214 protein-coding genes, 2 tRNA genes, 3 rRNA genes, 1 other RNA gene and 1 pseudogene (2 of these 221 running past the window's edge) are annotated in these 227,508 nt (G+C 67.2%); 93 read left to right on the top strand and 128 right to left on the bottom strand.

The genetic code is table 11. From position 1 onward, the window contains the following. Positions 1-285, top strand: the 3' portion of a protein-coding gene (locus ACSUZC_RS16140; RefSeq protein WP_439029516.1) for a transglycosylase family protein. Its footprint begins 51 nt before the window's first position; only the last 285 of its 336 coding nucleotides appear in the window; its start codon lies off the left edge, out of view; it ends in the stop codon at positions 283-285. Positions 286-381: 96 nt separating this feature from the next. On the opposite strand, the gene ACSUZC_RS16145 is transcribed toward ACSUZC_RS16140, so the two are convergent. Further along, complete coding sequence (locus tag ACSUZC_RS16145; protein WP_439029517.1) at positions 382-801, bottom strand: hypothetical protein; 420 nt, start codon at positions 799-801, stop codon at positions 382-384. Positions 802-852: 51 nt separating this feature from the next. Next, a complete protein-coding gene (locus tag ACSUZC_RS16150; protein ID WP_439029518.1) occupies positions 853-1,032 on the bottom strand; it encodes a hypothetical protein in 180 nt (59 codons plus the stop codon). 41 nt (positions 1,033-1,073) lie between these two features. Between ACSUZC_RS16150 and ACSUZC_RS16155 the strand changes: the two genes are divergently transcribed. Continuing rightward, positions 1,074-1,814: a guanylate cyclase gene (locus ACSUZC_RS16155; protein WP_439029519.1), complete on the top strand. Its 741-nt coding sequence runs from the start codon at positions 1,074-1,076 to the stop codon at positions 1,812-1,814. Between the two features lie 11 nt (positions 1,815-1,825). Here ACSUZC_RS16155 and ACSUZC_RS16160 read toward each other — a convergent pair whose 3' ends face one another. Continuing rightward, positions 1,826-2,440 (bottom strand): TetR/AcrR family transcriptional regulator, encoded by a 615-nt coding sequence (locus tag ACSUZC_RS16160; RefSeq protein WP_439029520.1) that lies wholly within the window; start codon positions 2,438-2,440, stop codon positions 1,826-1,828. Between the two features lie 107 nt (positions 2,441-2,547). Between ACSUZC_RS16160 and ACSUZC_RS16165 the strand changes: the two genes are divergently transcribed. Continuing rightward, complete coding sequence (locus ACSUZC_RS16165) at positions 2,548-3,369, top strand: SDR family NAD(P)-dependent oxidoreductase (RefSeq protein ID WP_439029521.1); 822 nt, start codon at positions 2,548-2,550, stop codon at positions 3,367-3,369. 13 nt (positions 3,370-3,382) lie between these two features. On the opposite strand, the gene urtE is transcribed toward ACSUZC_RS16165, so the two are convergent. The 6 genes from urtE to ACSUZC_RS16195 all read right to left on the bottom strand — a co-directional run bounded on the left by urtE (position 3,383) and on the right by ACSUZC_RS16195 (position 9,694). Further along, positions 3,383-4,075, bottom strand: coding sequence for an urea ABC transporter ATP-binding subunit UrtE (gene urtE / locus ACSUZC_RS16170; protein ID WP_439029522.1), 693 nt, complete (start codon positions 4,073-4,075; stop codon positions 3,383-3,385). Positions 4,076-4,077: 2 nt separating this feature from the next. After that, positions 4,078-4,962: an urea ABC transporter ATP-binding protein UrtD gene (gene urtD, locus ACSUZC_RS16175; protein ID WP_439029523.1), complete on the bottom strand. Its 885-nt coding sequence runs from the start codon at positions 4,960-4,962 to the stop codon at positions 4,078-4,080. After that, on the bottom strand, positions 4,959-6,071 hold the full coding sequence (gene urtC / locus ACSUZC_RS16180; protein ID WP_439029524.1) for an urea ABC transporter permease subunit UrtC: 1,113 nt from the start codon (positions 6,069-6,071) through the stop codon (positions 4,959-4,961). The genes urtD and urtC overlap by 4 nt, the downstream gene beginning before the upstream one ends. Further along, the gene (gene urtB / locus ACSUZC_RS16185; RefSeq protein ID WP_439029525.1) at positions 6,068-6,955 is read right to left on the bottom strand and encodes an urea ABC transporter permease subunit UrtB; all 888 of its coding nucleotides are present in this window, start codon (positions 6,953-6,955) and stop codon (positions 6,068-6,070) included. Before urtB ends, urtC begins: the two co-directional genes overlap by 4 nt. A 100-nt stretch (positions 6,956-7,055) precedes the next feature. Further along, a complete protein-coding gene (gene urtA, locus ACSUZC_RS16190; protein ID WP_439029526.1) occupies positions 7,056-8,369 on the bottom strand; it encodes an urea ABC transporter substrate-binding protein in 1,314 nt (437 codons plus the stop codon). A 278-nt stretch (positions 8,370-8,647) separates the two neighbouring features. Then, entirely contained in the window at positions 8,648-9,694 is a 1,047-nt protein-coding gene (locus ACSUZC_RS16195) for an oxygenase MpaB family protein (protein ID WP_439029527.1), read from the bottom strand. Positions 9,695-9,808: 114 nt separating this feature from the next. On the opposite strand from ACSUZC_RS16195, the gene ACSUZC_RS16200 reads away from it, so the two are divergent. Continuing rightward, positions 9,809-10,402 carry a TetR/AcrR family transcriptional regulator gene (locus tag ACSUZC_RS16200; RefSeq protein ID WP_439029528.1) on the top strand — a complete coding sequence of 198 codons (594 nt, stop codon included), beginning with the start codon at positions 9,809-9,811 and terminating at the stop codon, positions 10,400-10,402. Positions 10,403-10,444: 42 nt separating this feature from the next. Here the strand turns inward: ACSUZC_RS16200 and ACSUZC_RS16205 are convergent, their stop codons facing one another. Continuing rightward, positions 10,445-11,686, bottom strand: coding sequence for an MFS transporter (locus tag ACSUZC_RS16205; protein ID WP_439033153.1), 1,242 nt, complete (start codon positions 11,684-11,686; stop codon positions 10,445-10,447). An 88-nt stretch (positions 11,687-11,774) separates the two neighbouring features. Further along, positions 11,775-12,521, bottom strand: a complete 747-nt coding sequence (locus ACSUZC_RS16210) for a TetR/AcrR family transcriptional regulator (RefSeq protein ID WP_439029529.1) — start codon at positions 12,519-12,521, stop codon at positions 11,775-11,777. Between the two features lie 106 nt (positions 12,522-12,627). On the opposite strand from ACSUZC_RS16210, the gene ACSUZC_RS16215 reads away from it, so the two are divergent. Together ACSUZC_RS16215 and ACSUZC_RS16220 are read left to right on the top strand one after the other, a co-directional pair. Continuing rightward, positions 12,628-13,614: an ATP-binding cassette domain-containing protein gene (locus ACSUZC_RS16215; protein WP_439029530.1), complete on the top strand. Its 987-nt coding sequence runs from the start codon at positions 12,628-12,630 to the stop codon at positions 13,612-13,614. Beyond that, the gene (locus tag ACSUZC_RS16220; protein WP_439029531.1) at positions 13,611-14,435 is read left to right on the top strand and encodes an ABC transporter permease; all 825 of its coding nucleotides are present in this window, start codon (positions 13,611-13,613) and stop codon (positions 14,433-14,435) included. The genes ACSUZC_RS16215 and ACSUZC_RS16220 overlap by 4 nt, the downstream gene beginning before the upstream one ends. Before the next feature lie 18 nt (positions 14,436-14,453). On the opposite strand, the gene ACSUZC_RS16225 is transcribed toward ACSUZC_RS16220, so the two are convergent. Next, the gene (locus ACSUZC_RS16225) at positions 14,454-14,963 is read right to left on the bottom strand and encodes a carboxymuconolactone decarboxylase family protein (protein WP_439029532.1); all 510 of its coding nucleotides are present in this window, start codon (positions 14,961-14,963) and stop codon (positions 14,454-14,456) included. Positions 14,964-15,087: 124 nt separating this feature from the next. Between ACSUZC_RS16225 and ACSUZC_RS16230 the strand changes: the two genes are divergently transcribed. Beyond that, positions 15,088-17,187, top strand: coding sequence for a DUF2339 domain-containing protein (locus tag ACSUZC_RS16230; RefSeq protein ID WP_439029533.1), 2,100 nt, complete (start codon positions 15,088-15,090; stop codon positions 17,185-17,187). Between the two features lie 61 nt (positions 17,188-17,248). On the opposite strand, the gene ACSUZC_RS16235 is transcribed toward ACSUZC_RS16230, so the two are convergent. Continuing rightward, positions 17,249-18,115 (bottom strand): formate/nitrite transporter family protein, encoded by an 867-nt coding sequence (locus ACSUZC_RS16235; protein ID WP_439029534.1) that lies wholly within the window; start codon positions 18,113-18,115, stop codon positions 17,249-17,251. Positions 18,116-18,380: 265 nt separating this feature from the next. On the opposite strand from ACSUZC_RS16235, the gene cynS reads away from it, so the two are divergent. After that, the gene (gene cynS, locus ACSUZC_RS16240; protein WP_439029535.1) at positions 18,381-18,833 is read left to right on the top strand and encodes a cyanase; all 453 of its coding nucleotides are present in this window, start codon (positions 18,381-18,383) and stop codon (positions 18,831-18,833) included. Positions 18,834-18,844: 11 nt separating this feature from the next. Here cynS and ACSUZC_RS16245 read toward each other — a convergent pair whose 3' ends face one another. Then, positions 18,845-20,413: a PucR family transcriptional regulator ligand-binding domain-containing protein gene (locus ACSUZC_RS16245; RefSeq protein WP_439029536.1), complete on the bottom strand. Its 1,569-nt coding sequence runs from the start codon at positions 20,411-20,413 to the stop codon at positions 18,845-18,847. Positions 20,414-20,500: 87 nt separating this feature from the next. On the opposite strand from ACSUZC_RS16245, the gene ACSUZC_RS16250 reads away from it, so the two are divergent. Together ACSUZC_RS16250 and ACSUZC_RS16255 are read left to right on the top strand one after the other, a co-directional pair. Further along, on the top strand, positions 20,501-21,004 hold the full coding sequence (locus ACSUZC_RS16250) for a nucleoside deaminase (protein WP_439029537.1): 504 nt from the start codon (positions 20,501-20,503) through the stop codon (positions 21,002-21,004). After that, on the top strand, positions 21,001-21,984 hold the full coding sequence (locus tag ACSUZC_RS16255) for an isopenicillin N synthase family dioxygenase (protein WP_439029538.1): 984 nt from the start codon (positions 21,001-21,003) through the stop codon (positions 21,982-21,984). Before ACSUZC_RS16250 ends, ACSUZC_RS16255 begins: the two co-directional genes overlap by 4 nt. A 15-nt stretch (positions 21,985-21,999) precedes the next feature. On the opposite strand, the gene ACSUZC_RS16260 is transcribed toward ACSUZC_RS16255, so the two are convergent. The 3 genes from ACSUZC_RS16260 to ACSUZC_RS16270 form a co-directional block, all read right to left on the bottom strand. After that, positions 22,000-22,977, bottom strand: a complete 978-nt coding sequence (locus ACSUZC_RS16260; protein ID WP_439029539.1) for an arabinofuranosidase — start codon at positions 22,975-22,977, stop codon at positions 22,000-22,002. 393 nt (positions 22,978-23,370) lie between these two features. Further along, positions 23,371-23,919 (bottom strand): putative immunity protein, encoded by a 549-nt coding sequence (locus tag ACSUZC_RS16265; RefSeq protein ID WP_439029540.1) that lies wholly within the window; start codon positions 23,917-23,919, stop codon positions 23,371-23,373. A gap of 22 nt (positions 23,920-23,941) precedes the next feature. Further along, on the bottom strand, positions 23,942-24,580 hold the full coding sequence (locus ACSUZC_RS16270) for a GNAT family N-acetyltransferase (protein WP_439029541.1): 639 nt from the start codon (positions 24,578-24,580) through the stop codon (positions 23,942-23,944). A 190-nt stretch (positions 24,581-24,770) separates the two neighbouring features. Between ACSUZC_RS16270 and ACSUZC_RS16275 the strand changes: the two genes are divergently transcribed. After that, the gene (locus tag ACSUZC_RS16275; RefSeq protein ID WP_439033154.1) at positions 24,771-26,159 is read left to right on the top strand and encodes a S1C family serine protease; all 1,389 of its coding nucleotides are present in this window, start codon (positions 24,771-24,773) and stop codon (positions 26,157-26,159) included. A gap of 7 nt (positions 26,160-26,166) precedes the next feature. Here ACSUZC_RS16275 and ACSUZC_RS16280 read toward each other — a convergent pair whose 3' ends face one another. The 5 genes from ACSUZC_RS16280 to ACSUZC_RS16300 all read right to left on the bottom strand — a co-directional run bounded on the left by ACSUZC_RS16280 (position 26,167) and on the right by ACSUZC_RS16300 (position 30,011). Then, positions 26,167-26,622, bottom strand: a complete 456-nt coding sequence (locus ACSUZC_RS16280) for a VOC family protein (protein WP_439029542.1) — start codon at positions 26,620-26,622, stop codon at positions 26,167-26,169. Positions 26,623-26,707: 85 nt separating this feature from the next. Further along, positions 26,708-27,202, bottom strand: coding sequence for a peptide-methionine (S)-S-oxide reductase (locus tag ACSUZC_RS16285; protein ID WP_439029543.1), 495 nt, complete (start codon positions 27,200-27,202; stop codon positions 26,708-26,710). A 7-nt stretch (positions 27,203-27,209) separates the two neighbouring features. Further along, positions 27,210-28,289, bottom strand: coding sequence for a redox-regulated ATPase YchF (gene ychF, locus ACSUZC_RS16290; RefSeq protein WP_439029544.1), 1,080 nt, complete (start codon positions 28,287-28,289; stop codon positions 27,210-27,212). 57 nt (positions 28,290-28,346) lie between these two features. Beyond that, entirely contained in the window at positions 28,347-29,645 is a 1,299-nt protein-coding gene (locus tag ACSUZC_RS16295) for an AI-2E family transporter (RefSeq protein WP_439029545.1), read from the bottom strand. Positions 29,646-29,729: 84 nt separating this feature from the next. After that, positions 29,730-30,011, bottom strand: a complete 282-nt coding sequence (locus ACSUZC_RS16300) for a hypothetical protein (RefSeq protein ID WP_439029546.1) — start codon at positions 30,009-30,011, stop codon at positions 29,730-29,732. A gap of 136 nt (positions 30,012-30,147) precedes the next feature. On the opposite strand from ACSUZC_RS16300, the gene ACSUZC_RS16305 reads away from it, so the two are divergent. From ACSUZC_RS16305 to ACSUZC_RS16320, 4 genes are all read left to right on the top strand, one after another. After that, entirely contained in the window at positions 30,148-31,656 is a 1,509-nt protein-coding gene (locus ACSUZC_RS16305) for a DNA-3-methyladenine glycosylase 2 family protein (RefSeq protein WP_439029547.1), read from the top strand. Positions 31,657-31,711: 55 nt separating this feature from the next. Further along, positions 31,712-32,326, top strand: a complete 615-nt coding sequence (locus ACSUZC_RS16310) for a methylated-DNA--[protein]-cysteine S-methyltransferase (RefSeq protein WP_439029548.1) — start codon at positions 31,712-31,714, stop codon at positions 32,324-32,326. Between the two features lie 84 nt (positions 32,327-32,410). After that, positions 32,411-33,649 (top strand): DNA recombination protein RmuC, encoded by a 1,239-nt coding sequence (locus ACSUZC_RS16315; RefSeq protein WP_439029549.1) that lies wholly within the window; start codon positions 32,411-32,413, stop codon positions 33,647-33,649. A gap of 4 nt (positions 33,650-33,653) precedes the next feature. After that, positions 33,654-34,610 (top strand): DUF6542 domain-containing protein, encoded by a 957-nt coding sequence (locus ACSUZC_RS16320; protein ID WP_439029550.1) that lies wholly within the window; start codon positions 33,654-33,656, stop codon positions 34,608-34,610. A 15-nt stretch (positions 34,611-34,625) separates the two neighbouring features. Here ACSUZC_RS16320 and ACSUZC_RS16325 read toward each other — a convergent pair whose 3' ends face one another. From ACSUZC_RS16325 to trhO, 6 genes are all read right to left on the bottom strand, one after another. Further along, complete coding sequence (locus tag ACSUZC_RS16325) at positions 34,626-35,171, bottom strand: nucleosidase (protein WP_439029551.1); 546 nt, start codon at positions 35,169-35,171, stop codon at positions 34,626-34,628. 58 nt (positions 35,172-35,229) lie between these two features. Next, a complete protein-coding gene (locus tag ACSUZC_RS16330) occupies positions 35,230-36,027 on the bottom strand; it encodes a fructosamine kinase family protein (RefSeq protein ID WP_439029552.1) in 798 nt (265 codons plus the stop codon). Further along, positions 36,024-36,947, bottom strand: a complete 924-nt coding sequence (locus ACSUZC_RS16335) for an SDR family oxidoreductase (RefSeq protein WP_439029553.1) — start codon at positions 36,945-36,947, stop codon at positions 36,024-36,026. Before ACSUZC_RS16335 ends, ACSUZC_RS16330 begins: the two co-directional genes overlap by 4 nt. Before the next feature lie 105 nt (positions 36,948-37,052). Next, positions 37,053-38,048, bottom strand: coding sequence for an N-acetylmuramoyl-L-alanine amidase (locus tag ACSUZC_RS16340; RefSeq protein ID WP_439029554.1), 996 nt, complete (start codon positions 38,046-38,048; stop codon positions 37,053-37,055). Between the two features lie 225 nt (positions 38,049-38,273). After that, positions 38,274-39,344, bottom strand: coding sequence for a CobW family GTP-binding protein (locus ACSUZC_RS16345; RefSeq protein ID WP_439029555.1), 1,071 nt, complete (start codon positions 39,342-39,344; stop codon positions 38,274-38,276). Continuing rightward, positions 39,332-40,177 (bottom strand): oxygen-dependent tRNA uridine(34) hydroxylase TrhO, encoded by an 846-nt coding sequence (gene trhO, locus ACSUZC_RS16350; protein ID WP_439029556.1) that lies wholly within the window; start codon positions 40,175-40,177, stop codon positions 39,332-39,334. The genes ACSUZC_RS16345 and trhO overlap by 13 nt, the downstream gene beginning before the upstream one ends. Positions 40,178-41,268: 1,091 nt before the next feature. Here trhO and ACSUZC_RS16355 point away from each other — a divergent pair. Together ACSUZC_RS16355 and ACSUZC_RS16360 are read left to right on the top strand one after the other, a co-directional pair. Continuing rightward, complete coding sequence (locus ACSUZC_RS16355; protein WP_439029557.1) at positions 41,269-41,613, top strand: histone-like nucleoid-structuring protein Lsr2; 345 nt, start codon at positions 41,269-41,271, stop codon at positions 41,611-41,613. A gap of 105 nt (positions 41,614-41,718) precedes the next feature. Then, entirely contained in the window at positions 41,719-42,765 is a 1,047-nt protein-coding gene (locus ACSUZC_RS16360; RefSeq protein WP_439029558.1) for a PHP domain-containing protein, read from the top strand. A gap of 28 nt (positions 42,766-42,793) precedes the next feature. On the opposite strand, the gene ACSUZC_RS16365 is transcribed toward ACSUZC_RS16360, so the two are convergent. The 6 genes from ACSUZC_RS16365 to ACSUZC_RS16390 all read right to left on the bottom strand — a co-directional run bounded on the left by ACSUZC_RS16365 (position 42,794) and on the right by ACSUZC_RS16390 (position 48,832). Then, the gene (locus tag ACSUZC_RS16365) at positions 42,794-43,882 is read right to left on the bottom strand and encodes an LLM class flavin-dependent oxidoreductase (RefSeq protein WP_439029559.1); all 1,089 of its coding nucleotides are present in this window, start codon (positions 43,880-43,882) and stop codon (positions 42,794-42,796) included. Positions 43,883-44,017: 135 nt separating this feature from the next. Continuing rightward, positions 44,018-45,091: an ABC transporter substrate-binding protein gene (locus tag ACSUZC_RS16370; RefSeq protein ID WP_439029560.1), complete on the bottom strand. Its 1,074-nt coding sequence runs from the start codon at positions 45,089-45,091 to the stop codon at positions 44,018-44,020. Between the two features lie 58 nt (positions 45,092-45,149). Next, complete coding sequence (locus ACSUZC_RS16375; RefSeq protein ID WP_439029561.1) at positions 45,150-45,938, bottom strand: ABC transporter ATP-binding protein; 789 nt, start codon at positions 45,936-45,938, stop codon at positions 45,150-45,152. A 40-nt stretch (positions 45,939-45,978) separates the two neighbouring features. Then, positions 45,979-46,830, bottom strand: coding sequence for an ABC transporter permease (locus tag ACSUZC_RS16380; protein ID WP_439029562.1), 852 nt, complete (start codon positions 46,828-46,830; stop codon positions 45,979-45,981). A gap of 99 nt (positions 46,831-46,929) precedes the next feature. Then, positions 46,930-47,529: a DUF1707 SHOCT-like domain-containing protein gene (locus ACSUZC_RS16385; RefSeq protein WP_439029563.1), complete on the bottom strand. Its 600-nt coding sequence runs from the start codon at positions 47,527-47,529 to the stop codon at positions 46,930-46,932. Positions 47,530-47,596: 67 nt separating this feature from the next. Continuing rightward, the gene (locus tag ACSUZC_RS16390; protein WP_439029564.1) at positions 47,597-48,832 is read right to left on the bottom strand and encodes a serine hydrolase domain-containing protein; all 1,236 of its coding nucleotides are present in this window, start codon (positions 48,830-48,832) and stop codon (positions 47,597-47,599) included. Between the two features lie 98 nt (positions 48,833-48,930). Here ACSUZC_RS16390 and ygiD point away from each other — a divergent pair. After that, positions 48,931-49,827: pseudogene (ygiD, locus tag ACSUZC_RS16395) on the top strand (4,5-DOPA dioxygenase extradiol). Here ygiD and ACSUZC_RS16400 read toward each other — a convergent pair. Next, on the bottom strand, positions 49,828-50,313 hold the full coding sequence (locus ACSUZC_RS16400) for an SRPBCC family protein (protein WP_439029565.1): 486 nt from the start codon (positions 50,311-50,313) through the stop codon (positions 49,828-49,830). It abuts the pseudogene before it with no gap. Positions 50,314-50,316: 3 nt separating this feature from the next. Beyond that, entirely contained in the window at positions 50,317-50,688 is a 372-nt protein-coding gene (locus tag ACSUZC_RS16405) for an ArsR/SmtB family transcription factor (RefSeq protein ID WP_439029566.1), read from the bottom strand. A 177-nt stretch (positions 50,689-50,865) separates the two neighbouring features. Between ACSUZC_RS16405 and ACSUZC_RS16410 the strand changes: the two genes are divergently transcribed. Continuing rightward, positions 50,866-52,236, top strand: coding sequence for an LLM class flavin-dependent oxidoreductase (locus tag ACSUZC_RS16410; protein ID WP_439029567.1), 1,371 nt, complete (start codon positions 50,866-50,868; stop codon positions 52,234-52,236). A gap of 2 nt (positions 52,237-52,238) precedes the next feature. On the opposite strand, the gene ACSUZC_RS16415 is transcribed toward ACSUZC_RS16410, so the two are convergent. Further along, the gene (locus ACSUZC_RS16415) at positions 52,239-53,903 is read right to left on the bottom strand and encodes an ABC-F family ATP-binding cassette domain-containing protein (protein WP_439029568.1); all 1,665 of its coding nucleotides are present in this window, start codon (positions 53,901-53,903) and stop codon (positions 52,239-52,241) included. Positions 53,904-53,991: 88 nt separating this feature from the next. On the opposite strand from ACSUZC_RS16415, the gene ACSUZC_RS16420 reads away from it, so the two are divergent. The 12 genes from ACSUZC_RS16420 to ACSUZC_RS16475 all read left to right on the top strand — a co-directional run bounded on the left by ACSUZC_RS16420 (position 53,992) and on the right by ACSUZC_RS16475 (position 64,675). After that, complete coding sequence (locus ACSUZC_RS16420) at positions 53,992-55,191, top strand: NAD(P)/FAD-dependent oxidoreductase (protein WP_439029569.1); 1,200 nt, start codon at positions 53,992-53,994, stop codon at positions 55,189-55,191. A 384-nt stretch (positions 55,192-55,575) separates the two neighbouring features. Beyond that, the gene (locus ACSUZC_RS16425) at positions 55,576-56,874 is read left to right on the top strand and encodes a hypothetical protein (protein WP_439029570.1); all 1,299 of its coding nucleotides are present in this window, start codon (positions 55,576-55,578) and stop codon (positions 56,872-56,874) included. Between the two features lie 52 nt (positions 56,875-56,926). Further along, a complete protein-coding gene (locus ACSUZC_RS16430; protein WP_439029571.1) occupies positions 56,927-58,156 on the top strand; it encodes an AAA family ATPase in 1,230 nt (409 codons plus the stop codon). Then, complete coding sequence (locus ACSUZC_RS16435; protein ID WP_439029572.1) at positions 58,153-59,469, top strand: vWA domain-containing protein; 1,317 nt, start codon at positions 58,153-58,155, stop codon at positions 59,467-59,469. Before ACSUZC_RS16430 ends, ACSUZC_RS16435 begins: the two co-directional genes overlap by 4 nt. Before the next feature lie 69 nt (positions 59,470-59,538). Continuing rightward, positions 59,539-59,757 carry a hypothetical protein gene (locus ACSUZC_RS16440; protein ID WP_439029573.1) on the top strand — a complete coding sequence of 73 codons (219 nt, stop codon included), beginning with the start codon at positions 59,539-59,541 and terminating at the stop codon, positions 59,755-59,757. A gap of 18 nt (positions 59,758-59,775) precedes the next feature. After that, entirely contained in the window at positions 59,776-60,633 is an 858-nt protein-coding gene (locus tag ACSUZC_RS16445) for an SCO6745 family protein (protein ID WP_439029574.1), read from the top strand. 239 nt (positions 60,634-60,872) lie between these two features. After that, positions 60,873-61,832 (top strand): hypothetical protein, encoded by a 960-nt coding sequence (locus ACSUZC_RS16450; RefSeq protein WP_439029575.1) that lies wholly within the window; start codon positions 60,873-60,875, stop codon positions 61,830-61,832. Positions 61,833-62,026: 194 nt separating this feature from the next. Beyond that, positions 62,027-62,383 carry a VOC family protein gene (locus ACSUZC_RS16455; RefSeq protein ID WP_439029576.1) on the top strand — a complete coding sequence of 119 codons (357 nt, stop codon included), beginning with the start codon at positions 62,027-62,029 and terminating at the stop codon, positions 62,381-62,383. After that, on the top strand, positions 62,380-62,730 hold the full coding sequence (locus tag ACSUZC_RS16460; RefSeq protein WP_439029577.1) for an ArsR/SmtB family transcription factor: 351 nt from the start codon (positions 62,380-62,382) through the stop codon (positions 62,728-62,730). Before ACSUZC_RS16455 ends, ACSUZC_RS16460 begins: the two co-directional genes overlap by 4 nt. After that, positions 62,720-63,274, top strand: coding sequence for an SRPBCC domain-containing protein (locus tag ACSUZC_RS16465; protein ID WP_439029578.1), 555 nt, complete (start codon positions 62,720-62,722; stop codon positions 63,272-63,274). Before ACSUZC_RS16460 ends, ACSUZC_RS16465 begins: the two co-directional genes overlap by 11 nt. Next, positions 63,271-63,570 carry a YciI family protein gene (locus ACSUZC_RS16470; protein ID WP_439029579.1) on the top strand — a complete coding sequence of 100 codons (300 nt, stop codon included), beginning with the start codon at positions 63,271-63,273 and terminating at the stop codon, positions 63,568-63,570. Before ACSUZC_RS16465 ends, ACSUZC_RS16470 begins: the two co-directional genes overlap by 4 nt. A gap of 61 nt (positions 63,571-63,631) precedes the next feature. Next, a complete protein-coding gene (locus tag ACSUZC_RS16475) occupies positions 63,632-64,675 on the top strand; it encodes a helix-turn-helix transcriptional regulator (RefSeq protein ID WP_439029580.1) in 1,044 nt (347 codons plus the stop codon). Here the strand turns inward: ACSUZC_RS16475 and ACSUZC_RS16480 are convergent. The 4 genes from ACSUZC_RS16480 to pgm all read right to left on the bottom strand — a co-directional run bounded on the left by ACSUZC_RS16480 (position 64,668) and on the right by pgm (position 68,643). Next, positions 64,668-65,786 carry a class II histone deacetylase gene (locus tag ACSUZC_RS16480; protein ID WP_439029581.1) on the bottom strand — a complete coding sequence of 373 codons (1,119 nt, stop codon included), beginning with the start codon at positions 65,784-65,786 and terminating at the stop codon, positions 64,668-64,670. The two genes, ACSUZC_RS16475 and ACSUZC_RS16480, sit on opposite strands and share 8 nt — an antisense overlap. A 193-nt stretch (positions 65,787-65,979) precedes the next feature. Beyond that, positions 65,980-66,052: transfer RNA gene (locus ACSUZC_RS16485), tRNA-Ala, on the bottom strand. Positions 66,053-66,166: 114 nt separating this feature from the next. After that, positions 66,167-66,919, bottom strand: a complete 753-nt coding sequence (locus ACSUZC_RS16490; RefSeq protein WP_439029582.1) for a DsbA family protein — start codon at positions 66,917-66,919, stop codon at positions 66,167-66,169. An 80-nt stretch (positions 66,920-66,999) separates the two neighbouring features. Then, positions 67,000-68,643: a phosphoglucomutase (alpha-D-glucose-1,6-bisphosphate-dependent) gene (gene pgm, locus ACSUZC_RS16495; protein ID WP_439029583.1), complete on the bottom strand. Its 1,644-nt coding sequence runs from the start codon at positions 68,641-68,643 to the stop codon at positions 67,000-67,002. Between the two features lie 120 nt (positions 68,644-68,763). Here pgm and ACSUZC_RS16500 point away from each other — a divergent pair, with 120 nt between their 5' ends. After that, complete coding sequence (locus tag ACSUZC_RS16500; RefSeq protein WP_439029584.1) at positions 68,764-69,399, top strand: alpha/beta hydrolase; 636 nt, start codon at positions 68,764-68,766, stop codon at positions 69,397-69,399. Positions 69,400-69,403: 4 nt separating this feature from the next. Here ACSUZC_RS16500 and ACSUZC_RS16505 read toward each other — a convergent pair whose 3' ends face one another. Then, positions 69,404-71,188, bottom strand: coding sequence for a long-chain-acyl-CoA synthetase (locus ACSUZC_RS16505; protein ID WP_439029585.1), 1,785 nt, complete (start codon positions 71,186-71,188; stop codon positions 69,404-69,406). Positions 71,189-71,370: 182 nt separating this feature from the next. Between ACSUZC_RS16505 and ACSUZC_RS16510 the strand changes: the two genes are divergently transcribed. The 7 genes from ACSUZC_RS16510 (at position 71,371) to ACSUZC_RS16540 (ending at position 78,038) form a co-directional block, all read left to right on the top strand. Beyond that, positions 71,371-72,600, top strand: a complete 1,230-nt coding sequence (locus tag ACSUZC_RS16510; protein ID WP_439029586.1) for a CaiB/BaiF CoA transferase family protein — start codon at positions 71,371-71,373, stop codon at positions 72,598-72,600. A gap of 20 nt (positions 72,601-72,620) precedes the next feature. Continuing rightward, positions 72,621-73,460 (top strand): ABC transporter ATP-binding protein, encoded by an 840-nt coding sequence (locus tag ACSUZC_RS16515; protein ID WP_439029587.1) that lies wholly within the window; start codon positions 72,621-72,623, stop codon positions 73,458-73,460. Beyond that, the gene (locus tag ACSUZC_RS16520) at positions 73,457-74,602 is read left to right on the top strand and encodes an ABC transporter permease (protein WP_439029588.1); all 1,146 of its coding nucleotides are present in this window, start codon (positions 73,457-73,459) and stop codon (positions 74,600-74,602) included. The genes ACSUZC_RS16515 and ACSUZC_RS16520 overlap by 4 nt, the downstream gene beginning before the upstream one ends. Continuing rightward, entirely contained in the window at positions 74,599-75,240 is a 642-nt protein-coding gene (locus tag ACSUZC_RS16525; protein WP_439029589.1) for a class I SAM-dependent methyltransferase, read from the top strand. Before ACSUZC_RS16520 ends, ACSUZC_RS16525 begins: the two co-directional genes overlap by 4 nt. A gap of 91 nt (positions 75,241-75,331) precedes the next feature. Further along, on the top strand, positions 75,332-76,255 hold the full coding sequence (locus ACSUZC_RS16530) for a metal ABC transporter substrate-binding protein (protein ID WP_439029590.1): 924 nt from the start codon (positions 75,332-75,334) through the stop codon (positions 76,253-76,255). Beyond that, positions 76,252-77,049: a metal ABC transporter ATP-binding protein gene (locus ACSUZC_RS16535; protein WP_439029591.1), complete on the top strand. Its 798-nt coding sequence runs from the start codon at positions 76,252-76,254 to the stop codon at positions 77,047-77,049. Before ACSUZC_RS16530 ends, ACSUZC_RS16535 begins: the two co-directional genes overlap by 4 nt. Further along, positions 77,046-78,038, top strand: coding sequence for a metal ABC transporter permease (locus tag ACSUZC_RS16540; protein WP_439029592.1), 993 nt, complete (start codon positions 77,046-77,048; stop codon positions 78,036-78,038). The genes ACSUZC_RS16535 and ACSUZC_RS16540 overlap by 4 nt, the downstream gene beginning before the upstream one ends. 37 nt (positions 78,039-78,075) lie before the next feature. On the opposite strand, the gene ACSUZC_RS16545 is transcribed toward ACSUZC_RS16540, so the two are convergent. The 4 genes from ACSUZC_RS16545 to ACSUZC_RS16560 all read right to left on the bottom strand — a co-directional run bounded on the left by ACSUZC_RS16545 (position 78,076) and on the right by ACSUZC_RS16560 (position 82,672). Beyond that, positions 78,076-79,872, bottom strand: a complete 1,797-nt coding sequence (locus ACSUZC_RS16545) for a DUF262 domain-containing protein (RefSeq protein WP_439029593.1) — start codon at positions 79,870-79,872, stop codon at positions 78,076-78,078. Positions 79,873-80,125: 253 nt separating this feature from the next. Continuing rightward, the gene (locus tag ACSUZC_RS16550; protein WP_439029594.1) at positions 80,126-80,827 is read right to left on the bottom strand and encodes a TIR domain-containing protein; all 702 of its coding nucleotides are present in this window, start codon (positions 80,825-80,827) and stop codon (positions 80,126-80,128) included. Positions 80,828-81,655: 828 nt separating this feature from the next. Further along, positions 81,656-82,029, bottom strand: a transfer-messenger RNA (tmRNA) gene (gene ssrA / locus ACSUZC_RS16555). Positions 82,030-82,090: 61 nt separating this feature from the next. Beyond that, positions 82,091-82,672, bottom strand: a complete 582-nt coding sequence (locus ACSUZC_RS16560; protein WP_439029595.1) for a TetR/AcrR family transcriptional regulator — start codon at positions 82,670-82,672, stop codon at positions 82,091-82,093. Between the two features lie 142 nt (positions 82,673-82,814). Here ACSUZC_RS16560 and ACSUZC_RS16565 point away from each other — a divergent pair, with 142 nt between their 5' ends. Next, a complete protein-coding gene (locus tag ACSUZC_RS16565; RefSeq protein WP_439029596.1) occupies positions 82,815-83,171 on the top strand; it encodes a hypothetical protein in 357 nt (118 codons plus the stop codon). A 147-nt stretch (positions 83,172-83,318) separates the two neighbouring features. Then, the gene (locus ACSUZC_RS16570) at positions 83,319-83,846 is read left to right on the top strand and encodes a hypothetical protein (protein WP_439029597.1); all 528 of its coding nucleotides are present in this window, start codon (positions 83,319-83,321) and stop codon (positions 83,844-83,846) included. Position 83,847: 1 nt separating this feature from the next. On the opposite strand, the gene smpB is transcribed toward ACSUZC_RS16570, so the two are convergent. The 7 genes from smpB to ACSUZC_RS16605 all read right to left on the bottom strand — a co-directional run bounded on the left by smpB (position 83,848) and on the right by ACSUZC_RS16605 (position 89,178). Further along, positions 83,848-84,324: an SsrA-binding protein SmpB gene (gene smpB / locus ACSUZC_RS16575; protein ID WP_010844498.1), complete on the bottom strand. Its 477-nt coding sequence runs from the start codon at positions 84,322-84,324 to the stop codon at positions 83,848-83,850. Between the two features lie 72 nt (positions 84,325-84,396). After that, positions 84,397-85,305: a permease-like cell division protein FtsX gene (gene ftsX, locus ACSUZC_RS16580; RefSeq protein WP_439029598.1), complete on the bottom strand. Its 909-nt coding sequence runs from the start codon at positions 85,303-85,305 to the stop codon at positions 84,397-84,399. A gap of 73 nt (positions 85,306-85,378) precedes the next feature. Continuing rightward, the gene (gene ftsE / locus ACSUZC_RS16585; RefSeq protein WP_439029599.1) at positions 85,379-86,065 is read right to left on the bottom strand and encodes a cell division ATP-binding protein FtsE; all 687 of its coding nucleotides are present in this window, start codon (positions 86,063-86,065) and stop codon (positions 85,379-85,381) included. 90 nt (positions 86,066-86,155) lie between these two features. Continuing rightward, positions 86,156-86,671: a hypothetical protein gene (locus tag ACSUZC_RS16590; RefSeq protein WP_439029600.1), complete on the bottom strand. Its 516-nt coding sequence runs from the start codon at positions 86,669-86,671 to the stop codon at positions 86,156-86,158. After that, a complete protein-coding gene (locus tag ACSUZC_RS16595) occupies positions 86,671-87,624 on the bottom strand; it encodes a mechanosensitive ion channel family protein (protein WP_439029601.1) in 954 nt (317 codons plus the stop codon). The genes ACSUZC_RS16590 and ACSUZC_RS16595 overlap by 1 nt, the downstream gene beginning before the upstream one ends. After that, on the bottom strand, positions 87,624-88,739 hold the full coding sequence (prfB, locus tag ACSUZC_RS16600; RefSeq protein WP_439029602.1) for a peptide chain release factor 2: 1,116 nt from the start codon (positions 88,737-88,739) through the stop codon (positions 87,624-87,626). The genes ACSUZC_RS16595 and prfB overlap by 1 nt, the downstream gene beginning before the upstream one ends. Before the next feature lie 46 nt (positions 88,740-88,785). After that, positions 88,786-89,178 (bottom strand): hypothetical protein, encoded by a 393-nt coding sequence (locus tag ACSUZC_RS16605; protein WP_439033155.1) that lies wholly within the window; start codon positions 89,176-89,178, stop codon positions 88,786-88,788. Between the two features lie 19 nt (positions 89,179-89,197). On the opposite strand from ACSUZC_RS16605, the gene hisN reads away from it, so the two are divergent. After that, on the top strand, positions 89,198-90,052 hold the full coding sequence (gene hisN, locus ACSUZC_RS16610; protein ID WP_439029603.1) for a histidinol-phosphatase: 855 nt from the start codon (positions 89,198-89,200) through the stop codon (positions 90,050-90,052). Between the two features lie 46 nt (positions 90,053-90,098). On the opposite strand, the gene ACSUZC_RS16615 is transcribed toward hisN, so the two are convergent. Next, a complete protein-coding gene (locus ACSUZC_RS16615) occupies positions 90,099-90,758 on the bottom strand; it encodes an MBL fold metallo-hydrolase (protein WP_439029604.1) in 660 nt (219 codons plus the stop codon). Between the two features lie 17 nt (positions 90,759-90,775). Then, positions 90,776-91,234 (bottom strand): DUF2752 domain-containing protein, encoded by a 459-nt coding sequence (locus ACSUZC_RS16620; protein ID WP_439029605.1) that lies wholly within the window; start codon positions 91,232-91,234, stop codon positions 90,776-90,778. A gap of 176 nt (positions 91,235-91,410) precedes the next feature. Between ACSUZC_RS16620 and ACSUZC_RS16625 the strand changes: the two genes are divergently transcribed. Next, the gene (locus ACSUZC_RS16625; RefSeq protein ID WP_439029606.1) at positions 91,411-92,781 is read left to right on the top strand and encodes an acyl-CoA dehydrogenase family protein; all 1,371 of its coding nucleotides are present in this window, start codon (positions 91,411-91,413) and stop codon (positions 92,779-92,781) included. A 30-nt stretch (positions 92,782-92,811) separates the two neighbouring features. Next, positions 92,812-94,035, top strand: a complete 1,224-nt coding sequence (locus ACSUZC_RS16630) for an acyl-CoA dehydrogenase family protein (RefSeq protein WP_439029607.1) — start codon at positions 92,812-92,814, stop codon at positions 94,033-94,035. A gap of 48 nt (positions 94,036-94,083) precedes the next feature. On the opposite strand, the gene crcB is transcribed toward ACSUZC_RS16630, so the two are convergent. From crcB to ACSUZC_RS16655, 5 genes are all read right to left on the bottom strand, one after another. Beyond that, positions 94,084-94,452 (bottom strand): fluoride efflux transporter CrcB, encoded by a 369-nt coding sequence (crcB, locus tag ACSUZC_RS16635; RefSeq protein WP_439029608.1) that lies wholly within the window; start codon positions 94,450-94,452, stop codon positions 94,084-94,086. Continuing rightward, entirely contained in the window at positions 94,449-94,913 is a 465-nt protein-coding gene (locus ACSUZC_RS16640) for a fluoride efflux transporter FluC (RefSeq protein WP_439029609.1), read from the bottom strand. Before ACSUZC_RS16640 ends, crcB begins: the two co-directional genes overlap by 4 nt. Positions 94,914-94,927: 14 nt before the next feature. After that, positions 94,928-95,410: a DUF6790 family protein gene (locus ACSUZC_RS16645; protein WP_439029610.1), complete on the bottom strand. Its 483-nt coding sequence runs from the start codon at positions 95,408-95,410 to the stop codon at positions 94,928-94,930. A gap of 5 nt (positions 95,411-95,415) precedes the next feature. After that, positions 95,416-97,296, bottom strand: a complete 1,881-nt coding sequence (locus tag ACSUZC_RS16650) for a propionyl-CoA synthetase (RefSeq protein WP_439029611.1) — start codon at positions 97,294-97,296, stop codon at positions 95,416-95,418. A 156-nt stretch (positions 97,297-97,452) separates the two neighbouring features. Next, positions 97,453-97,905, bottom strand: coding sequence for a MarR family winged helix-turn-helix transcriptional regulator (locus ACSUZC_RS16655; RefSeq protein WP_439029612.1), 453 nt, complete (start codon positions 97,903-97,905; stop codon positions 97,453-97,455). On the opposite strand from ACSUZC_RS16655, the gene ACSUZC_RS16660 reads away from it, so the two are divergent. Further along, a complete protein-coding gene (locus ACSUZC_RS16660; protein WP_439029613.1) occupies positions 97,810-98,406 on the top strand; it encodes an alpha/beta fold hydrolase in 597 nt (198 codons plus the stop codon). The genes ACSUZC_RS16655 and ACSUZC_RS16660 overlap by 96 nt on opposite strands. Positions 98,407-98,416: 10 nt before the next feature. Here ACSUZC_RS16660 and ACSUZC_RS16665 read toward each other — a convergent pair whose 3' ends face one another. Together ACSUZC_RS16665 and ACSUZC_RS16670 are read right to left on the bottom strand one after the other, a co-directional pair. Then, positions 98,417-99,016, bottom strand: a complete 600-nt coding sequence (locus tag ACSUZC_RS16665; RefSeq protein ID WP_439029614.1) for an MSMEG_1061 family FMN-dependent PPOX-type flavoprotein — start codon at positions 99,014-99,016, stop codon at positions 98,417-98,419. Positions 99,017-99,040: 24 nt separating this feature from the next. After that, positions 99,041-99,646: a universal stress protein gene (locus ACSUZC_RS16670; RefSeq protein WP_439029615.1), complete on the bottom strand. Its 606-nt coding sequence runs from the start codon at positions 99,644-99,646 to the stop codon at positions 99,041-99,043. A gap of 138 nt (positions 99,647-99,784) precedes the next feature. Here ACSUZC_RS16670 and ACSUZC_RS16675 point away from each other — a divergent pair, with 138 nt between their 5' ends. Together ACSUZC_RS16675 and ACSUZC_RS16680 are read left to right on the top strand one after the other, a co-directional pair. Then, the gene (locus ACSUZC_RS16675) at positions 99,785-100,978 is read left to right on the top strand and encodes a sensor histidine kinase (protein ID WP_439029616.1); all 1,194 of its coding nucleotides are present in this window, start codon (positions 99,785-99,787) and stop codon (positions 100,976-100,978) included. Then, on the top strand, positions 100,975-101,661 hold the full coding sequence (locus ACSUZC_RS16680; RefSeq protein WP_439029617.1) for a response regulator: 687 nt from the start codon (positions 100,975-100,977) through the stop codon (positions 101,659-101,661). The genes ACSUZC_RS16675 and ACSUZC_RS16680 overlap by 4 nt, the downstream gene beginning before the upstream one ends. 16 nt (positions 101,662-101,677) lie before the next feature. On the opposite strand, the gene ACSUZC_RS16685 is transcribed toward ACSUZC_RS16680, so the two are convergent. Further along, positions 101,678-102,937, bottom strand: coding sequence for a GAF domain-containing protein (locus tag ACSUZC_RS16685; RefSeq protein ID WP_439029618.1), 1,260 nt, complete (start codon positions 102,935-102,937; stop codon positions 101,678-101,680). 160 nt (positions 102,938-103,097) lie between these two features. Between ACSUZC_RS16685 and ACSUZC_RS16690 the strand changes: the two genes are divergently transcribed. Next, complete coding sequence (locus tag ACSUZC_RS16690; RefSeq protein WP_439029619.1) at positions 103,098-104,942, top strand: flavin-containing monooxygenase; 1,845 nt, start codon at positions 103,098-103,100, stop codon at positions 104,940-104,942. Between the two features lie 54 nt (positions 104,943-104,996). On the opposite strand, the gene rrf is transcribed toward ACSUZC_RS16690, so the two are convergent. The 4 genes from rrf to ACSUZC_RS16710 all read right to left on the bottom strand — a co-directional run bounded on the left by rrf (position 104,997) and on the right by ACSUZC_RS16710 (position 111,245). Continuing rightward, a 5S ribosomal RNA gene (gene rrf, locus ACSUZC_RS16695) occupies positions 104,997-105,113 on the bottom strand. 106 nt (positions 105,114-105,219) lie between these two features. Beyond that, positions 105,220-108,353: ribosomal RNA gene (locus ACSUZC_RS16700) — 23S ribosomal RNA — on the bottom strand. A gap of 458 nt (positions 108,354-108,811) precedes the next feature. Further along, a 16S ribosomal RNA gene (locus ACSUZC_RS16705) occupies positions 108,812-110,334 on the bottom strand. Together the 16S, 23S and 5S rRNA genes form the textbook arrangement of a ribosomal RNA operon. 834 nt (positions 110,335-111,168) lie before the next feature. After that, positions 111,169-111,245: transfer RNA gene (locus ACSUZC_RS16710), tRNA-Met, on the bottom strand. A gap of 221 nt (positions 111,246-111,466) precedes the next feature. Here ACSUZC_RS16710 and ACSUZC_RS16715 point away from each other — a divergent pair. Further along, positions 111,467-111,751: a hypothetical protein gene (locus ACSUZC_RS16715; RefSeq protein ID WP_439029620.1), complete on the top strand. Its 285-nt coding sequence runs from the start codon at positions 111,467-111,469 to the stop codon at positions 111,749-111,751. Positions 111,752-111,790: 39 nt separating this feature from the next. Here ACSUZC_RS16715 and ACSUZC_RS16720 read toward each other — a convergent pair whose 3' ends face one another. Next, a complete protein-coding gene (locus ACSUZC_RS16720; RefSeq protein WP_439029621.1) occupies positions 111,791-114,742 on the bottom strand; it encodes a UPF0182 family protein in 2,952 nt (983 codons plus the stop codon). 219 nt (positions 114,743-114,961) lie between these two features. Between ACSUZC_RS16720 and ACSUZC_RS16725 the strand changes: the two genes are divergently transcribed. Beyond that, entirely contained in the window at positions 114,962-115,486 is a 525-nt protein-coding gene (locus ACSUZC_RS16725; protein ID WP_439029622.1) for a PPA1309 family protein, read from the top strand. A 17-nt stretch (positions 115,487-115,503) separates the two neighbouring features. On the opposite strand, the gene ACSUZC_RS16730 is transcribed toward ACSUZC_RS16725, so the two are convergent. Beyond that, on the bottom strand, positions 115,504-116,568 hold the full coding sequence (locus tag ACSUZC_RS16730; RefSeq protein WP_439029623.1) for a YlbL family protein: 1,065 nt from the start codon (positions 116,566-116,568) through the stop codon (positions 115,504-115,506). Between the two features lie 122 nt (positions 116,569-116,690). On the opposite strand from ACSUZC_RS16730, the gene ACSUZC_RS16735 reads away from it, so the two are divergent. The 3 genes from ACSUZC_RS16735 to ACSUZC_RS16745 all read left to right on the top strand — a co-directional run bounded on the left by ACSUZC_RS16735 (position 116,691) and on the right by ACSUZC_RS16745 (position 120,562). Further along, positions 116,691-118,172, top strand: coding sequence for a zinc-dependent metalloprotease (locus ACSUZC_RS16735; protein ID WP_439029624.1), 1,482 nt, complete (start codon positions 116,691-116,693; stop codon positions 118,170-118,172). A 107-nt stretch (positions 118,173-118,279) separates the two neighbouring features. Next, positions 118,280-119,230, top strand: a complete 951-nt coding sequence (locus ACSUZC_RS16740; protein WP_439029625.1) for a hypothetical protein — start codon at positions 118,280-118,282, stop codon at positions 119,228-119,230. A 15-nt stretch (positions 119,231-119,245) separates the two neighbouring features. Continuing rightward, positions 119,246-120,562 carry an ABC1 kinase family protein gene (locus tag ACSUZC_RS16745; RefSeq protein WP_439029626.1) on the top strand — a complete coding sequence of 439 codons (1,317 nt, stop codon included), beginning with the start codon at positions 119,246-119,248 and terminating at the stop codon, positions 120,560-120,562. A gap of 63 nt (positions 120,563-120,625) precedes the next feature. Here ACSUZC_RS16745 and ACSUZC_RS16750 read toward each other — a convergent pair whose 3' ends face one another. Both ACSUZC_RS16750 and ACSUZC_RS16755 read right to left on the bottom strand, forming a co-directional pair. Next, positions 120,626-120,916, bottom strand: a complete 291-nt coding sequence (locus tag ACSUZC_RS16750; RefSeq protein ID WP_439029627.1) for a WhiB family transcriptional regulator — start codon at positions 120,914-120,916, stop codon at positions 120,626-120,628. Between the two features lie 547 nt (positions 120,917-121,463). Continuing rightward, positions 121,464-123,599, bottom strand: coding sequence for an ATP-dependent DNA helicase UvrD2 (locus ACSUZC_RS16755; RefSeq protein ID WP_439029628.1), 2,136 nt, complete (start codon positions 123,597-123,599; stop codon positions 121,464-121,466). Positions 123,600-123,718: 119 nt separating this feature from the next. Here ACSUZC_RS16755 and ACSUZC_RS16760 point away from each other — a divergent pair, with 119 nt between their 5' ends. Beyond that, positions 123,719-124,003, top strand: a complete 285-nt coding sequence (locus tag ACSUZC_RS16760) for a mycoredoxin (protein ID WP_439029629.1) — start codon at positions 123,719-123,721, stop codon at positions 124,001-124,003. 141 nt (positions 124,004-124,144) lie between these two features. On the opposite strand, the gene nudC is transcribed toward ACSUZC_RS16760, so the two are convergent. From nudC to ACSUZC_RS16780, 4 genes are all read right to left on the bottom strand, one after another. Then, positions 124,145-125,083, bottom strand: coding sequence for an NAD(+) diphosphatase (gene nudC, locus ACSUZC_RS16765; RefSeq protein WP_439029630.1), 939 nt, complete (start codon positions 125,081-125,083; stop codon positions 124,145-124,147). A gap of 37 nt (positions 125,084-125,120) precedes the next feature. Then, positions 125,121-126,191 (bottom strand): potassium channel family protein, encoded by a 1,071-nt coding sequence (locus ACSUZC_RS16770; RefSeq protein ID WP_439029631.1) that lies wholly within the window; start codon positions 126,189-126,191, stop codon positions 125,121-125,123. A 66-nt stretch (positions 126,192-126,257) separates the two neighbouring features. Further along, a complete protein-coding gene (locus ACSUZC_RS16775; RefSeq protein ID WP_439029632.1) occupies positions 126,258-129,671 on the bottom strand; it encodes an ATP-dependent helicase in 3,414 nt (1,137 codons plus the stop codon). Beyond that, complete coding sequence (locus ACSUZC_RS16780; protein WP_439029633.1) at positions 129,664-133,065, bottom strand: ATP-dependent helicase; 3,402 nt, start codon at positions 133,063-133,065, stop codon at positions 129,664-129,666. The genes ACSUZC_RS16775 and ACSUZC_RS16780 overlap by 8 nt, the downstream gene beginning before the upstream one ends. 169 nt (positions 133,066-133,234) lie before the next feature. On the opposite strand from ACSUZC_RS16780, the gene ACSUZC_RS16785 reads away from it, so the two are divergent. Together ACSUZC_RS16785 and ACSUZC_RS16790 are read left to right on the top strand one after the other, a co-directional pair. Further along, entirely contained in the window at positions 133,235-134,011 is a 777-nt protein-coding gene (locus ACSUZC_RS16785) for an alpha/beta fold hydrolase (protein WP_439029634.1), read from the top strand. Between the two features lie 80 nt (positions 134,012-134,091). Next, positions 134,092-134,397, top strand: a complete 306-nt coding sequence (locus tag ACSUZC_RS16790) for an MGMT family protein (protein ID WP_439029635.1) — start codon at positions 134,092-134,094, stop codon at positions 134,395-134,397. A 6-nt stretch (positions 134,398-134,403) separates the two neighbouring features. On the opposite strand, the gene ACSUZC_RS16795 is transcribed toward ACSUZC_RS16790, so the two are convergent. From ACSUZC_RS16795 to ACSUZC_RS16830, 8 genes are all read right to left on the bottom strand, one after another. Continuing rightward, positions 134,404-135,147: a sirohydrochlorin chelatase gene (locus ACSUZC_RS16795; protein ID WP_439029636.1), complete on the bottom strand. Its 744-nt coding sequence runs from the start codon at positions 135,145-135,147 to the stop codon at positions 134,404-134,406. 15 nt (positions 135,148-135,162) lie between these two features. After that, entirely contained in the window at positions 135,163-136,356 is a 1,194-nt protein-coding gene (locus ACSUZC_RS16800; protein ID WP_439029637.1) for a uroporphyrinogen-III synthase, read from the bottom strand. Then, on the bottom strand, positions 136,353-136,763 hold the full coding sequence (locus ACSUZC_RS16805) for a nitrite reductase (NAD(P)H) small subunit family protein (protein WP_439029638.1): 411 nt from the start codon (positions 136,761-136,763) through the stop codon (positions 136,353-136,355). The genes ACSUZC_RS16800 and ACSUZC_RS16805 overlap by 4 nt, the downstream gene beginning before the upstream one ends. Next, complete coding sequence (nirB, locus tag ACSUZC_RS16810) at positions 136,760-139,330, bottom strand: nitrite reductase large subunit NirB (protein ID WP_439029639.1); 2,571 nt, start codon at positions 139,328-139,330, stop codon at positions 136,760-136,762. The genes ACSUZC_RS16805 and nirB overlap by 4 nt, the downstream gene beginning before the upstream one ends. Positions 139,331-139,369: 39 nt before the next feature. Further along, positions 139,370-140,878, bottom strand: coding sequence for an MFS transporter (locus ACSUZC_RS16815; protein WP_439029640.1), 1,509 nt, complete (start codon positions 140,876-140,878; stop codon positions 139,370-139,372). A gap of 224 nt (positions 140,879-141,102) precedes the next feature. Continuing rightward, entirely contained in the window at positions 141,103-141,957 is an 855-nt protein-coding gene (locus ACSUZC_RS16820; RefSeq protein WP_439029641.1) for a TIGR02569 family protein, read from the bottom strand. Between the two features lie 63 nt (positions 141,958-142,020). Next, a complete protein-coding gene (moeZ, locus tag ACSUZC_RS16825; protein ID WP_439029642.1) occupies positions 142,021-143,229 on the bottom strand; it encodes an adenylyltransferase/sulfurtransferase MoeZ in 1,209 nt (402 codons plus the stop codon). Between the two features lie 57 nt (positions 143,230-143,286). Further along, positions 143,287-144,330: a DUF3152 domain-containing protein gene (locus ACSUZC_RS16830; RefSeq protein WP_439029643.1), complete on the bottom strand. Its 1,044-nt coding sequence runs from the start codon at positions 144,328-144,330 to the stop codon at positions 143,287-143,289. Positions 144,331-144,396: 66 nt separating this feature from the next. On the opposite strand from ACSUZC_RS16830, the gene ACSUZC_RS16835 reads away from it, so the two are divergent. After that, entirely contained in the window at positions 144,397-145,080 is a 684-nt protein-coding gene (locus ACSUZC_RS16835) for a TetR/AcrR family transcriptional regulator (protein ID WP_439029644.1), read from the top strand. A gap of 84 nt (positions 145,081-145,164) precedes the next feature. On the opposite strand, the gene ACSUZC_RS16840 is transcribed toward ACSUZC_RS16835, so the two are convergent. Beyond that, on the bottom strand, positions 145,165-145,395 hold the full coding sequence (locus tag ACSUZC_RS16840) for a DUF3107 domain-containing protein (protein WP_004023442.1): 231 nt from the start codon (positions 145,393-145,395) through the stop codon (positions 145,165-145,167). Between the two features lie 156 nt (positions 145,396-145,551). Then, positions 145,552-146,265 (bottom strand): ferritin-like fold-containing protein, encoded by a 714-nt coding sequence (locus tag ACSUZC_RS16845; RefSeq protein ID WP_439029645.1) that lies wholly within the window; start codon positions 146,263-146,265, stop codon positions 145,552-145,554. A 299-nt stretch (positions 146,266-146,564) separates the two neighbouring features. Here ACSUZC_RS16845 and ACSUZC_RS16850 point away from each other — a divergent pair, with 299 nt between their 5' ends. Then, the gene (locus tag ACSUZC_RS16850) at positions 146,565-148,211 is read left to right on the top strand and encodes a DEAD/DEAH box helicase (RefSeq protein ID WP_439029646.1); all 1,647 of its coding nucleotides are present in this window, start codon (positions 146,565-146,567) and stop codon (positions 148,209-148,211) included. Positions 148,212-148,229: 18 nt separating this feature from the next. After that, positions 148,230-149,522 carry an Rv3212 family protein gene (locus ACSUZC_RS16855; RefSeq protein WP_439029647.1) on the top strand — a complete coding sequence of 431 codons (1,293 nt, stop codon included), beginning with the start codon at positions 148,230-148,232 and terminating at the stop codon, positions 149,520-149,522. Positions 149,523-149,531: 9 nt separating this feature from the next. Here ACSUZC_RS16855 and ACSUZC_RS16860 read toward each other — a convergent pair whose 3' ends face one another. Together ACSUZC_RS16860 and ACSUZC_RS16865 are read right to left on the bottom strand one after the other, a co-directional pair. After that, complete coding sequence (locus tag ACSUZC_RS16860) at positions 149,532-150,320, bottom strand: ParA family protein (protein WP_439029648.1); 789 nt, start codon at positions 150,318-150,320, stop codon at positions 149,532-149,534. 116 nt (positions 150,321-150,436) lie between these two features. After that, the gene (locus ACSUZC_RS16865) at positions 150,437-150,868 is read right to left on the bottom strand and encodes a hypothetical protein (RefSeq protein ID WP_439029649.1); all 432 of its coding nucleotides are present in this window, start codon (positions 150,866-150,868) and stop codon (positions 150,437-150,439) included. A gap of 105 nt (positions 150,869-150,973) precedes the next feature. Here ACSUZC_RS16865 and ACSUZC_RS16870 point away from each other — a divergent pair, with 105 nt between their 5' ends. Further along, positions 150,974-151,924 carry a diacylglycerol/lipid kinase family protein gene (locus ACSUZC_RS16870; protein ID WP_439033156.1) on the top strand — a complete coding sequence of 317 codons (951 nt, stop codon included), beginning with the start codon at positions 150,974-150,976 and terminating at the stop codon, positions 151,922-151,924. On the opposite strand, the gene ACSUZC_RS16875 is transcribed toward ACSUZC_RS16870, so the two are convergent. Continuing rightward, positions 151,861-153,096, bottom strand: coding sequence for an MFS transporter (locus ACSUZC_RS16875; protein WP_439029650.1), 1,236 nt, complete (start codon positions 153,094-153,096; stop codon positions 151,861-151,863). The two genes, ACSUZC_RS16870 and ACSUZC_RS16875, sit on opposite strands and share 64 nt — an antisense overlap. Before the next feature lie 420 nt (positions 153,097-153,516). On the opposite strand from ACSUZC_RS16875, the gene ACSUZC_RS16880 reads away from it, so the two are divergent. Beyond that, positions 153,517-153,771, top strand: a complete 255-nt coding sequence (locus tag ACSUZC_RS16880; RefSeq protein WP_004023450.1) for a WhiB family transcriptional regulator — start codon at positions 153,517-153,519, stop codon at positions 153,769-153,771. A gap of 107 nt (positions 153,772-153,878) precedes the next feature. Here ACSUZC_RS16880 and ACSUZC_RS16885 read toward each other — a convergent pair whose 3' ends face one another. Next, positions 153,879-155,384, bottom strand: a complete 1,506-nt coding sequence (locus ACSUZC_RS16885; protein ID WP_439029651.1) for a sensor histidine kinase — start codon at positions 155,382-155,384, stop codon at positions 153,879-153,881. A 34-nt stretch (positions 155,385-155,418) separates the two neighbouring features. Next, positions 155,419-155,634 (bottom strand): biotin/lipoyl-binding carrier protein, encoded by a 216-nt coding sequence (locus ACSUZC_RS16890; protein ID WP_439029652.1) that lies wholly within the window; start codon positions 155,632-155,634, stop codon positions 155,419-155,421. A gap of 181 nt (positions 155,635-155,815) precedes the next feature. On the opposite strand from ACSUZC_RS16890, the gene ACSUZC_RS16895 reads away from it, so the two are divergent. After that, on the top strand, positions 155,816-155,890 hold the full coding sequence (locus tag ACSUZC_RS16895; RefSeq protein WP_369758845.1) for a 50S ribosomal protein bL37: 75 nt from the start codon (positions 155,816-155,818) through the stop codon (positions 155,888-155,890). Between the two features lie 106 nt (positions 155,891-155,996). Here the strand turns inward: ACSUZC_RS16895 and rsrA are convergent, their stop codons facing one another. Both rsrA and ACSUZC_RS16905 read right to left on the bottom strand, forming a co-directional pair. Beyond that, the gene (gene rsrA / locus ACSUZC_RS16900) at positions 155,997-156,284 is read right to left on the bottom strand and encodes a mycothiol system anti-sigma-R factor (protein ID WP_439029653.1); all 288 of its coding nucleotides are present in this window, start codon (positions 156,282-156,284) and stop codon (positions 155,997-155,999) included. Next, positions 156,281-157,129: a sigma-70 family RNA polymerase sigma factor gene (locus tag ACSUZC_RS16905; RefSeq protein ID WP_439029654.1), complete on the bottom strand. Its 849-nt coding sequence runs from the start codon at positions 157,127-157,129 to the stop codon at positions 156,281-156,283. The genes rsrA and ACSUZC_RS16905 overlap by 4 nt, the downstream gene beginning before the upstream one ends. A 221-nt stretch (positions 157,130-157,350) precedes the next feature. Between ACSUZC_RS16905 and ybaK the strand changes: the two genes are divergently transcribed. Beyond that, the gene (gene ybaK / locus ACSUZC_RS16910; protein WP_439029655.1) at positions 157,351-157,845 is read left to right on the top strand and encodes a Cys-tRNA(Pro) deacylase; all 495 of its coding nucleotides are present in this window, start codon (positions 157,351-157,353) and stop codon (positions 157,843-157,845) included. Positions 157,846-157,900: 55 nt separating this feature from the next. Then, positions 157,901-158,674, top strand: a complete 774-nt coding sequence (locus ACSUZC_RS16915) for an SOS response-associated peptidase (RefSeq protein ID WP_439029656.1) — start codon at positions 157,901-157,903, stop codon at positions 158,672-158,674. 21 nt (positions 158,675-158,695) lie between these two features. Here the strand turns inward: ACSUZC_RS16915 and ACSUZC_RS16920 are convergent, their stop codons facing one another. Then, positions 158,696-160,177 carry a flavin-containing monooxygenase gene (locus ACSUZC_RS16920; RefSeq protein ID WP_439029657.1) on the bottom strand — a complete coding sequence of 494 codons (1,482 nt, stop codon included), beginning with the start codon at positions 160,175-160,177 and terminating at the stop codon, positions 158,696-158,698. Between the two features lie 110 nt (positions 160,178-160,287). On the opposite strand from ACSUZC_RS16920, the gene ACSUZC_RS16925 reads away from it, so the two are divergent. Continuing rightward, positions 160,288-161,505 (top strand): MFS transporter, encoded by a 1,218-nt coding sequence (locus tag ACSUZC_RS16925; RefSeq protein ID WP_439029658.1) that lies wholly within the window; start codon positions 160,288-160,290, stop codon positions 161,503-161,505. Here the strand turns inward: ACSUZC_RS16925 and malQ are convergent. From malQ to ACSUZC_RS16955, 6 genes are all read right to left on the bottom strand, one after another. Beyond that, positions 161,477-163,609, bottom strand: a complete 2,133-nt coding sequence (gene malQ / locus ACSUZC_RS16930; RefSeq protein WP_439033157.1) for a 4-alpha-glucanotransferase — start codon at positions 163,607-163,609, stop codon at positions 161,477-161,479. The two genes, ACSUZC_RS16925 and malQ, sit on opposite strands and share 29 nt — an antisense overlap. A gap of 64 nt (positions 163,610-163,673) precedes the next feature. Continuing rightward, positions 163,674-165,137, bottom strand: a complete 1,464-nt coding sequence (locus tag ACSUZC_RS16935; protein ID WP_439029659.1) for an FAD-binding oxidoreductase — start codon at positions 165,135-165,137, stop codon at positions 163,674-163,676. Next, positions 165,118-165,771: an SDR family oxidoreductase gene (locus ACSUZC_RS16940; protein WP_439029660.1), complete on the bottom strand. Its 654-nt coding sequence runs from the start codon at positions 165,769-165,771 to the stop codon at positions 165,118-165,120. The genes ACSUZC_RS16935 and ACSUZC_RS16940 overlap by 20 nt, the downstream gene beginning before the upstream one ends. A 149-nt stretch (positions 165,772-165,920) precedes the next feature. Further along, positions 165,921-166,199, bottom strand: coding sequence for a GlsB/YeaQ/YmgE family stress response membrane protein (locus ACSUZC_RS16945; protein WP_439029661.1), 279 nt, complete (start codon positions 166,197-166,199; stop codon positions 165,921-165,923). Positions 166,200-166,415: 216 nt separating this feature from the next. Further along, positions 166,416-166,871: a lipoprotein LpqH gene (locus ACSUZC_RS16950; RefSeq protein ID WP_439029662.1), complete on the bottom strand. Its 456-nt coding sequence runs from the start codon at positions 166,869-166,871 to the stop codon at positions 166,416-166,418. Positions 166,872-167,006: 135 nt separating this feature from the next. After that, positions 167,007-167,873 (bottom strand): ParA family protein, encoded by an 867-nt coding sequence (locus ACSUZC_RS16955; protein ID WP_439029663.1) that lies wholly within the window; start codon positions 167,871-167,873, stop codon positions 167,007-167,009. A gap of 314 nt (positions 167,874-168,187) precedes the next feature. On the opposite strand from ACSUZC_RS16955, the gene ACSUZC_RS16960 reads away from it, so the two are divergent. From ACSUZC_RS16960 to ACSUZC_RS16975, 4 genes are all read left to right on the top strand, one after another. Beyond that, positions 168,188-168,826 carry a hypothetical protein gene (locus tag ACSUZC_RS16960; RefSeq protein WP_439029664.1) on the top strand — a complete coding sequence of 213 codons (639 nt, stop codon included), beginning with the start codon at positions 168,188-168,190 and terminating at the stop codon, positions 168,824-168,826. 182 nt (positions 168,827-169,008) lie between these two features. After that, entirely contained in the window at positions 169,009-170,844 is a 1,836-nt protein-coding gene (locus ACSUZC_RS16965; RefSeq protein WP_439029665.1) for a hypothetical protein, read from the top strand. Further along, entirely contained in the window at positions 170,844-171,089 is a 246-nt protein-coding gene (locus ACSUZC_RS16970) for a hypothetical protein (protein WP_439033158.1), read from the top strand. Before ACSUZC_RS16965 ends, ACSUZC_RS16970 begins: the two co-directional genes overlap by 1 nt. Next, positions 171,064-172,413, top strand: coding sequence for a hypothetical protein (locus tag ACSUZC_RS16975; RefSeq protein WP_439029666.1), 1,350 nt, complete (start codon positions 171,064-171,066; stop codon positions 172,411-172,413). Before ACSUZC_RS16970 ends, ACSUZC_RS16975 begins: the two co-directional genes overlap by 26 nt. Positions 172,414-172,536: 123 nt before the next feature. Here the strand turns inward: ACSUZC_RS16975 and ACSUZC_RS16980 are convergent, their stop codons facing one another. Together ACSUZC_RS16980 and ACSUZC_RS16985 are read right to left on the bottom strand one after the other, a co-directional pair. Then, on the bottom strand, positions 172,537-172,737 hold the full coding sequence (locus tag ACSUZC_RS16980) for a hypothetical protein (protein WP_238422554.1): 201 nt from the start codon (positions 172,735-172,737) through the stop codon (positions 172,537-172,539). An 86-nt stretch (positions 172,738-172,823) separates the two neighbouring features. Further along, positions 172,824-173,297 carry an NUDIX hydrolase gene (locus tag ACSUZC_RS16985; protein ID WP_439029667.1) on the bottom strand — a complete coding sequence of 158 codons (474 nt, stop codon included), beginning with the start codon at positions 173,295-173,297 and terminating at the stop codon, positions 172,824-172,826. An 84-nt stretch (positions 173,298-173,381) separates the two neighbouring features. Here ACSUZC_RS16985 and ACSUZC_RS16990 point away from each other — a divergent pair, with 84 nt between their 5' ends. The 8 genes from ACSUZC_RS16990 to ACSUZC_RS17025 all read left to right on the top strand — a co-directional run bounded on the left by ACSUZC_RS16990 (position 173,382) and on the right by ACSUZC_RS17025 (position 183,557). Then, positions 173,382-174,569 carry a pyridoxal phosphate-dependent aminotransferase gene (locus tag ACSUZC_RS16990; RefSeq protein WP_439029668.1) on the top strand — a complete coding sequence of 396 codons (1,188 nt, stop codon included), beginning with the start codon at positions 173,382-173,384 and terminating at the stop codon, positions 174,567-174,569. A 35-nt stretch (positions 174,570-174,604) separates the two neighbouring features. Further along, positions 174,605-175,801, top strand: coding sequence for a serine hydrolase domain-containing protein (locus ACSUZC_RS16995; protein WP_439029669.1), 1,197 nt, complete (start codon positions 174,605-174,607; stop codon positions 175,799-175,801). A 197-nt stretch (positions 175,802-175,998) separates the two neighbouring features. Next, positions 175,999-177,381 carry an FAD-binding oxidoreductase gene (locus ACSUZC_RS17000; RefSeq protein WP_439029670.1) on the top strand — a complete coding sequence of 461 codons (1,383 nt, stop codon included), beginning with the start codon at positions 175,999-176,001 and terminating at the stop codon, positions 177,379-177,381. A 32-nt stretch (positions 177,382-177,413) separates the two neighbouring features. Continuing rightward, positions 177,414-178,580, top strand: a complete 1,167-nt coding sequence (locus ACSUZC_RS17005) for a helix-turn-helix transcriptional regulator (RefSeq protein ID WP_439029671.1) — start codon at positions 177,414-177,416, stop codon at positions 178,578-178,580. Between the two features lie 208 nt (positions 178,581-178,788). Then, complete coding sequence (locus ACSUZC_RS17010) at positions 178,789-180,639, top strand: acyl-CoA dehydrogenase (protein WP_439029672.1); 1,851 nt, start codon at positions 178,789-178,791, stop codon at positions 180,637-180,639. A gap of 64 nt (positions 180,640-180,703) precedes the next feature. Beyond that, positions 180,704-181,465, top strand: a complete 762-nt coding sequence (locus ACSUZC_RS17015; protein WP_439029673.1) for an SDR family NAD(P)-dependent oxidoreductase — start codon at positions 180,704-180,706, stop codon at positions 181,463-181,465. 96 nt (positions 181,466-181,561) lie between these two features. Next, positions 181,562-182,074, top strand: a complete 513-nt coding sequence (locus tag ACSUZC_RS17020) for a PH domain-containing protein (RefSeq protein WP_439029674.1) — start codon at positions 181,562-181,564, stop codon at positions 182,072-182,074. Further along, positions 182,061-183,557, top strand: a complete 1,497-nt coding sequence (locus ACSUZC_RS17025; RefSeq protein WP_439029675.1) for a PH domain-containing protein — start codon at positions 182,061-182,063, stop codon at positions 183,555-183,557. Before ACSUZC_RS17020 ends, ACSUZC_RS17025 begins: the two co-directional genes overlap by 14 nt. 9 nt (positions 183,558-183,566) lie before the next feature. Here the strand turns inward: ACSUZC_RS17025 and chrA are convergent, their stop codons facing one another. Continuing rightward, on the bottom strand, positions 183,567-184,976 hold the full coding sequence (chrA, locus tag ACSUZC_RS17030) for a chromate efflux transporter (RefSeq protein ID WP_439029676.1): 1,410 nt from the start codon (positions 184,974-184,976) through the stop codon (positions 183,567-183,569). Positions 184,977-185,159: 183 nt separating this feature from the next. Here chrA and ACSUZC_RS17035 point away from each other — a divergent pair, with 183 nt between their 5' ends. The 4 genes from ACSUZC_RS17035 (at position 185,160) to ACSUZC_RS17050 (ending at position 188,813) form a co-directional block, all read left to right on the top strand. Continuing rightward, the gene (locus ACSUZC_RS17035; protein WP_439029677.1) at positions 185,160-185,633 is read left to right on the top strand and encodes a Chromate resistance protein ChrB; all 474 of its coding nucleotides are present in this window, start codon (positions 185,160-185,162) and stop codon (positions 185,631-185,633) included. Then, on the top strand, positions 185,630-186,061 hold the full coding sequence (locus ACSUZC_RS17040; RefSeq protein ID WP_439029678.1) for a chromate resistance protein ChrB domain-containing protein: 432 nt from the start codon (positions 185,630-185,632) through the stop codon (positions 186,059-186,061). Before ACSUZC_RS17035 ends, ACSUZC_RS17040 begins: the two co-directional genes overlap by 4 nt. 206 nt (positions 186,062-186,267) lie before the next feature. Beyond that, on the top strand, positions 186,268-188,100 hold the full coding sequence (locus ACSUZC_RS17045) for a hydroxysqualene dehydroxylase (protein ID WP_439029679.1): 1,833 nt from the start codon (positions 186,268-186,270) through the stop codon (positions 188,098-188,100). Between the two features lie 38 nt (positions 188,101-188,138). Beyond that, on the top strand, positions 188,139-188,813 hold the full coding sequence (locus tag ACSUZC_RS17050) for a TetR/AcrR family transcriptional regulator (RefSeq protein ID WP_439029680.1): 675 nt from the start codon (positions 188,139-188,141) through the stop codon (positions 188,811-188,813). Here ACSUZC_RS17050 and ACSUZC_RS17055 read toward each other — a convergent pair. Then, positions 188,738-189,256, bottom strand: a complete 519-nt coding sequence (locus ACSUZC_RS17055; protein WP_439029681.1) for an NUDIX domain-containing protein — start codon at positions 189,254-189,256, stop codon at positions 188,738-188,740. The genes ACSUZC_RS17050 and ACSUZC_RS17055 overlap by 76 nt on opposite strands. Positions 189,257-189,332: 76 nt before the next feature. On the opposite strand from ACSUZC_RS17055, the gene ACSUZC_RS17060 reads away from it, so the two are divergent. After that, a complete protein-coding gene (locus ACSUZC_RS17060) occupies positions 189,333-191,030 on the top strand; it encodes a nucleobase:cation symporter-2 family protein (protein ID WP_439029682.1) in 1,698 nt (565 codons plus the stop codon). A gap of 33 nt (positions 191,031-191,063) precedes the next feature. Here ACSUZC_RS17060 and ACSUZC_RS17065 read toward each other — a convergent pair whose 3' ends face one another. Further along, positions 191,064-191,438 carry a cupin domain-containing protein gene (locus tag ACSUZC_RS17065; RefSeq protein ID WP_439029683.1) on the bottom strand — a complete coding sequence of 125 codons (375 nt, stop codon included), beginning with the start codon at positions 191,436-191,438 and terminating at the stop codon, positions 191,064-191,066. Between the two features lie 215 nt (positions 191,439-191,653). Here ACSUZC_RS17065 and ACSUZC_RS17070 point away from each other — a divergent pair, with 215 nt between their 5' ends. The 4 genes from ACSUZC_RS17070 to rsgA are packed head-to-tail and all read left to right on the top strand — an operon-like array spanning position 191,654 to position 194,681. Beyond that, positions 191,654-191,884, top strand: coding sequence for a hypothetical protein (locus ACSUZC_RS17070; protein ID WP_439029684.1), 231 nt, complete (start codon positions 191,654-191,656; stop codon positions 191,882-191,884). Then, a complete protein-coding gene (locus ACSUZC_RS17075; RefSeq protein WP_439029685.1) occupies positions 191,885-192,268 on the top strand; it encodes a VOC family protein in 384 nt (127 codons plus the stop codon). 60 nt (positions 192,269-192,328) lie between these two features. Beyond that, a complete protein-coding gene (gene aroA, locus ACSUZC_RS17080; protein ID WP_439029686.1) occupies positions 192,329-193,612 on the top strand; it encodes a 3-phosphoshikimate 1-carboxyvinyltransferase in 1,284 nt (427 codons plus the stop codon). A gap of 22 nt (positions 193,613-193,634) precedes the next feature. Continuing rightward, on the top strand, positions 193,635-194,681 hold the full coding sequence (rsgA, locus tag ACSUZC_RS17085) for a ribosome small subunit-dependent GTPase A (RefSeq protein ID WP_439029687.1): 1,047 nt from the start codon (positions 193,635-193,637) through the stop codon (positions 194,679-194,681). A gap of 45 nt (positions 194,682-194,726) precedes the next feature. Here rsgA and ACSUZC_RS17090 read toward each other — a convergent pair whose 3' ends face one another. The 9 genes from ACSUZC_RS17090 to hpf form a co-directional block, all read right to left on the bottom strand. Beyond that, the gene (locus ACSUZC_RS17090) at positions 194,727-195,926 is read right to left on the bottom strand and encodes a fatty acid desaturase family protein (RefSeq protein ID WP_439029688.1); all 1,200 of its coding nucleotides are present in this window, start codon (positions 195,924-195,926) and stop codon (positions 194,727-194,729) included. A 72-nt stretch (positions 195,927-195,998) separates the two neighbouring features. Next, positions 195,999-197,348 carry a fatty acid desaturase family protein gene (locus ACSUZC_RS17095; protein ID WP_439029689.1) on the bottom strand — a complete coding sequence of 450 codons (1,350 nt, stop codon included), beginning with the start codon at positions 197,346-197,348 and terminating at the stop codon, positions 195,999-196,001. Between the two features lie 131 nt (positions 197,349-197,479). Continuing rightward, a complete protein-coding gene (locus ACSUZC_RS17100) occupies positions 197,480-198,598 on the bottom strand; it encodes a GNAT family N-acetyltransferase (RefSeq protein ID WP_439029690.1) in 1,119 nt (372 codons plus the stop codon). Between the two features lie 107 nt (positions 198,599-198,705). After that, positions 198,706-199,821: a ferredoxin reductase gene (locus tag ACSUZC_RS17105; protein ID WP_439029691.1), complete on the bottom strand. Its 1,116-nt coding sequence runs from the start codon at positions 199,819-199,821 to the stop codon at positions 198,706-198,708. A gap of 77 nt (positions 199,822-199,898) precedes the next feature. After that, the gene (locus ACSUZC_RS17110; protein ID WP_439029692.1) at positions 199,899-200,465 is read right to left on the bottom strand and encodes a DUF6912 family protein; all 567 of its coding nucleotides are present in this window, start codon (positions 200,463-200,465) and stop codon (positions 199,899-199,901) included. 104 nt (positions 200,466-200,569) lie between these two features. Beyond that, positions 200,570-202,084 carry a wax ester/triacylglycerol synthase domain-containing protein gene (locus ACSUZC_RS17115; protein WP_439029693.1) on the bottom strand — a complete coding sequence of 505 codons (1,515 nt, stop codon included), beginning with the start codon at positions 202,082-202,084 and terminating at the stop codon, positions 200,570-200,572. A gap of 102 nt (positions 202,085-202,186) precedes the next feature. Beyond that, positions 202,187-202,639, bottom strand: coding sequence for an Rv3235 family protein (locus ACSUZC_RS17120; protein ID WP_439029694.1), 453 nt, complete (start codon positions 202,637-202,639; stop codon positions 202,187-202,189). Between the two features lie 250 nt (positions 202,640-202,889). Next, positions 202,890-205,706 carry a preprotein translocase subunit SecA gene (secA, locus tag ACSUZC_RS17125; protein WP_439029695.1) on the bottom strand — a complete coding sequence of 939 codons (2,817 nt, stop codon included), beginning with the start codon at positions 205,704-205,706 and terminating at the stop codon, positions 202,890-202,892. A gap of 184 nt (positions 205,707-205,890) precedes the next feature. Next, on the bottom strand, positions 205,891-206,709 hold the full coding sequence (gene hpf, locus ACSUZC_RS17130; protein ID WP_439029696.1) for a ribosome hibernation-promoting factor, HPF/YfiA family: 819 nt from the start codon (positions 206,707-206,709) through the stop codon (positions 205,891-205,893). Positions 206,710-207,066: 357 nt separating this feature from the next. On the opposite strand from hpf, the gene ACSUZC_RS17135 reads away from it, so the two are divergent. Beyond that, positions 207,067-207,738, top strand: coding sequence for a ComF family protein (locus ACSUZC_RS17135; protein ID WP_439029697.1), 672 nt, complete (start codon positions 207,067-207,069; stop codon positions 207,736-207,738). Positions 207,739-207,745: 7 nt separating this feature from the next. On the opposite strand, the gene lpqB is transcribed toward ACSUZC_RS17135, so the two are convergent. Genes lpqB through mtrA form a run of 3 tightly spaced genes read right to left on the bottom strand, consistent with a single transcriptional unit; the run spans position 207,746 to position 211,841 of the window. Next, positions 207,746-209,452 (bottom strand): MtrAB system accessory lipoprotein LpqB, encoded by a 1,707-nt coding sequence (lpqB, locus tag ACSUZC_RS17140; RefSeq protein WP_439033159.1) that lies wholly within the window; start codon positions 209,450-209,452, stop codon positions 207,746-207,748. 38 nt (positions 209,453-209,490) lie between these two features. Then, positions 209,491-211,167, bottom strand: coding sequence for an MtrAB system histidine kinase MtrB (mtrB, locus tag ACSUZC_RS17145; protein WP_439029698.1), 1,677 nt, complete (start codon positions 211,165-211,167; stop codon positions 209,491-209,493). Continuing rightward, positions 211,164-211,841: an MtrAB system response regulator MtrA gene (gene mtrA, locus ACSUZC_RS17150; protein WP_004023513.1), complete on the bottom strand. Its 678-nt coding sequence runs from the start codon at positions 211,839-211,841 to the stop codon at positions 211,164-211,166. Before mtrA ends, mtrB begins: the two co-directional genes overlap by 4 nt. Before the next feature lie 98 nt (positions 211,842-211,939). On the opposite strand from mtrA, the gene ACSUZC_RS17155 reads away from it, so the two are divergent. Both ACSUZC_RS17155 and ACSUZC_RS17160 read left to right on the top strand, forming a co-directional pair. Continuing rightward, complete coding sequence (locus ACSUZC_RS17155) at positions 211,940-212,572, top strand: dTMP kinase (protein WP_439029699.1); 633 nt, start codon at positions 211,940-211,942, stop codon at positions 212,570-212,572. A 377-nt stretch (positions 212,573-212,949) separates the two neighbouring features. Continuing rightward, a complete protein-coding gene (locus ACSUZC_RS17160; protein ID WP_439029700.1) occupies positions 212,950-213,489 on the top strand; it encodes a hypothetical protein in 540 nt (179 codons plus the stop codon). 100 nt (positions 213,490-213,589) lie between these two features. Here the strand turns inward: ACSUZC_RS17160 and ahcY are convergent, their stop codons facing one another. The 12 genes from ahcY to ACSUZC_RS17220 form a co-directional block, all read right to left on the bottom strand. After that, on the bottom strand, positions 213,590-215,059 hold the full coding sequence (gene ahcY / locus ACSUZC_RS17165) for an adenosylhomocysteinase (RefSeq protein WP_439029701.1): 1,470 nt from the start codon (positions 215,057-215,059) through the stop codon (positions 213,590-213,592). Positions 215,060-215,173: 114 nt separating this feature from the next. After that, complete coding sequence (locus tag ACSUZC_RS17170; RefSeq protein ID WP_439029702.1) at positions 215,174-215,353, bottom strand: methionine/alanine import family NSS transporter small subunit; 180 nt, start codon at positions 215,351-215,353, stop codon at positions 215,174-215,176. Further along, complete coding sequence (locus ACSUZC_RS17175) at positions 215,350-216,927, bottom strand: sodium-dependent transporter (RefSeq protein ID WP_439029703.1); 1,578 nt, start codon at positions 216,925-216,927, stop codon at positions 215,350-215,352. Before ACSUZC_RS17175 ends, ACSUZC_RS17170 begins: the two co-directional genes overlap by 4 nt. A gap of 193 nt (positions 216,928-217,120) precedes the next feature. Next, entirely contained in the window at positions 217,121-217,423 is a 303-nt protein-coding gene (locus tag ACSUZC_RS17180; protein WP_439029704.1) for a WXG100 family type VII secretion target, read from the bottom strand. 40 nt (positions 217,424-217,463) lie between these two features. Next, entirely contained in the window at positions 217,464-217,787 is a 324-nt protein-coding gene (locus ACSUZC_RS17185) for a WXG100 family type VII secretion target (RefSeq protein ID WP_439029705.1), read from the bottom strand. Between the two features lie 118 nt (positions 217,788-217,905). Further along, positions 217,906-218,715: an ESX secretion-associated protein EspG gene (locus ACSUZC_RS17190; protein ID WP_439029706.1), complete on the bottom strand. Its 810-nt coding sequence runs from the start codon at positions 218,713-218,715 to the stop codon at positions 217,906-217,908. After that, positions 218,712-219,758, bottom strand: coding sequence for a PPE domain-containing protein (locus ACSUZC_RS17195; RefSeq protein ID WP_439029707.1), 1,047 nt, complete (start codon positions 219,756-219,758; stop codon positions 218,712-218,714). The genes ACSUZC_RS17190 and ACSUZC_RS17195 overlap by 4 nt, the downstream gene beginning before the upstream one ends. A 77-nt stretch (positions 219,759-219,835) precedes the next feature. Then, positions 219,836-220,147, bottom strand: a complete 312-nt coding sequence (locus ACSUZC_RS17200) for a PE family protein (RefSeq protein WP_439029708.1) — start codon at positions 220,145-220,147, stop codon at positions 219,836-219,838. Then, positions 220,144-221,466 (bottom strand): hypothetical protein, encoded by a 1,323-nt coding sequence (locus tag ACSUZC_RS17205; protein ID WP_439033160.1) that lies wholly within the window; start codon positions 221,464-221,466, stop codon positions 220,144-220,146. The genes ACSUZC_RS17200 and ACSUZC_RS17205 overlap by 4 nt, the downstream gene beginning before the upstream one ends. A gap of 14 nt (positions 221,467-221,480) precedes the next feature. Beyond that, positions 221,481-221,789, bottom strand: coding sequence for a type VII secretion target (locus ACSUZC_RS17210; RefSeq protein WP_238422603.1), 309 nt, complete (start codon positions 221,787-221,789; stop codon positions 221,481-221,483). Between the two features lie 55 nt (positions 221,790-221,844). Beyond that, the gene (locus ACSUZC_RS17215; protein ID WP_439033161.1) at positions 221,845-222,156 is read right to left on the bottom strand and encodes a YbaB/EbfC family nucleoid-associated protein; all 312 of its coding nucleotides are present in this window, start codon (positions 222,154-222,156) and stop codon (positions 221,845-221,847) included. An 8-nt stretch (positions 222,157-222,164) separates the two neighbouring features. After that, complete coding sequence (locus ACSUZC_RS17220; RefSeq protein ID WP_439029709.1) at positions 222,165-222,548, bottom strand: hypothetical protein; 384 nt, start codon at positions 222,546-222,548, stop codon at positions 222,165-222,167. Between the two features lie 367 nt (positions 222,549-222,915). Here ACSUZC_RS17220 and ACSUZC_RS17225 point away from each other — a divergent pair, with 367 nt between their 5' ends. The 4 genes from ACSUZC_RS17225 to ACSUZC_RS17240 all read left to right on the top strand — a co-directional run. After that, entirely contained in the window at positions 222,916-224,607 is a 1,692-nt protein-coding gene (locus tag ACSUZC_RS17225; protein WP_439029710.1) for an AAA family ATPase, read from the top strand. Positions 224,608-224,679: 72 nt separating this feature from the next. Beyond that, positions 224,680-225,000 (top strand): hypothetical protein, encoded by a 321-nt coding sequence (locus ACSUZC_RS17230; protein WP_439029711.1) that lies wholly within the window; start codon positions 224,680-224,682, stop codon positions 224,998-225,000. Positions 225,001-225,010: 10 nt separating this feature from the next. Continuing rightward, positions 225,011-227,494, top strand: a complete 2,484-nt coding sequence (locus ACSUZC_RS17235) for a hypothetical protein (RefSeq protein ID WP_439029712.1) — start codon at positions 225,011-225,013, stop codon at positions 227,492-227,494. Continuing rightward, positions 227,467-227,508 carry the 5' portion of a hypothetical protein gene (locus tag ACSUZC_RS17240; protein WP_439029713.1) on the top strand. The gene runs 879 nt beyond the window's last position, so only the first 42 of its 921 coding nucleotides appear in the window; it begins with the start codon at positions 227,467-227,469; its stop codon lies beyond the right edge, outside the window. The genes ACSUZC_RS17235 and ACSUZC_RS17240 overlap by 28 nt, the downstream gene beginning before the upstream one ends.

The raw sequence follows: 227,508 nt of genomic DNA on the forward strand, positions 1-227,508 counted from the left end.
GTCGGCGCACTGACCGCCGCCCCGTTCGGGATGCTGGCGTCGACCGCGAGCGCGGACAGCGGTAACTGGGACGCCGTCGCACAGTGCGAGAGCGGCGGCAACTGGGCCATCAACACCGGCAACGGTTACTACGGCGGCCTCCAGTTCTCGATGAGCACCTGGCAGGCCAACGGCGGCACCGGCAACCCGGCGGACGCCTCTCGCGAGGAGCAGATCCGGGTCGCCGAGAACGTCCTCGCCTCGCAGGGCCCCGGCGCGTGGCCGGTCTGCGGCGCGAACCTCTGACCCGATGACGGCACCCCGCGTGCCGTGACGGACTGAGACAGAACAAGGCCGGCGGGTCCTGAGGGATCCGCCGGCCTTGTGCGTCATCAGCCGTCGCTACGACGCCGAATCGTCCGGCCCGGCCTCGGTGATAGCGGTGTCCAGTGCGCTCACCGCGATGCCATAGGGCAGGAAGCGCACATTGCGACGCGGATCGGTGTTGTTCTTGTTCGCGCGCAGCGCGTCGAGTTCGGTGGCATAGACCTGTTCGACCCGTGCACCGCCGTCGTCATCGACGACGAAGACCGCCCAGACGCCCGACCCGGCCTCACCGGTGGTCTCTTCGCGGGGCTTGGTGCGAGTCCGTCCGCGCGACGCCTCGTCGAAGAACATCGAGAAGGCCGCCGGTCCGGCCTGCCCTTCGAAGAGTTTGCCGAAGACGTCCCGTAGTCCGTCCCCGGCCTCGCGTGCGAAGCGGTCGAAGTCCTCGGGCCCGAAGTTGAACGGCCCTCCGCCGAATCCGTTGTTGTCGGTCATGGTGACACCTCTCTGGCCGAACCCTGGCGGGCGACCTCGTCACCAGTGTCCTCAGGAATCGTCGGCACCGCCACTCCCGACCTGCGATTGCTGGTGTCGTTCGTGCAGCCGCGCTCGCACGTCGTCGGCCGAGTAGGACTTTCGCTGCCGCTGATCGCGGGCGACCATCACCCCACCCGTGGCCACGCCCACGGCACCGGCAAGACCCAGCCACTTCCACACATTCCTCATGCGGGCAGGATATGTCGCCCGGGACGCACTAGCCTTTGTCCGTGCCCACCAGCAGGAACCTCATCCGCGGAGACCACGCCGAAACCGGGATCCCGTTGTCGGCGGCGCTCGACGCCACGCGTACCGGTGACATCTGGCTCTTCCGTGGCCGTTCCGGTCCCGACCGGGCGATCCGCACCCTCACCAACGCACCGGTCAACCACGTCGCGATGGCCGTGTGCATCGACGATCTGCCGCCGCTGCTCTGGCATGCCGAGCTCGGCGACCGCCTGACCGATGTCTGGACGGGTTCCAACCACCGCGGCGTCCAGTTGCACGATGCCCGAGAAGCCATCGAGCAGTGGATGATTCGTTACAAACAGGCCTGCTGGTTCCGCCAACTGACACCCGAGGTCACCCAGGCCCAGGAAGACGAGCTGCTCCGCGTCGTCGCCAGACTCGACGGAACGCCGTTCCCCACCACGGCGCGACTGGCCGGGCGCTGGTTCCGCGGCCGGGTCCCCAACTCCACGGACCTCGTGCGTGGCATCCCCTATGTCGACCGCAAGGTCCGAGAGCGCCGCGACCTACGACAGAAGGCCCGCGCATCGGACGGCGACGGAATCGGTCTCGAAGCCGCCTACTGCGCCGAGGTCGTCGCGATCACCTACCGCGACATGAGCATTCTCGACGCAACCAAAGATTCCAACTGGTTCGATCCGGGTCGGTTCTGGAGCGGCGACCGGCTCCCCTTGCGGGCACCGCACGATCTCACCACCGAGATTCCCGTTCACCTCGACTGACCCGGAGCGGCTCAGCCGGACTGCCGCACCGGACCGAATGCTCGCAGGGTCGCGTCCACGAGCTGGTCGGCGTAGGCGTCGGTCAGCGGGCCGCTGCGGTGCAGCCATCGCTGGAAGAGCGGGGCGTAGAGCATCTCGAGGACGATGTCGAGGTCGGCGTCCGGATCCAGCTGACCGTCCCGCTGGGCACTGCGCAGCCGCGTCTTCTTCGCCTCGTCCAGCGGTTGTGCGAGCTTCTCCCGATACTCGTGGGCAAGCTCTGCGTCACTGGCGATCTCGGCATTCACCGCTCGGATCAGACGATCGAAGGTCGGGTCCGCGAACTCTTCGACGGTGGCCCGCATGACCGACTTCAGGTCGGCCTCGAGGTCGCCCGTGTCCGGAAACTCCACAGAGTGTGCGTCGGCACCTTCGCTCAGCGCGAGCACGGCCGCAAAGACAACCGCACTCTTCGACGGCCATCGTCGATAGATCGTCTGTTTGCCGACGCCGGCACGTGCGGCGATCGCTTCGACCGTCACCTTCTCGTAGGGCTGCTCTGCGACGAGTGCGCGAGTGGCCTCGAGTATCGCCTGGCGGGACCGAGCCCTCCGACGCGAGTGATCCGGCCCGCTTTTCTCTGTCACCGCCTCAGCGTAGTACAGAAACGAGACGGTGCGTATTGACATCGGGCGTCACACGCAACTACCTTCGTTCCGAGACGCAACGTTCCGTTTACCGAAGGTGGAGATCAATGACAACCCCACGAGTCTGGTTCATCACCGGCGCATCCCGCGGCCTCGGACGAGCCTTCACCGAAGCCGTCCTCGCTGCGGGTGACCGCGTCGTGGCCGCCGCGCGCAACGTCGATCCGCTCGAACCGCTGACCGACCGATACCCCCGACACCTGGTGCCTCTGTCGATGGACATCACCGACCGCGCCGCCGTGATCACCGGGGTCGAGAAGGCGGTGACCGCCTTCGGCCACGTGGACGTCGTTGTCAACAATGCCGGCGGCATGCTCTACGGCATGGTCGAGGAAGCCACCGAGGCCCAGATCCGGGCACACATGGATCTGAACTTCTTCGGCGCGGTCTGGGTTGCGCAGGCGATACTCCCCCACCTCCGTACCCGCGACGATGCACGGCTCCTGCAGGTCACGTCGATGGGTTCCGGCGGCGGAATGGCCACGGTCGGCTTCTACGGAGCAGGCAAGGCAGCGCTGGACTCGGTCAGTGAGGCGCTGGCGATGGAAGTCAGCCAGTTCGGCATCAAGGTCACGATCGTGCAGATGGGCGGCTACGAGACAACCTTGTTCACCACCGGCACAACGGCCACCGAACCACTGCCGGAGTACCAGGATCTCCGTACCGAGATGGAGACGATGTGGGGTGACGCCGTCGCACCTCCGCCGGCGACGGCCGCCGCCGTCATCATGGAGCTCGCGGCGCTCGCGGATCCTCCTCGGCGCCTCATCGTCGGAAGTCAGTCCTTCGACCACGTCCTGCAGATGGACCAGATGCGTGCGGACGACTATCGGAAGTGGGAGAGCCTCAGCCGGAAGGCTCCGGGCTGAGGCTCCGCCGCGCCTAGATCGTCATCGCTTCGCGCACCGCGTGTTCGGCAGCCGCGCCACCCTCACCCGACGAGGTGACCCGTCCACTCTCGAGGACGTAGTACTGCTGTGCGGCCTCGAGGGCGAAGCCGATGTGCTGTTCGACGAGGAGCACGCCGAGGCCGCCGCGCTGGGTGAGCGTGGTGATCGTCTGTTCGATCTCGGCGACCACCGAGGGTTGGATGCCCTCGGTGGGCTCGTCGAGGATCAGCATCCGCGGCTCGGTGATCAGCGCCCGCGCGATCGCGAGTTGCTGACGCTGCCCACCCGACAGGAGTCCGGCCCGGCGGCCGAGCAGCTCCTTGAGCGCCGGGAACATGTCCAGCATCTCGGCGATGAGTTCCTTGCCGCGCTTGCGGCCGTCGGCGACCACTTGCAGGTTCTCGGCGGTGGTGAGGTGGCCGAAGCTCTGCTGGCCCTGCGGCACATACGCGATCCCGTGGGCGACTCGCGCACTGGGCCGGGCACGTGTGATGTCGGCACCGTCGAAGGTGATCGTTCCCTTCGTGGTCTTCACCAGACCGACGGCCGCGCGCAGGAGCGTGGTCTTGCCTGCGCCGTTGTGTCCCATCACTGCGACGACACCGTCGGTGGGCACCTCGATGTCCACTCCGTGGATCACCTCGGTGCGCCCGTAACCTGCATGGATTCCGGACAGTTTCAGCATGTTCAGCCCTTCTCCTGCGTCGAGGGCACCGGAGGGCCGTCGAGCGCACCGTCGGTCTCCCCCGCGATCTCCTCGAGTTCCTCACCGCCGGCGGCTGTTCCGAGATAGACCTCCTGCACCTTCGGATTGGCCTGCACCTCGGCGACCGTCCCCTCGGCCAGAACACGCCCGCGTGCGAGCACCGTCACCGACGTCGCGAACGAGCGCATGAAATCCATGTCGTGTTCGACGACGACCACCGTGCGCTCTCCCCCGATGCGCCGCAACAGGTTCCCCGTCTCCTCCCGCTCCTCGTGGCTCATACCCGCCACCGGCTCGTCGAGCAAGAGCACAGACGCGTTCTGCACCAGCAGCATCCCGATCTCCAACCACTGCTTCTGGCCGTGGGCCAGCACACCGGCAGGCGTGTCCCGCAGATCCTGCAGACCGATGGTCTCGAGCGCCTCGGCGATCGAGTCCGGCACCTGCGCCGGACGACGCCGCAGCATCGTCCACACCGAACGCCCGGCACCCGCCGCGATGTCGAGGTTCTGCAGAACGCTCAATTCCTCGAAGACGCTGGCGGTCTGGAAGGTCCGCCCCACACCGAGACGCGCGATCTGGTGCACCTTCTTGCCGACGAGTTCGACCCCGGACTTCTGGATGGACCCGGTCGGTTTCACCAGACCCGTGATCGCGTCGATGATGGTGGTCTTCCCGGCACCGTTCGGTCCGATCAGGAAGCGCAGATCACCCTGTAGCAGAGTCAGATCCACATCCGACACCGCCTTGAAACCGTCGAATTCGACGCTGAGTCCGCGCACCTGGAGGTAGTCGCTGCTCATGCCGGCATTGCCGCCGGCCATCGGTGAGTGGTCGACGATCGTGGACGACCCGTGTTCGCTCATGTTGAGGCCCCTACCTTGCTGGCTGCGTGCTCGTCGATGTCGCCGGTGGGCGACAGATCAGAGGGTTTCTTCCTGCGCCACTTCATGATCGCTCCGATACCGGCGAGTCCCGCCGGGAAGAAGCCGACGACGACGATGAACAAGATGCCCTGCGCGTAGGTCCACCCGGAGGGGAAGTTCTCGGACAGGCTCGTCTGCGCCCACGCCACCGCGATGGCACCCAGAACCGGTCCGAGCAGTGTCGTGCGACCACCGATCGCCACCCCGATGAGGAACGCGATCGAGGGCACGATCCCGACATCGGCGGGCGAGATGATCCCGACGATGGGGACGAACATCGCCCCGGCGATGCTGGCGAAGAGCGCGGCGATCGCGTACGCGACGACCTTGACGTTGGCCGGGTCGTAACCGAGGAAGCGCACCCGCTCCTCTTGATCGCGGACGGCGACGAGGAGCTCGCCGTAGCGGCTGTACATCAGCTGCCGCGTGATGGCAACGACGGCGAGGAGGATGGCAGCGGTGATGAAGAACAGCAGCTGACGGTTGACCGGGTCGTTGAGCGCGAGGCCGAAGAAGCTCCGGAACCGGTTGAGCCCGTTGCTGCCTCCGGTCGTCTGCTGACCGATGAGCAGGATGGCGAAAGCCGCGGCGAGCGCCTGCGACAGGATGGCGAAGTACGCGCCCTTGACCCGTCGCTTGAACACCCCGAGTCCGAGCAGGATCGCGAGCAGTGTCGGCACCACCAGGATGCCGAGGATCGTCACCAGCGGCGATGCGAACGGCTGCCAGTATCCCGGCAGCTCCCGGATTCCGGCGATCTGCATGAAATCGGGCACGTCGTCGCCACGCAGCTCGGCGTCGGAGATCTTCAGGTGCATCGCCATGATGTAGGCGCCGAGACCGAAGTACACGCCCTGTCCGAGCGTGAGCATCCCGCCGCGTCCCCAGGCCAGACCGATACCGACGGCCACGATGCCGAAGCAGAGGAACTTGCCGAGCAGATTGAGACGGAAGTCGGAGAGGACCGCGGGGGCGACCCCGAACAGCAGGAGCGCGGCAACCGCGAAACCTGCCCAGACCTTCCACGAACCGCTGAAATAGTCCTTCACACGAGACTCCTCGACTGGACCGTGAACAGACCCTGCGGCCGGATCTGCAGGAAGATCACGATGATGACGAACACGGCGACCTTGGCCACCGACGCCGTCGTGTTGTATTCGATGAACGAGTTCAGGACACCGAGGGTGATGGCCGCGATGACCGCGCCCTTGATCTGGCCGAGACCGCCGATGACCACCACGAGGAACGCATCGATCAGGTACGTCATCCCGGTGTTGGAGCTGGTCGAGCCGATGAGCGTCAGCGCCACCCCGGCCACGCCGGCGAGGCCCGAGCCGATGAAGAACGTGGTGATGTCGGTGCTGCGGCTGGAGATACCGCTCGTCTCGGCGAGATCGCGATGCTGGACGACCGCCCGGATGCGCCGGCCCATCGACGTGTATTTCATGATGACCGCGATGGCGGTCACGGCGACCACCGCGAGCAGCATGATGAACAACCGCGTCTTGGGAACCACCGCACCGAGGATGTCGACGCCCCCGGACAACCACGACGGCGCGACCACGTCGACAGCGGGAGCGCCGAAGATGTCGCGGGCCAGCTGTTGCAGGATCAGTCCGACACCGAAGGTCACCAGCAGCGTGTCCAGCGGCCGGTCGTACATCCGTTTGATCAACGTCACCTCGAGGAGAACGCCCATCAGGCCGCCGACGAGGAACCCGATGACCAGCGAGATGATCAGGGACACACCGGCATTGGATACCAGGTATTCCTGCACCGAGTAGGCGGTGTAGGAGCCGGCCATGATGAACGATCCATGGGCCATGTTGATGACGCCCATCTGACCGAAGGTCAACGACAGGCCTAGAGCTGCCAGCAGCAGAATCGAACCGAGACTGAGCCCGGTGAAGAGCTGTCCGATAACGGTTTCCACGTGACTATCCGTTCGTCGGCGGCGTGTGCCGCGTTCGCCAAGGGGTGGGCCGTGCGCGACCCGTCCCGCGTCGTGGACGCGGGACGGGCCTTCGACGGTGTCAGTTGCTCAGGCCCTCGGCCCACGGGTAGGACTTCAGGAAGGGGTCAGGTTCGATCGGCTGACCCGAATCCCACACCGTGTAGATGAGCCCGTCGCCGCGGATCTCGCCGATGCGGGCGGTCTTGGTGATGTGGTTGTTCCCCCCGTCGATGGTGACGAGGCCTTCAGGAGCGTCGAAAGTGACTCCGCCGGCGGCCTTCTGGACGTCGGCCACGGCGAACGAGTTGGCCTTCTCGACGGAGTTCTTCCACAGGTACACCGACACGTAGGCGGCCTCCATCGGATCGGAGGTCGGCTTGTTGGCGCCGTATGCAGCCTTGTAGTCACGGACGAACGACGCGTTCGCCGGGTTGTCGATGGTCTGGTAGTAGTCCCACGCGACCAGCTGGCCCTCGATGTTGTCCACGCCGATACCGCCGACCTCTTCCTCGGCGATCGACACCGACACCACCGGCATCGCCTGCGGGGTGAGGCCGACGTTCTTGTACTCGCGGAAGAACGCGACGTTGGAATCGCCGTTGAGCGTGTTGAACACGGCATCGGCGTCGGCGGCCCGGACCTTGTTGACGATGGTCGAGAAGTCCGTCGAACCGAGCGGGGTGTAATCCTCGCCCTTGATCTCGATGCCGTTGGCCTCGGCGTATGCCTTGATCACGCGGTTCGCGGTCTGCGGGAACACGTAGTCGCTGCCCACGAGGTACAGGGATTTGACGCCCTTTTCCTTCAGGTATTCGAGGGCCGGGACGATCTGCTGGTTCGTGGTGGCGCCGGTGTAGAAGATGTTGGGCGAGGATTCGAGACCCTCGTACTGAACCGGGTAATACAGCAACGAATTGTTGTCCTCGAAGACCGGCAGCATGGCCTTGCGGCTCGACGACGTCCAACCGCCGAACACGGCTGCGACACAGTCGCTGGAGATCAGTTTCTCGGCCTTCTCGGCGAAGATCGTCGGCTCCGACGCCCCGTCCTCACCGACGAGGGTGATCTGTTTGCCCAGCACACCGCCGTCGTCGTTGATCTGGTCCACGGCGAGCTTGATGGAGTCACGCACCGTGACCTCCGAGATGGCCATCGTGCCCGACAACGAGTTCAGCGAACCGACCTTGATGGTGTCCCCGGAGGTGTCGACACAGGATTGGGCGGTCGACGCCGACTCGTCGCTGGCCGAGCTACCGCACGCGGTCAGCACCAGCGCGACCGCGGACAGCGCCGCGGGAATGAGGATGCCGTACCGCCTACGGCGCGAGGTCGAGGGCGCAGGCGGAGTTGTGTCCCCCGGGGGCGGGGCGGACGGCAACGAAACAGACGGCATCGGAAGCCTTTCTCACTACGTCTCAGGTCGACTCTGGTGGGGCCACGACGAGCACGCGGCATGACGCCGCGCGACCCCCCGATGAGATACGCGTCGCAACATGTTTGCGATCTCGCGTATGGGGGGTAAACGTATTTTGACTTTGTTACGCCGGCGTGACGAGAGATGAAATCGGTGTTTCCGCTTTCAGCGGACTCTCAGCCGATGCGCACCGACGAATGATGTTGCCGTCATTGAAGTTTGAGAAGCGTGGGTTTGACACCCCCGCACGAGGTGGGTTAGTGGGCGAAGGCGGCCTCGATCTCGGCCCGCGTCCGTTCAGGGTCGGATCCGAGTTCGTATCGCGGAAGGGTGTGCGGCACATCTGTTCCCTGCGCGACGCGCCGGCGCGCGGCTGCGAACTCCGGCGCCTCTCCCATCGTCAGGTGCGCGGAGTTGATGATGCTCCAGACCATGCTGCGGCGGACACGGCGTTCGACCGGGTTCGGGGCGCGATACATGATGAGCTGCTTCGCCCAGCGCGGCATGGTGTCACGGATCGCCCAGTCCACCGCTCCCTGCGCCGGGTTCTGCACGTTGCCACCGGTGGCCATCGCATTGCCGTGTGTCAGAGCCAGTTTCGGTAGATACTCCTCGAGGCAGGCGAGGGTCTCCGCTTTGGTCGTCGGCAGATCGGTGGCGCCGAGTGCGTGCCCGACGCGGACGAATTCCGCGTAGTAGCCGTCGAGTTCCGCACCGCGCAGCGGCCGCGGGTGATAGATCTCGTGAGCGGTCGCGATCCCCCAGACCACCGTCGCATAGTTCCACCGGAGCCAGGTCGGATCGTCGGCGTCGTAGGCGGCACCGTCGGGCCGCACCCCCTTGATCGTGTGATGCATCGAGCGCACCGTCCGTGCGAGCCGCTCTGCGGTCTCCGTGGAGCCGTAGGCGGTGCCCATGAAGAAGGCGAGCGAGTGGCCGAGGCGGGTCATGGCCCCGTCGGGGTCGATGGAGAGTGTCGGGGTGCCGTCCCCCCGACGCCGGACCAGCCGCGAGTGCTGGACTCCCATCCAGAAGATGCTCGGGTCCAGACGCTCGAGATACGCCGCGCACTGCAGTCCGAAGATCAGTGCGGGAGTGTGCGAATGCACGTACCAGGTCGCGCTGTCCGGCCCGAACCAGCCGGGGTCGCCTGCAGGGTTCTCGAAATCCATCCCGCGGAAGAACTTCGCCCGGACGTTCTCGTCGAACTTGCCGTTGAGCCAGGAGCCCACGAACTCATGCGGCAGGGTCAGCGGAACCCACTCGGTGGACGGGAGTCGTACGGGAGCCAGGGACACGGTCATCGACGGTCCTTCCGGGAAACGGGCGTGTGGTCACGGTCGTACCCAGAGTAGACCTCTGGACACGGTTGTGACCAGATCTGGAGTCGAGGGGCGTCACCGCACTATGGTGGAGCGATGTCCGTACCGACCCGATGGGCCGGCGTCCCGCTCGCCGTTCGCCGCGCCGAACGCCGCGCAGATCTGATCGCGGCGGCCTTCGACATCTTCGGCGGCGAGGGCACCGAGGCCGAGCTGTCGGTGCGCTCGGTCTGCCGTCAGTGCGGATTCAACACCCGGTACTTCTACGAGAGCTTCGCCGACATCGACGAACTGCTCGGCGCGCTCTACGACGCCACCGCGGGCGACCTCGCCTCCGTGGTCGAGTCGGCGATGACCGACGCAGGCCCTTCTGTGCGTGCGCGCACCAGGGCGGGCATCCGCGCGGTGCTCGGCCACGCCTCGTCAGACCCTCGTCGTGGCCGGATTCTGTTCACCGCCGCTGTCACCAATCCCGTTCTCGCACAACGTCGCGCCGCGACCCAGGACATGCTCCGCGAGCTGGCCTTCGCCGAGGCGGACGCTCACGACGCCGATCCGCTGACCGGGCGGATCCGCGCGGCGATGTTCACCGGCGCGATGGCCGAACTGGCTCGGCAGTTCCTCGCCGGCGGCCTCGGCGACGACCTCGAACGGGTCGTCGACGAGGTCCTGGCGGCCCTCCGGCACTGACCGGATTCCGTAGCGAGAATGCGCGCCATAGGCGTTGTGTTGCTACGGAATCGGAGTTCCGAGCCGCGCCATGAGCCCCCGGTCGAGGGCACGGATCATCACGAGACACCCGAGGCCTGACAGAACCAACCCGGTCGCGAAGACCGCCGGGAACCCGAACAGATCGCCGACGACTCCCGCAGCGAACCCGGCAGCACCCTGCACCCCGACCACAGCGCAGGCGAACAAGGTGTAGTCGCTGCCTTCGTAACCCTTCTGGCACGCGTCCATCATCAGCGTGAACACCGCGACCGTGGCCGCCCCGCCCAGGATGTGCTCGGCGAGACTGGCCGTCATCACAAGCCAGAAGCCGCCGACCCCCGATGACGCGACCAGGTACAGCGCGAGACTGAGCGTCTGGGTGGCGCCGCCGACGAGCAGCGCGTGTCGCCGGCCATAGGTGTAGGCGAGCCATCCGCCGAGCGCCGCTCCACCGAGAGCTCCTGCCGAGGACAGCGCACCCTCGATGAGGGCGATCTGCCCCAGCGTGAGCCCGATGTCGGACATGAACGGGCCGACGAGCGCCGACGCCATCGAGTTCCCGAACTTGAACGCGCCGACGACGAGAATGAACGCCAGCACGCCGGGCCGGCGCAGACGTGAGATCCACCCGGTGAGCAGGAGGCCGGGCGCCACCGGTTTCGACGACGCGCCGGCCGGTGCCGATTGCGCATCCCGCGCGAGGAACCACACCCAGGCGGTGACCGCGAACAAGAGCACCGACATCACGACGAACAGGGCCCGCCAACCGGCGATCGAGAACAGCCAGAGAAGCCCGCCTCCCCCGGCGATCATGCCGATTCGATAGGCGCCCACCTGGATTCCGTTGCCCAGGCCGCGCTGACGCGGCTCGAGCATCGACACCGCGAGACCGTCTGTCGCGATGTCCTGGGTCGCCGACAGCAGGTTGATGACCGCGATGCCCGCGAGCAACCAGACCAGGGACCCGGACAGGTCGAGGGATGCGAGTACGAGCGCGACGACGGCCGAGGACAACTGGAGCGTCAGCAACCATCTGCGCCGGGTGCCGTAGGCGTCGACGTAGGGCGCCCACAGGAACTTCAGGCCCCACGGCGCGAACAGCAGTCCGTACACACTGATCTGGGTCAGCGAGTAGCCCTCCTCGCGGAGGATGACGGGGATGGCCTGACTGAAGAACCCGTAGGGCAGGCCCTGCGCGAAGTACAGGACGGTCAGCAGCACCAGGGTGCCGACAGCGAGTCGGCCGGAGCGCGGAGTCGACATCGATGGCGGACTCGACATGGGTGCCATCATGCCGCACGCGGTGCCGGCAGGTCGGCCCTGATCCGTTCGCGCTCGGCGCCCGAAGGCCTCAGGAGGATCGGGCGACGTGCGCGGCGATGCCGTCCAGGATGAGCTGCAGTCCGAAGTCCTCGTCGATCGGTTGAGAACGCGCGGAGCCCAGAGCCGCGACCGTGCACGGGAACCGGGCGGGATCGGCGAGGTTCGTCAGTATCTGCTCGAAGTACGACGCCCCGGCGTGGTCGTCTCCGCTCTCATTCTCACCGTCATGGTCGTCATCATCGTCTCGGTGTTCGACGCTGCGACGATGCTCGATCTCCACCCGACTGGCCGACAAGGCGTACTGCGCAAGCAGTCCGACGATCTCGAACCGGTCGTCGCCGGGCAGGTCGAATTCGTCGAGGATCTCGAAGGCCGCCTCGATCCAGGCCATGCGATTCGGTCCGGGAATCGCACTGGTGAGGGGAAGGTCGAGGTACCAGGGGCGCTCCACGATGCCGTCGATCTGCGCACGGGTCCACGCCACCAGGTCGTCTCGCCACCTGCCGGTGCGCGGCGGGATGGTCAGGGCACCGGTCGCGGTGTCGAGCATCAGGAGCAGCAACTGATTCTTGCCCGACACATGGCGATACAACGCCATCGACGAGCACCCGAGCGCCTCGCCGATCCGCGCCATCGAGACCGCGTCGAGGCCCTCGGCGTCGGCGATACCGATGGCGGCGTCGACGATGCGGTCGAGACTGAGCGCCGGTTTGGGTCCGCGACGGCCTTCCCGTGCGCCCGTCCACAGTCGTTTCAGCGTGTCCTCGGAACTCACGGCACCCTCGTCTCCTCTTGCCGAACCTTGCCGAACCACAGAACTGCGTCTAGTGTACGCAGTTACCCAAATAAACAGTTTCTCCTGTACGCAGATTGGATCGCCCATGCCCACCAGCGCCCGCACCGCCGCTCCTCCCGTCGAAGCCATCGGCCTCGTCAAGTCGCTGGGCAGCGGAGACAACCGAGTGCCCGTTCTCAGTGGACTCGACCTCGAGGTCGGCGCCGGCGAGGTCGTCGCCCTCCTCGGCCCCAACGGGGCAGGCAAGACCACGACGGTCCGCATCCTGTCCACACTCACCCGACCCGACGGCGGGACCGCGCGCGTCGGCGGCTTCGATGTCGCCACCCAGCGCCGCCAGGTGCGCGAGATCATCAGTCTCACAGGGCAATATGCTGCGGTCGACGACAAGCTCACCGCTCGCGAGAACCTCACGATGATGGGGCGTCTGGCCCACCATCGCCGGCGGACCGTCGATGACCGGGTCGACGAACTCCTGACCGCGTTCGATCTCAGTGACGCCGCCGACCGGCTGGTGGCGACCTACTCCGGGGGCATGCGCCGGCGTCTTGATCTCGCTGCCGGACTACTCGACCGGCCGGTGGTGCTCTTCCTCGACGAGCCGACCACCGGCCTGGACCCGCGGAGTCGTCAGATGCTGTGGCAGGTCATCGACGATGTGGTCGCCCAGGGAACCGCAGTGTTGCTGACCACGCAATACCTCGAGGAAGCAGACCGCCTGGCCGACCGCGTGGCCCTCATGAGCGGCGGGCGGATCGGGACCACCGGCACGCCGGAGGACCTGAAACGCCGCGTCGGCGAGGCCGCACTCGAGTTCGTCGTACCGACCGCGGCCGATGCGGCGGCACTCGCCCGCGACCTCAGCGGCTTCGGTCCCTCGGTCCAGGCGACCACCGTTCGCATCCCGACGGACCGTTCGTTGTCCCACACGCGCGCGGTCCTCGACGCCGTGGAACACACCACGGTCACCGTCGACGCCTGGGAATTACGCTCTCCCACAATGGACGACGTGTTCCTGGCCTCGACCGGCCGGCCGGCGGTTCCGGCGACCGGCGAGGAGGTCGCGGCATGAGCGTCGACGCCCCGCCGGTCCACGACGCGTCGTCGAGGCGGCTTCGGCACCTCCGCATCGACGCGACCACGATGTTCTCGCGGTCGTTGCGCATGATGAGCCGCGATCCCGACGAGTTGCTCCTCGCCCTCATCCTGCCGATCGCCATCATGCTGATGTTCGTCTACGTGTTCGGCGGCGCCATGTCCGTGGGCACCGACTACATCACCTATGCGACCCCCGGGGTCATCCTGCTGTGCGCGGGTTACGGCGCGTCCAACACCGCACTGGCGGTGGCCACCGACATGAACGGCGGCATCATCGACCGCTTCCGGTCGATGCCCATCGTCGGTGTGACCGTGGTGTTCGGACATGTCGCGGCCAGTCTGGTGAAGAACTCCGTGTCCACCGCGGTCGTCCTGATCGTCGCGGTGGCCATCGGGTTCCGGCCCTCGGCATCGCCTGCCGAGTGGCTCGCTGCCGCCGGGATCGTCCTCGCCTATGTCCTGGCGATCACCTCCCTCGCCGCATTCATCGGGGTGTCGGTACGAACACCCGCCGCCGCAGGCGGTTTCGGCTTCGTCATGCTCTTCCTGCCCTATGTGTCGAGCGCATTCGTGCCACCGGAGACGATGCCGGCGTGGCTGCGCGGCTTCGCCGAGACGCAACCGGTCACCCCGGTCATCGAATCGATACGGGCCCTGCTCGTCGGTGTGGGCACCGGCGGGTCACCGGTGCACGACCTGGGGTCGCAGTCTGTAACCGGACTCGCGTGGTGCGCGGCGATCACGATGCTGTCACTCGCCGCGGCCGGTTGGGTCTTCGCCCGGAAAGGACGGTGAGTCGAGGATGGCGACCGGTCAGCCGTTCGTGTTTCGCGTGAACGGAGCCGCCGACTTCCGGGGCGATGCGCCGGGCCGTGGGCGGTATCCGCTCACGATGGACATCCGGTTGAACGCGTTGATGGTCACCGCCGCCCAGATCAGCACCGCGGTCTGCTCCGTGTCGAGGATGTCGGTCGCCCGGTCGTAGGCGAGATCGGCGGCGTCGTGCGCGGGTAGCTCGGTGACCAGTTCGGCGATCTCCAGGGCCGCCTGTTCGACGTCGTCGAACAGGTCGGGCGCATCACGCCACCCGGCGATGACGTCGATCTGCTGTGTCGACAGGCCCGCGGAACGGCCCAGTTGCGCATGGAGATCCATGCAATAGGCGCAGCCGTTGATCTGCGAGCACCGCAGATTCACCAACTCGACGAGTGACCGGTTCAACCCGATCGACTCGGCGGCCGCGGTGACCTCGGCCGACACCGCGATCAGCTTCCGATAGACCTGCGGCGTGGTCTTGTCGATTCGCACCCGTTGCGCAGGCATGGCCCAACAGTAGCCGCCGGCGGCCGCCGCTCCTCGCGCCGCACACCTCGCTCACACGAAATCCTCACCCCGTGTGCGTACGACTACTCATCCCTACCGGGTCGCGGTGGGTCATCGTCGGATCATGACCTCTCCCAGCAGCATGTTCGGCGGCGATCCGAGTACTGCCACGCTTGCCCGGATCTCGACCGAGTTCGACGCCATCGCGCGTCAGATGTCCACCGTGTCAGCCGAGTTCGCTGAGCTCAGGCGCATCGTCGCCCAACCGGACGGGTCGGCTCGCGAGGCCGTCGCCGCGCCGCAGTCCACACCCCACACAGCGCCTCCCGGCCTCACTCCGCCGACCGTGGCGTCGCCTCCGCCGACGCCGAGGCACCCGCATGAGGCCCCGCCTCGACCATGGGCACCCGCGGCGCCGCCGTACGCGCAGCTACACCGGCCGCCGACCGCTCCCCCGATGCCGCCGGGTGCCGCCGTACCCCCGATGAGCAATCCAGGTGACCCGACCGGTCGCCCGAACACGTCGTATCGGCCGCCCGTGCCGCCGGTCGTCCCACCGCCGCGGCCGCCCGGACCGTCGATGTCCGAACGCATCGGCGCGGCGGCCGAGCGCGGATTGATCGGCAAGATTCTCGCCACCGCCGGGGTCGGCGTCACACTCATCGGCGTCGCACTGCTCCTCGTCCTGGCCGCTCAGGCCGGAATCCTCCGTCCGGAATTCCGCGTCGCCGGCGGCGCGGTCCTCGCCGCGGCACTGGTCGCCGGTGGAATGTGGCTGCGCCGCCGGGCCGATGGCCGGATCGGTGCCATCGCCCTGACCGCCACCGGCATCGCGGCCGGCTACCTCGATGTCCTGGCCGCGACCAAGATCTACGAGTGGCTGCCGATCATCCCCGGCCTCTGCGTCGCCGGACTCGTCGCGGCAGGTGGTCTCGTCCTGGCCCATCGGTGGCACAGCGAACATCTGGGGCTTCTGGTCGTGGTGCCGCTGATCGTCCTGGCCCCGGTCCTCACCGGCGGACTGGACACGACCCTGATCGCGTTCATGGTGGTGCTCTGCGCCGCGTCGGCGTGGGTCCAGTTCGGCCGTGACTGGATCTGGCTGCACGCCGTCCGCCTGGCCGCACCCACGATCCCGCTCACCCTGGTCGGCCTCTTCGGCCTCGCCGGATGGGGTGCGCCCGGAAACGCCGACCCGGTGTTCGCGACAGCGGTCGCCGTGGTCGTCGCCCTCGGCGTCGGCGGTGCGCTGCTCTCCATGCCCACCACCAGATTCCGGGAGGTCCTGGCGGGTCTCGCGAGTGCGACGACCATCCCGGTACTGTTCGCCGGTTCGGCAATGGGCATGCCGGGCGCGGTCATCCTCCAGACCTCGATCGCGCTGGCGCTCATCGGCACCGTACTGATCGGCTCAGGGCTGATCGGTTCAGGGCTGATCGGTTCGGGGTTCACGGGTTCGGGCACCACCACTCGCCTGGTACCCGACTCCGTCGCCCAGATCTGGTCCGCCACTGCACTTCTCATGCTGTTCGTCGCGGTGCTCGTAGCCTTCGACGGCACGGTGGCGGTCGCCGTGATGCTGGGGCTGGCCACGGTGACCGGTCTCGTCGCCCGCTCGTCGCCGGTGGCCTCGCGGGTACTTCTCGCCGGGGGCTCGGTCATCTGGGCGATCGGTTTCGCAGCCCTTCTCGACGCTGTGCCGCCGTACGTGCTCGCCGACGCCGATCTGATGGAACGCGACGCACACCTCGGAATCGTCGTCGCGAGTCTGTTCGCGGCCTCCGGAGCGATCGTCCTGGCTGCGGGCTGGGCGCGGCTGACCGACGAAAGCCTCTCTCGCGCAGCCCACATCATCGCCGGCACGGTCGTCGTCTTCTCGCTCACCGCGATCAGCGTGACCGCGGGCGTACTTGTCGGCGGACCAGACGGATTCCTGGCCGGGCACGTTCTGGCGACCACCTGCTGGATGGCCCTCGCCGGCGTGGCGCTGGCCTACGCCCGGCGGCGTGGTGGCGCTGCCCGTACCGCCGCTGTCACCGGAGGTATGGTCCTCGTCGCCGCGGCGATCGCCAAGCTGTTCCTCTTCGACCTGGCCACTCTCGACGGCATCTTCCGCGTCGTCGTGTTCATCGTGACCGGACTCATCCTCCTCGGGCTGGGTGCCTGGTATGCACGCGCCCTGCAGGACGATCGGCCGAATCCGGATTCGGTGACCACCGCCTGACCTGCCGACCCGTATGACCCCGTACCCGCACCGCGGCTACGGGGTCATACGGGTCACCGGGCTAGGCGGTCGTGCGGACCGGCACGGCGACGTCGACCTCGGTCGTCTCGTCATGCGAGGCGGGACGACGATCCGGCGCCGTCCGTGCGTGCGTCAGGTACAGCGTCAGACCGACGAAGGTCAGTCCACCGACGAGGTTGCCGATGACGGTGGGGATCTCGTTCCAGACCAGGTAGTCGGCGATCGAGAAGTCGCCGCCGAGCATGAGACCCGACGGGAAGAGGAACATGTTGACGATCGAATGCTCGAAGCCCATGTAGAAGAACACCATGACCGGCATCCACATCGCGATCACCTTGCCCGGCAACGACGTCGACATCATCGCCCCGACCACACCGGTCGACACCATCCAGTTGCACAACACTCCGCGGATGAACAGTGTCAGCATTCCGGCCGCGCCGTGCTCGGCGTAGCCGACGGTGCGGCTGTGCCCGATCTCTCCGAGCTGTCGTCCCACCTCGTCGGGGCCGACGCTGAACCCGTAGGTGAGGATCACCGCCATCATCACCGCGACCAGGATGGCCCCGAGGAAGTTCCCGATGAACACCAGGCCGAAGTTGCGGAGCATCGACTTGACGGTGACGCCCCGGCGTTTGTCGATCAGTGCCAGCGGGACGAGGGTGAACACACCGGTGAGCAGGTCGAAGCCCATCAGGTAGAGCATCACGAATCCCACCGGGAACAGCACCGCGCCGAGCAGCGGCTCCCCCGTCCGAACGGTCACCGTCACGGCGAACGCGGCCGCGAGGGCCAGGATCGCTCCCGCCATGAACGCCCGGATCAGCGTGTCGCGCGCCGACAGGAACACCTTCGCCTCGCCGGCGTCGACCATCTTCACCGCGAATTCAGACGGCTTCACATAAGACATGTGGTTCTCCTCGAACTCCTCAGTAGTCGCCCCATGGAAGCGGGGCCACATGTCCGCACGGTGTCATCGGCGAGTCATCGTGTTACACCGGCCTCACTTCCCGGGCCGCGACGTGTGAAGTGCACCCGCTGGGAACCAGCGGTGGCCCACACCACCATTCGTGGGGATACTGACCGATGGTGCCGCGCCCGAACAACGTTGCGCGCTCCGGCACGTCACCGCCGAACAGCACCGTTTCAGATCCCATCACCGCGAGGAGAACACGATGACCACCCCGATCATGCCGAAATCCGAAGCGGCGGAACTGATCAACTCGGCACGCATCCGACAGGGGCTCACCTGGGCGAGCATCGCCGACACGATCGACGCGCCGCTGGTGTGGACGGTGGCGGCGCTGCTGGGCAAGCATCCCGTTCCCCCGGCGAAGGCCGCCGCCGTCGTCGAGCTGCTCGGACTCGGTGAGGGCGTTGCGGAGAGCCTGCGGTTGCAGCCCACCCGGACACCTGACGAGGCAGCCACCAGCGACCCCACCATCTACCGCCTCTACGAGGCGCTCGACGTGTACGGACCCGCCCTGAAGGAACTCATCCACGAGGAGTTCGGGGACGGGATCATGAGCGCCATCAACTTCAAGATCGGGATCGAGCGCCGCGCCGACCCCGACGGCGACCGCGTCGTGGTGACGTTCGACGGGAAGTTCCTCGACTACAACTGGTGACGCCCCCGACGTCAGGCCTCGGCGCCGAGAGACCGCAGGGCCACCATCATCGACGCGTAGACGGAGGGTTCGGTCGGGTCGAACCCCAGTACCCCCCTTATGCGCTCCAGGCGCTGGTAGAGGCTCTGCCTACCGATGTGCAGCACCTCGGCCGACCGTGTCGCACTGCATCCGTGCGCGAGGTGCACCGCCAGCGTGCGTACGAGTTCGGTCGAGGCGCGCTCGTCGTGAGCGGCCAGCGGCGCCGCGAGCGCGGTCAGTTCCGCGCGCACAGAGGGCTCCAACGCCCCGATGGCCTCGTCGACGAGCAGCTCGCGCGCGGTGTGCACCCGCCGGCCCGCACCGGCCGGTGACACCGCGGACGCGGCAAGACCCAGCTGCCGCGCGCACCGCCGCAGGGAGTCGGTCAGAGTTCTCGAGGCGTCGGTGCCCGGGCGCGAAGGGTCGATGCCCACGGGGTCGCCGACCACGATCGTCGTGCGTCCCAGCCCGCTGGTCCGGGCCAGCCCGGACGCCACCCGGTCGACCGGGTCGACGTTGCCGGGAGTACCGACCGGAACCGAGACGAGCGCGTACACCGTCGCGTCGACGATGCTGCGGGCCATCGAGTCGAAAGCTGCGGCGGCCACCGCGGCATCGGCCATCCGCGGGTCGGGCGCCTCCGCGGCGATGGGCACCAGCACCGACGGGCCGCCCACGCTGACACCTGCACCGGCAAGACGTGTTTCGAGGTCGGCACGGCGCAGCGGACGGCCATCGACCAGGTCCTCGACGAGCCTCGCCGCCAGTGCTGAGCCCCGCGCCCCGGCGCGCGTCAACCCCACCGACACCGGTCCGGCGGCCGCTCGCAGGAGCGTCTCGGCAAACGGGACCGTCGGCGCACCGGCACGTTCACCGACGACCAGACGCGCCAGCGACCGCCCTCTGCTTCTGACGGGCACCTCAGCCACCGCCCGGTCGACGACGCGCCACGCGGCCGAGTCGTCATCGACCCCGTGAGCGGACACGAGCGCGCCGGCCGCGGTCAGGAGAACGACCGGCGCATCGAGCAGGCCGGCGAGATGCTCCAGCATCGGGGCAACCCCGGCACCGGCGGCCAGATCGTCGTGCAGGGCGTCGTCGAGGAGTGCGCGCATCCGCAGTTCGTCGACCTCGCGCGCCGCGATCGAGGTGTTGACGGCTCGGCACACATCGATGAAAGGGACGACCGACCGGAGTTCGATGATCGGCAGCCGCGTGGCCGACCCCGCGCGCACCATCTCCTCGGGGACCTCGTCGAAGGTGCGCCCGACCTCGAAGGCGACGGCGGCCACCCCGCGCTCGGCAAGGTCGTGCACGTAGTGCTTGCGGGTGCCGCCGTCGAGTCCGCGCAGGCCGAGTCCCGTCGTGAGCAGCAGCTCACCGCCGGTCAGCAGCGGTCCGATCTCGTAGATCTCACTGGAATGGACCCAGCGCACCGGATCGTCGAGCCGGTCGTGACCACACAGGATTCTGGGGTCCGCGGGTGCGAGCTGGTCGCGGAGGATCTGGCGCAGGGTCGGCATCGACACCGTGTCGCCGCGCTCGGGGCTGGGGATCATGGGTTGACACTATGCAGTGCTCGCACCGTGTGCAGCACGACGTTTTGTCGGTTGTCTCGTCGCGGTGTGCACGGCACTCTCGACACCATGACGCGCACGCTCCACGATCACGCAGACCTCGACCTCCCCGCACTGCTCGACATCGCCGTCGACGAGGCGCTCACCGGGTTGGCAGAAGGCGGTATCCCGATCGGCGCGGCCCTGTTCGCCGCGGACGGCACTCTCCTCGGCCGGGGGCACAACCGGCGGGTGCAGGACGACGACCCGTCGGCACACGGCGAGACCGATGCGTTCCGGGCCGCCGGACGTCAGCGCGATTACGGTTCGACGATCATGGTGACCACGCTGTCACCGTGCTGGTACTGCTCGGGTCTGATCAAGCAGTTCGGCATCGGCACGGTGGTCATCGGCGAACACACCTCGTTTTACGGCGGCGAGGATTGGTTGCGCGACAATGCGGTTGACGTCATCGTGCTCGACGACCAGCGATGCATCGACATGATGTCGACCTACATCGAGGAGAACCCGGCGGTGTGGAACGAGGACATCGGCCGCACGGTCGACGAGGACACCGCGGAGGGAAAGCCGTGACCGGCAGCCCGGTCCTCACGGTCGACCTGGCCGCGTGGCGCTCGGGAGGGACCGCGGCGGAGTCCGTGTGCGCCGCCGTCGACGAGTCGTTGCAGAAGGCCGGCTTCCTCCTCGTCACGGGACACGGATTGGATCCCGAGCTACCCGGCGCACTGCGTGCCGCCGCCCGCCGATTCTTCGCGCTGCCAACCGATGTCAAAGAGCGGTACTCCGTCGGCGTCGGCGGTCGCGGTTGGATCGGTCCCGGCAAGGAGGCCAACGGCTTCTCCGAGGGCACCGAGACCCCACCCGATCTGAAGGAGACGTTCACCTCGGGCGCCCAGACGCCGGTGGGAATCCGGGAGGTCGACGATTTCTGGTTCGCTCCCGACGTCTGGCCCGCGGAGATCCCTGAACTCCGTCAGTTGTTCACCGCGTGGACGAGCCAGATGAAGCGGCTCTCCGACGACCTGCTCGAACTGATGGCCGCGGCGCTGGGTCTCGGTGGTTCCGGTGACCCGGCCGCCAATCCCTTTCGCGACCTGGCGTCGAACCCGACGTGGACGGCCAACATCAACCACTACCCGCCCCTGCACGATGTCGGCGAACCCGAGCCGGGCCAGTTCCGCATCGGCCCGCACACCGACTTCGGCACCGTCACCATTCTCGATCGCGAACCGGGAGCGGGTGGGCTGCAGGTGTTCAGCGACGACGGCGGCTGGGCCGACGCGCCGTGGAACCCCGAGGCGCTGACCGTGAACATCGGCGACATCCTCGAGTACTGGTCGGCAGGACGATGGCCGGCGGGACGCCACCGCGTGCTGCCGCCGCAGCCCGACGCACCCGCCGAAGACCTGGTGTCACTGATCTACTTCTACGAACTCGACCACGACGCCACGGTCGTTCCGGTGTCCCCGCCGATCGGGCGACGGTCGGGACTCCCGCCGGTGGTCTCCGGGGAGTTCATCAGGGAACGCCTGGACGCGATCACCGTCGGGTGAGCTCGGGCGCTGCGGTCAGGCCCGCTCTCGCATGACCCCGACGTGCCGGACCGTGCCGGAAATACCAGGGATCTGCTTCACGGGCGACCAGGTACGCATTCCGTCGGTGCTGTCGGAGTACAGGTATCGGTTGTTCCGGTAGGCGTCGAGGTACATACGCCAGGCACCGTTCGGCAACTGGACGACGGCCGGACCTTCGACGAGCAGACCCCAGTTGCCCGGCGGCACGAACCGGTACGGCCCGTACAACGACGTCGCGACCGCGTGCTGGATGAACTTCTTCGTCTCGTTCTTCGTGAACGCGTGATAGGTCGGGCCGACCTTGATGACCGTGGTGTCGATGTGGTCGGCGCCGATGCTCAGCAGCGGGACCGGCGGACTCCAGAACCGCAGCCCCGGGTCCAGCGCTGTCATCACATACGGGACGAAGCCACCACCGGTCGACATCGACAGGATCACGTTGACCCGGCCGCCCTCGACGAACCACTCGGGAGCCCAGGCCTTGGTCGTGAACGGCGACAACGACGGACCGTCGCTCGAACCCGCCGAACCGGAGGAACCGGGCCCGCTCGACGAGCCGAGACCCCTGCCGTCTCCCGTTCCCGGCAGGAACGCGCAGCACAGCGGGACCGGCCAGTTGTACAAGAAGTTCCAGTTCACGCGGTCGCGGCTACGCGCGAACCCGATGTTCGCGCCGTCGGCGGTCGTGTACGTCACGTAATACCAGCCGTCGGTGTGACGGAAGATGCTCGCGTCGCGAACGTAACCCGTCGGCGGTCGATAGGCGGACTTGCGCACCATGCGGTACTCGAGGCCGTCGGTGGACTCGTACACATCCATGTCGCGCGCACTCGAATTGCTGAAGGCCACCATCGTGTACCGCCAGCCCGAGGGGGCGGCATCGCTGCTCGCCGGCGTCGGTACCAGGAGTCCGGCCACAGCGAGCAGCACCACGGTCGTCGCCGCGAGGACGGTTCGTCTGGAAAGAGTCACCGATGCAGTATCGACGACGATCGGCGCGCGATGTGCAACTTTCACCGGGAAGGTCGGCACGTGTCCCAGACGCCGGCGACCGCACGGATCGACGATGCGATCCGTGCGGCCGGCGACGCTCACGGGAGTCCGACGACTCCCCCCGCTCTAGCTGCCGTTGGCGTAGAGCGCGAGGAGCGGACCGATGAAGGCGAGGAGTGCGGTGAGACCGAGTTCAGACGAGGACACTGAATACCTTTCGACATGTGACAACTCCGACGGCCGGTGAACGATTTCACTCAACGGCCAGGCAACACCATCGCATGCGGCGTTTCGTTTTGTCTCGCGAATGAGTTATCAAAACCCGTTCCGGCACAGAGTATTTGAGTGTGGCCGAGCGGCCATTCGTCTCAGTCAGGCGTCCCAGTCGGTCCTGCCGCCTCGACGACGCAACCGCGTGTCGAGATCGGCCATCAGACGCGCGGCTCGCGACGCCGCGCCGCGGGGTTCCGGATACCGGCACAGCACGTCGACGAGTTCGGGCGGCGTCCGTCTGCATATGGCCTCGATCATCTCGTCCCCGACATCCGGGGCGCCGCCGCCCTCGATCTCGGCGATGTAGGCCCGGTTCGCCGCGGACCGAAGGATGTGCCCGACCTGGTGCGCTTTCGCGATCGGATGCAGATAGGCGGACGCCGCGGCGTCGCCGGCGGCTTGTGCGGCCAGTCGCGCGGCCTCCGACGGTGCGGCCCTGGCGGCACGGTGCGCCGCGAAGGCGGTGGTCCGCTGTCGCGCGGATCTGGGTGCACCGCCGATGAAGTGCCGCGCCGCCTCGATGGCCGCGCGCGGCCGCTCGTCGTCGGGCTGCGCTCGCTCGAAAACCGGGAGCACCTCGGCAGCCCATTGCGTGGCATAACGCACGACGACGCGCAGGTCGTCGTCGGTCAACTCGAAGCCTGCCATCGGCCGAACGCTAGCAGCGTCCTCACTCGGCCGTGGGCAACCCGTCGCCACCCGACTCGCGGACCATCGAGTGCACGACGAGCCCCGCGTCCACCGGAGTCGTTGCGGCGACCATGAATCCGGCCCGCTGATAGATCTGCACATTACGATCGTCGGAGGTCTCGAGCGCGACTCGCGCACGCGGCGGGTTCTTCTCGTCGACGACGATCAATCCGGCTCGAACCAGTGCGCTTCCGATGCCGTTGCCCTGACTCTCCGGGTGGACGCCGAGCGTCGCAAGGTTCCAGGCGCCCTCCGGAGGCGCAGGGGTGTGAGCCCGGGCGACGGCGGCCAGCCGGTCGCCGTGCAGGTCGGCCACTTCCGCCTGGAACTGTTCGTCCGGCTCTGGTGTATCCGGGGGCAGCATCGCGATCACACCAGACAGGTCCTGGGTGACCAGCACGACTCCGTGATCGACGGCGTACCCCAGGTACATCCGTTGAAGTCGTTGCAGCCGATCCCGATAGCCGTCGGCAGGGATGGACCATCGTGTCCAGGGATAGGCGTCGAAAGCGGCGGTGAGAGTGCTGGCCGCATCGTCGAGATCCGCGACGGTTGCGTGGTCGATGAAAATGTCACTGCCCTCGAGAGTTACGGTGGTTCCGGGTGATCGGCGGATCACTCTACCGTGGAGACGCATTCGATCCACAACAGTTTTCGCGTGCGGAGACGCACCTCGGGAATTCCGTTGTCCGCAGGTCAGAAACACCTGAGATTCCGCGTTGACGTTGTCAGGAAATCCGCAGGATATCTGTAGCCCTACTCACATCAGGCCCGGGCATCGTGGTGCCGTGAACACGCCCCAGACCCCCATGCCCCAGAACCCCGAGCCACAGAACCCCGAGCCACAGACCCCCGACGACCACGACCCGATCACCGAACCCTTTGGGCCGCCGCGCGGACCCGCGCAGCCACCCGGACCCTGGCTGATGAACCAGCAGGCCACCCCGCCGCCCACGTCGCCCCTGACACATCCGCCCCTGACACATCCGCCGATGCCACCGGTGTCGCGGCCCCGCGCCGGGGTGACCAAACCCATCATCGTGACCGCACTTCTCGCCGGATTGATCGGCGGCGCGGTGGGTGTCGGCGGGACCGCCCTCGTCGGACACAGCGCCGCGCCGTCGGTGCCCTCGCTCAGCTCGGAGCCAGCGGCCGCCGCCAACGCGGCCGGCCTCGAACCGGGATCGGTGACGTACGCGGCGAGCGTCGCGTCGAAGTCAGCCGCCGACATCAAGGTCCAGACCCCCAACGGCACCTCGGTGGGTAGTGGGATCGTGCTCTCCCCGGACGGTTATGTCCTGACGAACCACCACGTCGTCGCGGGTGCCGGATCGGGCAGCAAGATCGTGGTCACCACCGGCGACGGGAAGCAACACACCGCGACGGTGACCGGCAACTCCCCTTCCTACGATCTCGCGGTCATCAAGCTCGACGGCGCATCCGGACTGACGCCGGCGACCCTCGGCGACTCGGACGCACTCAAGGTCGGTGAGCAGGTCGTCGCCGTCGGCAGTCCCGACAGCCTGTCCAACACGGTCACCTCCGGTATCGTCAGCGCACTGTCGCGGACGGTGGCCGCCGGCGACGAAAGCGGTTCCGGCGTGACCGTTTACAACGGTCTGCAGACCGACACACCGATCAATCCCGGCAATTCCGGTGGACCGCTGGTGAATCTTCAGGGACAGGTCGTCGCGGTGAACTCGGCGGTGGACACCGGGCAGGCCGCGAGCGGCGGGTTGCAGACGTTCGGTCTCGGGTTCGCCATCCCGATCAACACCGCCAAGCGGATCGCCAACCAGTTGCTGGAGGATGGCCAGGCCACCAAACCCGTACTGGGGGTGTCCGGTTCACTGTCGTCGAACAACACCGAGGACGGCGCGACGGTGACCACCGTCGAGAGCGGCGGACCGGCCGACAAAGCCGGCATCGACAAGGGCGACGTCATCACGAAGATCGGTGACACCCCGGTGGCCGACTACGCCGACCTCATGGCGCAGATCCTCACCCACAAGCCCGGTGAAACCGTGCCGGTGACCATCGGGTCGGGTTCGGATGCCCGCACGGTCCAGGTGAAGCTCGGCAGCACCGTCGACAAGGAGCAGACAACCGTGCCCGAGTCCGGACGTGACTCCGGCGACGACGGCTCCGGTGGTTCGCGACTGCCGTTCGGCGGCAACCCGTTCGGTTCGATTCCGTGACGGCTCGTCACACCGTGTGGTCAGGTTCGCTCGGTGTGAGTCTCTGCGCGAGCATCACGAGGATGTCGCTCGGACCCCGCACGTAGGTCAGTTTGTAGATGTTCTCGTACGTCGCCACGCCGCGTAGCGGGTGGCAACCATGGCGCGCGGCGATGGCTAGGGCGTCGTCGATGTCGTCGACCGAGAACGCGACACGGTGCATGCCGATGTCGTTGGGACGGGTGGGCGTGGTCTCGATCGCTTCGGGGTGGATGTACTCGAAGAGTTCGAGCCGCCCGCTCCCGTCCGGGGTCTGCAACATCGCGATCTTCGCGTGATTGCCGTCGAGTCCGACTGCGGTGTCGGACCATTCACCCCGGACGGTGTCGCGGCCGATGACCTCCAGGCCGAGGTCGGTGAAGAAGGCGATCGCGGCGTCGAGGTCGCGGACGGCGATGGCGACGTTCTCGAATGTGATGGGCATGCTCGTCACGCTAGTGGTTGCGCACTGCCGAATACGACCTGTCCAGCGATCCCACGGTTCAGCAGTAGGTCTCGCTGAGCGATACCTAGTGCGGAACGTTCACGGCGCGGTACTTGGTCAGCAGTTCCCGCGGGAGATGGCACGAGCTCTCCGGAAAGCGCGCGAGACGATCTTGATGCTCTTCGGCACTGCGCACATAGTTGGTCAGCGGAAGCACCTCGACGGCGATGCGAGCCGCGTCATCTCTCGCGTCGATGAAGGCCCGCGCCTGCTCGAGGTGTTCCGGGTTCTCGGAGTACACGCCGGTGCGGTACTTTTCGCCGACATCCGGCCCCTGCTCGTTGACGCTGTAGGGGTCGATGATCTCGAAGACGTAGGCCATCAACTGACCGACGCCCACCACGGTCGGGTCGAAGTGGGTCCGCACGCATTCGGCGTACCCGTCATATCCGCCATCGAGGGACTGGGTCGTGCCGTTCGCCCGGCCGGCCTCGGTGAACGTCACCCCCGGAAGCGTCGCGATGAAGGCCTGCGCACCCCAGAGGCAACCGGCCGCGAGGTAGATCTCTTCGGAGGGCATCGTTCGCTCAGACGTTGAAGCGGAACTCCACGACGTCCCCGTCCTTCATCACGTAGTCCTTGCCCTCCATGCGCACCTTGCCCGCGGACTTGGCGGCGGCCATCGATCCGGCGGCGTCGAGGTCGTCGAAGGAGACGATCTCGGCCTTGATGAAGCCCTTCTCGAAGTCGGTGTGGATCACCCCGGCCGCCTTGGGCGCGGTGTCGCCCTGATGGATGGTCCAGGCGCGGGATTCCTTGGGACCGGCCGTGAGGTAGGTCTGCAGCCCGAGGGTGTGGAAACCGGCCCGCGCCAATGACGTCAGGCCCGGCTCGTCCTGTCCGATGGAGTCCAGCAGTTCCTGCGCGTCCTCCTCGTCGAGTTCGAGGAGTTCACTCTCGACCTTGGCGTCGAGGAAGACCGCGTCCGCGGGTGCGACGGCTGCGCGCAGTTCAGCCTTCTTCGCGTCGTCGGTGAGGACACCCTCGTCTGAATTGAAGACATAGAGGAACGGCTTCGCGGTCATCAGGTGCAGTTCGCGCACCGACGCCAGGTCGAACGAATCCTTCTGCGAGAACAGCGTTTTGCCGCTGTCGAGGAGTTCTTGCGCCTTCTTGGCGGCCTCGAGGGTCGCGGCGAGATCCTTGTTCTTGCGCGCGTCCTTCTCCAGGCGCGGGATCGCCTTCTCGAGCGTCTGCATGTCCGCGAGGATCAATTCGGTTTCGATGACCTCGATGTCGGCGAACGGATCGACCCGACCGTCGACGTGGACGACGTCACCGTCGTCGAAGACCCGCACGACCTGGCAGATGGCATCGGCCTCGCGGATGTTGGCGAGGAACTGGTTGCCCATGCCCTCACCCTCGGAGGCACCCTTGACGATGCCGGCGATGTCGACGAAGGACACCGTGGCAGGCAGGATCCGCTCGCTGCCGAAGATCTCGGAGAGGCGGTCGAGCCGCTCGTCCGGCAACTCGACCACGCCGACGTTGGGCTCGATGGTGGCGAACGGGTAGTTCGCGGCGAGCACGTCGTTACGTGTCAGGGCATTGAACAGGGTCGACTTTCCGACGTTGGGCAGGCCGACGATTCCCAGGGTGAGACTCACGGGCGCCCAGTCTATCGGCAGTCGCGCCGACGCCGACCGGTGCGTCAGCCCTGGCGCTCAGTCTCTGTCGAGCAGACCCTTCACCGGGTTGGGCGGATCGTTCGGCGGGTCTTCGTTCGGGACCCCGATCTGGGTGGTCACCGCCGCACCGGCGGGTGGCAACGACTCCCCCGCCCGCTCGGCGATCCGCTCGTTCAGGTAGCGCAGGACGACGGCGAGCGACGCCACCGCCGGAACCGCCAGGAAGGCACCGGTGATCCCGAAGAGCGTGCCGCCCAGCGTCACCGACAGCAGCACGATCACCGCGTGGAGGTCCATCGACTTGGCCTGCAACCACGGCTGCAGGACATTGCCCTCCAGCTGCTGCACCGCGAGGATGATGCCGAGCACGATGAGTGCGGTCGTCAGTCCGTTGGAGACCAGGGCGATCAGCACCGCGAGGGCACCGGCGACAAAGGCGCCGACGATCGGGATGAAGCCGCCGAGGAAGGTGATGACCACCAGCACCGAGGCGAGCGGGACGTTGAGGATGAACAAGCCCAGACCGATCAGGGCGGCGTCGACGAAACTGACGATCGCCTGCGTCCGGATGAAGCCGCCGAGACTGTTCCACATCCGGGTCAGCACCTCACCGAGGTGGTAGCCGGACGGCCGGCCGACGGTGCGGTTGAGCCACGGCACGAACTTCGGACCGTCTTTGAGGAAGAAGAACACGAGCACGAGCGAGGTGAACAGTGTGATCAGGACCGAGGTCGCCGTTCCGACGCCGCTGAAGACGCCGGCCGCGATCGTCGACGCGCTCGATTGCAGTCGGCCGGTGATGGTGTCCACCATGTTGTCGAGTTGCTTGTCGTCGACATTCAGAGGCGGACCCTGCACCCAGTCCTGCAGATGACGGACGCCGTCGGTCGCGCGACTCGCCAGTTCCGGCGCTTGATCGACGACCGAGGGCACGATCAGGCCGATCACGCCGCCGAGGACGCCGAGGCCGACCAGCATCATCACCAGCGACGCCGCCGCGGCCGGCACCCCGTGGTTACGCATCCACCGCACGGGTGGCCACAGGATGGTGCACACGATGATCGCCAGGAGGACCGGGAGAAGGATCACCCAGAACTTGCCCAGCAGCCAGAACAACACCCAGGTGGCGGCAGCCACGAGCACGATCTGCGCACCCACCGTCGCGCACGATCGCAATCCCGACATCATCACCTGGGTGCGTGTCGGATACGACTTCTTGCCGCCGCCGAGCACCGCGTCGCCGCCGAGGACGGCATCGACCCCGAGCTGGCTCGCGTCTGGTTTCTCGTCGCCGGAAGCGTTCTCCGCGCGGTCGTCATCCGGGCTGTCAGTCACCTGGGGATCCTCACACATCGCCATGACAAAGCGACATCGACGCGGCGACAAGCGTCAGAACACGTGGTGCAGACGACAGTTGCCTCAGCTACGACGCAGTTTGCGTCCGAGGTAGCGGAGCAGGGAGTTGATCGCTTCCAGCTCGGCGTCGACCTGGTTGAACGTCTCCGGAGTGGCGTCGCGCCGACAGGGCTCGGGGGCCTGCGGCGGCGGGGCCACGACACCGAGCTCCGCCTCGTCGGCACACGCCTGGCGTATCGTCTCCGGGCCGTAGAGACCCATCATCATCTCGAGCCCCCACGCGGGCAGCGCTGCCAGGGGCAGGTCGTCGTGCCGACTTCTGCGGCCATCGAACCGTGTGGTCATGGCGCCATGCTGCCACAGCGCTGTGCGCCAGATCACACTTTTCGCCACTCTTCTCGACGTCCGTAGCGATGTCCGATTCCCGCCAGATCCAGCCAACTCCAGGTGACACAGTGGTGAAGTGACCGCAGGAACCCCAGTGCAGTACCCAGCCGGCTCGGCTCCGGATTTCGATCGTTGCTACCGGGCCGTGCAGGCCCGTGACGCACGCTTCGACGGACAGTTCTTCGTCACCGTCCGAACGACCGGGATCTACTGCCGCCCGTCGTGTCCCGCGCAGACACCGCGACCGCAGAACGTGGCGTTCGTACTCACCGCTGCCGCGGCCCAGCAGCAGGGATTCCGCGCGTGCCGACGCTGCGCACCCGATGCCGTCCCCGGCTCGCCGCGGTGGAATCTCAACGCCGACATGTCCTCCCGCGCGATGCGCCTCATCGCCGACGGGATCGTCGAACGCGAAGGCGTCGACGGCCTGGCGGCGAGGCTGCGGTATTCGCCGCGGCACCTGACACGAGTCCTCACCGAACACCTGGGCGCGGGCCCACTAGCTCTCGCCCGTGCGCACCGCGCCACCAACGCCCGGGTCCTCATCCAGTGCACGACCATGCCGATGGCCGACGTCGCATTCGCCGCCGGCTTCGCGAGCGTGCGTCAGTTCAACGACACGATCCGTGCGGTGTTCGACCTCACGCCCACCCAGTTGCGTCGTCTGCCCGCCCCGCGGGGCCGACGCGTCGACGGCGAACACGCACCGGGAAGCGTGACCTTGCGACTCCCCTTCCGCGCGCCCTATCGGTGGGAGTGGATGCGATGGTTCCTCACCGCCCATGCAGCGGTCGGCGTCGAAGAGGTGACCGACTCCGCCGACGCACCCCTGGGATGGTCGTATCGCCGCGTGCTGCGGTTACCTCATGGTCCTGCGCTCGCCGTCGTCGAGCCGCACGACGATCACGCCGTGGTCGTCCTCGACCATCTCGACATGCGCGATCTCGGAGTCGCGGTCAACCGGATTCGACGACAGCTCGACCTCGATGCCGACATCGCGGCCGCCGAGGACGCCCTCGGCACGGATGCGACGATGCGGGAACTCATCGGCCGGGCACCCGGCGTGCGCGCGCCCGGAAGTCTCGATCCCGCCGAGACCATCATCCGGACCATGCTCGGTCAGCAGGTGAGCCTGGCTGCGGCCCGAAACCAGATCGACCGGCTCGTCGACGCCCTCGGCGAGCCGCTGGATTCCTTCACCGACCGGGACAACCGCCCGCTGCGCGCGTTCCCGACGGCCGCGGTCATCGCCGAGCGCGGACACGAGGTCCTGCGCGGCCCCGAACGTCGGGTCACGGCGGTGATCGGTGTCGCCGGCGCACTCGCCGAAGGACGGGTGGAACCACATGTGGGGGTCGATGCGTCTGATCTTCGTGCGCAACTACTCGCGTTGCCCGGCATCGGACCATGGACCGCCGACATCGTCACCATGCGCGTGACCGGCGACCCCGACGTCCTGCTCGCGAACGACCTCGTCGTGGTGCGAGCCGCCGACGACCTCCGAGTGGACCTGCGCGACACACAGCACTGGGCACCTTGGCGCTCCTACGCGACGATGCATCTGTGGCGACACCGACTCGACGCCACCGGACAAGTCGTATGACGCGCGGCACCTGACGACGAGCCTCCATCACCCCCCGAACCCACCGAGGAGAGACATGTCCGCACCGACCACCACCGACAGCACCGGCAAGACCGAGCCCGCAGCCGGGCCGACCCCGCCCGCGCCGACCCCGCCCGCGCCGACCTCGGCCGCCTTCGCGACCGTCGACACACCCAACGGGCCGTTCACCGTCGTCGTCGACGACGACCATCGGGTCCTCGCGTCCGGCTGGACCGACGACCCCGCCTACCTGACCGCGCTCGTCCACCCGACGCTGCGGCCACCTGCCACCCAGCGATCGGCTGCTCTCACCTCGATCACCGACGCGGTGTCGGCCTACTACTCGGGCGACCTCGACGCACCCTCACGAGTCGCGGTGGTCCAGCGGTCCGGAGGCGTGTTCCTCGGGCAGGCATGGGACGCCCTGCGCAAGGTCGACGCAGGCCACCCTGTCACCTACACGAGATTCGCCGAACTCGCCGGCCAGCCGGCGGCGGTACGCGCCGCCGCCGCGGCGTGTGCGCGCAATGCGGCGGCACTGTTCGTCCCGTGCCATCGGGTGAAGCGCAGTGACGGAACGCTCGGCGGCTTCCGCTACGGTCTCCCAACAAAGCAGTGGCTGCTCGACTTCGAGGCACCGCGCGACTCGGCGATCCCCACCGGCGCCTGAGGGCGACGACGCCTGGGGGGGCGATGCCCAGCCCGCCGTCGCGCGTCGGCGGGATTGTCAGAGCCGTCCGACACCATCGACCCCATGACCGCAGCTGCACTCTCACTCGTGTTCGGCGTCGTCCTCGGCATCGCCCTGGGCTGGTGGGCGCATGCGGCGCGCAGTGCGGCCGAGGTCGCCGCGGCCCGCGCCGAGATCGACACGCTGCGCGCGGGCCGCGAGGACGTCGCGTCCTCGCTGTCGTGGGCGACCGAAGACGCGGCCCGTCGGCAGTCGAGCGCGATCGGGAGCCAGGTCGCCCACATCGTCGAGCCCCTGAAGTCCAACCTCGCGCAGCTCGCCGACGAGCTGCGGCGGGTCGAGTCCAATCGGATCGGCGCCTACGCGGGACTGACCGAACAGGTACGTGGCATCCACGCCGCGTCGGCGGCGCTCAACGACCAGACACGCCAGCTGGCCAACGCGCTGCACAGCTCCCACGCACGCGGCCGCTGGGGTGAGGTACAGCTCGAGCGCGTCGTCGAACTGGCAGGCATGACGAAACACTGTGACTTCAGCACCCAGGTCACGGTCACGGACACGGTCAACGGTTCGGGTTCCGGCCCGACCCTCCGCCCCGACCTCGTCGTCCACCTGGCGGGTGGGCGCGACATCGTCGTCGACGCGAAGGTCCCACTCGAGGCGTATCTGCGCGCCGCGGAATCGACCGACGCCGCAGCACGCGACCGTCTCCTCGGCGAGCACGCCCGGGCACTGCGCGCGCACATCGCGAGGTTGTCGGCGAAGGCGTACTGGTCCGCGTTCGACAACACACCGGAGATGGTCGTGCTGTTCCTGCCCGGCGATGTCGTCCTGGAGTCCGCCGCACGCACCGACCCCGATCTCCTCGAGTTCGGGTTCGCCCGCAACGTGGTGATCGCGACACCCACCACCCTCATCGCATTGCTGCGGACGGTCGCGTTGGGATGGCGTCACGACGCGATGGCCCGCGACGCGGCGGTCATCCACGACCTCGGTCTCCAACTGCATCAGCGTCTGGCGGCCGTGCTCGGACATCTGGGCACTCTCGGCACCTCCCTGCAGCGGACGGTCGACGCCTACAACTCGACGATCGGGTCGGTCGACAGCCGGCTCGGCGTCACCGCCCGGCGTCTGGCGGAACTCGACGCGCTGGGGGATGTCGCGGAAGCTCCACGGCCCCCCGTGATCCACGACACCTGCCGTTCCGCCGGATCCGAGGGCACACCAGCGACGACGCCGTCGGCGACGTCCACGCCACGGTCCGGGGGTGGAACGATTTCCATCGACGAACCGGTACCGTGACCATGTGTCTTCCCCGCAACGTCTCCAAACCGCGGTGCCTCTGGACCAGCAGTCGGTGCTGCCCGCGGTCCGCGGTGTGCCGTGGTGGGGCGCCGTTCTCCTGGGCACCGGGATCACGGGCCTCGGCGCGGCGATCGACGCCGGTAGCAACGATTCGCTCGGCTCGATCTACAAGTTCTGTTACCTCGTCGGTTGCGTGATCGCTGCGCTGGCGGTTCGCCGGCGCGCGCTGTTCACCGCTGCCGCTCAGCCGCCGCTCATCGCGTTCTTCGTCAGCATCGTCACCCTCTACGGCCTCAACTCCGAGCAGGCGTCGTCGGGTCTGAAGAGTCTGATCTTCAATGTGCTGCTCCCGATCGCCGCGGATTTCCCGTGGATGGCGACGACGTTCGTCGTGACGCTCGCCCTGGTCATGGCCCGCTGGTTCCTGACCCGCGACGGCAACGACGCGGCGAAACGACGGTCTCCCTCGCGCGCGTCCGCCGGCCGTCGCGACGACGAACGCCCCGGCTCTGGTCGGGCGAATTCGCATCGACGCGCGAAAGGGGCCACCGCTGCCGGCACTGCGAGCACCGGATCGACCAAGTCGGGATCGGCCACCGCGAAGTCACAACCGCCCAAGGCTCAGGGTGCCAAACCCCAAGGCGCAAGATCTCAGGCCGCCAAGTCCGCCGGGGCCAAGTCCGCAGGCAGCAAGTCCGCGGCGCCCAAGAGCCAGGCCACCGCATCCCGTGCGCCCGCGCCGCGCACGGACGGTCCGACAGACCGCCCGTCGACCACCGCTCGCCAGGCCGGTAGAACGACGTCGGCGGGTGCTCGGCGACCGACGGTCGCGGAGCTGGGTGCCGCCGACCTGACGCCGTCGGATGCGCCTCCCACCGATCGTCGACGGCCGGACATCCCGAGATACGAGTCGGCGACCGACGTCCCGCCCGCGGGAGTGGCCGACTCCCGGCCCTGAGATCCGCTCGGCCGGTCAGCCGGAGAGGCTGATCTCGAGCCATCGACCGAGTCGGCGAGCCGCCTCGTCGACGAGTTGCGGCCATTCCATCGCGCCCTCGTCGGCGTTGTCGGTGGTCGCTTTGACCAGCCGGCACGGGACTCCGAACTGTTCGCTGACGTGCACGACCGCGCACCCTTCCATGTCCACGAGGTGGGCTTGCCGGGCCAGTTCTTCGCGGCGCACCGGATCGGCCACGAACGTGTCGCCGGACGCCAGCACGGTGCCGTCGCCATCGGGCAGTTCCCAGCGATCGGTCATCGCGTAGCCCATCGCCCGCAACTCGGTACTGCTGATGTCGTGTTCGAGGACCGCTGACGGCAGGAACAGGCCGAGCTCGTCGTCCCCGGCCAGCCCGTCACGCAGCGCGCCCGCCGTGCCGATGTTGATCACCTGTGTGACCGGGTGGCCCGCGGCCAGTTCGCGGCTGAGTGCCAGCGTCGCGCGCACTTTGCCGATTCCGGTGACGAGCAGCCGGGAGCCGGGCGGCACATACTGCGCCTCGGCTTGCGTGGCGGACACGATCAATACTGGGTTCGGGCTTGCACCGGTGACTGTCACCGGACGATTATCCCGTGCGTCATCCGCGTGCGAGCGCCGAGGAGGCGCGGGCGGCGCGTCCCAGCGCTGTGCCGTATCCGGGTCCGTGACCGGCGGCGTGCACGGCGAGCGGATGGAGTTGGTGCACGTCGACGCGGTCCTGCCATCCGGCTGCGAGTGGGTGCTCGTCGCGATATCCCTCGACGATGGCGTCGAGGTGGGGGCATCCGAAGAGTGCGAGCATGGCGAGATCGGTTTCCCGGTGGCCGCCATGGGCAGCCGGATCTATCATCACCACGCCGCGCGGCGTCCACATGACGTTGCCGCTCCACAGGTCGCCGTGGATGCGTGACGGAGAGTCGGCGTCGTCGAAGACTCCGCGCGCGATCAGTGCGCAGGCCTCGCGGACCGCGTCCTCGTCAGCGGCGGTGAGGTTGCCGGCCTCCCGCGCGGGGCGGAGGTAGGGTTCGACGCGCTCACGGGCGTAGAACTCTCCCCAGGTCGGATGTTCGCGGGAACTCAGCTCCCGGCGACCGATGAACAGCTGGCCCGCGAACGGCCGCCCGTCGGCGCCTGCAGGGGGAGAGCCGAAGTGGGGCGCACCCGCGTCATGCATCCGTGCGAGCGCGGCACCGAAGGTGCGCGCGGCCGCGGGAGTCGGCCGCGCACTGTCGAGACGTTCGAGTTCGATGGCGTCCTCGTTCACCGAGATCACCTCCACGACTGGCGCTCCCGCATCGGCCAGCCAGCGCAGTCCGGCTGCTTCGGCCGCGAAGAAATCCCGATGACCGCCGGGTGGACCGCTGCCGCGCAGCGACTTGGCGAAGGTAGCTGTCACCGGGTGGAGTGCTCGTCGCTCGCCCGGGCCTCGAGGCTACGCGCGCTGATTCGGGCCAGCCGCTCGAACCGGTCGTTGGCCACGCGCATGGCGATCTCGTAGGGCAAAGCGAACTTGCGGGCCCACCAGTAGCCGAACCGGATGTCGAACGAGGTGAAGACGAGGAACCGATTCTTCCGGATGCCCTTGAGGATCGCGGCGGCCGCGACGTCCGGCGACACCGCGACCTTGTGGAACCCGTTGATGGCGGCCTTGATTCGGGGATTCTCGCGATCGATACCGACGATCTCGACACTGTCGACCAGCGGGGTGTCGACGCCTCCGGGACACACCAGGGAGACACCGATCCCGTGACGCCGCAGGTCGAACCGGAGCACCTCCGACACGCCCCGGAGCCCGAACTTGCTCGCGCTGTACGCCGCGTGCCATGGCAGGGCCAGCAATCCCGCGGCCGACGAGACGTTGACGATGTGCCCGCCCTGACCGCGTCGGATCATCTGCGGCACAAAGCATTCGATGATGTGGATCGGCCCCATGAGATTGACGTCGACCAGCTTGCGCCAATGCCGGTGCTCGAGGTTCTCGACGGTCCCCCAGGCCGAGATCCCGGCAATGTTCATGACGACATCCATGACCCCGACCTCGGCGTCGACCTGACGGGCGAAACCGGCCACCCAGTCGTAGTCCGACACGTCACCCGCCATGTGGTACAACACCGTGCCGTCGGCCGCGATGATGGCCGAGACGACCTCGTCGAGCTGATCGGCATGCAGGTCGGTGAGGACGAGCTCGGCACCGCGTGCGGCGGCGGCCTGTGCGGTGGCTCGTCCTATTCCGCTCGCCGCGCCGGTGACGAGCACCTTGCGGCCGCGCAGCGAAGGCACCGGGGTGTCCATGAACAGCAGTTCTCTCACGCCCATGAACGCGAGGTTAGCCGTCCGCCGCGGCCCGGCTCAGCCGTTCGGCGGACTGCCAGGTCAGACGCGTGGACTCGCCCGACCCTGGCCTCGCAGCCGTGCTGAGCGTCAGCCGATCGGCAGCTTGCCGTCGAAGAGTCCGTAGAGGATTGTCAGCATCGCGCTGAGGACCTGGGCCGAGACGTCCTGCCCCTGCGTCAGCAGCAGCTGCGCCACCGCTTCGGGGTCTTCGGTCGCGAGGAGCTGTTCGATGAAGGGGATCACCGACGACAGCCCGCCGGCGTCCCCGGGCGGCGTCGCGGGTGCCGGGCCGGCGCCGGTGGCGGCGTTGCCGTTCACGTACTTCAAGATGCCGTCGGTGATGGCCATGGCGTACTTGATCTGGCCGTCACGCCCGGCAAGCGCGGCAGCCTCGGCCGGGTTCGACAGGTTGCCCATCTCGATGAAGACCGCTGGAACCTTGGTGAGGTTCACCGCGGCGATGTCCGCCCGCGTCTGGATGCCGTTCTGGACCCCGGCGTAGTTGGCCGACGGGAATCCCGCCCCGAGGAACGCGTCGCGCATCACGGTCGACGCCTTGCGGCCCTCGCCGGACTGCACCCGGTTGACCGTGGCGTCCGGGATCGGCAGCGACGGCACGATCATGTGGAAGCCCTTCTTCGCGGAGTCGGCTCCGCGCGCCGTCGAATCGGCGTGCAGGCTCACCGCCACCGCGGCGCCGGAACGGCTGGCCGCGGCCGCACGCTCGTCGACGCAGCCGCCCCACCCGGTGTCATCGGGTCGGCTCAGCACCACGCGCGCGCCCTGGCTCTCCAGGCCGGCTTTGACGAGCTGGGTGATCTGCCAGTTGACGGTGTGTTCCTTGGCCCCGTTCACACCCGTCGCCCCGGTGGTCTGGCAATCCTTCCGTCCACCCCTGCCGTCGGGCACCTGCGCGTTGAGGTCGTGGCCCGTGGCACTCGCCTGGTGGCCCGGGTCGAGGAACACCGTCTTCCCGGCCAGTGCGGTTCCACGTGCGGGGGCTGCGGCGGCCGGGGCGACCACGGCGGTGGACGCGATCATGGTCGACGCCGACGCGATGACCGCGAATGCCACAGCCGTCATGCGCTTTCTTGTTCCGAATCCAAACATTGGCGTGTCGAGGCGGCGACCATGCACCCGTCTGCTTGTCACTCGCCTCACTCCCTCCCGTTGAGCACCACTGGTCACACTGATCACAGACTTAACAGTGAAACAAACGAAGCCCGCAATGAGAAATGGTCGTTCAGGGCCTATGCGAATTCGTTAGGGAGATGTGACATCGCGATCGGCGTGTGGTGACCGTCACGCTCACTCCATGAGATGGCGCAGCACCCCGAGTATCCCGTGCTCGTCCTCGGCATCCTCGGGCCCCGCGACGGAGGCGTCGAGCGCCGAACGCACCTCCTCCGGCACGAGCCCTCGTCCGATGACCACGAGTTCGGTGAACGGACTCTCACCGCCCCACGGTTCCCGTGTCACGCGGACGAATCCTCCGACGCCGTGCAGAACGAACTTCTGCCGATGGCGTGGGACATCGAAGTACGCCACACCTTTGACGCGAAAACACCCGGCGGGCGGCCTCTCGAGGAACTGCGCGACACGGCGTGGACTCATCGCGCGGTCGCTGTGGAACGACACCGACTCGTACTCGGCGTGCAGGTGCTCGTGATGATGGTCGTGCCCATCCGCATCGAACAACAACTCGTCGAGCGTCAGCTGCCCGCCGCGAGCCGGCGCTTCGTCGTGCGCGGCGAGATCGAACAGCAGGGCGGGGTCGACTGCCGATTCGCGGGTCACCAACCGCGCCGCAGTCGGATTGAGTTGTGCGACAAGTTCTTCGACGGAATGTAGCGATTCCGGGGCAACCAGGTCGGCCTTGTTCACGAGGACCAGGTCGGCGATGGCGACGTGCGTGTCGATCTCCGGATGTGTGGCGCGCACCTGGTCGATGTGGGCGGCGTCGAGAACGTAGACGAGCCCGCCGTAGCGCAACCGGGGGTCGGCGACCGAGGTGACCATACGGATCAGCGACTTGGGCTCGGCGATTCCGCTCGCCTCGATGACGATGGCGTCGATCCCGGCGCTCGGGCGGACCAGCGAGGTCAGCGCGTCGGCGAGGCCGTCGGCGTCGACGGTGCAGCACATGCACCCGTTGCTCAGGCTCACCGCGCCGTCGGCCTGGGCCGACACGAGCAACGCGTCGATGTTGACCGACCCGAAATCGTTGACCAGCACACCGAGCCGGGTGCCGCCCGCGCCCGCCGAGCGCAGCAGGTGGTTGAGAAGGGTGGTCTTGCCCGAACCCAGATATCCGGCGACGACGATGACCGGCACCGGTCCCCTGCCGGCCGCCCGCCTGTGCGCGCTCACCCCAGGCACACCGGACAGATGACGGCGAGGTCGCGTCCGTCACGCTCCGGGTGGTTGGCGACGTTGCTCGTCGGACCACCGCATTCGACGCAGGTACCGATAACCTTCGCGGAATCGGAGAACTCCACACTCATCCGGTCGTCGAAGACGTAGAGCGACCCTTGCCAGAGCCCGTCGTCGCCGAAGCGTTCGCCGTAGCGGACGATCCCACCGTCGAGCTGATAGACCTCGGTGAAACCGCGGTGCCGCATCACGGTGCTCAGGACCTCGCAGCGAACACCGCCCGTGCAATAGGTGACCACCGGCCGGTCCTTGAGATGGTCGAAGGCGCCGCTCTCGATCAGCGGCACGAAGTCGCGGGTCGTACGGGCCTTCGTCGTCACGGCCCCGGCGAAGCGTCCCACCTGTGCCTCGATCTCGTTGCGGCCGTCGAAGAACACCACCTCGTCGCCACGCGCGTCGACGAGCTCGTGTACCTCCTCCGGACTCAGCCGGGTCCCCGTACCGACCACTCCGTTCTCGTCGACCTCGATTTCGTCGGGCACCCCGAAGGTGACGATCTCGGGTCGCACGCGAACGCTGAGCCGCGGGAAGTCGCGACCGGTGCCGTCGGACCATTTGATGTCGGCGTCGGCGAACCCGGGGTACCCACGGGTGGCCCTGACGTAGCGTTTGACGGCGACGATGTCGCCGCCGACGGTGCTGTTGATCCCATGTCGTGACACGATGATCCTGCCCCGCAGTCCGAGCGACTCGCATACAGCCAGTTGCCACAGCCGGATGGCTTCCGGATCGGGCAGCGGTACGAAGACGTAGAACAGAACGATCTTGGGGGTCGACACAGTGCAAGGGTACGGAAATCGTCGACTCCGCCCTGAATCCCCGTCACGGCGCCGGCGCCCCCGTGCGACCGCCGCGGTATACGCGGCCGGGGCAATGGTCGGACTGTCTCTTTCGGTGACGATCGCCGGGTGTTCGTTGCCCTCCGACTCCGGTCCGTCGCGAATCGTGATCCCGCCCACCGACGAGTTGTCGACGGTGACCGAGACGGAGTCGTCATCGGCCGGCCCGACGAGCGGCGAGGACTCGGCACAGAATTTGCCCGATTGGACCATCGGCCGGGTTGTCGCCCTGGCGCCGCGCGCCGACAATTCACGATTCCATCAGGGGTCGGTGACCGAGGATTCGGACCTGCAGGACTCGTCGGGGTTCCATTTCTCCATCCCGGACCGGTCGGTCAATTGCTCGACCGGCACGAACGGGTCCTCGACTCTCGCATGCCGTATCGCCGACGACCCCGACGAAGCCCCGTCGCCGAGCGGCCGGCGCTCGTCGTCGTCCACGGCCTGCGAGTGGGCCGGCAATTACGCGATCCTCGGACCCGACGGTCCACAACACGGAGCATGTGCCAATCGATATCCGGTGCTGTATCGGAGTTCCATAGTCGACTACGGCCGAACGATTTCCATTTCACGCTTTTCATGTCTCGTTGAGACCGTCGGCATGTTTTGTCTCGAATCGAGATCAAAAGCCGGTTTCGCTATCACTTCGAACGGATATCGGACGATCTACGCCGCAGATCGAGCGCCTGAATCGTTGGTGAGTCTCACACCGGAGGAATCGGACGAATCGTCTGCGCGGAGGACCGCCCCGCCGTCGACGACACGGACAACTGACCCTGCCGACCGTCCCGCCACTTCCCGAAACCGGCCGTCGAACAGCAGTACAGCGCCCACTCGCTAACAAAGTCACGTTCTCGACTTCCCTAATGCTTTCTAATGATTTATGGTCTAGGCGGGGGTTCTCAGCAAGTACTCATGGTTTGGGTCTATGCTGTGCACCGAGGGAATAGATCAAAACGGGGTGGAGAAGGTTTTTAAAGAACCTTGTACGTCCGTCTTGGTCGATCACAATTCGAGGGGACAAGCAATTCATGGCGAAAAAGGAAATCGTTCAGGTCATTGATGATCTCGACGGCAAGGTACTGGATCAGTACGAAACCGTCCGATGGTCACTCGATGGAAAGAACTACGAGTTCGATACCTCGTCGAAGCATGCGCAGCAGTTTCGCGATTCGCTGTCGAAGTACCTCGACATCTCCCGTCAGACCGGCCGCGTCACCAAACGTGCTGCGACCGCCGCGACCGCGACCGGTGGGGGCCGCAACAAGGAGACCACCAAGGCGATTCGCGAATGGGCCATCCGCGAGGGCTACGAATTGAGTGATCGCGGGCGCATCCCGCAGAGCATCATCGAGGCCTTCGAGGCCGCGCACTGACCGGTCCGCCCTGACCGTCACCGTACGACGACCCACTGCCCGGCCGCACCTCGTGCGCCGGGCAGCAGGCGTCGGGGTGGCCGGGCGCCGGGACACGAACCGACGATGAGGTCTTTCCGTCCGGTCTCCGCACCGATCGATCCGGTGTACGCGCTGTGGCGCATCGCGTGGCTGCTCGAACGGCGGCGGGAGAGCAGTTATCGCGTCGAGGCGTTCCGCCGGGCCGCGCAGGCAGCCGCTCGACTCGAGCCCGACACGCTGCGCGAACGAGCTCTCGCCGGCACCCTGACGACCATCAAGGGTATCGGCAAGACCACCGCGGCGGTCATGGCCGAGGCCGCCGCCGGTGACCTGCCGTCCTATCTCAGCCGACTCCAGGGCGAGGACTCGCCCATCCCGTACGAAGGCGCCGACGACATGGTCGACGCGGTGATCGGCGATCTCCACACTCACACCGAATGGAGCGACGGCGGCGCCCCGATCGAGGAGATGGCATCCGCGGCGCAAGCCCTGGGGCATCGCTGGCTGGCGATCACCGACCATTCCCCTCGCCTGACGGTGGCCAACGGGTTGAGCGCGGAGCGCCTCACCGCCCAGATCGACGCGATCGACGAGTGGAATCGGCACCACGCCAACGATTTTCGACTTCTCCGCGGAATCGAGATCGACATCCTCGACGACGGTTCGCTCGATCAGACCGACGAGATGATCGGCCGTCTGGACGTGGTGACCGCGTCAGTCCACTCGAAGCTTCGGATGGAACACGACGCGATGACGGCCCGGCTCGTGGCGGCGGTCTCCGACCCGCGGGTCCACGTCCTCGGGCATTGCACGGGGCGGCGGGTGTTGAGCGGTCGTGGGCACCGGCCGCCGTCGACCTTCGACGCGGCGGCCGTGTTCGACGCCTGCGCCGCCAACGACACCATCGTGGAGATCAACTCGCGACCGGAACGAGTCGACCCACCCGACGAATTGATCGCGATCGCAGTGGACGCGGGCTGCCTGTTCGCCATCGACTCCGACGCACATGCCCCGGGCCAGCTCGAATTCAAGATCCTCGGCGCCCAGCGTGCCGCCGAGCACGGCATCGATCCGGACCGGATCGTCACGACGTGGTCGTCGGAGCGGCTGTCGGAGTGGCTCGCCCGATGAGCCGGGCGATCAGCCAGAACAGCGCAAGTCAGCTCAGCGCGCCGACCCGGTCCCGGATCACCGGCAGCACGCCTTCGGCGAACCAGTGCGCCTCTTCGATGTGCGGGTAGCCCGACAGGATGAAGTGTGAGAATCCCTCGGACTCGTACTCACCGATCAGACCGGCGACCTCGTCGTAGCTGCCGACGAGTGCGGTCCCGGCTCCCCCGCGGATGAGACCTACACCCGCCCACAGGCCGGGGTGGATCTCGAGCGCGTCGCGGCGTCCGCCATGCAGTTCGGCCATCCGACGCTGGCCGGTCGAGTCCGAACCGGAGTGCAGGGCGAATGCCGTCGCGATCTCCTCGTCGGAGATCCCCTGCAACAGGGCGTCGGCGACCCGCCACGCCTCCTCCGAGGTCTCACGCGCGATGACGTGAAGTCGCACTCCGTATTCCAGTGACCGCCCGGCCGCACGGCGCGCCACCTCGGCGATCTTCTCCCCGGCCACAGCGGGCGGTTCACCCCACGTGAGGTAGACCTCGGCCCGCGAGGCGGCGACGGTCAGGGCCGGATCCGACGAGCCGCCGAAGAAGATCTGCGGTTTGACGACCGGCGGGTCCGGCAAGAACGCCCCCGCGATCCGGTAGAACTCACCGTCGAAATCGACTGTCTCACCGGCCCAGAGACTTTCGACGATCTGCACGAACTCGTCGGTGCGCGCATACCGGCGGTCGTGGTCCACCCAGTCACCGAACCGTCGTTGCTCGACCTCGTCGCCGCCGGTCACGATGTTGACCGCGACCCGCCCGCCCGAGAAACGCTGCAGCGTCGCGGTCTGCTGCGCCGCGAGGGTCGGTGAGATCAGGCCGGGACGGAACGCCACGAGGAACTTGAGGTGCTCGGTGTGCGTGATCGCGGCGGCGGTGGTGAGCCACGCATCCTCACACCAGGTTCCGGTCGGGGTCAGCACACTCTCGTATCCGAGGCGGTCGGCGGTACGGGCAACGTCGATCAGGTACGGCAGGTCCGGCGCGCGATAACCCGGGGGATGTCGTTTCGTCGCCGATGCGTGCGAGGCGCCGACGATTCCGCGGCTGTCTCCGGCGGTCGGTAGAAACCAGTGGAAATGACTCATTGGGTGTGCGTGTTCCCTTCCTGCGGTTGGACGGGCGGTGGAACTTCTGCTCCCTGAGGTGCGAGGCGCGCAAGCCGCTGGGCCGAGCGAGCGACGAAGGAGCGCGTCGAGGTCGACGGGCCACGAAGGGCGGGTCTAGGACTGAGGCGTGCCGAACAGCGGTGCCAAGGCCTCGTCGTAGCGGTTGTCCACGAACGTCCCGAAGTCGACCTTCCCCTGCAACTGTCCGGAATCGGCGAAGGCATCGGCGAGTTCCTGCTCGGACGCCACGACGCTGTCGTCGAGTGCGATGGCGGGCCGCAGGCTCCGACCCTGCGCGATCTTGCCTGCCCGCGGATCGATGCCGACCTCGGCCGAGTACTGCTCGGCCCACGCATCGGGGTTGGCCTTGGCCCAGTTCGCGGCGCGCGCGATCCCGAGCGCGAGTTCCCGCACCGCGGTGTTTCGACGCGGATCGGCCAGCGCTTCGTCTCCCGCGATGCCGAAGCCGAAGCCGTTGGAGACTCCTTCGGCCGTGACGAGCGTCTTCGGGTTGTTTTCGAGCTGCACGATCGCGGTGTAGGGGTCCCAGATCGCCCATGCATCGACGTTGCCGGAGGTGAACGCCGACAACGCATCCGCGGGCTGCAGGAACACCGGCTCGACGTCCTTGCCAGGCCCCAGGGTGAGGTTCACCTTGTTCAACTGCAGCAGCAGATGGCCGTGAGCCGAGCTGCCCTTGGCGACCGCAACCTTCTTGCCCTTGAGGTCGGCGACGGAGCCCAGGGTCGAGTTGCCCGGGATCAGGATCGCATCACCGCTTGCATTGTTCGCATAGGCGGTGACGATCTTGACCTTCGCGTTCGCTGCCGCGCCGAAGATGGGCGGCGTGTTCCCGGTCACGGCGAAGTCGATCTTGCCCGCGGTCGCGGCTTCGATCTGCGGCGGACCGGAGGTGAAGGTGGAGAACTCGATGGTGAACGGGAGCTTCTCGAGTTCGCCGGAGGCACGCAGCAGGGCTTCGGTACCGCCCTTCTGGTCTCCGACACGGAGCGTGAGGTCCTGTAGCGAGGCGACGTCGACCGTCTCGTTCGCGATCGATCCGGCGTTGTCCTCCCGTTGCACGCAGCCGGCGAGACCCAGGGTCAGGGCGGCGGTGGCCAGGACTGCGGCCAGCACACGTCGCCGACGAGGGCGGGGTGCGCGCAAGGAGAGATGGTCGTTGGTCATCGAGGGTGCTTTCGGGTTCAGGGAGTGGAACTCGGGTGGTCGGGTGGTCGCGACCGGGTCAGTGCGCGGAATCGGCGACGCCGAGTGCGGTCAGCAATTCGGCTCGCAGACGAGGGATCTCGGAGTCGGGATCGTCGAGTTCACCGGCCTGGCGCGGACGTGGCACGGCGAGGTCCTCGACGATGCGGCCGCCGGCCAGGACGACGACGCGGTCGGCGAGCCGTAACGCCTCGTCGACGTCGTGGGTGACGAGCAGTGCGCCGAACCCGTTGTCGCGCCACAGGGAGATGAGCAGCTCGTGCATCGTGCGCCGGGTGAGTGCGTCGAGCGCGCCGAACGGTTCGTCGAGCAGCAGGAGCTGCGGACGTGCCACGAGTGCACGCGCGAGCGAGACCCGCTGTGCCTGACCACCCGAGAGCTGCGCGGGCCAGGCGCCTGTCTTGTCGCTGAGGCCGACCTCGTCGAGAGTGCGGCGAGCCCGTTCCCGGGCCTGCGACTTGCCGACCTTCTCGCGCACGAGACCGAAGGCGACGTTCTGCAACACGGTGCGCCACGGGAAGAGTCGTGGCTCCTGGAAGGACACCGCCGGGTGACCCGCGGTACGGACGCTGCCCGACTCGGTGGTCGCCAGGCCGGCCAGCAATCGCAGGAGGGTCGACTTGCCGCTGCCGCTGCGTCCGATGAGCGCGACGATCTCGTGCGCACCGACTCGCAGCGTGACGTCACGCAGCACGGGGTTGTCGCCGTAACTCAGGCTCGCGTGCTCGACCTCTGCGGCGAACGTGGCAGTGCCGGCACGCTTCTCGACGAGTGGGACCTCGAGATCTCGGGTGGCGATGGCGGTCATGGTCGGACCTCCTCTACTCGGGGTGTTCGGGACGGGAGAATCACCGGTTCTGGTATCTCGTCGTGTAGCGCTCGAGCGCACGCACGATGGCGTCGGTGATCAATCCCAGTGCGGCGTAGACGATCAGGCCGAAGAAGATGATGTCGGTGCGCAGGAAGTCTCGCGCGTTGTTGATCAGGTATCCCAGTCCGGACGTCGCGGCGATCTGCTCGGCGACGATCAGGCTCAGCCACGCGATGGCCAGGGCCTGCCGCAGGCCGACCAGGATCTGCGGCATGGCGCCGGGGATGATGAGGTCCCTGATCGTGGTCAGTCGCGAGAAACCCAGGACGCGAGCGGTTTCCACCAGCCGACCGTCGATCTGGCGAATCGCGGCCGAGGTGTTGAGGTAGAGCGGGAACAGCGCACCGAGGGACACGAGCAGGACCTTGGGCATCTCACCGATGCCGAACCACAGGATGAACAGCGGGATCAGCCCGAACAGCGGCAGGGCGCGTATGGCTTGCATGTTGGGGTCGATGGCCGAGTCGGCGAACTTGCTCAGTCCCACCAGCAGGCCGAGTCCGATGCCGACCGCGACGCCGATCGTCAATCCGATCGCGACTCGTTGCGCCGACGCCGCGATGGCATCGACGAGTTGGCCGTTGCTCAGGACCTCCCACCCGGCTTCGGCGATCAGCGACGGTGCGGGCAGCTTGTCCTGCGGGATGAAGCCCAGCGCGCTGCCCACCTGCCACAGCACGAGGACGACGACGGGCGACAACGCGCGCAGGATCGTGTGCAGCCGGGACGACCTACCCGACTTCGCAGCGGTCGACGAGGGGTCGGTCGCCCCCGACTCTCCTGTCTGCGGGTCGCCGGGCGCGCTGATACTGAGTGTTCGGTCGGCCACGTGCGGCAACGTTACGAATCGGGAAACAGTCGCGACACCATTGAGTTCAGCCTGAGCACAAGTAGGCCACGGGCCCACTGATCGCGTACCGACGAACGGTCAGCCCCGTTTGATCACGATCCCCGTCATCCCCGACGCCGACCCGGTCAGCTCGATCACCGGTCCGCCCGGACGCGTCGGTGCACCGGCCTTGTCCTTCACCTTCGACCATCCGGAGAGTTGCAGGTCGCCGTAGCGGATCTCGTGATCGGGGCCGATCCGGAGCTTCACCGTGGTGATGGACACCTGGAGTTGCAGCGTCGTCGACGGGCCGGGAAAGGTCGCGTGGGTGAAGTCCAGGTCGACGGTGCCCATGCTGCCGGTGACCAGGGTCGACGGCGGGACGTGCCAGGTGCCCTTGCGGCGGACCGTGTCCCATTCGGCCTCGAGATGCAGTGGCGCGGCCTGCGGCACGGCGACGGCCGGCATGGTGGCGACGGATGGAGTCGGCTCGTTGAACAAGCGGCCGGCGTTCGGGAGGTGTTCCAGGACGGCTCGCAGGTCGACGCGGGTCTTGGCGGCGTACACCAGCCCGGATCGCTCCTCGAACTCCGCGATCTCCAGGTACCCGGACGAGAAGGCATCGTTGAGCAGGGTGACGGCACGTTCGCGTTCCGGGTTTCCGACCCGAAGATCGTCGTCGGGGAGGCGGTCGACCATGCCTGCCACCTTATTGCACCGCGTCGCGACGACGCTCACGGCACGAGGAGGCGGGGACTGCGACCGGTCAGTCCCGCGGGATCGGCGGCGCGGCGTCGGGTGCCATCAGTGCGCCGATCTGGGCGAAGATGGGGTTTCCGCCGTTGTCGTACGAGCCGTCGGGACCGAACGCCTCGGGGTCGTAGGTCACCGACACCGCGATGGAGACCTTCTCCGACGGCAGGTAGCCCGCGACCGCCGAGTACCCGTTGAACAGCGGATTCTGCACGATCCAGTCGCCGGTGAGGACCACACCCATGCCGTAGGTGTATCGATCGCTCATCGCCATGCACGTCGCGCAGCCGGCCAGTGGGCGCGCCACGCCACGCGTGCTGGTGGAGACCATCGTGTCGTAGGACTCCGATGACAACGTCTCGCCCGCGAACAGTTTCCGTGCCGTCGCCTCGACGTCGTAGATGTTCGACGTCTGGATGGCGCCGTGGGTGATACTCCACGACGGGTTCCAGCCGGTTGTCTCCTCGTAGAAGGGCGTCGTCGGTGGGAGGTTCAGAATCCCGCGGCGTTCGGAGGAGTAGGCGTGCAGGGCCGGTTCGGGGATCACCGCGGTCAGATCAGACACCGTGTTGTCGAGGTCGAGCGGCTCGGAGATCCGCTGCCGGAGGAGATCGGCGACCGATTCACCGGTGATCTTCTCCAAAGCCAGCCCGAGGATCACATAGTTGGTGTGCGCGTAGTTCCAGTTCGTGCCCGGCTCGTAGAGCAACGGCTTGTCCACGGCGTAGGACAGCATCTCCTCGGTGGTCCACGCCTTGAACGGGTTGGTCAGTTCCTCGGTCTCGAACGCATCGTTCCCGAGTACGAAGTCCTGGTACCCCGATGTCATCGTCGCCAGTTGCCGAAGGGTGACCTTGTCGCTGTTGGGGATCTGAGGGACCCACTTCGCGATGATGTCGTCGAGGGCGACGGTCTTTTCGTCGACGAGCTGCAAGAGCACCGCCGCCACGTAGGCGATGGCGACCGAACCATTGCGGAAGTGCATGTCCGGGGTTGCGGGAACACCGGTCTGCGACTCGCCGAACGCCTTGGTGATCACCTCTTGACCGTCGTCGGTGACGCGGACGATCGCCGCCTTCAGATGTTTGGACTCCATCAGCCCTTCGACGATGCGCTCGATCTGGGCCGCCTGCTGCGGATTCGACGAGGCGACCGACGAGGACGCTGACTCGGTTCCGCCGCCGGTTCCGCACGCCGCCAGCGCGATCACGAGGACCGCGACAACCAGCATCGACCAGCGCTTATGCATCCCTGGATTGTTCCACGAATCCAGAACGCCTGTCGGCGACTTCGCGGATTCCGGAGTAGCGTCGACCCCGTCCGTGAATCGGACGAAGGAGGGCGACGATGACAGCAGGACACGCGGCGGACGCGGCATCGGGGCTGATGCCGGCCGCGTTCATCGGACACGGCAACCCGATGAATGCACTCGAGCGCAACAGGTACACCGAGGCCTGGGCCGCGCTGGGGGCGTCGGTACCGAAACCCCGTGCCATCCTGGTGATCTCGGCGCATTGGTACACCAACGCCACCGCGGTCACCGCGATGCCGCGGCCGCGCACCATCCACGACTTCTACGGATTTCCGCAGGACCTCTTCGATGTGGACTATCCGGCCCCGGGTGACCCCGAGGTCGCCGACATGGTGTCCGACGTCGTCAAACCCACGTGGTGCGGCCACGACGTCGACAGCTGGGGTATCGACCACGGAACGTGGTCGGTCCTCGTGCACACCTTCCCCGACGCGTCTATACCCGTACTGCAGTTGTCGCTCAACGCATTCAAGGACTACGAACACCATTTCGAACTGGGCCGCCGACTCGCCCCGCTCCGCGAACAAGGCGTGCTGATCATCGGCAGCGGCAACATCGTGCACAACCTGCGGGCGGTCGATTTCACCAAGTCCGACACCGGGTTCGACTGGGCCCACCGGTTCGACGACGCGGCCCGAGAAGTGTTGCAGGACAACCCGGCGCGAGTGCTGAGCCTGGACGGGCATCCCGACTTCGACAAATCCGTGCCGACCCCCGACCACTATCTGCCACTGCTCTACATCGCCGGGCTCGCCGGGGACACACCACTGGATCTGCTCGTGGGCGGCCATGCCGCCGGATCGATCTCGATGGCCGCATACACCCACGGACTCGGCGGCGGTTAGACCATCACCGAACCCCCCGGGCCCGGCGCCGGAGGACCGGCGGCCGAACTGCCCGAGGGGTTCCCGACAGTAGACTCGAATCTCTGATCAGGCCTTGAGGAACTCGTCGATCTGGTTGATGGCCGATGACGCACCCTCGACGACGCCCATGTCGAGAACCTTCTGCAGCGCCTCGGCGGAATCGTAGGTGCTGATGTACGTGGCGATCGTCTTGCCGTCCTTCTCGACGAACGCGTACGAGTTCCGGGACTCCGGCATGTCGGTGATCGGGTTGAGGTCCGCGTCAGCGAATCCGTCGAGGAACGTGAAACTGTTGGGCTCGTCGACGGATTCGACCTTCCAGTAACCGCCGAACTTCTCGCCCTCGGGGCTTGTCATGTAGTAGGTCATCCGGCCGCCGGGCCGAAGGTCGTGGTCGACGACGGTCGCGGGGTAGGTGGGCGGGCCCCAGATCTTCTCGAGCTGGCGCGGGTCGGCGTACACCTGCCACACACGCTCGATCGGGGCGGCGAATTCGGCGTTGATGGTGATCGTCCGGGCGTCGAGGTCCGGGGTCACGTCGATGACGGGCATTGGTCATTCCTCCGATGGTGTTGTGTTGGTGGTTGATTCGAGTGCGAATAGATCGTCCATGCGCGCGATACGGCCGCGCCACACTTGTTCCAGTTCGGCGAGCATGGAAGCCACCGACCGGACGGCCGCAACATCCCCACTGGCCAGCTGCTCACGCCCCTGCCTGCGCTTGGTGAGCAGACCCGCCCTTTCCAGGACGGCCACGTGCTTCTGCACCGCCGCGAAGCTCATGTCGTATTTCGCGGCCAGTACCGAGACCGAGTGCTCGCCGGCGAGCACTCGTCGCAGGATGTCGCGACGAGTGCGGTCGGACAGCGCGTGGAACAGGGCGTCGGCCCGGTCCTCGTCTGTCGTCTCGCTTGCCGTCTCGGCCACAACACAAACATACAACCAATCGGTTGTATGTCAACCCCGCGCGGTCGCCGAAACCCACGTTGCGATCACGGCGACGCCAAACCTGGCTCCGGCATCGCCGGGCGCCTTCACTGAACACCGCCCCGTCACCCGGTGAGCAGACATCAGCGGGCTCAACACAATCGAAGGACGCAACGCGTGACACGCCAGCTACACCTCGGCGGCTTTCTGATCGCCTCCCCCGTGACCCACTCGCACGCCGCGTGGCGCCATCCCGGTTCGGAGACCGACTTCTTCGGACCGGACCATTACCACCGGGTCGGCCGCATCCTCGAACGCGGGAAATTCGATTTCGCGTTCTTCGCCGATCTACTCGCTGCGCCGGTCCGCTTCGGGGGCGATCAGTCCGAGCCGTTCCGCCGCGGCACGCAGGCGGCCGCGACTATCGATCCGAGTCTGGTCGCGGCGAGCATCGCCGCCGTCACCACGCACCTCGGGGTCGCGGTGACCAAGTCGACGACGTACTTTCACCCCTACGAACTCGCGCGCGTGTTCGGCTCTCTCGACCATCTGACCCGGGGACGCGTCGGATGGAACATCGTCACATCGCTCTCCCAGGCCGAGGCGCAGAACTTCGGCTTCGACGACCATGTCGAACACGAGGAACGGTATGTGCGCGCCGAGGAGTTCGTGAGCACCGCAGTCAAGTTGTGGTCGAGCTGGGACGCCGACGCCGTGACCGCAGACAAGGAGTCGGGCGTCTGGGCGGACCCGTCGAAAATCCACACCGTCGATCACCAGGGCGTCCACTACCGCACCCGCGGCCCGCTGAATCAGCCGCGCTCACCGCAGCACCGGCCGGTGCTCATCCAAGCCGGCGCGTCGAACACCGGCAGAGACTTCGCCGCGCGGTGGGCGGAGGCGATCTTCGAGATCGACCCGACCCCCGAGGGTCGCCGCGCGTACTACGACGACGTGAAGTCGCGGGCGGCGAACTTCGGCCGAAATCCCGACCACGTCAACATCTTCCCGGCCTTCATCCCGTTCATCGGTGAGACGGAGTCGATCGCGCGGGAGAAGCAGGCGTTCCACAACGAACTCGCCGATCCGATCTCCGGATTGATCACCCTGTCGGTGCACACCGATCACGACTTCTCCGTCTATGACCTCGATGCTCCGGTCGAACACGTCGAAGTGCCCGGCACCCAGGGCCTGTTCGACCTGGCCCGGCGGCTCTCCGAGCGCGACAGTCTCACGCTGCGGGACATCGGGAGGCTTTACGCCCAGGGAGTTCTGCTCCCCCAGTTCGTCGGTACCGCCTCTGACGTCGCCGACCAGATCGAAGAATCCTTCACCGGCGGCGAGGCCGACGGCTTCATGGTCTCCACCGCCCAGACCCCGGGCACCTTCAACGATTTCGTCGACTACGTGATCCCCGAGCTACAGCGCCGCGGTCTGTTCCGCAAGGAGTACGCGGGCACCACCCTGCGTGAACACCTCGGACTCGGGACCGCCGACGAAGACCTGCCGGCAGACGTGCGCGGCGTCGACACGCGGCTGGCGGGCTGACCTCAGCTCTCGGTGACCCGCCCGGCGTCGACGTCCCAGTGCCGGTCGACGCGGACGTTCTGCAGCATGCGCCGATCGTGGGTCACCAGCAGTACCGCGCCGTCGTAGGAATCGAGAGCGGACTCGAGCTGCTCGATGGCCGGCAGGTCGAGGTGGTTGGTCGGCTCGTCGAGCACCAGCACGTTGGTGCCGCGTGCCTGCAGGAGCGCGAGCCCCGCCCGGGTGCGTTCGCCGGGCGACAGCTCTCCCACCGGCCGGTCGACGTGATCGGCTCGCAGCCCGAACTTGGCGAGCAGCGTACGCACGTCCGCGGTGGAGTATTCGGGGACGAGGGTCTCGAAGCATTCGGCCAGCGGCGCGGAACCGGTGAACCGGCCGCGCGCCTGGTCGATCTCGCCGATCGCGATGTTCGTGCCGAGTCGAGCGGTGCCGTCGTCCGGTTCGACTCGACCGAGGAGCAGACGCAACAGCGTCGTCTTGCCGGCACCGTTGTGGCCGGTGATGCCGATGCGGTCGCCGGCATTCACCTGCAGGGACACCGGGCCGAGCACGAACTCTCCCTGGCGGACGACGGCATTGTTGAGGGTGGCCACCACCGAACTCGAGCGGGGTGCGGACCCGATGGTGAACTCGAGGACCCACTCCTTGCGCGGCTCGGCCACTTCGTCGAGACGCGCGATCCGGCTCTCCATCTGCCGGACCTTCTGCGCCTGCTTCTCACTGGATTCGGTGGCAGCGCGGCGTCGTACCTTGTCGTTGTCCGGCGCTTTGCGCATGGCGTTGCGGACACCCTGACTCGACCATTCCCGTTGCGTTCGCGCGCGGGCCACGAGGTCGGCCTTCTTCGCCGCGAACTCGTCGTACTCCTCGCGCTTGTGACGCCGCGCCACCGCCCGTTCCTCGAGGTAGCTGTCGTAACCGCCGCCGTACACCGTATTGGTGTGCTGCGCGAGATCGAGCTCGAGGACCCGGGTCACGCTGCGCGCCAGGAACTCCCGGTCGTGACTCACCAGGACCACGCCGCCCCGCATGCCCGCGACGACCTCTTCGAGGCGGGAGAGACCGTCGAGGTCGAGGTCGTTGGTCGGCTCGTCGAGCAGCACGATGTCGAAACGCGAACACAGCAGCGCGGCGAGTCCCACCCGGGCAGCCTGGCCGCCGGACAGATCTGTCATGAGGGTGGTATCCGGGCTGATGACGCCGTCGCCGAGCCCGAGATCGGCGAGGACGGCGGGCAGCCTCTCGTCGAGGTCAGCGGCCCCGGTGGCCAGCCAGTGGTCGAGCGCGGTCGCGTACACCTCGGCCGGATCGCCCGCGGCGGAGTTCGCGGAGGGGTCGGCGAGTGCATCTGCGGCCGCATCCATCGCTTGAGTCGCCGCCGCGCATCCCGTGCGGCGCGCGACGTAGTCCCGGACGACCTCGCCCGGGACACGCTCATGCTCCTGTGGGAGCCACCCGACGAAGGCATCGGCCGGCGCACAATCGACCGAACCCTCAAGCGGTGGGAGGTCACCGGCCAGAACCCTCAGCAGAGTCGTCTTGCCTGCTCCGTTCGCACCGACGACACCGATCACATCGCCGGGAGCGACGGTGAGGTCGAGGTGATCGAACAGGACGCGGTGGGCGTATCCCCCGGCGACGTCCTTGGCGACGAGCGTGGCGGTCATCGGTCCATGGTCGCACCACCCCGTGCCCGAGCCCGAGCCGGGAAACACACGCGCGTTTTCCGACGTCCCCGCCCGGGTACCCCGCGCCATGACCTCAACTCGCGAGCCCCGGCACTTCGACGTCGTCATCGTCGGCGGCGGGAACGCCGGCATCAGTGCCGCGGCCCGTCTCCGGCGACTCGGCATCACCGATGTGGCGGTGATCGAACCGCAGGCCGTGCACACCTACCGCCCTCTCCTCTCCTATGTCGGCGGCGGACAGGCGACCCTCACCGACGCCGAACGCACCCAGCGGTCGGTGACTCCCGACGGGGTGACATGGCTGCGTGATACCGCTCTCGTCGTCGACGCCGAGAGTCGCACAGTACGTTGCGCTTCCGGCGTCGACGTCGGCTACCGCGATCTGATCCTGGCCGTGGGTCTGGTACCCGACCAGAACGCGATGCCCGGAATCGATCTGGCGATCGCCGATCCGGCCGTCGGCAGCAACTATCTCGATCGTGCCGAACAGACCTGGGACGTCGTGGCTTCCATGCCGCGCGGCGGGAGCGCGGTGTTCACGGTCCCGCGGCCGCCGGTCAGTTGCACCGGCACCACCTACAAGCCGCTGTTCCTCGCGGCTGCGCACTGGCGACGCATCGGAATCCTCGACACCCTGGACATCACCCTCGTCGTCGACCGCCCCCAGCTGCTCGGCGTCGACGGTCTCGACGCGCGACTCACCCGATGCCTGGACGACCTCGGTGTCAGGGTTCTGCTGGACAGTGAGGTGCGCCTGCATCCCGTCGACCGCCGGGTCACGGTGGTGACGGACGGAAACGCAGAGCAGGTGCGCTACGACATGCTGCATCTCGTCCCGCCGTTCCGCGGCCCGGACATCGTGGCGAACTCCGGGCTCGCCGCCGAGAGCAAACACGGCCTGGTCGACATCGATCCCCACACCCTGCGCCACCGCACCCATCCGTCGGTCTGGGCGGCCGGCGACGGCGCGGCGATCGCGACCGACCCGTCCGGTGGCGGGCTACGACGCCAGATCGCGGTGCTCGCCGACAACCTCGCCGCGGCTCGGGCCGGTGAACAGCTCGACAGCTATGACGGATACACCGTCGCCCCGATCGCCACCGACGCCCACCACCTCATCGCCGCAGAGTTCGACCGCGACGGCACCGTCACCTCGTCGCTGCCCTCGGTCATCGACCCGCTCAAGCCCCGCCGGAGCGCCTGGGCCTTCGACCGTTACGTGCTTCCGCGCCTCTACTGGAACGCGATCCTGCGCGGGCGGGTCTGAGGCGACACGCGAGACCGGTCACGACTAGAGGAGCGCTACTCCACTTTCTGCTTCACCCCGATGCCATCCTCGACGACAGCGGCTTCTGGCCGTCGTCGTACGTCGTCAGCGCCGTGGACGCCCAGGCCGAGTAGACCATCGCCACCCTCGTCGACAAGGCGGTCAAGTGAGGGGTTCACAGCCTCCGCTCACACCCCAGCGTCGGCCCCTCTGGCCAAGACGACTGCGGCACGGTATATTTCGACAGGTGATTACTCACTCTGAACAAAGATCGGGGGTCCACGTCGTGCGCGGTGAGTGCTGATGCACCTTCCGACCACGACCGGAATCCCTCCCCGACTCTCCTTCTGGGTTCGTGTCCGCGATTTCGCGGTACCGCCCTCCATGATCGAAAATGCCACCGCCAAACGCCTTTCCGGTGACTGGTCGGGGGCCTGCGACGCAGCGGGCGTCGATTCCGACATCGATCTCGCGCAGATCCGGCGCCGCCACGGCCCCGACCTTGCCGAGTGGATCGAGAACGACCTCCGCCATCTCGCTCCCGACCTCCTGCGATGGCATCTTCCTCGGGTCACGCCGACCGGCCGCCTCCGCCCGGGCCTGACCATCGCGCTTGCCCGGTACGCGCTTGACCGCGACATACGTTTTGCCGCAACAGGTTCGGTGTACCTCGTGGCCCGCATTCCGCCCGCCTGGGCCGACGCAGGTCAGCGGTTCTCGCTGGCGGTGTGGGACGGTCGACAACCCGATCCGCACCCTCACCCCCGACCCAACCGGAGGTTCCGGTTGGACCTGCACCGGCATCTGTGGGACGTACGCCATGTCGACGATCTTCGAAGACGTTCGGGTGCAGCATCTTCCGCAACCCGGTCGAGTCCCGGACAGCCACCCGGAATCCCACCCGGCTACGCTCTCGATCGGTGGGCGGCCGAGGCCGCCATCCTCCGTCGCGCAGACGGCTGCCGCACCGACAGGGTTCGCATACGGGTCGGTGCGCGACGTGACCTCATCCTCCGGGACGGTCAACCATCCGAGATGTACTGGGCCACAGATATTCCCGCTGACAAACTCATCGCTCTATCCGTCCTGCCCGACGCCGCCACCCGAACTCTGCCCGACCTCGAACTACTCCGATGCGGGGCGATCACACCTGATCGACTGCACCCACTCGTGGCCACCGCGCTCGCGCCGGAGTTCCACCCGTCGCGGGTGGGTCGAGCCGCCCGACCCGACGACGGTGTCCAGATCGTCGAGTGCCGCGGACAACCGCACCGCATCGGACTCGCCGACGGCGTCCTGTCCGCCCTCGACCATGATCGCGACGAAATCCGTCGCGAGGAGATGCTGACCGCATTCACGGGCACACCCCTGCCCTGCCTGCAGGCCATCGATCGGGCCCACCGCGAACCGGACTGCCTCGCCGGAGTGCGAGACCGCCTCGACTTCGGCGACGTCGAGGGTGCATTGGCAACAGTCGAGGAGCTCCTCGGCCCCGACGCGGACCTGCGGGACGGGCCTCTGCGGGATGAGCTCGAGAGATTCCGTATCCAGCGGGAGACCTACGACGCATATCGTTCCGGTTCGATCACCGCTGCGTCACAGCCTCTTCCGGCCATTCCCGGCGGGCGGCGCCGTGCCGGCAGACGACGGCGTGCGCGCCCGCGACACGCCACTCTCGGCTGACCCCGATCCCGACCCACCGCACTTCCCCGCGCCCCCGAACCCCAGGTGAACCATGTCCACAGACTCTGTGACCACACTGCCCCATGCCGACGAGCTCGAGACAGCCGGCGAACTGCTGGCGCTCCTCGGCGCCGTCACCAGCGAACCACGCCCCCACGATCAACTCGAGGCTCTCGCGCTGGCCGTGGCCGCCGACCTGCCCGTCGTGCTGTGGGGCGAGCCCGGTATCGGCAAGACCGCTGCGCTGACGCAACTGGCCGATTCGCTCGATATGCCACTGACCACCGTCATCGCAAGCGTCCATGAGCCGTCCGACTTCTCCGGGCTCCCGGTCGTCGGCGACGACCCGGCATCGCGTGGGGTGCCGATGGCACCACCCGACTGGGCGGTTCGCCTCGCCGATGCCGGTCGCGGACTGCTGTTTCTCGACGAGCTGTCCACGGCCCCTCCCGCGGTGCAAGCCGCTCTATTGCGGCTGGTGCTCGAAAGGCGAGTCGGCGCACTGCAACTCCCTCCCGGTGTCCGCATCGTGGCCGCCGCCAATCCACCGTCGTCGGCGGCAGACGGATGGGAGCTGAGCGCACCACTCGCCAACCGTTTCGTCCACCTGCACTGGACTCACGACCACGACGTCGTCGTACGCGGTCTGGGCGGGACGTGGCCGCACGCGACCCTGCCGACCCTGGACCGCCAGAAGTTCGCCGCGGCCGTCGAATTCGCTCGTCGTGCCGTGTGTACCCTCCTGGCGGCCCGTCCCGCGCTGGTGCATCAGCTGCCGGGCAGCCAGACCCGCCGGGGCGGCGCGTGGCCGTCACCGCGGAGCTGGGACGCGACCATCCGATTACTCGCTTTCGCGACCGCGTCATCGGCGTCGCCCGATGTCGTGTCGTTGTTGATCCGGGGGGCCGTCGGCGACGGACCCGGCTTCGAGTTGCTGGCGAGTATCGACCACATGGACCTCCCGGATCCCGAACTGTTGCTGGCCGATCCATCGGCGGCCGAGCTCCCCGAACGAGGCGACCTGCGCCAGGCAACACTCGATGCCGTGGTCGCAGCTGTCCGGCGTCATCCCGACAGATCCCGGTGGGACGCGGCATGGGAGGTGCTCGCCCGCGCCGCACGGTCCGGGGCACCCGATCTGGTGGTGGTGCCCGCAACGACGCTGGCCACACTGCGACGTGACGACTGGGAGGTTCCCGACGCCATCGACCAGCTGGCCGGGGTGGTGTCGGTCTCGCGGGCAGCCGACGAGGCCGCCGATCGCGCGACCGCACCGCGATGACGTCACCCCAGACATCCTCGATCCCGTCGGGGACGTCGAGCACGCCGTCAGAGACGTCGATCAGACTCTCGGACAAGGTGTATGCCGCGCGCCTGCACGCGGTTCGCGCCCGGCCGTACATGGCGACGGCACTCTATGCGCTGCACATCGTCGAGTCGTCACGCGTGCCCACCATGAGCGTTGACCGCTACTGGCGGTGCTATCTCTCGCCTGCCTTCCTCACCGCTCGGCCCGAGGAGGAGATCGCTGCTCATCTGGTGCACCTGGTCTCCCACCTTCTGCGCGATCATCACGGACGCAGCGACCGTTACGCCCGCGCCCACGGACTGCGCGGCCCGGCGGAACGACTGCGGATGAACATCGCGGCCGATCTCGAGATCAACGACGATGCATACGGAAACGGGTTGATCACTCCCGTCGACGCCGTCCGTCCGACGATGCTGGAGCTGCCCGCCGGCGAGCTGATGGAGGACTATCTCCGTCAGTTCCGTCTCGGGCCTGCCACCGACCAGATGTGCTGGGTCGAATGCGGCAGCGGGGCGGACGGACTGGACCGCGAGTGGGAGCTGGGTCCGGGCGGAGCGAACGGCCTCGGCGCGCAGCAGCGGGACGCGGTGCGGTTCGCGGTCGCGAGGTCGATCTCCGATCGCCCCGGCTCGGTGCCTGCGGGCTGGCGCCGATGGGCGCGCGAGGCCGTCCACCCGCCGCAGCCGTGGCAGACCCTTCTCGGCGCGGCCATCCGGACCGCGGTGTCGACGGCAGGCGTCGGCAACGACTACACCTACGGCCGACCGGCACGACGGTCGGCCGCGCTGCCCGGCGTGATCGTGCCGAGCCTGCGACGCACCCCGCCCCGGGTGAGCGTCGTCATCGACACGTCGGGGTCGGTCAGCGATGCCGAGCTGGGGAGCGCACTGCTCGAGGTCGCCGCGATCTCGCGGGCCGTCAGCGGTCGGCGCGACCTCTTGTCCGTGCTGTCGTGCGATGCCGCCGCGCGGGTGGTGCACCCGATCTGCCGGGCGGAGGACATACCGTTGCACGGCGGCGGTGGCACCGACCTTCGCACCGGGTTCGAGAGAGCACTGCGACACCGGCCCGATGTCGTCGTGGCACTGACCGACGGTCACACCCCGTGGCCGAACCGCAGGCCAGGATGCCGGACGATCATCGGACTGTTCCATCGCGAGGCCTATGCGTACACACCGCTCACCGGATGGCCTGCGCCGGGCATGTCCGGCGTCGGGGTGCCCTCCGCCCCCGCTCCGCCGCCGGAGTGGGCACACGTCGTGCGGATCGGCGAACCGCAGCGCTGAGGGAACGAGCCGAGGCTTTCGGGTAGACCTGTAGGTGCGAAGCAAGTGGACACGAGAGGAGTGATCGCCATGTCAGAGTCCGATCTGCCCAATGAAGCGAGCGACGCCGACGCGATCGAGCAGCGGCAGCCCGTCGACGCCGATCCCGCGACCGATCAGGCGCCGGCCGTTCCGCTCGACGCCAACGACGCCGATGTCGCCGAGCAGGCCACGCCCGTCGACGCCGACGAGAACGAGGATTATCCGAGAGCATCAGCTGCCGAACCCGATGAGCCTGCTGCGGACTGATCGCACGGTACGGCTCCGGTGAGAACTCGAGACGACAACCCCGAGCGGCGGTTGTGGCGCGCCTACGAGCCGGTTCACGCCGTGTGCTATTTCGATCCGAGGTTCGCTGCGGCAATGGCCGAGAGCGGCCTGACCGGTTGGTGGAACGGCTATTTCGCCGGTCGGGCCGCCCCGCTGGGACCTACACCGCCGGAGGTCGTGACCGCACTGTTCTTCGGGTTCTCGCCGTCGATGGTGGCTCGCGCGGTTCCCAAGATCTGGACGCGCATCACCCCGCAGGCAGCTGTCGAGGCGCGTCTGTCTGCAGCCGATCAGGTTCTCGGGGAACATGTCTCGGCCGGGTCGACCGACGACCTCCGTCGGGTCACCGACAACCTGGAACGCGCGGTCGACGGTCTGGGCTTCGACGGACGCGCACTTGCCGGCGCCTGGTGCGCGGTGGACCGGCCCGCCGGCCTGTGCCGGCGACTGTGGCTGTCCACCACGATCCTGCGTGAGCATCGCGGTGACGGTCACGTCGCCGCCGCGACCGCCGCGGGTCTCAGCGGTCTGCAGGCGTCGATGACCCACATCGCCGACGGTCGGGTCACCCGGGAGATCATCCAGGCCAACCGCGGCTGGACCGATGAACAGTGGGACGACGCGTTTCGCGAACTCGTCGAACGAGACATCCTCACCCCCGCCGGAGCCCTCACCGACCGCGGTACCGCATTACGCGAGTCGATCGAGGACACCACCGATCGATTGGCCGCGCGGGCCGGGCGTGCACTCCCCGACGCGGAGTGGACTCTCGGTGTACTCACCGCACTGGCGCGTGTGCTGGTCGATCGGGGCGTCATACCGATTCCCAACCCGATCGGGGTGCCGCGACCGTGAGGCCGGATGGACGCCACCCGGTCCGTTCCGGTCGCGGGGGCGCCTACCGGTTGCTTCCGTAAACCCACCACCGATGGACAGGTCCACCCGCCGAACACGGGTGGACCTGTCCATCCGTGGAGGGTTTGTCGAGCTGTGCATCGCGAACCCGCTGTGCTCATTCGGTCACATGAAACTCCCCGAGGTGGGTCTCGGAGCGCGATAACCTCCCGAGGTCACCCGACCACGAGGAGCCGACCGTGGGTACTCCCTATGACCCGAACCAACCGACCGCAATGGGTCCGCAGGGGCCGCAGCAACCCGGATGGCCGCCCGCGGGACAGCAGCCTTACGGTCAGCAGCCCTCTGGCCAGCAACCGTATGGCCAGCAGCCCGGCATTCAACAGCCGTTCGGCCAACAACCGCACGGCCAACAGCAGTACGGGCAACAGCCATATGGTCAACAACCGTTCGGCCAGCCACCCTACGGCCGGCAACCTCCCCCGCCGAAGTCCGGCGGCGGCAAGAAATGGTGGTTCATCGGTGGCGGCGGACTCGTCCTCGTCCTGATCGTCGTCGTCGCAGTCGTGCTGGCGCTGACTCTGATCGGCGGCGACGACAAGCCCTCGACTCCGACCGCGTCGGCGCTCGAGATGGTGTTGCCGGAAGACCGGTTCCCGGACATCACCGGCGATTTCACCACCGAGACGGGCAACACCGACGACGATGCCAGCTCGGTGGACAACGAGAAGTGCGCGACGTTGGTCAACTCCCAGCAGACCACCAACGAACGAGCCGAACGCGAGCTCACCGAGACCTCGTCGTCGAGCGAGATCCTGTTCGGGCTGGACAATTACAGCGCCGACGTCACCAAACCGGCAGACAACGGGTACGACGATTTCGACGAGATCCTCGCCGCCTGTTCCTCGTTCACACTGACGCTCGACGACGGCGACGTCCCTGTCGCACTCACACTCACCGAGGTGGACCTACCGATCGACGGCGCGTACAAAGCGGTCCGGATGACGGGTGCGTACAAGGTCGGCGCCTTCGAGCTGAATCTTGCGGGGATCCTCGTCATCGGCGAGGAACGGGGCGTGTCGTTCTCGGTCACACACAACACCGTCGACGACGCCCCACCCGCCGTGGACCCCGAGGTCAACAACAATCTGGCCGAGATGTTCACGACGCAACGTCAGATCATCCGAGACGCCGCGTAGCACCGCGACGGCCGTCGTCGCGCTCACCTCTTCCGTTCCCGCTCACTGAAATTCGATGAGCGGGAACGGAAGAGGTGAGCGAACCGTGAAGGGCGGCCGACTCCGGGGTGGTCGGAATCCGACACCACTGGCGCCCTTTGTCAGTATCCGCTAACGTTAGTGGTGACCGACAAATGCCAGAACGAGGAGTCATCATGGGAGCACCCGTCGCGTTCTTCGAGATCACTTCGCACGACCCCAGCCGTCTCACCGCGTTCTATCGCGATCTGTTCGACTGGACCATTGACGACAGTTCCGGCCCCGACTATTCGCTTGTCGACACCGGCGCGGGTGATGGCGCAATCGCCGGCGGCATCGGTGCCGTGTCCGAACCCGCAAAAGCCGGTGGCGTCGCCGTGTACATGCATGTCGACGACCTGCGGGCTGCCCTCGACCGGGCCGAGACCCTCGGTGGCAAGGAGCTCGTGGGGCCCACCGATCTGCCTGACGGTTTCGGTCGATTCGCGATGTTCGCCGACCCCGACGGCAACTCGATCGGGCTCTGGTCGTGACCGAGAACCAGCCGGGCGTCGACGAGGCATTGCGTGCCATGGCAGAGCCCCGACGCCGCGCGATCCTCGAGCTCGTCTCCGGACACGAGCTGGCGGCGGGTGAGATCGCCGCGCATTTCGAGGTCAGTCGGACCGCGATCTCTCAGCACATCTCGGTGCTGAAGGACGCGGGGTTGCTCGTCGAACGCCGCGAGGGAACTCGCCGGATCTACCGCACGCGACCCGAGGGCATCAACCAGTTGCGCGACATGCTCGACGGCATGTGGGCGTCATCTCTCGACATCGCGCGGCAGCTGGTGGAGGCCGAGCGCGGATTGACCGACGACGAGGTGAACCGTGCCGGGTGAGGGCCAGACCGCTACCCCGCGCGATACGGATGACGGTTCGGTCCTCCCCCTGAGCCGCCCGCCGATACGTCAATCCGTCACGGTCCGTAGCGATCTCGACCACGTCTTCACCACTTTCGTCCGGACCATCGGCACGTGGTGGCCCTTGCAGCCGATGTCGGTCGGCGGTGACAGAGCACGCACGGTGACGATCGAGGAGCACGCCGGCGGCCGCGTCTACGAGACATGGGACGACGGCACCACGGCCGAATGGGGCCGGCTCGCCGTGTGGGAACCGCCGGGCCGCTTCGTGATGTCGTGGCTGAACACGCCCGAACCCACCGAAGTCGAGCTGACGTTCACTTCACTCGGCGAGGCGCTCACCCGGGTGTCCGTGGAGCACCGCGGGTGGGAACGCCTCACCGACGACCAGCTGCGTGAAGACTGCGCGGCGCCGGGCGGTTACAGCTCCGGCGCCTACTCCGGTGGCTGGGCGACCGCGTTGACAGCGTCGGCCGCCGTCATCGAAGCAACCCCCACCGCTCACCGAGAGGCATCGTCATGACCCATTTCGTGTACAAACTCGTGCCGCCCCGGCCCACTTTCGGTCCGGGCGACATGTCCGACGACGAGGCGGCCATCATGGGCCGTCACAGCGCGTATTGGTCGGAACTGCTCGACAACGGGACCGCGGTGATCTTCGGACCCGTCGTCGACCCGGCCGGGAACTGGGGCCTTGGTGTGGTGCGCGCCGATTCCGAGGACGTGGTCCGCGCGATCAGCGACGCCGACCCGGCAGTCACCTCGGGTCTTGCCCGCGTCGAGATCCTCCCCATGCCGGTCGGTGTCGGAAGGGACTGACCGACGCAGCGGAGGTGACAAACCCGCCGCGGCTTCTGCCAGACGCTACTACACTGGCGAAATGAGCGATCCGGCAACCGATCTGACGCGGGGGCAGTTGACGCGAGCGGTGCAACTGCTCCAGGCTCATGTACGTTTCGACGCCGCGCTGCTGGTCCACCAGCCGAAGGGCGCACGGTCTCGTATCGTCTCGCAGGTGGGGTACACCTCGGGTTCGGCCTGGGCCCTCCAGCATCTGTTCCCGCGGGACTACGAGATCGGGTTCACCCACCGGCTCAACCCCGGAGACGGACTGCCGCTGTCGATCAGCGACGCCGGTGGCGCGGTCCGCGAAGAGTTCACCCGCACAGTGTTGTTCGAGCACTATCTGCGGGCTGACGGTTTCGTGGACGGGATGACGGTCGAGTTGTTCGACGGCGGCGACTACATGGGTCTGGCGCACTTCTCCGCTCGACGCCCGGACGCGTTCTCGGCGCCACAGCGAGCACTGGCCCGCGATCTGTCGGGCTTGTTGGCGCTGGTACTGCGACCGGGCCAGACGGCCGAGACCGTTCGGAGAGCGCCGTCGTCCGCGGTTGCGGCCGACCCCACGGACTCGACCACACCGACCGGGTCGACCATCTACCTCCGCCAGGGTGCCCGATTCCTCCCGGCCGGTCCGCCGGATGTCCCGTTCGTCACCGACGAGGCTTTCGCACACGTCGTGGACCACTTCGTCACCTGCGGCGCCGGTGAACTCCGGCACCTCTGGTGGCATCAGGGGGCGTGGTACCGGGTGACGCTCTCGTGCCTGGGCGACTTCGGCGACATCAGGGTGACCGCCCGGCCGGTGACCCCCGACCGGGTGTGGCATCTGAGCCCACAGGAGGCACGTGTACTCAGCGGACTGGTGGTGGGACGCACCGACGCCGCGATCGCCGCGGGACTGGATCTCAGTCCGCGGACGGTGCACACGCACATGGTGAACATCCGACGCAAACTCGGGGTGGACCGACGGACCGAAGCGGTCGCCAGGGCGACGGCGACCGCAACCGTCATCCCCGGCCCCGCGACCGCGCCCGTGGACGAGCTGGCACGGATCTACCGCGACTCGTTCCCTAGGTGATGTCCGCCAGCAGTTCCCTGGCTGCGTCGACCGCCTCGCGCTCGTGGGCGAGCAGGTCGTCGCCGCCCATGGGCCCCAGGATCGGCGCGAACGCATCGGCTGTGCCGGTCGACACGCCCGCGAGTTCCTCGACCACCGCCAGCCCGCAGAACGGAACGTAGTACGGGCTGTACCCACCCTCCTGGAGACAGACGAGTCTGCCGTCGGCCACCTCATCGGCCACGTCGATGATCTTGCGGGCGAGCGATCGGAATCCGTCGGCGCGCAACATCATACGCGCCAGGGGGTCCATCATCGATGCGTCGAATCCGCTTGCCACGATGATGAGTTCAGGACGATACGCGCGCAGCGCGGGCAGGACCACCGCGTCGAAGGCGTACTCGTATGCGCCGCTGCCCCCGCCGGGAGGCAGCGGGACGTTGAGCGTGTATCCGAACCCGTCACCGGAACCCCGCTCGTCGCGGAACCCGGAGTCGGACGGGAAGCAGCGATCCTGGTGCACCGAGATGTTCAGCACCTTCGACGACTCCCGGAAGATGTCCTGGGCACCGTTCCCGTGATGGACATCCCAGTCGACGATCGCCACCCGCCGCATCCCGAGCACGTCGAGCGCGTGGGCCGCCGCGACAGCGCCGTTGTTGAAGATGCAGAATCCGCGCCCGGTGGCGCGCTCGGCGTGATGCCCCGGGGGATTGATGAGTGCGTAGGCGTTGCGCACGGTACCGTCGACGACCGCTCGAACAGCCTCGATCGCGCCTCCGGCCGCGAGCAGCGCGATGTGATGCCCGCCGTTGCCGAAGGGCGACACCCCGTCACCGGCGTCGCCGCCCTTGGGTAGGGCGCTCTCGGTGACGATGCGGTCGTAGTGGGTGGCGTCGTGAACCCTGAGGACGTCCTCGCGGGTTGCGGGCGCCGGCTCGAGTTGCCGCAGCGAGTTGATCAATCCGGAGGCGCTGATCAGCTCGTGGAGCCGTCTCTTGGTGTCGGGATGTGCGACGTGATGCGCGATCGGCTGGGTCAGTGCGTCGACGCTGGGCGGGAAGATGCCGCCGCTGCCTGTGTCTGCCCACCCGTAGAGCGTGTTCCAGATGTATCCGGTGGTCGTTGCCACGATCGTTCCTTCCGTCCGAGTCTGCGTGTCGGTGGACACAGCATCAGCGGAGCGGTGACGGCTGTCATCGGTACAAATACCGAGGGTGGATGAGCCGAGAGGCGGCTGCTCGGACGGTCGACAGCCGATACGGTGTCGTGGCCGCCCATGAGAAAAGCCCGCCCCGACACATGTCGGAACGGGCTTTGTCGAGTGGAGCTAAGGGGACTCGAACCCCTGACCCCCACACTGCCAGTGTGGTGCGCTACCAGCTGCGCCATAGCCCCGTATTTTGTTGTTCCGCCCTGTTCAAGGGCACTGGCGAAGTTACACCATCTCGGTGATGCCAGCCAAATCGCCAGGACGCCGACCCGGGTGGTGTCGGGCCGGCGTCCTGCGGGTCACGAGTTGCTGCCGTCCAGGATGTTGTCGAGCCAGGCGTTGCCCTCGAGGACGCCGTCGACGGGCTTCCCGTCGTGCAGCACGGTGGGTGTGCCGACCTGTCCGCCGGTGGCCTTCGACAGTTCGTCGGTCGACTTCTTCGCGTTCTCCTCGGCCTGTGCGACCTTCGCGTTGTCGGTGATGCATGTCGCGGTGGCCGGAGTCGCACCCTGTTCGGTCGCCATCCGTGCGAGCTCGGGACTGGTGATGTTGCCGGTGCCGTCCTCTGGCGGCTGCGCGGTGAACAGTGCGCTGTGGAATCGCAGGAACAGGTCGGTGTTCTGCTCGCCCGCAACGCAGGTGAGGGCACCCGAGGCACGGGAGCTGTAGTCACCGGTCGCCGACCGTGCGTTCAGGAAGTTCAGCGTGTGGTAGCGGACTCGCAGCTTGCCCTCGGTGACGGCCTTGGTGATGGCCGGACCCGACTGCTGCTCGAAGACCTTGCACACCGGGCACATGGGGTCCTCGAAGACGTCGATGAGGGGCGCCGTTTCCGGGCCCACGATCATCGTCGAACTCGCGGCGAGCGCCGACTGGTCCGCCTCGCCCTTGTCGCGCCCGCTCCACCAGATCCCGCCGATGACGAGGCCCGCGATCACCAGTACCGCGATGCCCCCGAGGACGTAGGTCATCGTGTTCGACGGCGCGCTCGGCTGATACTTCGAGTTGGTGGTGCGGGGCACCGAGGCTCCCGGCTTACGCTTCTTGCTCACATTCCGACAATATCCGCGCAGCACTGATAATTGTCTGAGGGATCAGCGCGAAGCCCCGGTCGTTCGGCGGCGGGCGGCGTTCAGCTTTCCAGCGCCGCATCGACGACCTGCTGGGCTTCTTTCTGCACCTGCGCGAGATGTTCTGCACCCTTGAAGGATTCGGCATAGATCTTGTACACGTCCTCGGTACCCGAGGGTCGTGCGGCGAACCACGCGTTCTCGGTGGTCACCTTCAATCCGCCGATCGCCGCACCGTTGCCCGGCGCCGACGTCATGATCGCGGAGATCGGTTCGCCTGCGAGTTCGGTCGCCTTCACCTGATCCGACGACAGCTTCGACAGGACTGCCTTCTGTTCCCGGGACGCCGGTGCGTCGATCCGGGCGTAGGCCGTCGACCCGTACTCCTCGGCGAGTTCGGCGTACCGCTGCGACGGCGTCTTCCCGGTGACGGCGAGGATCTCCGACGCGAGCAGGGCCATGATGATGCCGTCCTTGTCCGTCGACCACGGGCTGCCGTCGAAGGTGAGGAACGACGCCCCGGCGCTCTCCTCGCCGCCGAACGCGACGCGGCCGTTCAACAGGCCGTCGACAAACCATTTGAAACCGACGGGGACCTCGAGCAGTGGCCGCCCGATACCCGCGACCACCCGGTCGATCAGCGACGACGACACCAGCGTCTTGCCGACCGCCGCCGATTCCGACCACTGCGGACGATGCGTGAACAGATAGTCGATCGCGACGGCCAGGTAGTGGTTCGGGTTCATCAGGCCGGCGTCGGGGGTGACGATGCCGTGACGGTCGGAGTCGGCATCGTTGCCGGTCGCGATGTCGTAGGAGTCGCGGGCCGAGATGAGGGAGGCCATCGCATTGGCCGACGAGCAGTCCATCCGGATCTTGCCGTCGGTGTCCAGCGTCATGAACGAAAAGGTCGAATCCACAGTCGGATTGACGACTGTGAGGTGATCGAGGTTGTACCGCAGACCGACCAGCGCCCAGTAACCGACCGACGCTCCGCCGAGCGGGTCGGCGCCGATCCGGATGCCGGCATCCCGGATCGCCGTCATGTCGACGACGTCGCCGAGTCCGTCGATGTAGTTGAGCAGGAACGAGTAGTCGTGCACGTACTCGCCGCCGCGCGCCCGTTCGAAGGGGATGCGCTTGACGCCGTCGAGCTTCTGCTCGAGCAGTTCGTTGGCGCGGGCCGCCACCACGGAGGTGATGGAGGTGTCGGCCGGGCCGCCGGTGGGCGGGTTGTATTTGAAACCTCCGTCGCGGGGAGGGTTGTGCGACGGGGTGACCACGATGCCGTCGGCGGAGACCCCCGGGTTGTCCCGGTTGAACGTGAGGATCGCGCGGCTGACCGCCGGCGTGGGGGTGAACGAGTCGCTTTCCGCGGTGTAGACGGTCACCTCGTTGGCCGCGAGCACCTCCAGCGCGGTCCGCCACGCGGGTACCGACAGCGCGTGCGTGTCGAAGCCGATGAACAGAGGGCCCGAGATGCCGGCCGAGCGGCGGTAGTCGACGATGGCCTGCGTCGTGGCGAGGATGTGGGCTTCGTTGAACGCGTTGTCGAAACTCGAACCACGGTGCCCGGATGTCCCGAACACGACCTGCTGCAATGGGTCCGACGGATCAGGGACGTTGTCGTAGTAGGCACGCACCAACGCGTCCACATCGACCAGGTCTTCGGGCAGGGCCAAGGTACCAGCGCGAGGATGTGCCATACCGCGATTCTGCCACTCCCAGCCGGGTTCGCCCGGCTGACGAACCGATCCGATCGGCCGCGGCGAGCGAATCGCTACGGTGAGACGATCGTCGACGCCGCGTGGGAAGGCCCTGCACACATGTTGATCTCCGGACTGTCCGGGCTGTTGTCGCCCGGCCGCCTGTCCCCGGGCCTGCTCGTGCTCGTCCTCCCGGGCGGCACCGACAACAGTCACCAACCCTTCACACCCTGGCAGCCGTCCGCCCTGCGTATGTACCCGTTCACGTGGTCACTGCGACTGCGTTTCGGCCGGTCGGTGCGCGTGCACCAGGTCCGCTATCGCGTGTATGGCTGGAACGGTGAGGAGAACTCACCCATGCTGCCCGCACGCGCCGCACTCGACGAGATGTGCCGACGGCACCCCGGCGTCCCGGTCGTCGCGATCGGCCATTCCATGGGCGGGCGGGTGGCAGCGCACCTCGCCGCGGACCGCCGGGTCATCGGCGTTCTCGGACTCGCACCGTGGTGGCAGTTCGCCGACTGGCGCCACATCCAGCCCGGCGCGCGCGTGGTCGCGGTACACGGCGATGCCGACACACGGACGCTGGCCAAACGGACCCGCAAGGGGATCGACGAACTGGCCGCCACGGGCATCGACGCCGAGTTCATCCCCGTACCCGGCGGCGGCCACCCGATGCTGGACCACATCGGCCTCTGGCAGCGCAGCGCTCTCGACTTCGTCGGCGAGCGACTGTCGGCCTTGCGAGCTGCCTGACGCGTCAGGTCGTCCGGCGCACCCCGGCGAGTTCGTCGACGAATTCGGGGTAGAACTGCACGTACTTCTCCCCCGACAACACGTACAGCGGGTCGTCACCGGTCTCGGCATACCCCTGCTTGCGCAGTTCGGTGCGCATGTTCTTGAACGTCGACGTGTGCTCGAGCTGTGGGACGATCCGCACGAACAACGGCAGTGCATAGGCCGGCAGTCCGGTGCGCACGTGCCGCGCCAACCCGTCTGCGTCGAACGAAGACCCGTCCCGCACGCTGATGGCTGCCATGCCGGCCTTGCCGTCGACTCCGGGGACCGGCACGCCGAAGACGACGGCCTCCTCGACGGACTCGTGTGCGTCGAGGACGGCCTCGACCTCGGTGGTCGCGACGTTCTCGCCCTTCCAGCGGAAGGTGTCCCCGATGCGGTCGACGAAGCCGATGTGGGAGAAGCCTTGGTCACGGACGACGTCGCCGCTGTTGAACCACTTGTCGCCCTTGCGCTTCGCGTCCCGGACGATCTTGCGCTCGGTGGCGGCCGGATCGGTGTACCCGTCGAAGGGCACCCGCGAGTTGATCTGTGCCAGCAGAAGTCCCGTGCCACCCTTGCCCACCGGCCGCACGCGGCCGTCGGGACCGCGCAGCGGCTCTCCGGTCTCTTCGTCGTATTCGACGATGGTGTACGGGAGTGGGGAGAATCCGGCCGTCTTGGACAAGCCGAACACGTTGATGAACCCGATGTTGGCCTCACTCGCGGCATACAGTTCGACGACGCGATCGATGCCGAAGCGTTCGGTGAAGGCGTCCCAGATGTCCGGGCGCAGCCCGTTGCCGACGGCGAGGCGCAGGCGGTGCGCTCGATCGGTCGGCCTGGGCGGTTGCGCGAGGAGATACCGGCACAGCTCGCCGATGTAGGCAAAAGCAGTGGCGTCGTTCTCGATGATCTCGTCGATGAATCGCGACGCCGAGAACTGCTTGCCGATGGCCAGGCAGGCGCCCGACGCGAGGACCGACGAGACCGAGATCGTGAGTGCGTTGTTGTGATAGAAGGGCAGCGCCGTGTACATGACGTCGTCGCCGCGCAACCGGATGCCGAGTCCGCCGATGCCGTTCAAGGCGACCAGCCACCGATGGTGACTCATCTTGCTGGCCTTGGGATATCCGGTGGTACCGGACGTGAAGATGTAGATGGCCGTGGAACCGACCTCGATCGATTCGGTGACCGGCAGGTCGAGGGGCGAGCAACGCGCGGTCAGGGTGGCGAGCTCGTCGAAGGTGAACTCCTTGGCCGGGCGGCATCCGGCGGGCACCGACTCCAGCGCCTCCAGTAGTTCACGTTCGTAGAGAACGACTTTCGGCTCGATCAGACCGAGACTGTGTTCGAGGACGGTGCCCCGCTGGTTGTAGTTCAGCATGCCGCAGATGGCGCCGGTCTTGACGATCGCGAGCATCGTGATGACCACATCCGGGTGGTTGCGCGACAGCACGGCGACGACGTCTCCGCGACCGATGCCCTCCCGAATCAGGAAGTCGGCGAGCCGGTTCGCCCGCGCGTTGGCATCGCGGTAGGTGATCGAGGTGCCCTCGAACCGCAGGAAATCCCGATCGGGATACTTGGCGACACTCTGCTGGAAGCGCTTGCCGATCGACATCTTGGTCGTCGGCGGTTTGGGCAGCATCTGCGGCAGGGTGCGCAGGATCGTGCCGGCGTCACTGCGAAGCGACGCGACTCCCGACACCATGTCGGCCAGCCGGATATCCGGCAGGAGTCCCGTTCCCGACGCGTGATCAACCATGTTCGCAGCCTCCCCTGTGTGTTGAACGACACACACCCTAGCCGGAGTCCCCCACCAATGACACGTCGGGGCAGATTCGTTCCAAACGATGGATCCCGGTGAGCGGGCGAAACTGCAACACGATCCACGTGGCGGCGGTGTCGAGGCTTGGCGAGGGCCGACCGACCGGCCACACTGTCCTGATGACCGACACCTCCGCCGGAGCGACGGGCGTTTCCGGCCCGCTCGACGGCGTCACCGTCCTGGAATTGGGCACGCTGATCGCCGGGCCACATGCGGCTCGCCTGCTGGGCGACATGGGCGCCGACGTCATCAAGATCGAGCCGCCCGGCAAGCCCGACCCGATCCGCACCTGGGGTCAGGCCGAGGTCGACGGACACCGCTTCTACTGGACGGTCCACGGGCGCAACAAGAAAGCGATCACGCTCGACCTGCGGTCGGACCGCGGCCGCGAGCTGTTCCTCGCTCTGGTCGATCGCGCCGACGTCGTCGTCGAGAACTTCCGCCCGGGAACCCTCGAACGGCTGGGCATCGGACCCGACGTTCTCTTGGCCCGCAATCCGGGACTCGTCGTCGTGCGGGTGTCCGGTTACGGCCAGACCGGCCCGGATTCGACGCGCGCCGGTTACGCCTCGGTCGCCGAAGCCGCGAGCGGGCTGCGCCACCTGAACGGGTATCCGGGCCAGCTCCCGCCGCGCATCGCCCTGTCGCTGGGCGACACCCTGGCAGGGATGTTCGCGGCACAAGGGGCACTCGCCGCGCTGGTTCGGCGTTCGGTGACCGGCAAGGGTCAGGTCGTCGACACCTCGTTGATCGAATCCTGTGTCGCGGTGCAGGAGTCGGCGATAGCGGACTACGACGCCGGCGGTGTCGTGCGCGGGCCGTCGGGTACCCGCCTCGACGGCATCGCACCGTCGAACCTCTACCCCACCAGCGAGGGCACCCACGTCATCATCGCCGCCAATCAGGACTCCGTCTTCGCGAGACTGTGCGCAGCGATGGGACAGCCCGAACTGGCGACCGACGAGCGGTTCGCCGATCACGCCGCACGCGGCCGCAACCAGGACGAACTCGACGACCTGATCGGCGAATGGTCACAGCAGCACTCCCCGGAGAAGCTGACCGAGATCCTCGGTGCGGCAGGCGTTGTCGTGGGTCCGGTGAACACAGTCGCCGAGGTGGTCGCAGACCCGCACCTACGTGCACGCGGGATGATCACCGAGCACTACGACGAGCGTGCACAGCGCACGGTGCTCGGCCCTGGCATCGTGCCGCAGTTCAGCGAGACCCCGGGCGGTGTCCGCAACGCCGGGCCGCCCGCGCCGGGATGCGACAACGACGCCGTCTACGGCGGGTCACTCGGGTTGTCCGAGGACGAGATCGCCGCGTTGCGCGAGGCCGGGATCATCTGACACTCGGCTACGGTCGAGGCATGTCACTGGTCGCGACCGGGCTCTCGCGCACCTTCGGCCGGCACACCGCCGTCGCCGATGCGAGCCTCGAACTCAGATCCGGCAGGATCACCGGGCTCGTCGGCCCCAACGGGGCGGGCAAGACGACTCTGCTCCTGCTCCTCGCCGGCCTGCTCGCCCCCGACACCGGAACGATCGTCGTCGACGACGCGCCGGTGAACCCGGCGGACATGCGACGGCTGACCGGGTGGATGCCGGACATCTTCGGTACGTGGGAGAGCCTCACGGCGCACGAGATCCTGACGACCTTCGCCAAGCTGTACGGAATGCCCACCACCCAGGCCCGGCAGCGCGCCACCGAACTCCTCGAGCTGGTTCACCTGACCGATCTCGCGACGCGGCCGGCGCACGAGCTCTCGCGCGGCCAGAAACAGCGCCTCGGCTTCGCGCGAGCCCTGGTGCACCAGCCCCGGATCCTGTTGCTCGACGAGCCGGCGTCCGGAATGGACCCACGATCGCGGATGGACCTGCGCGGCCAACTCCGCCGCCTCGCCGACGACGGGTGCTCGATCCTGGTGTCGTCGCACATCCTCTCCGAGCTGGAGGAGATGGTCGACGACGTCGTGCTGATGACCGAGGGCCGAACCCGCACGCCGCAGGGCGCGGTCGGCGGGGTGTGGCGAATCCGGTTCGTCGGGCAGCCGCCCGGGCAGGTACGGGAAGTTCGATTCGACGACGAGTCCGCCGCCGCACGGCACCTCGCTCAGTTGGTGTCCTCCGGTGCGGCCGTCAGCGAATTCGCACCCGTGTCCACCGGAATCGAAGACGCCTACCTCGCCCTCGACCCGGAGCGCCGATGAACACGAACCTGCACCAGGCGGCCGCTTCGGACGCTTCACCGCGAACAGGGTTCGCGTCGTGGTGGCGGATGGTCGGGGTCATCGTCGAACTCGAGTTACGTCAGCGGCTGCGGACGACGAGATGGAAGGCCTCGCTCATCGTGGCCTTCGTCGTGACCTCGCTGGCGGTCTTCGGGTCCCTGTACCTGGCCGTGGGGGTGTTCGGCGGCACCTACACCGGATGGGCGTCGAACCTGTACGGGCTCCTCATCGGTTTCCTGTTGCTGCTCGGGATCATCGTGGCTCCCACGCTGGCGGCGACCACGATCAACGGTGACCGCAAGGACGCGACCCTGGCCGTGGTCCAGGACACCGGGATCACCAATTGGCAACTGGCGCTGGGCAAACTCATCGGGAGCTGGGTGGCGGGCATCGCCCTGGTCGCCGTCGCCGCACCGTACCTGATCTGGGGCCTGGTCGAAGCGCCCCAGTCGATCTGGCGCAGCGTGCTCGGCATCGTCGTCCTGGCACTCGTCTTCGCGTCGTACGCAGGCATCGGACTCGGATTCTCCGCGGTGACAGCGCGCCCGGCGGGATCCGCGGTGCTGACGCAGTCTGCCGTCTTCTTCCTCCTCCTCGGCCTGCCGGTGGCGTTCGGTCTCCTGTATCCGACGACGGCACAACTGCACTCGGTGATCCGCACCGACACCACGGTGACGGACCCATCGAGCCCGACGCCCACCTGGACGTGTCAGGAGGTCACCCGCGAGGAAGAGTTCCACCACCACGAACGCATCTGGTGGCTCCTCGCCCCGAATCCGTTCTTCATCGTGGCCGACGCCGTGTCCTCTCCACCGGAGAACCCGCTGAGAACGTCTGACAGCACGGCAGCCCAGGAGATCTCGCGGACACTCTCGGCGGTTCGGGCGGGTCCCTACATCGGTCCGCGGACGTGTGCCGACATCTCCTTCGGCTACATCGACGAGGGCGACCGCACCGGCCATCGCGCCCGCGAAGCGGCCCACGAGACGTCCGGGATGGGCCACTCGTGGTACGTCGGCCTGGGGATCTACCTGGTGTTCGGCGGGCTCGGATACGTTGTCGCAGCACGTCGTCTGCGGATCCCTGCGGGCAAGCTACCTCGGGGAGTCCGGATCGCATGAGTGCCGGAGACGACATCGTCGGGTTCCAGCCCGGTTACGACGCCCTCGCCGACCTGTACGCCGAGACGTTCCCGTCTCCGTTCTCGAACGCGTTGCAGCACGGGGTGATCAGAGCCTTCGTCGACCACGTCCGCGGGAGTGAGGTGCCCGGAACCGTGCTGGACGTGGGCTGCGGGCCGGGCGGTGTGACGGCGGAACTGGCCGCCGCGGGTCTCGACGTCATCGGCGCCGATCCGAGTGCGGAGATGCTGCGGATCGCGAGGGCCTCGCATCCCGGCCTTCGCTTCGTTCTCGACGATGCACGGCTGACCTCGACGGAGCTCGACGAAGTCGACATCGCGGCGATGGTCGCACGATTCAGCCTGATCCACGTGCCGCCCGAATCCGTCCCGGGCATTCTCGACGGCTGGGCCGCACGCATGAGGTCCGGCGGTGTCGTGCTGATCGCCGGACAGACCACCGAGGTGGACGAAACCGTCGAATTCGACCATCGCGTGGCGCCCGCGTGGCGCTGGCACCCGAATCGAATGGCGGCGGCGCTGGCCGAGGCCGGTTTCGACGAAGAATGGCGCACCGTGAAACGCGCCGACGACACCCATCGCTTCGCCGAGTTCCATCTCCTCGCGATGCGCCGATAGTCGCGGTCGACGAGTTCGCGCGTCCAGTTCGCGGCGGGAGCTCGGACCCGCCTGACTAGAAAGTTCGGGTAACCGAAACTATAGTGTCGGCATGCCCAAGCATGCTCGTCGTCGGCTCGTCTCCCTCGGAGCGCTGCTGGCTGTCGTGGGTACCGTCATCGCGGGCTGCACGTTGTCGAGCCGGTTGCCCGACGAGAAGGTTGTGCTCACGACGTTCACCGTGCTCGCCGACATCGCGTCCGAGGTCGCCGGCGATCGATTGAAGGTCGAGTCGATCACCAAACCGGGCGCCGAGATCCACGGGTACGAACCCACTCCCGGCGACATCCGGCGCGCCGCGACCGCCTCGCTCGTCATCGACAACGGACTCAATCTCGAAGCCTGGTTCGCGCAATTCGTCGACGACCTCGACGTCCGTCACGTCGTCGTCAGCGAGGGCGTCGAACCGATCGACATCGCGTCGGATGCCTATGCGGGAAAACCGAATCCGCATGCGTGGATGAGTCCGGTCAACGTGCAGATCTACGTCGACAACATGGCGGCGGCGTTCAGCGAGCTGGACCCCGACGGTGCCGCGACCTTCGAATCCAACGCGACCGCGTACAAGACACAACTCCAGCAGGTCCAGACCGACCTCACCACCGCACTCGACGCACTGCCCGCCAACGAGCGCGCACTGGTGACCTGTGAGGGCGCCTTCTCCTACCTCGCCCGCGACGCGGGGCTCACCGAGCGCTACATCTGGCCGGTCAACGCCGAGCAGCAGGCGACACCGCAGCAGGTCGCCGCGGCCATCGACTTCGTCCGCGCCAACGATGTTCCGGCGGTCTTCTGCGAGTCCACGGTGTCGGACGCCCCGATGAAGCAGGTCGTCAACGCGACCGACGCCCGATTCGGCGGAACGCTCTACGTCGACTCGCTGTCCGAGGCCGACGGCCCGGTACCCACCTACCTCGACCTCATCCGCCACGACGTCGCGACCATCGTGTCGGGCCTGACCGGGAGCAACACATGACCGCGATTCCTCCCCCGACCGGCCACGCCATCGCAGTCGACGACGTCACCGTCCGGTACGGCGACATCCTCGCCCTCGACCACGCATCGGTTCGGGTCCCGGCGGGCCGGATCTGCGGACTGGTCGGCATGAACGGGTCGGGTAAGTCGACGCTGTTCAAGACGATCGTGGGGTCGGTCACCCCGACCACCGGCTCCGTCACTCTCGGCGGTCGGACGCCGGCCGCCGCCCGTCGGGCGGGCGTCCTCGGTTACGTGCCACAGTCCGAGGACATCGACTGGAGTTTCCCGATCTCGGTGCGCGACGTCGTCCTGACCGGCCGCTACGGCCACCTCGGGTTCACGCGACGCCCGAAACGCACCGACCACGTCGCCGTCGACGAAGCGCTCGCGCGCGTCGAACTCGGCGACTTCGCCGACCGCCAGATCGGTCAGTTGTCCGGAGGTCAGCGCAAGAGGGCCTTCGTTGCGCGTGGAATCGCTCAGGAGGCGTCGATCCTGCTGCTCGACGAGCCGTTCGCCGGCGTCGACAAACGCAGCGAGGCCACCATCACCACACTGCTGCGCGAACTCGCCGACGCCGGAACGACGATCCTGGTGTCCACCCATGACCTGCAGGTCCTACCCGAGCTGGCCGACGAAGCAATCCTGTTGATGCGCAGGGTGATCGCGCAGGGGCGTCCCGCGGAAGTGATCACCACCGACAACCTCGTGCGGGCCTTCGGACTCGACCCCCTCGCCCGCCCCGTCTCCGATCTGCGCCCACTCGATCGCCGGGAGGAAGAAGCGTCGTGACCATCATCGATCTCCTCCTCGACCCGTTCGCGTACGCATTCATGACCCGTGCCCTGTGGGCGACGCTCATCTCCTCGGTCGTGTGCGCACTGCTGTCGTGCTGGCTCGTGCTGATCGGCTGGTCGCTCATGGGCGACGCCGTCTCGCATGCGGTCCTGCCCGGCGTGGTCCTCGCCTACATCGCGGGGATCCCGTTCGCTGTCGGCGCGGTGATCTTCGGATTCGTGGCCGTCGCCCTGATCGGCGTGGTTCGCGACGGCGGTCGTATCAAAGAGGACGCAGCGATCGGCATCGTCTTCACGACGCTCTTCGCACTCGGACTGGTGCTGATCTCGGTGACGCCGAGCCAGACCGACCTCAACCACATCATCTTCGGCAACCTGCTGGGCGTCTCGACCTCCGACCTCGTGCAGATCGCCATCCTGGGCGCGATCGTCGCGGTGCTCCTCGTGCTGAAACGACGCGACTTCACCCTGTACGCCTTCGATCCGACCCACGCCTTCGCCATCGGCCTGAGCCCGCGTCTGCTCGGCGCAGGTCTCCTCGCGCTGCTCGCGCTGACCGCGGTGACCGCGTTGCAGGTGGTCGGCATAGTCCTGGTGGTCGCGATGCTCATCATCCCGGGAGCGACCGCACGTCTGCTCACCGATCGCTTCGGGCGGATGCTGATCATCGCGCCCGCCATCTCCGCGATCTGCGGTGTCATCGGCCTGTACGTCTCCTACTACCAGGACACCTCCCCCGGCGGGATGGTCGTCCTCGTCCAGGGCATCGCGTTCTTTGTCGTCTACCTGTTCAGCCCGACCCATGGCGTCCTCACCACGCGGCGCCGTCGGCGGGAGAGTGCGAAGGCGGATACGGACCTCCCGGACTATGGCCGCCGGCTCCCGCAATTCATGAACGCTGACTCATCACGGAATTCCCAGGCTCACAGTCGTTCAGAAAACTCGAAATGCGACCTCGGCCAAGACCAAACTCCCGGGATGTAAGAGTGGCGCCGGGCGACGCGGTTACTCAGATAGATTGTCACTGAACCACCCAGATCGTCTCTACAGCCAATTTAGCAAGCTCCTCGGACCTTTTCTGAATGTCTCGCACAGTCGGCCCATAGCTAGCCTTCTGTTTGAACCATCGCTCTAGGCTCGAATCTTTCGGAACTCCAGAATTGCTAAGCACCCGACGTTTCTGCTTGAACGCCTGATCGCCGATTCCAGAATTGGCCAAACCGCTGAGCAGCGTAAGGTTTCCTACTGAAAATACCGGATCGTCGAACGAACTCGAAGCGGACTTCTGGGGAACGATATGCTCAATAGTCCACGCACTCGTATCGAGCGGCGAGGGGAGTTGCCCCAACCTTTTTGCAACTGTTAAGAGAACGTATCGAATCAAATCACTTGAACCGCGTGCTCGCTGCGCGGCATTCAACGTCATTCCAGGTGCATACGCCAACTTGACAAATGAGCCCGTCACGACGGAAGTATTTGGTAGACTGCCCCGCAGCCGAGCAACGAAATCGTCGATGGCTTCGCTAACTTCTCTCTTTGAGCCTGAATCCTCTAACGTCACCGAAAATCGGTTGTACCGGCCTCGCGTCCCACCGGTCGAACCACTACTCGCCATTGCACTAAACTGGAAATGAAAGTTCTCAATGGCGGCGACAGCGCGCTTCAACTGCTTTTCGGTTATGTAGTTAGTCTCATTAAACTTTCGAATCAACGCAACAATTGCCGAATTCGCAACCGAGACATTGAAGACCTCTAAGGCACGAATAGAATCCTGCACCTCTGCAATAGACAAACCTTGGCGAACGCCCGTTTTCTTTGCCGGAAATTCTTGTCTGCGCTCGAGGTGGGAGTAGATTTCAGCATCCACCTCTAGCTCCGAAAGATAGGACTCATGCGTTATATACCCCGCCTGAATGAACCGTTTTAGCTCCTTGTATAGTTCCGGTTCTTTCACCGCATCTCGACGGGAGTTCCAAGACTGCCAAATGAATCGGTTGATTGAGTCCGGCTCGTCGCCATAACCAGTTACATTATCCACGATTCTCTGCCAGCGCGTTGCGACAGCGCCTCTATCTCGAGGCTCCTTCGAGATACCTCTCACGAGCATGTTCTTCACCAGGTCAGCAAGCTTCAGATCCGCCCCCCTGGTGTTCAGCGTCTCGAAGATAAGAAAAGCATCTTCTTCGGCATCGAGTTCGACCTGGATAACTCGCGCCTGGAGGATGTTGTTGCGAAGCTCTTTCAATCGAGTCATCTTCGCTTCCAGATCAGGTAACTGCTCGAGTTCGGCAGTCACTTTATTCTCGAAGAACCCCCGTGCTTTACCGACCAATTTCGCGCTTGCGTCCCAAGTTGCGCCAGACGGTATCGAATCCGGTTTCTGTATAACTTCCCAGAACATGTCCTCAGGTCGCGTTAGGACTGCATACTCCTCCGAGTTATCGTCCTTAGCTACGAGATACTTCTGTGTAATCGCTATCTGCTCGGTGACTCGCGAATGCGCGTCGGCTTCATTGTCATCAACCGAACCACCTATCAAGGTAAACGAATCACGCACGACGGAGAGCGCAACCGCACTGGTGGTAATTCGTTGTTGCCCATCAATCAAAGAGAAGGTGTTCCGGAAGAGATTGCGTCGCTGACTGATCCATGTAACTGTCGTTCCGAAGAAGAAGTCACTCTTGGCCAGCGCAACGTCGTTCCAATAGTCCTCAAGCTGGTCATCCTCCCAGCTGTAGGGACGTTGAAAATTCGGCACTTCATAGAGACAGTCCTGAAAACACTCTTGAATGTTCTTGGCCTTAGAATTTATCTGCATCCGTTCTGCCTCATGCCTTTATTGTTCGTCATTACATGTTTCAGATAGTTAGAATTGACTGATCACGATCTCATTGCTGCGACTTCTGAAACATCACATCTTTTGATGTGAAGATAAACCGCACCCCTCCCCACTAGCGTGGCGCACGAGGCAATTGTTACTGCAACCAGTCCGCCTAGCCTCGCCTCTTCGAACAATGATCCGATCAAGCCGGCTGGCGCAGTATAAAGAGTCGATGCTAGAGGATCCAAACCTACAGCGCTTCCGGATCCGGCGTATACCCTGCCGCTTGCAGTTCCTTGAAAAGCTTGGACTTTACTTCCTCGATCTTATTCTTAAACGGGAGATATAGTAGGCCATGGATATCACTGGGCTTCTCCACGTCCTCTTGATAGAGAATTGCAACGCGTTTACGACCGAGATTCGCGAGTACCATGCCCAGTTCTAGAATGACGTTCTGACGTGCGCGCGGTTTTGGAGGTCCCGGTTCTGTGGCCACATGACCAACGTCGTCAGGCGTTAGTAATACGCATGCGTAGCCAACGTCTCCAGACTGCCTCAGATACCTCTCCAACTTTTCTATAATAGTATCTCCGGCCGCCGGGAGGTTAGCCAGTATGATTGGCTTCAGTCCCATTTTCCTCAGAAGGAGATCCAGTGCATCCGTCGCGGCCGTATCGTGTCCGTACACTACGAAAACGTTCTTGTTCGGACCAGGATTAGGTTGAATGCCAATCTCGTCTTCACCGATCGGTAACGGGTTGCCCTCGTTTTTCCATGTGCGCAACTCTGTCGAAAGCGGAGTGTTCTTTCCCTGAATCTGCACGGTACCGGTATTGAAGAAGTTCACCACTTCTCCCGACTTCGCTCTCACTTGAGTACAATGCTCTTGACTCTTGACGGAATACTCAACACCGCGCTGTGTGAAGAACGCCTCCACCTCTGCTTGGTTCATCCACCCTCCACCCTCCCCTAGCGGCATCATCTGTCGCGAGGCGGCAACCTCCCGAACGCATCAATTCCCCTATCTAACCGGACGGCAACGAGTACCGCTTGCGAATGCGACGACGTCCGTGCCGGGGCTGGTGTATGCCGCAGGTCGGTCCCAGCACGGCGGTGTCACCGTGCACACGGGGCCGACCATGTTGCCCTAGCAACGATCTTCGGTTCTGGATGGCTCAAATTGATCAGGCGGTCCTTTCGAGAGCGCGCTGGACTCCAACGAAAACTGCCTCGACCTCGGTCGCAACCACTCTCACACGTTTAGATCGACCAGCTCGCCGGTGAGATCTACCGCACGTGGAGGGGTCATGATGCTCGCGTACCTCGTGCACTACTGCCTTCGCTGGGCGAACTGGCAGCGCTTCACCTGCGCAGCGTCAACCGTGTCGCCGCCTGATGTGAAATCTATCCCGAGCGCTGTGCAGCCGAAGTAGCCGACACGTTTCGACGAACAGCGGACGCCCCCCGCCGGCTCCGACGCACTGCTGGCGCGGCATGGACGTCACGCCGCTACACCCGGCCAAGATGGCGCACTGGTAACCGCCAGCCGTCGCGGGCCGCGGATCCGATGGTGCTAGGCCCGCCAATCCCTATTCGACTTCCGGCGGTTCGCGAGCTCCACCGCTCTCTATGGCAAAGCGCCCGACGACGACCTTGATCAGGTCGCCGACCGTATGGGCGCCGCGCGCGAGTGAGGTGAGATTGTTGTCACGGTGGCCTACCCACCGACCCTGAAATGAAGAATGGAGGCGCCCCACCTGCGTAAACAGGTGGGGCGCCTTCGTGGAGCTGCCGGGAATTGAACCCGGGTCCTCCGTCGTGTTGTTAGGGCTTCTCCGTGTGCAGTCCGCTATGTCTCTACTTGGATCTCCCGGTCACGCGAACAAGCCGAGATGACGATCCCAGTCGCTGTTTGGTGTTCCGACCTCACCCGCGACCGGCGAGGACGGTGAGCTCCCATAGATGATGCCGGCATCCGGGTCTGGGAGCATAACCCGGGCCGACAGACTAGCCGGCGCTACTTAGGCAGCGAGGGCGTAGTCGCGCTGATTGGAATCGGCGCTTAATTGGTTGCTGCGACGCTTACGGTGGTCTCCAGCCTGCACCGACACGCTTCCCCTATCTCGACGCACGAAGTCGAAACCGATCAGCCCCGAGTAGGACCCGCCGACCTCAGTCAGCGAGCACTTCAGTCTAACAACTCGTTCCGCAGAGTTCATTCCCGTTTCCCCGGAGACCTCCGGCGGGGGTCACTTCCGGCGGCGAAGACCATGGGAGCGAAGGCCGTGACGGTTCGGTCCTCCCAGTCGTCGGCGACACCTCCGGTGCGAGCGCGTTCGGCGACGAGCGCCCCGACGATGCCGTCGACCAGCATCTCCGGCTCCATCGACGCCGCGAACTGACCACGCCGCTTACCCGCGTCGATGACCTCCCTGAGTTCGGCGCGATGCCGCGCCAGTACTTGCCTGAAGAGCACGCCGAACTCAGGATCGGAATCGGTCAGGAGAGCCGCCATGCCGCCGAAACCGATCCCGTCGACCACCATCGACGCCGCGTGGCTCACCACCCAGCGCAGCCGGGCCTCCGCAGGAAGGTCCGCATCGGGCGGCTCGACGACGGCGACGTCGAGCAGAGCTGCGCCGAGCATCTCGTTCCGGTTTCGGTAGCGGCGATAGATCGTCGTACGCGCCACCCCGGAATGAGCGGCCACGCTCTCGATCGTGACCCCGGCCGGTCCGCGGGTCCGGAGCAGTTCGAGGGTCGAACGGACTATTTTCGGGCCGCTGCCGCCTGCCACGTCGTGGTCACCTCCCGTTTCCCGCCGATCCCGGTTCCGTTGCCGGCAGGAATACTACCGCGCCACGAAACGCTACACGTAGCGTAGCGCTACAGTGAGTGTAGCGATCTGGGTCGGGACCATCCAACGAAAGGAGTTCGTCGTGCGCGACACACCTCGATCGACATCTCTGGCTTTCATCGGCTATCTGATCCTGCTTCTCGGGTTTCTGTTTCTCGGGTTGTTCGTGGTGGCGCTGGCCGGCGGCGTCGGTGCTCCCGCTTGGCCGTTCGGCGTCGCGATGGCCGTCTTCGTGACGACGTCTGTCGCGTGCTTCCGGCGCCAGTCGGCGCTCAGCCGCCGATCACGGACCTCCGGCGGCGACATCGTGTCCGCTGACCCGCTGACACCACTCCTACGACGAACCGACATCGAGCGCTACGAGCGCATCTACCGCCCCAGTGCGGATGTCTCGACCTTGCACCGGGCGGAGTGGACCGGCGCGGATCGCGCCGCGTGACGACGACCAGCCGCGCGAATGGCGGAGTCGGCTGAGCTGCCAGCTCATTCACAGCTCACCGCCAGGCCCGGCCAAGGCGCCGGCGGGATCGTGGAGACCTCGTGAGCCGAGGACGGACTTCGGCCGACCGACGAGAGCGAGACCGACATGACCTCCCCGACCCCCGGCGAGCACGAACCCGACCGCGCGTCCCCGGCCCCGCAGGCACCCCGGACACCTGACGACGCCGCGACCACGCCGATCAGCCCGGAGCCGACCCCCGGAGCGAACTCCTACGAGTCCACCGGCGCAAGCGACCCCGCCGCCTCGCACGGCCCGGTCGCCAAACCACGTCCGGTGGCCCCGAAGACCGCACCGGCCCGGTCGGCGCTCATCGCCGGCGCAGCCGGACTGGCCATCGTCGCAGGCGCACTCGGATTCGGCGCCGGCTACATCACCGGCGACACGACGTCCGAGCGGCCCACAACTTCCGCCGTCTGGCAGCAGGGCGGCAACGGGCCAGGGATGGGAGGTGGACCGCAGATGGGCGGACCACAGATGGGTCAGCCGGGGATGGGCGGCCTGCCGGGCCGACAGAACCGAGACGGTGAGAGCGGCTCCGAGTCCGACGAGCAGGACGGTGAGGGAACGCCGCCCGGGGCGCCGTCACAGGAGCAGGACCAGACCGGAGGCTGACTCAGCCCATCCCCTTGACCCGACGCCCGACCTCGCGCTCGACCTCCCGCTGCGCCGTGCGCTTGGCGATGTCCTGCCGCTTGTCGTGGGCCTGCTTACCGCGGGCCAGCGCGAGCTCGACCTTCACCTTGCCGTCGTTGAAGTACATCGACAGCGGCACCAGCGTGAGATTGCCGTCGCGGATCTTGCCGACGAGGTTGTCGATCTCGCGCCGATGCATGAGCAGCTTGCGCTTGCGCCGAACGGAGTGGTTGGTCCACGATCCGTTGCCGTACTCGGCGATGTGGAGGGCGTGCAGCCACACCTCGCCGTCGTCGATCGTCGCGAAGGCGTCGACCAGCGAGGCCTTGCCCGCGCGCAGACTCTTGACCTCGGTGCCGACAAGCACGATCCCGGCCTCGTAGACGTCGAGAATGGCATAGTTGTGCCGCGCCTTGCGGTTGGACGCAATCACATTGCGTCCCTTCTCCTTCGGCATGCACTCACCTCCTCGCCTTGCTGATGACCCTGTCGTCTACAGCGAATGTCGTGAACCGCTGGGACCGACGGATCATTCCCGGACATAGACACGAAGCGTGACATATGCGGTCGCGCCCGCCAACACAATTCCGCCGAGCACCAGCCACGGTGCGACGAACAACACGTCGGTCACCTCGATGCGGGCGAAGAAGCTGACGCCGTACAACTCGCGTAACGCGTTGTCGAAGAAGAACTTCTTGGCCAGGAGCAACCCGCCGATGGCGAGCACCGAACCGACAAAGGCCGACACCACCGCCTCCAACAGGAACGGCAACTGCGTGTACCACCGGGTCGCGCCCACCAGGCGCATGATCGAGACCTCGGTCCGTCTGGTGAAGGCGGCGATCTGAACGGTGTTGATGATCAAGAGGATCGCGGCGATCGCCAGGACGGATGCGATGGCGAACGTCGCGTTGCGCACTCCGTCGAGCACGCTGAAGATGCGCTGGACGAGTTTCCGGTCGTCCTTGAACGCGTCGACGCCCAGGTCTTTTCGGGGCGCGTACTTGGTCAGGACCGCGTCGAATTGAGCTGGATCCGACACCCGGACGCGCAGCGAGGCAGGCAGGGTCCCTTCGACGATGTTCTCGGCGAGGTCGGGGTTGTTGGCGAAGATCTCCTTGGCCCGCTTGTAGGCCTCATCCTTGTCGAGGTAGGTCACCGACGTGACGCCCGGTTCGTTCTCCAGTCCCCTCCGCAGCTGGGCACACGGGTCGGACTCACACTGCGGATCCCGCTCGGTCACCTCGGGGTTGAGGTAGAACTCCATCTCCACCCGGTCGAGGAAGATCTGCTGGCTCTTGTCCGCCATCTGGATCACCAACAGACCGCCGCCGAACATACCCAGCGTGATCGCCGTGGTGATGATCATCGCGATGGTCATGGTCGCGTTGCGGCGGAGTCCGTGGAGAACCTCGCTGATGATGAAATTCGCTCGCATGTCTGCTCAGACAGTCCCTTGAAAGATGGCGGCCGTGGGTCGGTGGGTGCGGTCGTGTCGACTGCCGGTCTCGTCAGCCGATCCCGTACACACCCTGCGGGTCGTTGCGGACGAGCTGACCGTTGTCGAACTCGAGGACACGACGGCGCATCGCGTCGACGATGTGACGATCGTGGGTGGCCATGATGACCGTGGTGCCGCGACGATTGACCCGGTCGAGAACGTCGACGATCTCCTCGCTGGTCTCGGGGTCGAGGTTGCCCGTCGGCTCGTCGGCCAGCAGGACCAGCGGCCGGTTGACGATCGCGCGGGCGATCGCGACGCGCTGCATCTCACCACCCGACAGCTCGGTGGGCATCCGATCGTGCTTGCCCTCCAGCCCGACGTACTCGAGCACCTCGGGGACGACACGCTGGATCGTCGACCGTGGGCGCCCGATCACCTCGAGCGCGAAGGCCACGTTTTCCGCGACCGTCTTCTTCTGCAGCAGACGGAAGTCCTGGAACACGCAGCCGATGGACTGACGCAGCTTGGGAACCGTGCGGGCACGCAACCGGTTGACGTGGAACTCGCCGACGTAGACGTCGCCGCTCGTCGGACGGTCCTCTTTGAGCAAGAGACGGAAGAACGTCGACTTTCCCGATCCCGACGGACCGATCAGAAAAGCGAACTCCCCCTTGTCGACCTCCAGGCTCAGGTCTTTCAGAGCCGGTCGACTGGACGCCTTGTACTGCATCGTGACGTTCTCCAGCTTGATCACGATGTGCCAGTGTAACGACGACGCCTGAGAGTCCGTTCAGGCACGACACACAGCCATTCGGACACCGCTGACCTGCGGCGACAGCGGCCGTCAGCGTGTCGGAACCGTGGTTGTCGGCGTCTGGCCGCCGAAACCGGGGAGCGGGATGTTCGGCAGGCCCGGAACGGTCGGCCGGGTGGTGGTCGTCGTCGGGACCTGCGTATCGGTCCCCGACGTGCCCTCGGTGCCGTCGACCCCGCTGCTCGTATCCGTCGTCGACGACGACTCCTCGGTGGTCGAGGAGAAGCTGGACGGCGGGGGTTCGTACGACGGCTCGACCGTCTGCGTCGTCGACGTGGGCGCGGGTCGCGCCGGAGGGTCGACGACGCCGTAACGCTGCGAGGTGTATCCGTACAGAATGCAGCACGCGATGAACACGGCGACGAGGATCGCAGTGCTGGTCCGGACCCTTGTGCGCGCGATGTGTCCCCAGTCGAAGGTGCCTCGACGCGGCTCCCGGCCGTTCGATCCGCCGTCCCGCGATCCGGGGTCCGGCGTGTCCGCCCCGTCCGGCCCGGAGTCGTGATCGCCCGGGTCCCGATGCTCGGGATCTCGAGGGTTGGTCATCACTCGCCCCCGTCCCGGTTGCCCTGGTCCGCGTGCGCCGCCGGCGGTCCACCGGCCGCCCGGACGTCGCGCGCGGCCACGTTGATGCCCTCACGGGCGAGCGCCCGGATGATGTGCACGCGGAGGGCGCGACCCACCTCGAACTGTTTGCCCGGCAGGGTGCGGGTGACCATCCGCACGGTGATCGAGTCGAGTTCCATGTTGATGACGCCCAGCGACGACGGCGCGTCCAGCAGCAGGTCATGCCACTGCGGCAGCGCGTAGAATTCGTGCCCGACGCGGTCGAGGGTCTCGTTGACGAGCCCGATGTCGGCCTCCGACGGGATCGGGACGTCGACGACGGCGCGTGCCCAGTCCTTGGACAGGTTGGTGGCCTTGACGATCTGACCGTTGGGCACGGTGATCACCTCGCCCTCGGCGGTGCGCAGCTTCGTCACGCGGAGGGTCACATCCTCGACGGTGCCCTCGGCCGGCGCATTGCCCGTGACGGTCAGGTTGACCACATCGCCGTATCCGTACTGTTTCTCCGCCACGACGAAGAACCCGGCGAGGATGTCCTGCACGATGCGCTGCGCGCCGAAACCGAGCGCGGCACCGATCACCGCGGTGGGTCCGGTCAGGCCGCTCAACGGGATGCCGAACACCGACAGCGAGTGGACGATGACGATGATCGCGATGACGACGATGAGCGTCCACGCGACGACGTCGACCAGCGCTCGCCGGTGCTTGGCGTCCTCGGTCTGCACGATCAGGTCGCTCGTCGAGAAGCGGGACTCGACCCGCGAGGCGTATTTGTCGGCGCCCCAGCGGATCAGCCGGGCGAGTAGGACCGCGCCGAGGATCCAGATCACGATCTCCAGCCCGTTGGTGGCGAGCCAGACGTAGACCCGGCTGACGAGCAGCTCGGTCGGGCTCGGCGCGGCGGCGAGCCACAGATCTCCGGAGGGTGCCATCACGCTTCGGCGGTCGCCATCCGCCAGCGGATGCCGGCCTCGATGAACTTGTCGAGGTCCCCGTCGAGCACCGCGGTGGGGTTGTTGTCCTCCACGTTGGTCCGGAGGTCCTTCACCATCTGATACGGGTGCAGCACGTACGAGCGCATCTGGTTACCCCAGCTCGAGCCGGCGTCGCTCTTGAGCGCGTCGAGTTCGGCGCGTTCTTCCAGACGCTTGCGCTCGAGGAGCTTGGCCTGCAGGACGCGCATCGCCGACGCCTTGTTCTGCAGCTGGCTCTTCTCGTTCTGACAGGTGACGACGATGCCGGTCGGGAGGTGGGTGAGCCGGACCGCGGAGTCGGTCGTGTTGACCGACTGGCCGCCGGGACCCGACGACCGGTAGACGTCGACCTTGATGTCGTTCTCGTCGACGTCGATGTGGTCGGTCGTCTCGACCACGGGCAGCACCTCGACCTCGGCGAACGACGTCTGACGGCGGCTCTGGTTGTCGAACGGGCTGATGCGCACGAGCCGGTGCGTGCCCTGCTCGACCGAGAGGGTGCCGTACATGTACGGCGCCTTCACCGCGAAGGTCGCGCTCTTGAGGCCCGCCTCCTCGGCATAGGACGTGTCGTAGACCTCGACTCCGTAGCCCTTCTGCTCAGCCCATCGGATGTACATGCGCATGAGCATCTGCGCCCAGTCCGCGGCGTCGACGCCGCCGGCACCCGAACGGATGTTGACGAGGGCATCGCGCGAGTCGTACTCACCCGCGAGCATCGTCTTGACCTCCATCGCCTCGATGTCGGCACGCAGGCTCTCCCGTTCCGCGTCGGCATCCGCGACGGCCGCGGCCTTGTCGTCACCTTCTTCGGCGTCGGCGAGTTCGTAATGCACGGGCAGGTCGTCGAGGCGCTGGCGGAGTTCGGACACCTTCCGCAGTTCCGACTGCGCGTGGGACAGCTCGCTGGTGACCTTCTGGGCGTGGTCCTGGTCGTTCCACAGGTCGGGGTCGGATGCCTGCATCTCCAGCTCGTCGATGCGTCGACGGAGCTCCTCGAGGTCGAGCACCTTCTCCACGGTGGTCAAGGTGGCGTCGAGAGATTCGAGGTCTGCGGTCACGTCGGGATGCACGGTTATCCAGAGTACCGACAGTGCGACGCCGAGGCGCCCGGCAGGATCAGAGCGGGTCGGGCCCGGCGTCGGGCATCACACCGAACCGCCACGACGTCGCCGCCTTGTTCGGCTTGTAGAGGACCGGCAGATCGTCGCCGATCTGCGGCCAAGGATCGCCCGCGCCGAGGACCAGCGTCCCGTACACGTCGGTGGGATTCGTCTCGGGCCCGACGATGGTCCCCGAGATGGTGCAGAAGCGCTGACCGTTCTTGTCGGTCGCACTGTGGGCCGGCTCCTCGTCCCGGTCGGAGACCCCGACGATCGTGAACGTGCCCTGCACGAACTGCGAGGCCTTGGCCGCCGACAGCGGTTGCGGGTTGCGCCCGCGCTGCCACTGGACGACGAGCGCCACCACCAGCGCGGCGATCAACAGGGTGAACGTCACGGTGAGCCACATGACGGCTACCCTACCGGGCATGTCCGTACCCCCCGGCCCGCTGAACGCAGGCTCGTCCGACCCCGGCGCGATGAACCCAGGCTCGGCGGTGACGTTCAGCGATGACGTCGAACTCGCGTTGTCGCTCGCCGATTCCGCCGACGCGCTGACCATGGACCGATTCGGGGCGGTGGACCTGCGGGTCGAGGACAAACCAGACCTGACGCCGGTCTCCGATGCCGACCTGGCGTGCGAAACGCTTCTGCGGGAACGACTCTCGGCTCGGCGCCCGGGCGACACCGTGCTCGGCGAGGAGTTCGGCGGCGACGCCGCACTCACCGGCAGACAGTGGGTCGTCGACCCCATCGACGGCACCAAGAACTTCGTCCGCGGGGTGCCCGTGTGGGCGACCCTGATCGCGCTCCTCATCGACGGCGTCCCCGTCGTCGGCGTCGTGTCGGCGCCTGCACTTCGTCGACGGTGGTGGGCCGCAACGGGTCTCGGTGCACACGCCCGATTCGACGACCAGGACGTCCGGCGCCTGTCGGTCTCGGGGGTCGGCGACCTCGGTTCGGCCAGCCTCGCGTTCTCGAGCCTCTCCGGCTGGGCCGACCGCGGGGTGCGCGAGCAGTTCATCGACCTCACCGATCGCGTGTGGCGCGTCCGCGGCTACGGGGACTTCTTCAACTACTGTCTCGTCGCCGAGGGCGCCGTCGATGTGACCGCGGAACCGGAGGTCTCCCTGTGGGACCTCGCACCGCTCGACATCCTCGTCCGCGAGGCCGGCGGGCGCTTCACCGCACTCGACGGAGCTCCCGGGCCGGCGGGCGGGAGCGCGGTCGCCAGCAACGGACTGTTGCACGACGAGGTGCTGGAGGCGTTGCGTCCGTCATGAGGTCGCCTGCCGGTTGACCGGCGAAGGGCGAACCACTCCTCGCCCCTCAGACCTCCGTCGCGCTCTCCTGGTCCAACACCGTGAACTCGGTTGCCGCGTCCTTCATGTCGGCCAGACGTCCGTAATGGATGCCGCTGCCGGCGTCGGACAGGATCGCCTGATGAATCGGCACCGCGACGCGCGGGGCCATGGCGCGCAGGTAGTCGACGGACTCGCTGAGCTTCATCCACGGCGCCGCCGACGGGAGCGCGAGGACATCGACGCTCTCGAAGGGGATGTAGAACGAGTCTCCCGGGTGCATGAACTGTCCCGGCTTCTCGGCGGTGCCGAGGATGTACGCGACGTTGTCGATGACCGGGATCTCCGGGTGGATCACCGCGTGCCGGCCACCGGTGAACCTCGCGGTGAGCGAACCGATCTCGATCTGATCGCCGCTGCGCGCCGCCGTCCACTTCCCGGCGACGTCATCGGCGTTGAGCTGACCCGTCGTCTGCGGATCGGCGTAGAGGATGGCGTCGGGATTCGCTGCGACCAGGTCGGGGAGCTTCGCGACGTCGCAGTGATCGGGATGCTGGTGGGTGATCAGGATGGCGTCGAGACCGCTGATGCCGTCGAAGCCGTGCGAGAAGTTCCCCGGATCGAAGAGCACCTTGGTGCCGTCGATCTCGACGAGCAGACAGGAGTGGCCGAAGTGGGTGATCTGCATACGTCCACTCTGCCCTCTCACACGACGAGCGGGAAGAACCCCCAGCCCGTCGCCGCGTCGACGATCCGCAGCAGCCCGTAGGTGAGCCACACACCCAGGAGTACGGCACCGGCCGGCCCGAGCACGATGTCGCGCCAGCCCCCGAGCGGGGATCGTCGCCGACGGGCCAGCGTGACGATCGCGGCGACGACCGTGACCGCCGTCAGGATCAGCAGCAGAGGGCCGAAGACGTTGAACGTGAACGCCGCGCCGACATCGCCGTGCATGAACGCGACCCAGCTCCTGGTCAGACCGCACCCGGGACACGGCAGTCCGGTCATGGCCGCGAACGGGCACACCTGCGGGCCACTGGCCACCCCTGCGGGACGCAGGATCGTCGCCGCCCCCAGGGCGGCTCCGCCGACCACGGCCACCGTCGTCGCGCCCACGACTTGAGTAGACGATAAGCCCAGGTGGGAGGACCGTTCGACGGACATGTGGTCAGCCTAGCGGGTGCCCCGCGCCGGGGCGTCGGACAAGTGCGTGACAAACTTCTTACTCGGCAGTAAGGTGTGGACTTACCACCGAGTAAGATCGGTCCGAACACACCCCATCCACATGCAGATCCATGCAGAGCCCCGACCGGGCGACTCCGAAGAAACGGCTGGTGATCATGACAACTCACACCGAACCGCGCGACACCTCCGCAGTGGGTCGCAACCCGCACCCGCGCAATTTCATCGGCACCGCGATGCGTGTCCTGACCACCGTCACGGGCTCTGAGTTCGCCGAGAAGTACAACATCCGTGAGCCCATCAACCGGATCGCGTATCAGGGCACCAAGACCGGTTTCCAGACCCTCGGGGCGGCCAACCGTGCGTTCAAGGCGGCCCAGGGTGGCGGTTCGGGTGAGGCCAAGCGCCTGACCAGCGCCCCCAAGGACTACTTCAATCTCACCCCTGATGACGAACAGCAGATGATCGCCGAGACGGTGAAGGAATTCGCCACCGAGATCCTGCGTCCGGCGGCCCACGATGCCGATGCCGCGGCCGCCGCGCCGGAGGACCTGGTCAAGCGGTCCGCCGAACTCGGCATCACGATGATCAACGTTCCCGAGGAGTTCGACGGCGCCGCGTCCGAGCGTGGCGTCGTGACCAACGCGCTCGTCGCCGAGGCCATGGCCTACGGCGACATGGGCCTCGCGCTCCCCCTCCTCGCACCGAGTGGCGTGGCCACCACGCTCACCAACTTCGGCACCGACGAGCAGCAGCGCACCTATCTGCCCGACTACGCGGGCGAGAACGTGCCGCAGTCGGCGGTCGTCATCGCCGAACCGCGCCCCCTCTTCGACGCGTTCGCGCTGAGCACCAAAGCGACTCGCGTCCCCAGCGGATTCCGGCTGAACGGCGTCAAGTCGTTCGTCCCGGCCGCCGGATCGTCAGAACTGTTCATCGTCGGCGCCCAGCTCGACGGCAAGCCCGCGCTGTTCCTCGTCGAGTCCGACACCAAGGGACTCATCGTCGAGGCCGACCCGGGTATGGGTGTGCGTGCCGCCGGGATGGGCCGTCTGCTCCTGCAGGACGTCGCCGTGCCCGCGACCGCGATCGTCGGCGGCGAGGGCGACGCCGCGACGGCCGCCTTCCGCGACGTCGTGCGCCTCTCGCGTCTGGGCTGGTCGGCTCTCGCGGCCGGTACCGCACGCGCTGTCCTGGACTACGTGATCCCCTACGTCAACGAGCGTGAGGCGTTCGGCGAGCCGATCTCCAACCGCCAGGCGGTGGCCTTCATGGTCGCCACGATGGCCACCGAGGTCGACTCCATCCGCCTGGTCACGCTGCGCGGAGCCGCGCGCGCCGAGCAGGGCCTGAGCTTCGCCCGCGAAGCCGCCCTCGCCCGCAAGCTGACCATCGACAAGGGCCTGCAGATCGGTCTCGACGGCGTCCAGCTGCTCGGCGGCCACGGATTCACCAAGGAGCACCCCGTCGAGCGCTGGTACCGCGATCTCCGCGGCGCCGGCATCGGCGAAGGCATCGTCGTCCTCTGATCTGTCTCGACACACATCGAAAGCACCGACATGAGCATCAATCTGGAACTCCCGAAGAAGCTGCACGTCACCGTCGATCAGGCACATCAGGCGGCGGCGGAGATCTTCCGGCCCATCTCCCGCAAGTACGACCTGCGGGAGCACGACTACCCCGTCGAACTCGACACGCTGGCAAGCCTTTACGACGGGCTCTCCGAGACCGGCCAGGCCGGCGCGGGCGCCGACGGCGGCCGTAGCCAGCAGAAGAAGGAGAAGCCGCGGGCCGAGGGCGCCGTGGTCAACGGCGGCAACATGCAGTCCGTCGTCAACGTGATCGAGACCTCCTGGGGCGACGTCGGTCTCATGCTGAGCATCCCGTACCAGGGTCTGGGCAACTCGGCGATCGCCGCGGTCGCCACCGACGAGCAGCTCGAGCGGTTCGGCAAGGTGTGGGCGGCCATGGCCATCACCGAACCCGGTTTCGGCTCCGACTCGGCCGCGGTCTCCACCACTGCCACCCTCGACGGCGACGAGTACGTCATCAACGGCGAGAAGATCTACGTGACAGCGGGTTCCCGTGCGACGCACATCGTCGTGTGGGCAACCGTCGACAAGAGCCTGGGCCGCGCGGCGATCAAGAGTTTCGTGGTCCCCCGGACGCATCCGGGCGTCACCGTCGAACGACTCGAGCACAAGCTCGGTATCAAGGTCTCCGACACCGCGGCGATCCGCTTCGAGAACTGCCGCATCCCCAAGGAGAACCTGCTCGGTTCCCCCGAGGTCGACACCAAGAAGGGTTTCGGCGGGGTCATGCAGACCTTCGACAACACCCGTCCCTTGGTGGCCGGCATGGCCGTGGGAGTCACCCGCGCCGCCCTCGAGGAGCTGCGCCGCATCCTCGACGAGGCGGGCATCGAGGTCGACTACGACCGCCCGGCCGCCGACCAGCACGCCGCGGCAGCCGAATTCCTGCGCATGGAGGCCGATTTCGAAGCCGCCTATCTGCACACGATGCGCGCCGCGTGGATGGCCGACAACAAGCAGCCGAACTCCACCGAGGCGTCGATGTCGAAGGCCAAGGCCGGGCGCACCGCCACCGACGTCACCAACAAGGTCGTCGAGCTGACCGGCACCCTCGGTTACTCCGAGCGTCTGCTGGTGGAGAAGTGGGCCCGCGACTCGAAGATCCTCGACATCTTCGAGGGCACGCAACAGATCCAGAATCTGATCATCGCGCGGCGTGTACTGAACAAGAGCAGCGCCGAACTCAAGTGAGCAGCGCAGCATAGAAGTACCGCGTTGCGTCGACAATTGCCTGGGCGATCACACCGCCCAGGCAATTGTCATCCCGCCCGCGCACGCGGCCACCGCACCGATCAGCGAACCCACCGCATAGAGCACGGCACGAAGCCTCGAACCCTGCTGCGCCAATCGGATCGTCTCGAAACCCGCGGTGCTGAAAGTCGTGTAACCGCCACAGAATCCGGTGCCGAGTATCGCCTGGAGCTCGTGTGGGGCACCGTGGAAGATCACCGATCCGGCGATCACCCCCAGCAGGGCCGATCCGGTCACGTTGATCCCGAAGGTCCCCCACGGTGTGATCGTCGGCCACCGCTGCTTGGACCAGCCGTCGACGACGAAGCGCGTCACCGCGCCCAGCGCGCCGGCCACCAGGATCGCGAGGGTGATCATGCCCGGGCCGTCCGCGAAGGCAGCGTCGACGCGAGGCCGATGCCGCATCCCGCGGCGACGACGCCGAGCGTGACGCTGACGATCGCGTAGAGCAACGCAGTCACGACAGCTGATGCCCGCGTGAGCTCGGTGATCTCCAACGCGAACGTGCTGTAGGTGGTCAGGGCCCCACAAAGACCCGTTCCGCCGAACAACCGGATGCGCTGGCGCACTCCTTCGTCTTGGCCCAACCGCACGAGCGCCTCGAGCAGGACACCGAGGACGAAGGCGCCGGTGATGTTGACCCCGAACGTCGCCCAGGGCCATTGCCCCTCGACGAACGGGAACGTCTCCTCGGCCCAGAACCGCGATCCCGTGCCGACGATGCCGCCCGCGAACACCCAGCCGATCGCGTGCACGCGCAGGTGCAGGGGTCGCTCGTCCGGGTCGATCGGCAGTTCGCCGTGCTCGTCGTCGTGCACCCGGCAAGTCTGCGCTATGTCACGACCGCGAACAACACGATCAGATAGACCGGGACCAAGACGTCGAAGACGAAGATGGGGCCGGCGTTGCCGGGCTCGAAGTTCCGACGTGTCACCATCTCGCGCACGTGCCCGACCGCGGCACCCAGGTAGAACACCGCGAACGCGATGATGGTGGCCAGGGTGAACTCGTCGCCGAAACCCGATGCGATCACGCCCAATACGCCCGTCGCGAGGCTCGCCAGCCCCACTTCCCACTGCCACGGCGTCTTCGCCGGCCACCCGATGGACTCGGCGATCGGCTCACCGAAGAACATGTGCCCACAGCCGGTCATCCAGCCCTGCACCCCGATCATCCACAGGACGGAGTTCTCGAGCAGGTCCCGACCCAGGTCACCACCGGGAGTCAGCGCGTCGATGCCCGTCGTGATGACGGTGCCGACCAGGCCCACGAACGGAACCAATCGAATCGCGAGGCGTAACACGGTGTCGAGCACGGCAGTCAGCCCTTGAGCTGTTCGGCCAGCGCGGTCAACACGTCGGGGTCCTCGATGGTCGACGGGACCGTGTACTCCTCGTGATCGGCGATCTGGCGCATCGTCTTCCGCAGGATCTTGCCCGAGCGCGTCTTCGGCAGGGCCGGGACGACGGTGACATCGCGGAAGGTGGCAACCGCGCCGATCTCCTCCCGCACCATCGCGACGAGCTCGTCCCGCAGCGTGTCGGGTTCGATGTCGACACCGGATTTGAGCACCACATATCCACTGGGACGCTGACCCTTGAGCTCGTCGTGGATGCCGATGACCGCGCATTCGGCAACCGCCTGATGGGATGCGACGACCGCCTCGATACTGCCGGTCGAGAGGCGGTGTCCGGCAACGTTGATCACGTCATCCGAGCGCCCCAGGACGAAGACGTAACCGTCGGTGTCGACGTAGCCGGAGTCACCCGTCAGGTAATAACCGTCGAACGCCGACAGATACGACTTGCGGTACCGTTCCTCGTCGCGCCAGAGCCCGGCGAGGGTGCCGGGCGGCAGCGGCAGGCCGATGACGATGTTGCCCTCCCGTTCGGCACCCAGCGTGGTGCCCTCGGCGTCGACGACGCCCACCCGGAAGCCCGGCACGGGGACCGTCGGCGACCCCGGTTTGATCGGCATCGGTTCGAGGCCACGGCAGTTCGCCGCTATCGCCCAGCCGGTCTCGGTCTGCCACCAGTGGTCGACGACCGGTATGCCCAGCACCTTGGACGCCCAGGTGAACGTGTCCGGGTCGAGTCGCTCGCCCGCGGCGAAGAGTGTTTCGAGCGACGAGGTGTCGTACTTGCCGAGCTCGGCTGCGTCCGGATCGGCCTTGCGCACGGCGCGGATGGCGGTGGGGGCGGTGAACAGCGCCTTCACCCCATGGTCGGCGATGACGCGCCAGAACGCGCCCGCGTCGGGTGTGCCCACCGGTTTGCCCTCGTACATCACCGTCGTCGCGCCGGCGAACAGCGGCGCGTAGACGATGTAGGAGTGCCCGACGACCCATCCGACGTCGGAGGCCGTCCACCAGACGTCCCCCGCCGAGATGTCGTAGATGTTCTTCATCGACCAGGTCAACGCGACCGCGTGACCACCGTTGTCGCGGACCACGCCCTTGGGCTTCCCCGTGGTTCCCGAGGTGTACAGGATGTAGAGCGGGTCGGTCGCCGCCACCGTCACCGGCTCGACCGGATCGGCGCCACTCGTTGCCTCGTCCCAGTCCAGCCAGCCGTCGTGGTCGGCAGCGCTTCCGTCGACCTCCGGTCGGTTCTTGACGATGACGGTCCGCGGCGGCACCGCCGACAACTCGATCGCCCTCGCGACCATGGGCAGGTATTCGACGGTGCGTCCCGGCTCGAGACCGCCCGAGGCGGTCACGACGGCCACCGGTTCGGCATCGTCGATGCGGGTGGCGAGCTCGCGGGCGGCGAAGCCGCCGAACACCACCGAGTGCACGGCGCCGATACGCGCGCACGCCAGCATCGCGATGGCCGCCTCGGGGATCATCGGCATGTAGACGACGACGCGATCGCCGGCAGTGACTCCCTGCGCGGCAAGGACTCCCGCGAACCGGGACACCTCGTCCAGCAAGTCGGCGTAGGTGATCTCGCGCTGTCGACCGGTCATCGCGGAGTCCCAGATCAGCGCCGTCCGGTCGCCGTGCCCGGCAGCGACATGTCGGTCGAGTGCGTTGTGGCAGGTGTTCAGTTCCGCGTCGGGGAACCACCGATAGAACGGTGCCGCCGAGTCGTCGAGGGCCCGTGTCGGCGGGGTCGTCCAGTCGACCGCCGCGGCGGCGTCGAGCCAGAAGCTCTCACGATCCTCGGCCGCCTGGGTGAACGCTTCGCTGTACCGGCCCATCGCCATCCCCTCACCTCGTTCTCGCGTGTTCGCGATCGGTCCCGGGGCCGGATCGCCCTTCGAGACTATCGGTGCGACCACCGCCACGAAGCACGATCTCGACTCCTGCGCCGGTCTGTCTGCGGCTCGTACCGAGCGGTCGAGATGCTCGCCTGATCAGCGCCCTGCGACGGTGGACACCGCAGTGGTGACCTGATCGAGGAAGTTCCGGATCGTGTTCAGATCCTCGTCGGAGTATCCGTCGGCCACGGCGATCACTTGCGCGATGAGGGGTCCGAAGAACGACCATCCCATCTCCTGCGCTGCCTCGGTGACCTGCAACGCCACCTTTCGGCGGTCGGTGTCGCTCCGCGCACGGGACACCAGGCCCTTCGCCTGCAGGCGATCGATCAAGGCCGTCGTCGACGCGCTGTTGAGGCCGAGATGCCCGGCCAGCCAGCCGGGTGTTGCGTCCTCGCGAGAACACGCCGGGTTCACGCGCTCGACCTCATCGGCGACGTCGGCCGTTCCCGCATGAGCCGGCCGCCGCGGACCACGGGCGATCTCCTCGACTGGCTGTCGGCGGTCCTCGACGGGCTCGGTCTCACACGCGTCGATTTCGCGGGACACTCGTACGGCGCCATGATCGCGCTTGCCTTCGCGATCGGGCCCGGCCGGGATCGGGTCGACCGGTTGGCGCTTGTGGACCCCACCTCCTGCTACGCCGGCCTGCGCCGGTCCTACCTCCTGCGAGTCCTGCCGATCCTGTTGTCTCCCACCCCGAGGCGGCAACGGCGCTTTCTCGACTGGGAGACCGGCGCGGCCACACTGAACCCCGAATGGTCAGAGATGCACTGCGCCGGAGCGCGGTTCCCGACCCGCGGACCGTCGTACCGAAACGTCCTACCAGTGAGTCTCTTTCGGTCTCGGAGGGGGGATTCGGTCACTGTCATCTTCGCACCCGGCAGCCGGGCGCACGATGCGGACACCGTGGCTCGGCGCGTACGAGAGTTGCTCCCGTCGGCGCGAATCACGATGCTCGCCAGCGGTAGTCACCATACGTTGCCCCTCGAACCCGCGGACGAGATCGCCGATGCACTCGTCTCCGCCCTCGAAAAGACCCAGAGGTAGTCCGCCGCACTCAGTACAGATACGGGCGGAAGCTGTCCTCGGTGAACCGTTCGTCCCCGGCTTCGGGCATCACGCGTCTCGTGATCTCCGCGACCGACGGCAGCGCGTCCGGCCGCCAGGTGTCCGGCTTCCACAGGTCCGACCGGAGAAAGGCCTTGGGGCAGTGGAAGAACACCTCTTCGACGATGATCTCCATCGCGAGAATCGGTCTCTTGCCGCTGATCGCCAGGTCATCGAAGTAGTCGGCATCGTCGACGATACGGGCGCAGCCGTTGATCCGGAGAGTGTCGCCGCGTCCGGGCACGACGAAGATGGCGCCCGCATGGGGGTTTCGCAGAATGTTCAGGTAACCGTCGACACGGCGGTTGCCGGGCCGCTCGGGTATCGCGATCCGGGTGTCGTCGATGACGTGGACGACCTTCCCGGCCGGGTCACCCTTGGGCGACACATCCGCGCGTCCGTGGTCGTCGGCGGTCGCGAGGAACACTATCGGCGACTCCGCGAGCCATTCCCGATCGACATCGGCGAGTGAGCTCCTCACCTTGTCGCGGACCATCTCCACGGGATGGCCGACGATCTCACGCAGCTTCGACTCGTCGGTGATGTGCATGAGCACATCGTGTCACGGTCGCCGCTACGCGGGTTCCGGCGCAGGCACGGGCCACGGGAAGTGCCAGGTGGTGTCGCGGAGTTCATCGGCGGGCACGGCCTGCCGGCGATGATGGACCGAGCCGTCGGTGACGATCAGGGCGACCTCGTCGTCGAGTCGTCGGGCGAGGCGCCGGGCCGTCCAGCCCGGCCGTCCCCGGCCGGTTCCGACGACAACGGCTCCGGCACCCGTGCGCTGCGCAACCCGGTGCAGGACCGCGACGGGGTCGCCGTCCTCGCTCATGGTGGACACCTGCCGTGCACCGTGCCACTTCGCCAGCTCGGCGGCGGTCCGCAGACGCTCGTCGATCCCGGCCCGCCCGGTCAGCAGATAGGACTCGTGTTTCAGGGCGTCGTGGAGTTCGGTGTCGGCCTCCGTGCGCCGACGTCGGGTGGCGCAGAGCAGGATGAGGTCGTGCGAGTCGCCCAGCATCGCCGCGGCGACCTTCACCGCACGCAACGACGCCTCGCCGTCGTCGATCCCGACGACGACCCGACGACCGAGCCCTTGGCGGCTCGGGTCGAGAATCGTTCGCGCGTCGCGGGATTCGAAGCGTTCCCATCGATCACGTCGTGGTCGCAGCGTCCTCATCGTGGCCTCCTCGGGTCGTTTGTCAGCTGCTCACAACGCTATGGAGACAACGGGGCCCGGTCGCCAACCCGCGGGTTGACCGGTTCTCCACCCGAGGGTGGAGACCGCAATCCACCGCGGGGCGGATGTTCGGGGCCGATGCGGAACTATCCTGGAACGGTGACGGGCTTCACAGCGAACGTAGGTGCCGGGCTGCGACGCCGAGTCGAGCGGGCAGGCGGCGAGTATCCCCCGCTGTATCCCGCGGTCATCCTGGGGTCCAGCGTCGTGGTCACTCTGGTGTCGACGGCGCAACGCCATCCGTTCGATCAGGTCTGGTGGGTGGTCGCCGCTCTGGTCCTCGCCGCTCTGACCATGGCGATGGATCTGTCTCTACCGCCTACCTCGTACGCGTGTTTCGGGATCATCGCCAGCTCGGTCTGTTTCCTGATGGTCCCGACGCCCACCGATGCCGCACCACTCCAGCTCGTCCTGATGGCGGCGATCGCCGCTGCGATGTACCCCCTGCTCACCGGAATAACGGTGACGGTCGCGTGCATCGCGGTGATCGTCTGGTTCGGCGCCTTCGGCGGCCTCGACTCACCGGCGCTGTACGCACTCGGCGTCGCCTGCGGATGGCTGATCGGTTACATGATGCTGATCCAGAAACGACTGGCCGACAACCGGGCTCGCGTGCTCGCCGAACGTGCCGACCGCGCCGCAGGCGACGAGCGCAGGCGGATAGCCCGCGAGATCCACGATGTCATCGCGCATTCGCTGTCGATCACCATGCTCAACGTCACCGGGGCCCGCCGCGTCCTGGAACAGGACCGCGACATCGAGGAGGCTCTCGAGGCGCTGTCGGACGCCGAGCGTCAGGGCAGGCAGGCCATGACCGAGATCCGCAGCATCGTCCACGTGCTGGGAACTGCTGGACCGTCGGGAACCACGGCGCCGTCGCCGGGTGCCGGAGACCTGGTCCGGCTCGTCGAGGACTACCGCAAGGCCGGCGTCGACATCGATTTCTCCCTCGCGGGTGACGTCACCGACCTCTCGCGTCCGGTGGGTGCCGCGCTGTACCGCATCGCCCAGGAGTCCTTGGCGAACGTCGTCAAACACTCGACCGGCAAGTCGGCGTCGGTGTCGGTATCGGTGAGCGACGCGGTGGCGCTCACGATCGAGAACCCCGCGGCCCACGGCCGACCCCGGCAGTGCGACGGCACCGGCATCGAGGGGATGACCCAGCGCGCACGGCTACTCGGCGGCACACTGCACACCTCCCATCGCGCGGGAACGTGGTCGGTCCGCGCGACGCTGCCCGCCCGATCGATCGCCGACGGGGTGCCCGCATGACGACGACCGGGCCGACCGACGTCGCGGCCGATCCGATCCGGGTCCTCCTGGTCGACGATCAGGAACTCATCCGCACGGGGTTGCGACGCATTCTCCGCCCCCGCGACGGCTTCGACATCGTGGGCGAATGCGCCGACGGCTCCGAGGTTCTCGCCGGAATCGCCGAACACCGTCCCGACATCGTGGTGATGGACCTGCGCATGCGCAACGTCGACGGGATCACCGCGACGACCATGGTCCGGACGCTCCGGGAACCGCCGCCCGTGCTGGTGCTGACCACTTTCGACGACGACGTCCTGCTCTCGCGTGCGCTCCGCGCCGGCGCGGCCGGTTTCATCCTCAAGGACTCACCTGCCGAGGCGCTGATCTGGGCCGTCCGGGCGGTTGTCCGCGATGGAGCTTTCCTCGACCCCGCGGTCACCGGGCGGGTTCTCCAGGGGTTTCGACGAGCGGGCCGCGAACAGGTGGCGCTCGCCCCGGAACTCACCGAACGGGAAACCGATGTCCTTCGGCTGATCGCACGTGGCCACACCAACGCCGAGATCGGCGCCGCCCTCGGCATCTCTCTGGTCACGGTGAAGAGCCATGTGAACCACATCTTCACCAAACTCGACCTGCGAGACCGAGCCGCCGCCATCGTGTACGCCTTCGATCGCGGACTGGTCGTCGCCGAGTACGACTGATCCGGGTACAGACCGATCAGGGCCCGGCTGTCCAGCTTGGGGCGTCGAGCAGGCGTACGTCGACGCCGTCGGCGAACCGGTACGGACCGGCGACGAGCAGACCGCCGAAGTGCTTTCGCAGCCGAGACATCTCGGCGCGCACGGTCACCGTTCGATCGTCGACCCCGAACAGGTGCATCGACAGCTGCGCCGCGCTCACCCCCGCGCGGTGCCGTGCGAGATAGGTCAGGATGTCGCCGTGGCGAGGCGAACACCGGTGTGTCCACACCCCGCTGGCGCCTTCGACGCTCACCTCGACGCTGGTGACACCCGAAGCGCCCGCCACCGATCGCACACCGACGGACGTTCTCGGTGCATCCGTGGCGTCTGCGACACGCACCAGCCACCCGCCGGGCAGCGCTTCGACGTCGCACTCGCCCAGCGCGCTCACGAACATCCGACCGGGCCCCACGCTCGCCGGGAGCAGCAACCGCGGCCGCGGTGACAAGGTGTCCACCGCAGCGACCCATCCGTCGGTGTCCACGGCCATCGCCGGGCCGGGTATCCGCGCCAGAATCGGAGCCGCGACCGCACGCAGGGTGTCGAGGCGACGATGATGCTGCTCGCGCAGATGGGACTCGGCCAGTCGGGCCACCGCATGTACGAGCGCCAGCGTGGTCGGGTGGATCGTCGCCGCCGGCCCGCTGACGTCGACGACGCCGAGAACGTCACCGGTACGCGGGTCCTTGATCGGTGCGCCCGTACACGTCCACGAATGGTGGCTGCGAACGAAGTGTTCGGCGGAGAAGACCTGGACCGATCGTCCCGACATCAGCGCGGTACCGATCGCGTTGGTACCGACCGAGCCCTCCGCCCAGTCGGCGCCTTCGACGAATCCGAGATGATCGGCGCGGTTGAGGACCTTCGACGACCCACTACGCCACAGCACGTGACCCCGCGCGTCCGCGACGACCAGGATGTTGTCGCCGTCGGAGATGAGTGAGTCCAGACCTCCCGCGAGCTCGTCGACGACGTCGATCAGGCCCGACCGTCTGCGACTCTCCTCGAGTTCATCGAACTCCAGCGTGGGTTCGACAGCGCGAGGGGCGTCGGGGTCGAGGCCTGCGCGCCGGAGCCGCTGCCACGAGTCGTCGATGACGCTGCGCGGCCTGGCGGGCAGCCGTGTCCCGGCCATGGCCGCGTCGTGGACGGCGTGCAGGACATGGGCGAACTCGCGCGGATCGTCACCCGCCTGGACGGCGGGTTCCAGTTGAGGCACGGAGTCGAAGGTCGTCATCACCTCGATTGTGCGTCACGTCACAGTCGAGGACAAACGAGCAACGGGCCCGCAACCCCCTGCAACCCTTGTCGGCCGACCCCCTCAGGGCGTCTGCTGTCTTCGAACCGCTGTGGTCCAGATCACCATGCAAGCGGGCACTCACCACAGAGGAGGCATCATGACCCAGACCCTGGAGCCTGTCGTCAGCGTCGACGACACCCCCCAACAACGGATCGACACATGGCTGCGGGAGTTCGAGGCAGCGCTCGCCGCACTCGACATCGGCCGTGCGACCAATGCGTTTCTGACAGACAGCTACTGGCGGGACCTCACGGCGTTCACGTGGAACATCAAGACGGTCGAAGGTCACGAGCAGATCGCCGACATGCTCTCCGTGAGACTGGCCGACACCCGTCCGGCGCACTTCACCACGACCGAGCCGGCGACCGATGACGGAGACGGCGTGGTCTCGGCATTCATCGCCTTCGAGACCTCGGTCGGCAGATGCGAGGGCCATGTGCGCATCCGCCCCGACGACACCGACGGCGGCCGGGACAAGGCCTGGACGCTGTTGACCACGCTGCAGGAACTCAAGGGACACGAGGAACCAGCGGGCCGCAACCGGCCGCTGGGCGCCGTACACGGATCCGATCCCGACACCCGTTCCTGGGCCGAGAAGAAGGCCGACGAGGACCGTGAACTCGGCCGGTCGGTGCAGCCCTACGTTCTGATCGTCGGGGGCGGCCAGGGCGGCATCGCGTTGGGCGCCCGACTTCGCCAGCTCGGGGTGCCGTCGATCGTGGTCGACCGTCACGAACGCCCCGGCGACCAGTGGCGCAAGCGCTACAAGTCGCTGTGCCTCCACGACCCGGTCTGGTACGACCACCTCCCCTACCTACCCTTCCCCGCCAACTGGCCGGTGTTCGCGCCGAAGGACAAGATCGGTGACTGGCTGGAGTTCTACACGAAGGTGATGGAGGTTCCGTACTGGAGCAAGACCACCTGCCTGTCCGCGGCCTACGACGAGGATGAGGGCACATGGACGGTGGAGATCGACCGAGACGGCGATCGTATGGTCCTGCAGCCGACCCAACTCGTGCTGGCGACCGGTATGTCCGGCAAACCGGCCATCCCCACGGTCCCCGGCCAGGACCTGTTCGCCGGCGAACAACATCACTCGAGCCGGCACCCCGGTCCCGACGGATATGTGGGCAAGAAGGTCGTCGTCATCGGATCGAACAACTCCGCGCATGACATATGTAAGGCACTCGTGGACAACGGGGTCGACGCCACGATGGTGCAGCGATCGTCCACTCACATCGTGAAATCGGATTCGTTGCGTTCGATCGCGCTCGGCTCGCTCTACAGCGAAGAGGCCGTTGCTTTGGGCATGACGACCAAGAAGGCCGACCTCACCTTCGCCTCTCTTCCGTATCGCATCATGCACCAGTTCCAGGTGCCGGTGTACGACCAGATCCGCCGGCAGGACAAGGACTTCTACGACCGCCTCGAGGCCGCCGGTTTCCAGCTCGACTTCGGCGACGACGATTCCGGGCTGTTCATGAAATATCTACGACGCGGTTCGGGCTACTACATCGACGTGGGAGCCAGCGAGCTCATCGCCAACGGGACGATCAAGCTCGTCCACGGACAGCTCGATCATCTCACCGAGAACGCGGTCGTGCTCGCCGACGGCACCGAGATCCCTGCCGACGTCGTGGTGTACGCCACCGGCTACGGATCGATGAACGGGTGGGCCGCGGACCTGATGGGCCAGGAAGTGGCCGACAGGGTCGGCAAGGTGTGGGGCCTGGGATCGGAGACGACCAAGGACCCAGGTCCCTGGGAAGGCGAGCAGCGCAACATGTGGAAGCCCACTCGCCAGCCGGGTCTGTGGTTCCATGGCGGGAATCTGCATCAATCCCGCCACTATTCGCTGTATCTGGCCCTGCAGCTCAAGGCCCGCTTCGAAGGGATTCCCACGCCGGTGTACGGCCTCGCCGACGTGCATCATCTCAGCTGATCCGGAAATGCAGAATGCCCCGCAACGTGTGTTGCGGGGCATTCTGGGAGTTGTGTTCGGCGGTGTCCTACTCTCCCACACTGGTTAGGGTGCAGTACCATTGGCGCTGGAGGGCTTAGCTTCCGGGTTCGGAATGGGGCCGGGCGTTTCCCCTCCGCTATGGCCGCCGTAACTTTATGAAACACACACACAACAATGTGTTTGTTTGTTGTGTGTTGTTTCAGAAGTACATAGTGGATGCGAACACACCAAAAAAGGGTTTTGGGTGTGTGGGTGTTGTTGTAAGTCCTCGGCCGATTAGTACCAGTCACCTGAACACATTGCTGTGCGTACAGTTCTGGCCTATCAACCCCATGGTCTGTGGGGGGCCTTAACCCCGCGAAGGGGGTGAGAAACCTCATCTTGGAACAGGCTTCCCGCTTAGATGCTTTCAGCGGTTATCCCTTCCGAACGTAGCTAACCAGCGGTGCCCCTGGCGGGACAACTGGCACACCAGAGGTTCGTCCGTCCCGGTCCTCTCGTACTAGGGACAGGTTTCCTCAAGTTTCTTACGCGCGCGGCGGATAGAGACCGAACTGTCTCACGACGTTCTAAACCCAGCTCGCGTGCCGCTTTAATGGGCGAACAGCCCAACCCTTGGGACCTACTCCAGCCCCAGGATGCGACGAGCCGACATCGAGGTGCCAAACCATCCCGTCGATATGGACTCTTGGGGAAGATCAGCCTGTTATCCCCGGGGTACCTTTTATCCGTTGAGCGACACCGCTTCCACTTGCCGGTGCCGGATCACTAGTCCCGACTTTCGTCCCTGCTCGACATGTACGTCTCACAGTCAAGCTCCCTTGTGCACTTACACTCAACACCTGATTGCCAACCAGGCTGAGGGAACCTTTGGGCGCCTCCGTTACCTTTTAGGAGGCAACCGCCCCAGTTAAACTACCCACCAGGCACTGTCCCTGAACCCGATCAGGGTCCGAGGTTAGAAGTCCAATACGATCAGAGTGGTATTTCAACAACGACTCCATGAACACTGGCGTGCCCACTTCACAGTCTCCCACCTATCCTACACAAACCGAACCGAACACCAATACCAAGCTATAGTGAAGGTCCCGGGGTCTTTTCGTCCTGCCGCGCGTAACGAGCATCTTTACTCGTACTGCAATTTCGCCGAGTCTGTGGTTGAGACAGCAGAGAAGTCGTTACGCCATTCGTGCAGGTCGGAACTTACCCGACAAGGAATTTCGCTACCTTAGGATGGTTATAGTTACCACCGCCGTTTACTGGGGCTTAAATTCTCAGCTTCGCTCCCCAAAGGGAACTAACCGGTCCTCTTAACCTTCCAGCACCGGGCAGGCGTCAGTCCGTATACATCGTCTTACGACTTCGCACGGACCTGTGTTTTTAGTAAACAGTCGCTTCTCTCTGGTCTCTGCGACCCACACCAGCTCAGACCGAAAAGGCCGTCACCAGAATGGGTCCCCCTTCTCCCGAAGTTACGGGGGCATTTTGCCGAGTTCCTTAACCACAGTTCTCTCGATCGCCTTAGTATTCTCTACCTGACCACCTGTGTTGGTTTGGGGTACGGGCCGTGTACCAACTCACTAGAGGCTTTTCTCGGCAGCATAGGATCATGGAATTCACCGCAACGGCTACGCATCACCTCTCAGGCTATGTGAACGACGGATTTGCCTATCGCTCGCCCTACAGGCTTACACCAGTACAACCACTGACTGGCCCCACTACCTTCCTGCGTCACCCCATCGCTTGCCTACTACCAGCCAAGGTCCCATGCATCACCCCACTCGGCACCCGAAGGCACTCTCGGAGGATCAGGATGGTTAGTACAACTGATTCAGCATGGGCGCGGATACACGGGTACGGGAATATCAACCCGTTGTCCATCGACTACGCCTGTCGGCCTCGCCTTAGGTCCCGACTCACCCTGGGCGGATTAGCCTGGCCCAGGAACCCTTGGTCATTCGGCGGCAGAGTTTCTCACTCTGCTTTCGCTACTCATGCCTGCATTCTCACTCCCACACCCTCCACCACTAGATCACTCTGTGGCTTCCACGGATGCAGGACGCTCCCCTACCCACCCACACACCTAGCCAATCCCCCGCAAGGGAAAGGCGGGCTCTTGTGTGAGTGCCGCGGCTTCGGCGGTGTACTTGAGCCCCGCTACATTGTCGGCGCAGGATCACTTGACCAGTGAGCTATTACGCACTCTTTCAAGGGTGGCTGCTTCTAAGCCAACCTCCTGGTTGTCTTCGCGACCCCACATCCTTTTCCACTTAGTACACGCTTAGGGGCCTTAGCCGGCGATCTGGGCTGTTTCCCTCTCGACTACGAACCTTATCGCCCGCAGTCTCACTGCCACACTCTCACTTACCGGCATTCGGAGTTTGGCTGACGTCAGTAACCCTGTGGGGCCCATCGGCCATCCAGTAGCTCTACCTCCGGTAAGAAACATGTGACGCTGCACCTAAATGCATTTCGGGGAGAACCAGCTATCACGGAGTTTGATTGGCCTTTCACCCCTACCCACAACTCATCCCCTCCATTTTCAACTGAAGTGGGTTCGGGCCTCCACGACGTCTTACCGACGCTTCACCCTGGCCATGGGTAGATCACTCCGCTTCGGGTCTAGACCCGGCGACTCCAACGCCCTATTCAGACTCGCTTTCGCTACGGCTACCCCACACGGGTTAACCTCGCCACCGAGCACTAACTCGCAGGCTCATTCTTCAAAAGGCACGCCATCACCCACCCACCGAAATGGCGCAGGCTCTGACGGATTGTAAGCGTCCGGTTTCAGGTACTATTTCACTCCCCTCCCGGGGTACTTTTCACCTTTCCCTCACGGTACTTGTCCGCTATCGGTCACCAGGAAGTATTCAGGCTTACCGGGTGGTCCCGGCAGATTCACAGCAGATTCCACGAGCCCGCTGCTACTTGGGAGAACATCACGCAAGACCATGTGTTTTCAGCTACCGGACTCTCACCGACTACGGCAGACCATTCCAGGCCACTTCACCTAACACACGATTTTCTGACTCACGCCCAGACAGGTAGATCTGAGAAGATGAACCCCACAACCCCACACACACAACCCCTACCCGGTTACACATGCGCATGGTTTAGCCTCCTCCGCTTTCGCTCGCCACTACTCACGGAATCACAATTGTTTTCTCTTCCTATGGGTACTGAGATGTTTCACTTCCCCACGTTCCCCCCACACAGCCTATACATTCAGCTGGTGGTAACACGACATCACTCGTGCTGGGTTTCCCCATTCGGACACCCTCGGATCACAGCTCGTTTGACAACTCCCCGAGGACTATCGCGGCCTACCACGTCCTTCATCGGCTCCTGGTACCAAGGCATCCACCGAACGCCCTTACACACTTACAACAACACCTACAAACCACCCCCACACCCCACCAAAGTGAGACCCGAGGATCGAATGTAGACACCACACGAACCACGTTCGTGCACAAAACAAATTCTGCTAAATCACAGACCAACAAAAAGTTGATTTGAAATAAAGATGCTCGCATCCACTATGCACTTCTCAAACAACACACACCATCCAACCTCCCGCACCTCCGCACCCCACCACAGGACACCTCACCGGCACGATCAACCAGACAGCTAGGTCAAAGACAACACACACCAGCCCGAAAGCCAGCCGCGTGTTCCCTCAGAACCCCGATAGTGTGACGCGAACGCACCCACCTCACAGTGGAATGCTCGCCATGGACAAACCAGCACCAAGCCGGCCACCACAACGTGTCTGATGTTTCACCCGTGAACACACACACGCCGCAGAACAGACGCCCACGAAACGTGTGTAGTTGTGTGCTCCTTAGAAAGGAGGTGATCCAGCCGCACCTTCCGGTACGGCTACCTTGTTACGACTTCGTCCCAATCGCCGATCCCACCTTCGACAGCTCCCTCCCACAAGGGGTTAGGCCACCGGCTTCGGGTGTTACCGACTTTCATGACGTGACGGGCGGTGTGTACAAGGCCCGGGAACGTATTCACCGCAGCGTTGCTGATCTGCGATTACTAGCGACTCCGACTTCATGGGGTCGAGTTGCAGACCCCAATCCGAACTGAGACTGGCTTTAAGGGATTCGCTCCACCTCACGGTATCGCAGCCCTCTGTACCAGCCATTGTAGCATGTGTGAAGCCCTGGACATAAGGGGCATGATGACTTGACGTCATCCCCACCTTCCTCCGAGTTGACCCCGGCAGTCTCCTGCAAGTCCCCGGCATAACCCGCTGGCAATACAGGACAAGGGTTGCGCTCGTTGCGGGACTTAACCCAACATCTCACGACACGAGCTGACGACAGCCATGCACCACCTGTACACCAACCACAAGGGAACGACTATCTCTAGCCGCGTCTGGTGTATGTCAAACCCAGGTAAGGTTCTTCGCGTTGCATCGAATTAATCCACATGCTCCGCCGCTTGTGCGGGCCCCCGTCAATTCCTTTGAGTTTTAGCCTTGCGGCCGTACTCCCCAGGCGGGGTACTTAATGCGTTAGCTACGGCACGGATCCCGTGAAAAGGAACCCACACCTAGTACCCACCGTTTACGGCGTGGACTACCAGGGTATCTAATCCTGTTCGCTACCCACGCTTTCGCTCCTCAGCGTCAGTTACTACCCAGAGACCCGCCTTCGCCACCGGTGTTCCTCCTGATATCTGCGCATTTCACCGCTACACCAGGAATTCCAGTCTCCCCTGTAGTACTCAAGTCTGCCCGTATCGCCTGCACGCCTACAATTGAGTTGCAGAATTTCACAGACGACGCGACAAACCGCCTACGAGCTCTTTACGCCCAGTAATTCCGGACAACGCTCGCACCCTACGTATTACCGCGGCTGCTGGCACGTAGTTGGCCGGTGCTTCTTCTCCAGGTACCGTCACTCACGCTTCGTCCCTGGTGAAAGAGGTTTACAACCCGAAGGCCGTCATCCCTCACGCGGCGTCGCTGCATCAGGCTTGCGCCCATTGTGCAATATTCCCCACTGCTGCCTCCCGTAGGAGTCTGGGCCGTGTCTCAGTCCCAGTGTGGCCGATCACCCTCTCAGGTCGGCTACCCGTCGTCGCCTTGGTAGGCCATTACCCCACCAACAAGCTGATAGGCCGCGGGCCCATCCCACACCGCAAAAGCTTTCCACCACAGAACATGCATCCCATGGTCATATCCGGTATTAGACCCAGTTTCCCAGGCTTATCCCAGAGTGCAGGGCAGATCACCCACGTGTTACTCACCCGTTCGCCACTCGAGTACCCAGCAAGCTGGGCCTTTCCGTTCGACTTGCATGTGTTAAGCACGCCGCCAGCGTTCGTCCTGAGCCAGGATCAAACTCTCCATGAAAAACCATCGAAAAAACCAACCCCCCACAAAGAAGGCCAGCATTTCAACACAACCAGGAAAGCAAACCTGACCAAAATAAACCTAGCAAAACAAATGACACCCACACCCACAAAAGGCGAGGCGCCACAAAAACATCAACATCCACAAAAGATGCTCGATGCCACAAATGGCATCAGACAATTCATCATCACACTATCGAGTTCTCAAAGAACACACACCCACCAGCTACCCACCCCCAAAAGGGCTCTCACCAGCAGACTTGAGTCCACACAATCTCCGCCACCCCGTCTCCGGGGCAACTCTTCCAGCCTACCAGACCCGATCCGCAGTCCGCAACCCCGAAAAGTTTCGGACTCAAGAGATCTGGCAACCCCAACCACCCAACCAAGACACAACAGCCTCAGCCGAAACAATCAGGGGCGGCCAACGAAAAACCCGGTCTCCACTCCCCGCCTTCAGACCCTCTCAGGCCCTCCGGGGCGGCGCCGTGGCTCGCTGACTCGACTTAAGTTACGCACCGCGCCACGCGTCGTCAAATCGCCAGGTCAACGGGGGTCGGCAGCGCCCGGCGGCGACATGCACGTGCAGACTCTGTGGGTTTCGCGTCAACCGAAGGGGTCCGGGACGACTCGTGAGCGATGACCGCCATCAGATCGCGCGCATCGAGGCCAAGCGCGTGCCCCGTCGAGAACGCCGGCGTCGGCCGGGTCCACGACCGCGGCGGGAGCGGGCGCCTCCCCCGGCGGTTGTGATCCAGCGAAGAGGTCCTCGTTCACCGAAAGGCGACATAGCAAGAACCCCCGCCCGGGAGTCCCGGGCGGGGGTTCTTGGTGTTGGTAGCGGGGACAGGATTTGAACCTGCGACCTCTGGGTTATGAGCCCAGCGAGCTACCGAGCTGCTCCACCCCGCGTTGGTGAACACAACGTTACACACCCGTTTGTCAGCGATGCAAATCGATTGCCCTACCGTGCCCCACCTGGGAAAACGCCGGTGATGGCGGTCACAACTCGGTCGAAAACCACAGGTGGCGCCGGCACGCTTCGCTGCCACCGTCGAGTGCGACCTTCTGTGAGGTGAGTCACAATCGGAGTAGGCTTGCCACACGAGATCTCTCACCGCCGAGGAGCAGACATGTCCACCCACCGCTTCCATCACGAAAGCCATGGCAACCACCCGATGAGCTACCTCGGGTTCGTCCTGGCGCTCGGCGGCTTCGCCATGGCCGCACTCTGGCTGGTCCACATGGCGGCCGGCCACGTCGGGACCGCGATCCTGTGCGGACTGCTGATGGTCGCCGCATTTGCCACCGCCGTCTCGATCTTCTTCTCGCTGAGTCACCGTCATCACCACAGTCCGGTGCTGCCCGACAACACCCCCAACGAGACCGAGCGCTACATGCGCAAGTACCGCGGCTAGCGGAACTCCACGCACATAGCGCTCGGGTCGAATCAGGCGTCAGTTCACCGGAAGCGACTCGTACCTCTCCACGGCCTTGCTCAGCTCGTCGAGTGCCGCTCCGTATGCGGCGAAGTCGCCACCCTGCTGCGCGTTTCGCAGCGCCGTGATCGCATCGCCGATGGCTTGCGCGGCGGCGTCACGTTCGGGTGAACCCCCCTGTTGCGGAGGCTGATTCGGCGTCGACGGCGTGTTCTCGGAACCACCCGAAGGGTCAGGGTCGGTCGGTGTCTGCTCACCGGGAACAACCCCTGCGGCAGGCGTGATCCCGACCTGACGCAACGCCTCGGCGGTGGTCGGCGCATAACCGATGCGCGCCTCGCGTTCGGCCGGCTCATACCTGGTGATCACCCGGAACAGGCGCGGGAACGCTTCCTCCCCCTGAGCCTGTGCGTACATGGGCACGACGTAGAGGATTCCGTTGTCGCCGACCGGCAGCGTCAGCAGGTTGCCGAACGTCACCTTCGCGGTGTTCTCGAGCGACTTCAGTGAATCGGCGACGCGTCCGTCGGTCCGCATCGGGTTGAACGCCTGCTTGGGGCCCGATCGCTGAGCGTTACCCGGCAACTGCTTGACGGTCATCTGCCCGTAGTTCTCGGGGTTCGACGACACCGTCACGTATGCCCCGAGGATCGGCCGGTTGAGCCGGGTCAACACAGAGGTCAGCTGGAACGTCGGCTGACCGCTCTCGGGATCGGATGCCACGAAGTAGTACGGCGGCTGATCGAGTCCACGCTGGTCGGCGTCGGGATCTGTCGGGTCCGAGGGAACCGACCAGAAGTCACTGGCCTGGAAGAACGTCTGAGGAGAATCGACGTGGTAGCGCGTCAGGAGCGAGCGCTGGATCTTGAAGATGTCCTCCGGGTAGCGGATGTGCTCCCGCAGTGACGTCTGCGCGTCGAAGTCGGCCCGCGACTTCACTGTCCCGGGGAACACCTGCATCCAGGTCTTCAGAACCGGGTCGTCGGCATCGAACTGGTACAGCTCGACCTCACCGGTGTAGGCATCGACAGTCGCCTTCACCGAGTTGCGGACGTAGGACACCGTCTTGTTGATCTGGGTGCGGCCCGTCTGCCCGGGGTTGAGGTCCTGCGCATCGGCGGTCGCGCTCTGCAGCGACGTCGGCTGTGAATACGGGTAGTTGTCCAGCGTCGTGTATCCGTCGACGATCCACTTGATGGACCCGTCCTCCATGACGGCCGGGTAGGTCTTGGAGTCGACGGTCAGCCACGGTGCGACCTTCTTGACGCGGTCTCGCGGGTCGCGGTTGTAGATGATCTTCGACGCCGAGTTGATCTCGCCCGACAGCAGGAAGTTGCGTTCGGCGTACTTGCCTGCGTAGAGGACGCGGTTGAACCAGTTGCCGAGGGATACACCGGCGGGACCCTGGTAGGTGTACTTGTCGTCCCCGATGTCGTGCTCACGTGCCTGTCCGTCGTCGGAACCGACGATCGCGTAGTCCGGGTCGATCTTCGCCAGGAGTTCGCCGAAGTAGATGCGAGGCTGGCTGACCTTGATCGGGGCGTCCCGCTTGTATTCCTCGGACTGGTAGTTCGCGGTGTCGCTCACGTAGTAGAAGGGGTCGCCACCGCCGTCGACGTCGTTGACATCCCTGGATTCGTTGACCCGGTTGGCCGGAGCGGCGACGAAGCCGTCACCGTGGGTGTAGACGAGGTGCTTGTTCAGCCAGTTCTGCTGGTTCTCGAGGTAGCGACTCGGGTCGAGCTCGCGAACGGCCACGACGAAATCGCGGAGTTCTCCGTCGATGCGGTAGCGGTCGACCGCGAGCTGGGTCGGGAAACCGTAGAAGTTCTGGCGCTGCTGCTGCTGGATGAACGTCGGCGACACCACGTTCGGGTCCAGGATGCGGACGTTCGACAGCGTCGGGATGTCGCTGTTGACGACCGCCGGCGTGGCGGGACGCGCGGTCCAGTCCGTCTGCGTGATGACCTTGTCCGGACCGATGCCGTAGGCCTCCCGCGTCGACGTGATGGCGCGTTCGATGTACTCGGCTTCTTTCTGGGCCGCGTTCGGCTTGACCGAGAACTGTTCCATCGTCAGGGGCCAACCGACGCCGATCAGCAACGCCGAGAACAGCATCAGGACGGTGGCGAGTGCCGGGACGCGGAGGTCGCGCAACACGATGCCGGCGAAGAAGGCGACCGCGCAGATGACCGCGATGGCGAGCAGGATCAATTTCGACGGCAACACCGCATTGATGTCGGTGTAGCTCGCACCGGGGAAGATCTCGGCCTTCCGCTGACTCGACAGCAGGGTGTACCGGTCGAGCCAGTACGCCGCCGCCTTCAGCAGCAGGAAGGTTCCGGCGAGAACCGCGAGCTGGATGCGGGCAGCCGTGGTCACCGTGCCGCCGCCCTGGCCCAGCCGGATGCCGCCGAACAGGTAGTGGGTCACCAGGTTGGCCAGGAATGCCACGACCACGACGACGAAGAGCAGGTTCAGCACGAAGCGGTAGAACGGCAGGTCGAACGCGAAGAACCCGATGTCGAGGTTGAACTGCGGATCGGTCTTACCGAAGGACTGGCCGTGCAGGAACATCTGGACCGTGGCCCAGGACCCCTGAGCCACCAGACCGGCGAGCGCGCCGATGATCAGCGCGGGAACCACCGCGAACCACCGGACCTTGCCCATGATCGCGGTGCGGTACCGCGCCAGTGGATCGTTCGGTCCGGCCGTGGGGACGAACACGGGACGGGACCGGTAGGCCAGCGCCACCGCCCCGAAGATCATCAGTCCCACGACGACGGTCGTGATGAGGAACAAGATCACCCGTGTCCAGATGACCTTGCTGAAGACGCTGTAGTAACCGACGTCGGAGAACCAGAGCCAGTCGGTCGCGAGACCGATCAGACGTGGTCCGACGAGCAGAAGCACCAACACGGCAACGCCGAGTCCGATGATGATCTTGCTCCTGCGTGACAGTGTCGGCATTCCCGCCGGCCCTCGGACGCCCACCAGACCCACTCTCCAAAGCTCTCAATCCGGACAACACCCGCGCACGACGACCCGCTGGGCGTGGTGCCCACTGTACTGGCACCCACCGAGTGACCAACTCACTCGGCGCCCGCTCAACGATCGCGGACCTGCGCCGGTTCCCGTCGACCGACCGTGGCGTCGTCGGAGGGGACCCGTCCGGTGCAAGATGGGCGGGTGTCCGACAACCCGACCCCGCCTCGCGGCTTCTCCACCGACGACCTCGGCAGCGCCCTGTCCGAGATCATGGAGCACCTCGACACCCGCGGCTGGGGCCAGCCGCCGGTGGTGTTCGCACTCGTGCCGACTGCGCTGATCGCCGAGCGCGCACCCGGGGTGGTCGACGAGGACGGCTCGGTGTTCACCCCGGTCGAGGAGGAGTGCGCGGATCTCGACGCGTTCCTGTCGACCGCCTGGTGGCCGGACATGGTCGCCGGCGCTGCCGTGTCGATGGAGATCGTTACCGCCGCACCGGAATCCGAGGACGACACCGTCCCGCGCTACACCGTCGACAGGGCCGGGCCGGGCGGCGACACCGCCCGCCTGGTCGTCGGGGTCCTGCGCGACGGCCCTGATCTCGCCCTCCTGCGGTTGCGCCCGCAATCCGACGAGATGCCCGAGCTCCTGACCCACCCCCAGCTGGCGACCGAGCTGCGCGCGGCACTGCGCGGCACCTTCGTCCCGGACGTGCCGGACAACTGAGGTCGACGACGATTCGGTCAGCAGGTCGGCGCAGGCCGCCCCTGGCCGATCGCACCGAGAGCATCGACCGCACCGCCGAGGGTCTCGACCTTGACCAGCTGCAAGCCCTCGGGATTGTCGGAGACCGCTTCGGCGCAGTTACGCGCGGGCACCAGGAAGACCGTGGCTCCGGCATCGCGCGCGGCTCGCGTCTTGTGGGTGATGCCGCCGATGGGTCCGACCTCGCCGTCGGTCGAGATCGTCCCGGTTCCGGCGATGAACTTCCCGTGGGTGAGCTCACCCGGACTCAGCTGGTCGATCACGGCCAGCGACAGCATCAGCCCGGCCGACGGCCCACCGATGTCGCCGACGGTGTAGGTGACGTCCAGATCGGGATCGGCGTTGACGTCCTCGGGGACCACTCCGAGGTAGCCCGACTTCTCATCGCCGGGACGGGCGCCGACAGTGACCGTCACGGTCTGCGGTGTCCCCTGCCGAACGATCTCGACCGGCAACTCGGTGCCCGGGGACTTGTCGGCCACGACCTTGCGCAGCTGTCCACTCGTCTCGACCGCGACGCCGCCGATCTTCACCACCTCGTCACCGGCCCGTAGGACGTCGACCGCCGGGCCGTCGGGGCCGACACTCGCGATCCGCAGCGCCGTCGGACGGTCGAGGTAGCGCAGCGCGGCCACTGTCGCGCTCTCCTCCGATCCCGTCATCTGATCGGCGTTCTCCTGCTGCACCTGCTCGGTGGTCCGGTCGGGCGGGTACACCTGATCGCGCGGGGTGAGGGCATAGGTCCCGGACAACCACATGCCGAGTGCCCGGAACAGCGATATCCCGTCACTCACCGACACCGTGGTGAGGTTCAGGTTGCCCGTCGTCGGATCGGTCGGTTCCCCGTCGATCTGCACGACCTTGCGGTCGACGATCTTGCCGTCGTCGTCGACCTTCGTCGTGCCGAGTGTGTTCAGGGTGGGCCCCGGTCCGAGCGCGGCGTAGGGCACCTGCACCTGAGTGCCGAGCACCAGCAACGCCAGCAGGACCACGGTCGTGACCGCGGCCGTGGCGATCCTTCGGAAGCGAGGGCTCGAACTCATTCCGCACACGATAGTGCCCCGGCCGGAGGCACCGGAGGGACCCGGCGCGAGCCCTGTGGAGTACGCGCAGGGCGAACAGTCGGCACCGGTCGGGCCCCCTTCGCGAGCGGTACGGTGGAACCATGAGTGATCTGCCCTTCGGCTTCTCGGCGTCCGGTGACGGCGACGACGACCGCGACAAGAACAGCGGTGACAAGAACAAGCCGGGCGGCAACCCCGGCGGCAACCCCTTCGGCGGGTCGAACCCGTTCGGGTTCGGTGCCGGGCAGGGGTTCGGGGGCGGCCAGGGTTCGGACTTCGACCCGTCGACGTTCGACCCAAACATGATCGGTCAGATGTTCGCGCAACTCGGCAGCATGTTCAGCGGGATGGGCGCGGGCATGGCCGCCGGTGGCGACGGACCGGTCAACTATCAGGTCGCCGCCAACCTGGCCCGGCAGCAGATCGGCTCGTTCACACCCATCCTCGAGAAGGAGATCTCGGCGTCGGTCGACGCCGTCCGGCTCGCCGATGTCTGGCTCGACGACGCGACCACCCTGCCCAGCGGGGTCAGCCAGACCCTGGCATGGACACCGGTGCAGTGGCTCGAGGAATCGATGGACACGTGGAAGGGGCTGTGCAACCCGGTCGCCGAACAGCTGGCCCGCACATGGCAGGACAACCTCCCGGCCGAGGCCGCCCAGTTCGCCGGGCCGATGGTGGGGATGCTGACCCAGATGAGCGGGATGGCCTTCGGCACCCAGCTCGGGCAGGGCCTCGGCCAGCTCGCCAAAGAGGTCCTGTCGTCCACCGACATCGGCCTCCCGATCGCGCCCGAGGGCATCGCCGTCCTGCTCCCCGAGGCGATCGCGAAGTTCGCCGAGGGTCTCGAGCAGCCCGGTCAGGAGATCATCGTCTTCCTGGCCGCACGCGAGGCCGCACACGTCCGCCTGTTCAGCCATGTGGGCTGGCTGCGCCAGCGACTGTTGACCACTGTCGAGGAGTACGCCCGCGGGATCAGCATCGACTTCAGCGGGATCACCGACGCCACCTCCGGCATCGACCCGGCCCAATTGCTCTCGGACCCGTCCAAACTCGAAGAGCTCATCAGCTCGTCGACCTCCTTCGAACCGACCACGACGCCCGAGCAGAAGGCGGCCCTCGGCCGTCTGGAGACGCTGTTGGCCCTCATCGAGGGCTGGGTCGAGCAGGTCGTGACCCGCGCTCTCGGCGACCGCATCCCGAGTACCGGCGCACTCACCGAGACGATGCGGCGCCGACGCGCGTCCGGTGGCCCCGCCGAACAGACCTTCGCAACGCTGGTGGGCCTGGAACTGCGTCCGCGGAAGGTCCGCGAGGCCTCGGAATTGTGGCGCCGAACGCTCGAGGCGACCGACCTCGCGACCCGAGACGGGATCTGGGCCCACCCCGACCTGTTGCCCGACTCCGACGATCTCGACAACCCGGCGGGCTTCATCGATCGGCTGCTCAGCGGTGACGAACTCGACGATCCCATCGCACAGCTCGAGAAGACGATCGCCGACGAACAGGCGCGGGGCACCGACGAGGACCAGAACGGACGGAAGGCCGATGGTGGCGAGGGTTCGGAGCCGAGCGGGTCGTAGACCTCTCCGGCGCGGTGCATCTCCACAACCCTCACGGGTTCAGGCCATGCTGTGGATAACCTGCGTCGGCGGCGCCGGAAGCGGCTCGTCGCTGGCAGAGTTGCCGCATGTCGCCCGCACACACCGAGACCGCAACGGCTCCGGTCCGCACCACCACCGCGCCGGCGGTCTCGACCGTCCCTCGGCTCCTACCGGGCACGCCGATCCTCGCCCAGCGCGGCAACATCGTGAGGGTCGGACTCGACCCGGCCGGCAGTCTGCTCCTCGAGCTGGATTCGACCATCTCGGCGCACTCCGTGGCGGAGCTGCTCCGATCCCTGGCGGACCCGTGCGACCACGACGCACTGCTCCGACGAGCACTCCGGATCGGCCTGGAGCCCGCAGACCTCGACACCGTTCTACGCAGTCTCACCGCGGCGGGTCGGACAGTCATCGATCAAGACCTGCGGCGCAACGACTTTCGCGTGTTGATCCACGGTCAGGGCCCGATCGGCGATCAGCTGATCACTTCTCTCGGCCGGGCCGGGATCTCCGCACGGCGGACCATGCGTCGGCGGACGGACGGCACGCTCGATGTGATGGACACCGATCTGGTGGTCCTCACCGACTTCGTGATCCACGACCCCCAGGTCGTGTTCGCGCTGACGCGCGCCCGTATACCCCATCTGCTCGTCCGCACACGGGATGGCGTCGGGATCGTCGGCCCCCTGGTGTTGCCCGGCCTGTCGAGCTGTCTGATGTGTGCGGACCGACACCGGTCCGACGCCGATCCGGAATGGCCCGCGCTGGCAGTCCAGCTCATTCGTGTCGCCGGACATGCAGCGCCTACAGTCGTGACCACCACCGCTACGATCGCGCACGGACAGATCGAGCGGTTGCTGACCGCCGTGCGCGGACAGCCGTCGGGTCGAGGTGCGCGACCCGAGCCGCAGCTGCTGAACCGGGTGCTGGAGTTCCACGATGATCCTGCTCGGCTCGACATCACGCGGTGGTCACCGCACCCGGACTGCGATTGTCGTCCCGCGGGGGATCCACGGGTCAGGTCGTCTATTGTGTGACGCGGAAAGGAAGCTATGACCGACATCACTCGGGGGCAGGGTCGTCGCAACGCGAAACTGGCGTCGCTCCCCATCGGTATGGCCGGCCGCGCGGCGGCGGGGTTCGGCAAGCGCATGGTCGGCAGAGACAAGGACGAGGTCAACCAGGAGCTCCTGGAGAAGTCCGCCGAGCAGCTGTTCGCGGTTCTGGGCGAACTCAAGGGCGGCGCGATGAAGGTCGGGCAGGCCCTCTCGATCATGGAAGCCGCGATCCCCGACGAGTTCGGCGAACCGTTCCGCGAAGCCCTCACCAAATTGCAGGCCGACGCTCCCCCGATGCCGGCCGCCAAGGTCCACAAGGTCCTCGACCAGCAGCTCGGCACCCGGTGGCGTGAGCGGTTCAAGGAGTTCTCCGACGAGCCGGCTGCGTCGGCGTCGATCGGGCAGGTCCACAAGGGCGTGTGGTCGGATGGCCGCGAGGTCGCGGTCAAGGTGCAGTACCCCGGAGCCGACCACGCCCTCAAGGCCGACCTGAAGACACTCTCGCGGATGTCCGGTCTGTTACAACGACTTTCGCCGGGCACCGACGTCAAGGCGATGATGGACGAACTCATCGACCGGACCGAGGCCGAACTCGACTATCTCGGTGAGGCCGACAACCAACGCGCCTTCGCGAAGGTCTACGACGGGCATCCCGACTTCCTGGTCCCGAAGGTGGTCGCGAGCGCTCCGAAGGTCGTGGTGTCGGAGTGGGTGGACGGCGTCCCGCTGTCGAAGATCATCACCACCGGCGATCAATCGACCCGCGACGACGCCGCGGCGAAGATGGCCGAGTTCGAGGTCAGTTCCCCCTATCGGGTCGGTCTGTTGCACGGGGACCCGCACCCGGGCAACTTCTTCATCGCCGACGACGGTCGGTTCGGTGTGCTCGACTTCGGCGCGGTGGGTCACTACCCCGACGGGCTTCCGCCCGAGACCGGACCGATCCTTCGCCTGGCCCGGGACCAGAAGTACGACGAGCTCAAAGAACTGATGGTCTCGGCCGAGTTCATCCGTCCCTCGCACGCGTCGAAGGTGACCAGCGAAGACCTCGAGGCCTACCTTCGGCCCTACGTCGATCCGCTGTACTCCGAGTCCTTCCACTTCACTCGCAAATGGATGCAGCGAGCGGCGGGCAAGGCCACCGATGTCCGCGGTGAGGTGTACAAGACCTCGCGGAATCTCAACGTGCCCAAGCGATTCGTGATGGTGTTCCGCGTGCTCGGCGGTTGCGTGGGCATCGCATCGCAACTCGAGGCACACGCGCCGTACCGGGCGATCATGGAGGAGTGGGTACCCGGCCTGGGCGACTGACACCCGACGACACAACGCACGACGCCGGCGCCGCGAGCATCTGCTCACGGCGCCGGCGTTTCGTCATGCGACGTTCTTCCGCGGCCGGCCGCGGGGACGCTTCCGCGCGATCACGGCTCCGCGCTCGAAGATCTCACCGCCCCACACGCCCCAGGGCTCGGCTCGATCGAGTGCCGCCTGCAGGCACTGGGTCCGCAGCGGGCACTCGGCACACATCGCCTTGGCGCGCTCCAGGTCACGGGGATCCTCGGCGAACCACAGATCTGCGTCGGTCACCTGACAGGGCAGGTCGAGCCGGGCGGTCGCTGCGCGGTCCGCCGACATACAGGACTCGAGGACGCATTCGACAGTCATTGGATTCTCCACATCTGCTCGTTTGGGGTGTTCGACCCGAGTCCTCGATGTGGTTCTGTGCCGACCCCCCGGATCGGGGTGTGAACGGAAGACAGAAAGAGGGCCACGGGTTTCGCCTGCGCGATTCGCCCGTGGCCCGAATTGTCTCGGAGGTCTAGCTCCGAGAACTTCGGAACAGAACGGGGAATCGCTGCGGCGCTGGTGCTACTGCTGCTGCTTTCGGCGGTGCGATGCGCGCTGCACGCGTCGCTGCCGCCAGATGCAGAGCCTCCGCACGGAAGGCGACCGGGTGTTCGACGGTCGCGCTTGCGCGGCCGGCCGACATCCAGGAGCGGTTGCGACGGGCATGCACGACGGCAGCCTGATCAGGCTTGGCCGCAGGCAGGCAGATGCCGGCCTGGCGCACGATGATTCCGTTCACAGATTCGCTCCCTTCTGGTCTCGGTGGCTTCCGATGAGCTGTGGACGGGCGGCGTGACGGACGCACACCACCCATTCCCCGTACTGACGGGAATCAGACTAAACGGTGGGCCAGAAACTGCACAACCTATTTTTGACCTGCAGTTTTGACGAGCCCGAGGATGTCTTCGCCGTACTCGTCGACCTTCTTGGCGCCGATCCCCGAGATCGACACCAGCGCAGCGGTATCGGTGGGCCGCTGCTCGGCGATGGCGATCAGCGTCTTGTCCGAGAACACGACGAACGCGGGCACCTTCTTCTCGGCCGCGCGACCGCGTCGCCACTCCTTGAGTGCCACGAGCAGCCCTTCGTCGAGATCGGACGGGCATCCCGCACACCTACCGAGCAGCGTCGCCGTCGAATCCATCAGTCGCGAACCGCACACCCGACACGTCGGACCGCGGCGCGGCGTGCGCTCTTTCGCGATCGGTGACGCCGGGGAGTCGTCGGGAACGAGTTCGGACAGGAAACGCGAACGGCGACGGGCCCGGCCGCCTTCGTTGCGGGCCAGCGCCCACGACAGGTGGAGGTGGACGCGCGCTCGGGTCACACCCACGTAGAACAGTCGGCGTTCTTCCTCGACGTCCTCCCAGGACCCCTTGATGGCCTGGCTGATCGGCAACGACCCGTCGGTCAGACCCACCAGGAACACCGCATCCCACTCCAGTCCCTTGGCCGCGTGCAGCGACGAAAGAGTGACGCCCTGCACGGTCGGTGGGTGACGGGCCTCCGCGCGCGACGCCAGTTCGGCGGACAACTCCGGCAGGGTCAGCTCGGCGTTCTCGGCGACCATGTCCTCGGTCAGTTGCACCAGTGCCTTCAGTGACTCCCAGCGGCCGCGCGCCTGGGCGCCCGAGGGCTCCTCCTCGGTGAGTCCGAGCTCGCCGAGCACGGCGCGGACCACGTCGAGGGTCTCGACGTCCGGCTTGACCTCACGGCCGGCCACCGCGGCGAGCTGTCGCATGGCCTGGCGCACCTCGGTCCGCGCGAAGAACGCCTCACCGCCGCGCACCTGATAAGGGATACCGGCCTGTGTCAGTGCCTGCTCGTAGTTCTCCGACTGGGCGTTCACCCGGTACAGGATCGCGATCTCCGACGGGGCGACACCCGACCTGATCAGGTGTTTGATCTCGATGGCGATCGACGTGGCGGCGGCGGGCTCGTCGTCGTACTCGGCGAACTGCGGGGCCGGGCCGGGCGGGCGCTGACCGACGAGCCGGAGCCGGGTACCCGCGATCCGGCCGCGCGCGGCGCCGATCACCCGGTTGGCGAGGTCGACGACCTCCGGAGTCGATCGGTAGTCGCGTTCGAGCCGGACGACCGTCGCCTCCGGGAACCGGCGACTGAAGTCGAGCAGATAGTTCGGTGAGGCACCGGTGAAGGTGTAGATCGTCTGGTTGGCGTCGCCCACGACGGTGAGGTCGTCGCGCTCGCCGAGCCACGCGTCGAGCAGACCCTGCTGCACCGGCGTCACGTCCTGGTATTCGTCGACGACGAAACACCGGTAGCGCGAACGGAATTCGTCGGCGGCGCCCGGTTCGATCGTCAGGATCTGGGTCATGTAGATCAGCATGTCGTCGAAGTCGAGGAGACGATCCCCGTCGGGCGAGACCTTCGAATCCTCGTAGTGGCCGTACACGGCGGCCACCTTCGACGGAGGTGCCGGGGATTCGCGGCCGAGGCGCCCGACGGCCTCGACGTAGTTCTCCGGCGAGATCAGCGACGCCTTCGCCCATTCGATCTCCGACGACAGATCCCGCAGCGTGTCCGTCGCGGTGTCGAGACCGGAACGCCGTGCGGCACGCGAGATCAGCGGGAACTTGTTGTCGAGCAGCTCCCACCGCGCATCGCCGAACGCCCGGGGCCAGAAGTAGCGGAGCTGCCGCATCGCGGCGGCGTGGAAGGTCTGCGCGACGACATTTCCGCCGGCCCCGGCACCACCGGCGCCCAGACTGCGCAGTCGGGTGCGCATCTCCCCCGCGGCGCGCGCGGTGAACGTGACCGCGAGGACCTGCCCCGGGTTCACCTGCCCCGTGTCGATGAGATGCGCGATACGCCTCGTGATGGTGCGGGTCTTACCCGTACCCGCGCCCGCCAGCACACAGACCGGGCCGCGCGGCGCGAGAACGGCCGCGCTCTGCTCGGGATCGAGACCCGCCACCGTCGTCGCACGCTCGAGGATCTCGGGTTTCGAGGCAGAAGTCGGGTGGGGCACGGCGTCCACTATGTCACCAACCACCGACGCCGCCCGACGGGCGATCCCGAGGTGCCGGCCACATCCGGCGCCCCCGGCGACGACCCGTCGGCGGGAACACCGACCCCGGCCGTGGTGTTATGGGAGCCATGAGCAACGTGATCGACAACGACGCAGGCGCCCGCACCTCCGACTCCGGCGAGCTGACGATGTACACGACGTCGTGGTGCGGTTTCTGCGCCCGCCTCAAGCGCGGACTGAAGAGCAGCGGGATCAGCTGGCAGGAGATCGACATCGAACTCAACCCCGACGCCGCGGAGTTCGTGGGCAGCGTCAACGGCGGCAACCATGTGGTGCCGACCGTGCTCTACGCCGACGGGACGACCGCCACCAATCCCTCGGTGGCCGACGTGAAGGCCAAGCTGGGCGTCTGAGTCCGGCCGGGAGCCTCTCGCCGAGCCACCTCTTGCCCAAGCCCCTTCTCGCCGAGCCCTGACGGCTCATCGCCATTGCTCCTCACACGCCCCGGGACCATCGGGCCGGGTCCGGTGCGCCCGGGGTCCGGTGCGCTCGGATCAGGAAGCGGGAGTGTCCGCGGCCGCCCACGCCTCGATCATCGACCGGGCGATGGAGATCGATCCGGGCAGCCGTAGTCGTGGTGCGTCGGGCTCGGTGGGTGCGTCGACCCGGGACCATCCGTCACCGCGGGACAGCGCATCACGCACCTCGTCGCGATGAAACCACTGGGCATCGCCGATCTCGCCGTCGAGGAACGCGAGTTCGTCGGCGGGGTCGCCGATCGCCGCGAAGCCGACCATCAGCGATCGCGGGAACGGCCACGGTTGACTGCCCAGGTATCTGGGTTCACGCACGACGATGCCGACCTCTTCGTGCACCTCACGCAGAACACACTGCTCCAGGGACTCCCCCGGTTCGACGAAACCGGCCAGCGTCGAGTACCAGCCGTCGGGCCACACCGCCTGTCGGCCCAGGAGTATCCGGTCGGCGCCGTCGTGGACGACGGTGATGATCGCCGGATCCGTTCGGGGGAACTCGTCGCGTCCGGAGTCGACGCTGCGCCGCACCCACCCGCCGCGCGCGGGTTGGGTGGGCGACCCGTCGACGGGTGAATGCCGGGCCGTCTCATGCCAGTTCAGGATCCCGAGGGCGGTGGCGAGCAGGCCGGCCTCGTCGGCGGACAACCGGGTGGCACCGCGGCGGGCATCGTCGGTGGGGCCGTCGATGTGGTCCACCCGCCGTGTCCACAGATGAGCGCCCGCGGGATCGGAGCCGAGGATGACCGCGTCGGCCGGGGGTGCGTCGGCGACCGTCGGGGCCGCGACCCAGTGCAGCGCACCGGAGCCGGTGACCGGGTACCGGCCCGTCGCATCGATCAGCAACACCTTCGCCGTCGGCCATCCGTCGGCCATCCGCGGGGCATCGTCACGGATCGCGTCCGCGCGATCAAACACCGCACGCGACAGCAGGGGCGGTTCGGGAAGGTCGAAATGCACTGTGGCGATTGCCTTTCGGGCTGGTTGTCGAGTGCGGTCAGTCGTCGTTCGGACTCTTGCGGACGTACAGCAGACGGTCGCCCACCTCGATCTGTTCCACCTTGCTGTCGTCCACTCGATGCAGCACCCCGTTGCGCACCACGCCGAGCACGATGTCGCGCGTGTGGGACGGCGATCCCCCGGTCTCGGTGGGATCGACCTCGCGTTCGGCGATCGCGTAACCGGCGTCCGGGGTGAGGAGATCCTCGATCACCTCGACCACCGACGGGGTCATCGTCGCGATGCCGAGCAGGCGGCCCGCAGTCTCCGAGGACACGACCACCGAGTTGGCGCCGGACTGTCTCATCAGGTGCGTGTTCTCCGACTCGCGGATGGACGCGACGATCTTGGCACGCGGGTTGAGTTCGCGGGCCGTGAGTGTGGCGAGGACCGCCGTGTCGTCACGGCTGGTGGCCACCACGATGCTCGAGGCGTGGGCCACGCCGGCGAGTCGCAGCACGTCGGACTTCGTGGCGTCGCCGCGCACCGTGACCAGTCCGTCGGATGCGGCGGCTTCGAGCACCGTGGCGTCGGCGTCGACGACGACGATGTCGGCGGGCTTGATGCCGTCACCGCGCATCGCGTCGACGGCGGTGCGGCCCTTGGTGCCGTAGCCGATGACCACGGTGTGATTGCGCACGGTATTCCTCCAACGCTGGATCTTGAGCGCCTGCCGGGACCGTTCGGTGAGCACCTCGAGAGTGGTACCGATCAGCACGATCAGGAACAGCACGCGTAACGGCGTGATGATGACGAGGTTGATGAAGCGGGCGAACGGGGTGATCGGCGTGATGTCGCCGTAACCGGTCGTGGACAGAGTCACCGCCGAGTAGTACAGCGCGTCCAGATACGACAGCTCGTTGTCCTGGGCGTCGCGATACCCGGCGCGATCCAGCCAGACCACGACGGAGGTGAACAGCAGTGCGGTGCATGCCCAGAAGACGCGTCTGCCGATCGCCCGGCTCGGACTCTGCTGGAGTTCGGGGATGCGGACGACGCCGACCAACGCGTGGTCGGGTCGGTTGGCCAGCTCTGTTCCGCCGAAACGTCGGCGCAGGCGGCTAGCCACCGGCGCGCTCGCGCTCGTCGAGTTCGCTCACACGCTGAAATGTAACCCACCGCACCGGGAAGTCGTCTACTTGGCCAGTTTCGCCGCCAGTGTGGCCTCGTCGGGCAACTCGTCGGCCTGGAGGGTGTGACCGTCGCGCACGTAGTGGAAGGCCGCACGGACCTTCTCCACGTCGACGCCGGCGAGTTGTGCCCACGCGATCCGATACGCGGCCAGCTGGATGAACAACGACTCGCGCCGGGCGGGTTCGGGGACGACGCCGGTCTTCCAGTCCACGACCGTCCATCCACCGTCCTTCTCGGCGAAGACCGCATCGATCCGCCCGCGCACCACGATGCCGCCGATGACCGTCTCGAACGGCACCTCGACCTCGGTGGGGCTGCGGTTGGCCCACGGCGAGTCGAGGAACGCCTGCCGTAACGCGTCGAGGTCGGCGTCCGGGCTCGCGGTGGCGTCGGCGGCACCGGGCAGTTCGTCGATGTCGAGCAGTCGCGTCGCGCCGAACCAGCGCTCCACCCAGGCGTGGAAGGCGGTGCCCCGCCTCGCCATCGGGTTGGGCCGGAACGGGGTCGGACGGCGGAGGCGCCGGGCGAACTCCGCCTCGTCGGCGTCGAGTTCGACGAGCTGACTGACCGACAGGTGTGTCGGCAGGGTGACCTCCACGAGCGCCTGGTTCGCCTGATGATGCTCGGCGAGCAGCGCCGAGACCTCGGCCTCCCACATGCCGATCTCGTCGGCGGGGTCGGGCGGTGGCGAAACCTGCTCGCCGGGTTCGGCCGCGGGGGTGGCGAACAGTGTCGGCGCATCCCGGGTCGCGATGGCGGCCAGGACGACGTCGGCCGCCTGTTGCACGGAGTCTCGGCGACCGGCGAGCGGGTCCCGTGGCCACGGAGCCGCGATTGCGCGTTCTGCCAACGGATTCGGCGTGTCGGGGTCCGGCGGCGGACAGCGGACCGCGACCGACATCCCGGTGGAGTCGATACTCGGATCGGCGACCGCCTCGTCGATCCCCACCATCAGCTCGTCGAAGAAATCCGAACCGCCGCGGGGCTTGTCGCCGGTCTCCGACCAGTGGTGGGCGGAGATCAGCAGATCGTGACGCGCGCGGGTGAGCGCGACATAGAGGAGTCGACGGTCTTCCTCGAGGCGTCGCTCGCCGATCGCGGCCTTGTGGTCGGCGAGCGCCTCCTCGAGTTGCTTGCGGTCACCGACGGTGTCGATCTCGAGCACCGGGAAACCTTCGGGCGCGCCGTCGGCCGCTTCGGCCGGAATCGCCAGATCGCCACGCAGATCGGCGGGCAGTTCGCGGGCGCTGCCGAGCCATGTGGTGTCGGCCTTGGCGCTCGGGAAGATCCCCTTCGCCAGATGCGGGATGGCGACCATGTCCCATTCGAGTCCCTTGGCGGCGTGCACGGTGAGGATCTGCACGCGCTGTTCGGCCACCTCGATGCGTCCCGGTTCGAGCCCTTTCTCGATGCTCTCGGCGGCGTCCAGAAAGGCCAGCAGGCCGGGCAGATTGGCGCCCGGCCGATCGGCGTAGTGGCTGACGTAGTCGGCGAAGGCGTCGAGGTGTTCGCGCCCGGTGATGGCGCCGCGCATCCGGCGGGCTCGGATCTGCGCCTCGACGCCGACCCCGATCGTGTTCTCCACGTCGGCGACGAGTTCGGGCAGCGGCTGGCCGATGCGCCGCCGGAGCGCCTCCAGCTGGGCACCGAAGGCGCGGATCCGGGCATATCCCTCCGGGCTGTAGCCCGACGGCTCACCGGGATCGACGACGGCGTCGGCGATGCCGGCCCGATCGACGATCTCGGTGGGGAGCACCGCGTCGAGAGCGGCATCGAGTTCCTCGCGGCTGGTGACGACGCCGCCGGCCTCGGCGAAACTCTCCGCGGCCAGTGTGGTGGCCCGGCGCCACAGCGCGGCAAGGTCTTTCGCGCCGAGACGCCAGCGCGCGCCGGTGAGCAGGCGCATCACCGCGGTTCCGGCCATCGGGTCGGCCATCACGCGCAGTGTCGCGACGATGTCCTCGATCTCGGGTACGTGCAGCAGGCCACCGATGCCGACGACCTCCGTCGGGATGCCGCGGCTCTCCAGTTCGGCGGCCAGCGGTGCCGAGTCCTCGTTGCGGCGCACCAGGATCGCCGTGGTCGGCGGCGGCTCGTCGGCCGCTTCGGCCGCTCGGTAGCGGCCTTCGATCGCGTCGGCGATCCAGTTGCGTTCGTCGACGACGGTCTCGGTCAGCGCGATCGTGGCGGTCCCGTGCGGCGCATCGGGCCGGGGCCTCAGCACGCTGACCGGGATTCCGCGGCGGCGGAGATCTTCCGAGACCTGGTTGGCGAGTCGGAGACCCTGCGCCGCGTTACGCCAACTGGTGAGCAGCTCCAGGCGCCGGGCTGGTGTGCCGTCGGGTCGCGGGAAGTCGCGAGCGAAACGGGGCAGGTTGGCGGCCGACGCACCCCGCCATCCGTAGATGGACTGGATCGGGTCGCCGACGGCGGTGACCGCGACCGCGGCGCGTCCGGCGTCGTGACCGCCGAAGAGCGTGGAGAGCAGGACTCGCTGGGAATGCCCGGTGTCCTGGTACTCGTCGAGCAGGACGGCACGGAATGCTGACCGCTCGGCGGTCACCACCTCCGGGTTGGACACGACCAGCCGCGCGGCGAGGGACATCTGGCTGCCGAAGTCGAGTGCGGATTGCGCCCGCATCGTCTCGCCGAGCGCGATGACCATCGGGATGAGTTCTCGCCGTTCGTCGATCACCTCCTTGACCTTCAGCAGCGCCTGGGTGGGTTTGTCACGTTGTTTGGGGCCCTTGGGCAGGGTGTCGACGAGGTCGTAGAGTTCCGTACCCGCGCGGGCGAGGTCGGCGATGTCGACGAGGTGTTCGGACATCTCGCCGTAGAGCTTGAGTACGGACTCGGTGACGCTGGCGGGCACCTTCTTGGTGTTCAGCTCGCCCGGCCATGCCGAGACGAGCGAGAACGCAAGCTGCCACAGTTCGGTCTCGGTCAGCAGCGTCGACGACGGTTCGACGGGCAGGAGCAGACCATAGTCGGCGATGAGGCGGCCCGCGTAGGCGTGATAGGTGCTCACCTCGGGGTCGGCGCCGCGGAGGCGTGCCGAGAGTGTTCCGTCGGGGTCCCACGTCCGCAGGGCGGAGGCGCCGGACAGCATCGACAGCCGGCGACGAATCCGGGCGCCGAGTTCGCTGGCCGCCTTACGGGTGAAGGTGAGACCGAGGATCTCGTCGGGTGCGACGAGCTGATTGGCGACCAGCCACACCACCCGGGAGGCCATCGTCTCGGTCTTGCCCGCCCCGGCGCCTGCGACCACCAGCATCGGCTCGAGGGGCGCCTCGATCACCGCGATCTGCTCAGGGGTCGGGTCGGGCAGCCCCAGGGCGGCGGCCAGGGACTTCGCCCCGATCATCGCCCTGCCGGTCATCGATCCCGCCTCGTGTCCGTGTTCCGCGTCAGTCATCGGTCACCGCCTTCCCGGGTATCTGCGCGGGACAGCTCGTGGTGAGGTTGCAGTGCACACACCCCGGGTTCGGCGTGGCCTCGTACACCGGACCGACACTCGCTCGTGCCGCCTGGCGGACCACACCGATCCACTGGTCGAGCAACTCGGGCGTCAGCGGCGGCTGGACCCGTTCGGCCGCACCGGAATTGCGGTTCGCACTGGAGACGTACACGAGTCGGGCACCACCCGGTGCGGCGTCACCGAACTGCGGTACACCACCGTGCGCGAGCGCGACCTGGTAAGCCGCCATCTGCGCGTGTTCGTCGGCATCGGCCTTGGTGATGGGGTTCTTCGAGGTCTTGACGTCGACGACCACCGGCCGACCCGAGGAGTCGGCCTCCAGCCGATCCATCCGGCCGCGCAGACGGACCGGCGGTTCGTCGGACTCACCGCTGGGACCCGCGGGAATGGTTGCGTCGACGGGTATCTCGACACCCACCTCCTCGAGGTCGGCACGCGAGATCCGCAGCCAGTCGCGGAAGTGGCCGAGCATGCTTTCGGCGCGCTCGAGCTCACGGGCGGAGTACCAGCCCGCGCCCGTGTCGACGCGTTCCCAGATACCGCGCAGTGCAGCCGTCACCTCCGCCGGATCCAGCTGGCCCGCGACCGCCTGTACGAGGGTGTGCACGAGGCTCCCGGTCAGTGCCGGGGTGCCGTCACCGTCGCGGCCACCGTTTCGTTCGAGCACCCAGCGCAACGAACAGCGGGTCAGTGCTTCGACATTCGACGGCGAGAGCACCACCGCCCCCTTGTCCGGCGTCCACAACGGTTCCTCGGTGCTGGGCGCGGCGAGCCCGAACCAGTCGCGCGGGTGCGCGCCGGGGATGTCGGAGTCGGCGAGTTCGGCCAGGAGCCGCGCCGCCGCGCGCGTCCGCGGGGCATCGGGTTCGGCGGCGCCCATGATCACCGCCGACCGCAGGGTCGCCACGAGCGACGGCAACGAGAGCACCCGGTCCACACCGGGGTCGAGGCGGACCTCCGCGCGGGCCTGCTCCTCGGGATCGTCGGAGGGGCCCACCAGGTCGGCGAGTTCGGTGATGAACCGCGACGGCGACGCGTCGCCGCTGCCGTCCTCGACCGCGGTCACGAGCAACCGGCTGCGCGCTCTCGTGCAGGCGACCAGGAAGAGTCGGCGCTCGTCGGCGAGTGCGGTCGCGCCACGTGCGACGGTGTCGACGGCGTCGGCATCCATGCCGTCGAGGAGGTCGACGAGTTGTCCGGTGGCGAGGACGCCGCCGCGGCTGCGCAGCGACGGCCAGAGGCCGTCCTGGACGCCGGCGACGGCGACGACCTCCCACTCCCGACCGACCGCGGCGTGGGCCGAGAGCACCGTCACCGCTTCCGTTGCGGCCGTTTGTGTTCGACTGTCGCGGGGGATCTGCAGCTGGGACAGATAGTGCACGAACCCCGCGGGTCCCGCAGCGGGCAACGTGTCGGCGAAGTCCGCGGCCGACTCGAACATCGCCATGACCGCGTCGAGATCGCGGTCGGCCTGTTCACCGCCCGGTCCCCCGCGGACGGCCGACGCCGCCCATCTCCGCTCCAGTCCGGTTGCCTGCCAGGCAGCCCAGAGCGTCTCTTCGAGGCCGCGGCGGGCGTCGTGTGCGCGCTGCGCGGCGCCCAGGACGTCGAGGACGCGACCCAGGGGCGCCGCCTCGGTCTCGGTGAGGGTCCGCCGGTAGCGCGCGCCGAGCTCCGGATCGAGGATCGCCCGGGTGAGCGAGGTCAGCGAATCCGGTTGCCCGCCGGGATCGGTCGCATCGTCGAGCCGGCGGACCCCGCGCCGGAGCCGCCGCATCGAACCCGGGTCGGCCCCGCCGACGGGACCCGACAGCAGCGTGAGGGTGTCCTCCGGCGTGAACAGATCGGTGTCCGGCTCGGTTGCGGGATCGGAGCCGGCGCGTGCGGCGACCGCGCGCAGCACCAGCATGAGCGCGATGACGGCTCGCTGCCGATGCAGCGGCAGGTCACTGGCTGGCGTCGTCACCGGCACGCCCGCGGAGCGGAACGCGCGACGCAGTGGCGGCAGAGCCAGGGACACCGATCGGACGATCACCGCCATCTCCGACCACGGCACGGCGTCGAAGAGATGGGCCCGGCGGAGCATGTCGGCGATCGCGGTCGCCTCCTTGGCCGCCGACCCGTAGACACGGACCGAGGCCGCGTCCCCAGACGGGACATCGTCCGGGGTGCCGCCGGACGGTGGGTTCGCCGGCTCGGGATAAGAGTGCGGGCGCGCGCCCGGGAGGCGGGCCGCAATGGCCCGGCCGAGCCGCGACAGTTCGGGTCGGGAACGGAAGTCGTTCTCCAACACTATGTCTCGTGGCGAACCCGACTCGGCCAGGCCGTCGGCGAAACGTGGGCTCGCACCTCGGAAACCGAACACGGATTGATCGGTGTCGGCGGCGATGATCGTCGACAGCGTGCCGGTGCCCACCAGGGTGATCAGCGAGGCAGCCTGCGGATCGAGATGTTGGGCGTCGTCGACGAGGAGGTGCCGGATTCGGCGGCGTTCACCGCTGAGCAGCTCTGGATCGGTGGCGAAGGCCGACAGTGCCGATCCGATGAGTTCGGCCGCGTCGACCGCGGGCGCCGATGCACCGGGGGTCTCCAGACCGACTGCGCCACGAAGCAGCATGTTCTGCTCGTACTGGGCGTACGCTCGCGCCGCCGCAGACCACTCCGGGCGCTTGTGCGTGCGCCCCAGTGCGGCGAGTTCTTCCGGGCCGACGCCGCGTTCGGCTGCCCGCATCATCAGGTCGCGCAGGGCCTGCGCGAAGCCGTCGGTACCCAGGGCGGGCCGCAGGTGTGCGGGCCAGTACCCGGCACCGTCCTCGATGTCGCCGGCGAGCAGTTCACGAAGGACCACGTCTTGCTCAGACCCGGTGATCAGTCGCGGCGGCGGGTTGCCATGGGCCTGCGCCTGCAACCGCAGGATCGCGAAGGCGTAGGAGTGGATCGTGCGGACGAGGGGTTCGCGGAGGGCACCGCCGAGGACGCGTCGGCCCCCGGAACCCGCCGACAGCACACGACGGGTGATCTCCTCCCGGAGCGCGACGGCCGCGCGTCGGCTCGACGCCAGGACGAGCACCGACTCGGGATCGGTCGCCGGGTCGACGAGCCGCGCGACCGCCGCGTCGACGATGAGGGCGGTCTTGCCGCTCCCCGGCCCGCCGTGCACGCGGATCGGCTGCCACGCCTGCTCCTCACCCGCGGGCCGACTGGTCGGCGGGTCGATCACCGCCGCGAGCTCCGGCGGCCAGTGGCGGGGGCGATCGGCGGCGGTGGGTGCCGAGACGAGCCGAGTACGCAGCGCGCTGCGCGGCGCCTGCGCGCCCGTGATGCGACTCATCGTCCCATCGAATCACGGGGCCCCGACAGAGTCGGCCCGGGTCACCGACAGAGTCGGCCCGGGTCACCGACAGAGTCGGCCCGGGTCACCGACAGAGTCGGCCCGGGTCACCGACAGCGTCGGGCCGGGTCACCGAGAGGTCGGCCCTCGGGTGCGGCAGACTGGTCGGGTGTCAGCTCTCAACACGCATGTCTTCGGTAGTGGTCCCACGGTTCTCGCCATTCACGGCCTCACCGGCCACGGCCGTCGCTGGGCGGCTTTGGCCGCCGAACTCGGGGACGTTCGCGTCGTCGCGCCCGACCTGATCGGTCACGGACGATCGCCGTGGCGTCCGCCCTGGAGCATCGAACATCATGTTCGAGCACTCTCCGCGGTCATCGACGAGCACGTCCCGACCGATGCACAGCCGGTCGTCGTGGTCGGTCATTCCTTCGGCGGCGCCCTCGCACTGCACCTCGCCACCCACCGTCCCGACGCCGTGCGGGGACTCGTGCTCCTGGACCCGGCGCAGGGCCTCGACCCCGAGTTCGCCCTCGAGGTCGCCACCGACAGTCTCGACCACTGGGACTATGCCGACGCCGACGCCGCGCGCTCGGCCAAGCGGGCGGAGGGGTGGGCGGCGGTGCCGGACGATCTGATGGAGGCCGAACTCGTCGAGCACCTGATCCCGCGACCGAACGGCCGGGTCGGATGGCGCGTCAGCGCACCCGCGGCCGCGGCGACGTGGAGCGAGATGGCCCGACCGGCGGTGCTGCCGCCACCCGGCATGCCGACCCACATCGTGGTCGCCGACCAGGTGCAGCCGCCGTTCGTGCGTCCCGCGTTCCTCGATGCGTGTGCGAGTGAACGGGGTGCCGACGTCACGGTCCACCACGCCGATTGCGGGCACATGGTGCCTTTTCTCGAACCCGCTCTCACCGCCTCGCTGATCCGATCGTTGCTCTGAGGCAGGGCTTCGAGAGGCAGCGGTTTCGAGAGGCAGCGGTTTCGAGAGGCAGCGGTTTCGAGAGGCAGGGGTTGCACACGATGGCGGCCATCACCGAGGAGCAGGTCGAGCGGGTCCGCGCGCTGGTCGCTGCGATACCCGTCGGAATGGTGAGCACGTACGGCGACCTGGCGGCCGCGGCGGGTCTGTCGAGCCCCCGGATCGTGGGCTGGATCATGCGGACCGACACCGCCGACCTCCCCTGGCACCGCGTGGTGCCCGCAAGCGGGAGGCCCGCACCACATCTCGCGGCGCGACAGCTCACTCGTCTTCGGGCCGAAGGGGTTCCGATCGCAGACGACCGGATCCGGCTTCGTGAGTGCCGCTGGGAGGCACCCGAGACATGAGAACCGTCAGCCCCGGCGTACGACCGGAACGCGCCGGTACGGGCTGATCGCCGCACGCATCCGGGTGACGATCAGGTCGACGATCCGCGGGTCCGGACCGAGGGGGGCCGCGACCGCGTCGGCGCCGTAGGTCGTCAGACGCTGATGGAAGAGGCCGGGCGCCAGGAGATGGCTGGCGATCACGACGCGGCGACCGGTGCGGCGGGCGCGTTCGACGGCTTCGGGGACCGTCGGCGAGGCGGTGGTGATGAAGCCGACCTCCACCCGTCCCCCGATCAGCGACTCCAGCTGCCGCGCGGCCAGATGAACCTGCCCACAGGCACTCTCGTCCGACGAGCCGGCCGCTGCCAGCACCACTGCGTCGCCGGGGGTCCACCCGGACTCCGCCAGACGGAGTCGTGCGACGGCCGCGATGGCGGGGTCCGGTCCGAGCGCACGCGTCACCACGGTGTCGGTCCGGCCGGCCAGCGCGACGTGCTCCGGGATGTCCTTGCGCACGTGATACCCCGAGGCGAGAAAAGCCGGGACCAGGACCGCGGGTCGGTCGAGGTCGGCGATGACCTCACTCGGCGTGGGTCCCAGGACGTCGACGAATGCCGTACGGGTGACGCCGATCCGCTCACTGACCGCCTCCGCGATCTGGGCGATCACGTTGACGCCGTGCGGGTTCCGGGTTCCGTGGGCGACGATGACCGGACTGACATCGCGCAGGCGGTCACCATGTGGAAGTCGTACATGGTCGTGGTGCATGTGCTCTCGCCTTCCTCACTCGTCTTCGGCGTCGTACTCGAGGTCGACGGCCAGCCGATATCCGCGCTTGACGACCGTCTGCACCATCTTCGAATCGCCGAGAGCCGCACGCAGACGCGCGACGGCCACCTCGACGGCATGCGTGTCCGAGCTGTCGCCGGGGAGCCCGGTCAGCAGCTCCTGCCGCGACACCACCCGGCCGGGGTTGCGGGCCAACATCTTCAGCATGAGCAGACTCGTCGCCGACATCTCCCGCAGCTCGCCGTCGACCACGACCGCCTGACCGCGGATGGCCGTGTCGTGACCGGCGACCCGTAGCACGTGCGTGCGTCGCGGCAGTTCGTCGGTGATCAGGCGCGCGAGCGCACCCAGGCGGAATCGCCGCGGATAGATGGTCGGGATCTGCAGGGCCTCCAGCGGACTGGCCGTCACCGAGCCGACGCACATCACCGGCACCGCGGTACGCAGCGCGTGGATGAACTGCTGTAGTTTGCCCAGTTCCTTCGCTCGCGTCAGGATCGACGCCGCCGCGGGAGCGCTCGTGAACGTGATGGCGTCGAGATCGCCCCGCGTGACCGCGGCGATCATCTTGTCGATACGCGCCACATCGGGGTGCATGTTCCAGCGGTACACCGGGATCGGCACCACCTCGGCGCCCGCGGCGCGCAGCACGGTGCAGAAGTCCGGCAGTGGTTCCCACTCGCTCGTGGCGCCGTGCAGCTGGACTGCGATCCGCACACCTTCGACACCCTCCTCGAGCAACTTGTCCAGGACCTCCGAGGAGGACTCGCTCTCGGGGGACCACTCCTCACGCAGACCGGCGGCGCGGATGGCACCCTTCGCCTTGGGCCCGCGCGCGATCAGTCGGCTCTTCGACAAAGCCTGGATGACGTCCTCGGCATTACCCCACCCGTCGGCCGCTTCGACCCAGCCGCGGAAGCCGATCCCGGTGGTGGCGACCATGACCTCCGGGGGCGAGGCGATGAGCTCCTCGGTCACCCGCTCGAGTTCGGTGTCGTCGACGAGCGGCAGGATGCGGATCGTCGGCGCCTGCATGACCTGCGCTCCACGCCGTTCCAGGAGCGCGGCGAACTCCTCGGCACGACGTGCCGCGGTGATCCCGATGGTGAACCCGGCAAGCGGCAGCGCATCGGGTTCTGTGGATGACGCACCGGCTGTTTCTGCACCGGTGGGGTCTGTGGTGTTCACGCGGGAAAGAACACCTCGACCATCCGGTTCACGACGCGCACCCCGAAGCTCGGCACCGACACGGACTCGTTGTCGAGGCACACCCCGGTACGCAGCGCGAAGACCTGCTTGCCGAGCGGCGACGCCACGGTGGGCTCGCCCCCGCGGTCGCCGGTGAGTCCGCGCGACATCACCGCCGCGCGCCCGAAGGGGTCGACGTTGCCGATGGCGTACAGGCGCGAACGCCCGGGAGCGGCCTCGCGGTCGGTCTCGGCGGCGGGCAGCCGGAACAGCGCCGCCTGGACGCCGGCGGGGCCGAGCACGGCCACGCCACGACCGATGATCAGGTCGTCGAGCGGGCAGGCAGGGACCCAGGAACCGTCCCGGGCCTCGGCCACGAGACCGGCCTCTTCTGGTGCGATGGTCATGTCGGCACTCCTTCTTTCACCGGTTCGGAGATCGGATCGTCCTGGCCGGATCGCACCTTGGGCAGATCGAGCAGCACGGGGGCCTTCCGTTCGTACTCGGCGAAGCGGATGGTCGGGTCGACGACATCGGGCGCGTTCACGAACGACACGAACCGCTTCAGTTTGTCCTCGTCCGCGAGCACTGCCGCCCACTCGTCCTGATAACCCTCCACATGAGCGGCCATCGCGTCCTCGAGTTCGGCGGCGAGGCCGAGGCTGTCCTCGCAGACGACGTCCTTCAGATGGTCGAGACCACCCTCCAGGGACTCCAGCCACGGCGCTGTGCGCTGCAGTCGATCGGCGGTGCGGATGTAGAACATCAGGTACCGATCAATGTAGGCGACAAGGGTCTCGTCATCCACTCCGCTGGCGAGCAGCACCGCGTGCTTGGGGCTCTGGCCGCCGTTGCCACCCACATACAGGTTCCAGCCGTGTTCGGTGGCGATCACACCGACGTCCTTGCCCCTGGCCTCGGCGCACTCACGGGCACATCCCGACACCCCGAACTTGATCTTGTGGGGCGAGCGCAGGCCGCGGTAACGCTTCTCGAGCAGTACCGCCATACCCACCGAGTCCTGCACGCCGTAGCGGCACCAGGTGGATCCGACGCAGCTCTTCACCGTCCGGAGACTCTTGCCGTACGCCTGCCCCGACTCCATTCCCGCGTCGACGAGGCGACGCCAGATCTCGGGCAACTGGTCGACGCGGGCGCCGAACAGGTCGATGCGCTGACCGCCGGTGACCTTGGTGTAGAGCCCGAAGTCGCGGGCGATCTCGCCGATGACGATCAGCTGCTCGGGCGTCACCTCACCGCCGGGCATACGCGGCACCACCGAGTACGAGCCGTTCTTCTGCATATTCGCCAGGAAGTGGTCGTTGGTGTCCTGCAGCGCGGCCTGTTCACCGTCGAGGATGTGATCGCTGGAGGTCGACGCCAGGATGGAGGCGACCGTCGGCTTGCAGATCTCACAGCCCTGACCGCTGCCGTGACGTTCGATGAGCTCGGAGAAGGTCCGGATACCGGTGACGGCGACGATCTCGAACAGTTCGGCCCGCGACTGCGCGAAGTGATCGCACAGCGACTTGCTCAGCTCGACGCCGGACGCCGCGAGCAACTGCTTGATGCTCGGCAGGCAGCCACCGCAGGTGGTGCCGGCCGAGGTGCAGCCCTTGACCGCGGCGATGTCGCAGGCCCCGTCGGCGATCGCCGAGCAGATCGTGCCCTTGGAGACACCGTTGCACGAGCAGATCTCGGCGTCGTCGGGCAGCGCGTCCATGCCCACCCCGGCACCACCCTCGGGGGCGATGAGGGCGGCCGGGTCACCGGGGATCTCCCGGCCGACCATCGGCTTGAGCATCGCGTAGGCCGAGGCGTCGCCGACCAGGATGCCCCCGAGGAGCGTCTTGGCGTCGTCGCTGACGACCACCTTGGCGTACTTGCCGGCCACCGCGTCGTGGTAGGTGATCTCGAGCACGTTCTCGGTCGCGGAGAACGCGTCGCCGAAGCTGGCGACATCCACGCCGAGCAGTTTGAGTTTGGTCGACATGTCCGCGCCGGGGAACTCCGATGCCCCGCCGAGCAGCCGGTCGGCGACCACCTCGGCCGTCGAATAGCCGGGGGCCACCAGCCCGTAGCAGCGGCCATCCACCGCGGCGACCTCGCCGATGGCGTAGATGTTCTCGTCGTCGGTCACACAACCGGCGTCGACGAGTACCCCGCCGCGCTCGCCGACGGCCAGTCCCGCCTCGCGTGCCAGCTGATCACGCGGCCGGACGCCGGCGGAGAACACGACGAGTGAGGCGTCGATCGTCGACTCGTCGGACAACGTCACGCGGAGCGCGCCGTCCTCGGTGTCGGCGATGTCCGAGGTCCCCACGCCGGTGTGGACCGTGAGACCCAGTTCGGTGACGAGGTTCTTCAGCACCGCGCCGCCGCCGTCGTCGACCTGCATCGGCATCAGGCGCGGCGCGAACTCCACCACGTGCGGCGTCATGCCCAGCAACTTCAGGGCGTTCGCGGCCTCGAGACCGAGAAGACCACCGCCCACCACGACGCCCGTCGCACCCGGCCCGGCCGCCTCCGCGGCCGACCGGATCTCGTCGAGGTCGTCGAGAGTGCGGTACACGAAGCACCGCTCGTTGTCGTGACCGGGTACCGGGGGCACGAAGGCATAGGAGCCGGTCGCGAGAACCAGTGCGTCGTAGTCGATCTCACGTCCGTTCGAGGTGACGACCCGCTGCGCCGCCCGGTCGATGCCGGTCACCGTCTCGCCGAGATGGGTGACGACCCGATCGTCGCCGGCGTACGTGTTGCCGTCGAGGGCGAGCGAATCACGCTGCCACGCACCGACATAGGAGGACAATCCGACACGATCGTAGGCCGGGTCCGCCTCCTCGGAGACGATCTCGATCCGCCACCGATCCGTGGCATCACGTTCGCGAAGTGTCTGGACGAAGCGGTGGCCGACCATGCCGTGACCCACCACCACGACCGTCTTGGTGGTACTCGTTACGGTTTCGCTGTTCACTGCTCTTGACTCCCTTGCCTCGCCTGCACCCACTGAGGGTCAGGCCAGTGCTTCCTTCGTTGCCTTGTCATCGATGGTCGCGGCCGCCGTGCCGGTGCCGGGAACGCTGTCGCCCTGCGGTGTTCCACTCGCCTCGGCGGTGCCCGTCACCGCAAGATCGGTCGTCTCGCCGACGACGATCGGGCGGCGCGCGTAGAACCACCAGGTCACCACCGCGGCCAGCACATAGAAGCTGAGGAACACCCAGAAGGCCTGTGTCGCGGACTGATTGGACTTGTAACTGGCCCGCAGCACCAGGTTGATCCCGACCCCGCCGAGACCGCCTGCCGCACCCGCGATCCCGATCAGGGCACCGGACATGCTGCGCGACCAGGTCGTCTTGCCGTGTGAGTTCAGTCCGCTGCGGAACTGGGCCTTGTGTTCCCAGATCGTCGGGATGATCTTGTACACCGACCCGTTGGCGATCCCGGAGATCAGGAACAGCAGGATGAACCCGACGATGAAGGCCGCAAGGACACCGCCGCTGATGACCTTGCCGTTGGCATCGGCGGACATGCCGGCCACCACGAGGATGGATGCCGAGGCCGCCATCGCGATGAAGCAGTAGAGCGTCACCTTGCCGCCGCCGACGCGGTCGGCGAGTTTGCCGCCGTAGGGACGGGCCACCGACCCGAGAAGTGGTCCGATCCAGGCGATCTGCGCCGCGGCCAGTGCCGGCTTCGACGCCCCCGCCGAGGTGAAACTGATGTTGAGGACCTGGCTGAACGCGAACCCGAAGCCGATGAACGAGCCGAACGTGCCGATGTACAGAAGGCAGATCAGCCAGGTGTCGCGATACTTGAGGCAGTCGATCATCGCCTTGCCGCTGGCGGTCTGGTGGTCGAGGTTGTCCATGTAGATCGCGGCACCGACACCGGCGACCGCGAGCGCCACCAGATAGATGGAACAGACGATCTCGGGCTGGTCGGCGAAGAGCCAGATGACCAACAGGCCGATGACCTGCACGACCGGGACGCCGATGTTGCCTCCGCCGGCGTTGAGTCCCAGCGCCCACCCCTTGAGGCGCTGCGGATAGAAGGCGTTGATGTTGGTCATCGACGACGCGAAGTTGCCGCCACCGAAACCGGTGATGGCCGCCACGGCGAGGAACCAGCCGAAACCGAACTCCCCCGGGTTCATCATCAGCATCATCGTCAGCGCCGTGGGGATGAGCAGGACGATGGCGGAGAAGATGGCCCAGTTGCGGCCGCCGAACTTCGCGGTGGCCTGCGTGTAGGGAATGCGAAGGCATGACCCGACGAGGGTGGCCGTCGCGGCGATGACGAACTTCTGGTCCATGCTGATGCCGTACTCCGGGCCCATGAACAGGGCCATCACGGAGAACAGGGACCAGATCGAGAATCCGACGTGTTCGCAGATGACCGACCAGATCAGATTGCGTTTGGCGATCGCGGCGTTGCCGTTGTCCCAGGCGACCCGATCTTCCGGGTCCCAGTCGGTGATGGTGTGGTCACGTTTCAGATGTGCGGTGAGGTCTGCGAAAGCCAAGGCTCCGCCTCCGATACTTGGTGGTCTGCTGTGGTCACTGCGCGAGCAGTGTGGCTGTCGTGTGCGGAACGCCGACGCCGGTGTCGAGCGACTCGAGACCAAGTGTGGAGGGGACGTGTTGCGCGGATTTGCCGCGAGGTGACCTGATGGTCACGTTGTCCTCACTTCGTCACAAAGACACTGTGAGAACTCTGACAAGTGCGCAATAAGGCTGTGAGCTGCAGTTATACGAGCAAACGTACCAGTTCGACGACCCGCTGCAGGCCGGGCAGTGCGCCCGAGGTCGACCGCGGGTGCAGGGCGTGGACGGCGAGGCGGAACATCGTCGCCCGGAGCATCATCTGGGGCCACTCGGGCTGATCGGACCAGCGCTGGACCAGCTCGGTGTCGGCGCCACCCCACGCGAGCGCGTCGACGACGGCCACCGCGGCAGCCCAGGGAGCGGGACGCCAGTACGGAACGATGTCGGTGATTCCGGGTGCAGCGGCACCGGCGAACAGAACGGTACCGAAGAGGTCGCCGTGTACAACCTGCGACGGCAGATCGACCGGCTTGCGAAGCTTCGCAAGGGTTTTCAGCATGTCGACGCTCTGCACACCGTCGGGCGACGTCGGCTCGGACATACCCGCGGCACGAGCGGACCGCAGCGGGACCTCTTCCCACGCGGCTCGATCGGCCGCGGTGAAGACGTCGACATCGGTGTGCGGCGGCGCCGGGGGTTGCAGGAGGAAGCGGGGGCGTTCGAGTGAGGCCGTCGCCTCGTGGAGCCGGTCGGCGACGAGGACCACCTCGTCATGCCGCGGCTCGGGTGTGCCCGCGATGTAGGTGTCCGCCCGCCATCCCGAGATCACGTAGCGGCCGTCGGTGGCCCGGAACGGACGCGCGATACGCATCCCCTCGACGAACAGCGATTCCCGCACGGTCGCCGACCACGCCGCACGTGCGTGGTCGGGGACGAGTGAGAGGACGACTTCACCGACGCGCCAGCCGCCCACCCACGATTCCCCCATGGCGATGGGCGGATGGGCGGTGAGCCCGAACGTGTTCAACACGTGTTCGGGCGGCTCGACGGTGTTCACGGTGCAAGATTACCGAGCGGCACTGTCCGTTCCCGGAAGGCACGCGGCGATCGGAAGAGATGCTCAGTAGACCGGCAGCGTTTTGTCCACCTGATTGGCCCAGGCGGTGACGCCGCCCTGGAGGTGGGTCGCGTCGGCGAAACCAGCACGCTTGAGCGCCGCGAGAGCCTCGGCCGAGCGGATACCGGTCTTGCAGTACAGGACCGTCGGACGGTCGTGCGGCACCTTGGCGAGGCCCTCTCCGGAGAGGATGTCGCCCTTGGGAACCAGCGTCGCGCCGTCGATACGGACGATGTCCCACTCGACCGGTTCGCGGACGTCGATGATCGCCAGCTTCTCGCCGGCGTCGATCTTCTGCTTGAGCTCGACGGCGGTCAGCGTCGAACCGGCGGCGGCGTCGGACGCCTCGGTGGAGACCACACCGCAGAAATCGTCGTAGTCGATGAGCCCGGCGATCCGCTCACCCTCGGGATCCTTCCGGATCTTGATGGTGCGGTAGGTCATGTCCAGTGCGTCGTACACCATGAGCCGGCCGAGCAGGGGCTCACCGATGCCGCAGATCAGCTTGATCGCCTCGGTGCCCATGATCGAGCCGATCGACGCGCAGAGGATGCCGAGCACGCCGCCCTCGGCGCAGGACGGCACCATTCCGGGCGGCGGGGCCTGGGGATACAGATCGCGGTAGTTGAGCCCGCGACCGTCGGGGGCGTCCTCCCAGAACACCGACGCCTGACCTTCGAACCGGTAGATCGAACCCCACACGTACGGCTTGTGGGCCAGGACCGCGGCGTCGTTGACCAGGTAGCGGGTGGCGAAGTTGTCGGTGCCGTCGAGGATGAGGTCGTACTGCGAGAACAGCTCGATCGCGCCCTCGGGCTCGAGCCGCTGGTCGTGCAGGTTCACGGTGACGAATGGGTTGATCTCGAGGATCGAGTCGCGCGCGCTCTCGGCCTTGGGCCGCCCGATGTCGGACTGGCCGTGGATGACCTGGCGCTGCAGGTTCGACTCGTCGACGATGTCGAACTCGACGATCCCGATGGTCCCGACACCGGCCGCAGCCAGATACAGCAGCGTCGGCGACCCCAGGCCGCCGGCGCCGATCACCAGCACCTTGGCGCTCTTGAGGCGTTTCTGACCGTCCATCCCGACATCGGGGATGATCAGGTGACGGCTGTAGCGGGCCACCTCTTCGTTACTCAGTTCGGCCGTCGGCTCCACCAGCGGTGGCAGCGATCCGGTGAGCGAGGATTGCGACGACACGAACGCCTCCATTGTTCGGGCTGACTGCGGACCCCTGGCACAACGGATGAGATCGCGGCGACATTCCCGTCAGCGCGTGGGGAACGGCCAGGGGTTGGGCCGGCACACGAAGGTGCGGTTGGCCTTCATCTGCGGATCGAGCGCCATGATCTCCGAATTGGCCACGCCGAACGACTGCTGCATCATGATCGGCGCGAGCGCGCCGTTCTCGCGGCACGGTTCGTGGGCCTCGAAGCCGATGCCGTGCCCGACCTCGTGATTGATCAGATACTGACGGTAGGCGACGTCGTCACCCTGATAGGACAGGGCGCCCCGCACCCACCGCGCCTCATTGAGCGTGACCCGTTCCTGGGGCGGGTAGTAGCACGACGTCTCGAGTCTGATCTGGTAGCCGCACAGCTCCCGAGTGGTGCCGGTGGACGTGAGGGTGATCCGCAGATCCGGTTCGCCGCGGTCGATGCGTCGGAAGGAGACGCGGCCGTCGCCGGTCCAGCTGCGCGGGTTCGCCAGCGTGGTGTCGACCATCTTCGCAAAGGTCGGGTCACCGCCGTAGTCCTGCGGGTTCAGGCCGTTCTCGACCTCGACCGTGTAGGTGTAGACCTGACCCCCGGTCCCCACGGGTGGGCCGCCGCCGCGGAGAACACGGAAGGTCTTGCGCGCGCGATCGGTGAACGGTCCGCCTTGCGGGAGGGTCCCCGCCGGAAGTGCCGCGGCCTGGATGTCGCCGGTCGGAGCGCCGATCGGGCGCGTCTCCTTGCTGATGTCGGTGTTACGGGCGGCCGAGTCCGGATTGGCGGCGTCGGCCGGAGCCAGGGCCTGGTTCCGTCCGTCCTGCACCGTGACCACGATCAGGGCTATCGTCAGAATCGTGAGCACCGGGATGGCGTAGGCCCGCCAGCCGTAGGTCGACACGAACCGGCCGAGCGCGGACTGCTTCTTGTACTCCGGCTGGGCGTCCCGGTCGACGCGCGGACGTCCGCTGTCGTCGGTCGGATCCCAGCGCGCTCGTAGCGGCTGGTCCGGTCTGGGGCGTCCCGACGATCTCGGGCCGACATCCTTGGCACGCACCCGGCCACGCTCAGGCCCGGGGCCACCATCCTCTGTGCGGCTCACCGGACAACTTTCTCACAGCGGACCGCAGATACTGCGCAAGAAGCTCTTCCGAGTACTCTCTTGGGCATGTCGACCGCAACCAACGCGTCCGCAGTGCCCGGACGCAGTACGCGTCTGCCGCGCAGCGCACGACGTATGCAGTTGCTCGACGCGGCCAGTGAGATCTTCGTCGAACGCGGTTATCACTCCGCGGGCATGGATGAGATCGCGGTGCACGCGGGAGTGAGCAAACCCGTTCTGTACCAACACTTCCCGTCGAAGCTCGACCTCTACATCGCGGTCGTGGACTCGCACGCGGAGAAGCTGGTGAGCGACGTCAACACCGCGCTGCGGACCACCACGGACAACCGGCGCCGCGTGCGTGCGGCGGTCCAGGCGTTCTTCGACTTCATCGACCAGGACAACTCGGGATACCGACTGATCTTCTCCTCCGACGCGTCCGATCCCGCCGTCATCCGCCGGGTGGAGGGCGCGACCGAAGCGTGTGTCGACGCCGTCTACGGCCTGGTCATGCACGATTCGGGACTCGATCCGTATCGTTCGCGGATGCTCGCGTCCGGTCTGGTCGGCGCGAGCCAGGTCAACGCGCGGTACTGGCTCGAGGCCAAACGCCCGGTCGACAAGCAGAGCGCCGTCGACACCACCGTCGCATTGCTGTGGGGCGGACTGTCGCACTTCCCGCGCCAGAACCCGTCGGCGACGGAAGTGCAGCCACCGGCGACCGATCCCGGACCGGCCGCCCCCGCCTGATCCATCCCGTACCGACGACAAGGGTCCTGCCCGCCGGACGGCGCGCAGGACCCTTGTTGTCGTGTGGGTGTCGAAACCCGTGGGTCAGGAACCGAACCCGACGCGACGGTTCTCCGACGCACCCACCTCGACGTAAGCGATCTTCGTGACAGGGATGAGGTAACGGGCACCCTTGTCGTCCACCAGTGACAGCAACTGCTGCTTGCCACCCAGTGCCGCCTCGACCTCGGCGAAGGCCTTGTCGCTGGTCAGGGTCGACGCGATGGTCAGCTCCCGCGGGCTGTCGGTGATGCCGATCTTCACTTCCACGGCCATGTGCCGCCCTCCTCGGTGTGTCCTCAACGCTGCGTTTGTTCAACGCCGGATCTAACAACGCTTGCCGCACAAGGCTAGTGCAGCCGGATGCCGACGGGACAGCAACTCCGCTCACAGCGAAACCCGCCCGGGTCGGAACCGCCAGGTCAGGCGGCCTCAGGACAGACCGAGGTCGGCCATCCGTCCGGCGTGTTTGGCGGCGACGACATCGAAGAAGCGCGCGACCCCGGTGAGCGACGTCGCCCCCGCGAAGAGCAGGTCGGTCACCTCTTCTTCCGCGGCCAGGACCCACTGCGCGTGAGTGATGGCCTCACCCAGCAGTCGGCGGCCCCACAGGACGAGTGCCGACTTGATCGACGGGTCGGCCTCCACGGCCGCGCGTACCTGATCACGGGCGAAGGCCGAATTGGCCGTCTCCGACATCACCTCGGCCATCAGGGTCCGCGAGTCCGGGGGCAGCATGTCGGCGAGCTCGGTGTAGAAGTCGGCGGCCAGCCCGTCGCCCACATAGGCCTTGACGAGGGCCTCGTACCAGGTCTTCGGGGTGGTGGCCCGGTGGTACTGGTCGAACACCGAGCGGTAGCGCTCGACGGCCTCGTCCGGCTCGAGGCCCGTCATCGCCGCGACCTTCTCGGCCAGCCGGTCGAAATGACCCACCTCGGAAGCCGCCATCCGTGCGATCGCGATCCGGCTGCGCACGTCGGGCGCCATCGCCGATTCCTCGATCAGTCTGTGGAAGGCGGCGAACTCGCCGGCGAGCAGCACCGCGAACAGCTTGCCGATCGCCGAATCCCGTACCTCCGTCGAGGCCACCGGGGTGGACGTCGCAGCTACCGGGGTCGAACCCGGGTGGTCGGATGCAGGCGCCATGAGGTGATGGTAGCGGGCCGCCCGAGGCCACCAAGTAGAGTAGACCTCGGTGCACTCCGACGGGACCCCCCGTCGCTGGCCCGCCGAGCCGCGCTACGTTCGCGGTTCGCCGGCGCGAGCGTGTGGATGTGACGACGGCGTTGCTCGTGAGTTCGTTCGCGAGACCTGCGATTTTGTCGCGATACCCGGTCACATCCCCGGTGCCACTACGACATTTGCGCGTGCACTTTCGAGCCTTCTCCGTGCGCGCACCGAAACACACCGCGCGCATACCGGCCCAGAAAGGCAAACAACCGCACATGAGCGACTCCGCCGTGCAGACGACCATCGTCGACGACACCCACACCGCGCCCACCTTCGCCGAACTCGGCGTCGACGAGCGCATCGTGTCCGCCCTCGCCGCGGACGGCAAGACCCACACCTTCGCGATCCAGGAACTCACCCTCCCGCTCGCGCTCGACGGCCACGACCTCATCGGCCAGGCCCGCACGGGCATGGGCAAGACCTTCGGCTTCGGCATCCCGCTGTTGCACCGGCTCGTCCACGCCGAGGAGTCCGGGGTACGTCCGCTGGACAACACCCCTCGCGCCCTGATCATCGTGCCGACCCGCGAGCTGTGTGTGCAGGTGACCGGCGATCTGCAGGTTGTCGCGCCCGCACTCCAGGTGACACTGGCCGACGGCACCGAACGACCCCTCAAGATCACCTCGATCTACGGCGGTCGCCCCTACGAGGCACAGATCGCCGAGCTGCAATCCGGCGTCGATGTCGTCGTCGGCACCCCGGGCCGCCTGCTCGACCTGGCCAAGCAGGGCCACCTGGTCCTCGGCAAGGTCTCGATCCTCGTGCTCGACGAGGCCGACGAGATGCTCGACCTCGGCTTCCTGCCCGACATCGAGCGCATCATGTCCGCGCTGCCGACACCGCGCCAGACCATGCTCTTCTCTGCGACCATGCCGGGTCCGATCGTGACGCTGGCCCGGACGTTCCTGAACCGGCCGACCCACATCCGCGCCGAGGACGCCAACGACTCGGCGGTGCACGAGCGCACGGCTCAGTACGTCTACCGCGCGCACGCCCTGGACAAGGCCGAGCTCGTCGCCCGCATCCTGCAGGCCGAAGGTCGCGGCGCCACCATGGTCTTCACCCGCACCAAGCGCACCGCGCAGAAGGTCGCCGACGACCTCGCCGAGCGCGGTTTCAAGGTGGGCGCGGTCCACGGCGACCTCGGTCAGATCGCGCGCGAGAAGGCCCTCAAGCGGTTCCGCGAGGGAACCATCGACGTCCTGGTAGCCACCGACGTCGCCGCGCGGGGCATCGACATCGACGACGTCACCCACGTGATCAACTACCAGTGCCCCGATGACGAGAAGACCTACGTGCACCGCATCGGCCGTACCGGTCGCGCCGGCCGTACCGGTATCGCGGTCACGCTGGTCGACTGGGACGAGCTGCATCGCTGGGAACTCATCAACAACGCCCTCGGTCTCGGCATCCCCGATCCGCCCGAGACCTACTCGACCTCCGAACACCTCCGCGAGGAACTCTCGATCCCCGAGTCGACGACCGGCAGGATCGCTGCACCGAAGGTCGAGCGCGATCCCCACGAGACGCGCGAGACGCGCGAGGACCGTGCGCCCCGCAAACGGGCCAATCGGACCCGCCGACGTACGCGGGGCGGCAAGGCCGACGACGCCGCCTCGTCGTCCGCTCCGGCCGGCGATGCCGCACCCGCCGCAGACTCCGATCCCACGGCCGAGACCGCGGGCCGCGCCGGCGAGGACGCCGCGACCGACGGTGGTGAGGGCACCAAGCCGCGTCGTCGCCGCCGCCGCCGCGGGGGTGCGGGCCGCAAGTCCGCGGGCGACGAGTCCGGCACCACCGAGTCGGGCGATTCCAAATCCGGCACGTCCGAGTCCGCGTCGGCAGCAGCCGTCACCGACTGACGACCGACGAGCCCCCGCGTGGCACGAGTCAGACCCGAGCGTCGTACGCCGCTCGATCTCGCCATCACCGCGGTTGTCGTCGTGGTCGTCGCGACCGTGTGCGCGATCGCGTGGGCCGTCAGCCCGGTGCGTCACACCGACAGCGTCCAGGCCGATGCCGCGCCGGCCGCCATCCAGCCGGCGCAGACGGTGCCCGCGACCTTCGTGTCCCGATGGCGGGCCGCCTCGGATGCCACCACCGTTCCCGCGATCGGTGAGTCCGTTGTCGTCACCGGCGACGGTGGCGCGGTCGTGGGCCACGACCCCGCCACGGGACGTGCCTTGTGGTCCTATCGGCGCGACCTCGACCTCTGCACCGTCGGCACCGCGTGGACGGCGAGTTCGGATGTGGCACTTGCGGTGTACCGGAACAGCCGGGGTTGCTCGGAGGTCACCGCCCTCGACGCCGCGACCGGCGCCCGCACGGGGGCCCGCACGAGTGACGCCGACGCCGAACTGAGGCTGGGCACCGATTCGGGGTACGTCGTCGCGCAGGGACCCCGGCGTCTCGAGACGTGGGGCTCGAACCTCGTCCGCGGAATCGAGTACGGCCGCGTCGAGGCACCCGTCCGTCCCGAGGACGCGCCGGACCGCACCGACTGCGAACTGTTCTCCTCGGCCGTGTCCGGGGACCGCCTGGCAGTCGTCGAACGGTGCGCCGACGACCCCGGATACCGCCTGACGGTCCTGGGTTCGGTGCTCGACAACGACGACAAGGTCGAGAAGTACGGTTCGACCCTGATCACCGGGGACGTCAGCGGTCCCCCACCGGTGGTGATCGCGATGTCCTCGTCCGGGATCGCCGTGTACGACGGCGGTGCGAGTCCCGCCGAGCCCCCGACGCTCGGAGCCGAGAGCGGACCGGCCATCCGCCGCTTCGACACCGACGGCGTCGCCGCGGGGACCAACACCGTCGCGGGTGACGCGACACCACCGCCCGGCAGCGTCCCGATAGCCGCCGACGGGATCGTGACCTACTGGACCGGCCGTGCCACGGTCGTGCTGAACGGGCAGACCCTCAACCCGATCTACCAGGTGCCGGGGACCCTCGGTCCCGGGCAGGTGATGGCCGGGCAACTGCTGTTGCCGAGCGCATCGGGGATCAGCGTGCGCGATGTCGCGACCGGGCGCGAGGTGCGTTCGATCCCGCTGGCACGCAGCGCCGAACCGGGCGAGCGGGGACCGGTCACCCCCGTCGTGAGCCTCCGGGTCATCGGCGACACCGTCGTCGAACAGCGCGGGACCGAGATCGAGGCGTTCGGGCCGGGCTGACCCTCCCGGTCAGGCGTCGAAGGTCCCGACCTTCTCGCCGGCCTCCCAGTGCTTCCACAGATTCTCGGCGAGTGCCCGGTACGCCATGGCGCCCTTGTTCTTTCGTCCGCGCATGACCGACGTGCCGGACGCCGACGCCTCGGCGAAGCGGACGGTGCGCGGAATGGGCGGATCGAGGACCGGGAGGTCGTATCGGTCGGACACGTCCGCGAGGACGTCGCGGCTGTGCGTGGTCCGCGCGTCGAACAGCGTGGCGACCGTGCCCAGCATCGTGAGATTCGGGTTGGTGATCTGCTGGACCTCTCGAACCGTGCGCAGGAGTTGTCCGACGCCACGGTGGGCCAGGGTCTCGCACTGCAGCGGCACGATGACCTCGTCGGCGGCGGTCAGGCCGTTGAGGGTCAGCACCCCCAGCGACGGAGGGCAGTCGACGATGATGACGTCGTAGTCCTCGCTCACCTCCGCGAGCGCACGCTTGAGCGCATACTCGCGCCCCGGGCGCATCAGCAGCAACGCCTCCGCGCCGGCGAGGTCGATGGTCGCAGGCAGGAGCGTGACCTTGTCCTCGGTGTCGAGCAGCACGTCGGCGATCTCCTCGTCACCGAGCAGCACGTCGTGGACCGACGACTCCAGCTGGTCGGGGTCGTGTCCCAGCGAGAACGTAAGGCACCCTTGGGGATCGAGGTCGACGACGAGCACCGAGACGTCGAGGTCGGCGAGCGCCGCGCCCAGGGACTCCACGGTGGTGGTCTTGGCGACCCCACCCTTCTGATTGGCAATCGCGAGGATGCGCGTCATGCGCCCTACTGTACGGCGGGTCGGTCCAGGACCGTCGGATAAGACTCCCCCACGCCGGGAAAGCCGGACCGACCACCGCCATCGCGGCCCACCTGGAGGTCTGCGGGTGCGAGGCCTCAGCGCTCGGGTTCGAGTTCCCCGGCGAGCCAGCGAATGGAGGCCGGGCTGAACAGCATCACCAGGACCGCCAGTGCGGCAAGCCCCAGCGGTACGCCGAAGACCGGCCAGCCGCTGGTGAAGAGGTAGTAGGCGACCGGGAGCAACAGGATCTGGGCCACCATCGCGATCGAGCGTCCCCAGCGGCGGCCGACCAGCAGGGCGACACCGCCGACGAGGACACCGCCGCCGATGATGCCGAACCAGGCCGCGGTGCCGTACCCGCTGATCGTGGTCTCCTCGTGCCCGGCCAGGCTCCGCACCACGAGAGTGACCGCGACCACCACGCCGATCAGCCCTTGAACGGTCGTCACCGCGCCGGCGAACCTGATCTGGCGCGGGGGCACCGACGGATCGGTGTCGTCGTCCGGGCGGTCCTTCTCGGTGCTCACCGTCCCAGGATATTTGGTGCCGGTCTCGCCGACCCGGCGGGTGCGGTACCGGCACGATTGCGCGCGGACGCGTCCGACCCCATATCCTCGGGTGTCGTGCGCGTCATGCTCATCGTCAACCCCTTTGCCACCGCGACCAGTCCCGCCGGTCGCGATGCGCTGGCGCACACCCTGAGCGCGCATTTCGACCTCGATGTCGAACTCACCACCCACCGCGGACACGCCTTCGAGCTCGCGGCGCGCGCGGCGGCCGAGAACTTCGACGCCGTCGTCGTACACGGCGGCGACGGGTCGGTCAACGAGGCGGCCAACGGTCTCCTCGACCCGCCGTCGAGCAGCGATCCGGCCCGCAACCGTCCGGCGTTGGCGGTCATCCCCGGCGGCAGCGCCAACGTCTTCGCCCGCACGTTGGGCATCGACCCCGATCCGCTGCTCGCGACCCAGCAGATCATCACCCTCCTCGACGCCGGCGAACGTCGCCGGATCGGGCTCGGACACACCGACGACCGCTGGTTCCTGTTCAACACCGGTATGGGGATCGACGCGGTGGTCGTGCACGCCATGGAAGACAAACGCCACGCGGGCAAGACCGCGACGCCGGCGCGCTACCTGTGGACGACCATCACCAGCTTCGTCAAGCAGTCGGGAACGTCGGCGACCTTCGACGTCGAGATCCCCGGGCGCGAACCGATCACCGGCGCCCGGTTCGGTTTCGTGTCGAACACGAGCCCATGGACATATCTCGGCCCCCGCGAGATCCGCACCAACCCCGGCACCGGTTTCCACACCGGACTGGGGGTGTTCGTGGCCACCTCGACCGGTGTCCTGCGCAACCTCCCGCTCGCCACTCGCCTGCTCACCCAGGCGAATCCCAAAGCGCGGCATCTGTTTCGGTGCGACGACGTCGACGAGGTGCGGTTTCGGGCCGAGACCCCGATCGACGTGCAGATGGACGGCGACTACATCGGCGCATTCCGCGACATCCGCTTTCGTCATCGCCGCGACGCCCTTGCCGTGATCGCTCCCCCGATCAGCACCGCGGACAGCACGACGTAGGGCAACGCTGCGAGGGCGAACAATCCGGCCGGTCCCGACCAGCCCGACCCGATCGCCCATCCCGCGAAGGCCGCGATCGCGACGAGTTCCTCCCCCACCCCGGCGAGCGAGGTGACCGTCGCACGCGACGCCGACTCCAACCGATCCTGGAGCGCGGCATCGACGACCACCCGCGCCCACCCCAGGATGCCGAAGGCGACCGCGACCCCGACCGCACCGACCGGATGTCCCCAGAGCGCCGCGCCGATCAGTACCGTCGCCCCCACCCCGACGGCGGGTCCGATGGCCGCCGTCGACCGGTGGCGTCCGGCCGCGAGCGCCCCGACGATGTCACCGACCGAGACCACGATCATGAGGAGCGCGACCGCGCGCGGGTCGGGTCCGACCTCCGGCACACGCGACACGAACGACCCGACGAGGAGTGGTAGGTACTCGTCGAGGGCGGCGATCCAGGTCAGACCCACCCCGAGAAACAGCAGCCTTCGCGCCACCGGTTGCGTCCGCAGCGAGCTCCGTGCGCTACGGACGACCTGCGACCACCCGAGGTCCGGACCCTCGGCGGGGACGTCGGTCTCGGCGGGGACGTCGGCCTCGGCGGGGACGTCGGTCTCGGCGGGGACCACGGACGGGCCCCGCGTCTCCGGGAGCGTCGCCGACACGAGGGAACACAGGACGCAGGCGATGACACTGCCGAGGCCCACCGCGGCATATCCACCACAGGCGAACAGCGGTGCGGCCGAGGCGGTCCCGGCGATGATCCCGACCGCGCCCGCCGCCCGGATCGCACCCGACAGGCGCGCGTAGTCACCGGCACGGTTCAGGTGGACGAGCTCGTCGTAGACCAGTGCCTGCGTGGTACCCGACCGCAGGGCGCCGCCGATGGCCCACAACACGAATCCGACCGCGAACGTCGCGAACGACGGCACGAGGGTCCAGAGCACGAATCCGGACGCCGTCACCCAGGGTCCGACGACGAGCAGCACGCGTCGCGGGACGCGGTCGGCGAGGACCCCGGTGGGGACCTCGACGATCACCGATGCCACCGACCAGATCACGAACAGCGTGGAGATCTCGGCAGCGCCGAGGCCGGCGCCGGGCACAGCGGGGTCGGCGAACAGAACCGCGTACAACGGGTACAGCGGGATGAGGTCCTCGAGGGCAGCCGCACCCACCGCGGCAACGGTCAGCCGTCGATGGGTGGCTTCACGTGGTGTGGATCAACATCGTCGACGCATGTGTCCGACCATACTCGTCACATCGCTCCACGTCACAGGGTTTTTCCCGGCTCATGACGGCTCCACCTGCGGATATTCGTCGACACGGTACCCAGAGAGCGAGTAGGCTACTACACGGGCACCGAGCAAGACGCCCGCACCCCCTGGTGGGAGAGCGAATACGAGGTGCTAGGCGTCCGACGTGATGTTGCACACGTGTTAAAGCAAACCCATTGACTTCGGCTGGATTCGTGAAAGTATTCACAAGCAACAGCGCGGAAACATTTGGTGCGCCGCGTGAACTGAGAGTTACAGCCAACAATCATCAGCAGCTGATTATCGAGTGGTGCGCGTCAGCGCGCCCGAAGGAGTAGAGGAATGGACTGGCGTCACAAGGCCATCTGTCGCGACGAAGACCCGGAGCTGTTCTTCCCCGTGGGAACCAGCGGCCCGGCCATCGCACAGGTCGCCGATGCGAAGCTCGTCTGTGCGCGGTGCCCCGTCACCGCCGATTGCCTGTCGTGGGCACTCGAGTCCGGCCAGGACGCGGGCGTCTGGGGCGGCATGAGCGAGGACGAGCGACGCGCACTCAAGCGCCGTACCGCACGTACGCGTACCCGGAGCAGCGTCTAGGCCCTCCCAGGCCGGCGACGTTCACCGGATTCGAAGAAACCCGGCCACGGCCGGGTTTTTTCGTGTCCGCGTCCTGTTGCCGCACACCGGCAGCGACTCGCAGGAGATCAGGCGCGCAGCGGGATGTACACTCCCACTTCGGTTCCCGACCCGGCAGGATTGGCGTGGACGTCGAGTTCGCCGCCGAGTTCGATCGAGACCAGAGTCTGCACGATCTGCAGACCGAGGTGGTCCGAGGTTGCCAGGTCGAAGTGCGCAGGTAAACCGGAACCGTTGTCGCGCACGGCGATACGCAACCCCCGCACGTCCCGTTCCGCGATCACGGCGATCTCCGCGTCGGCCGGCGGGGCACCGTCGAACCCGTGCTCGATCGCGTTCTGGATGAGTTCGGTGAGCACCATCACGAGCGGCATCGCCAGTTCGGCGCTGAGCACACCGAGTCGGTCCCGGTGACGCACCGCCACCCGCGCCTCACCCGAGGCGACGTCGACGAGAATCGGGACCAGCCGGTCGACGACCTCGTCGAGGTCGACCTCTTCGTCCACGCTCCCAGAGAGCAGTTCGTGGACGAGAGCGATCGAGGCGACGCGTCGGACCGCCTCGTTCAGGGCCTCGCGGGCATCGGAGTTCGACGTCCGCCGAGCCTGCAGGCGCAGCAGCGCCGACACCGACTGCAGATTGTTCTTGACCCGGTGATGGATCTCGCGGATGGTGGCGTCTTTGCTGATCAGCGCGCGGTCGCGGCGTTTGACCTCGGTGACGTCGCGGATGAGGACCACCGAGCCGGTGACCTCGCCGCGGGGACGGAGCGGGACCGCCCGGATCAGCGCGGTGGCACGGCGCGCGTCGGCCTCGACGCGCATACCGATGTCGCGGTACGGCCCGGTCGGGACCTCGGTCACGCCTGCGGCCATGTCGAGCATCAACGCGACGTCGTCGGCCTCGAAGGGTTCGGTGATCAGCTGCTTGACCACATCGGAGAGCCGCGTGTGGTTGAGTTCGGCGGTCCACCCCATCCGGTGGAACGCCGACAGCGCGTTCGGGCTGGTGTAGGTGACCATGCCGTGCCCGTCGAGCCGGATGAAACCGTCACCGGCACGTGGTGTCGACAAACCCCTCGGATTTCCCTCCTCGTGTGGGAACGTGCCGTCGGCGACCATCTGACACAGATCGTCCGCCGAGTCCTGGTACGCGAGTTCGAGGGGCGAGGGCAGTCGCGGGTGGGTGAGGTCCACGGCCCGCGTGAGTACCGCGATCACCGATCCGTCGAAACCCACCGGGACGGCCTCCTGGCGCATGGCACTCGCGCCGAACCAGGTCGGGTCCTCGTCGCGCAGGATCCGTTTCGACGTGAAGGCGCGAACCACCTGGGCATGGGCCTCGGTGTCGACGACACGGCCGACCTCGTCGGTCGGGAGGACCGTCGACGCGGTGTTCGGCCGGCACTGCGCCACCGTCACCACGGCACCCTCGTCGGTCCGGACCGACAGCAGGAAGTCGGCGAAGGACAGGTCGGCGAGCAACTGCCACTCGGCGACGAGTCGCTGCAGGTGCGCGGCGGCCGCATCGGACAGAGTGGTGTGCTCGGCGAGGAGGTCGGAGAGGGTCGACATTCTGACGCGGGTGGCGAACGGTCCGGCGCGATCGCTACCGGAAGGTGGCGATGACGTCGCCGGCCTGGATGACATCGCCGACGCGGACCTTGACTGTGTCGATGGTGCCCGGTTCCTCCGCGAGAACGGGGATCTCCATCTTCATCGACTCCAGGAGGACCAGGGTGTCCCCGACCTCGATCTCCTGCCCCTCGGCGACGCGTACCTCGAGGACACTCGCGACGATCTCTGCGACCACGTCTTCAGCCATGCACCTAAGTTAGCCCACCTCGCCGCACCCGATGAGCGGGCACGGCACCGGGTGGTGGGAGGCCTTTTTTTGGACCGTGGCAGAATGCCTGAGACACTGTGATGTCCCGATCCCGCGGGATGACCAGTACACGACGGGCCTGTCACCGACGATGCCCGCCCCGCAATGAAGGAGATGCGTCATGGGAAAGCGCGGACGCAAGAAGCGTGCTCGTAAGAAGAACGCTGCCAACCACGGCAAGCGCCCCAACGCCTGATCCTCGCCTCACGGCGGGTTCGGCGAGCGAGACAAGAAAAACGCCCGGGTACGGCCATCAGGCCGCCCGGGCTTTTTCAGGTGTGGACCCGCTGTAGCGGGCGTCCTCAGTGTTCGGTCTCGGAGATCTCGTGCACGATGACGGTCTTGCGGATCTCGATCCGCAACCGGTCGCGGAGACCCTGCGGGGCCTGATCGCCGCCGCACTTGCGATTCACGAGCGCCTTGAGCTGCTGCTCGATTCCGTAATGCGCCAGGCAGGACGGGCAGGTGTCGAGATGGCCCTGCAACCGCTCACGCGCGTTCTGGTCGCATTCGTTGTCCAGCAACAGCCACACGTCGGCGATGACGGCCGAGCAATCGAGTTGTGTCACTTCAGGATCGATGTCGCTCATCGCGCCACCTCCGCATCCGAGACGCGGGCGGAGCGATTGAAGCCACGTTCGCGAGCCACATCGGCCAGCAGTTCACGCAACTGTCGACGACCACGGTGCAGTCGCGACATGACGGTCCCGATGGGTGTGTCCATGATCTCGGCGATCTCCTTGTACGGCAGGCCTTCTACATCGGCGTAGTACACGGCCATCCGGAAATCCTCGGGCAGCGCCTGGAGAGCGGCTTTGATCTCGTCGTCGGGAAGAGCGTCGAGAGCCTCGATCTCGGCCGAGCGCAACCCCTGCGAGGTGTGTTCGGCGGTCGCCGCGATCTGCCAGTCGGTGATTTCGTCGGTCGGGTACTGCGCGGGCTGACGCTGCTTCTTGCGGTAGCCGTTGATGTAGGTGTTGGTGAGAATCCGGTAGAGCCACGCCTTGAGGTTGGTGCCTTCGCGGAAGGATGCGAACGCGGTGAAGGCCTTGATGTAGGTCTCCTGGACGAGGTCCTCGGCATCGGCCGGATTGCGGGTCATCCGCAGAGCGGCGCCGTACATCTGATCGAGCAGCGGAAGTGCGTCGCGCTCGAACCGCTCGGTCAGCTGCTCCGGGGTCTCGCTCGGATCGGCGCGCCGCGGGGCCCGGTTGTCGCTCGAGGCGGCGTCGGCCGACCCGGGGCCGGATGAACCGGTGCCGGTTGAACCACCGCCGGCCGGCTCCGGCCCGGCTGTCTTGGCTTCGGACACTACGATCCCTTCGACGAGAGGCAGCACGGAGAGGCTGTCGATCAAGCTTACCGACCCCGTCCCCACCGAGAGAGGTCCCGGTTCGATGCGCTGCGGTGACTCCATCACGGCAGATGCGCTCATATGCCTTTCGACCTCCTGCTTCCGGTACTGCTCATCACGTTGCAACCAGTCACAACAGAGCGTCACGGGCGGTTTGTTCCCGCACCACGGTTGCGCTCCTGATGAGCCGATCCGTGTCACAGTCACTCATCGGCGCCCACTCCCCTGACGGACCGCCGCCCACTCGACCGGCCACGCCCCCCCGACCCCGCCAGACCGACGACCAGGAGGTACCGAGTTCCATGGCTGCCACTCCGGCGATCGCCGCGCTCGAACGCGCGAATATCGTCCACACCGTGCACCGGTATGACCACGACCCACGCTCGGAGGCCTACGGCGCCGAAGCCGTCGCGGCGCTCGCCGAGGATCTCGGCGTGCTCGACACCCAGATCTTCAAGACCCTGGTCATCGAATTGTCCGGCGGGAAGCGGCCGGGTCTGGCGGTGGCCGTCGTCCCGGTGCCGCGGAAACTCTCTCTCAAGGCGGCCGCCGCGGCGCTGGGGGCCTCGAAGGCGGCGATGGCCGAGGCGAAAGCGGTCACCAGGACCACCGGTTACGTCCTGGGCGGTGTCTCACCCGTCGGTCAGCGCACCCTGCTGCCCACCGTCGTCGACGCCTCGGCGATGGAGTTCGACCGGGTGCTCTGCAGCGCCGGTAAGCGCGGTCTCGAGATCGCGCTCGCACCTGCCGATCTCGTCTCGGTGACCGAGGCCGTGGTCGCCGACGTCGCAGTCTGACCGCCTCCCACCGGGACAGTCGCGCCGGCAGGCGCCGTGGGGCAGCATGGTCACCATGTGCGGACGCTATGCGGTGACCACCGACCCGGCGAAGCTCGCGGCGGAGATCGACGCGGTCAACGAGGTGCCCGAGCCGGCGGGAGACGGCGCCACCGACCTCGACGCGGCACCTCGGACCCCGGGTGTCAACTACAACGTCGCGCCGACGACGACGGTGATGACCGTCGTCAAGCGGCACGCACCGGAAGATCCCGATGACGACCCACTCCTGCGGGTCCGGGCGATGCGGTGGGGGCTGGTGCCGCCCTGGGCGAAAGAGGTCGGCAAGGGCCCACTTCTGTTCAACGCGCGCGCGGAGAGCGCGGCGGAGAAGAGTTCGTTCCGCTCGTCGGTGAGATCGCGACGCTGCCTGGTGCCGATGGACGGCTGGTACGAGTGGAAGAAGGGTCCCCCGGACAGCAAGGGCAAGCCCACCAAGATCCCGTTCTTCATGTCCCCCCAGGACGGGACCAGGTTGTTCATGGCGGGTCTCTGGTCGGTCTGGCACGACAAGACCGACCGCGACGGTGCCGAGAAGGCCTCACCGCTGCTCAGTTGCTCGATCCTGACCACCGACGCGGTCGGCGAACTGCAGGAGGTCCACGACCGGATGCCGCTGATCATGCCGTACGACAACTGGGATGCCTGGCTGGATCCCGACAACCTGGCGCCCGACGACCTGTTCGCGCCTCCCGCCCGGACGATCGTCGATGCCATCGCGATCCGCGAGGTCGCGCCCCTGGTGAACCGCGTCGCCAACAACGGACCGGAGTTGCTCAACCCGTTGTGACGGCGGCCAAGGGCCACCGTTCTAGCTGAATGCGTAGTCCTGCAACGGAAACGAGTCCATCTCGCGCAGGGTCCGCAGCGTCGACGCCGGGCGCAGCAGGGTCGCCTCGCCGTGCTGGTTGAAGTAGTAGCTCCGCGACCCGGCGCAGTTTCCGTTGTAGAACACCGACGACTGGAGGCGGTCGGTGACCTCGTCGAGGAACGCGTCGTTGGCCGATTCGGTGACCTCGAAGGTGTCTCGGCCACGGCGCCGGAGTTCGCCGAAAAGGCGGGCGATGTGCTTCATCTGCCCCTCGATGGTCGTGAAGTACGACAACCCGCTGTAGGAGTACGGGCTGTTGAGCGAGAGGAAGTTCGGGAATCTCGGGACCGTGATGCCCTCGTACGCCTGGAACCGCTTCTCGCGCCAGAACTTTCCGAGATCTCGTCCGTCGCGGCCGATGATCTCGAAGGCCGGGAAGTTGACGTCCCAGAGGTTGAACCCGGTGGCGAGCACGAGGGTGTCGATCTCGGTTCGCGTGCCGTCGGCGGCGAGGATGGCGTCGGCTTCGAGCCGGGCGATACCGCTCGTCTCGAGGGTCACGTGGGGTCGGGCGAAGCTGGCGAAGTAGGTGTTGGAGAACGTGGGCCGCTTGCACCCGAAGTCGTAGTCCGGCGTCAGCTTTCGACGCAGTTCGGGATCGCTGATCTGCGATCGCAGGTGCGCCTTGGCGAGCCGGGCCGCCAGCTTGTTACCGGGCTTGGCCTGTTTGAAGTGCAACACCCCGAACACCATCAGCATCTCGAGCAGCGACGAATTGACCACGCGCGCAGCCCGTTGCGTGAGGGGGATACGACGGAACAGCTGGCGGACCACGGGCGGGATCGCGAAATCGACCTTCGGCACCACCCAGATCGGCGTCCGCTGGAACACGGTCAGGGCGTCTGCCCGGTCGGCGATCTCCGGGATCAACTGGACCGCGGTCGCACCCGTCCCGATCACCGCGACCTTCTTGCCGGCGAAGTCGAAACCGTCCTGCCAGTCGGCGGTGTGCAGGATCGTGCCCTCGAAATTCTTGATCCCCGGAAAGTCCGGGATGTGCGGCTGCGACAGGAAGCCCGTCGCGGTCACGAGGTAGCGCGCGGTGCGCTCGGTTCCGTCACCGGTCCGCACGTGCCACAACCGGTCCTCGTCGTCCCAGACCGCGGACTCGACGAGTGTCCCGAACTCCATGTGCCGTCTGAGGTCGTATTTTGCGGCGATGTGTTCGGCGTAGCGCTTGAGCTCGCTGCCCGGCGCGAACAACCGCGACCAGTCCGGATTGGGCTCGAACGAGTAGGAGTAGGTGACCGAGGCGATGTCGACGGCGAGACCCGGGTAGTGGTTGACGTGCCACGTCCCACCCAGATCGTTCTCCCGTTCGAGAATCGCGATGCTGTCGATCCCCTGCCGCTTGAACTCGATGGCCGCACCCATCCCGCCGAAACCGGCACCCACGATCACCACGTCGACGTCAGGTCGCATGCCACACCCCGAATTCCCGTTCCGATAGCTGTTACGGAGAGTTACTGTAACTCAGCACACAGGGATGGGCCAGAGGCTCGTCATACCGCGGCGGTAGCGTGACAGCTGCCATGGCAGACAGTACGACTCCCCCCGCCGCCCGCACCGGTACCGGCGCGTCCTTCGCGGCCGCGGTATACGCCTTCGCGGTCATCATGCTCGGCACCACGTTGCCGACACCGCTCTATTCGATCTATGCCGGGGAACTCGGGTTCGGCGTCACCACGACGACGGTGATCTTCGCGGTGTACGCCGCCGGCGTCATCGCGGCCCTCATCGGGTTCGGCCGCTGGTCCGACGTTGTCGGCCGGCGCAGATTGCTCATCGCCGGGGCCGTGTTGTCCGCGGTCAGCGCCGTCGTGTTCCTGACCGCGGGGCCGGTGTGGCAGCTGCTCCTCGGACGTGTCCTCTCTGGACTGTCGGCGGGCATCTACGCCGGGGCGGCGACCACCGCCGTCATCGAGTTGGCCCCCTCGTCGTGGCGCGGACGTGCACCCGCCGTCGCGACCGCCGCCAACATCGGTGGCCTCGGACTCGGACCGCTGATCGCCGGCGTCCTCGCGGAGTACGCACCCGCTCCCCTTCGCACACCGTTCGTCGTCGACCTCGCGCTCCTGACCCTGGTGTTCGTGGGCATCTGGCGGCTGCAAGAGACGGTCGACGTCCGACCCGGTGCTCGGCTCGGCGTCCAGCGCCTGTCGGTCCCCGCCGACATCCGAGGTGTCTTCGTACGGGCGTCGATCGCGGCCTTCGCCGGGTTCGCGGTGATGGGCACGTTCACCGGCGTCATGCCGTCCTTCGTCACGAACATCCTCGGCATCGACAACCACGCGTTCACCGGTTTCCTGGTGTTCGTCCTGTTCGCGTCCTCGGCGCTGACACAGATCGTCGTCCGCCGGATGCCCACCGAACCCGCACTGATCGCCGGGTGCGCCATCCTGATCGCGGGGACCGGCGTGTCGATCCTCGGACTCGTCGCCGCATCGACCGCCGCGTTGCTCGCCGGCGCGGTGATCTGCGGTGTGGGTCAGGGCATGTCGTTCAGCAAGGGGTTGGCATCGGTGGTCGCGGCGAGCCCGGCCGGACGCAAGGCCGAAGTCACCTCGACCTACTTCGTCGTCGCCTACGTCGCCATCTCGATCCCCATCGTCGGACAGGGCGTGACCGCCCAGTCATGGGGGCTGCGCCCGGCCGGCATCGCCTTCAACGTCGGGGTGGCGGTACTCGCGCTGGTCGCTCTCGTCCTGACGATCGTCGCCGTCAGGAACCTGGAACGCCCTGCTCGTTGAGCGTCGACACCAACCGGCGGAATCGCTCGCTGCTGACCAGATCCTCGACCAGCACGACGTCGCCGTCGGCATTGGCCAGCGGGATGCACCAGTTCGGGTACTGCGTGCTGTCGGTCCCCGGCTGGTTCTGAATCCTTCTCTCCCCCACCGCATCGACCAGCGCGACACTCAACAGCACCGACGGGCTGCGCGCGATCAGCGCGTAGAGGGCGTAGACGACCTTCGGATCGGTGAGCGGGGTGTCCCGCGACAGCAACCCACGTTCGTAGGCGAGTTCGAGGACGGCGTCGCGTTCGCGGGCGTCACGGGCCCGTTCGGCCTCTTCCCCGGAGGCCAGCAGACCCAGCCGGGAGCGCAGCGCGATGTGGTCGCCGGCGAGATAGCCGACGGTCGGGGGCAGGTCGTGTGTGGTCACCGAGGTCAGGCACAACTCTCGATAGTCCTCGGGTGCGACGGCGGCGTCGGGCCCCTGTTCGAACCAGAGGATCGACGTCCCGAGGATGCCACGCTCGCGCAACGTGTCCTGCACCGACGGTTCGAAGACCCCCAGATCCTCGCCGACGACCACGGCGTCCGCGCGTTGCGCCTCCAGCGCGAGGATGCCGATCATGGCCTCGCTGTCGTAGCGGACGTAGGTCCCGCCCGCGGGGCCGACCCCGTCGGGAATCCACCACAGCCGGAAGAGCCCGAGAATGTGGTCGACCCGCACTCCGCCCGCGTGCCGGAGCACCGTGCGGATCATGTCCCGGTAGGGCTCGTACCCCGCCGCGGCGAGACGACGCGGGTGCCACGGTGGCTGATCCCAGTCCTGCCCCTGCTGATTGAATCCGTCCGGTGGCGCCCCGACGGTGGCGCCGGTGGCCAGGACATCGCCGAGCGCCCACGCATCGGCGCTGTGGCGGGCGACTCCGACCGCGAGGTCCGCCATCACCCCGATCGCCATCCCGGAGGACTTCGCCGCGTGCGCCGCGGTCTCGAGCTGTTCGTCGCAGATCCACTGCAACCACATGTGGAAGTCGATGCGGCGGGCGAGTTTCGCGCGCTTCTTCTTCATGTGGGCAGGGTCGGCGAACTTGGTGTGCCAGCGCGGATCGTCGGCGTCGTAGCGTTCGGCGAGCGCACACCACGTCGCGAATCGCTTCAGGCCCTTGCCCTCTCGACGCCGGAACGCCCGATAGGCATTCTTGCGGGACGGATCGAGTGGGACGTCGTAGATCAGCTCGAGTGCGTCCATCTTCGCGCGGAAGGACTTGTTGCGCTTGATCTTGGTGGTCGAGGTGTTCTCCGCGAGGAACCCGCGTCCGAGTTTGCGCACCCACTTGCGCTGGGACTTGGACAGCCCGTCCAGTTCGGGGATCTCGGTGATCCGGATGTAGAGGGGGTTGACGAAGCGCCGCGTCACCGGCAGGTAGGGCGACGCCTCGATCGGCGCCTGCGGCTGCGCAGCGTGGAGCGGATTGACCTGGACGAAGTCCGCGCCGTACACACTTCCGGCGACCTCGCAGATGCCGGTCAGGTCTGCGAAATCGCCGACACCCCAGGAATCCGCCGATCGGATGGAGTACAGCTGCGCGGCAAGGCCCCAACGCTTGCGGCCGGTCAGCCGATCCGCGGTGTGCAGACGCCGGGGTGTCACGATCAGGGGCGCGCTCGACGCCGTCGAGTCGTCGAGGTCCAGCGCCTTGATCTGGTGGTAGCCGGGCGTCAGGTCGTCGGGAACGGCGAACGTCGCCCGGCCGACGAGGACGCCGTCGACCTCACGCGGTTCGACCCAGGCGTCGAGCTGTGCCGCGGCCACGTCGTCGCCGTCCTCGGTGACGATCCAGACCTTGACCAGGTGGCCGTGCGGCACGTGGACCGCGAATGTGTTGCCCGGCCCCTCGGTCACGACGGTGACGGCCGGGACGAATTCGCGCCAGGGCTGTTCGTCGATCTCACGGATCGAGTCCTCGATCTCGGCCGCGGACCCGACGGGAACGTCGAGGGCACCGAGGACCGCGATCAGCGTCTCGGGTTCCACCTCATGTGTCTGCTCACCCCATCCGACATAACTGGTGGCGACGCCGTAGCGCTGCGCCAGCTCGGTCAACCGATCGGGGTTCACATCAGCCACCCGTGCATGGTCTCAGGATTTCGGTCCGCGCGCCGTGTTCGCCACACCGGTCCGCTCAGGCGAACAGCACGCCCGGGTTGAGCCGACCCCGCGGGTCGAGCGCCGCCTTGATGGCACGCATCGTGGCGAGATCCGTGGCGTCGCGACCGAGATGCGTCCAGGCGGCCTTGGCACGGCCGATGCCGTGTTCGGCGGCGATGCTGCCCCCGTGGGCGGTGACGATCCCGAAAACCCGATCGGTGAAGCCGTCGGCGTTCTCGGGCGGGACGTCGAGCAGGTTGACATGGATGTTGCCATCCCCCACGTGTCCGAAAAGCACCGGGCGACAGGGCGAATCGCCACCTTCGCCCACCGCGCCCAACTCGTCGAACACCTCGGCCAGGGCTCGGATCGGCACGGAGATGTCGAGTTTGACCACCGGTGTCGCGCTGGATCGGGCGATCGACTCGGTGTGCGCTTCCCGCGCACCCCACAGTGCACGGGCAGGGGCCGGCTCGAGCACCGCATCGATCAGGCCTCCGGTCGCCTGCAGCAGTTCGACGGTCGCGGACTCGACGTCGCCGGTGCCGGAGACCTCGAGCAGGGCGTAGTAGGGACCGGGCGTCGCGGTGGGACGGCGATGACCATGTGCCGCGACCAGCGCGATGCCGGCCTCGGTCATCAGCTCCGCAGCCTCGACGGTGAGACCTCTCGACGGCGCCGCACCGATGAGCTCGACCGCGTCGGCAACACGGTTGATCGCCGCAACCGCGACAATCGCCTTTCGTGGTGGCACGACGAGCCGGAACAGGACGCGCGTGACCACCGCAAGGGTTCCCTCGCTGCCCGTCAGCAACCCGGGAAGGTCGTATCCCACATTGTCTTTGACGAGCGGCGTCCAGCGTCGCAGTATGCGCCCGTCGGCCAGCACCGCCTCGATCCCGAGCACCTGGGCACGGGTGTTTCCCCGCCGGATCATGCGGATGCCGCCGGCGTTGGTGGACACCACACCACCCGCGGTGGCACTGTGCCGAGACGCGAGGTCGACCCCGAACGCGAGGCCGGCGGTACCGGCCCGGGCGTCGATGGCCTCGACGGTCGCGCCGGCCTGGGCGCCGACGCATCGGCCGATGACGTCCACGTCGTCGATGTCGGTCATGCGCACGGTCGAGATCAGGATCCGGGGACGTGAACCCGCGTGCGCCGGCGGTACGGAACCTCCCACCAGGCCGGTGTTCCCGCCCTGGACACAGATCTCCGCGTCGACACCGGCGCATTCGACGACCACCCGGGACACCTCGCCGGTGGTACGCGGCCGGACGACGGCGTCGGCCTGACCCCGATGACGGCCGGTCCAGTCGATCAGGAATCCCGCCATGGCACCGGGGTCGGTGACGACGTGCGCATCGCCGGTGATGTCCCGCAGCCGGGACAGGAGATGGTCGAGCCCGCGCCTCGGGTTCGAGACCACCCCGGCCCGCGCCTCGCCCGGCGCGGGCCCGGCTCCGTTGTCGGCTCCGTCAGATCCTGGCGACGGCATCGGCGATCGGGGTGTCACCGTCGTTGAACTCGATGACCTTGTGCGCGGTCTCGGGGCGCGCGAGGACCTCCGCGGCCACCTGGGCCACGTTGTCGCGACTCACCTCGTCGCCCTCTGTGCGGTCGCCCCCGATGGTGACCTCGCCACTGCCGTCGTCATCGGTGAGTCGGCTCGGCCCGAGGATCGTCCATTGCAGGTCCGTGGACTTGAGGTAGGTGTCGGCGGCTGCCTTTGCCTCCGCGTACGCGTGGAACGAGTTGTCCTCGGGGACTCCGTGATCCGGCCCGGCACCGAAGTAGGACACCATCACGTATCGGTGCACGCCGGCCCGGACCGCGGCGTCCATCGAGCGAATCGCCGCGTCCCGATCGACGCTGTAGGTCCGTGCCTGGTCACCGCCACCCGCCCCGGCCGACCACACGACGGCGTCGTGCTCGGAGATCGCGGTCGCGATCCCGGTGGTGTCGAGTGTCTCGATGTCGGCGACCACGGGCACCGCACCGGTCGCGGCGACGTCGGCCGCGTGTTCTGGGTTTCGGATGATCGAGGTCACCTGGTCGCCGCGGGCGGCCAGAATCGTCGCCAACCGCAACGCGATCTTGCCGTGTCCGCCGATGATCGCCACTCGAGTCACTGGATGCTCACTTTCGTCTGGTCACTTGCGGGTCGCTCGGTCTCCACCCAACGTACGCACACCGATGGCGGGTACAGCCCGGATACGACTCCGCCCCGGTCGGGCACACCGTGTGAGGTGTGCCCGACCGGGGCGGAGACGACGAGCTGTCAGACGCGGGTTCGACGACCGCGACCGGTCACCAATCCGACGAGCAACAGCAGGATGCATGCACCGGCGAGGCATGTGACGAAGCTGAAGATCCAGCCGGCACCCTCCACGTCGACACCGAACAGTTTCAGCAGCCAGCCCCCGAGCAGACCGCCGATGACACCGACCACGATGTTGAGGATGATCCCCTGCTGTGCATCGGTCTTCATGATCTTGCTGGCGATCCACCCGGCGAGTCCGCCGATGATGATCCACGCGATGATGCCAATTCCCAGCATGTCTGCCTCCTGATGGTCGTCAATTCCGATGTGCGTGTCGTCGGACTCATGACGGTCCGTCGACTCGCTACACAGCGGAAGCTACCCAGAAGGAGGTGTCCTCACACCTGCCCGCCGAAACTGTGTGCACATCGACACCGCGACCGTGACCCCAGCGAGATCAGCGGCGGATTCAGCCGGCCAGCGCGACGATGTCAGGGGCAGATCAGGGGCAGATCAGGGGCAGGTCACCTTGATCTCGTAGGCCTTCGTCACCGGCTGGGTCGGGTTGGCGAGATCGATGCCCGACGCCTCACCGGAGACCGTGTAGGTATCTCCGTCCTTGGTCACCTCGGCACTGCCCTGCCCGGCGCCCTTCTGGTAGCCGAGGGTCACTCCGTCCAGAGACCCGAGGCCCACCGACTCCACCTCGGGCGAGTCGCCGGAGGTGAGCACCACGCCGATTCCCGAGGTGCCGGACCCGGAACCGATGCCGATCGTGACCTTGCCCGCGGTGTCGGTGCAGCCCACGGTCTTGTCCGACAGTTCGAGCTCCTTGCCGTCGACGGTGACCGAGGCCTCGGCGTCGGTGCTTCCCGACGATGACGACGACGAGTCGTCGGAACCGCACGCGGTGAGAGCGACGGCCACTGCCGCCGCGCCGAGGATCGAAGTGATGTGCACCTTGCGCATGATGGGCGCTCCTGTGGAGTCGTGGAGGGCGCCGCCGGTCGGCGGCTGAGATGAATTTAGATGCTCGACCCCGCGCTTCGGCGTCGGTTGTGTGAATGGCATCACCGATCTCGGGGCGACGTCGGCGGTCCGACCTCACGCCGGTGCTGCGAGCTTGGCCTCGGCCTCGACCATCACCGCTCGGGTCAGATCCCGGAACTGTTCGAAGTGACCGTGGTATCCGTACTTCGCGCGCAGGCTCGGCCAGGCCGCGAAATCTGCGGCGGCACCGATCGCGTTCGACTCGTGCAGATAGGCCGGCAGAACGTTCTGGATGGTGGGGTCTCGACGGAGACGGCGAACCGTCTCCTGATGCAGCGTCGACGCCGGCCGGTACTTCGAGATCACGACCCCGAGTTCGACGATCTCGCGGCCGAGTTCGGCGCCGAAGTCGGCGACCTGCCGCTGGATGTGGGGAATCGCGTAGGTGGACAGGACGTCCGGGATGGTCGGGATCAGGTAGCCCGCGGCCATCGCCAGTCCGTTCAGGCTGAACGGACCCACGTTCGGCGGACAGTCGAGGAGGACGTAGTCATAGTCGTCGATGATCGGGGCGAGCGCGGTGCGCAAGGCCTCGACGCCGGCCAGATGATCATCGGCGGCCACCCGATACGCGCTGAGTTCCTCGGCGAGTTCGATGAGGTCCAGCGACGAGGGCAGCAGGTCGATCCCCACCAGCCCGTCGACGGACGACACGTCTCGCTGAACGCTGCGGGCGAGGTCGAACGACCGGGTGCCGTCGAGGACGTCGGCGAACAGAGCGGCGACGGTGTGTCGTCGCGCGTTGCATTCGGCCCACCGCTCCTGTCCGATCATCATCGTCGTCAGGTTGGTCTGGGCGTCGAGGTCGACCAGGAGCACCTTCTTGTTGTGGATCCCGGCGAGGAAATCCGCGAGACCGGCCGTGAGCGTGGTCTTCCCGACCCCACCCTTGAGGCTGATGGTCGCGATCACCGTCGGCATGGGGTCCCCGGTCTGTTCGGTCGGCCTGCGTCGGGGTCAGACTACCGAGCTGACGCCCAGCCCACCGCGCATTGCCACCGGTGCTCCGCGGCCCGGAAAGGCTCAGAAATCCCTCCGTTTGTCGGCCCTCATTCTGCCGACATTCCGGAAATCTGTCAGAATGGCCGTGCCGACCCTCGGCGAAGAAATAGGAATAAGCTCGTCGGCTCGATTCCGGATACCTTTCTTCGGTATTCGTCCCGAATTCACGTTGTCGGCCGACGCAGAAGCCCCGGACAATGCCGTCGACCCCCTCGCGGGGAAAGGACAATCGCATGAAGACCCGATTCCGTAGGATTTCCGCCGGCGTGGCATTCGGTGCCGCCGCGATCGTCGGGACCGCCCTCGCGCCTGCGGCGTCGGCCGCGCCCACCGATGTCACCGCGTCACCCACGGTGTCCGGAAACACCGTCTCGCTGACGGTCACCAACAATGCCGCCAAGCGCATCGGTTGTGAGATCTTCGGTGTTCGCGCAGGTGACGCCCCGTCGCAGGTCGTGTTCGGTTATCAGACACCCGAAGAACTCGGCGCGCTGATCTCGCCCGGTTCCTCGAAGTCGGTGCCGCTGCGCCTCTCTCAGGGCACGCCGCCCGCGCCGACCGGTTCGACGACGATCCCCGACGGGACATACGACGTCTACTGGGGATGCACGACGATCACCCTGCCACCGGGCAGTGGTGCCAGTGAACAGTTCTGGGGCACCAATCCGCCGCTCACCGCCATGACGCCGACCGCGGAGCCCATCCGTGTGTCGGTTCCGGGCGACAAGACCACAACTCCCGCCCCGGCGCCCGTGAACCCGTCGATTCCCGGCCTACCGAGTATTCCGGGCCTCCCGCCCATTCCGCAGATCCCGGGGGTCGAATTGCCTGAGGAGATCTGCGCGATCTCCTCGTGCGCACCCGTCCGCTGACGGACGGCGACACTCCGACCGACTGCCCACCCGAAAACCACCCCGACACCGCCCCGCGAGCGCATCTGCGGGGTGGTTTTCGGGTTGCGGGGACGCCGGGTCCGATGCCGGCCGATGGACCAGAACATCCGGTTTGGTCGATCGGCTTCCGATACCCGGGTGAGGTTGTGCATACTTCGACCATGACAACACGCGATGGCACGCCTCTCCAGCTGGCCGCCGAGGGCGGCGGAGCGGCGCTCGACCAGGTATTTCTCATGTCCGCGGTCGCCGCCGTCGTGTCGGTCGGTCTGCTCTGGATCGGCTACCTACACCGCGCGCACAAGATCACCTGGCTGACCACCCTGTCGGAGTGGGCCGCGCGACGCGTCAACCGCCCACCGTGGGCTGCGCTGCCGATCTTCCTGTTCACCAGCACGATCATCTGCGCCCTGTTCGGTTTCCTCTGGGACGTCAGCCTGCACATCGGCGACGGCCGCGACGAGGGTCCGCTGGCCAACCCCGCGCACTACTTCATCCTGGTGGGCCTGTTCCTGCTGTTCATCTCCGGCATGCTGTCGGTGTTCCTGCCCTTCGACAAGCCAGGCCGCTCGGCGGTCCGGATCACGCGGCACTGGTACGCCCCGGTGGGCGGAATCCTGTTGGCCGGCTGCGGCTTCTACGCTCTGCTCGGTTTCCCGCTGGACGACGTCTGGCACCGCATCTTCGGTCAGGACGTCACGCTGTGGGGGCCGACGCATCTGATGCTCATCGGCGGTGCGGGTCTGTCGCTGATCGCGGTCGTCATCCTCGACCGTGAGGGCCGGGCCGCGATGGGTCCCGATGCACCGGCGGACGGACGCATGCAGTGGCTCGTCCGGTGCCTCGCCTTCGGCGGCCTCGTCATCGGCATGTCGGTCTTCCAGATCGAATACGACTTCGGCGTCGAGCAGTTCCGTCTCGTGCTGCAGCCGATGATGATCGCGGGCGCGGGGGCATTCGCGCTGGTCGCCGCACGGATCACCCTCGGGCCGGGCAGCGCCCTTGTCGCCGCGGTGTTCGCGATCCTGCTGCGCGGCGTGGTGGCGGTCGTCGTCGGCCCCGCGCTCGGCGCACCGATCAACGTGTTCCCGCTCTATCTGGGCGCGGCGGTGGTCATCGAACTGCTCGCGCTGACCCCGCTCCTCAAACGGCGTGTGCTCTTCGGCGCCGTCGCCGGTCTCGGTGTGGCGACGCTCGGACTCTGGATCGAGTCGTGGTGGATCGCCGCGGCCTATCCCTTCCCGTGGGTTAGCGGAATGTGGGGAGAGGCACTGGCCATGGCCATCCCGGTGGGTGTCGTGGCCGGTGTGTGCGGCGGCCTGCTCGGCATCGTCTCGGTGGGCGAGCGGCTGCCCCGACGCTGGATCAGCGTCACCGCGGTGGTGCTGTCGGTGGTCGTGATCGGCGGTGCCGTCGCGAACGGCCTGCGTGTGTCCGTCCCCGCGGAGACGACCGCGCGGATCGTCCTGGCACCCGCCGGACCCAACGAAGCCGCCGACCAGAACGTCACCGCCGACGTGTATCTCGACCCGACGGACGCGGTGAGCGACGACCCCGAGTGGGTCACGCTCATGTCGTGGCAGGGCGGGATCGACAACGATCGGGGCATCGTCATCGACCGACTCGACCGGGTCGGTCCGAACCACTTCCGGTCCACGGCACCGATTCCGGTGTCGGGTTCGTGGAAGACGATCCTGCGGGTTCAGGACGGGACCACCATGGCCGGTGTGCCGGTGTATCTGCCCGCGGATCCGGCCATCGGGGCCGAGGGCGAACCGGCGGAGGCGACCTCGACGAAGCCGTTCGTCGCCGAGATCTCGATCCTGCAGCGCGAGCGCAGCTTCGACCACCCGGCCTGGTTGTTCGGCGCCGCGTCCCTGGTGGTGCTCGTGTGTTCGCTGTTGCTCATCGCGGCACTGTCGTGGGGAGCCGGACGGGTCAATGCTCGCGAGGCGACCTCCGGCGCGCGGGAGCCCGAGTTGCAGCCACAGCCGTGATCGGCGGCGCCGCACCGGAACCCACTGTCGTCGATCTGGCCACCCATCCGCTGATCCTGGCCCTGCCCGCGGTCATTCCGGCCTTCCTGCTGGTGGGCGTCATCGTCGTGATCGCGATCGCCGACCGCAGGCGCGGGGACGACGAGGACGAGGATCAGGACGACTCGGCCGGTCCTGCCGGGCCCGCCGGCCCCGACCCATCGATCCGGAACGAGGCCGATGACCCCGACCGCGAGACCGACTGACACCCTCCTCGCCCATGGACTGGGCGGCTCGGAGTTCCTGCCGGTCCCGCTGACCGCGGTGTTGATCGGCGGGGCGTGGGCGTTGACCATCTCCTTCGCGGTCTTCGCCTTCGCCTGGCGCACACCGCGGTACGGCCGGCCCGAGGTCGGTCGGGCTCTGCCCGACCGGGTCACGACGACCGTGGACAACCGGTGGGTTCGCGGCGTGATCTCAGCTGCCGCACTGGCCCTGACGCTGTGGCTCGTCGTCGCCGCGTTCGGTCCGGACACCGACGACAACCCGCTCACCGGCGCGTTCTACGTGCTCCTGTGGGTCGGCATGATCGTGCTGTCGACCCTCATCGGACCGGTGTGGCGACTGCTGTCACCGATACGAACCGTCCTCCGGGTGGCACGAGGGGTCTTCGGTCCCCGCGTCGTCGGCCTCCGGGACTATCCCGCGCGCCTCGGATGGTGGCCGGCCGCGTTCGGACTGTTCGCCTTCGTCTGGCTCGAGCTCGCCTCACCGGAGCCGAGTTCGGTGTCCTCGGTGAGGATCTGGCTACTGTGCTACGTGGCGATCACCCTGGTGGGTGGCATCGTGTGTGGGCTGCGGTGGACCGAGAACGCCGACCCGTTCGCGGTGTACAGCACCGTCGCGTCGCGGCTCTCCCCGTTCGCTCGCACCACCGACGGACGCGTGATGCTGCGCAGCCCGATGAACTCGCTGACCACGCTGCCGGTTCTGCCCGGTAGTGTGGCCGTTCTCGCGATCCTCCTGGGCTCCACCGCATTCGACAGTTTCTCGGCGTTCCCGATGTGGCAGGACGTCGTCGCCGAGAGTGCCGGTGACGACCAGGCGATCGCCACCCTCGTCAGCACAGCCGGGCTGCTGGTGTTCGTCGGCGTCGTGGCGGTGACCTTCTGGTCGGCCGCACGCGCGGTCGGCGGCGTGAAGCCCGATCTGCGGCGGCAACTGCCGGGGTTGATGGCGCACTCGCTGGTCCCGATCGTCATCGGCTACATCCTCGCGCACTATCTGCAGTCGCTCGTCGAGCAGGGCCAGGAGGCCGTTCTCGCACTTGCCGATCCGCTGGACCGGGGCTGGAACGTGCTGTGGCTCGGCGACGCCCATCCCGTGTACGTGATGTCGGATCATCCGACGGTGACGGTGACGCTCAAGGTGTTGTTCGTGGTCGGCGGTCACATGATGGGGGTTGCGGCCGCGCACGACGCCTCGCTGCGACTCCTCCCCCGCCGGCACCAGCTGACCGGGCAGCTCACCATGATGGTGACGATGGTCTTCTACACGTTCCTGGGTTTGTATCTGCTGTTCGGAGGCTAGCGGTCCCGCCGGCGTGCCGGGTGCAGTCGCGCGGCTCCCGACCTGAATCCCGTTGCGGTGATCGCGGTTTCCGGGACAGTTCGCGCCGCGGTCCTCGCCGGGGTCGTCGACCCGGTGGATCGCTCAGTAGGTCGTCGGCGGCGTGCCCTTCTTGTTCGAGCGGAACAGCATGTAACCGCCGTAGAGGGCGAGTGCGACGAGGGCGATCCAGAAGAGTCCCTCGAGCAGCGGGCCGAGGACGGCGAGTGCGATCAAGGCGATCGCGATGATGCCGAGGACCTTCCAGAAGGTCATACCGGATGTGGTGTTGGTGGATGTGCTCATGAGCCCAGTCTCCGCCGCGGGCGGGCCGAAATCGACACCTGACGCCACATCTGGGGCGAACTTCAGGGACTTCCCTGAGGCAGCCCCTACCGCTGGAACCACGCCTGGTCGTTGCCGCTGAGCGCTTTGTCGATCCGCAGTCGAGACGTGTCGCTGAGATTCTCGGGCAGGGCTGCGGGATCGAACCACGCGACGTCGGAGTTCTCGTCGTCAGCAGCGCGCGGCTGACCGTCGACGTGCCGGGCGAGGAAGCAGACATCGAGGTATCGCGTCTGATCGCCGTTCGGGTAGGTGATGAGCGGGGTGACGTCGACGCTGGTCAGCCGGACGATCTCGACGGTGACGGCGGTTTCCTCGGTCACCTCGCGCAGCGCGGCGTGCGCCGGTTCCTCCCCCGGCTCGAGCACACCGGACACGACGGCCCATTGCCCGTTGTCGACACGTCGGGTGAGCAGAATCCGCCCGGCGTCGTCGAGGACGACGACGCTGACGCCGGACAGCCAGAGCTCGCGGTGACCCAGCTGGGCACGCAGGTCGCGGATGAATTCGGGAATCGGCACCCTCACATCCTGCACGTCCGCGCGGACCCACGCCGGGGAGGTGTCGTCGCGGGGCGATTCGGGAGAACGCGCACAATGACAGTCATGAAGATCTCCCGACGCGCCGAAGGGATCGCCCCGTTCTATGCGATGGAGTTCGCGAAGAAGGCCGCCGAACTCGAGGCGCAGGGCCATGCGGTCGTGCGCCTGAACATCGGCGAACCCGACTTCGGGCCACCGCCGGCCGTGCTCGCCGCGGCGCGGGAGGCTGCCGACGGGCGCCCGCTCGCCTACACCGGCGCGATCGGCCTCCCTGAACTGCGGACGGCGATCGCGGACTTCTACGGCCACCACTTCGGCGCCTCGGTCGACCCGTCGCGGGTCGCCGTCACCGCCGGCGCGTCGGCCGCGCTGCTGATGGCCTGCGCGGCGCTCGTCGATCCCGGCGACGAAGTCCTGATCGGCGATCCGTCGTATCCGTGCAATCGGCAGTTCGCCCATGCCTTCGGGGCGCGCGTCACCCTCCTGCCGACGACACCCGCGAGTCGTTTCCAGCTGACCTCCGCCGAGGTCGACGCCGCGTGGAACGCCGACACCCGCGGGGTCATCGTCGCCACGCCGTCGAATCCCACGGGCACCTCGATGCCGTACGACGAACTCGTCACGATGTGCGACCTCGTGGCCGACCGCGGCGGATGGTCGATCGTCGACGAGATCTATCTCGGACTGTCGGACCCGGCACCCGACGGCCGTCCGCCGCGCAGCATCTTGGCCGCGGATACGCCCGGTGTGGCCGAGACGGTCGTCATCAACAGCTTCTCCAAGTACTTCGGCATGACCGGATGGCGATTGGGCTGGTGCATCGTGCCCGACGACATGGTGCCGGTACTCGAGCGGCTGGCCCAGAACTTCTATGTCTGTCCGCCCACCCCGTCCCAGTACGCGGCCCTCGCATGCTTCACCCCCGAGTCGTTGGCGGTGGCCGAACAGAACCGCCGGGAGTTCGCACGCCGCCGACAGCTCGTCGTCGACGGACTGGCCGCCATCGGCCTCGACGTACCGGTGATTCCCGACGGGGCCTTCTACGTCTACCTCGATGTCGGCGCCACCGGGATGACGTCGGCGGAATTCTGCGACCGTGCGCTCGCCGAGGCGCACGTCGCGCTGACCCCGGGCAAGGATTTCGGCGTCGACGGCGCCGACCGCTACGTGCGGCTGTCCTATGCCGCCTCCACCGAAGATCTCACGCTGGCGCTCGACCGGCTCGCCATCTTCCTCGGCACCCGTCTCTGACAACCACGATCCACCAACGACATCGGAGTCACTCCATGACCTCTGCCCCCACCGATCGCCTCACCACCGCGGCAGGACGCGTGCTCGACGAATGGGTGCAGGGTGAGCGACGCGTGCCGGGCGTCGTCGCCGGGGTGACGACTCCCGAGCGGACCGTGTTCCTGGACGCATCCGGTGTCCGGGCGCTCGACGACGAGCAGCCGATGACCGTCGACACGGTGTTCGCGATCTTCTCGGCCACGAAGGCGATCAGCGCGACCGTCGCACTGCAACTCGCCGAGGAGGGCGCCCTCGACCTCCACGCCCCCGCACGGTCCTACGTACCCGACATCGGTGAGCTCCAGGTGATCGACGGGTTCGACGACGACGGCCGCCCGCGTCTCCGTCGACCCGCCTCCGACATCACGACACACCAGTTGCTCACGCACACTGCAGGTTTCAGCTACGACTTCTTCAACGAGACCTATCGTCGCCTGACTGCGGAGCACGGCGTTCCCGCCGTCGCCACGGCGACCAGGGCGTCGTTGCGCACCCCGCTGCTGTTCGACCCCGGCACCGAGTGGGAATACGGCTCCGGACTCGACTGGGCCGGACTGGTCATCGAGGCCGCCGCCGGGGGTCGTCTCCGCAAGGTGATGGACGATCGGGTTCTCACACCACTCGGCATGTCCGACACCGGCTTCGCGCTCTCCGATGACGCCCGACGCAGACGGGCGGTCCTCCATATGCGCAAACGAGGTGAGCTCGTGCCCAACCACCGTTGGGAGCAGCCCACCGATCCCGAGATCGACATGGGCGGGCAGGGCCTGTACTCGACTGTTCCGGATTATCTCCGATTCCTGCGGATGTGGTTGCGGGGCGGCCGTTCCGACAGCGGCGAGCAGATCCTGCGTCCCGACACCGTCGAGGCCGCCTTGCGCAACCAGATCGGGAACCTCAGTGTGCGACGCCTGCCCGGCGTCATCCCGCCCTTGAGCCACGACGTCGAATTCTTCCCCGGCACAACGAAATCGTGGTCCTATCCGTTCATGATCAACGACGCCGACGCGCCGACCGGCCGCCCGGCCGGGTCGCAGTCGTGGGCCGGACTGGCCAACCTCTACTACTGGATCGACCCGCGCAACGGTGTCGGCGGGTTCTGGGCGTCGCAGGTCTTTCCGTTCTTCGACCCCGCGGCGGTCGACGCATATCTCGACTTCGAGTCGGCCACCTACCGCGCCCTGACCGATTGACTGCATGAGCTTCTCCGGTGCCGTAAGTCCGGGACCGCGCGCGGGTGACCGGCTGCGCCACCCCCCAGAGTTCTGGGGAGGGGTTGCGTCCAGAACTCTGGCGAACGCATTTCCCGCGTTCGAGGGATGGCGGGAACAAAAGGGACTCAGCCACTCTGAGTCCCATGAACGCCGTCCCGACCCCCGAAGGAAACACCGTGTCCATCACCTCCGAACCCATCGACTCCACCGACTTCGACGCCCTGCTGTCCACGGTCGCCGGCCCCGTACTGACCCCCACCGACGAGGGTTACACCGCCGAGCTGTCCGGATTCAACCTGGCCGCGATACCGGCCGCACAGGTCGTCGTCGGCGCGACCGGCGCCGCCGATGTCGCAGCGGCGGTGCGGTACGCCCGCTCCGCCGGTCTACGTGTGGGTGTGCGCGCCACCGGCCACGGAATGCCGATCGAGGGACGGGGCACGCTCGTCGTGACGACGTCACGCATGACCGCCGTCGAGGTGGACCCGGTGGGCAGGACCGCCCGGGTGGAAGCAGGCGCACGCTGGCGCGACGTCGTCGCCGCGACCGCGCCCCATGGTCTCACCGGATTGGTCGGCTCCTCGTCCTCGGTGGGCGTCGTGGGTTACACCCTCGGCGGCGGCCTCAGCCCACTGGGTCGTCGATTCGGTTATGCCGCAGACCATGTGCGTTCCATCGAGCTCGTCACCGCGGACGGCATCATCCGCACGGTCGACGCATCGGCCGGGTCCGACCTGTTCTGGGCACTCCTCGGCGGCCGCGACGGATTCGGCATCGTCACGGCCATCGAGTTCGATCTCGTCGACCTTCCCACCTTCTACGGGGGCGGCATCTTCTTCGCCGGCTCCGCGGCTTCAGACGTTCTGCACGCGTGGCGGGAATGGGCACCCACCCTTCCCGAGGAGGCCGGGACATCCATCGCGATCCTGCGACTTCCCCCGGACCCCAACCTGCCCGCACCGCTCCAGGGCCAGATCGCGGTGCACCTCCGATACACCCACACCGGTGACCCGTCGACCGCAGCCGCACTGCTGGCGCCGATGCGGTCGGCGGGCCCGATCCTGCTGGAGAACATCGACGTCCTGCCGACTGCCGCGCTCGACGCGGTGCACATGGATCCGCCCGGGCCGATGCCGAGCGCCGAACGCGGGTGTGCACTCGCCGACCTCCCGGCCGCCGCCGTCGACGCCCTGCTCGCCGTCGCCGGGCCACACGTGGCGAGCCCGCTCGCAATCGTCGAGATCCGACTGCTCGGAGGCAGGTTGCGCCAGGCCCAGCGCGTGCCCAACGCAGTCACCGGCCGGGACGCCGCGTTCGTCGCGCTCGCGGTCGGTGTACCCGCGGGGCCGCTCGGCGACCAGGTCGGCGCGCACCTCGCCGCCGTCAACGATGCGCTCGCCGGCCACGCGTGCGGGGCGCTGCTGAACTTCTCCGGACGATCGGCCACCGAACGCGCCGCCCTGTGGCCCGACGATCAGCGGATGCGATTGGAGACCATCCGGCGTCGCCACGACCCGAGCGGTGTCCTCCAACCGAGTGATCCCACGATTGTGGGATAGACATCACCGCAGCTCACGCCGACAATTGTCGAATGACATCGAGTCTGACCGCCGAGCGTGTGCGCCGCGACATCGAGGTCGTGGCCCACGCCGGCCTCACACTCGACGATTTCTTCGCCGAGACCGTGGCCTCGCTCGGCCGCGCGGTGCCCGCCGACGCCTTCTGCATCGGCACCTTCGATCCCAACACCGTGCTCCTGACCAGCGCCCGCAAATACGGCGCGCTGCTCGGCCAGGACCACCGCGACCCCGACTGGGGTCTCCTCGAATACGGTCAGGTGGAGCCGACCGCGTTTCGCCAGATGGTCACCGAGAAGCGCGACGCCGTCGGGATGAAACTGCTGGAGCGAAGTGCGGCAGAACAGTCGAACCGCATGTCGCAGTTGATGATCCCGGAGTACTGCTTCCACGACGAGGCGAGGCTCGTGTTGCGTGACGGGGCCCGGGCGTGGGCCGGTATCTCGCTGTTCCGCAGCGGCTCCGGATGCCGACCGTTCGATTCCGACGAAGTGGAGTTCCTGGCCTCGCTGTCGCGCACACTCGCGCACGGCGTCCGGGTCGGTCTGCTGAGCAGCGTGGTCGCCAACATGCCGAACGCGCCTGCTCCCGTTCCGGCGGCCGTGCACGGTCCGGCGGTGCTGATCATCGACCGGGACAACGAAGTGGTCCAGATGAGCGCCGGCAGCCGCGAACGCATCGACGACCTGTCGTCCGGCCCGAACGGTGCGGCGGTGATGAACCCGATCTACGGCCTCATCGGCGCGGCGCGGCGTTACGGGACGGGCGAGTCCACGGTCCCGCCGCGACTCCGGGTGCGCGGCGCCTCGGGCATGTGGCTGGTCATCCACGCCTCGCCGCTGTCGTCGGCCGACGGCCGGGTGGGTGAGGTCGTGGTGACGATCGAGGAGGCCCGTCCGCCCGAGATCATCCCGCTGGTCGTCGAGGCCTTCGGGCTCACCGCGCGTGAGCGAGACGTGACGCAGATGGTGCTGCAGAGTGTCGCGACCAAGGACATCGCGACGGCACTCCACATGTCTGCCTACACCGTGCAGGATCACCTCAAATCCATCTTCGACAAGGCCGGCGTCCGCAGCAGGCGCGAGCTGATCGCCCGCATCTACTTCGATCAGTACGCGCAGCGTCTCAACGATCCGGTGTTGCCTTCCGGGTCTTTCGCCGAGCCGGCACAACCCGCCTAGCCGAGCCCATTCGCGTTGGGCATCTCGCGCGGCGACCCACCCCGAGATCAGGGAGTTCGGCATCGACGTGTAGTGCCCGGTCACCCGGTCGCCCCTATGTGTTCGGGCCGGATCTTTCGGCATCGGCGGGCGGAGGCATGATGGACGGAGCCGGACGCGGACGCCACAGTTTCAGATGGTCCGCCGGCCCGATCGACGAGGAAGTGCGATGACCACACCCATGTCCCGGCAAGACCTCGAGTTCCTGCTCTACGAATGGCTCGACGTCGAGGCGCTGACCTCACGAGACCGCTTCTCCGCGCATTCACGCGACACCTTCGACGCCGTTCTCGAACTCAGCGCCGACCTCGCCATGAAGTGCTTCGCACCGGCCAACAAGATCGGCGACGCCAACGAGCCGTACATCGGCGCCGACGGCAAGGTCGTCCTGCCCGACGAGGTGGTCTCCGGACTCGCCGAGTACCGCAAGGCTGGTCTCATCTCCGCCTCCTTCGACGAAGAACTCGGCGGCATGCAACTGCCCACCGTCATCCGGCAGGCGTCCGCCGTCTGGTTCCAAGCCGCCAACGCCGCGATGTCGTCGTACAACTTCCTCACCGTCGGCAACGCCAACCTGCTCGCCGAGTACGCCACCCCCGAACAACTCGACACCTGGGTCCGTCCGCTGGTCGAAGGCCGCTTCTCGGGCACCATGTGCCTGTCCGAACCGCAGGCCGGCTCGTCACTGGCCGACATCACCACCAAGGCCGAACCGGCCGGCGACGGCACCTACCGGATCACCGGCACCAAGATGTGGATCTCGGCCGGCGACCACGAACTCACCGAGAACATCGTCCACCTCGTGCTCGCGAAGATCCCCGGCGGCGGCCCCGGCGTCAAGGGCATCTCGTTGTTCATCGTGCCCAAGTACCTCGCCGACGGCACCCGCAACGACGTCGCACTCGTCGGCCTCAACCACAAGATGGGCAACCGCGCCACCACCAACACCCTGCTCAACTTCGGCGACGGCACCTTCGCCTCCGACCCCGCTCCCGGCGCTGTAGATGATCAGCCCGCTCGCTCCGCTCCCGGCGCTGCCGACGACCAGCCCGCTCGCTCCGCTCCCGGCGCTGTCGGCTACCTCGTCGGCCAAGAACACCGCGGCCTCTCCTACATGTTCCACATGATGAACGAAGCCCGGATCGGCGTCGGATTCCTCGCCACCGCACTGGGATACGCCGGCTACCGGGCGTCACTGGATTACGCCAAGGTGCGCACACAGGGCCGGCCTGTCGACCAGAAAGATCCTGCGACCAAACCGGTTCCGATCATCGAACACGCCGACGTCCGACGCATGCTGCTGGCCCAGAAGTCCTACGTCGAGGGCGCATTGGCGTTCGGGCTGTACTGCAGCACCCTCGTCGACGAAGCGGCCACCACAGACGACGCCGACGAACGCGCCCGGTTGAACCTGCTGCTCGAGGTACTCACCCCGATCGCCAAGAGCTGGCCGTCGCAGTGGTGCCTCGAGGCCAACAGTCTCGCCATCCAGGTCCTCGGCGGCTACGGCTACACCCGCGAATTCGACGTCGAGCAGTACTACCGCGACAACCGCCTGAACCCGATCCACGAAGGCGCACACGGCATCCACGGCATCGACCTGCTCGGCCGCAAGGTGATCATGCAGGGCGGGGCCGGACTCGCCGCGCTCGCGGAGACCATCGGCGCCACGATCACCCGTGCACGCGAGGTCGACGCGGCCTCCGGTTACGCCGACGCCCTGCAGTCCGCCGTGGACCGCCTGGTGAAGGTCACCGCCCACATCTGGTCGGCCGGCGACCCCAAGCTGTCACTGGCCAACGCCACGATCTACCTCGAGACCACCGGGCACATCGTCCTGGCGTGGGTGTGGCTGGAGCAACTCCTGGCCGCCGACGGCCGCACCGGCGACTTCTACGAGGGCAAACGCGCTGCGGCGCAGTACTTCTTCCGGTACGAACTGCCCAAGACCGGCCCGCAGCTCGACCTGCTGACGGCTCTCGACAGCACGACACTCGATGTCGAACCGGCCTGGTTCTGACGAGTTCCACCCCACGGCCGGCGCACCGCGCCGGCCCATCGGCGAGTATGCAAGGGAGACAACGATGTCCGTGATGGATCTGTTCGACACCACCGGCAAGGTGGTCATCGTGACCGGCGCGTCGTCCGGGTTGGGCGTCTCGTTCGCGCGCGGCTTCGCCGAGGCCGGCGCCGACGTGGTCCTCGCCGCCCGCCGGGCGGAGAAGCTCGCCGACACCGCGGCCGCCGTCGAGGCCCTGGGCCGTAAGGCACTCGTGGTGCCCGCCGACGTCGCCGAACCCGAACAGTGCCAGCGCGTCGTGGACGCCGCCATGGAGACGTTCGGCAAAGTCGACGTACTCATCAACAACGCGGGCGTCGGGACCGCCTACCCGGCGACACGCGAGACCCCGGAACAGTTCCGAGGCGTCATCGACGTCAACCTGAACGGTTCGTACTGGATGGCCCAGGCCTGCGGGCGGGTCATGCAGCCGGGAAGCGCGATCATCAACATCTCGTCGATTCTCGGCATCACCACCGCCGGGTTGCCGCAGGCGGCGTACGCCGCGAGCAAGGCCGGCGTCATCGGCCTCACCCGCGACCTCGCCCAGCAATGGGGCGCGCGCAAGGGCATTCGGGTCAATGCCATCGCCCCCGGCTTCTTCGAGAGCGAGATGACCGACACCTACCAGCCCGGATACCTCGACTCGCAGATGCCGCGAGTCCTGCTCGGCCGCACCGGCCACGGCGAAGAACTCGCGGCCACCGCGATCTGGTTGTCCTCGGCCGCCGCCGGATACGTCACCGGTCAGACGCTCCCCGTCGATGGCGGGATCACGGTCACCTAGGCCCCACCCGGGATTTCGTAGCAAAAGTGCGCGCTATAAACCATCTCTCGCTACGGAATCGGGGGGCAGGGTTCTCCCACCCCTAGACTGACGGCAATGGACCCTTCATCTAGGCCACAGCTGCACCCGACCCTGCGCGAGCCGGTCAACCGAGTCGACCCGCGCGCCAAGACCCTGTGGCGCATCGGCCCGCTGGTCCTCGGTGGCGCGGCCTTCGTCGCCGCCGTCGTCGTGGCCGTCGTCGTCGATGAGGCCCGCTGGGCCGCCGTGCTGGGCTCCGTCGCCATCGCCGTCCTGACCGCCGCCTACATCGCGGTTGTCCCGCAGTGGCGCTACCGCTTCCATCGATGGGAGGTCAGTGAGGACGCGGTGTACTCGCAGTCGGGGTGGTTCGTCCGGCACCGGGTGATCATCCCCATCGCGCGGATTCAGGTGGTCGACACCGAGGCCGGTCCCATCGAACAGTTCCTCGGGCTCGCGAAGCTGACAGTCACCACCGCGTCGTCGGCCGGGACCATTCACATCGTCGGGCTCGACGCCGAGGTCGCCCGCACGACCGCCGCCGATCTGACCATCCGCACACAGGCTTTCACCGATGACGCCACCTGACCGGTTACACATCGCCACCGCCGACGAGTGGCATCGGCTGTCGCCGTGGATGATGGCGGTCAAGCCGGTCGAGCTCCTCCCCTCGTTGGTGCCGGTTCTCATCGCCCTCGTCTTCGCCGGGCAGGGGGCGCCGCTGTTCACCATGATCGCGACAGCCGTGATCGTGCCCCTCGTCACCGTCGTCCCCTGGCTGACGACGCGGTATCAGGTGACCGACGACCATGTCCGGGTCCGGAGCGGACTCGTCACCCGCCGCGTCGCCACCGCACGCCGGGACCGCATCCGCAGCGTCGACCTCACCGCTTCGCCGGTCCACCGGCTGCTGAAACTCCAGAAGGTCAAGATCGGCACCGGTGGCGACGACGAGTCGTCGGCGGTCACGCTCACCGCCCTCCCCATCGACGAAGCACGGGCGCTGCACGACAATCTGATGGCCACCCGCCCCCACAGCGTGGCGCCGACGGCAGGGGGTACCGAGGCCCCGGCGTCGGCCCATCACGACTCCGAGGTGCTGGCCCGGTTCGAGACGTCGTGGCTCCGGTACTCGCCGTTCTCGGTCGCGGGACTCGCGCTGGCCGCGGGCGCCGCAGGTCTCGCCGCTCAGATCGCCAACGACGCCGGGGTGTTCGCCAACGGCATCGGGATCGCGCGCGACGCGTTCGACGCGGTGCGCCAGACCGCCATCGGCCTGGTGATCGCCGGCGCGGCGCTCGCCGTCATCGTCGTGGGCGCGATCCTCTCGGTCCTCGCATACGTGCTGAACTATTGGAACTTCCGGCTCATCCGCCATCCCGACGGAACCCTCCGGACCGAGCGCGGCCTCCTCACGACCAACGCGATCAGCTTCGACGAGCAGCGGATTCGCGGCAGCCACCTCATCGAACCCGTGCTGATGCGACCGCTGAAGGGTGCGCGCCTGAACGCGATCGCGACGGGCAGCACCAAACATCCTCTGCTGCTCCCGCCCGCCCCGATCGACGAGGCCATGCGTGTTGCCGGTCTCGTCACCCACGAGCAGGCCGAGCTGACGACACCCCTGGTCCGACACGGTCGTACCGCATCGCTACGACGTCTCAACCGCGGATTCCTGTTCGGGGCGATCGTGTGTGCCGGCCTCGTCGTCGCGGTCGTCGCAGGCGCCCTGCCCGCTCCCTGGGTGGCGGCGGGTGTCCTGGCCGTTCTCGTCTCGACCGCGCTCGGCGGTGTGCGTGCCCGCCATCTGGGACACCGGGTCACCGCACGCTCGGTGGTCATAGCGCCACCGACCGTCGCCCGGCAACGCATCGTCATCGATCGCGACGGTGTGCTCGGCTGGGCGAGCCGATCGTCGATCTTCCAGCGCCGCAACGGAGTCAGCACCCTGATCCTCGCCACCGCCGCGGGTGCCGAACACTATGCGCTCGTCGACGTCGACGAGGAGACCGCGGCGAGCGTCGCCCATGACGTGTCGCCCGACTGGATCCGACCCTTCCTGACGTCCTGACCGCGACTGTCAGTTCAACGGCAGACCGACTGCGGCAGCGAGTAGTCCGAGCACCGCGCAGATACCGAGCGTGCGGAGGACGGACTGTTTGAGCGGGTAAATGAGGACGAAGGCGATCACGGTGATCACCACCGCGAGCGGTCGAAGGGTGTCGAGATGCGGGACCGCGAGATGCAGTGGTCCGGCGGTGACGATCGTGGTGTCGCGGAAGAGCGTGTGCAGGGCGAAGTAGAGCGCGAGATTCGCGATCACGCCCACCACGGCAGCGGTGACACCGTTCAGCGCGGACGTGAGATGCCGGTTGTTGCGGAGCTTCTCGATGAACGGCGCACCGAGGAAGATGAACACGAAACTCGGCACGAAGGTGACCCAGGTGGTCAGCAGCGCGCCGATGGTCGCCGCGACCCAGGGATCGAGTCCGCCGGGATCGCGGTAGGCGCCGAGGAACGCGACGAACTGGACGACCATGATCAGCGGGCCGGGCGTCGTCTCGGCGAGTCCCAGTCCGCGCACCATCTCGCCGGGGGTCACCCAGCCGTAGACGTCGACCGCCTGCTGGGCGATGTAGGCCAGGACGGCGTAGGCACCGCCGAAGGTGATCAGCGCGGTCCAGGTGAAGAACGTGCCCTGCTGGGTGAACACACTGCCCGCCCCGGTGGTCGCCACGACGATGCCCATCGGGATGACCCACGCCAACGCACCGACACCGAGCACGACCCCGGCGCGCCGCCAGCTCGGGGAGGCGGTGTGGATCGCGTCGTCGGCGATGATCGGCGTAGGCCCGTCGTCGGACACATCCGCTCCGGCGGTGACCCGGTGACGGCCGGTCAACCAGCCGATGACGCCGGCCACGACGATGACGATCGGGAAGGGCACGGCGAACACCGCAAGCGCGATGAACGCGGTGACGGCGATCGCGATCTGCACCGGTCCGACGAGTGCCCGCTTGCTGACCCGGGTGACCGCCTGGGCGACGATGGCGAGCACCGCAGGGCCGATTCCGGCGAACAGCGCGGCCACGATGGTGGTCGCCCCGAAGGCGACGTAGATGGCCGACAGCCCCAGGATCGCGATCGCGCCCGGCAAGACGAAGAGGATGCCGGCGATCAATCCTCCGGCGGTGCCGTTGAGCAGCCAGCCGACGTAGATGGCGAGTTGCTGCGCCTCGGGACCGGGCAGCAGCATGCAGTAGTTCAGTGCATGCAGGAATCGACGCTGGCCGATCCAGCGCCGGTCGTCGACCAGCGCACGCTGCATCACCGCGATCTGGCCCGCGGGACCTCCGAAGGTCTGCAGCGAGATCAGGAACCACGCCCAGGTCGCGGTGCGTAACGACACCCCAGCCGACGGGTCGCCGGCACGGTGTTCGGGATCAGCGGGTATCGAACTCGGCGTGGTGTCCGGGCTGTCCGACGTCATCGTGTGATCTTCTCCTGCGGTCTCGATGGATCATTCTCGGGCGGTCGCTTTCCCGGACGTTGGCATGCAACCACGGTTACATTTGATTTGTCCAGGGCCGGACGCGGTTGGTGCGCGAGGTCACCGGCCGCATCCAGCAGCGGCCCGTGATGTGATGGACCGACATGAACGGAGGTGGTGTGAGTGGCGGAGGCTTGGGTGATGCTGGTGTACCGGGTGCCCCGTGAACCCTCCACGCCCCGGATCGCGATCTGGCGCAAACTCCGGAAGTACGGCGTCTTCCAGCTCACCGACGGCGTGGTGCTGCTGCCCTCGAGCCCGCGCACGCAGGAGCAGCTGGAGTGGGTGGCCGAGGACGTCGTCTCGGCCGGCGGGCACGCCGAGGTGTGGACGGCGGCGCCCACGAGTGTCACCGAGTTCGAGAGAATCCGCGGTGAGTTGCAGGCCGCGCGACAGGACGAGTACGGGCAGATCGTCGAAGCGGCTCGGACAGCGCTCGAGGACGCCGATCCTCGCAAGACGTTGCAGACCCTCCGGCGTCGCCTGCGCGAGGTCACTCGGCGCGACCATTTTCCGACCGACGCTCGAGACCACGCCGAGCAGGCACTGCGGTCCCTGGCCCAGACTCTGGCGGTCGCACCCGCCCGGCGATCATGAAGTGGGCGACTCGCGCCGGGGTGCACATCGACCGTGCGGCGTGCGCCTGGCTCATCCGGCGCTACCTCGACCCGTCACCGCAGTTCGTCTTCGTGACCGATCCCGCCGAGGTGCCCTCGGACGCAACGGCATTCGACATGCGGGGCGTCGAGCTCACGCACCACGACGGTGACTGCACCTTCGAGACCATCCTCAAGCGTTATGAACTCACCGATCCGGTGCTGTGGGCCATCGGTGAGATCATCCACGAAGCCGACATCGAGGACGACCGATACGACGCGCCGGAGGCGCCCGGACTCGATGTGGTCCTGCGGGGCCTGTCCCTCATCGGCGATGACGAACACACCCTCGCCGTGTCGGACGCGATCTTCGACGGCATGTACGAGTACTTCCGGCAGAGGACGCTGACCGGGCGGGACCCGTCGTGACCTGCACATCTGCGCATGGTCGCCATTGTCGGAGGCGCCGGCCGGGGAGTGCTCACCTTTCCGAGTGACGCCCCGACCCTGGCAGCACTGAGACGATTTGCCAAAACCGTCCGACCCCGGTGGAGCTGTGGTAGACATCACAGCAGATGAGTCAATGCTGACTGTTCTCGGTCGGCGGTGATCGTGTCGACGAAGGGGTCGTGGGGATGACGGACGCCAATACCAACTCGAAAATCAACTCGCCGAACAGTTTTCCGCGCCGGTCGGTGTTGCGCGGGTCCGCTGCCGCTGCGGTGCTCGCCGGAACCGCGGTGGCATTGCCGGGTGTCGCCGTTCCCTCCGCACGGGCGGTACCGCGCCACGGCGCCGGCCGCGGACGCGACGTCGCGATCTTCGGCGGCGGGATGGCCGGGCTGTGCGCCGCGCACGAACTCGTCGAGCGCGGCTTCGCGGTCACGGTGTACGAACCGTCCCGGCTCGGCGGCAAGGCGTTCAGCCACGACGTGCCGGGCACCGCACGCGGCGGACGGATGGCACTGCCGGGCGAGCACGGCTTCCGCTTCTTCCCCGGCTGTTATCAACACGTCCCCGACACCATGGAACGCATCCCCGTCGGCGGCAGCAACGTCCGGGACCGTCACCTCGTCAACGTCGAATCTGCGGTGATCGCGTTCGACGACGCCGGTTACGCCCCGACGACCGCCCCGGCGTCGATCATGGGTCTCGTCCAGCACGCGCCCGAGATCGTGACGCTGGACAACCTGCGCAACGCGTTCATGACCGGGCTCAAGTTCGTCGTCGACGTGCCCCCTCCCGAACTCGCGTTCTTCGTCACCCGCGAACTGATCATCGCGACGAGCTGCAACGAACGACGAATCGGTCAGTGGGAGAACCAGTCCTGGATGCAGTTCGTGAAGTCGAAGGGAAAATCCCGGGCGTATCAGCGGTACCTCGTCGGTGCGCTGACGCGGGCCCTGGTGGCGGCGAAACCCGACACCGCCTCGGCACGCACCATCGGGCAGATCGGTTTGGCACTGGCCACCTCGGCGACCGGACTGATCAGTGGCTACGACGCCGGGCCGGTACACGGTGGCGTCGACCGAATCCTCAACCGCCCCACCAATCATGCGTGGATCGATCCCTGGGTCGCCCACCTCCGCGGTCGTGGCGTCCGCTTCGAGATGGGGACCGCTCTGGCGCGGTTGACCCTCACCCGCGGACGCATCAGCGGCGCACAGCTCGATTCGGGCGCGTCGGTGGATGCCGATTGGTATGTCGCCGCGATGCCGATCGACCGGCTCCGTCCGTTGCTGTCGCACGAGCTGATCACCGCCGATCCCTCGCTGGCCGGAATCCATGCCCTGAAGGACGACTGGATGGTCGGCATCCAGTACTTCCTCTCCCGACGCGCCGACATGCCACCGAGTCACATCGCTGCGCTGGGCACCCCGTGGGCGCTGACGGGGTTGTTCCAGGCCCGTCCGTGGAACGTCGACTTCGCCCGGACATATGGGGACGGGCGAGTCAAAGACTGTCTCTCCATCGACATCTCGGAATGGGAGAAGCCGGGCATCCTCTACGGCAAACCCGCCAGACAGTGCACGAAGCAGGAGATCGCGCGCGAGGTGTGGGCACAGATGAGCCGCGCGATGAACTCCGGCGCGCGCAAGATCCTGCGGTCTGAGGAGATCGTCACCTGGTCCCTCGACCCCGGCATCACCTGGTCGCCGTCCATCGCCAACGCCACCCCGCTCATGGTGAACACGGCAGGCTCGTACAAGAACCGCCCGCAGGCCTACACCTCGATCCCCAATCTGTTCATCGGCGGCGACCACGTCCGCAGCAACATCGACCTCGCGACGATGGAGGGCGCCAACGAGTCCGGCCGGCGGGTGACCAACGCGATCATCGCAGCCGCGGACAGCCCGGCCCCCGCCGCGACGGTCTTCCCCCTGTGGGAACTGCCGATGCTCGAGCCGCTCAAACAGATCGACCGCGACCGCTACCGCGCCGGTCTGCCGCACATTCTCGACGTGTGAGAACGAACCGGGATGTCGCGCGCACTACGATCACCCCCGTGACCACCTCCCCCGGTGCCGCCCGTCCGCCGCGGCAGCAGCGCAGCGGGGTGACGCAGACGCGAATCCTCGACGCCGCGATCCGCGTGCTCGTCGACCGCGGATACTCGGCCGCCAGCACGGTCGCGATCCAGAACGAGGCGGGTGTCAGTCGCGGTCGTCTGCTGCACCACTATCCGTCCCGCGATGTGCTCCTGATGGCGGCGGTCGGCCATCTCGCGCGCACCCGGATCGCCGAGCTGCCCAGTCGCGTCGACTGGCCGGCGGACCCGATCGAGCGGATCGCGCTGGCCACCGAGGTCGGCTGGTCGACATTCCACCAGCCGTACTTCGTCGCGTCGATGGAGCTGTGGGTCGCAGCCCGGACCAACGCGAATCTGCGGACCGCGCTCCTTCCGACCGAACGCGAGATCGGACAGACGGTGCGCAGAGCCGTCGCCGGTTTCCTCGGCGCGGAGCTGACCTCGACGCCGCGGTACGCCGAGCTCTACCCACTGTTGCTGTCGAGCATGCGCGGTGCTGCCACCACGTACCTCATCGATCGACGCGATCCGCTGACCGATCCGCACCTGCCCCTGTGGCGTGAACTGACGCGCGTCTATCTGCTCGACGACCCCGCAGACGTCTCGAGGGAGCCGAGCGCGTCGAGCAGCCGATCGACGAACGGCGCCTGAGCGGGATTGAGCCGGACCCGCGCCTCGTCCGGGACGCACCATTCCGCGCGATCGATCTCGGGGAACGACTGCATCCGTCCCGACCGCGGCGGCCACACCAGGTCGAAAGTGTTGCTGCGGACCGTCCCCACGTCGAGGTCCCCCTCGACGGCGAACCCGATCACCGTCTTCCCGCTCTTGAGCCGGACCTCCCCGAGGTCGATGGGAGCGCCGTCGGGCACCGGGCTCCCGATCTCCTCGGCGTACTCGCGCCGGGCCGCATCCCAGTCGGATTCACCCGCGTCGACGAGACCCTTGGGCAGCGACCAGGACCCGGCGTCCGGTTTGCGCGCCCAGATCGGCCCTCCGGGGAACGCGATGAGGACCTCGAGACCGACAGGCGCACCCGTGGTCCGTCGGTAGAGCAGGATGCCGGCGCTGCGGCGAGTGGAGGTCGGGGTCACGGATACATCTTGGCGGAAACGTCGTCGACACACGGCTGCGCCGTTCCGGAAACGTGCGGACCGTAGAACTCGACCCATGTCGGTTCTGGGTGTCATCAAGAACGGGAAAACCGCCGCACGTCCGGTGGACGAGATCCCGCCGTTCGTTCGGCTCTTCCCTCTCGGCCTCCAGCACGTGCTGGCGATGTACGCCGGGGCGGTCGCCGTGCCGCTCATCGTCGGCGGTGCGATGGTCAGTGCCGGGCAACTCCAGCAGGGCGACATCGTGCACCTGATCATGGCCGACCTGTTCGTCGCGGGTCTGGCGACGATTCTGCAGGCGGTCGGGTTCTGGCGGTTCGGCGTCCGGCTGCCGCTCATGCAGGGCGTGACCTTTGCCGCGGTCGGACCGATGATCACCATCGGCGCCTCGTACGGCATCACCGCGATCTACGGCTCGGTGATCGCATGCGGTGTGTTCATGATCGCGGTCGCACCGATCGTCGGGAAGCTCATCCGGTTCTTCCCGCCGCTGGTCACGGGGACGATCATCCTCATCATCGGGGTGTCGCTGATGCGCGTGGCCGCCGGCTGGTTCGGCGGCGGCACCGCCGCGGGGCCGGAGTTCGGCGATCCGAAGAACATCGCCTTCGGCTTCGCGACGCTCGCCGTCATCGTCGCGATCGAGCGTTTCGCCCCGGCCGCGATCCGCCGGGTGTCCATCCTCCTCGGCCTCGCGATCGGCACGTTGATCTCCATCCCGTTCGGGATGACGCAGTGGGACAACGTGGGCGAGTACCCGTGGCTCGGCATCCCGCAACCGTTCCAGTTCGGTGCGCCGACCTTCCAGATCAGCGCCGTCGTCTCGATGATCATCGTCGGCGTGGTCATCATGACCGAGACCACCGGTGACATCGTGGCCGTGGGCGAGATCGTCGACGAGAAGATCACGCCGCGCAGACTGGCCGACGGGATGCGCGCCGACGGGCTCGGCACCGCACTCGGCGGCGTGTTCAACACCTTCCCGTACACCGCCTTCGCCCAGAACGTCGGACTCGTCGCCATCACCGGGGTCAAGACGCGGCATGTCGCGACCTGCGCCGGGGTCATCCTGGTGATCCTCGGACTGCTCCCGAAGATGGCGGCGGTCATCGAGGGGATACCGCAACCGGTCCTGGGCGGCGCGGGCGTCGCACTGTTCGGGATGGTCGCGGCCAGCGGGATCCGGACGCTGACCAAGGCGAAGTTCACCAACACCAACATCCTGGTGGTCGCCATCTCGGTCGGCGTCGCGATGCTCACCGAGGCCAAGATCTACTACACCGACCGGGAACTCGGCGACGCCCCGGTCAACGTGGTCCTCGACCTCTACGCGCAGTTCCCCGACTGGTTCCAGACCGTCTTCCACTCCGGGATCTCCGCCGGAGCGATCACGGCGATCCTGCTGAACCTGCTGCTCAACACCCGCAGTGTCTCCGCCGATCCGGTGGACTACCACAACACCGGGGACATCGCAGTCGTCGGCGACGCCGGGCTGTCGGCCTCCGACGGCATCCGCGCCGCGGCGTTCGACCCGCGCGACGCCCTCGCCGCCGCCGACCCCGACACTCCCCCGGAGACGCTTCGCCATCTGGCCGAGCACGATGCGTCGCTGCACCCGATCATCGTCACCAATCCGTCGGCACCGAAGGACCTGTGCGACCACATCAAGGCGCTCGGGGACCCGAAGGTGTTGCGGGTCTTCGACACCTGGGACGGATACACCTCCGGCGGATTCTCACGACGCGGCTCGTGACGCCCCGGTCGCGGACCGCGCCGCGAGAGCCGGTCAGTCGCGCGGTTTCGCGTAGTTGCTCGCGCCGTAGAAGTCGACGACGACCGCGGGCTCGTCGCCGACCACCCATGCGTCGTGACCGGAGGGCAGTGACGTGATCTGACCGGGCCCCGCGTCGAATTCGGTTCCGTCGGCCATCACGACGTGCAGCGTGCCGGAGACGTGGTACTGGAAGTGGGGTGCCTCGCAGAGTTCGGTGCCGGCGATCGGTTTGACGTCGGCCGACCATCGCCAGCCCGGTTGCAGGACCATCCGCCCGATGTCGGAGTGTCCCACGGTGAGTATTTCCATCTGCCCGTGCCCGAAGGTGCGGACCTCGTCGGGCTCGGCGAAGTCGCGGTGTTCGGTGCGGTGTTCGGTGCTGGTCATGATGCCCCTCCGGTGATCTCGTACGGAATCCCGACTGTCGTCGAGATTAGTGCGCTGACCTTGCGATTCCCTTGCGGTGAGCACACGATCGGGCATCGATGGACCGGTGTCGGCGATGCCGGCCGCGAGGTGGCCGGCGGCGGTGGGTGTCGCCTTGTCCGACGGGCGCTCGCAGAAGCCGTCCGGGCCGGGCGGATCCGCCTATCGTGGATGGCATGTCCAGACGTGACCCCGAGCCAGCCCCCGACGACGGTCGCATCATCGACCCCGACCTGCCGCACGAGTGGCCGCACCGGTCGGCCTTCGCCTTCGGCGACGCGAAGCCGATCGGTGAGACCGAACGGCTCGCCCGGGAACGCGCGGCCTATGACGCGGCGGGCCACGGGAGCGACTACAACCGCGGACACGCGCTCGGCGGGTCCGACGGCACCACCGAAGGACAGTAGATGGAGGTCTTGTCCAGCCGGGTGTTGTTGCTCTCGGCCGATCCCGAACGCCTGCAGTCGTTCTATCGCGACAGCCTCGGCCTACCCGTCTACCGCGAGTACCCGGGTGGGGTCGTGTTCTTCGCCGGCAACGGACTCATCGAGATCTCCTCGCACATGAAGGCCGACGAGTCGGACACGACGAGCAACGCAGTCCTCTGGCTTCAGGTCCGCGACGCCGACGCCGTCGCCCGCGAATTCCGCGACCGCGGTGTCACCGTCGCCCGCGAACCCCGCACCGAACCGTGGGGCCTGATCGAGATGCATGCCACCGACCCGGACGGCCGCACGCTGATCATCGTGCAGATCCCGGCGGACCACCCGTTGCGCACGGACACCCGGTAGCGGCCACCCACACCCGGTCGACGACCGAGAGCGCGCCGGGGGCATGACAAACTGGTCCGCATGAGTTCCTGGAGTGCACCGACCTGCACGCACGACCTCGACGGGACAGTCGACCTGCCCGGTTCGAAGTCGATCACCAACCGTGCGTTGGTCCTCGCGGCGCTCGCCGATGGACCGTCGACCGTTCGGGGCGCTCTCCGCAGCCGGGACACCGACCTCATGCTCGCCGCGCTCGAAGCGCTCGGCGTCGAGGTCCGAGTCGACCCGGCGAACGACACCACCGTCTCGCTCGTCCCCGGCCCACTACGCGGCGCCGACGTCGACTGTGGTCTCGCGGGCACCGTCATGCGGTTCCTCCCGCCGGTGGCGGCGCTCGCCTCGGGTCCCGTGCGGTTCGACGGAGACCCGCACGCGCGTGTGCGACCGCAGACCACCATCCTCGACGCACTGCGGGGCCTCGGCGTGTCCGTCGACGGTGACCGGCTGCCGTTCACCGTCGACGGCGCCGGCCGCGTACCGGGCGGCGAGGTCGTCATCGATGCGTCCGGATCGTCGCAGTTCGTCTCGGGACTCCTGTTGTCGGCGGCCCGGTTCGACGAGGGGGTTCTCGTCCGCCATGTCGGTCCGCCGGTGCCGTCGACCCCGCACATCGACATGACCGTCGACATGCTGGCGACGGCGGGCATCGCCGTCGACGCCTCGGAGCCGGATGTGTGGCGCGTCGAGCCCGGTCCGATCCGCGCCGTCGACTGGACGGTCGAACCCGATCTGTCGAATGCCGCCGCGTTTCTCGCCGCCGCGGCCGTCACCGGCGGCGTCGTCCGCGTCCCGCACTGGCCCGCGGTGACCACCCAGCCGGGTGCGCGGATCGCCGACGTCCTCGCCGAGATGGGCTGCACTGTCGAACATCTCGACGGCACGCTCTCGGTGCGCGGGCCGCGAGTCCTCCACGGCGTCGACCTCGACCTCCGGGACATCGGCGAACTCACGCCGACGATCGCCGCACTCTGCGCACTCGCCGACGGCGTCAGCGAACTGTCCGGTATCGCCCACCTGCGCGGCCACGAAACCGACCGCCTCGCCGCGCTCACCAAGGAGATCACCCGCCTCGGCGGCTCGTGCGCCGAGACCGACGACGGCCTGCGCATCACCGGCACAGCGGGCAACACCGCCACGAGCCTGCACGGCGGCACCTGGGAGTCCTACGCCGACCACCGCATGGCCACCGCGGGCGCGATCATCGGTCTGGTCACTCCGGACGTGCGGGTCTCCGACATCGAGACGACGAGCAAGACCCTCCCCGACTTCCCGGGAATGTGGCAGCGGATGCTCGGGCGCGCATGAACTTCCGAGGACGGGCGCACCGTTGAGCCGCCGCGCGGCGAGCTACGACGAATCCGACGTCCGGGTTCGTCCCGGTAAGGGCACCCGACCGCGCACCAAGACGCGGCCGTCGCACGACGATGCCGAGCAGGCGATGGTGGTGTCGGTGGACCGGGGTCGCTGGGGCGTCGTCCTCGGCGGCGACCCCGCCCGGCGGGTGGTCGCGATGCGCGCGCGTGAGCTGGGCCGTACCCCCATCGTCGTCGGCGACGATGTGTCGGTGGTCGGCGACCTGTCCGGAAGACCCGACACGCTGTCACGCATCGTGCGCGTCGCCGAACGACGGACTGTGTTGCGTCGCACCGCCGATGACTCCGATCCGTACGAGCGGATCGTCGTGGCGAACGCCGACCAGCTGCTCATCGTGACGGCCATGGCCGACCCGCCGCCGCGCACCGGCTTCGTCGAACGCGCGTTGGCCGCCGCCTACGTGGGCGGGTTGTCGCCGATCCTGTGTCTGACGAAGTCCGACCTCGCCGATCCCACCGAGTTCACTGCGGCCTTCGCCGACCTCGAGCTGCCCGTCGTCTGTGCGGGCCGAGACGACCCGCTCGACGACATCGTGGACGTCCTGCGAGGCCGGATCACCGCCTTCATCGGACATTCCGGTGTCGGCAAGTCGACGCTGGTCAATCGTCTTGTGCCGGAGGCCTATCGGGCCGTCGGCGTGGTGTCCGGGGTCGGCAAGGGACGGCACACCTCCACGCAGTCGGTGGCGCTTCCCCTCCCGGGGGACAGCGTTCCGCGGGGCTGGGTCGTCGACACGCCGGGTATCCGATCGTTCGGCCTCGCTCATGTCAGTCCCGACGACATCGTCGCCGCGTTCGACGACCTTCGCGACGCGATCGACGGATGCCCACGAGGGTGTACGCACCTCGGCCCGCCCGCGGACCCGGAGTGCGCGCTCGACCAACTCGAGGGGCACTCCTACCGGCGAGCCATGGCGGTGCGGACCCTTCTCGCCGCGGTCACCGGGGACAGTGATCCCGGGGACGAACAGGCACCACACGAGCCACAGTCTTCGGGCTGAACGGCCCGACGCGGAGACCGGCCACACCGATCGGCGCGGGACCGGTCAGCGACGACGCCGGCGCGCGCGCAACTCGGTGATGGCGGTCTTCAACCCGGCGGCCCGCGGCTTCATCCCGGCGAACCGCTTCTCCGACGCGGTCTCGGGGGCGTCATCGGCGGTCGCGCGCAGCAACGAGTCCGGCAACGCCAGTTTGTTGATCGTCCGCAGGGTCTGAAGGTATTGCACGACAATCGATCCCGTGGTGTACGGCAGGTCGTATTTGTCACACAGGGCACGGACGCGGACCGCGATCTCGGCATACCGGCTGCTCGGGAGGTCGGGGTAGAGATGGTGCTCGATCTGGTAGCAGAGGTTGCCGCTGAAGAACGCCATCGCGGGGCCGGCGTTGAAGTTGGCGGTTCCGAGCATCTGCCGCAGGTACCACTGACCCTGCGTCTCGTTCTCGAGCGTGTCCGCGGTGAACTTCTCCGCACCATCGGGAAAGTGACCGCAGAAGATGACGACATAGGCCCACACATTGCGGATCAGGTTCGCGCTCAGGTTGGCTGTGAGCGTGTGCTTGAAGTTCGGCCCCGACAGCGCCGGGAAGAGCACGTAGTCCTTGGCGAGCTGCTTGCCGACCTTGCGGGCGAAGACCTTCAGCTGCGGGACCGCGACCTCCCTCGGCTTCTTGCCGGAGATCGCGTCCTTGAGGTCGAGGTCGTGCAGGCCGATACCCCACTCGAACAGCAACGCGAGCAGCACGTTGGTGAGCGGTTGGAAGATCTGCTTGGGCTGCCACGGCTCGTCGCGGGTGACCCGGAGCGTCTTGTAACCGACGTCGTGGTCCATGTCGAGCACGTTGGTGTACTTGTGATGGATGTAGTTGTGGGAGTGCTTCCAGTGGGGTGAGGCGCACACCATGTCCCACTCCCAGGTGGTCGAATGGACCTCCGGGTCGTTCATCCAGTCCCACTGCCCGTGCATCACGTTGTGCCCGAGCTCCATGTTCTCGATGATCTTCGACAGCGCCAGCGCGGTCGTCCCCAGCAGCCACAGGGGTTTTGACCGGCTTCCGAGCAGCGCCGTGCGACCCGCGACTTCGAGCGCGCGGTGCGCAAGGATGGTGCGTCGGAGATAGCGGACGTCGCGCATGCCGCGGTCCGCCTCGATCTCACGGCGGAGCGCATCGAGTTCCGCACCGAGCGCTTCCACGTCGGCGTCTGTCAGGTGTGCGTACTCGTTGATGTCAGTGATTGCCATTACGCCTCATTATGCCCTTGTCGTGGGCAGATGCGGTTTCTCGATGACGGGCCGCCACCTGACCTGCGCGGATCAGGCGGCCTGCTCGTCGCGACGGACGGACAGCTCGGTGACCCCGGCACGGGCCTGCCGGGAGCGGAGCGAACGGACCAGCCGTTCCCTCCTGCGGGTGCGCAGATTCGCGATGGCCGAGCGCAGACCGCGACGGGTGCCGGAGGTCTCGTCGATGGTCGCCTGCAGGCGAGCACCTTCGGGGAGTCCCTGCTTGAAGCGACGCTCGGACGCCGTCTCGGGGGCGTCGTCGGCGGTCGCCGACAGGTACTTGTCCGGAAGCGAGAGCTTGGCGATGGTCCGCCACGCCTTCGCGTACTGCACCGGGAACGGACCCGTCGTGTACGGCAGGTCGTATTTGTCGCACAGTGCGCGGACGCGCTCGGCGATCTCGGCGTACCGGTTGCTGGGCAGATCCGGGAAGATGTGGTGCTCGATCTGGTAGGACAGGTTGCCGCTGAGGAAGGCCAGCACGAAGCCCGCGTCGAAGTTGGCACTGCCGAGCATCTGGCGGAGGTACCACTCCGCCTGGCTCTCGTTGTCGACGTCCTGCCTGGTGAACTTCTCGGCACCGTCGGGGAAGTGGCCGCAGAAGATGACCGCGTTGCTCCAGACGTTGCGGATCACGTTGCCCAGCGCGGTGGCGGTGGCGGCCTTGGCGTAGGCGCGACCGTAGCCGACCCGATGACCCGTCGCGGCACTGACAAGCGCCGGGTACGCGAGGTAATCCTTGGCGACCTGCTTGCCGATCTTCGACAGCACGTCGTTGCGGTTACGCCGGAACTCCTCCTGCGCCTCGGGGGTCTTGCGCTTCTTGCCGAGCTCGAGGTGCTGGACTGCCACGCCGTACTGGAAGGCCAGGGCGAGGATGGTGTTGTACACGAGGTTGCCGTAGTTGAACGGACGCCAGCGCTGGTCGCGGGTGACGCGCAGGAGGCCGTAGCCCACGTCGTCGTCCATACCCAACACGTTGGTGTACTTGTGATGGATGTAGTTGTGGGTGTGCTTCCAGTGCGCGGACGGATCGGTGTTGTCCCACTCCCATGTGGTGCTGTGCACCTCCGGGTCGTTCATCCAGTCCCACTGCCCGTGCATCACGTTGTGCCCGAGCTCCATGTTCTCGACGATCTTCGCGACGCCGAGCGCACATGCACCCGCCCACCAGGCCGACTTCTTGGTCGAGCCGAACAGTAGAGCTCGTCCGGTCACCTCGAGTCCGCGCTGGAACCGGATGGTGTTGCGCAGGTAGCGCGCATCACGCTCGCCCCGGTCGGCTTCGATGTCGGCACGGATCGCGTCGAGTTCGGCACCCAGCGCGGCGACGTCGTCGTCGGTCAGGTGTGCGTATTCCGGGATGTCGGAGATCGCCATACAAGTGGTCCCTTCGCCGATGGTGAGCCGCGCGGCGGGCAGCGCCTCTCAGCACCTCCGCCTACGCCTACGTTTCCGTAACTTACGCAAGCGTAGGTTAGGGACGGCGATGTGTCCAGTGCGGGAGGGCGTCAGGAGCCGCGAGCGGCCTCGTAGTCGTCGCGGAAGAGTTCGAAGCCGACGAGGTCCTCGAACACTCCGTCCGAGCGGGCCGCCAGCTTCTGCGTACCGAACTCCCGGAAACCGGCGCTGCGGGCGAGCTTCTTGCTGCCCTCGTTGCTGTCGGCGGCGAACAGGGTGAGCCGGCGGAACCCCAGCTTGTCGAAGGCGTACTGAACCGCGGCCGGAAACGCCTCTCCCAGCACGCCTTTGCCCCGCGCCTCGGGATGGGTGTAGAAACCCGCCTCGGCGCCGGTCACCTCGTCGATGTGCAGGAGGGTGATGTCGCCGAGATAGTCGTCGGTCTCACGATCGGCGACGGCCCACGTACAGGTGAGCCCTTGGGCTGCGGTCCACCACTTCCGCAGACGCTCGGCCGCGGCGTGCTCGAGTTCGAGCGGGTCGGGCCGGGCGAAGAGGTACTTCCGCGAGATCGGGTCGTCGAGCGTCTCCCTGATGCGCGGGTCGTCGGTCTCCTCCAGCGGCCGAAGCCGGAAGCGCTCGGTCTCGAACACGTCGGTGCGCCAGTCGGTCTTCGGGTGCTGCGCGTCGGTCGCATGCAAGGACCCGACCCAGGCGTCGCGGATGTGGCCGCGGACCTCGACGCCGTTCTGCACCGCCGCATCCAGCCGGAATCCGCACGAGTGGGCGACGCGCAGCGCATCGATGTTGCCCGCGACGGTCGTCCAGCGGACGACCTCCTTGCCTGCTTCGGTGAACGCGTAGTTCACCGCGAGCAGCACGGCCCGCTTCATCACTCCCCAGCCGCGCGCATCGGGATGGAGGTCGTAACTGAGCCGGGTGAGCGGACCCTCGCCCTCGATGTCGACGGTCCCGACGAAGCGGCCGTCGAACTCGACGGCCCACAGCATCCGTGTCCCCTCCGCCCAACGCCGCGGAGCGTAATCGAGCGCGAAGCGTTCGGCAGCCGCGCGGCTGTAGGGAGCCGGGATGGGGGTCCACCGCATCATGGCCGGGTCCGCCGCGAGTTCGACCATGCGGTCGAGGTCGCGGGGCTCATGCGGCCGCAGCGTGACACCGCCGTCGCTCAGGACGGGGATGTCGCTGGGTACCGGCGCCTCAGCCTTCACTGATGCCTTCGCGGACGATCTCACCAGACCCGTTTCTGTGACCACGCACGGATCTCACCCTACCGGCTGGGGCGCGACGATGAGCCGCACGGAACGCAAATCGCTGGTCAGACGTCCAAGGTGCAGTCACCCGCAGCCGCGCTGACGCAGGTCTGTATCCGTTCCCCCTCGACGTGTTCGACGCCGGACCGCAGGTCGCGGACACACCCCTTGTCGAGCATGACCACGCAACTCTGGCAGATGCCCATGCGGCAGCCGAAGGGCATGATCGCCCCGGCCGACTCCCCCGCCTCGAGCAGGGTGGTCGCACCGTCGATGGTCGCCGTCTTGCCCGACCGGCCGAAGGTCACGGTGCCGCCCTGTGCGCCCACGACGCCGCGTTCCAACGCGAAACGCTCGATGTGCAACTGATCGCCCAGCCGCGCATCGTCGTAAAGGCGGTGGAGACCGTCGAGGAACCCGGCGGGCCCACACGCCCATGTCTGACGCTCCCGCCAGTCCGCGCACAGCGACGGGAGGCTCTCGGGCGTCACCTGCCCGTCGGTCCGGGTGAACTGGACGTGCAGATCGACGATCCCGTCGGCCGCGAGCTCGTCGAGTTCGTCGGCGAAGAGCAGGTCACCGGGCGTCGGAGTCGAGTGGACGAGCCGGATGTCCGTGTGCTGCTTGCGGTGTCGGACGGTGCGCAGCATCGAGATGATCGGCGTGAGTCCGCTGCCCGCGGTGACGAAGAGGATTTTCTGCGGCAGCGGATCGGGCAGTACGAACTCGCCGCGAGGTGCCGCGAGGCGGACGACCGTGCCCGGCGTCAGACCGTTCACCAGGTGGCTCGACAGGAACCCCTCGGGCATCGCCTTGACCGTGATCGAGATCGTCTTGTCGCTCGCCGACGCATCGGGCGTCGAGGTCAGCGAATACGACCGCCAGGTCCAGCGACCCTCCATCAGTACGCCGATGCCGACGTACTGGCCGGGCGCGTAGTCGAACGAGAATCCCCATCCGGGCCGGATCCTGATGGTCGCGGTGTCCTCCGTCTCGCGGGACACCGACACGACCTTGCCGCGCAGTTCGCGCGCCGACCACAGCGGATTGGCCAGATGCAGATAGTCGTCGGGAAGCAGTGGTGTCGTGATGCGGGTGAGGGCGGCCCGAACCCACTGCACACCGCGGTTGCGGGCCGCGACACCGGAGACCGGTTCCTCGAACCGCTCGAGCAGACCCATCGCACATACCGCCTTCGACGTCAGGGAAGCACTGTCGGATCACAGTAACCTACGCAACCGTAGGTTGTGGAGAGGAGTCAGAGCAGCTCGAGCAGAAACGGCAGTTCTTGCGTCGCGTACCAGGCCAGATCGAAGTCCTCCACGTCCCCGACGGCGAGCTCGGCGTCGAGGTCGCCCATGTCGGCGGCGTCGATCACCACGACCGCCGCGCGGACCTTGTCCTCGGCCTCCGACACGTCGACGTGGACGGACGCGATCGCCGAGAGCGGGATCGGAACGCCGACCTTGACGACGGCGTCGTCGAGGTCGGGCCGCAGCGTGACGTCCTCGACATCGGCGGCGACCACGACTCGTCGAGGAGGCAACGACGCGGTCCCCCCGGGCCCTGTCGACGCCTCGTCCGCCGCGAGTTCGGCGTCCGCGGCGGCGTCACCGGGTTCGGGTGCCTCGCCGGCGAGCAGCCGCAGCGACGCGCGTGCGGCTTCGCGCAGCGCGACCTCCGAGAGTTCTTCGTCGTCTCCCGAGACGAACGCCTCACGCAACGCGGGTGTCAGCGCGAAGCCCGTCCCACCGAGCGGACGGAACTCGCCATCGGCGTTGAGCTGCAACAGCATTGCCAGCGTCGCCGGCAGGTACACCCTCATGCGTTCTCCGTCTCCTGTCGGCTCGCCGTGCAGTGGTACCGACCACCCTATCCGTGGCATGGGCGGAGGACGCGTTGCGCCGACCCCGGAGCGGTCGGCCTCGTTCAGTCCGAGTGCGCCAGTTCTTCGTACGACTCGAAGACGTAGTCCGCCATCGCGGGCAGATCCCCGATGACCCCGCGATCGGCGACGAACGCGAACTGGAGATGATCGCCGTACTCGATGACGCTGATCGCCAGCGCCCGCTGGGAGACGAGCGTCGGAATGGAGTACATCTGCCGCACCGGCGTGCCGAGGACGAACCGGTCCGGTATGGGGGCCGAGCTCATCGCGACGGGCACGTTGTAGGCACGACTGTTGAGCGAGCGGAACGCGCGTGAACTGATCTCCGGGAACGGCACGACCCCGAGGTCGGAGAAGAGCGGACTCGGCCCGCGGGTCATCCGTCGCGACGACTGGGCGTACCGGTCCGCGAGTCCGGCGACCTGCGCGAGACGAACCGTCGGATTGTCTTCTCCCACGGGCAGATCTGTCACGAAGCTCGGCTTGCCGACACCTATCCAGCCCGGGTCGGGTTCGGCGGTGAGCTCCACTCCCGGATCGCGCACCGCCAACGGCACCACCACGCGGACGGTGTCGGCGGGGCCCTCGGCCGGATCGAACGACAGCATCCACTTCCGCATCACGCCGGAGATGATGGCGAGCTCGACGTCGGTGACGGTGCAGGCGTGGCGCTCGGCGATCTTCGCGCATCCGCGGCGCGGCAGTTTCGTGGAGGTGAAGGACCGGGTCGTCGTTCCCGCGTTGTTCAGTGGGCTGCGGGGCGCGGAGTCGGTCAGCTGGGACACGACGTCCCCGACCCGGCGTGCGGTGGTCCCGACGGCCGAACGCATCTCCGAGACGAGCCCGTTGCCTCGGATCACCGTCTCGACCAGGTCGCCGGGGCGGGCCAGCGCCTCGGCGAGCGCACCGACGACGAGGCTGGTGTCGCCAGGAGGTGACCCGGGCATCCAGAGATCCTCGGGCAACGGTTCGGGCGCGTCGATGCCGTCGCAGATGACCTCACTGATCTCCCGCGCGGCGGCGCCGTCGATGAGGCAGCGGTGGGACTTCGTGAGGATGGCGAGCCGCCCGTCGGCGAGGCCCTCGATGAGGTACATCTCCCACAGCGGGCGGGTGCGGTCGAGCGGCCGGGACATCACCCGTGCGACGAGGTCGTCCAGATCGAATGCCCCGCCCGGTCGAGGCAGTCCGGCGCGACGGATGTGGAAGTCGATGTCGAAATCGGGGTCGTCCACCCACACCGGACGCGCGAGTCCGAGGCTGACCTCCCGGACCACCTGCCGGTAGTGCGGGATGAGCTGCAACCGGTTCTCCACCAGCGACACCAGCGCGGCGTAGTCCAGCGTCGGCCGTGCAAGATCGTCACGTGAAGATCCAGCTGGGGCAGATCCAGCTGGGGCAGATTCAGATCGGGAGGGTCCGGAGGCGGACTCACCCTCGCGAGCGGGGTCGGCGCCGGCGGGCTCGAGGATCAGCAACGCGCCGAGATGCGTCGTCGACCGCGAATCGTCGAGGAAGTAGTACATCGCGTCGCGGGGCGACAGCCGGTTGACCACGACGCCGATCCTAGTCGCCCGATCCGTGCGCGGCCCGGTTCCGGACGTACCGCGATGCCCCGGGCGACCCGGCGACACCTGTCGCGACGACCGACAGCGCGCTCAGTGGAATTCCAGCGCGACCAGCTGCCAGCGGTACTCGACCTGACCGAGCGAACGACGCGCGCCGGGCTCCCGCGGGCCGCGGACACGGCACGGTTTGCGCTCGATGCGGCCCGCGAACGCACGGACCCGCGCGCCGGCGGCATACGAACCGAAGACCTCCGCAGCGCTGATGTCGCACAACTGCACGTGCACCCGATGCAGCACGGTTCCGGCGATGGCCTGCTGCGTCACCGGCGACGCCGGGTCGACGACACGGAAGGCATCGTGCCGGACCAGCGCCCCGACCTGGTCGGCGACCGCGGGAGAGACGACGTCGCCGAGGTGGGCTATCGCCCGCCGACGATCTATCACCTCGAACAGCAGACGGGACACGGCGATCGAGAAGCGGCGGGCCTCGGCGGCGGCCGCAACGGTCTTTCGTGCGGAGCCGGCACCCGGGCCCGCCCCCACGACCGCACGTCGCGAGGCGACCGAAGCCGCGACCGCCCGGGCCGGCGTACCGACACCGGCCGGCTCATACGGCGGGGCCGTGCGAACCCGGACCCGGGGTGTCTGGGTCGGAGGAAGCGTCTGGGTTGGGAGAAGCGTGTGCATGGGGTTTGGACGCACCAGCACCGTCACCGGTTCCATCGATCTTCGCGCGAGTCTGCGCCGACCCACCTACTCCACCGACCCCGCCGGGTTCCGGCGGGGACGGAAGTCAGCGGCGCTGCTTCTTCGCCTTCGGCGGCTTGGGCCGGGCGCCCTTGGTGTTCGCGCGGGCCGCGGCGCGACGCTCGCGCCGGCTGGCCGACTCCGCGGCACCCGAGAGCTCTTCCTCCTCGGAGTGCACGACCGTTCCGCCGCCCTCCCCCGGACCGGAGTAGGTGACCTCGGGATCGACCGTTTGGCCCGATGCGCGCAGGGCAGCAGGGGCCTGGTTACCCGAGTCGGCGAGCGGCGCGGGGGCGGGCGCGCCCGCACCGACGGCCGCACGGAGGTCGGCAGCGCTCGGCAGCGGCTGCTGCGGGGCGGGCTGCTCGGTCTGTACCTGGGCGTTGAACAGGATGCCGAGTGCCTCTTCCTTCAGGCCCTCGAGCATCCCGTGGAACATGTCGAAGCCCTCGCGCTGGTACTCGACGACCGGGTCGCGTTGCGCCATCGAGCGCAGGTGGATGCCCTCGCGCAGGTAGTCCATCTCGTACAGGTGGTCGCGCCACTTGCGATCCAGGACGCTCAGCAGGACGCTCCGCTCGAGCTGACGCATCGCGCCCTCGCCGGCGAGCTCGTCGATCTGCTTCTCGCGACGGTCGAAGGCGTCGCGGGCGTCGGCGACGAGCCGCTCACGCAACTCCTCGGCCGAGATGTCGTCGCGCTCGCCGAATTCGGTTTCGCCCACCACGTCCTTGGGATCGAGCTCGATCGGGTACAGCGCGCGCAGCGCGGTCCACAACTCGTCGAGATCCCAGTCCTCGGCATAACCCTCGGCCGTCGCTCCCTCGACGTACGCCGACACCACGTCGTCGATCATCTGCTTGACCTGCTCGTGGTGGTCCTCACCCTCGAGGATCGTGCGACGCTCGGCGTAGATGACCTTGCGCTGCTCGTTCATCACCTCGTCGTACTTGAGGACGTTCTTGCGCATCTCGAAGTTCTGCTGCTCGACCTGCGTCTGCGCACTCCGGATGGCCTTGGTGACCATCTTGGCCTCGATCGGCACGTCGTCGGGCAGGCGGTTCATGATCGCCTCGAGCGCACCCCCGTTGAAGCGGCGCATGAGTTCGTCGGCGACCGAGAGGTAGAACCGGGATTCTCCCGGGTCGCCCTGACGACCGGAGCGTCCGCGCAGCTGATTGTCGATACGACGCGACTCGTGACGCTCGGTACCCAGGACGTAGAGCCCGCCCGCCTCGCGGACCGCCTCGGCCTCTTCCGCGGCATCCTTGCGCGCGACCTCGATGGCCTCGTCCCACGCCGCCTCGTACTCGTCGGGGGTCTGCACGGGATCGAGCCCGGCCTTGCGCAGACGGGTGTCGGCGATGATGTCGGGGTTGCCGCCGAGCACGACGTCGGTGCCGCGACCGGCCATGTTGGTGGCCACCGTGACCGCGCCGAGACGGCCGGCCTCGGCGATGATCTGCGCCTCCTGCTCGTGGAACTTCGCGTTGAGGACGCTGTGCGGGATCTCGCGCTTCTTGAGCTGCCGGGACAGGTACTCCGAGCGCTCGACGCTCGTGGTGCCGATCAGCACCGGCTGACGCTTCTCGTGACGCTCGGTGACGTCGTCGACGACCGCGGCGAACTTCGCCTCTTCGGTCTTGTAGATGAGATCGCCCTGGTCCTTGCGGATCATCGGCTTGTTGGTCGGGATGGGCAGAACCCCGAGCTTGTAGATCTGGTCGAACTCGGCGGCCTCGGTCTCGGCGGTACCGGTCATGCCGGACAGCTTCTCGTAGAGGCGGAAGTAGTTCTGCAGGGTGATCGTGGCGAGGGTCTGGTTCTCGGCCTTGATCTCGACGCCCTCTTTCGCCTCGATGGCCTGGTGCAGGCCCTCGTTGAAGCGGCGTCCGTCGAGCACACGACCGGTGAACTCGTCGACGATCATGACGTTGCCGTTGCGGACGATGTAGTCCTTGTCGCGGTGGAACAGCTCCTTGACCTTGATGGCGTTGTTCAGGTAGCTGACCAGCGGCGAGTTCGCGGCCTCGTAGAGGTTGTCGATGCCGAGGCGGTCCTCGACGAACTCGACGCCCGCCTCGTGGACGCCCACGGTCTTCTTCTTGATGTCGACCTCGTAGTGGACGTCGCGCTCGAGCAGCGGCGCGATCCGCGCGAACTCGGTGTACCACTTGCTCGAACCCTCGGCGGGTCCGGAGATGATGAGGGGGGTCCGGGCCTCGTCCACCAGGATCGAGTCGACCTCGTCGACGATGGCGAAGGTGTGTCCGCGCTGGACCAGGTCCTCGAGGGAGTGCGCCATGTTGTCGCGCAGGTAGTCGAAGCCGAACTCGTTGTTGGTGCCGTAGGTGATGTCGGCTGCGTAGGCCTCGCGACGGGCCGCCGAACTCATACCGGTGAGGATCACGGCGGTGTCGAGTCCCAGGAAGCGGTGGACGCGCCCCATCCACTCGGAGTCACGTTTGGCGAGGTAGTCGTTGACGGTGACCACGTGCACGCCGTCACCGGCCAGCGCGTTGAGGTACGCGGGGAGCACGCAGGTCAGGGTCTTGCCCTCACCGGTCTTCATCTCCGCGATGTTGCCGTAGTGCAGGGCCGCGCCACCCATGATCTGCACGTGGAAGTGCTTCTGGTCGAGCACGCGCCACGCGGCCTCGCGGGCGACCGCGAACGCCTCGGGCAGCAACTCGTCGAGCGTCGTGCCGTCGGCGAGACGCTCCTTGAACTCGTCTGTCTTGGCGCGCAACTCGGCGTCGGACAGCGCCTCGATGTCGTCGGACAGGGTCTCGACGTGGGACGCGATCGCGTCGAGTCGCTTGACCATGCGGCCTTCGCCGACACGCAACAGCTTGTTCAGCACCGTGGATCGAGTTCCTCACCTGTAGAAAACACACGGAATCCGGCCCGCGCATACGCACAGACCGGATCCCATGGTACCGAGGTGAGCTGAGCAGACCCTGATCGGATGGCCACGACGTCCCTACTCGGGTCCTGCCCGGGTTGAGCGAGGGGCGTCACGGCCACGACCGGGCCGGCTGCCTGCGTCAGGTCAGGCGGATGAGTCCGTAGTCGAACGCATGCCTGCGGTAGACGACGGAGGCCTTGTCGGTCTCCTTGTCGTGGAACAGGAAGAAGTCGTGCCCCACCAGTTCCATCTCGTAGAGGGCGTCGTCGACGGTCATCGGCACCGCGGTGTGCTCCTTGACGCGCACGATCTGACCGGGCGTGTACTCCTCGACGCCGTCGTCCCACCGATCCGCCGAACCGGCCACCCCATCGGTCTCACCGACGAGCGCGTCGACGGAGAGCTGGTTGTCGCGCAGCGGTGGCGCCCCGATCTCGGTGGCCTCGGCGACCGACAGCGGGCGACGGTTGCCGTGATGGACGCGCCTGCGGTCCTTGACCCGGCGCAAACGGGACTCGACCTTGTCCAGTGCGTGTTCGAGAGCGGCGTAGAAATTCTCGCCGCAGGCCTGCGCCCGCACGATCGGGCCCTTGCCGGTGGCGGTGATCTCGACCTGCTGACACACCTTGGACTGTCTGCGATTGCGTTCGTGGTTCAGCTCGACGTCGAAGCGGAAGATCGTCGGATCGAATCGCTCGAGACGCGCGAGCTTGTCGCCGGCGTAGACGCGGTAGTGGTCGGGGATCTCGACGTTGCGTCCGCTGAACACCACGGTGGCGGTGGGTTGTGCCGGGTCGTCGGACTCCACCGTTCCCGGTGGCCGGACGAAGGCGAATTCTGGATCGTAGGAATCGGTCTGGGCGGGCGGATGGTCGGGCGCGAGGCCCTCCTCCACGGTCGGCCTGGGGTCGGCGGTCTTCGGTTCGCGCTGGCCTTTGCGGTGGATGACTGTGGACATTCAACTACCTCCTGAATTGTCCCGAAGCCGGGTGGATCATCGTGATCTGTTGTCGCACTGATGATGTGAACGGCACCGAGGAAGTGTCCATGTCAGCTGACAGCTGACACTCAAAGACAGGGGCATCACCTCCCGACAAAGCGGTCGCGGCCGGCACGAGGACCTCGTCGGTCCTTCCCGGCAACCTGCTGTACCCCCGACCGTAGCCGCAACTTCGGGTCTCGGCCACGTTTTGCCGAGCGGTGTCGGCATGTCGGGACAATCGGGGCACAAGGTCCCACCAGACGCGGGCACGGGTTGTCCACAGCGGCGACGACGTTCCCGTCCGGGTCGGCCCACACGGACTACCGTCGGCCGATGACATTGCGGCGGCAGGTTCTCGAGGCGGGGGCCGATCTGGTGTTCCCGTTGCTGTGCGGAGGATGCGGCCGGCCCGGGGTCCGGTGGTGCCCCCGATGTGACGCCACGCTGTCCGACGCACCGATCTCGGTGAGTCCACGCGTCTCACCCGGGGTCGCGGTCTGGACGCTCGGACGCTATCGCGGTCCGCACCGCCGGGCGGTCATCGAGATCAAGGAACACGGCAGGCGGGATCTGATCCCCCCGCTCGGCGAGGCGCTCGCCCACGCCGTCCGCGTCCTCGCCGGGTGGCGGGAGCTGCCCGACGCCGACGAACTCGTCCTGGTTCCCGCCCCTACCCGCCGCATGACCGCCCGTCGCCGCGGCGGCGACCCGGTCACCGCACTCGCCGCCCACGCGGCACACCGGCTCGGCCGACGGGTCCGCGTCGCGCCCCTGCTGGTGACGGCGGCGACCGCCCGCGATTCCGCCGGTCTCGACGCACGGTCGCGGTCTCTCAATCTCCGCGGGGCGGTGCGACTGCGCGCCGGTGCACAACCGACCCGCGGGGCGATCGCGATCCTCGTCGACGACGTCATGACCACAGGCGCGACGGCGGCCGAATCGGTACGCGTGCTGTCCGCCGCGGGGATCGACGTCGCGGCCGTCGTCGTGGTCGCGGCGGCCTAGCCGCGCCTCATGGCAGGACGGGGATCGCTCCCCGGATCATCGCGGGTTCGACCTCGGTCCAGTACTGGTCGGGTTGACCGTTGCTGCTGCCCAGACGCAGGACGCCGCGCTGATCGCCCACGTAGATCGTCGACGTGTTGGCGACGACGGCCCGTACCGGCGGCGAGACGTTGCCGCTGAGCAGACCGACGGCGGGCGTACCGTCGATCGACAGCTGGACGACCGGCGACTCCGGTGCCTCCCGCGCGATCATCAGGGTCGTCGGCGACGCCCAGTCCACCGAGACGGCGCGGTTGCCGATGTTGTAGGCGGCGATCCGCGGGCTCGTCAGCGACACCTGCCCCTCGGTGTTGGTCGACAGCACTGCGTACACGATCTGTCCGCCGACGACGAGTGCGGCCCGGACCCCGTCGGGGGCCACCTGCATCTCGGTGATGGCACCGCGCGCCACCGTCGGGATCGACGACGCCTCGACCGGAACGGTCCGGGTGCCGTCGTCGTCGCGCTGCCACTGCATCGGACGACCGTCGACGACGACGTACACGGTGTTCTCGTCCGCCCCGAAGGACGGCCGGGTGATGGATGTCCCGCCGATGATCGGACCGACGTCGCCGCCGTAGTCGCCGGTCACCGCCTCGAGCCGGGCGCCCGGGCCGGACAGGCTGCGGACCGCCGCCACCCGTGTGCCGTTGTCGGAGATGCTCGCCGACCGCAGATCGCGCGACGACCCGAGCGGACCGCGAACCGGCACGGTCGCGGTGTCGGTGACCGCCCGCAGGGCCCCGCCCGCGATGATGTTCAGACCGACGTCGGTGGCGGGTGTCGCGTTGGGGTCGAAGGCCCGGACGTCGGCGGTCTGCCAGCCGGAGGCACGTTCGGCGGCGAGGGGAGCCCCGTCGGCGTCGATGACATACGGGCCGGCGATGTCGGCGCCGTCGAGGGTCCAGATCACCTGCGCCGCCAGAACGGTGCGGTCCCGGATCGGCGCGCTGCCGATGCCGTCGAGATCGATGCGCACCCCGCCGCCGGCCAGACCGACCACCGGGCCGCGCAGGGTCGAACCGTTCGGGAACCCGCTGTCGACCGCCGCCGCCAAGTCGGCCGCCGGTCCTCCGATGAGCCGGTTCACGAGCACGGTCGGATCGGTTGCCTGCCCCGCGTAGAACCACCGCGGGTCGGGAACCAGCCGCCGCCCGGTGCGGTCGCTGAAGTACAGCGACACCGGTCGGTAGGTGCTGTCGAACTGGTCGCGGTCGATCATGGTCCCGTTCGGCAGCGGCCCGTCGATGCGCCACTGGTCTCCCGACCGGGTGAGGCTGATGCTGGTCTCCACGCGTCCCGATGCCGGGAGCAACTGACCGTCGGACTTGAGGGTGCCGACGTTGTCGCCGATCAGACGCATGCGCACCGAGTCCTCGTTGCGCTGGTCCACGAAGGTGTTGATCTCGTCCATGATGAGCGCGTCGCCGCGATCGTCCCACTGCTGGGACGCGACGGGTGTGAGAAAAGCGCGCGCCGCTCCATGACTCGACTCGGGGTCGACGGTGGATTTCAGGAATGCCCGGACCAGCGCCTCGGGGTCCATGTCGGCCTGCGGCACCGGCACGGCGTTGGTGGCACCTTGCCGCTCGAACGACTTGATCGGTTGCGGCGAGGAATCGCTGGGTATGGCGCCGCACGCGGTGAGTGCGAGCAAGGCCGCGATCATCAGCATCAGCGTTCCGGCACCGCGGCTCGGCCGGGATGTCCGGATCATTCCGCCCCCGCCCCGGGACCGCCGGCCGCGCGACCGGACGGCTTGGCCGCCGATGTCCGCTGCAGCGTTCCGACGGACTTCAGCGGGAGCGGCGAGCCGAGCACCTTGTGGCCCCGGACGAGCGGCAGGGTCAGCCGGAAGCAGGCGCCCTTGCCCGGCTCGCCCCAGGCCTCGAGCCGGCCCTGGTGCAGACGCGCATCTTCGATGCTGATGGCCAGGCCGAGGCCGGTGCCGCCGGAGCGCCGGAACCGGGAGGGATCCGACCGCCAGAACCGGTTGAACACCAGCTTCTCCTCCCCCGGACGCAGACCGATTCCCTGGTCGCGCACGGTGATCGCGACCGCATCCCCGTCCGACCGCATCGTGAGGGTGACCGGTTTGCGTTCGCCGTGGTCGATCGCGTTGGCGAGCAGGTTGCGCAGGATGCGTTCCACGCGGCGCGGATCGATCTCGGCGAGGACCGGCTCGGCGGGAAGGTCGAGGATGAGCTCGGTACCGGTCTCCTCCGCGAGATGACCGACGGTGGCGAGTGCTCCGTCGATGGGAATCGCCATGTCCATGCGCTCGGCGGCCAGCTCGGCCATGCCCGCGTCGTGGCGGGAGATCTCCAGGAGCTCGTTGAGGAGCGTCTCGAACCGGTCGAGCTCCTTGTCGAGCAACTCGACCGAACGCTTGCGGACCGGGTCGAGATCCTCTCGGCCCTCGTAGAGCACATCCGAGGCCATCCGCACGGTGGTCAGCGGTGTGCGCAGCTCGTGACTGACGTCGGAGGTGAACTGCCGCTGCAGCCCGCCGAACTCCTCGAGATGGGTGATCTGCTTGGACAGACTCTCCGCCATGTCGTTGAACGACATCGCCAGTCGGGCCATGTCGTCCTCACCGCGCACCGGCATTCGTTCCTTCAGCCGCCCGTCGGCGAAACGCACGGCGATCCGCGACGCCGACCGCACCGGGATGACGACCTGCCGGGACACGAGCCAGGCGATGGCCGCGAGGAGACCCAACAGCACGACACCGCCGGTGAGCAGCGTGCCGCGGACCAGGTCCAGCGTGTTCTGTTCGGCGGTGAGCGGGAAGACCAGATACAACTCCAGACCCGGGACCGACGCATTGGTCGGCGTCCCGACGATCAGCGCGGGCGCCCGCCCGCCCGAACCGTCCGGGACCTGGGTGTACTGGTAGGCCACCTGCCCGCCCCGCACCATGTCGCGCAGGTTCGGCGGGATCTCCGCGGTGGGGCCGACGCCGCTGGCGATGCCGTTGTCAGAACCCCCCGGCACCAGCAGGACGGTGTCGAAGGCACCGACCGCGCCCGACGCCTGTCCGGTGTCGGCGTCGCGGTCGGTCAGCAGCGACCGCGTCTGGCGTAGGCGGTTCTGCACCGACATGTTCCCGGCGCCACTGGACAGATCTCGTTCCACCGAGATCCGGGCACGGTCGATCTCCTCGGTCGCCGCCGCGAGCTTGACGTCGAGCAGGCGATCGGTGATCTGGGAGACGAGCACGAAACCGAGTATCAAGAGCACGACGACCGACAGCACCAACGTGGACACCACGATCCGCAATTGCAGCGAGCGCCGCCAGATGTGCCCGAAGACACGCCCGACAGCGCCGGCAGTGCGGGTGAAGCGTCCGAGAGTGCTGTTGACCCGTCGTCGAGATCGACCGATCACGGCGGGCCGGCCTTGTAGCCGACCCCCCTCACCGTCAGGACGACCTCGGGATTCTCCGGGTCGGTTTCGACCTTCGCGCGTAACCGCTGGACATGCACGTTGACGAGTCTAGTGTCCGCCGGATGCCGGTATCCCCACACCTGTTCGAGCAGGACGTCCCGCGTGAACACCTGGCGCGGCTTGCGGGCGAGCGCGACGAGGAGGTCGAACTCGAGCGGCGTGAGGGAGATCGGCACGCCGTCGCGGGTCACCTTGTGCGCGGGCACATCGATCTCGACCGGACCGATCGACAGCAGCTCGGCGGGTTCCTCGTCGGTACGACGCAGACGTGCGCGGACGCGTGCGACGAGCTCCTTGGGCTTGAAGGGCTTCACCATGTAGTCGTCGGCGCCGGACTCGAGACCCAACACGACGTCGACGGTGTCGGACTTCGCGGTCAGCATGACGATCGGCACACCGGAATCGGCGCGCAGCACGCGGCAGACGTCGATGCCGTTCATGCCGGGGAGCATGAGGTCGAGCAGCACCAGGTCGGGACGAATCTCGCGCACCGCGGTCAGCGCCTGCGTACCGTCGCCGACCACGAAGGGCTCGAAACCCTCGCCGCGCAACACGATCGTCAGCATCTCGGCGAGTGCGGCGTCGTCGTCGACGACAAGGATGCGGGGCTTCATGCCCTCAATGGTGACACCACCGTGATGCAACCGTGGTGATCGACGCGCCGGGACGGGCGTTCTGACCCGATCCGGGGCACCCACCTAGACTCCCCCGGGTGGGCCATTTGATTGCTGTCGAGGGGATCGACGGCGCCGGGAAGAACACCTTGGTGACCGGGCTGGTGAACCGGTGGACGGCGCAGGGCCTGCGGGTCACGACGTTCACCTTTCCCCGTTACGGGCAGTCGGCGACCGCCGACATCGCCGCCGAAGCCCTGCACGGGTCCCACGGCGACCTCCGGGGGAGCGTGTACGCGATGGCGCTGCTCTTCGCACTCGATCGCGCGGCGGCCGTCGACGACATCGCCGCCGCCACCGCGGACAACGACATCGTCATCCTCGACCGCTACGTCGCCTCCAATGCCGCATACAACGCGGCCCGACTCCACCAGGACGCCACCGGCGAGGTGGCCGGGTGGGTCGCCGACCTCGAATTCGGACGCTTCGGCCTGCCCGTTCCCGATCAGCATGTGCTGCTGGGAGTTCCACCGGAGGTCGCCATGAGACGCGCGGCCGAGCGCGCCGACCGGGACGCGACGAGGGCACGCGACGCCTACGAACTGGACGACGCCCTGCAACGTCGGGTGGATGCCGTCTACCGACAACTCGCCGAGATGGGGTGGGCGTCGCCGTGGCACCGATTCGACGGCGAGGACATCGACTCCCTCGCGGGTGTCCTGACCCCCTGACCCGGCGGGCATCGCTCGGCGGACAGCGCATGACGGACGGCGCGCCGCCGGCACCGTTCGAATGACTGCACGGATGGCCGTGCCCCAGTGCTTGGTTAGCCTGGAGACAACGATGTGGGAGGGCTCTCATGACCTATCAGCCACCACCACCCGGTGGCCGGCCTCCGCCGTACGGCCCCGGGCCGCACGGCGGCGATCCCGGCCCTGGCCACCGCCCGGGGCCCGCACCCCACCCACCGGCGGGTCGCATCCCACCGCCGTACGGCCCACCTCGCCCCTCCGGCCCGTACGGCCGGCCGCCGTCGGGACCCTATGGCCCGGGCCCTCACACACCCGGCCCCTACGGTCAGGGCTTCGGCGGTCCGCCGGGTCCACCGATGCCGCCTCGGCGCGGCAACACCGGAGCAGTCGTGGCCTGGGTGATCGGCGGAGTCGCGCTCGTCGCAGTGCTCGCACTCGTCGTCACGCTCGTCGTGACCCGTTCGGGCACAGACGATTCCGCAGTCGCGAACGAGTCTGCTCCGTCGTCGCCCAGCGTTGGCTCGAGTAGCTCCGTCCCGGGCGGATCGGGTTCGGAAGCCGGGTCCGACGACCCGGCCGCGCTGTCGGAGATCCGCGCGGCCCTGCTGGCGTACATCTCCGCCCGCAATGCCCGCGACGTGCAGCAGATGCGCTCGGCCGTCTGCACCCAGTCACGCGACCGCATCACCGATGCCCCGCCCGCCGATGGCGGCGACATCGTTCTCGACGGATTCCTCGACACCGTCATCGACGGCAACGTCGCCCAGTCCGAAGTGCTCTCGCACCTCGAAAGAAGCGGCCAGCGAACGGCTTCGGAGAAGTCGAACGAGCGTTTCCGGAACGAGCAAGGGGCCTGGATCTACTGCCCGGACGCCGAACCGGACATCGGCGCCTGAGCGCCCGGGCGAGCCGCCGTGGCCAGACCAAGGCCCAGACAGGAGAAGAGCCCCACCTCGGTGGGGCTCTTCTTCGTCGTGCAGGCGTTTCCGCGTTGGATCAGTACCGGTAATGATCCGGCTTGTACGGACCCTCGACATCGACGTTGATGTACTCGGCCTGCTCCTTGGTGAGCTTGGTGAGCTTGCCGCCGAGTGCCTCGACGTGGATGCGCGCCACCTTCTCGTCGAGGTGCTTGGGCAGACGGTAGACCTCGTTGTCGTACTCGTCGTTCTTGGTCCACAGCTCGATCTGCGCGATGACCTGGTTGGAGAAGCTGTTGCTCATCACGAAGGACGGATGACCCGTGGCGTTGCCGAGGTTCAGCAGGCGCCCCTCGGACAGCACGATGATCGACTTGCCGTTCTCGAAGATCCACTGGTCGACCTGCGGCTTGACGACGATCCGCTTGGCGCCGGAGCGTTCGAGGCCGGCCATGTCGATCTCGTTGTCGAAGTGGCCGATGTTGCCCAGGATCGCCTGGTGCTTCATCGCGCGCATGTGCTCCAGCGTGATGATCCCGAGGTTGCCGGTGGAGGTGATGACGATGTCGGCGTTGCCGATGGCGTCCTCCACCGTCACGACGTCGAAGCCGTCCATGAGGGCCTGCAGGGCGTTGATCGGGTCGATCTCGGTGACCTGCACGCGTGCGCCCTGACCGGCGAGCGACTCGGCACAACCCTTGCCCACGTCGCCGTAGCCGCAGATCAGAACCTTCTTGCCGCCGATGAGGACATCGGTGCCGCGGTTGATCCCGTCGATCAGCGAGTGCCGGGTTCCGTACTTGTTGTCGAACTTGGACTTGGTGACCGAGTCGTTGACGTTGATCGCGGGGAACGCGAGTTCACCGGCCGCTGCGAACTGGTACAGGCGCAGGACACCGGTGGTCGTCTCCTCGGTCACGCCCTGAACCGACTCGGCGATCGCCGTCCACTTGCCCTTGTCGGTCTCGAAGCGCTTGCGCAGCAACTCGAGGAACACCTTGTACTCGGCGGGATGATCGTCTTCGGCGGGCGGTACGACGCCGGCCTTCTCGAACTCGGCGCCGCGCAGCACCAGCATGGTCGCGTCGCCACCGTCGTCGAGGATCATGTTCGCCGGCTCGTCCGGCCAGGTCAGCATCTGCTCGGCGGCCCACCAGTACTCCTCCAGCGTCTCGCCCTTCCAGGCGAAGACCGGGACCCCCTTCGGGTCATCCGGGGTGCCGTTCGGACCCACCACGATCGCAGCGGCGGCGTGGTCCTGAGTCGAGAAGATGTTGCACGACGCCCAGCGGACCTCGGCGCCGAGCGCCACCAGGGTCTCGATCAGCACCGCGGTCTGAACCGTCATGTGCAGCGACCCGGAGATGCGAGCACCCTTGAGCGGCAACACGTCTGCGTTCTCGCGACGCAGTGCCATGAGTCCGGGCATCTCGTGCTCGGCGAGCTCGATCTCCTTGCGGCCGAAGTCCGCGAGGGACAGGTCGGCCACCTTGTAGTCGATTCCGTTGCGGCTGTCGGCCTTCAGCTCGTCCTGAGCAGTCGTCATCTGATCCCCTTGTCGTTCGCGTTCGGGCGCCACTTGATCCAGCGCGTATGCGTTCGATTCAGGCTATCGGACCGAGCGTCGAGGTCCGTAGAGCAGGGCGAGCGAAGCGGCGCGTCAGGTGTCGCGGGACGGGTGGGGGCGTGCGGCACGCTCGTCGTCGGCGCGGACCACGTCCGGGTCCTCCGCCAGCCCCTCGACCTCTGGTCGACGCCTCAGGAACACGATACTCGCGACGAGACCACCCCACACGATGGTGATCGACACGATGAGCATGACGACGGCGATACCACTCATCGGACGGTCTCCTTGGTGGTCGGGCCGCCCGCGCGACCCACATCGGACAAGGGTGGCCAGGGTAGGAAATCCGGTTGATCACGCCCCTTCCACGACGGCAGGGTGAGCAACACCGATGCCACGACGACCAGGGCGATCGTGCCCCAACCGAAGACACCGAGGTACCAGGTCGGGTATCCCTCATAGCCCTCGTCGATGACCGACCACACCTTCTGAACCAGCATGATGATGAGGAAGATCGGCGCGACGACCCCGACCAGGGCCAGCCATATCCGGCCGACCTTGAACGTCGACACAGCGTTCAGATGCTGCCGAAGCATGTCTCCGCGGCGGAGGACCCAGATCAGGATGATCGTCATCATGATGGCGGACGAGACCACGCCGACGTTGTTGGCGAACATGTCCACGGTGTCCAGCGCGATCAGACCCGAAGTCGTCGAGAACAGTGCGATCGAGATCAGTCCGCAGATCCCGGAGACGCCGACGGCGGCCTTGGTACGACTGATTCCCCACTTGTCCTGGAGCGCGCCGGAGACTCCGATCATGAGCGAGATCAACGACGTGAAACCGGCGATGACCAGCGAGCCGAAGAACAGGGCGCCGAAGAAGGCGGCACCCGGCATCTCCGAGATGACCGCAGGGAATGTGACGAATGACAGGATCGGACCGGTCAGCCCTTCCAGGTCCGACACCGCCACCTGCTGCTGGTAGGCGAGGAACCCGAGCGCAGAGAAGACACCGATACCGGCCAAGATCTCGAACGACGAGTTGGCGAAGGCGACGACCAGTCCGGAACTGGTCATGTTGGCCCGCCGTCGCTGGAACGACGCGTAGGCGATCATGATGCCGAACGCAATCGACAGTGAGAAAAAGATCTGACTGTAGGCGGCGATCCAGACATCGAGGTCTTTCAGTGCGGCCCAATCCGGGGTGAAGAGCGCATTCAGACCTTCGGCTGCGCCGGGCAGGGTCACGGCGCGGATCACCAGTCCCGCGAACCCGATGAACAGCAATGGAATGAAGACGATGTTGACCTTCTCGATGCCGTTGGCGACGCCCAGGATGAGGACGGCCAGCACCGCCAACCACACGACCACGAGCGGTAGCGCGACCCCTCCGACGATGGTCGTCGACACGCCGGGGTCACCGACCTTGAGATAGTCCTGGGTGAAGAACGTCGCGGGATCGTCGCCCCAGCTCTGCTTGAACGAGAAGAAGAAGTAGCTCAGCGCCCACGCGATGACTGCTGCGTAGTAGACGCCGATGACGAACAGCAAGCCGGTCTGGAACCAACCCAGCGCCTCGACGGGCTTCTTGATACGCCGGAACGACAACGGCGCAGTACCGCGAAAGCGGTGCCCGACGGCGTAGTCGAGAAACAGGATCGGGATGCCCGCGGTGAGAAGGGCGATCAGATACGGAATGAGGAAGGCGCCGCCGCCGCTCTCGTAGGCCACGCCGGGAAATCGCCAGATGTTGCCGAGTCCCACGGCGGAACCGATTGCGGCAAAGATGAAGCCGGAGTTACGGGTGAACTGCTCCCGGCCACCTCCGACGGTGCTGGCTGATGCCACCGCTGCCTCCTCGTCGAGTACTGCTCGCTCGAGGCCGGTCAGCCTCGGAGCTTGTAGGTGCTGACGCTATCGCACGACGAGGTCCTGGCGTGGCTGTTGGGTGCGGCGCGCCCGGCCCCGAGAACGGGGACCCGCAGGATGCACCCCGTGAGTCCCCGTCGGGGCGGTCGAGCCCGGGTGCCCGGGCCCCGGATCAGACGAGACCGCGGAAGCCCGATCCAATCGCCGAGTCGGTGTCCTGCATGATGCGACTGGCGTTGCTGACGCCCTGCTCCAGCGAGGTCAGCGAGTCACGGGACTGGGTGAAGATCCGGTCGAAGGCGCTCTGCGCGTCGAGGTAGGCAGCCTTGGCCTGCTGGGAGTTCCAGTTACCGTCGAGCGCTGCAACCTGCGCCTTGAGCTGGCTGTTGAGGTCTTCGAGCTGTGCGAAGGCCGCCCGCAGGCCGCCGCTGAGGTCGCCGAGGGCGGCGAAGTCGTAGTTGATCGAACCGTTCATGGTGGTTCCTTTCCGGAGCGTGGGGTTGGGACGGTGTGGGTCAGACGTTGGTGCCGAGGCCGCGAGCCGCGGCGGCGTCCTGGTCCTCGTAGCCGGCGAAACCGTTGGTCAGCTGGGTCTTGATCTGCTCGAGCAGCTGATTCATGGTGAGCGCGGCCTTGTTCCAGTCGGTGTGCGTGCCGTCGAAGGCGACGCCCGCCGAGCCCTGCCACGTGGGCGTCGCGTTGCCAGCGTGCTGCGCGATCTGCTTGATCGTGTCCTTCATCTCCTCGACGAGACTGCCGACCCTGGCCGCGGTGGCCTGTCCGTCTGCGACGTTCACCGTGACGCCGGCACCGCCGCCTGCTCCTGGCAAGTTCAGCATGAGTTCTCCTCCTGTGTAACGGCACCGATCGGCGATGCCCCCGTTGGTATCCGTGACACAGATACCCCTGACAGTTGTCTTCCGCGGCGGTCTGTTCCGCGAAATCCCCCCGTGCGGATCATGGCATCCATGTTCCGCCGGGCAGGGTCTCTATCAACAGGCCGACGGCCTGTGCGATTCGATGACCCGATCCCGGCGACAGGGTGGTCCACACCCGACCGTCCGGGGACTTACTGGGACTCGTCACGACTCGACCCCGATCGGTGTCGAAAATCGCTATGGCCCCAGAAGATTGAGCAAACCGGCCGTCCTCGTTCATCGAGGCGACGATCTCGGTTCGCGTACGGCACGACGCGAACGCCGACGAGACGACCATCGCGTCCGCGGGCGTCGCACCCAGCGCGTGGAGTGCGTCCGTGGTCTCCGCGCCCGACGCACAGCGACCGAGACGGTCGACGACCTCGTCAGCGGGCGCGGAGAACGCGGTGAACTCCGCGGGCGGTACCCGTTCGGAGTCGAACTGCGCCCGTACTAGTGCGGCGAGCGCCGCCACGTCGGCGACGTCGACGATCGTCAACTCGATCCGGCCACCGCACCTCACGGCGACCACGTGGTCATGACCGTTGCGTGCCAGACAGACACGCCGAACACCGGAGTCGGAATACGACCTGATCTCGATCTCTCGCTGCGGCTGCGCCAGGACCCGGAGGACCGTCGCGGTCCACAGGCTCGGTTCGCCGTGCTCGACGAGACCGAGTTCGTTGATGGCGGCGTCGGCCTCACGGTCTGTCGCCGACGGTGACCCCGTATCCACCGTGCCCCCCAGATCGAGGACGACGGGCCAGGTCTGGACGCCGAACCGCTCGCCGACGCGCCGCAGGACCGCGAGATCGAACACCGTCCCGGCGTCGTGGGTCATCGGCATCATCGGCTCTCTCCCGGGCCACCGAGCATCAGGGTCTCCGAGAGATACCGCGGGTCGACGCCGGACGCGTCGCGCCAGGCGGCCGACACATAGTGCGCCGCAGGTTGTTCCGCGGTGGCGATGTCCGCCCACGTGGCCGGTGTGTCCGCAGCTTCGGCCGACTCGGAGGCGGAAGGGCCTTCGGATACCTCTGCGGCCGCGTCGGCGGCGACCGTCCGCAGGGCGGTGGTCCGATCGGCGGGGACGACGCCGGGCGTCATGGGAGGCGGGACGCCGGCCCCTGTCGATGTCGCCGACGTACCCGAGGTCACCATCGACGACGCGGCCTGTGCTTGTCCCGCGGCGACCACCGTCGGTGCGTACCTGAGTTTCTCGGCCGGTGGTGCGAAGGCGCCGGGCAACCCGCCGAACATCGGCACCGCAGCCGGCGCCGAGACCGGGGCGGCGGGCGGCGCGACGGCGCGGGCTGCGGCCGCCCGTTCAGCCGCGAGCGCATCTCCGGATACGAGATCCGGTGCTGGACGGCCGGATTCCCACGGGGCACCGACCGGCTCGGTCGCCTGCTCGTAGGTCTGCATGACACGTGCCGCGCGCAGACGCTGCTGGTGCACGGCACGCTCGGCTTGGGCCGCGGCACCGGCGATGATCGGCGCGACGACGGTGGCCGTGGTGGTGATCTCCTGTAGTTTCTCGACAACGGCGACCTCGGCGAGGTCCGGCATCTGCAAGCGCGCCACCGTGATCGCAGCCGCCTGCGACTCGGCACGCAGGGCGTTGTCCGCAGCCCGGCCGGCCGTCTCGGCGAACCAGGGTGCGAGCCGGGTGAGCTTCTCGAACGCGGCGCTGGCGTGGGCGGACTGCCAATGCACTCCCAACCGGGCGAGTACTGCCGCGTATTCGATACCCGCCTCGCCGATGTCGGTGGCCAGTGACGCCCAGGCGACACCCGCTTCCGCCAGGGGCGCGGGACCGGGTCCGGCGCCGAGGTCGGTGGCGAGCTGTTCGGTGGTGCGTGTATCCCAGTTGACTCCGGTGAAGCCGATCATGGTGCCCTCCCCTCGGCGGCGTCAGGTTCGTCTTGCGTGATGGTGGTCGCGTGTGATCGTCGTCGGATGAGCGCCGCTTACAGCGCGACCTTGAAGGCCTCGGATGCCTCGGCGTCGCCTTCGGTGAATCCGGCGGCCTGTGCACGCAACACTGCCGCGATCTTGCGCATCTCGAGAACTCCGGTGGCCGAGTCCTTCTCGAACTCCTCGGCAACCGTCGTGAAGCTGGCCGCCGCCGCCGTCGACACCTCGTCGCGGCCCTGCGCGGCCACCGGGAGTGCGCGGCCAGCGCTGGTCAGCGCGAGTTCGAGACGGTCTGCGATGCGGTCGAGATCAGCTGCCGCCGAGAGCAATTCGGCGGGATCGACCCGAAGTTGGGCGTTGCTCATACATCCTCGTTTCGTTGGGGGCCGGGCAGACCCAGCCGTAATTCGATGTCGGGACTCGGTTCGCTGTCCGCTGTCTCCTCGTGACCGATGACCGCCGGCGCGACCTCGGGGGATTCGCCGACGACGCGACGTCCGTTGTCCTCGGTCACGAGATAGTCGGGCACGGAGTGCTGATCTTCGGCGGCACCGGCCCCACGAGCGCCTGCCGCACCCATCGGAGCGCCGCCCATCGGCATGGCTGCTGGTGCCGTGGTCGTCGGCCGGGCGGCCGTCGGAGTGCCCAGGGCGGGCTCACCGACCGCGAAGTTCGTCGGCACGGTCGGACGGGATGTACTGAGAGGCGACATCATTCCGATGCCACCGACACCCCCGCCGCCGCCACCACCGCCTCCCCCGCCACCGGATCCCCCGCCGTGGGGTTTCGTCGACAACGCCGCCGGAACGACCGAGGGTGAGTCCGCGTGGTCGACGTTGAGCATCTTGCTGATGGGCTGCATGAGGGAGGCCGGTAGCTCCGTCGCCGTGGAGACAGCAGGCGACACCACGTCGAGGATCGAACTCGCGAGCGTGAACGGTGACTGCCCGGCGGCTGCGGTGGGCGCACCGGTGACGGCGACGGGGGCGCCGTTGACGGCCATCGCCGTGGTCGGCGCAAGCAGCTCCGCCCGGGTCACGGCGACTGCCGCGGTGGCCTGAGACAAACCGATGGAAGCGATTCCGGCCGCCAGGGTGAGACCGGCGCCGATCGCCGGCGAGGTGATCATCGGGATGACCGTCGTGAGCTTCGCGACCGTCGCGGCGATGATGCCCTGCACGATCGCCAGGCCTTTAGCAACGATCCCCGCCGCGGCCTTGGTGTCGAACGAGATTCCCGAACCCTGGGTCGCGAGTGCGGTGCTGTCGGCACCGGCCTCAGCGGTCTTCGCGCCGGCGCTCACCGCCCCTTGCCCCGCCCACAGTTGGTCGGCGAGCTTGAGTGCGCTCTGCCCCATGGTCATCGACGTCTCGAGCACCTTCGTCAGGCTGTCGAAGATGATCGTCGGGTCGAAGCCGCCGCCGGAGAGGTCGCCGGTGCCGAATCCGCCGAGGAGGTCGGTCATCGGCTTGATGAAGATGTCCAGGTTCGGAGGCTGGAGCGGAGGCAGTCCGGGCATCGGAGGCAGCGGCGGCAGCACGGGCAGGGGCGGTAGCCCCATCCCGCCGAGCACGTCGCCAACGGTCCGATCGAGGATCGGCCCGAGCGGCGTGGCCTCGATCATCTGCTGCACCGTCATGTGGTTGAGCGCCGGAACGTCGGGGATGCCGGGCAGGCCCGGCATCGGTGGTGGAGGTGTCACAGCACCGAACGGATTGCCGCAGCGCTCGCGGCGTCGGTGCCCTCGAATTCGGCGAGTCCCGCGGCGGTCGAGGCCGCGGTGGCCGCATGCACCGCGGCCAGTTGCCCCACCGACATGAGATGACTTGCCTGCGCGGCGATGAACGCCGCGAGGAACTCCTGTCCGATGAGCCCGAAGACGGGCACCATGGCCGCGGTGTTGGCTGCGGCGTCGATGGAGCCCGCCGAGCCGACGGCCGTTGCCATCGCCGCGTTGGTGGCGGCGAAGCCCTCGAGAACCTCTGGTGTCACCTTGACGTTCGTCATCTGGAACCCCCTTGTTGGTCAGTGTGGTCGATCGGTTGCTTGTGCGTCGGACAGGTCATTCGGCCGGACGAGCTCCGAGCATGTCCCCGAACGATTCGTTGAACTCGTCGGTCACCACGGCGATGCGGGCGTAGACCTTTTGCGCGGCGAGAGCCGAAGTCGCGACGATCTGTTCCGCCAGACGTGCCGCACCGAGTTCGTTGGCGCCATAGGCAAGCCGTAGATCGGTCAGCGCACCTTTGCAGTCGACCTCGGCGGTGACCAGTCCGTCCGGGGATGTCTCCCGGACCGAGACCGCCTGCAGTGCCTCCTGGAAAGAGTGCAGCCCGTCGAGTTGCCGTTGTGCACGCGCCTCGAGTTCGTCCATCGCCCAGCTCATCGCTTCAACCACGACGCCGGCGCGCCGGCCTCCTCGTCGTCGCGCCATTCGGCACGAGCCAGATCGTCGGAACTCGGCAGGTTCATCTCCCCGACGAGGTCACGGTCGACCCCGGAGGCGAGGAGGCTGTCCCGCAGGCGGATCCCGGCGGACATCGCGGACTGTTGGCAGAGCCGCAGGATGTCACCGGCCAGCACCGATGGGTCCTTGTGCAATTCGGACGGGTCGATGCGGACAGCCACCGGAAGTCCGTGTGCGGTGGTTCGGACCGCGAGACCGCCGGACCGCGATCGGGCAGTCGAGAACTCGCGCATAGCAGCCCACGGGTCGTCGCCGTCTCGATCGACGTCGCGTACCGCCGACTCTTCGGAGTAGGTCATGGACAGTGCACCCCCTTCACGCCGAATAAGACGCAGGCGGGGCCCGTTACGGTTCCATCGAATTTTCGTTCGACAGAACCCGACCTCCCACATGCGGATCCGTGAAGAACCGCGCACCCCGCTGCGCTCATGTGCTGAGTGCCTGATACTGCCATACTCGGGTCAACGCCACCACACCAACGATGCGGTATGCCAAACGCGCCGAGTATCGGCTGTGGACGTAGACCGGAACCAGCCGCCGGCCTTGGGTAGACTGCCGCTCGACGCAGCCGAGGCTGATCGCTGAGCAGGGTGTTCGCTGCACGCCGCCACCAGGATCACGCAGCCACGAGATCGCCGCCCGGCCGCTTGACCAGAGGATTCACCGATGACGTACGAGAACCCCACGACGCCCGACGGTTCGAACGCCGACGCGCCGGCGCCGCCGCCGTGGCTGCAGTTCGCGCCGCCACCTCCGGCACCCGCGGGGGATGCGCCTCACACGGCACCCCAACGTCCGGATGACCAAAATTCATCGGGGGATCATCAGCCCGGCACCGAAGCGCCGATGTGGAGGCCGGGTGCCCCAGGAGCCCACCCAGAACTCACGGCACCGGGGGTCGCGGGCGCCGATGCGCAACCGCCGCGGTCCGGACCGTTCGACCACCCGATCGGGGGCGCCGTCCCGCCTTCTGATGCACGCCCGGGAAACCCACGGCCCGAACACCCAGGGCCAGAACACGCTGGGCCGCCACATCAGGGGCCGGCATATCAAGGGCCGGGACATCCCGGTCCGGAACGCCCGGGACCGGCACACGCCGAGCCGATCCAGGCGCCGCCCGCGACGCGCTGGGCGAGCCCGGAACAACCTCCGGCCGCCGCACCGCCGCACCACGAGGCACCGTTCTTTCCCGGTCCCCCGCCGGGGCAGCACGAACCCCATGATCCGTACTCCCCCGGGTCCGCCCCTGTGCCGGGCCCCTCGCCAGCTCCGGGCGGTTTCGAGCCGTCGCCACCGCCTCCCGTCGGCTACCCACCCCAACCCCCGCATCAGCAGGGCGGGCCGACCGCCGGTCAGGGTCACCTCCCCACTTTTCCCGGGCACCCGATGCAGCCCGGATACGCTCCGCCGCAGGGTGGTCCGTCGCTCGACGAGGTGGCGCTCATCCGCAAGGCGCGCCGCGCACCGAGCCGCGGGTGGCGCCGCGCGGTGCACACATTGTCGGCCGGCGCCATCAATCCCGGTGAGTCACAGGGCGACATCGCGTTCCAGCAGCTACTCGAACGGGTGAACCGGCCGGTCCGCGGGGACTACCGCATCGCCGTGCTGTCCCTGAAGGGTGGCGTCGGAAAGACCACGACCACCGTCGGTCTCGGCTCAACCTTCGCCTCGCTGCGCGGCGACCGCGTGATCGCCGTCGACGCCAACCCCGACCTCGGCACGCTCGCACAACGGATCCCGCAACAGACGCGGTCGACGGTCCGCGACCTGCTCGCCGACGAGAACGTCTACCGCTACTCCGACGTCCGAGCGCACACCTCACAGGCACCCAGCCGACTTGAAGTCCTTGCCTCCGAGCGCGATCCGGCTATGGCCGAGGCGTTCAACGAGGAGGAGTACCGCGGTGTCATCACCGTGCTGCAGCGGTTCTACAACATCATCATCACCGACTGCGGTACCGGCCTGAGCCATTCGGCGATGAACGGGGTCCTCGACCTCGCGAACACGATCATCCTCGTCAGCTCACCGGCTCTCGACGGTGCCCGCAGCGCCGGCGCCACCCTCGATTGGCTGGAAGCGCACGGATTCGGACACCTCGTCTCGCGCGCCGTCGTCGTCCTGAGTTCGTCGCGGCCAGGGTCGTCGACCATCGACACCGACCAACTGGGCCAGCACTTTCTCACGCGATGTCGCGCCGTGCACAAGATCCCGTTCGACGACCATCTCGCCGAAGGCGCGGATGTCGACCTTGAATTGATGTCGAAACCGACGAAGCGGTCGTTCGTCGAGCTGGCGGCCACCATCGCCGACGATTTCTCCGGAGGGCCCGGACATCGCGAGGAGCCTTTCTTGCGATGAGAACGTTCAAGACGCCAAACAGCAGTATGTCGTTGCTATAGTTCACGCGATCATGTCCGGGACGGGGGAAGCATGACCGATTTTGCAGTGAATCCAGGGGCGGTGGGTGGCGCATCCACTTCCATCTCCGCGGTGGCGTCGACGATCGAGGGATACACCCTCACGTCCTCGTTCAGCGCGCTGACCGGCGCATTCGTCGGTGCGACGAATCCGATGACCGAAGTGGCCGGTAGCGGCGACCAACAGGTCACGTCGTCGCTGAACAACGCCGCGGGTGCGGTCACCGCGTTCTCCGAGATGATCACCTCGTTCAAGAACTCGACGGTCGAACTCGACGGCGAGAATGCGACGTTCATCCGCCAGGCCGTCTCTTACCCGGCCGGTCCCGCGTGACGGTCCGGGGATGACGCCGACTTACGACCAGGTCATCGGGTGGAAACCAGAATCGCTCGGCGACATCGCATCAGCGGCGCGAACGCTCCAGACCGACCTCGACGGCCAGGCTCCGAGGGCCGGTGATCCGGTCATCAACCTCACCACCGCAGAGTGGAAAGGGTTGGCCCGCACCGCCGCCGACGGTCGCGCGGAGAGCATCACTCGGTGGTTGAGATCGTTGTCCGACCAGTATGGGTCCCTCGCAGCGGCTTTGGGCAACGGCAAGACAGCCATCCGCGGTGCGATGACGACGTTGGAAAATCAGAAGTCCACAGCGGCCGCGCTCGGTTACGAGTTGCGCACCGACGATCCCGCCTACAACGTGGATTTCAAGAAGTCGATCGCACCCGACGGCGCCAAGTACAACAAAGACACCGCGACAGAGCTCCAGCAGGCACTCCTGGATCTCGGCCGCGCCGCCGACACCGCAGTGTCGGATACGAATTCGGCGGTCTCTGCCGCCCTCAGTGCGATCGCCGGTCTCACGCCGGCGTCGATCGCGCAGAACAGTTCGACCATCGACCCGACCAAGGCAGCGCCGGACGCACAGGCGATTCTCTCCGGGACCGCGACTCCAGAACAACGCGCGCGGTTCGAGCGAGCCATGCAGCTCACACCGGAGCAGCTGGCACGCCTCCAACTCGGGCAGCCCGTCGACATCTCCCCAGAGCAATTCCTCTACATCAAACACGCGACGGGAGCAGTCGACGTAGGCGACGGCCGTTATCTCACAGGCATATCGGCCTTCAACACCTTCGGCACCGACTTCGGTCGGCCGAACCCCACGTCGCAAAGCGCCCGAGCGGCGCTCGCCAACGGACTTCAAATCCTCTCGAACGAGAACGTCCACGCTGGCGGCATGCACGGCTCATTCAATCTCCTACCGCAGACGATCAAGGACGTTCTCGGCAACGACAACCCGGTCACCAGGAAGAACAACTCTGTCGTTCTCACGGGTGTGAACGACGCGTCGAAGATCGGGAAGCTCCTGCAAGCGGGCGACCCGCGATACCAAGCGGGGACGACGATCGATCGCTCCCTCGGAGAGCTGGGCCGGAAGTACACCGACGCCATCGCCCTGTACGAGCAGGAGTTGCAAGGCAAAAGCGCAAGCGGGATGTGGATCGACGGTCAGACCTACATCAATTCGTCGAACTCGCCGTTCATGGAGGCTGCCCCCCATGCTCTGGTCGAAGACGTTCTCGGCGCAGTCGGCCGCGACAAGATGTGGGTTCATGACGTCTTCACCGGGCAAGACGGCGCCGACTTCATACACGACCTCACGACAACCGACTGGCATGACAACGGTTCTGCGGCTGGAACCTTTTTCGATGTGGGTGCCGATGACGCGCGGTCCACTTCGTTCGACGTACCTCCAGATCATCGAACTCTGGGCCAACAGTTGGACTACGCGGCCGCTGAACGATCGGCGGGCATCTTCGAGGCCGTCTCCCGGTACATGGGATCTCATGACGGCTACGGCGCGCTGATGGACATTCCCGGAATTGCTGACAACCAGTCGATCGGCGAGCTCAATCCAGAGCTGGTTCGAACACTGGCCGAGTCCTTGAAGCCGTATGCCGGTGAGCTCGGCGGCGACCAGGATCAATCACTACCCGGTTTCAACGACGTTCCGGGGCAGAACGTCATCCACTCACCCGGCACCGACAACTTCGAAGGGTCATCGCGGATCTTCGGGCTTTTGGCAACCGACGAGACGGCTGCGAAAACCTTTTATTCCGAGGTGTATTCCCAGATCGCCGACGAAGCGGCCCGTTACGGCGCTGATCCCAACGCCGGTGACGCGGCGCATCGACTGGCTCTGATGTCCCACTTGCGCGGACTCGCCGACGAAGGGCTGCTGTACGCGGCCCACGACAAAGCCGGTGACGACTTCGCAGCGGCGAAAAGTGCATATGAGTTGAAGGGAAAGATCCTCGACGATGTACTCAAAGTGTCCGACCTCGGCACCGGCAAGCTGACCGACAAGGCACCAGGATCCGACATCCTGCTCGACCACGTGAAAGACGGTCTCAAGAATTCGCTACTGGGGCCGGCACCATCAGAGGATGGTTTCGATCCTGCGACATACAAGCTGCAGATAGACGGGTCATCGGGCGGCACCGGCAGCGCCGTAGGCGACATCCGAGCGGCGATTGTGGCCGCAAGTGTGGGAGACATCCGGCCTCAGCTCGACCCAGCCTTTGCGGAGCGGTTAGACGACCGGGGCTGGTTCAATCCCGACGGTTCTCTGAGGAGTCGGGACGAAATACTCGAGACACGCAAGACCAGCGAGACCGAACTCAGTATCGATACACGCACGATCGTGGAACAGCTCGCAGCCAAGACTCGAAACAGTAACCCTGGCAACATACCTGAGGACTATCGGAGTGTGTGGGGCGAGTCGGAAGAACTGGGAACCAAATGGAAACTGAACCTGCCCCCGTCATAGCTACGCGTTGTCGC

The organism is Gordonia terrae, assembly GCF_051789125.1.
GTDB classification, from domain to species: domain Bacteria; phylum Actinomycetota; class Actinomycetes; order Mycobacteriales; family Mycobacteriaceae; genus Gordonia; species Gordonia terrae_A.

Bases quoted from the DNA above. Each gene is read 5' to 3' on its own strand.
- ACSUZC_RS16145 (WP_439029517.1), bottom strand. From the start codon at position 801: ATGACCGACAACAACGGATTCGGCGGAGGGCCGTTCAACTTCGGGCCC.
- ACSUZC_RS16150 (WP_439029518.1), bottom strand. From the start codon at position 1,032: ATGAGGAATGTGTGGAAGTGGCTGGGTCTTGCCGGTGCCGTGGGCGTG.
- ACSUZC_RS16165 (WP_439029521.1), top strand. From the start codon at position 2,548: ATGACAACCCCACGAGTCTGGTTCATCACCGGCGCATCCCGCGGCCTC.
- urtE (WP_439029522.1), bottom strand. From the start codon at position 4,075: ATGCTGAAACTGTCCGGAATCCATGCAGGTTACGGGCGCACCGAGGTG.
- urtD (WP_439029523.1), bottom strand. From the start codon at position 4,962: ATGAGCGAACACGGGTCGTCCACGATCGTCGACCACTCACCGATGGCC.
- urtA (WP_439029526.1), bottom strand. From the start codon at position 8,369: ATGCCGTCTGTTTCGTTGCCGTCCGCCCCGCCCCCGGGGGACACAACT.
- ACSUZC_RS16195 (WP_439029527.1), bottom strand. From the start codon at position 9,694: ATGACCGTGTCCCTGGCTCCCGTACGACTCCCGTCCACCGAGTGGGTT.
- ACSUZC_RS16200 (WP_439029528.1), top strand. From the start codon at position 9,809: ATGTCCGTACCGACCCGATGGGCCGGCGTCCCGCTCGCCGTTCGCCGC.
- ACSUZC_RS16205 (WP_439033153.1), bottom strand. From the start codon at position 11,686: ATGTCGACTCCGCGCTCCGGCCGACTCGCTGTCGGCACCCTGGTGCTG.
- ACSUZC_RS16215 (WP_439029530.1), top strand. From the start codon at position 12,628: ATGCCCACCAGCGCCCGCACCGCCGCTCCTCCCGTCGAAGCCATCGGC.
- ACSUZC_RS16220 (WP_439029531.1), top strand. From the start codon at position 13,611: ATGAGCGTCGACGCCCCGCCGGTCCACGACGCGTCGTCGAGGCGGCTT.
- ACSUZC_RS16225 (WP_439029532.1), bottom strand. From the start codon at position 14,963: ATGCCTGCGCAACGGGTGCGAATCGACAAGACCACGCCGCAGGTCTAT.
- ACSUZC_RS16230 (WP_439029533.1), top strand. From the start codon at position 15,088: ATGACCTCTCCCAGCAGCATGTTCGGCGGCGATCCGAGTACTGCCACG.
- ACSUZC_RS16235 (WP_439029534.1), bottom strand. From the start codon at position 18,115: ATGTCTTATGTGAAGCCGTCTGAATTCGCGGTGAAGATGGTCGACGCC.
- cynS (WP_439029535.1), top strand. From the start codon at position 18,381: ATGACCACCCCGATCATGCCGAAATCCGAAGCGGCGGAACTGATCAAC.
- ACSUZC_RS16245 (WP_439029536.1), bottom strand. From the start codon at position 20,413: ATGATCCCCAGCCCCGAGCGCGGCGACACGGTGTCGATGCCGACCCTG.
- ACSUZC_RS16250 (WP_439029537.1), top strand. From the start codon at position 20,501: ATGACGCGCACGCTCCACGATCACGCAGACCTCGACCTCCCCGCACTG.
- ACSUZC_RS16265 (WP_439029540.1), bottom strand. From the start codon at position 23,919: ATGGCAGGCTTCGAGTTGACCGACGACGACCTGCGCGTCGTCGTGCGT.
- ACSUZC_RS16275 (WP_439033154.1), top strand. From the start codon at position 24,771: ATGCCCCAGAACCCCGAGCCACAGAACCCCGAGCCACAGACCCCCGAC.
- ACSUZC_RS16280 (WP_439029542.1), bottom strand. From the start codon at position 26,622: ATGCCCATCACATTCGAGAACGTCGCCATCGCCGTCCGCGACCTCGAC.
- ACSUZC_RS16285 (WP_439029543.1), bottom strand. From the start codon at position 27,202: ATGCCCTCCGAAGAGATCTACCTCGCGGCCGGTTGCCTCTGGGGTGCG.
- ACSUZC_RS16300 (WP_439029546.1), bottom strand. From the start codon at position 30,011: ATGACCACACGGTTCGATGGCCGCAGAAGTCGGCACGACGACCTGCCC.
- ACSUZC_RS16310 (WP_439029548.1), top strand. From the start codon at position 31,712: ATGTCCGCACCGACCACCACCGACAGCACCGGCAAGACCGAGCCCGCA.
- ACSUZC_RS16315 (WP_439029549.1), top strand. From the start codon at position 32,411: ATGACCGCAGCTGCACTCTCACTCGTGTTCGGCGTCGTCCTCGGCATC.
- ACSUZC_RS16335 (WP_439029553.1), bottom strand. From the start codon at position 36,947: ATGGGCGTGAGAGAACTGCTGTTCATGGACACCCCGGTGCCTTCGCTG.
- ACSUZC_RS16340 (WP_439029554.1), bottom strand. From the start codon at position 38,048: ATGACGGCTGTGGCATTCGCGGTCATCGCGTCGGCGTCGACCATGATC.
- ACSUZC_RS16355 (WP_439029557.1), top strand. From the start codon at position 41,269: ATGGCGAAAAAGGAAATCGTTCAGGTCATTGATGATCTCGACGGCAAG.
- ACSUZC_RS16360 (WP_439029558.1), top strand. From the start codon at position 41,719: ATGAGGTCTTTCCGTCCGGTCTCCGCACCGATCGATCCGGTGTACGCG.
- ACSUZC_RS16365 (WP_439029559.1), bottom strand. From the start codon at position 43,882: ATGAGTCATTTCCACTGGTTTCTACCGACCGCCGGAGACAGCCGCGGA.
- ACSUZC_RS16370 (WP_439029560.1), bottom strand. From the start codon at position 45,091: ATGACCAACGACCATCTCTCCTTGCGCGCACCCCGCCCTCGTCGGCGA.
- ACSUZC_RS16375 (WP_439029561.1), bottom strand. From the start codon at position 45,938: ATGACCGCCATCGCCACCCGAGATCTCGAGGTCCCACTCGTCGAGAAG.
- ACSUZC_RS16385 (WP_439029563.1), bottom strand. From the start codon at position 47,529: ATGGTCGACCGCCTCCCCGACGACGATCTTCGGGTCGGAAACCCGGAA.
- ACSUZC_RS16390 (WP_439029564.1), bottom strand. From the start codon at position 48,832: ATGCATAAGCGCTGGTCGATGCTGGTTGTCGCGGTCCTCGTGATCGCG.
- ACSUZC_RS16400 (WP_439029565.1), bottom strand. From the start codon at position 50,313: ATGCCCGTCATCGACGTGACCCCGGACCTCGACGCCCGGACGATCACC.
- ACSUZC_RS16415 (WP_439029568.1), bottom strand. From the start codon at position 53,903: ATGACCGCCACGCTCGTCGCCAAGGACGTCGCCGGGGGATACGCCCAC.
- ACSUZC_RS16420 (WP_439029569.1), top strand. From the start codon at position 53,992: ATGACCTCAACTCGCGAGCCCCGGCACTTCGACGTCGTCATCGTCGGC.
- ACSUZC_RS16425 (WP_439029570.1), top strand. From the start codon at position 55,576: ATGATCGAAAATGCCACCGCCAAACGCCTTTCCGGTGACTGGTCGGGG.
- ACSUZC_RS16430 (WP_439029571.1), top strand. From the start codon at position 56,927: ATGTCCACAGACTCTGTGACCACACTGCCCCATGCCGACGAGCTCGAG.
- ACSUZC_RS16435 (WP_439029572.1), top strand. From the start codon at position 58,153: ATGACGTCACCCCAGACATCCTCGATCCCGTCGGGGACGTCGAGCACG.
- ACSUZC_RS16440 (WP_439029573.1), top strand. From the start codon at position 59,539: ATGTCAGAGTCCGATCTGCCCAATGAAGCGAGCGACGCCGACGCGATC.
- ACSUZC_RS16455 (WP_439029576.1), top strand. From the start codon at position 62,027: ATGGGAGCACCCGTCGCGTTCTTCGAGATCACTTCGCACGACCCCAGC.
- ACSUZC_RS16470 (WP_439029579.1), top strand. From the start codon at position 63,271: ATGACCCATTTCGTGTACAAACTCGTGCCGCCCCGGCCCACTTTCGGT.
- ACSUZC_RS16475 (WP_439029580.1), top strand. From the start codon at position 63,632: ATGAGCGATCCGGCAACCGATCTGACGCGGGGGCAGTTGACGCGAGCG.
- pgm (WP_439029583.1), bottom strand. From the start codon at position 68,643: ATGGCACATCCTCGCGCTGGTACCTTGGCCCTGCCCGAAGACCTGGTC.
- ACSUZC_RS16500 (WP_439029584.1), top strand. From the start codon at position 68,764: ATGTTGATCTCCGGACTGTCCGGGCTGTTGTCGCCCGGCCGCCTGTCC.
- ACSUZC_RS16505 (WP_439029585.1), bottom strand. From the start codon at position 71,188: ATGGTTGATCACGCGTCGGGAACGGGACTCCTGCCGGATATCCGGCTG.
- ACSUZC_RS16510 (WP_439029586.1), top strand. From the start codon at position 71,371: ATGACCGACACCTCCGCCGGAGCGACGGGCGTTTCCGGCCCGCTCGAC.
- ACSUZC_RS16515 (WP_439029587.1), top strand. From the start codon at position 72,621: ATGTCACTGGTCGCGACCGGGCTCTCGCGCACCTTCGGCCGGCACACC.
- ACSUZC_RS16520 (WP_439029588.1), top strand. From the start codon at position 73,457: ATGAACACGAACCTGCACCAGGCGGCCGCTTCGGACGCTTCACCGCGA.
- ACSUZC_RS16525 (WP_439029589.1), top strand. From the start codon at position 74,599: ATGAGTGCCGGAGACGACATCGTCGGGTTCCAGCCCGGTTACGACGCC.
- ACSUZC_RS16530 (WP_439029590.1), top strand. From the start codon at position 75,332: ATGCCCAAGCATGCTCGTCGTCGGCTCGTCTCCCTCGGAGCGCTGCTG.
- ACSUZC_RS16535 (WP_439029591.1), top strand. From the start codon at position 76,252: ATGACCGCGATTCCTCCCCCGACCGGCCACGCCATCGCAGTCGACGAC.
- ACSUZC_RS16545 (WP_439029593.1), bottom strand. From the start codon at position 79,872: ATGCAGATAAATTCTAAGGCCAAGAACATTCAAGAGTGTTTTCAGGAC.
- ACSUZC_RS16550 (WP_439029594.1), bottom strand. From the start codon at position 80,827: ATGAACCAAGCAGAGGTGGAGGCGTTCTTCACACAGCGCGGTGTTGAG.
- ACSUZC_RS16570 (WP_439029597.1), top strand. From the start codon at position 83,319: ATGACCTCCCCGACCCCCGGCGAGCACGAACCCGACCGCGCGTCCCCG.
- smpB (WP_010844498.1), bottom strand. From the start codon at position 84,324: ATGCCGAAGGAGAAGGGACGCAATGTGATTGCGTCCAACCGCAAGGCG.
- ftsX (WP_439029598.1), bottom strand. From the start codon at position 85,305: ATGCGAGCGAATTTCATCATCAGCGAGGTTCTCCACGGACTCCGCCGC.
- ACSUZC_RS16590 (WP_439029600.1), bottom strand. From the start codon at position 86,671: ATGACCAACCCTCGAGATCCCGAGCATCGGGACCCGGGCGATCACGAC.
- ACSUZC_RS16595 (WP_439029601.1), bottom strand. From the start codon at position 87,624: ATGGCACCCTCCGGAGATCTGTGGCTCGCCGCCGCGCCGAGCCCGACC.
- ACSUZC_RS16605 (WP_439033155.1), bottom strand. From the start codon at position 89,178: ATGTGGCTCACCGTGACGTTCACCCTGTTGATCGCCGCGCTGGTGGTG.
- hisN (WP_439029603.1), top strand. From the start codon at position 89,198: ATGTCCGTACCCCCCGGCCCGCTGAACGCAGGCTCGTCCGACCCCGGC.
- ACSUZC_RS16615 (WP_439029604.1), bottom strand. From the start codon at position 90,758: ATGCAGATCACCCACTTCGGCCACTCCTGTCTGCTCGTCGAGATCGAC.
- ACSUZC_RS16620 (WP_439029605.1), bottom strand. From the start codon at position 91,234: ATGTCCGTCGAACGGTCCTCCCACCTGGGCTTATCGTCTACTCAAGTC.
- ACSUZC_RS16625 (WP_439029606.1), top strand. From the start codon at position 91,411: ATGACAACTCACACCGAACCGCGCGACACCTCCGCAGTGGGTCGCAAC.
- ACSUZC_RS16630 (WP_439029607.1), top strand. From the start codon at position 92,812: ATGAGCATCAATCTGGAACTCCCGAAGAAGCTGCACGTCACCGTCGAT.
- crcB (WP_439029608.1), bottom strand. From the start codon at position 94,452: ATGATCACCCTCGCGATCCTGGTGGCCGGCGCGCTGGGCGCGGTGACG.
- ACSUZC_RS16650 (WP_439029611.1), bottom strand. From the start codon at position 97,296: ATGGGCCGGTACAGCGAAGCGTTCACCCAGGCGGCCGAGGATCGTGAG.
- ACSUZC_RS16660 (WP_439029613.1), top strand. From the start codon at position 97,810: ATGAGCCGGCCGCCGCGGACCACGGGCGATCTCCTCGACTGGCTGTCG.
- ACSUZC_RS16665 (WP_439029614.1), bottom strand. From the start codon at position 99,016: ATGCACATCACCGACGAGTCGAAGCTGCGTGAGATCGTCGGCCATCCC.
- ACSUZC_RS16670 (WP_439029615.1), bottom strand. From the start codon at position 99,646: ATGAGGACGCTGCGACCACGACGTGATCGATGGGAACGCTTCGAATCC.
- ACSUZC_RS16675 (WP_439029616.1), top strand. From the start codon at position 99,785: ATGCGGAACTATCCTGGAACGGTGACGGGCTTCACAGCGAACGTAGGT.
- ACSUZC_RS16680 (WP_439029617.1), top strand. From the start codon at position 100,975: ATGACGACGACCGGGCCGACCGACGTCGCGGCCGATCCGATCCGGGTC.
- ACSUZC_RS16685 (WP_439029618.1), bottom strand. From the start codon at position 102,937: ATGACGACCTTCGACTCCGTGCCTCAACTGGAACCCGCCGTCCAGGCG.
- ACSUZC_RS16690 (WP_439029619.1), top strand. From the start codon at position 103,098: ATGACCCAGACCCTGGAGCCTGTCGTCAGCGTCGACGACACCCCCCAA.
- ACSUZC_RS16715 (WP_439029620.1), top strand. From the start codon at position 111,467: ATGTCCACCCACCGCTTCCATCACGAAAGCCATGGCAACCACCCGATG.
- ACSUZC_RS16720 (WP_439029621.1), bottom strand. From the start codon at position 114,742: ATGCCGACACTGTCACGCAGGAGCAAGATCATCATCGGACTCGGCGTT.
- ACSUZC_RS16730 (WP_439029623.1), bottom strand. From the start codon at position 116,568: ATGAGTTCGAGCCCTCGCTTCCGAAGGATCGCCACGGCCGCGGTCACG.
- ACSUZC_RS16735 (WP_439029624.1), top strand. From the start codon at position 116,691: ATGAGTGATCTGCCCTTCGGCTTCTCGGCGTCCGGTGACGGCGACGAC.
- ACSUZC_RS16740 (WP_439029625.1), top strand. From the start codon at position 118,280: ATGTCGCCCGCACACACCGAGACCGCAACGGCTCCGGTCCGCACCACC.
- ACSUZC_RS16745 (WP_439029626.1), top strand. From the start codon at position 119,246: ATGACCGACATCACTCGGGGGCAGGGTCGTCGCAACGCGAAACTGGCG.
- ACSUZC_RS16750 (WP_439029627.1), bottom strand. From the start codon at position 120,916: ATGACTGTCGAATGCGTCCTCGAGTCCTGTATGTCGGCGGACCGCGCA.
- ACSUZC_RS16760 (WP_439029629.1), top strand. From the start codon at position 123,719: ATGAGCAACGTGATCGACAACGACGCAGGCGCCCGCACCTCCGACTCC.
- ACSUZC_RS16775 (WP_439029632.1), bottom strand. From the start codon at position 129,671: ATGACTGACGCGGAACACGGACACGAGGCGGGATCGATGACCGGCAGG.
- ACSUZC_RS16780 (WP_439029633.1), bottom strand. From the start codon at position 133,065: ATGAGTCGCATCACGGGCGCGCAGGCGCCGCGCAGCGCGCTGCGTACT.
- ACSUZC_RS16790 (WP_439029635.1), top strand. From the start codon at position 134,092: ATGGCGGCCATCACCGAGGAGCAGGTCGAGCGGGTCCGCGCGCTGGTC.
- ACSUZC_RS16795 (WP_439029636.1), bottom strand. From the start codon at position 135,147: ATGCACCACGACCATGTACGACTTCCACATGGTGACCGCCTGCGCGAT.
- ACSUZC_RS16805 (WP_439029638.1), bottom strand. From the start codon at position 136,763: ATGACCATCGCACCAGAAGAGGCCGGTCTCGTGGCCGAGGCCCGGGAC.
- moeZ (WP_439029642.1), bottom strand. From the start codon at position 143,229: ATGGAGGCGTTCGTGTCGTCGCAATCCTCGCTCACCGGATCGCTGCCA.
- ACSUZC_RS16835 (WP_439029644.1), top strand. From the start codon at position 144,397: ATGTCGACCGCAACCAACGCGTCCGCAGTGCCCGGACGCAGTACGCGT.
- ACSUZC_RS16840 (WP_004023442.1), bottom strand. From the start codon at position 145,395: ATGGCCGTGGAAGTGAAGATCGGCATCACCGACAGCCCGCGGGAGCTG.
- ACSUZC_RS16845 (WP_439029645.1), bottom strand. From the start codon at position 146,265: ATGGCGCCTGCATCCGACCACCCGGGTTCGACCCCGGTAGCTGCGACG.
- ACSUZC_RS16850 (WP_439029646.1), top strand. From the start codon at position 146,565: ATGAGCGACTCCGCCGTGCAGACGACCATCGTCGACGACACCCACACC.
- ACSUZC_RS16860 (WP_439029648.1), bottom strand. From the start codon at position 150,320: ATGACGCGCATCCTCGCGATTGCCAATCAGAAGGGTGGGGTCGCCAAG.
- ACSUZC_RS16870 (WP_439033156.1), top strand. From the start codon at position 150,974: ATGCTCATCGTCAACCCCTTTGCCACCGCGACCAGTCCCGCCGGTCGC.
- ACSUZC_RS16880 (WP_004023450.1), top strand. From the start codon at position 153,517: ATGGACTGGCGTCACAAGGCCATCTGTCGCGACGAAGACCCGGAGCTG.
- ACSUZC_RS16885 (WP_439029651.1), bottom strand. From the start codon at position 155,384: ATGTCGACCCTCTCCGACCTCCTCGCCGAGCACACCACTCTGTCCGAT.
- ACSUZC_RS16890 (WP_439029652.1), bottom strand. From the start codon at position 155,634: ATGGCTGAAGACGTGGTCGCAGAGATCGTCGCGAGTGTCCTCGAGGTA.
- rsrA (WP_439029653.1), bottom strand. From the start codon at position 156,284: ATGAGCGACATCGATCCTGAAGTGACACAACTCGATTGCTCGGCCGTC.
- ACSUZC_RS16905 (WP_439029654.1), bottom strand. From the start codon at position 157,129: ATGAGCGCATCTGCCGTGATGGAGTCACCGCAGCGCATCGAACCGGGA.
- ybaK (WP_439029655.1), top strand. From the start codon at position 157,351: ATGGCTGCCACTCCGGCGATCGCCGCGCTCGAACGCGCGAATATCGTC.
- ACSUZC_RS16915 (WP_439029656.1), top strand. From the start codon at position 157,901: ATGTGCGGACGCTATGCGGTGACCACCGACCCGGCGAAGCTCGCGGCG.
- ACSUZC_RS16920 (WP_439029657.1), bottom strand. From the start codon at position 160,177: ATGCGACCTGACGTCGACGTGGTGATCGTGGGTGCCGGTTTCGGCGGG.
- ACSUZC_RS16925 (WP_439029658.1), top strand. From the start codon at position 160,288: ATGGCAGACAGTACGACTCCCCCCGCCGCCCGCACCGGTACCGGCGCG.
- ACSUZC_RS16935 (WP_439029659.1), bottom strand. From the start codon at position 165,137: ATGCCGTCGCCAGGATCTGACGGAGCCGACAACGGAGCCGGGCCCGCG.
- ACSUZC_RS16945 (WP_439029661.1), bottom strand. From the start codon at position 166,199: ATGCTGGGAATTGGCATCATCGCGTGGATCATCATCGGCGGACTCGCC.
- ACSUZC_RS16950 (WP_439029662.1), bottom strand. From the start codon at position 166,871: ATGCGCAAGGTGCACATCACTTCGATCCTCGGCGCGGCGGCAGTGGCC.
- ACSUZC_RS16955 (WP_439029663.1), bottom strand. From the start codon at position 167,873: ATGCCGACGGTGATCGCGACCATCAGCCTCAAGGGTGGGGTCGGGAAG.
- ACSUZC_RS16960 (WP_439029664.1), top strand. From the start codon at position 168,188: ATGAAGACCCGATTCCGTAGGATTTCCGCCGGCGTGGCATTCGGTGCC.
- ACSUZC_RS16965 (WP_439029665.1), top strand. From the start codon at position 169,009: ATGACAACACGCGATGGCACGCCTCTCCAGCTGGCCGCCGAGGGCGGC.
- ACSUZC_RS16975 (WP_439029666.1), top strand. From the start codon at position 171,064: ATGACCCCGACCGCGAGACCGACTGACACCCTCCTCGCCCATGGACTG.
- ACSUZC_RS16980 (WP_238422554.1), bottom strand. From the start codon at position 172,737: ATGAGCACATCCACCAACACCACATCCGGTATGACCTTCTGGAAGGTC.
- ACSUZC_RS16990 (WP_439029668.1), top strand. From the start codon at position 173,382: ATGAAGATCTCCCGACGCGCCGAAGGGATCGCCCCGTTCTATGCGATG.
- ACSUZC_RS16995 (WP_439029669.1), top strand. From the start codon at position 174,605: ATGACCTCTGCCCCCACCGATCGCCTCACCACCGCGGCAGGACGCGTG.
- ACSUZC_RS17005 (WP_439029671.1), top strand. From the start codon at position 177,414: ATGACATCGAGTCTGACCGCCGAGCGTGTGCGCCGCGACATCGAGGTC.
- ACSUZC_RS17010 (WP_439029672.1), top strand. From the start codon at position 178,789: ATGACCACACCCATGTCCCGGCAAGACCTCGAGTTCCTGCTCTACGAA.
- ACSUZC_RS17015 (WP_439029673.1), top strand. From the start codon at position 180,704: ATGTCCGTGATGGATCTGTTCGACACCACCGGCAAGGTGGTCATCGTG.
- ACSUZC_RS17020 (WP_439029674.1), top strand. From the start codon at position 181,562: ATGGACCCTTCATCTAGGCCACAGCTGCACCCGACCCTGCGCGAGCCG.
- ACSUZC_RS17025 (WP_439029675.1), top strand. From the start codon at position 182,061: ATGACGCCACCTGACCGGTTACACATCGCCACCGCCGACGAGTGGCAT.
- chrA (WP_439029676.1), bottom strand. From the start codon at position 184,976: ATGACGTCGGACAGCCCGGACACCACGCCGAGTTCGATACCCGCTGAT.
- ACSUZC_RS17040 (WP_439029678.1), top strand. From the start codon at position 185,630: ATGAAGTGGGCGACTCGCGCCGGGGTGCACATCGACCGTGCGGCGTGC.
- ACSUZC_RS17045 (WP_439029679.1), top strand. From the start codon at position 186,268: ATGACGGACGCCAATACCAACTCGAAAATCAACTCGCCGAACAGTTTT.
- ACSUZC_RS17060 (WP_439029682.1), top strand. From the start codon at position 189,333: ATGTCGGTTCTGGGTGTCATCAAGAACGGGAAAACCGCCGCACGTCCG.
- ACSUZC_RS17065 (WP_439029683.1), bottom strand. From the start codon at position 191,438: ATGACCAGCACCGAACACCGCACCGAACACCGCGACTTCGCCGAGCCC.
- ACSUZC_RS17070 (WP_439029684.1), top strand. From the start codon at position 191,654: ATGTCCAGACGTGACCCCGAGCCAGCCCCCGACGACGGTCGCATCATC.
- ACSUZC_RS17075 (WP_439029685.1), top strand. From the start codon at position 191,885: ATGGAGGTCTTGTCCAGCCGGGTGTTGTTGCTCTCGGCCGATCCCGAA.
- aroA (WP_439029686.1), top strand. From the start codon at position 192,329: ATGAGTTCCTGGAGTGCACCGACCTGCACGCACGACCTCGACGGGACA.
- ACSUZC_RS17090 (WP_439029688.1), bottom strand. From the start codon at position 195,926: ATGGCAATCACTGACATCAACGAGTACGCACACCTGACAGACGCCGAC.
- ACSUZC_RS17095 (WP_439029689.1), bottom strand. From the start codon at position 197,348: ATGGCGATCTCCGACATCCCGGAATACGCACACCTGACCGACGACGAC.
- ACSUZC_RS17105 (WP_439029691.1), bottom strand. From the start codon at position 199,821: ATGGGTCTGCTCGAGCGGTTCGAGGAACCGGTCTCCGGTGTCGCGGCC.
- ACSUZC_RS17110 (WP_439029692.1), bottom strand. From the start codon at position 200,465: ATGAGGGTGTACCTGCCGGCGACGCTGGCAATGCTGTTGCAGCTCAAC.
- hpf (WP_439029696.1), bottom strand. From the start codon at position 206,709: ATGTCCACAGTCATCCACCGCAAAGGCCAGCGCGAACCGAAGACCGCC.
- ACSUZC_RS17135 (WP_439029697.1), top strand. From the start codon at position 207,067: ATGACATTGCGGCGGCAGGTTCTCGAGGCGGGGGCCGATCTGGTGTTC.
- lpqB (WP_439033159.1), bottom strand. From the start codon at position 209,452: ATGCTGATGATCGCGGCCTTGCTCGCACTCACCGCGTGCGGCGCCATA.
- mtrA (WP_004023513.1), bottom strand. From the start codon at position 211,841: ATGAAGCCCCGCATCCTTGTCGTCGACGACGACGCCGCACTCGCCGAG.
- ACSUZC_RS17160 (WP_439029700.1), top strand. From the start codon at position 212,950: ATGCCGCCTCGGCGCGGCAACACCGGAGCAGTCGTGGCCTGGGTGATC.
- ahcY (WP_439029701.1), bottom strand. From the start codon at position 215,059: ATGACGACTGCTCAGGACGAGCTGAAGGCCGACAGCCGCAACGGAATC.
- ACSUZC_RS17170 (WP_439029702.1), bottom strand. From the start codon at position 215,353: ATGAGTGGTATCGCCGTCGTCATGCTCATCGTGTCGATCACCATCGTG.
- ACSUZC_RS17180 (WP_439029704.1), bottom strand. From the start codon at position 217,423: ATGAACGGTTCGATCAACTACGACTTCGCCGCCCTCGGCGACCTCAGC.
- ACSUZC_RS17185 (WP_439029705.1), bottom strand. From the start codon at position 217,787: ATGCTGAACTTGCCAGGAGCAGGCGGCGGTGCCGGCGTCACGGTGAAC.
- ACSUZC_RS17190 (WP_439029706.1), bottom strand. From the start codon at position 218,715: ATGATGCCGATGACCCACGACGCCGGGACGGTGTTCGATCTCGCGGTC.
- ACSUZC_RS17195 (WP_439029707.1), bottom strand. From the start codon at position 219,758: ATGATCGGCTTCACCGGAGTCAACTGGGATACACGCACCACCGAACAG.
- ACSUZC_RS17200 (WP_439029708.1), bottom strand. From the start codon at position 220,147: ATGAGCAACGCCCAACTTCGGGTCGATCCCGCCGAATTGCTCTCGGCG.
- ACSUZC_RS17205 (WP_439033160.1), bottom strand. From the start codon at position 221,466: ATGCCGGGCCTGCCCGGCATCCCCGACGTTCCGGCGCTCAACCACATG.
- ACSUZC_RS17210 (WP_238422603.1), bottom strand. From the start codon at position 221,789: ATGACGAACGTCAAGGTGACACCAGAGGTTCTCGAGGGCTTCGCCGCC.
- ACSUZC_RS17215 (WP_439033161.1), bottom strand. From the start codon at position 222,156: ATGGACGAACTCGAGGCGCGTGCACAACGGCAACTCGACGGGCTGCAC.
- ACSUZC_RS17220 (WP_439029709.1), bottom strand. From the start codon at position 222,548: ATGACCTACTCCGAAGAGTCGGCGGTACGCGACGTCGATCGAGACGGC.
- ACSUZC_RS17225 (WP_439029710.1), top strand. From the start codon at position 222,916: ATGACGTACGAGAACCCCACGACGCCCGACGGTTCGAACGCCGACGCG.
- ACSUZC_RS17230 (WP_439029711.1), top strand. From the start codon at position 224,680: ATGACCGATTTTGCAGTGAATCCAGGGGCGGTGGGTGGCGCATCCACT.
- ACSUZC_RS17235 (WP_439029712.1), top strand. From the start codon at position 225,011: ATGACGCCGACTTACGACCAGGTCATCGGGTGGAAACCAGAATCGCTC.